At 68.7% G+C, this 224,453-nt stretch carries 208 protein-coding genes and 1 riboswitch (2 of these 209 cut by a window edge); of the genes, 102 read left to right on the top strand and 106 right to left on the bottom strand.

The genetic code is table 11. The annotated features are described in order from the left end of the window. The 4 genes from glnA to ATSB10_RS14575 all read right to left on the bottom strand — a co-directional run. Positions 1 to 1,119, bottom strand: the 5' portion of a protein-coding gene (glnA, locus tag ATSB10_RS14590) for a type I glutamate--ammonia ligase (protein WP_063673482.1). 291 nt of this gene lie to the left of the window's left edge; only the first 1,119 of its 1,410 coding nucleotides appear in the window; the start codon lies at positions 1,117 to 1,119; its stop codon lies beyond the left edge, outside the window. A 195-nt stretch (positions 1,120 to 1,314) separates the two neighbouring features. Beyond that, positions 1,315 to 2,598, bottom strand: coding sequence for an ammonium transporter (locus ATSB10_RS14585; RefSeq protein WP_063674515.1), 1,284 nt, complete (start codon positions 2,596 to 2,598; stop codon positions 1,315 to 1,317). 94 nt (positions 2,599 to 2,692) lie between these two features. Beyond that, entirely contained in the window at positions 2,693 to 3,031 is a 339-nt protein-coding gene (locus ATSB10_RS14580; RefSeq protein ID WP_063673481.1) for a P-II family nitrogen regulator, read from the bottom strand. Positions 3,032 to 3,100: 69 nt separating this feature from the next. After that, positions 3,101 to 3,862 carry a TorF family putative porin gene (locus ATSB10_RS14575; RefSeq protein ID WP_063673480.1) on the bottom strand — a complete coding sequence of 254 codons (762 nt, stop codon included), beginning with the start codon at positions 3,860 to 3,862 and terminating at the stop codon, positions 3,101 to 3,103. Positions 3,863 to 4,537: 675 nt separating this feature from the next. Here ATSB10_RS14575 and ATSB10_RS14570 point away from each other — a divergent pair. Next, the gene (locus tag ATSB10_RS14570; RefSeq protein ID WP_157469275.1) at positions 4,538 to 5,335 is read left to right on the top strand and encodes an undecaprenyl-diphosphate phosphatase; all 798 of its coding nucleotides are present in this window, start codon (positions 4,538 to 4,540) and stop codon (positions 5,333 to 5,335) included. Here the strand turns inward: ATSB10_RS14570 and ATSB10_RS14565 are convergent. After that, positions 5,281 to 6,303 carry a LysR family transcriptional regulator gene (locus tag ATSB10_RS14565; RefSeq protein ID WP_063673479.1) on the bottom strand — a complete coding sequence of 341 codons (1,023 nt, stop codon included), beginning with the start codon at positions 6,301 to 6,303 and terminating at the stop codon, positions 5,281 to 5,283. The genes ATSB10_RS14570 and ATSB10_RS14565 overlap by 55 nt on opposite strands. Positions 6,304 to 6,446: 143 nt before the next feature. Here ATSB10_RS14565 and ATSB10_RS14560 point away from each other — a divergent pair, with 143 nt between their 5' ends. The 3 genes from ATSB10_RS14560 to ATSB10_RS14550 are packed head-to-tail and all read left to right on the top strand — an operon-like array spanning position 6,447 to position 12,292. Continuing rightward, positions 6,447 to 7,649 carry an efflux RND transporter periplasmic adaptor subunit gene (locus ATSB10_RS14560; protein WP_063673478.1) on the top strand — a complete coding sequence of 401 codons (1,203 nt, stop codon included), beginning with the start codon at positions 6,447 to 6,449 and terminating at the stop codon, positions 7,647 to 7,649. A gap of 4 nt (positions 7,650 to 7,653) precedes the next feature. Then, positions 7,654 to 10,857 (top strand): efflux RND transporter permease subunit, encoded by a 3,204-nt coding sequence (locus ATSB10_RS14555; RefSeq protein WP_063673477.1) that lies wholly within the window; start codon positions 7,654 to 7,656, stop codon positions 10,855 to 10,857. Position 10,858: 1 nt separating this feature from the next. Continuing rightward, positions 10,859 to 12,292 (top strand): efflux transporter outer membrane subunit, encoded by a 1,434-nt coding sequence (locus ATSB10_RS14550; RefSeq protein WP_063673476.1) that lies wholly within the window; start codon positions 10,859 to 10,861, stop codon positions 12,290 to 12,292. A 50-nt stretch (positions 12,293 to 12,342) separates the two neighbouring features. Here ATSB10_RS14550 and ATSB10_RS14545 read toward each other — a convergent pair whose 3' ends face one another. From ATSB10_RS14545 to ATSB10_RS14525, 6 genes are all read right to left on the bottom strand, one after another. Continuing rightward, positions 12,343 to 13,521: an AI-2E family transporter gene (locus ATSB10_RS14545; RefSeq protein ID WP_063673475.1), complete on the bottom strand. Its 1,179-nt coding sequence runs from the start codon at positions 13,519 to 13,521 to the stop codon at positions 12,343 to 12,345. After that, entirely contained in the window at positions 13,518 to 13,841 is a 324-nt protein-coding gene (locus ATSB10_RS14540) for a hypothetical protein (protein ID WP_063673474.1), read from the bottom strand. The genes ATSB10_RS14545 and ATSB10_RS14540 overlap by 4 nt, the downstream gene beginning before the upstream one ends. Then, a complete protein-coding gene (locus ATSB10_RS14535; RefSeq protein ID WP_063673473.1) occupies positions 13,838 to 14,311 on the bottom strand; it encodes a hypothetical protein in 474 nt (157 codons plus the stop codon). The genes ATSB10_RS14540 and ATSB10_RS14535 overlap by 4 nt, the downstream gene beginning before the upstream one ends. 28 nt (positions 14,312 to 14,339) lie before the next feature. Then, positions 14,340 to 14,717, bottom strand: a complete 378-nt coding sequence (locus ATSB10_RS14530; protein ID WP_063673472.1) for an ElaB/YgaM/YqjD family protein — start codon at positions 14,715 to 14,717, stop codon at positions 14,340 to 14,342. Positions 14,718 to 14,766: 49 nt separating this feature from the next. After that, a complete protein-coding gene (locus ATSB10_RS19045; RefSeq protein ID WP_083966238.1) occupies positions 14,767 to 14,925 on the bottom strand; it encodes a DUF1328 domain-containing protein in 159 nt (52 codons plus the stop codon). 113 nt (positions 14,926 to 15,038) lie between these two features. Beyond that, positions 15,039 to 16,148: a PQQ-dependent sugar dehydrogenase gene (locus ATSB10_RS14525; protein ID WP_063673471.1), complete on the bottom strand. Its 1,110-nt coding sequence runs from the start codon at positions 16,146 to 16,148 to the stop codon at positions 15,039 to 15,041. A 109-nt stretch (positions 16,149 to 16,257) separates the two neighbouring features. Here ATSB10_RS14525 and ATSB10_RS14520 point away from each other — a divergent pair, with 109 nt between their 5' ends. Further along, positions 16,258 to 17,733, top strand: coding sequence for an AAA family ATPase (locus tag ATSB10_RS14520; protein WP_063673470.1), 1,476 nt, complete (start codon positions 16,258 to 16,260; stop codon positions 17,731 to 17,733). A gap of 12 nt (positions 17,734 to 17,745) precedes the next feature. On the opposite strand, the gene ATSB10_RS14515 is transcribed toward ATSB10_RS14520, so the two are convergent. From ATSB10_RS14515 to ATSB10_RS14495, 5 genes are all read right to left on the bottom strand, one after another. Beyond that, positions 17,746 to 19,146, bottom strand: a complete 1,401-nt coding sequence (locus ATSB10_RS14515) for a sensor histidine kinase (RefSeq protein WP_063673469.1) — start codon at positions 19,144 to 19,146, stop codon at positions 17,746 to 17,748. Then, the gene (locus tag ATSB10_RS14510; protein ID WP_063674513.1) at positions 19,103 to 19,789 is read right to left on the bottom strand and encodes a response regulator transcription factor; all 687 of its coding nucleotides are present in this window, start codon (positions 19,787 to 19,789) and stop codon (positions 19,103 to 19,105) included. Before ATSB10_RS14510 ends, ATSB10_RS14515 begins: the two co-directional genes overlap by 44 nt. Before the next feature lie 105 nt (positions 19,790 to 19,894). Beyond that, positions 19,895 to 21,400: an alkaline phosphatase family protein gene (locus ATSB10_RS14505; protein ID WP_157469273.1), complete on the bottom strand. Its 1,506-nt coding sequence runs from the start codon at positions 21,398 to 21,400 to the stop codon at positions 19,895 to 19,897. Between the two features lie 97 nt (positions 21,401 to 21,497). Then, the gene (locus ATSB10_RS14500) at positions 21,498 to 23,894 is read right to left on the bottom strand and encodes a TonB-dependent receptor (RefSeq protein ID WP_063673468.1); all 2,397 of its coding nucleotides are present in this window, start codon (positions 23,892 to 23,894) and stop codon (positions 21,498 to 21,500) included. Between the two features lie 119 nt (positions 23,895 to 24,013). Continuing rightward, on the bottom strand, positions 24,014 to 25,303 hold the full coding sequence (locus ATSB10_RS14495) for a glycosyltransferase (RefSeq protein ID WP_063673467.1): 1,290 nt from the start codon (positions 25,301 to 25,303) through the stop codon (positions 24,014 to 24,016). A gap of 108 nt (positions 25,304 to 25,411) precedes the next feature. On the opposite strand from ATSB10_RS14495, the gene ATSB10_RS14490 reads away from it, so the two are divergent. From ATSB10_RS14490 to ATSB10_RS14480, 3 genes are read left to right on the top strand one after another with little or no spacing between them, the layout of a single operon-like run. After that, complete coding sequence (locus tag ATSB10_RS14490) at positions 25,412 to 25,834, top strand: VOC family protein (RefSeq protein ID WP_157469271.1); 423 nt, start codon at positions 25,412 to 25,414, stop codon at positions 25,832 to 25,834. 6 nt (positions 25,835 to 25,840) lie between these two features. Then, positions 25,841 to 26,047 (top strand): DUF3820 family protein, encoded by a 207-nt coding sequence (locus ATSB10_RS14485; RefSeq protein WP_063673465.1) that lies wholly within the window; start codon positions 25,841 to 25,843, stop codon positions 26,045 to 26,047. Between the two features lie 56 nt (positions 26,048 to 26,103). Beyond that, positions 26,104 to 26,718, top strand: a complete 615-nt coding sequence (locus ATSB10_RS14480) for a 2OG-Fe(II) oxygenase (RefSeq protein WP_063673464.1) — start codon at positions 26,104 to 26,106, stop codon at positions 26,716 to 26,718. Between the two features lie 12 nt (positions 26,719 to 26,730). On the opposite strand, the gene ATSB10_RS14475 is transcribed toward ATSB10_RS14480, so the two are convergent. The 3 genes from ATSB10_RS14475 to ATSB10_RS14465 form a co-directional block, all read right to left on the bottom strand. After that, the gene (locus ATSB10_RS14475; protein WP_063673463.1) at positions 26,731 to 27,738 is read right to left on the bottom strand and encodes a YheT family hydrolase; all 1,008 of its coding nucleotides are present in this window, start codon (positions 27,736 to 27,738) and stop codon (positions 26,731 to 26,733) included. Further along, the gene (locus tag ATSB10_RS14470) at positions 27,735 to 28,550 is read right to left on the bottom strand and encodes a lysophospholipid acyltransferase family protein (RefSeq protein ID WP_063673462.1); all 816 of its coding nucleotides are present in this window, start codon (positions 28,548 to 28,550) and stop codon (positions 27,735 to 27,737) included. Before ATSB10_RS14470 ends, ATSB10_RS14475 begins: the two co-directional genes overlap by 4 nt. Positions 28,551 to 28,616: 66 nt before the next feature. After that, entirely contained in the window at positions 28,617 to 29,093 is a 477-nt protein-coding gene (locus ATSB10_RS14465; RefSeq protein WP_063673461.1) for an Lrp/AsnC family transcriptional regulator, read from the bottom strand. 136 nt (positions 29,094 to 29,229) lie between these two features. On the opposite strand from ATSB10_RS14465, the gene phhA reads away from it, so the two are divergent. Beyond that, positions 29,230 to 30,123: a phenylalanine 4-monooxygenase gene (gene phhA / locus ATSB10_RS14460; RefSeq protein ID WP_063673460.1), complete on the top strand. Its 894-nt coding sequence runs from the start codon at positions 29,230 to 29,232 to the stop codon at positions 30,121 to 30,123. A gap of 12 nt (positions 30,124 to 30,135) precedes the next feature. Here the strand turns inward: phhA and ATSB10_RS14455 are convergent, their stop codons facing one another. The 3 genes from ATSB10_RS14455 to ATSB10_RS14445 all read right to left on the bottom strand — a co-directional run bounded on the left by ATSB10_RS14455 (position 30,136) and on the right by ATSB10_RS14445 (position 32,037). Further along, positions 30,136 to 30,831, bottom strand: a complete 696-nt coding sequence (locus ATSB10_RS14455; RefSeq protein WP_017461624.1) for an SGNH/GDSL hydrolase family protein — start codon at positions 30,829 to 30,831, stop codon at positions 30,136 to 30,138. 34 nt (positions 30,832 to 30,865) lie between these two features. After that, a complete protein-coding gene (locus ATSB10_RS14450; RefSeq protein ID WP_100243667.1) occupies positions 30,866 to 31,555 on the bottom strand; it encodes an RES family NAD+ phosphorylase in 690 nt (229 codons plus the stop codon). Positions 31,556 to 31,644: 89 nt separating this feature from the next. Then, the gene (locus ATSB10_RS14445; protein WP_063673459.1) at positions 31,645 to 32,037 is read right to left on the bottom strand and encodes an MbcA/ParS/Xre antitoxin family protein; all 393 of its coding nucleotides are present in this window, start codon (positions 32,035 to 32,037) and stop codon (positions 31,645 to 31,647) included. Between the two features lie 227 nt (positions 32,038 to 32,264). Here ATSB10_RS14445 and ATSB10_RS14440 point away from each other — a divergent pair, with 227 nt between their 5' ends. Both ATSB10_RS14440 and ATSB10_RS14435 read left to right on the top strand, forming a co-directional pair. Continuing rightward, on the top strand, positions 32,265 to 33,164 hold the full coding sequence (locus tag ATSB10_RS14440) for a hypothetical protein (protein WP_157469269.1): 900 nt from the start codon (positions 32,265 to 32,267) through the stop codon (positions 33,162 to 33,164). Between the two features lie 133 nt (positions 33,165 to 33,297). Further along, positions 33,298 to 33,816, top strand: a complete 519-nt coding sequence (locus tag ATSB10_RS14435; RefSeq protein WP_063673457.1) for a hypothetical protein — start codon at positions 33,298 to 33,300, stop codon at positions 33,814 to 33,816. A 20-nt stretch (positions 33,817 to 33,836) separates the two neighbouring features. Here ATSB10_RS14435 and ATSB10_RS14430 read toward each other — a convergent pair whose 3' ends face one another. From ATSB10_RS14430 to ATSB10_RS14395, 8 genes are all read right to left on the bottom strand, one after another. Continuing rightward, positions 33,837 to 35,618 (bottom strand): DUF885 domain-containing protein, encoded by a 1,782-nt coding sequence (locus tag ATSB10_RS14430; protein WP_063673456.1) that lies wholly within the window; start codon positions 35,616 to 35,618, stop codon positions 33,837 to 33,839. A gap of 61 nt (positions 35,619 to 35,679) precedes the next feature. Continuing rightward, a complete protein-coding gene (locus ATSB10_RS14425) occupies positions 35,680 to 36,384 on the bottom strand; it encodes a helix-turn-helix transcriptional regulator (protein WP_063673455.1) in 705 nt (234 codons plus the stop codon). A 95-nt stretch (positions 36,385 to 36,479) separates the two neighbouring features. After that, positions 36,480 to 37,106, bottom strand: coding sequence for a glutathione S-transferase family protein (locus ATSB10_RS14420; RefSeq protein ID WP_063673454.1), 627 nt, complete (start codon positions 37,104 to 37,106; stop codon positions 36,480 to 36,482). 38 nt (positions 37,107 to 37,144) lie between these two features. Then, the gene (locus tag ATSB10_RS14415) at positions 37,145 to 37,549 is read right to left on the bottom strand and encodes a GFA family protein (RefSeq protein ID WP_063673453.1); all 405 of its coding nucleotides are present in this window, start codon (positions 37,547 to 37,549) and stop codon (positions 37,145 to 37,147) included. Beyond that, positions 37,546 to 38,310 (bottom strand): NIPSNAP family protein, encoded by a 765-nt coding sequence (locus ATSB10_RS14410; protein WP_063673452.1) that lies wholly within the window; start codon positions 38,308 to 38,310, stop codon positions 37,546 to 37,548. Before ATSB10_RS14410 ends, ATSB10_RS14415 begins: the two co-directional genes overlap by 4 nt. Further along, positions 38,307 to 38,492, bottom strand: a complete 186-nt coding sequence (locus ATSB10_RS14405) for a hypothetical protein (RefSeq protein ID WP_063673451.1) — start codon at positions 38,490 to 38,492, stop codon at positions 38,307 to 38,309. Before ATSB10_RS14405 ends, ATSB10_RS14410 begins: the two co-directional genes overlap by 4 nt. Beyond that, positions 38,489 to 39,103 carry a DJ-1/PfpI family protein gene (locus ATSB10_RS14400; protein ID WP_063673450.1) on the bottom strand — a complete coding sequence of 205 codons (615 nt, stop codon included), beginning with the start codon at positions 39,101 to 39,103 and terminating at the stop codon, positions 38,489 to 38,491. The genes ATSB10_RS14405 and ATSB10_RS14400 overlap by 4 nt, the downstream gene beginning before the upstream one ends. A gap of 100 nt (positions 39,104 to 39,203) precedes the next feature. After that, complete coding sequence (locus ATSB10_RS14395; RefSeq protein ID WP_063673449.1) at positions 39,204 to 40,541, bottom strand: hypothetical protein; 1,338 nt, start codon at positions 40,539 to 40,541, stop codon at positions 39,204 to 39,206. 165 nt (positions 40,542 to 40,706) lie between these two features. Between ATSB10_RS14395 and ATSB10_RS14390 the strand changes: the two genes are divergently transcribed. The 9 genes from ATSB10_RS14390 to ATSB10_RS14350 all read left to right on the top strand — a co-directional run bounded on the left by ATSB10_RS14390 (position 40,707) and on the right by ATSB10_RS14350 (position 48,565). Further along, the gene (locus ATSB10_RS14390; protein WP_063673448.1) at positions 40,707 to 41,741 is read left to right on the top strand and encodes a class 1 fructose-bisphosphatase; all 1,035 of its coding nucleotides are present in this window, start codon (positions 40,707 to 40,709) and stop codon (positions 41,739 to 41,741) included. 123 nt (positions 41,742 to 41,864) lie between these two features. Next, positions 41,865 to 43,904 carry a S9 family peptidase gene (locus ATSB10_RS14385; RefSeq protein ID WP_063673447.1) on the top strand — a complete coding sequence of 680 codons (2,040 nt, stop codon included), beginning with the start codon at positions 41,865 to 41,867 and terminating at the stop codon, positions 43,902 to 43,904. Positions 43,905 to 44,043: 139 nt separating this feature from the next. Further along, positions 44,044 to 44,427: a GntR family transcriptional regulator gene (locus tag ATSB10_RS14380; RefSeq protein ID WP_063673446.1), complete on the top strand. Its 384-nt coding sequence runs from the start codon at positions 44,044 to 44,046 to the stop codon at positions 44,425 to 44,427. A 1-nt stretch (position 44,428) separates the two neighbouring features. Continuing rightward, complete coding sequence (locus ATSB10_RS14375) at positions 44,429 to 45,196, top strand: CPBP family intramembrane glutamic endopeptidase (protein WP_063673445.1); 768 nt, start codon at positions 44,429 to 44,431, stop codon at positions 45,194 to 45,196. After that, positions 45,193 to 46,089, top strand: coding sequence for an ABC transporter ATP-binding protein (locus ATSB10_RS14370; RefSeq protein WP_063673444.1), 897 nt, complete (start codon positions 45,193 to 45,195; stop codon positions 46,087 to 46,089). Before ATSB10_RS14375 ends, ATSB10_RS14370 begins: the two co-directional genes overlap by 4 nt. Beyond that, positions 46,086 to 47,546, top strand: coding sequence for a hypothetical protein (locus tag ATSB10_RS14365; RefSeq protein ID WP_063673443.1), 1,461 nt, complete (start codon positions 46,086 to 46,088; stop codon positions 47,544 to 47,546). Before ATSB10_RS14370 ends, ATSB10_RS14365 begins: the two co-directional genes overlap by 4 nt. Continuing rightward, positions 47,543 to 47,893 (top strand): hypothetical protein, encoded by a 351-nt coding sequence (locus ATSB10_RS19415; protein WP_157469267.1) that lies wholly within the window; start codon positions 47,543 to 47,545, stop codon positions 47,891 to 47,893. The genes ATSB10_RS14365 and ATSB10_RS19415 overlap by 4 nt, the downstream gene beginning before the upstream one ends. Beyond that, on the top strand, positions 47,893 to 48,219 hold the full coding sequence (locus ATSB10_RS14355) for a hypothetical protein (protein WP_157469265.1): 327 nt from the start codon (positions 47,893 to 47,895) through the stop codon (positions 48,217 to 48,219). Before ATSB10_RS19415 ends, ATSB10_RS14355 begins: the two co-directional genes overlap by 1 nt. 4 nt (positions 48,220 to 48,223) lie before the next feature. Next, on the top strand, positions 48,224 to 48,565 hold the full coding sequence (locus ATSB10_RS14350; RefSeq protein ID WP_063673440.1) for a hypothetical protein: 342 nt from the start codon (positions 48,224 to 48,226) through the stop codon (positions 48,563 to 48,565). Here the strand turns inward: ATSB10_RS14350 and ATSB10_RS14345 are convergent. Then, positions 48,542 to 49,639 (bottom strand): PA0069 family radical SAM protein, encoded by a 1,098-nt coding sequence (locus ATSB10_RS14345; protein ID WP_063673439.1) that lies wholly within the window; start codon positions 49,637 to 49,639, stop codon positions 48,542 to 48,544. The two genes, ATSB10_RS14350 and ATSB10_RS14345, sit on opposite strands and share 24 nt — an antisense overlap. 143 nt (positions 49,640 to 49,782) lie before the next feature. Here ATSB10_RS14345 and ATSB10_RS14340 point away from each other — a divergent pair, with 143 nt between their 5' ends. Further along, a complete protein-coding gene (locus tag ATSB10_RS14340; protein WP_063673438.1) occupies positions 49,783 to 50,010 on the top strand; it encodes a hypothetical protein in 228 nt (75 codons plus the stop codon). A gap of 90 nt (positions 50,011 to 50,100) precedes the next feature. Here ATSB10_RS14340 and ATSB10_RS14335 read toward each other — a convergent pair whose 3' ends face one another. Together ATSB10_RS14335 and ATSB10_RS14330 are read right to left on the bottom strand one after the other, a co-directional pair. Next, positions 50,101 to 51,510, bottom strand: coding sequence for a porin family protein (locus ATSB10_RS14335; RefSeq protein ID WP_236886430.1), 1,410 nt, complete (start codon positions 51,508 to 51,510; stop codon positions 50,101 to 50,103). Between the two features lie 231 nt (positions 51,511 to 51,741). Next, positions 51,742 to 53,397, bottom strand: a complete 1,656-nt coding sequence (locus ATSB10_RS14330; RefSeq protein ID WP_063673436.1) for an MFS transporter — start codon at positions 53,395 to 53,397, stop codon at positions 51,742 to 51,744. Positions 53,398 to 53,728: 331 nt separating this feature from the next. On the opposite strand from ATSB10_RS14330, the gene acs reads away from it, so the two are divergent. Further along, complete coding sequence (acs, locus tag ATSB10_RS14325; RefSeq protein WP_063673435.1) at positions 53,729 to 55,669, top strand: acetate--CoA ligase; 1,941 nt, start codon at positions 53,729 to 53,731, stop codon at positions 55,667 to 55,669. A gap of 43 nt (positions 55,670 to 55,712) precedes the next feature. Continuing rightward, on the top strand, positions 55,713 to 56,387 hold the full coding sequence (locus tag ATSB10_RS14320; RefSeq protein ID WP_063673434.1) for a response regulator transcription factor: 675 nt from the start codon (positions 55,713 to 55,715) through the stop codon (positions 56,385 to 56,387). 9 nt (positions 56,388 to 56,396) lie between these two features. Here the strand turns inward: ATSB10_RS14320 and ATSB10_RS14315 are convergent, their stop codons facing one another. Beyond that, on the bottom strand, positions 56,397 to 59,867 hold the full coding sequence (locus ATSB10_RS14315) for a hybrid sensor histidine kinase/response regulator (RefSeq protein ID WP_063673433.1): 3,471 nt from the start codon (positions 59,865 to 59,867) through the stop codon (positions 56,397 to 56,399). Between the two features lie 87 nt (positions 59,868 to 59,954). Here ATSB10_RS14315 and ATSB10_RS14310 point away from each other — a divergent pair, with 87 nt between their 5' ends. Next, positions 59,955 to 60,596: a 4'-phosphopantetheinyl transferase family protein gene (locus ATSB10_RS14310; protein WP_063673432.1), complete on the top strand. Its 642-nt coding sequence runs from the start codon at positions 59,955 to 59,957 to the stop codon at positions 60,594 to 60,596. Positions 60,597 to 60,687: 91 nt separating this feature from the next. Further along, the gene (locus tag ATSB10_RS14305; protein ID WP_063673431.1) at positions 60,688 to 61,431 is read left to right on the top strand and encodes a pyridoxine 5'-phosphate synthase; all 744 of its coding nucleotides are present in this window, start codon (positions 60,688 to 60,690) and stop codon (positions 61,429 to 61,431) included. 77 nt (positions 61,432 to 61,508) lie between these two features. On the opposite strand, the gene ATSB10_RS14300 is transcribed toward ATSB10_RS14305, so the two are convergent. The 9 genes from ATSB10_RS14300 to dnaA all read right to left on the bottom strand — a co-directional run bounded on the left by ATSB10_RS14300 (position 61,509) and on the right by dnaA (position 71,860). Continuing rightward, positions 61,509 to 61,913 (bottom strand): ExbD/TolR family protein, encoded by a 405-nt coding sequence (locus tag ATSB10_RS14300; RefSeq protein WP_063673430.1) that lies wholly within the window; start codon positions 61,911 to 61,913, stop codon positions 61,509 to 61,511. Positions 61,914 to 61,918: 5 nt separating this feature from the next. After that, a complete protein-coding gene (locus ATSB10_RS14295; RefSeq protein WP_017461659.1) occupies positions 61,919 to 62,329 on the bottom strand; it encodes an ExbD/TolR family protein in 411 nt (136 codons plus the stop codon). 11 nt (positions 62,330 to 62,340) lie between these two features. Continuing rightward, on the bottom strand, positions 62,341 to 63,075 hold the full coding sequence (locus ATSB10_RS14290) for a MotA/TolQ/ExbB proton channel family protein (protein WP_063673429.1): 735 nt from the start codon (positions 63,073 to 63,075) through the stop codon (positions 62,341 to 62,343). 47 nt (positions 63,076 to 63,122) lie between these two features. Beyond that, positions 63,123 to 63,782 carry an energy transducer TonB gene (locus ATSB10_RS14285; RefSeq protein ID WP_063673428.1) on the bottom strand — a complete coding sequence of 220 codons (660 nt, stop codon included), beginning with the start codon at positions 63,780 to 63,782 and terminating at the stop codon, positions 63,123 to 63,125. A gap of 201 nt (positions 63,783 to 63,983) precedes the next feature. Then, positions 63,984 to 65,273 (bottom strand): tetratricopeptide repeat protein, encoded by a 1,290-nt coding sequence (locus ATSB10_RS14280; protein WP_205631059.1) that lies wholly within the window; start codon positions 65,271 to 65,273, stop codon positions 63,984 to 63,986. Positions 65,274 to 65,494: 221 nt separating this feature from the next. Beyond that, positions 65,495 to 67,915 (bottom strand): DNA topoisomerase (ATP-hydrolyzing) subunit B, encoded by a 2,421-nt coding sequence (gene gyrB / locus ATSB10_RS14275; protein WP_063673427.1) that lies wholly within the window; start codon positions 67,913 to 67,915, stop codon positions 65,495 to 65,497. A gap of 74 nt (positions 67,916 to 67,989) precedes the next feature. After that, entirely contained in the window at positions 67,990 to 69,063 is a 1,074-nt protein-coding gene (recF, locus tag ATSB10_RS14270) for a DNA replication/repair protein RecF (RefSeq protein ID WP_063674510.1), read from the bottom strand. 96 nt (positions 69,064 to 69,159) lie between these two features. After that, positions 69,160 to 70,260, bottom strand: a complete 1,101-nt coding sequence (dnaN, locus tag ATSB10_RS14265) for a DNA polymerase III subunit beta (protein WP_063673426.1) — start codon at positions 70,258 to 70,260, stop codon at positions 69,160 to 69,162. A 253-nt stretch (positions 70,261 to 70,513) separates the two neighbouring features. Continuing rightward, positions 70,514 to 71,860 carry a chromosomal replication initiator protein DnaA gene (gene dnaA / locus ATSB10_RS14260; RefSeq protein WP_063673425.1) on the bottom strand — a complete coding sequence of 449 codons (1,347 nt, stop codon included), beginning with the start codon at positions 71,858 to 71,860 and terminating at the stop codon, positions 70,514 to 70,516. Between the two features lie 191 nt (positions 71,861 to 72,051). Here dnaA and rpmH point away from each other — a divergent pair, with 191 nt between their 5' ends. From rpmH to mnmE, 4 genes are read left to right on the top strand one after another with little or no spacing between them, the layout of a single operon-like run. Beyond that, the gene (gene rpmH, locus ATSB10_RS14255) at positions 72,052 to 72,186 is read left to right on the top strand and encodes a 50S ribosomal protein L34 (RefSeq protein WP_008211413.1); all 135 of its coding nucleotides are present in this window, start codon (positions 72,052 to 72,054) and stop codon (positions 72,184 to 72,186) included. Positions 72,187 to 72,200: 14 nt separating this feature from the next. Continuing rightward, on the top strand, positions 72,201 to 72,581 hold the full coding sequence (gene rnpA, locus ATSB10_RS14250) for a ribonuclease P protein component (protein ID WP_083966233.1): 381 nt from the start codon (positions 72,201 to 72,203) through the stop codon (positions 72,579 to 72,581). A gap of 55 nt (positions 72,582 to 72,636) precedes the next feature. Further along, the gene (gene yidC / locus ATSB10_RS14245; RefSeq protein WP_063673424.1) at positions 72,637 to 74,370 is read left to right on the top strand and encodes a membrane protein insertase YidC; all 1,734 of its coding nucleotides are present in this window, start codon (positions 72,637 to 72,639) and stop codon (positions 74,368 to 74,370) included. Between the two features lie 49 nt (positions 74,371 to 74,419). Beyond that, positions 74,420 to 75,769 (top strand): tRNA uridine-5-carboxymethylaminomethyl(34) synthesis GTPase MnmE, encoded by a 1,350-nt coding sequence (gene mnmE, locus ATSB10_RS14240; protein WP_236886429.1) that lies wholly within the window; start codon positions 74,420 to 74,422, stop codon positions 75,767 to 75,769. A 26-nt stretch (positions 75,770 to 75,795) separates the two neighbouring features. Here the strand turns inward: mnmE and pnuC are convergent, their stop codons facing one another. The 14 genes from pnuC to ATSB10_RS14170 all read right to left on the bottom strand — a co-directional run bounded on the left by pnuC (position 75,796) and on the right by ATSB10_RS14170 (position 87,111). Further along, on the bottom strand, positions 75,796 to 76,371 hold the full coding sequence (gene pnuC, locus ATSB10_RS14235; RefSeq protein ID WP_063673422.1) for a nicotinamide riboside transporter PnuC: 576 nt from the start codon (positions 76,369 to 76,371) through the stop codon (positions 75,796 to 75,798). Next, positions 76,368 to 77,267: a ribokinase gene (gene rbsK / locus ATSB10_RS14230; RefSeq protein WP_063673421.1), complete on the bottom strand. Its 900-nt coding sequence runs from the start codon at positions 77,265 to 77,267 to the stop codon at positions 76,368 to 76,370. The genes pnuC and rbsK overlap by 4 nt, the downstream gene beginning before the upstream one ends. A 59-nt stretch (positions 77,268 to 77,326) precedes the next feature. Then, positions 77,327 to 77,737, bottom strand: coding sequence for a hypothetical protein (locus ATSB10_RS14225; protein ID WP_063673420.1), 411 nt, complete (start codon positions 77,735 to 77,737; stop codon positions 77,327 to 77,329). Between the two features lie 232 nt (positions 77,738 to 77,969). Further along, positions 77,970 to 79,688 carry a thiamine pyrophosphate-dependent enzyme gene (locus ATSB10_RS14220; protein WP_063673419.1) on the bottom strand — a complete coding sequence of 573 codons (1,719 nt, stop codon included), beginning with the start codon at positions 79,686 to 79,688 and terminating at the stop codon, positions 77,970 to 77,972. Between the two features lie 144 nt (positions 79,689 to 79,832). Then, on the bottom strand, positions 79,833 to 80,447 hold the full coding sequence (locus tag ATSB10_RS14215) for a hypothetical protein (RefSeq protein ID WP_063673418.1): 615 nt from the start codon (positions 80,445 to 80,447) through the stop codon (positions 79,833 to 79,835). A gap of 37 nt (positions 80,448 to 80,484) precedes the next feature. Further along, entirely contained in the window at positions 80,485 to 81,825 is a 1,341-nt protein-coding gene (gene hslU / locus ATSB10_RS14210; protein ID WP_063673417.1) for an ATP-dependent protease ATPase subunit HslU, read from the bottom strand. A 73-nt stretch (positions 81,826 to 81,898) separates the two neighbouring features. Beyond that, a complete protein-coding gene (hslV, locus tag ATSB10_RS14205) occupies positions 81,899 to 82,432 on the bottom strand; it encodes an ATP-dependent protease subunit HslV (protein ID WP_063673416.1) in 534 nt (177 codons plus the stop codon). 80 nt (positions 82,433 to 82,512) lie between these two features. Beyond that, positions 82,513 to 83,550, bottom strand: a complete 1,038-nt coding sequence (locus ATSB10_RS14200) for a glycosyltransferase family 9 protein (RefSeq protein WP_063673415.1) — start codon at positions 83,548 to 83,550, stop codon at positions 82,513 to 82,515. Positions 83,551 to 83,724: 174 nt separating this feature from the next. Then, the gene (gene xerC / locus ATSB10_RS14195; protein ID WP_063673414.1) at positions 83,725 to 84,630 is read right to left on the bottom strand and encodes a tyrosine recombinase XerC; all 906 of its coding nucleotides are present in this window, start codon (positions 84,628 to 84,630) and stop codon (positions 83,725 to 83,727) included. Positions 84,631 to 84,640: 10 nt separating this feature from the next. Next, positions 84,641 to 85,324 carry a DUF484 family protein gene (locus ATSB10_RS14190; protein WP_063673413.1) on the bottom strand — a complete coding sequence of 228 codons (684 nt, stop codon included), beginning with the start codon at positions 85,322 to 85,324 and terminating at the stop codon, positions 84,641 to 84,643. Positions 85,325 to 85,423: 99 nt separating this feature from the next. After that, on the bottom strand, positions 85,424 to 86,257 hold the full coding sequence (gene dapF / locus ATSB10_RS14185) for a diaminopimelate epimerase (RefSeq protein WP_063673412.1): 834 nt from the start codon (positions 86,255 to 86,257) through the stop codon (positions 85,424 to 85,426). 15 nt (positions 86,258 to 86,272) lie between these two features. Further along, a complete protein-coding gene (gene lptM / locus ATSB10_RS14180) occupies positions 86,273 to 86,473 on the bottom strand; it encodes an LPS translocon maturation chaperone LptM (RefSeq protein ID WP_063673411.1) in 201 nt (66 codons plus the stop codon). 51 nt (positions 86,474 to 86,524) lie between these two features. Then, a complete protein-coding gene (locus ATSB10_RS14175) occupies positions 86,525 to 86,803 on the bottom strand; it encodes a hypothetical protein (protein ID WP_063673410.1) in 279 nt (92 codons plus the stop codon). Beyond that, positions 86,800 to 87,111 (bottom strand): SEL1-like repeat protein, encoded by a 312-nt coding sequence (locus ATSB10_RS14170; RefSeq protein ID WP_063673409.1) that lies wholly within the window; start codon positions 87,109 to 87,111, stop codon positions 86,800 to 86,802. The genes ATSB10_RS14175 and ATSB10_RS14170 overlap by 4 nt, the downstream gene beginning before the upstream one ends. Positions 87,112 to 87,391: 280 nt before the next feature. Between ATSB10_RS14170 and ATSB10_RS14165 the strand changes: the two genes are divergently transcribed. Continuing rightward, positions 87,392 to 88,078: a hypothetical protein gene (locus tag ATSB10_RS14165; RefSeq protein ID WP_063673408.1), complete on the top strand. Its 687-nt coding sequence runs from the start codon at positions 87,392 to 87,394 to the stop codon at positions 88,076 to 88,078. Here ATSB10_RS14165 and ATSB10_RS14160 read toward each other — a convergent pair whose 3' ends face one another. After that, positions 88,079 to 88,537, bottom strand: a complete 459-nt coding sequence (locus ATSB10_RS14160) for a GNAT family N-acetyltransferase (protein ID WP_236886428.1) — start codon at positions 88,535 to 88,537, stop codon at positions 88,079 to 88,081. A 304-nt stretch (positions 88,538 to 88,841) separates the two neighbouring features. On the opposite strand from ATSB10_RS14160, the gene ATSB10_RS14155 reads away from it, so the two are divergent. Beyond that, positions 88,842 to 90,326, top strand: a complete 1,485-nt coding sequence (locus ATSB10_RS14155) for a RimK family protein (protein WP_063673406.1) — start codon at positions 88,842 to 88,844, stop codon at positions 90,324 to 90,326. Positions 90,327 to 90,336: 10 nt separating this feature from the next. Here ATSB10_RS14155 and ATSB10_RS14150 read toward each other — a convergent pair whose 3' ends face one another. Both ATSB10_RS14150 and ATSB10_RS14145 read right to left on the bottom strand, forming a co-directional pair. Further along, positions 90,337 to 92,346, bottom strand: a complete 2,010-nt coding sequence (locus ATSB10_RS14150) for a putative bifunctional diguanylate cyclase/phosphodiesterase (protein WP_063673405.1) — start codon at positions 92,344 to 92,346, stop codon at positions 90,337 to 90,339. Positions 92,347 to 92,454: 108 nt separating this feature from the next. Further along, positions 92,455 to 92,664 carry a hypothetical protein gene (locus tag ATSB10_RS14145; protein WP_063673404.1) on the bottom strand — a complete coding sequence of 70 codons (210 nt, stop codon included), beginning with the start codon at positions 92,662 to 92,664 and terminating at the stop codon, positions 92,455 to 92,457. A 153-nt stretch (positions 92,665 to 92,817) separates the two neighbouring features. On the opposite strand from ATSB10_RS14145, the gene ATSB10_RS14140 reads away from it, so the two are divergent. The 6 genes from ATSB10_RS14140 (at position 92,818) to ATSB10_RS14115 (ending at position 98,115) form a co-directional block, all read left to right on the top strand. Further along, positions 92,818 to 93,375, top strand: a complete 558-nt coding sequence (locus ATSB10_RS14140) for a lipocalin family protein (protein WP_083966232.1) — start codon at positions 92,818 to 92,820, stop codon at positions 93,373 to 93,375. Positions 93,376 to 93,438: 63 nt separating this feature from the next. Next, entirely contained in the window at positions 93,439 to 94,260 is an 822-nt protein-coding gene (aroE, locus tag ATSB10_RS14135; protein WP_063673403.1) for a shikimate dehydrogenase, read from the top strand. 8 nt (positions 94,261 to 94,268) lie between these two features. Continuing rightward, positions 94,269 to 94,520 (top strand): YkgJ family cysteine cluster protein, encoded by a 252-nt coding sequence (locus tag ATSB10_RS14130; protein WP_063673402.1) that lies wholly within the window; start codon positions 94,269 to 94,271, stop codon positions 94,518 to 94,520. 95 nt (positions 94,521 to 94,615) lie between these two features. Beyond that, the gene (locus ATSB10_RS14125) at positions 94,616 to 96,385 is read left to right on the top strand and encodes a peptide-N4-asparagine amidase (protein WP_063673401.1); all 1,770 of its coding nucleotides are present in this window, start codon (positions 94,616 to 94,618) and stop codon (positions 96,383 to 96,385) included. A gap of 135 nt (positions 96,386 to 96,520) precedes the next feature. Beyond that, positions 96,521 to 97,498 carry an energy transducer TonB gene (locus tag ATSB10_RS14120; RefSeq protein WP_063673400.1) on the top strand — a complete coding sequence of 326 codons (978 nt, stop codon included), beginning with the start codon at positions 96,521 to 96,523 and terminating at the stop codon, positions 97,496 to 97,498. A gap of 80 nt (positions 97,499 to 97,578) precedes the next feature. After that, the gene (locus ATSB10_RS14115) at positions 97,579 to 98,115 is read left to right on the top strand and encodes a hypothetical protein (protein WP_063673399.1); all 537 of its coding nucleotides are present in this window, start codon (positions 97,579 to 97,581) and stop codon (positions 98,113 to 98,115) included. Here the strand turns inward: ATSB10_RS14115 and ATSB10_RS14110 are convergent. The 3 genes from ATSB10_RS14110 to ATSB10_RS19830 all read right to left on the bottom strand — a co-directional run bounded on the left by ATSB10_RS14110 (position 98,104) and on the right by ATSB10_RS19830 (position 100,762). Then, positions 98,104 to 98,433 carry a low molecular weight protein tyrosine phosphatase family protein gene (locus tag ATSB10_RS14110; protein WP_063673398.1) on the bottom strand — a complete coding sequence of 110 codons (330 nt, stop codon included), beginning with the start codon at positions 98,431 to 98,433 and terminating at the stop codon, positions 98,104 to 98,106. The two genes, ATSB10_RS14115 and ATSB10_RS14110, sit on opposite strands and share 12 nt — an antisense overlap. After that, positions 98,430 to 98,966, bottom strand: a complete 537-nt coding sequence (locus ATSB10_RS14105; RefSeq protein ID WP_063673397.1) for a gamma carbonic anhydrase family protein — start codon at positions 98,964 to 98,966, stop codon at positions 98,430 to 98,432. The genes ATSB10_RS14110 and ATSB10_RS14105 overlap by 4 nt, the downstream gene beginning before the upstream one ends. Positions 98,967 to 99,061: 95 nt before the next feature. Beyond that, entirely contained in the window at positions 99,062 to 100,762 is a 1,701-nt protein-coding gene (locus ATSB10_RS19830) for a patatin-like phospholipase family protein (RefSeq protein ID WP_063673396.1), read from the bottom strand. Between the two features lie 107 nt (positions 100,763 to 100,869). On the opposite strand from ATSB10_RS19830, the gene ATSB10_RS14095 reads away from it, so the two are divergent. The 6 genes from ATSB10_RS14095 (at position 100,870) to ATSB10_RS14070 (ending at position 107,935) form a co-directional block, all read left to right on the top strand. Then, on the top strand, positions 100,870 to 102,945 hold the full coding sequence (locus ATSB10_RS14095; RefSeq protein ID WP_063673395.1) for a M3 family metallopeptidase: 2,076 nt from the start codon (positions 100,870 to 100,872) through the stop codon (positions 102,943 to 102,945). 108 nt (positions 102,946 to 103,053) lie between these two features. Further along, positions 103,054 to 104,736, top strand: coding sequence for a hypothetical protein (locus ATSB10_RS14090; RefSeq protein WP_157469263.1), 1,683 nt, complete (start codon positions 103,054 to 103,056; stop codon positions 104,734 to 104,736). 37 nt (positions 104,737 to 104,773) lie between these two features. After that, positions 104,774 to 105,553, top strand: a complete 780-nt coding sequence (gene xth, locus ATSB10_RS14085; protein ID WP_063673393.1) for an exodeoxyribonuclease III — start codon at positions 104,774 to 104,776, stop codon at positions 105,551 to 105,553. A 5-nt stretch (positions 105,554 to 105,558) separates the two neighbouring features. Continuing rightward, the gene (locus ATSB10_RS14080; protein ID WP_063673392.1) at positions 105,559 to 106,239 is read left to right on the top strand and encodes a YecA/YgfB family protein; all 681 of its coding nucleotides are present in this window, start codon (positions 105,559 to 105,561) and stop codon (positions 106,237 to 106,239) included. Between the two features lie 21 nt (positions 106,240 to 106,260). After that, positions 106,261 to 107,007, top strand: a complete 747-nt coding sequence (locus tag ATSB10_RS14075; protein WP_063673391.1) for a DUF4336 domain-containing protein — start codon at positions 106,261 to 106,263, stop codon at positions 107,005 to 107,007. A 94-nt stretch (positions 107,008 to 107,101) separates the two neighbouring features. Continuing rightward, a complete protein-coding gene (locus tag ATSB10_RS14070) occupies positions 107,102 to 107,935 on the top strand; it encodes a pirin family protein (RefSeq protein ID WP_063673390.1) in 834 nt (277 codons plus the stop codon). Here ATSB10_RS14070 and ATSB10_RS14065 read toward each other — a convergent pair. From ATSB10_RS14065 to ATSB10_RS14025, 9 genes are all read right to left on the bottom strand, one after another. Then, complete coding sequence (locus ATSB10_RS14065; protein WP_063673389.1) at positions 107,932 to 108,459, bottom strand: gluconokinase; 528 nt, start codon at positions 108,457 to 108,459, stop codon at positions 107,932 to 107,934. The genes ATSB10_RS14070 and ATSB10_RS14065 overlap by 4 nt on opposite strands. Then, entirely contained in the window at positions 108,456 to 108,698 is a 243-nt protein-coding gene (locus ATSB10_RS14060; protein ID WP_063673388.1) for a hypothetical protein, read from the bottom strand. Before ATSB10_RS14060 ends, ATSB10_RS14065 begins: the two co-directional genes overlap by 4 nt. Further along, positions 108,695 to 109,516: a carbohydrate ABC transporter permease gene (locus tag ATSB10_RS14055; RefSeq protein WP_063673387.1), complete on the bottom strand. Its 822-nt coding sequence runs from the start codon at positions 109,514 to 109,516 to the stop codon at positions 108,695 to 108,697. The genes ATSB10_RS14060 and ATSB10_RS14055 overlap by 4 nt, the downstream gene beginning before the upstream one ends. Beyond that, a complete protein-coding gene (locus tag ATSB10_RS14050) occupies positions 109,513 to 110,403 on the bottom strand; it encodes a carbohydrate ABC transporter permease (RefSeq protein WP_063673386.1) in 891 nt (296 codons plus the stop codon). The genes ATSB10_RS14055 and ATSB10_RS14050 overlap by 4 nt, the downstream gene beginning before the upstream one ends. Further along, on the bottom strand, positions 110,400 to 111,713 hold the full coding sequence (locus ATSB10_RS14045; protein WP_157469261.1) for a sugar ABC transporter substrate-binding protein: 1,314 nt from the start codon (positions 111,711 to 111,713) through the stop codon (positions 110,400 to 110,402). Before ATSB10_RS14045 ends, ATSB10_RS14050 begins: the two co-directional genes overlap by 4 nt. Then, positions 111,710 to 113,200, bottom strand: coding sequence for a glucoamylase family protein (locus ATSB10_RS14040; RefSeq protein WP_063673385.1), 1,491 nt, complete (start codon positions 113,198 to 113,200; stop codon positions 111,710 to 111,712). The genes ATSB10_RS14045 and ATSB10_RS14040 overlap by 4 nt, the downstream gene beginning before the upstream one ends. Positions 113,201 to 113,282: 82 nt before the next feature. Continuing rightward, a complete protein-coding gene (locus tag ATSB10_RS14035; protein ID WP_063673384.1) occupies positions 113,283 to 114,815 on the bottom strand; it encodes a tryptophan halogenase family protein in 1,533 nt (510 codons plus the stop codon). An 87-nt stretch (positions 114,816 to 114,902) separates the two neighbouring features. Further along, positions 114,903 to 117,911, bottom strand: coding sequence for a TonB-dependent receptor (locus ATSB10_RS14030; protein WP_063673383.1), 3,009 nt, complete (start codon positions 117,909 to 117,911; stop codon positions 114,903 to 114,905). 35 nt (positions 117,912 to 117,946) lie between these two features. Beyond that, positions 117,947 to 118,987, bottom strand: coding sequence for a LacI family DNA-binding transcriptional regulator (locus tag ATSB10_RS14025; RefSeq protein WP_063673382.1), 1,041 nt, complete (start codon positions 118,985 to 118,987; stop codon positions 117,947 to 117,949). Positions 118,988 to 119,426: 439 nt separating this feature from the next. On the opposite strand from ATSB10_RS14025, the gene ATSB10_RS14020 reads away from it, so the two are divergent. From ATSB10_RS14020 to ATSB10_RS13995, 6 genes are all read left to right on the top strand, one after another. After that, positions 119,427 to 119,885 carry an SPFH domain-containing protein gene (locus ATSB10_RS14020; RefSeq protein ID WP_063673381.1) on the top strand — a complete coding sequence of 153 codons (459 nt, stop codon included), beginning with the start codon at positions 119,427 to 119,429 and terminating at the stop codon, positions 119,883 to 119,885. A gap of 135 nt (positions 119,886 to 120,020) precedes the next feature. Beyond that, positions 120,021 to 120,677: a 16S rRNA (guanine(527)-N(7))-methyltransferase RsmG gene (rsmG, locus tag ATSB10_RS14015; RefSeq protein ID WP_063673380.1), complete on the top strand. Its 657-nt coding sequence runs from the start codon at positions 120,021 to 120,023 to the stop codon at positions 120,675 to 120,677. Between the two features lie 40 nt (positions 120,678 to 120,717). After that, a complete protein-coding gene (locus ATSB10_RS14010) occupies positions 120,718 to 121,566 on the top strand; it encodes a ParA family protein (RefSeq protein ID WP_017461715.1) in 849 nt (282 codons plus the stop codon). A gap of 2 nt (positions 121,567 to 121,568) precedes the next feature. Further along, on the top strand, positions 121,569 to 122,435 hold the full coding sequence (locus ATSB10_RS14005; protein ID WP_063673379.1) for a ParB/RepB/Spo0J family partition protein: 867 nt from the start codon (positions 121,569 to 121,571) through the stop codon (positions 122,433 to 122,435). Between the two features lie 146 nt (positions 122,436 to 122,581). Continuing rightward, on the top strand, positions 122,582 to 123,298 hold the full coding sequence (locus tag ATSB10_RS14000; protein WP_063673378.1) for a glycosyltransferase family 2 protein: 717 nt from the start codon (positions 122,582 to 122,584) through the stop codon (positions 123,296 to 123,298). Between the two features lie 78 nt (positions 123,299 to 123,376). Continuing rightward, positions 123,377 to 123,745: a DUF488 domain-containing protein gene (locus ATSB10_RS13995; RefSeq protein ID WP_063673377.1), complete on the top strand. Its 369-nt coding sequence runs from the start codon at positions 123,377 to 123,379 to the stop codon at positions 123,743 to 123,745. A gap of 6 nt (positions 123,746 to 123,751) precedes the next feature. On the opposite strand, the gene ATSB10_RS13990 is transcribed toward ATSB10_RS13995, so the two are convergent. Continuing rightward, entirely contained in the window at positions 123,752 to 124,717 is a 966-nt protein-coding gene (locus ATSB10_RS13990; RefSeq protein WP_017461719.1) for a patatin-like phospholipase family protein, read from the bottom strand. A 231-nt stretch (positions 124,718 to 124,948) separates the two neighbouring features. Between ATSB10_RS13990 and ATSB10_RS13985 the strand changes: the two genes are divergently transcribed. Next, a complete protein-coding gene (locus tag ATSB10_RS13985) occupies positions 124,949 to 126,724 on the top strand; it encodes an SLC13 family permease (protein ID WP_063673376.1) in 1,776 nt (591 codons plus the stop codon). Between the two features lie 25 nt (positions 126,725 to 126,749). Here the strand turns inward: ATSB10_RS13985 and ATSB10_RS13980 are convergent, their stop codons facing one another. Then, positions 126,750 to 127,724 carry a helix-turn-helix transcriptional regulator gene (locus ATSB10_RS13980; protein ID WP_063673375.1) on the bottom strand — a complete coding sequence of 325 codons (975 nt, stop codon included), beginning with the start codon at positions 127,722 to 127,724 and terminating at the stop codon, positions 126,750 to 126,752. Between the two features lie 119 nt (positions 127,725 to 127,843). On the opposite strand from ATSB10_RS13980, the gene ATSB10_RS13975 reads away from it, so the two are divergent. Together ATSB10_RS13975 and ATSB10_RS13970 are read left to right on the top strand one after the other, a co-directional pair. After that, complete coding sequence (locus tag ATSB10_RS13975) at positions 127,844 to 128,740, top strand: hypothetical protein (RefSeq protein ID WP_063673374.1); 897 nt, start codon at positions 127,844 to 127,846, stop codon at positions 128,738 to 128,740. A gap of 86 nt (positions 128,741 to 128,826) precedes the next feature. Beyond that, positions 128,827 to 129,660, top strand: a complete 834-nt coding sequence (locus ATSB10_RS13970) for a DUF481 domain-containing protein (RefSeq protein WP_083966229.1) — start codon at positions 128,827 to 128,829, stop codon at positions 129,658 to 129,660. A 71-nt stretch (positions 129,661 to 129,731) separates the two neighbouring features. Here ATSB10_RS13970 and hemC read toward each other — a convergent pair whose 3' ends face one another. The 5 genes from hemC to ATSB10_RS13945 form a co-directional block, all read right to left on the bottom strand. After that, positions 129,732 to 130,652 carry a hydroxymethylbilane synthase gene (hemC, locus tag ATSB10_RS13965; RefSeq protein WP_063673373.1) on the bottom strand — a complete coding sequence of 307 codons (921 nt, stop codon included), beginning with the start codon at positions 130,650 to 130,652 and terminating at the stop codon, positions 129,732 to 129,734. A gap of 104 nt (positions 130,653 to 130,756) precedes the next feature. After that, complete coding sequence (locus ATSB10_RS13960; RefSeq protein WP_063674505.1) at positions 130,757 to 131,461, bottom strand: LytR/AlgR family response regulator transcription factor; 705 nt, start codon at positions 131,459 to 131,461, stop codon at positions 130,757 to 130,759. Positions 131,462 to 131,471: 10 nt separating this feature from the next. Further along, complete coding sequence (locus ATSB10_RS13955; RefSeq protein ID WP_063673372.1) at positions 131,472 to 132,515, bottom strand: sensor histidine kinase; 1,044 nt, start codon at positions 132,513 to 132,515, stop codon at positions 131,472 to 131,474. 33 nt (positions 132,516 to 132,548) lie between these two features. After that, positions 132,549 to 133,217, bottom strand: coding sequence for an alpha/beta hydrolase (locus ATSB10_RS13950; protein ID WP_063673371.1), 669 nt, complete (start codon positions 133,215 to 133,217; stop codon positions 132,549 to 132,551). Positions 133,218 to 133,303: 86 nt separating this feature from the next. Beyond that, positions 133,304 to 133,948, bottom strand: a complete 645-nt coding sequence (locus tag ATSB10_RS13945) for a cysteine hydrolase family protein (RefSeq protein WP_063673370.1) — start codon at positions 133,946 to 133,948, stop codon at positions 133,304 to 133,306. A gap of 111 nt (positions 133,949 to 134,059) precedes the next feature. On the opposite strand from ATSB10_RS13945, the gene ATSB10_RS13940 reads away from it, so the two are divergent. Both ATSB10_RS13940 and ATSB10_RS13935 read left to right on the top strand, forming a co-directional pair. Next, positions 134,060 to 135,016, top strand: coding sequence for a GlxA family transcriptional regulator (locus ATSB10_RS13940; protein ID WP_063673369.1), 957 nt, complete (start codon positions 134,060 to 134,062; stop codon positions 135,014 to 135,016). Between the two features lie 106 nt (positions 135,017 to 135,122). Next, entirely contained in the window at positions 135,123 to 137,567 is a 2,445-nt protein-coding gene (locus ATSB10_RS13935) for a S9 family peptidase (RefSeq protein WP_063673368.1), read from the top strand. Between the two features lie 29 nt (positions 137,568 to 137,596). On the opposite strand, the gene ATSB10_RS13930 is transcribed toward ATSB10_RS13935, so the two are convergent. Genes ATSB10_RS13930 through ATSB10_RS13920 form a run of 3 tightly spaced genes read right to left on the bottom strand, consistent with a single transcriptional unit; the run spans position 137,597 to position 139,746 of the window. After that, on the bottom strand, positions 137,597 to 138,376 hold the full coding sequence (locus ATSB10_RS13930; protein ID WP_063673367.1) for a sulfite exporter TauE/SafE family protein: 780 nt from the start codon (positions 138,374 to 138,376) through the stop codon (positions 137,597 to 137,599). A gap of 51 nt (positions 138,377 to 138,427) precedes the next feature. Beyond that, positions 138,428 to 138,853, bottom strand: coding sequence for a protein tyrosine phosphatase family protein (locus ATSB10_RS13925; RefSeq protein WP_063673366.1), 426 nt, complete (start codon positions 138,851 to 138,853; stop codon positions 138,428 to 138,430). Between the two features lie 20 nt (positions 138,854 to 138,873). Next, positions 138,874 to 139,746, bottom strand: coding sequence for an MBL fold metallo-hydrolase (locus ATSB10_RS13920; RefSeq protein WP_063674504.1), 873 nt, complete (start codon positions 139,744 to 139,746; stop codon positions 138,874 to 138,876). 321 nt (positions 139,747 to 140,067) lie between these two features. On the opposite strand from ATSB10_RS13920, the gene ATSB10_RS13915 reads away from it, so the two are divergent. The 8 genes from ATSB10_RS13915 to ATSB10_RS13880 all read left to right on the top strand — a co-directional run bounded on the left by ATSB10_RS13915 (position 140,068) and on the right by ATSB10_RS13880 (position 148,672). After that, positions 140,068 to 140,535 (top strand): MarR family winged helix-turn-helix transcriptional regulator, encoded by a 468-nt coding sequence (locus ATSB10_RS13915; RefSeq protein WP_063673365.1) that lies wholly within the window; start codon positions 140,068 to 140,070, stop codon positions 140,533 to 140,535. A 32-nt stretch (positions 140,536 to 140,567) separates the two neighbouring features. Then, on the top strand, positions 140,568 to 142,037 hold the full coding sequence (locus ATSB10_RS13910) for an efflux transporter outer membrane subunit (RefSeq protein ID WP_063673364.1): 1,470 nt from the start codon (positions 140,568 to 140,570) through the stop codon (positions 142,035 to 142,037). Positions 142,038 to 142,045: 8 nt separating this feature from the next. Next, the gene (locus tag ATSB10_RS13905; protein WP_063673363.1) at positions 142,046 to 143,242 is read left to right on the top strand and encodes an HlyD/EmrA/EmrK family protein; all 1,197 of its coding nucleotides are present in this window, start codon (positions 142,046 to 142,048) and stop codon (positions 143,240 to 143,242) included. Positions 143,243 to 143,339: 97 nt separating this feature from the next. Further along, positions 143,340 to 144,866 carry a DHA2 family efflux MFS transporter permease subunit gene (locus ATSB10_RS13900; RefSeq protein WP_063673362.1) on the top strand — a complete coding sequence of 509 codons (1,527 nt, stop codon included), beginning with the start codon at positions 143,340 to 143,342 and terminating at the stop codon, positions 144,864 to 144,866. A 92-nt stretch (positions 144,867 to 144,958) separates the two neighbouring features. Next, positions 144,959 to 145,282 (top strand): hypothetical protein, encoded by a 324-nt coding sequence (locus tag ATSB10_RS19740; RefSeq protein ID WP_063673361.1) that lies wholly within the window; start codon positions 144,959 to 144,961, stop codon positions 145,280 to 145,282. A gap of 60 nt (positions 145,283 to 145,342) precedes the next feature. Next, positions 145,343 to 145,726, top strand: coding sequence for a hypothetical protein (locus ATSB10_RS13890; protein ID WP_063673360.1), 384 nt, complete (start codon positions 145,343 to 145,345; stop codon positions 145,724 to 145,726). An 88-nt stretch (positions 145,727 to 145,814) separates the two neighbouring features. Continuing rightward, on the top strand, positions 145,815 to 147,581 hold the full coding sequence (locus tag ATSB10_RS13885) for a copper resistance system multicopper oxidase (protein WP_063673359.1): 1,767 nt from the start codon (positions 145,815 to 145,817) through the stop codon (positions 147,579 to 147,581). Further along, positions 147,578 to 148,672 carry a copper resistance protein B gene (locus tag ATSB10_RS13880; RefSeq protein ID WP_236886427.1) on the top strand — a complete coding sequence of 365 codons (1,095 nt, stop codon included), beginning with the start codon at positions 147,578 to 147,580 and terminating at the stop codon, positions 148,670 to 148,672. Before ATSB10_RS13885 ends, ATSB10_RS13880 begins: the two co-directional genes overlap by 4 nt. Positions 148,673 to 148,675: 3 nt before the next feature. On the opposite strand, the gene ATSB10_RS13875 is transcribed toward ATSB10_RS13880, so the two are convergent. Next, positions 148,676 to 149,680 (bottom strand): cation diffusion facilitator family transporter, encoded by a 1,005-nt coding sequence (locus ATSB10_RS13875; RefSeq protein ID WP_063673358.1) that lies wholly within the window; start codon positions 149,678 to 149,680, stop codon positions 148,676 to 148,678. 91 nt (positions 149,681 to 149,771) lie between these two features. On the opposite strand from ATSB10_RS13875, the gene ATSB10_RS13870 reads away from it, so the two are divergent. Further along, a complete protein-coding gene (locus ATSB10_RS13870) occupies positions 149,772 to 150,122 on the top strand; it encodes a DUF3147 family protein (protein ID WP_017461741.1) in 351 nt (116 codons plus the stop codon). 42 nt (positions 150,123 to 150,164) lie between these two features. Here the strand turns inward: ATSB10_RS13870 and ATSB10_RS13865 are convergent, their stop codons facing one another. The 5 genes from ATSB10_RS13865 to btuB all read right to left on the bottom strand — a co-directional run bounded on the left by ATSB10_RS13865 (position 150,165) and on the right by btuB (position 159,446). Continuing rightward, entirely contained in the window at positions 150,165 to 150,695 is a 531-nt protein-coding gene (locus ATSB10_RS13865; protein ID WP_335645870.1) for an acyloxyacyl hydrolase, read from the bottom strand. A gap of 181 nt (positions 150,696 to 150,876) precedes the next feature. Next, positions 150,877 to 152,352: a M16 family metallopeptidase gene (locus ATSB10_RS13860; protein WP_063673356.1), complete on the bottom strand. Its 1,476-nt coding sequence runs from the start codon at positions 152,350 to 152,352 to the stop codon at positions 150,877 to 150,879. Continuing rightward, positions 152,349 to 153,734 (bottom strand): M16 family metallopeptidase, encoded by a 1,386-nt coding sequence (locus ATSB10_RS13855; protein ID WP_063673355.1) that lies wholly within the window; start codon positions 153,732 to 153,734, stop codon positions 152,349 to 152,351. Before ATSB10_RS13855 ends, ATSB10_RS13860 begins: the two co-directional genes overlap by 4 nt. Positions 153,735 to 153,825: 91 nt before the next feature. Beyond that, positions 153,826 to 157,398: an efflux RND transporter permease subunit gene (locus tag ATSB10_RS13850; RefSeq protein ID WP_063673354.1), complete on the bottom strand. Its 3,573-nt coding sequence runs from the start codon at positions 157,396 to 157,398 to the stop codon at positions 153,826 to 153,828. Between the two features lie 191 nt (positions 157,399 to 157,589). Continuing rightward, positions 157,590 to 159,446 (bottom strand): TonB-dependent vitamin B12 receptor, encoded by a 1,857-nt coding sequence (gene btuB, locus ATSB10_RS13845; protein ID WP_063673353.1) that lies wholly within the window; start codon positions 159,444 to 159,446, stop codon positions 157,590 to 157,592. Positions 159,447 to 159,579: 133 nt separating this feature from the next. After that, positions 159,580 to 159,813, bottom strand: a riboswitch (cobalamin riboswitch). Positions 159,814 to 160,114: 301 nt separating this feature from the next. On the opposite strand from btuB, the gene ATSB10_RS13840 reads away from it, so the two are divergent. Both ATSB10_RS13840 and ATSB10_RS13835 read left to right on the top strand, forming a co-directional pair. Beyond that, entirely contained in the window at positions 160,115 to 163,171 is a 3,057-nt protein-coding gene (locus ATSB10_RS13840; protein ID WP_063673352.1) for a TonB-dependent receptor, read from the top strand. A gap of 218 nt (positions 163,172 to 163,389) precedes the next feature. After that, positions 163,390 to 164,988: a tetratricopeptide repeat-containing sulfotransferase family protein gene (locus ATSB10_RS13835; protein WP_063673351.1), complete on the top strand. Its 1,599-nt coding sequence runs from the start codon at positions 163,390 to 163,392 to the stop codon at positions 164,986 to 164,988. A 95-nt stretch (positions 164,989 to 165,083) separates the two neighbouring features. Here the strand turns inward: ATSB10_RS13835 and ATSB10_RS13830 are convergent, their stop codons facing one another. Further along, the gene (locus ATSB10_RS13830; RefSeq protein WP_063673350.1) at positions 165,084 to 165,836 is read right to left on the bottom strand and encodes a GntR family transcriptional regulator; all 753 of its coding nucleotides are present in this window, start codon (positions 165,834 to 165,836) and stop codon (positions 165,084 to 165,086) included. A 253-nt stretch (positions 165,837 to 166,089) separates the two neighbouring features. On the opposite strand from ATSB10_RS13830, the gene zwf reads away from it, so the two are divergent. The 4 genes from zwf to eda are packed head-to-tail and all read left to right on the top strand — an operon-like array spanning position 166,090 to position 170,847. Then, complete coding sequence (zwf, locus tag ATSB10_RS13825; RefSeq protein ID WP_063674502.1) at positions 166,090 to 167,553, top strand: glucose-6-phosphate dehydrogenase; 1,464 nt, start codon at positions 166,090 to 166,092, stop codon at positions 167,551 to 167,553. A 37-nt stretch (positions 167,554 to 167,590) separates the two neighbouring features. Further along, a complete protein-coding gene (pgl, locus tag ATSB10_RS13820; RefSeq protein WP_063673349.1) occupies positions 167,591 to 168,295 on the top strand; it encodes a 6-phosphogluconolactonase in 705 nt (234 codons plus the stop codon). A gap of 57 nt (positions 168,296 to 168,352) precedes the next feature. Continuing rightward, on the top strand, positions 168,353 to 170,170 hold the full coding sequence (edd, locus tag ATSB10_RS13815) for a phosphogluconate dehydratase (protein WP_063673348.1): 1,818 nt from the start codon (positions 168,353 to 168,355) through the stop codon (positions 170,168 to 170,170). A 38-nt stretch (positions 170,171 to 170,208) separates the two neighbouring features. Further along, a complete protein-coding gene (gene eda / locus ATSB10_RS13810; protein ID WP_063673347.1) occupies positions 170,209 to 170,847 on the top strand; it encodes a bifunctional 4-hydroxy-2-oxoglutarate aldolase/2-dehydro-3-deoxy-phosphogluconate aldolase in 639 nt (212 codons plus the stop codon). Here the strand turns inward: eda and ATSB10_RS13805 are convergent, their stop codons facing one another. After that, positions 170,848 to 172,128 (bottom strand): MFS transporter, encoded by a 1,281-nt coding sequence (locus ATSB10_RS13805; RefSeq protein WP_083966227.1) that lies wholly within the window; start codon positions 172,126 to 172,128, stop codon positions 170,848 to 170,850. It abuts the gene before it with no gap. Between the two features lie 30 nt (positions 172,129 to 172,158). Beyond that, positions 172,159 to 172,755 (bottom strand): DUF2239 family protein, encoded by a 597-nt coding sequence (locus ATSB10_RS13800; protein ID WP_063673345.1) that lies wholly within the window; start codon positions 172,753 to 172,755, stop codon positions 172,159 to 172,161. A gap of 131 nt (positions 172,756 to 172,886) precedes the next feature. Between ATSB10_RS13800 and ATSB10_RS13795 the strand changes: the two genes are divergently transcribed. The 5 genes from ATSB10_RS13795 (at position 172,887) to ubiM (ending at position 178,220) form a co-directional block, all read left to right on the top strand. Further along, positions 172,887 to 173,744, top strand: coding sequence for a hypothetical protein (locus tag ATSB10_RS13795; protein ID WP_063673344.1), 858 nt, complete (start codon positions 172,887 to 172,889; stop codon positions 173,742 to 173,744). Positions 173,745 to 173,828: 84 nt separating this feature from the next. Beyond that, positions 173,829 to 175,412, top strand: coding sequence for a S10 family peptidase (locus ATSB10_RS13790; protein WP_063673343.1), 1,584 nt, complete (start codon positions 173,829 to 173,831; stop codon positions 175,410 to 175,412). A gap of 301 nt (positions 175,413 to 175,713) precedes the next feature. Continuing rightward, positions 175,714 to 176,085, top strand: a complete 372-nt coding sequence (locus tag ATSB10_RS13785) for a nuclear transport factor 2 family protein (RefSeq protein WP_063673342.1) — start codon at positions 175,714 to 175,716, stop codon at positions 176,083 to 176,085. Between the two features lie 86 nt (positions 176,086 to 176,171). After that, positions 176,172 to 176,951, top strand: a complete 780-nt coding sequence (locus ATSB10_RS13780) for a hypothetical protein (RefSeq protein WP_157469257.1) — start codon at positions 176,172 to 176,174, stop codon at positions 176,949 to 176,951. A gap of 93 nt (positions 176,952 to 177,044) precedes the next feature. Further along, a complete protein-coding gene (gene ubiM / locus ATSB10_RS13775) occupies positions 177,045 to 178,220 on the top strand; it encodes a 5-demethoxyubiquinol-8 5-hydroxylase UbiM (RefSeq protein ID WP_063673340.1) in 1,176 nt (391 codons plus the stop codon). Between the two features lie 18 nt (positions 178,221 to 178,238). On the opposite strand, the gene ATSB10_RS13770 is transcribed toward ubiM, so the two are convergent. Next, positions 178,239 to 178,778: a hypothetical protein gene (locus tag ATSB10_RS13770; RefSeq protein WP_063673339.1), complete on the bottom strand. Its 540-nt coding sequence runs from the start codon at positions 178,776 to 178,778 to the stop codon at positions 178,239 to 178,241. A 113-nt stretch (positions 178,779 to 178,891) separates the two neighbouring features. Between ATSB10_RS13770 and ATSB10_RS13765 the strand changes: the two genes are divergently transcribed. From ATSB10_RS13765 to ATSB10_RS13715, 11 genes are all read left to right on the top strand, one after another. After that, entirely contained in the window at positions 178,892 to 179,557 is a 666-nt protein-coding gene (locus ATSB10_RS13765) for a DUF3348 domain-containing protein (RefSeq protein ID WP_063673338.1), read from the top strand. Next, positions 179,554 to 181,650, top strand: coding sequence for a DUF802 domain-containing protein (locus tag ATSB10_RS13760; protein WP_063673337.1), 2,097 nt, complete (start codon positions 179,554 to 179,556; stop codon positions 181,648 to 181,650). The genes ATSB10_RS13765 and ATSB10_RS13760 overlap by 4 nt, the downstream gene beginning before the upstream one ends. Before the next feature lie 133 nt (positions 181,651 to 181,783). Next, positions 181,784 to 182,449 carry an OmpA family protein gene (locus ATSB10_RS13755; RefSeq protein ID WP_063673336.1) on the top strand — a complete coding sequence of 222 codons (666 nt, stop codon included), beginning with the start codon at positions 181,784 to 181,786 and terminating at the stop codon, positions 182,447 to 182,449. Next, a complete protein-coding gene (locus ATSB10_RS13750) occupies positions 182,439 to 182,972 on the top strand; it encodes a DUF2894 domain-containing protein (protein ID WP_063673335.1) in 534 nt (177 codons plus the stop codon). The genes ATSB10_RS13755 and ATSB10_RS13750 overlap by 11 nt, the downstream gene beginning before the upstream one ends. A 148-nt stretch (positions 182,973 to 183,120) precedes the next feature. After that, positions 183,121 to 184,290 (top strand): GGDEF domain-containing protein, encoded by a 1,170-nt coding sequence (locus tag ATSB10_RS13745; RefSeq protein WP_063673334.1) that lies wholly within the window; start codon positions 183,121 to 183,123, stop codon positions 184,288 to 184,290. 65 nt (positions 184,291 to 184,355) lie between these two features. Then, a complete protein-coding gene (locus ATSB10_RS13740) occupies positions 184,356 to 184,574 on the top strand; it encodes a hypothetical protein (RefSeq protein ID WP_063673333.1) in 219 nt (72 codons plus the stop codon). A 118-nt stretch (positions 184,575 to 184,692) separates the two neighbouring features. Beyond that, positions 184,693 to 185,574, top strand: coding sequence for an NAD(P)-dependent oxidoreductase (locus ATSB10_RS13735; protein ID WP_205631057.1), 882 nt, complete (start codon positions 184,693 to 184,695; stop codon positions 185,572 to 185,574). A gap of 245 nt (positions 185,575 to 185,819) precedes the next feature. Next, complete coding sequence (locus ATSB10_RS19040) at positions 185,820 to 186,422, top strand: AHH domain-containing protein (protein ID WP_169816721.1); 603 nt, start codon at positions 185,820 to 185,822, stop codon at positions 186,420 to 186,422. Continuing rightward, positions 186,352 to 186,993: a hypothetical protein gene (locus tag ATSB10_RS13725; RefSeq protein WP_236886426.1), complete on the top strand. Its 642-nt coding sequence runs from the start codon at positions 186,352 to 186,354 to the stop codon at positions 186,991 to 186,993. Before ATSB10_RS19040 ends, ATSB10_RS13725 begins: the two co-directional genes overlap by 71 nt. Positions 186,994 to 187,113: 120 nt before the next feature. Continuing rightward, complete coding sequence (locus ATSB10_RS13720) at positions 187,114 to 187,494, top strand: hypothetical protein (RefSeq protein ID WP_063673330.1); 381 nt, start codon at positions 187,114 to 187,116, stop codon at positions 187,492 to 187,494. Positions 187,495 to 187,749: 255 nt separating this feature from the next. Continuing rightward, positions 187,750 to 188,994 (top strand): serine hydrolase domain-containing protein, encoded by a 1,245-nt coding sequence (locus ATSB10_RS13715; RefSeq protein ID WP_063673329.1) that lies wholly within the window; start codon positions 187,750 to 187,752, stop codon positions 188,992 to 188,994. A 149-nt stretch (positions 188,995 to 189,143) separates the two neighbouring features. Here the strand turns inward: ATSB10_RS13715 and ATSB10_RS19610 are convergent, their stop codons facing one another. Further along, the gene (locus tag ATSB10_RS19610; RefSeq protein ID WP_063673328.1) at positions 189,144 to 189,887 is read right to left on the bottom strand and encodes a hypothetical protein; all 744 of its coding nucleotides are present in this window, start codon (positions 189,885 to 189,887) and stop codon (positions 189,144 to 189,146) included. A 1,134-nt stretch (positions 189,888 to 191,021) separates the two neighbouring features. On the opposite strand from ATSB10_RS19610, the gene ATSB10_RS19030 reads away from it, so the two are divergent. Together ATSB10_RS19030 and ATSB10_RS13705 are read left to right on the top strand one after the other, a co-directional pair. Continuing rightward, positions 191,022 to 192,317, top strand: a complete 1,296-nt coding sequence (locus ATSB10_RS19030; RefSeq protein ID WP_083966224.1) for an AAA family ATPase — start codon at positions 191,022 to 191,024, stop codon at positions 192,315 to 192,317. Then, positions 192,314 to 192,892 carry a hypothetical protein gene (locus tag ATSB10_RS13705; protein ID WP_063673327.1) on the top strand — a complete coding sequence of 193 codons (579 nt, stop codon included), beginning with the start codon at positions 192,314 to 192,316 and terminating at the stop codon, positions 192,890 to 192,892. Before ATSB10_RS19030 ends, ATSB10_RS13705 begins: the two co-directional genes overlap by 4 nt. Positions 192,893 to 192,933: 41 nt before the next feature. Here the strand turns inward: ATSB10_RS13705 and ATSB10_RS13700 are convergent, their stop codons facing one another. Continuing rightward, positions 192,934 to 197,406 (bottom strand): DEAD/DEAH box helicase, encoded by a 4,473-nt coding sequence (locus tag ATSB10_RS13700; protein WP_083966223.1) that lies wholly within the window; start codon positions 197,404 to 197,406, stop codon positions 192,934 to 192,936. Positions 197,407 to 197,604: 198 nt separating this feature from the next. On the opposite strand from ATSB10_RS13700, the gene ATSB10_RS13695 reads away from it, so the two are divergent. Beyond that, complete coding sequence (locus ATSB10_RS13695) at positions 197,605 to 199,869, top strand: beta-glucosidase (protein ID WP_063673326.1); 2,265 nt, start codon at positions 197,605 to 197,607, stop codon at positions 199,867 to 199,869. Between the two features lie 374 nt (positions 199,870 to 200,243). Here the strand turns inward: ATSB10_RS13695 and ATSB10_RS19580 are convergent, their stop codons facing one another. Next, positions 200,244 to 200,402, bottom strand: a complete 159-nt coding sequence (locus ATSB10_RS19580; protein ID WP_169816720.1) for a hypothetical protein — start codon at positions 200,400 to 200,402, stop codon at positions 200,244 to 200,246. 130 nt (positions 200,403 to 200,532) lie between these two features. On the opposite strand from ATSB10_RS19580, the gene ATSB10_RS13690 reads away from it, so the two are divergent. The 14 genes from ATSB10_RS13690 (at position 200,533) to ATSB10_RS13625 (ending at position 213,905) form a co-directional block, all read left to right on the top strand. After that, positions 200,533 to 201,408: an alpha/beta hydrolase gene (locus ATSB10_RS13690; RefSeq protein WP_017461777.1), complete on the top strand. Its 876-nt coding sequence runs from the start codon at positions 200,533 to 200,535 to the stop codon at positions 201,406 to 201,408. 45 nt (positions 201,409 to 201,453) lie between these two features. Beyond that, positions 201,454 to 202,518: an alkane 1-monooxygenase gene (locus tag ATSB10_RS13685; protein ID WP_063673325.1), complete on the top strand. Its 1,065-nt coding sequence runs from the start codon at positions 201,454 to 201,456 to the stop codon at positions 202,516 to 202,518. A gap of 194 nt (positions 202,519 to 202,712) precedes the next feature. After that, positions 202,713 to 204,179, top strand: coding sequence for a cytochrome-c oxidase, cbb3-type subunit I (ccoN, locus tag ATSB10_RS13680; protein ID WP_063673324.1), 1,467 nt, complete (start codon positions 202,713 to 202,715; stop codon positions 204,177 to 204,179). A gap of 10 nt (positions 204,180 to 204,189) precedes the next feature. Continuing rightward, positions 204,190 to 204,840, top strand: coding sequence for a cytochrome-c oxidase, cbb3-type subunit II (ccoO, locus tag ATSB10_RS13675; protein WP_063673323.1), 651 nt, complete (start codon positions 204,190 to 204,192; stop codon positions 204,838 to 204,840). Next, positions 204,837 to 205,022: a cbb3-type cytochrome oxidase subunit 3 gene (locus tag ATSB10_RS13670; protein WP_063673322.1), complete on the top strand. Its 186-nt coding sequence runs from the start codon at positions 204,837 to 204,839 to the stop codon at positions 205,020 to 205,022. Before ccoO ends, ATSB10_RS13670 begins: the two co-directional genes overlap by 4 nt. After that, entirely contained in the window at positions 205,019 to 205,933 is a 915-nt protein-coding gene (ccoP, locus tag ATSB10_RS13665) for a cytochrome-c oxidase, cbb3-type subunit III (protein ID WP_063673321.1), read from the top strand. Before ATSB10_RS13670 ends, ccoP begins: the two co-directional genes overlap by 4 nt. After that, the gene (locus ATSB10_RS13660; protein ID WP_017461783.1) at positions 205,920 to 206,138 is read left to right on the top strand and encodes a hypothetical protein; all 219 of its coding nucleotides are present in this window, start codon (positions 205,920 to 205,922) and stop codon (positions 206,136 to 206,138) included. The genes ccoP and ATSB10_RS13660 overlap by 14 nt, the downstream gene beginning before the upstream one ends. Continuing rightward, positions 206,135 to 208,351 (top strand): heavy metal translocating P-type ATPase, encoded by a 2,217-nt coding sequence (locus ATSB10_RS13655; RefSeq protein WP_063673320.1) that lies wholly within the window; start codon positions 206,135 to 206,137, stop codon positions 208,349 to 208,351. Before ATSB10_RS13660 ends, ATSB10_RS13655 begins: the two co-directional genes overlap by 4 nt. Further along, a complete protein-coding gene (ccoS, locus tag ATSB10_RS13650; protein ID WP_063673319.1) occupies positions 208,348 to 208,596 on the top strand; it encodes a cbb3-type cytochrome oxidase assembly protein CcoS in 249 nt (82 codons plus the stop codon). The genes ATSB10_RS13655 and ccoS overlap by 4 nt, the downstream gene beginning before the upstream one ends. Positions 208,597 to 208,600: 4 nt before the next feature. Then, on the top strand, positions 208,601 to 209,026 hold the full coding sequence (locus ATSB10_RS13645; protein ID WP_063673318.1) for a group III truncated hemoglobin: 426 nt from the start codon (positions 208,601 to 208,603) through the stop codon (positions 209,024 to 209,026). Position 209,027: 1 nt separating this feature from the next. Beyond that, entirely contained in the window at positions 209,028 to 210,131 is a 1,104-nt protein-coding gene (locus ATSB10_RS13640; protein WP_063673317.1) for a PLP-dependent cysteine synthase family protein, read from the top strand. A gap of 56 nt (positions 210,132 to 210,187) precedes the next feature. Continuing rightward, complete coding sequence (locus ATSB10_RS13635) at positions 210,188 to 210,952, top strand: prephenate dehydrogenase/arogenate dehydrogenase family protein (protein WP_063673316.1); 765 nt, start codon at positions 210,188 to 210,190, stop codon at positions 210,950 to 210,952. 128 nt (positions 210,953 to 211,080) lie between these two features. Beyond that, on the top strand, positions 211,081 to 213,363 hold the full coding sequence (locus ATSB10_RS13630) for a nitric-oxide reductase large subunit (protein ID WP_063673315.1): 2,283 nt from the start codon (positions 211,081 to 211,083) through the stop codon (positions 213,361 to 213,363). A 137-nt stretch (positions 213,364 to 213,500) separates the two neighbouring features. Further along, positions 213,501 to 213,905, top strand: a complete 405-nt coding sequence (locus ATSB10_RS13625; protein ID WP_063673314.1) for a SirB2 family protein — start codon at positions 213,501 to 213,503, stop codon at positions 213,903 to 213,905. A 37-nt stretch (positions 213,906 to 213,942) separates the two neighbouring features. On the opposite strand, the gene fabB is transcribed toward ATSB10_RS13625, so the two are convergent. From fabB to hemN, 11 genes are all read right to left on the bottom strand, one after another. Continuing rightward, positions 213,943 to 215,151, bottom strand: coding sequence for a beta-ketoacyl-ACP synthase I (fabB, locus tag ATSB10_RS13620; RefSeq protein WP_063673313.1), 1,209 nt, complete (start codon positions 215,149 to 215,151; stop codon positions 213,943 to 213,945). Then, the gene (gene fabA / locus ATSB10_RS13615; protein ID WP_017463280.1) at positions 215,151 to 215,666 is read right to left on the bottom strand and encodes a 3-hydroxyacyl-[acyl-carrier-protein] dehydratase FabA; all 516 of its coding nucleotides are present in this window, start codon (positions 215,664 to 215,666) and stop codon (positions 215,151 to 215,153) included. The genes fabB and fabA overlap by 1 nt, the downstream gene beginning before the upstream one ends. Before the next feature lie 152 nt (positions 215,667 to 215,818). Further along, positions 215,819 to 216,970 carry a 4-phosphoerythronate dehydrogenase PdxB gene (pdxB, locus tag ATSB10_RS13610; protein ID WP_063673312.1) on the bottom strand — a complete coding sequence of 384 codons (1,152 nt, stop codon included), beginning with the start codon at positions 216,968 to 216,970 and terminating at the stop codon, positions 215,819 to 215,821. Between the two features lie 71 nt (positions 216,971 to 217,041). After that, positions 217,042 to 217,344: a hypothetical protein gene (locus ATSB10_RS13605; RefSeq protein WP_063673311.1), complete on the bottom strand. Its 303-nt coding sequence runs from the start codon at positions 217,342 to 217,344 to the stop codon at positions 217,042 to 217,044. 124 nt (positions 217,345 to 217,468) lie between these two features. After that, positions 217,469 to 217,957, bottom strand: a complete 489-nt coding sequence (locus ATSB10_RS13600) for a DnrO protein (protein WP_205631056.1) — start codon at positions 217,955 to 217,957, stop codon at positions 217,469 to 217,471. After that, positions 217,954 to 218,517 carry an SCO family protein gene (locus ATSB10_RS13595; protein ID WP_063673310.1) on the bottom strand — a complete coding sequence of 188 codons (564 nt, stop codon included), beginning with the start codon at positions 218,515 to 218,517 and terminating at the stop codon, positions 217,954 to 217,956. The genes ATSB10_RS13600 and ATSB10_RS13595 overlap by 4 nt, the downstream gene beginning before the upstream one ends. Then, positions 218,514 to 219,296 (bottom strand): formylglycine-generating enzyme family protein, encoded by a 783-nt coding sequence (locus ATSB10_RS13590; protein ID WP_236886425.1) that lies wholly within the window; start codon positions 219,294 to 219,296, stop codon positions 218,514 to 218,516. Before ATSB10_RS13590 ends, ATSB10_RS13595 begins: the two co-directional genes overlap by 4 nt. A gap of 2 nt (positions 219,297 to 219,298) precedes the next feature. Further along, on the bottom strand, positions 219,299 to 220,831 hold the full coding sequence (gene nirK, locus ATSB10_RS13585) for a copper-containing nitrite reductase (RefSeq protein ID WP_063673309.1): 1,533 nt from the start codon (positions 220,829 to 220,831) through the stop codon (positions 219,299 to 219,301). A gap of 122 nt (positions 220,832 to 220,953) precedes the next feature. Continuing rightward, the gene (locus ATSB10_RS13580) at positions 220,954 to 222,192 is read right to left on the bottom strand and encodes an NnrS family protein (RefSeq protein WP_063673308.1); all 1,239 of its coding nucleotides are present in this window, start codon (positions 222,190 to 222,192) and stop codon (positions 220,954 to 220,956) included. An 82-nt stretch (positions 222,193 to 222,274) separates the two neighbouring features. Beyond that, complete coding sequence (locus ATSB10_RS13575; RefSeq protein WP_063673307.1) at positions 222,275 to 223,036, bottom strand: helix-turn-helix domain-containing protein; 762 nt, start codon at positions 223,034 to 223,036, stop codon at positions 222,275 to 222,277. A 31-nt stretch (positions 223,037 to 223,067) separates the two neighbouring features. After that, positions 223,068 to 224,453, bottom strand: partial view of an oxygen-independent coproporphyrinogen III oxidase gene (gene hemN / locus ATSB10_RS13570; protein WP_063673306.1) — the 3' portion only. Its footprint extends 30 nt past the window's final position; the window shows 1,386 of its 1,416 coding nt (coding positions 31-1,416); the start codon falls outside the window, past its right edge; its stop codon occupies positions 223,068 to 223,070.

Genomic DNA, 224,453 nt, shown 5'->3' with positions numbered 1-224,453 from the left:
GGTGAAGGTGAGGTAGCCGGACTGCAGCGGATCGGGGAAGCGCACCTCGATGCGACGGCCCTTCGGGCTGGACACGTACGGGATGCGGCAGCTGGCCGAACGGTTGCGGGCCGAGTAGGCCAGCATCACCGGCGCCTCGAAGCCCGGCACCAGGCGCTTGTAGCTGTTGGTGCCGGAGTTGGAGAACGCGTTGATCGCCTTGGCGTGCTTGAAGATGCCGCCGATGTACCACAGCGCGGTCTGGCTCAGGCCGCCGTACAGGTCGCCGGCGAACAGGTTGTTGCCGTCCTTCGACAGCGACTGGTGCACGTGCATGCCGCTGCCGTTGTCGCCGACGATCGGCTTGGGCATGAAGGTGACGGTCTTGCCGTTCTGGTGGGCGACGTTCTTGATCACGTACTTCAGGGTGATCAGCTCGTCGGCCTTCTTCACCAGCGTGTTGAACTTCACGCCGATCTCGCACTGGCCGGCGTTGGCCACCTCGTGGTGGTGCACCTCGACCGTCTGGCCAAGCGCCTCGAGCACCTTGCACATGTCGGCGCGCAGGTCGCCCAGCGAGTCGACCGGGCTGACCGGGAAGTAGCCGCCCTTCACGCCCGGACGGTGGCCGGTGTTGCCCTCGTCGTACTTGAAGCGCGAGCTCCAGGAAGCTTCCTCGGACTCGATCTCGTAGAACACGCGGCCCATGTCGTTCTGCCAGCGCACCGAGTCGAAGATGAAGAATTCCGGCTCCGGACCGAAGAACGCCGTGTCGGCCACGCCGGTGGACTTCAGGAACGCCTCGGCGCGCTTGGCGATCGAGCGCGGGTCGCGGCCGTAGGCCTGCATGGTCGAGGGCTCGAGCACGTCGCAGTGGAGCACCAGCTGCGGGTGGCCGCTGAACGGGTCGATGTAGGCGGTGTCGGCATCGGGCATCAGGATCATGTCCGACTCGTTGATGCCCTTCCAGCCCGAGATCGACGAGCCGTCGAACATCTTGCCGTCCTCGAAGGTGCTCTCGTCGATGGCGTGGGCCGGGAAGGTGACGTGGTGCTGCTTGCCCAGCATGTCGACGAAGCGGAAGTCGACGAACTCGACGTCATGCTCCTGGATCAGGTCAAGCACTTTGGCAACGGACATGGAAGAACCTCGGTGGTGGATTGGCAGCAGGGTTTTAGCAAGCGCCATGCCACCCCCGGTACCGGTCGCGCGCCGCGCTGGCATGCGGTTCGCGGGGACGGCGGGGCGAGCTGACGCATCAAACGTGGGCAACGATAACCGGATTTTGCACTAAAAAGGGGCGCGCCCGTTCCACGACGCGGGCGCGCCCAAGGTTCACCCTTCGTAGGCGCTCTCGCCGTGCGAGGTGATGTCCAGACCCTCGCGCTCGGCCTCGGCGGAGACCCGCAGCCCGAAGATCAGCTTCACCACCAGATAGGCGATGACCGAGACCACGCCGCTCCACACCAGGGTCACGCCGACGCCCAGCGCCTGCACGCCGACCTGCTGCAGCATGGTGCTGTTGCCGCTGCCGTAACCGGTGCCGCCGAGCATCGGGGCGCTGAACACCCCGGTGAGCAGGGCGCCGACGATGCCGCCCACGCCGTGCACGCCGAACACGTCCAGCGCGTCGTCGGCACGCAGCAGCTTCTTCAGACCGGTCACGCCCCAGACGCAGGCGAGGCTGGCCGCCGCGCCGATCGCGATCGAGCCCATCGGACCGACCGTGCCGCAGGCCGGCGTGATCGCCACCAGACCGGCCACCGCGCCCGACGCGCCGCCGACCATCGACGGCTTGCCCTTGTGTACCGCCTCGATCAGCAGCCACACCAGCACCGCCGCCGCCGTCGCCACCAGGGTATTGATGAAGGCAAGCGCCGCGCCGGCGTTCGACTCCAGGTTGGAACCGGCGTTGAAGCCGAACCAGCCCACCCACAGGATCGCCGCGCCGACCATGGTGAAGGTCACGTTGTGCGGCTTCATCGACTCACGCCCCAGGCCCAGCCGCGGACCGACGAAGTAGGCGCCGACCAGGCCGGCGATACCGGCATTGATGTGCACCACCGTGCCGCCGGCGAAGTCCAGCGCGCCCTTGGCGAACATGAAGCCGTCCGGGCCGTACCAGACCATGTGCGCGATCGGCAGGTAGGCGAAGGTGAACCACAGCGCGCAGAACACCAGCACCGCGCGGAAACGCATGCGCTCGGCGAACGCACCGACGATCAGCGCGCCGGTGATGCCGGCGAAGGTCGACTGGAACACCACGAACACGTATTCGGGCAAGGCTACGCCCGTGGTGAAGGTGGCGGCCAGGCTGTCCTTGGTGACGCCCTTGAGGAACAGCTTGTCCAGGTTGCCGATGAAGGCGTTGCCGCCGTTGAAGGCCAGCGTGTAGCCGTAGATCACCCACAGCACCACGATCATCGAGAACACCGTCATCACCTGCATCAGGATCGACAGTACGTTCTTCGAGCGCACCAGGCCACCGTAGAACAGGGCCAGGCCCGGCACCGTCATCAGCAGCACCAGCAGGGTGGAAGTGAGCATCCAGGCCACATCGCCCTTGTCGACGGTGGGTGCCGCCTCGGCGGCATGGCTGACCGGCGACACGAGCAGCATGCACAGCACGGCGAACAGAATTGCCCACGCCGGGAGCGCCCGGGCGGAGCGGGAAAGCGCGATCTCTTTCATGGAAGACCTCGTGGAAGCGGAGTCAGAGGGCATCGGCGTCGAGTTCGCCGGTGCGGATGCGGACGACCTGCTCGACCGGGCTGACGAAGATCTTTCCGTCACCCACGTTGCCGGTCCTGGCGGACTGCTGGATCGCCTCCAGCGCGCCGTCGAGCTGCTCGTCGGTGACCACCACGTCCACCTTCAGCTTGGGCAGGAAGTCCACGACGTATTCGGCGCCGCGGTACATCTCGGTATGCCCCTTCTGGCGTCCGAAGCCGCGCACCTCGGTCACCGTGATGCCGCTCACGCCCGCCGCGGCGAGCGCATCGCGCACCTCGTCGAGCCTGTACGGCCGGATGATGCAACTGATCAATTTCATGCCTGTCTCCCCCGCATGGCTTGATTCACGTGGAAGGCGACGACCCCCCGGTCGCCGCCAGGAAGCCGCTCAGAACGACTTGCTGAGCGTGAGCACGCCGGTGGCGCGCCCGACGTAGTGGCCGTAGGCATTGCTGTAGACGCTGCGCGAGGCATTGGTGTCGTAGTAGCCCAGCGACACCGAGTAGCCGTGGTCGAAGGCCTTGGTCACGCCCACCTTCCAGTCGCTGTACGAGGCACCGGAAACGTTCTTCACGTTCTGGTGGCCGGCGTGCAGGTTGAGCGTCCAGCCCGGGCTGACTTCGACGTTGTAGGAAAGGTCGACGTAGCCCGAGTTCTTGCTGTCGGCGAAGCCGAACAGGTTGGTGAGCGCATGCGAATACTTCAGCGTGACGCCCTTGTAGCCCAGCGAGCCGTAGACCTCGGTGGTGTAGGGGCGGGTGAAGCCGCTCGGGTAGCTGCCCGGGTAGTAGTACTCGTACAGGCCGACGTCGTAGCTCCAGTCGCCGGCGAGGCTGCCGCGGAAGCCGGTATAGAAATCCAGCTCCAGGCTGCTGGAGATGTGCGCGGCGTCGGTCGACGCGTCGGACAGCCAGCTGATGTTGCTGCCCCAGGCACCGACGTACCAGCCGCTGGCATGGTCGTATTCGATGCCCGGCTGCACCGCCGGCTTCCAGTTGGTCTGCGACAGGCCGCGGAACAGGTAGTCGTTGACCACCGCCACGCTTCCCGCCACCGAGCTCTGCGGCGCGTCGGCCGCCATCGCCGGCATGGCGACCATCACCGCCATCATTGCCGCCCCCCACATCGACCGCTGCACACTTCGTTTCATCGACCCTCTCCCGTGCCAGAGTGAGCGCCCCGCACACGACGTCTGGACGTCCGTGCATGGAACGCATGACCAGGCCAGCGACGGTCGCCCCGAACAGGGGACGCGACCGCCCGACCGAGTTATCGGTAAGCAAGTAGCTCGCTACAGCGCGAAAGCGCCCTGACCCGTCGGGCCGGCGCAGCGGCCAGCCGGTCCCGTCACCGCGCGGCGCGGCCGGGCGGCTGGATCCAGGGTGTGTGGCGGATCGGCCAGCCGACAGGCGGCGGGCGATGAAGAGGCGGGCTCACGTCCAGCAAGCCGCATGATTCGGCAGGGGTCGGAGGCAACGATGGCGGCGTCGCGGATATCGCGCGCCCGGCCAGGCGAATGTCTCCCCGCTGCCGGCTCCAGCTAATCGCAGGCGCGTGACTTGCGCTGCCTCGCGGTGCAGCCAGAGCCTTGCTGCAGTTTGATCCTGCCTTATGACTTGCTGCATTGCAATAAGGTGACCTGGGCGTTGCTTATCACATTTCGTTACAAGAACGCTGCAACGCCGCACGGAAAATCCACGGATGATCGGTCTCGACGTTGCCCGGCGAACGCCCCGGTTCCGCAGGCCATTTCGCAGCCGCAGCCCGTATGCTGTCGCCCTTTGTGGCGGCCACGGTGGCCGTCCCCGCGCCAAGGCCCGCTCCAGTGATCGATCTGCTCCGCGTCATCCTCCTCGGCATCATCGAAGGCATCACCGAGTTCCTCCCCATCTCCAGCACCGGCCACCTGCTGATCGCGGAAAAGCTCGGACTGGGCGCACGATCGGACCTGTTCAACGTCGGCATCCAGGCCGGGGCGATCCTGGCGGTCACGCTGATCTACTGGAAGCGCATCTGGCAGCTGCTGACGCAGTGGCGCGATCCGGCCAACCGCGACTACCTGGCCAAGCTGACCGTCGCCTTCCTGATCACCGCGGTGCTCGGGCTGATCGCGGTGAAGCATGGCTTCAAGCTGCCGGAGACGGTAACGCCGGTGGCCTGGGCGCTGGTGATCGGCGGCGTGTGGATGATTGCCGCCGAGCAGCTCGCTGCACGGCGGCCACCCAGCACGCAGGTGACGTGGACCGTGGCGATCCTGGTGGGTGTCGCGCAGATGGTGGCGGGCATCTTTCCGGGCACCTCGCGCTCCTCGGCAACGATCTTCACCGCGCTGCTGGCCGGTACCGGCGATCGGCCCGCTGCGACCGAGTTCGCCTTCCTGGTCGGCATCCCGACGATGTACGCGGCCACCGGCTACGAGCTGCTGAAGGTGCTGAAGAACGGCGGCGCCGCGCACGAGGACTGGACCGCGCTGGCGGTCGGCTTCGTGGTATCGGCGGTGGTCGCGTTCGCGGCGGTGAAGTGGCTGCTCGGCTATATCCGCACCCACCGCTTCACCGCCTTCGCGATCTACCGCATCGCGCTGGGCCTGGCGCTGCTGGCCTGGATGCCGCTGGGCAGCTGAGCCCGCGCCGGGGCCTTCGCCACCACCGACGGTGCCGGCACCGCGGGCATCGTCGGGCGCTTCAGCACATCCGGCTCATTCAGCGCGTCGAACAGCTCGCGCACCCAGCCGATGAAGGCGCGCACGCGCGCCGACAGGTGGCGCTTCTGCGGGTAGACGATCCACACCGGCTTGCCGGTGGAGCGCACGTCGGTCATCACCAGTTCGAGCATGCCCTTGCTGAGCAGGCACGAGGCCAACAGGTGCGGCGCCTGGGTAATGCCCAGCCCCTCGCTGACCGCCTGGATCACCGACTCGCCGTCGTTGATCAGCAGGTGGGCGTCGATGTCCACCTCGACCCGCCCGTCCGGTCCGTCGAACTGCCACTGCCGCGGCTTGCCGTTCGGGTACACGTAGTTGATGCAGCGATGGTGCCTGAGGTCCTCGATACCGGCCGGGGCACCATGCCGCGTGAGGTAATCGGGCGAGGCGAGCACCACGTTGCGCAGGTAACCGATCTTGTGCGCGATGTGGCTGGAGTCCTCCAGCTGGCCGACGCGGATCGCGCAATCGATGCCCTCGCCGTTGAGGTCGCCGGGCAGGTCGCTCATCAGCAACTCGAGCCGGATGTCGGGATAGCGCTTCTCGAACTCGGCCAGGCGCGGGATCAGCGCGGCCCGTCCCACGCCCAATGACAACCCCACACGCAACTTGCCGGCCGGCTCGCGGCTGGCCTCGCCCAGCGCCTCGGTCGCCTCGCTGAGGTCGGCGAGGATCTCCCTGCAGCGGGCATGGAAGGCCGCGCCGTCCTCGGTCAGCCGCAGCGAGCGGGTGGAGCGGAACAGCAGCCGCGCGCCGAGCCGGGCTTCCAGCCGGGACACCGCGCGACTGACCCCGGAAGGCGTCATGCCGAGCTGGGCGGCGGCGGCGGCGAAGCTGTTGGCCTCGACCACGCGAACGAAGACTGAGATAGCGGAAAAGTCTTCCATCAGGGCTTTCCTCAGGCGATTGGTGACTGACAGTCACCATTGCATTGCACCAAACGACGGTTTTCTATACCGGACAGTGTACCTATTCTCCCGGGCCTCGCCGACTCCCCCCGGTTCGGCGCACGTTGCTCAGGGAGCCCGTCATGCAGAAACGCTGGATCTTCATCGCCCTCGCCGTGGCGCTCGCCGCCGGCAGCTGGGCCGTCCTGGACCATCACGGCGGCAGCCAGGCGCAGGCCGCGCCACCGCCGCCCGCCGTCACCGTCGCCCGGACCCTGGTCCGCGCCGTCGGCGACACCGCCCAGTTCACCGGCCACCTGCAGGCCGTCGACACCGTGCAGGTGCACCCGCGCGTCAGCGGCTACATCGACAGCGTGCTGTTCAAGGAAGGCACGCTGGTACACAAGGGTGAGCTGCTGTTCCGCATCGATCCCCGGCCCTACCAGGCCGAGGTCGACCGCCTGCGGGCCAATCTCGCCCAGGCCCGTGCCGAGGCGAAGCTGGCCGAAGAGAATGCCGCGCGCGGCACGCGGCTGGTGGCCCAGCATGCGATCTCGCGCGAGGAGGCCGACCGGCTGGACACCGCCGCCGCCAGTGCCCGCTCGCAGATCGCCGCGACCGCCGCCGCGCTGGACGCCGCGCAGCTCAACCGCGAGTTCACCGAGGTGCGCGCGCCGATCGACGGCCGCGTCGGCAATGCCGAAATCACCGCCGGCAACCTGGTGACGCCCGCCGACGTGCTGACCAGCGTGGTCAGCGTGAATCCGGTCTACGCGTATTTCGACGTCGACGAGCACAGCTACCTCGAGCTCGACCACCTGCGCCGCGACCACCGCAGCCCGCCGCAGGTGGCGATGGCCCTGGCGGACGAGTCCGGCTTCCCCCATGCCGGCCGCCTCGACTTCGTCGACAACCAGCTCGACACCGCCAGCGGCACCATCCGCCTGCGCGCGGTGTTCGACAACACCGACGGCCGCTACACCCCGGGCCTGTACGTGCGCCTGCAGCTGCGCACCGACAGCGCCAAGCCGCGTGCACTGATCGACGACCGCGCCGTCGGCACCGATCTGGGCAACAAGTTCGTCTACGTGCTCGGCAAGGACGGCACGGTGAGCTACCGCAAGGTCACCACCGGCCCGCTGGTCGACGGCCTGCGCGTGATCGAGCACGGCCTCGGCGCCGACGACGTGGTGGTGGTGAACGGCCTGCAGCACGTGCGCCCCGGCATGCCGGTGAACGCGACCCGCGTGTCGATGGAGTCGCGCAGCCTGGACCCCGATACCCAACTGGCCTCCGGCGGCAGCAATCCGTCGCAGGGCCCGGCGCTGACCCGCGCCCAGGACTGATCCCATGAAACTCGCCCAATACTTCGTCGATCGACCGATCCTCGCCGGCGTGCTGTCGGTGCTGATCGTCATCGCCGGTGCGATCTCGCTGTTCCAGTTGCCGATCAGCGAGTACCCGGAGGTGGTGCCGCCCACCGTGGTGGTGCGCGCCAGCTACCCCGGCGCCAACCCCAAGGTGATCGCCGAGACCGTCGCCACGCCGCTGGAAACCCAGATCAACGGCGTGGAAGGCATGCTCTACACCTCCTCGCAGGCGACCAGCGACGGTGCGATGACGCTGACCGTCACCTTCGCCCTCGGCACCGACCTGGACAACGCCCAGGTGCAGGTGCAGAACCGTGTGGCGCAGGCGCTGCCGCGCCTGCCGGAGGAAGTGCAGCGACTCGGCGTGACCACGCAGAAGAGCTCGCCTGACCTGACCATGGTGGTGCACCTGATCTCGCCGGACCAGCGCTACGACATGCTGTACCTGTCGAACTACGCGCGCCTGCACATCAAGGACCAGCTTGCCCGCCTGGACGGCGTCGGCGACGTGCAGATCTTCGGCGCCGGCGAGTACAGCATGCGTGTGTGGCTGGACCCGGACCGCATGGCCCAGCGCGGCCTGACCACCGGCGACATCGTGCACGCGATCCAGGAACAGAACGTCGACGTCGCCGCCGGCGCGCTGAACGCGCCGCCGGACCGTGGCAACGCGGCGTTCCAGCTCAACATCAACACCCGTGGCCGGCTGGTCAGTGCGGACGACTTCCGCAACATCGTGGTGCGCACCGCCAAGGACGGCGCGGTGACCCACCTGCGTGACGTCGCCCGCGTCGAGCTCGGTTCGAACAACTACGCGCTGCGCAGCCTGCTCGACAACAAGCCGGCGGTGGCGTTGCCGGTGTTCGCCCGCCCCGGCTCCAACGCGATCCAGATCTCCAACGAGGTCCGCACCCTGATGGCCGGGCTGAAGAAGGATTTCCCGCAGGGCGTGGACTACCGCATCGTCTACGACCCCACCGTGTTCGTGCGTGGCTCGATCGAGGCGGTGGTGCACACGCTGTTCGAGGCGATCGTGCTGGTGGTGCTGGTGGTGATCCTGTTCCTGCAGACCTGGCGTGCGTCCGTGATCCCGCTGGTCGCGGTGCCGGTGTCGCTGGTCGGCACCTTCGCGGTGATGCACCTCGCCGGCTTCTCGCTCAACGCGCTGAGCCTGTTCGGCCTGGTGCTGGCGATCGGCATCGTGGTCGACGACGCGATCGTGGTGGTGGAGAACGTCGAGCGGCACATCGAGCACGGCATGGCGCCGCGCGAGGCGACCAAGCAGGCGATGAAGGAGGTGACCGGGCCGATCGTGGCCACGGCGCTGGTGCTGTGCGCGGTGTTCGTGCCGGCCGCCTTCATCAGCGGACTCACCGGCGAGTTCTATCGCCAGTTCGCGCTGACCATCGCGATCTCCACGGTGATCTCGGCGTTCAACTCGCTGACCCTGAGCCCGGCGCTGTCCGCGCTGCTGCTGCAGGAACGCGGCGCGCCGAAGGACCGCCTGAGCCGCGCCATCGACCGCGGCTTCGGCTGGCTGTTCCGCCCGTTCAACCGCTTCTTCGTGCGCAGCGCCAACGGCTACGTCGGCGGCGTGAAGCGGGTGCTGGGCAAGGGCTCGATCGCGCTGGTGATCTACGCCGGCCTGGTGCTGCTGGGCCTGTTCGGCTTCGCCAAGGTGCCGACCGGTTTCGTGCCGGCGCAGGACAAGCAGTACCTGGTGTCGTTCGCGCAGCTGCCCGACGCCGCCTCGCTGGACCGCTCGGAGGACGTGATCCGCCGCATGAGCGCGATCGCGCTGAAGCAGCCGGGCGTGGAGAACGCGGTGGCGTTTCCCGGCCTGTCGATCAACGGCTTCACCAACTCGCCGAACAGCGGCATCGTGTTCGTCACGCTCAATCCGTTCGACCAGCGGCGCGATCCGTCGTTGTCGGCCGGGGCGATCGCCGGTGCGCTGAACCAGAAGTTCGCGGCGATCCAGGACGCCTACATCGCGATCTTCCCGCCGCCGCCCGTGCAGGGCCTGGGCACCATCGGCGGCTTCCGCCTGCAGGTGGAGGACCGTGGCGACCTCGGCTACCAGGAGCTGTACAAGCAGACCCAGAACCTGATCGCGGCAAGCCGCAAGGAGCCGGCACTGGCCGGGCTGTTCTCCAGCTACCAGGTGGCGGTGCCGCAGATCGACGCCGAGGTGGACCGCGAGAAGGCCAAGGCCGAGGGCGTGGACCTGGCCGACGTCTACCAGACCATGCAGGCCTACCTGGGCTCGCTGTACGTGAACGACTTCAACCGCTTCGGACGCACCTACCAGGTGAACCTCTCCGCCGAGCCGCGCTTCCGCCGCGAGCCGGAGGACATCACCCAGCTGAAGACGCGCAACGCCGCCGGGCAGATGGTGCCGCTGGGCTCGTTCGTCCGGGTCAGCCAGACCGTGGGCCCGGACCGCGTGATGCACTACAACGGCTTCCCCACCGCCGAGATCAACGGCGGCCCGGCACCGGGGTACAGCTCGGGCCAGGCGCAGGCGGCGATCGAGCAGCTGGCCCACAAGACCCTGCCCAACGGCATGACGTTCGAGTGGACCGAGCTGACCTACCAGCAGATCCTCGCCGGCAACACCGCGGTGCTGGTGTTCCCGCTGTGCGTGCTGCTGGTGTTCCTGGTGCTGGCCTCGCTGTACGAGAGCGTGACCCTGCCGCTGGCGGTGATCCTGATCGTGCCGATGGTGCTGTTGTCCGCGATCGTGGGCGTGTGGCTGAGCGGTGGCGACAACAACATCTTCACCCAGATCGGCCTGATCGTGCTGGTCGGCCTGGCCTGCAAGAACGCGATCCTGATCGTCGAGTTCGCCCGCGAAGCGCAGATCCTGGAAGGCCTGGACCGCGTGCAGGCGGTGCTGGAAGCGGCGCGGCTGCGCTTGCGCCCGATCCTGATGACCTCGTTCGCCTTCATCATGGGCGTGGTGCCGCTGGTGCTCTCGCACGGCGCCGGCGCCGAGATGCGCCACGCGATGGGCGTGGCGGTGTTCTCCGGCATGCTCGGCGTCACCTTCTTCGGGCTGGCCTTCACCCCGCTGTTCTACGTGTTGATCCGTGGCTGGAGCGAGCGCGCCGCCGAGCGTCGCGCCGCCCGCAAGGCCGCCCGCGCCGCGCAGCTGTCGGCCCCGGCCCTCGAGGAGCATTGAGATGAATCACCCGATCCGTTGGAGCGCGCTCGCCGGCGCCCTGTTGCTGGCCGGCTGCATCAGCGTGGGACCGGACTACCACCGGCCCACGGAAAAGCCGGTGGCGCTGCAGGGCGTCGACGCCACGCGGCAGTCGGACGCAGCGTTCCAGGCCGCCTGGTGGAAGCAGTTCGGCGATCCCACGCTGGACGCACTGATCGCCCGCGCGGCGAAGAACAGCCCTGAGCTGAAGATCGCCGTGGCCCGGCTGAAGCAGTCGCGCGCGTTGCTCGGCACGGCCGAGTCACAGCAGTGGCCGGACATCCAGACCACCGCCGCGTACAGCCGCAGCCGCGAACAGACGCCCGGCTTCAGCAGCCAGCGCAACACGGTCACCAGCTACCAGGCCGGCTTCGACGCCAGCTGGGAGCTGGACCTGTTCGGCGGCGTGCGGCGCTCGGTGGAAGCCGCCCGCGCCGACAGCGACGCCGGCGAGGCCGCGCTGCAGGACGCGCAGGTCAGCCTGTTCGCCGAGGTGGCGCGCTACTACTTCGACCTGCGCGGCACCCAGTTGCGGCAGGACGTGGCGCGCCGCGACATCGCCAACCAGCAGGCCTCGCTGAAGCTGATCGCCAGCCGCGCCGAAATCGGCACCGGCTCGGACCAGGACGTGGCCAGCGCCCGCGCCCGCCTCGCCGGCGTGCAGGCCCAGCTGCCGCTGCTGGAAACCCAGGCGCAGGCCGACCGCTTCCATCTGGCGGTGCTGCTCGGCGAGCGTCCGGGCGCGCTGGACATCGACCTGTCGCCCCGGGGCTTCAAGCCGGTCGACACGGTGCTGCCGATCGGCCACGCCGACGACGTGCTGGCGCGCCGGCCGGACATCCGCGTCACCGAACGCGAGCTGGCCGCCGCCAACGCGCGGATCGGCGTGGCCAAGGCGGACTGGTTCCCGCATGTCTCGCTGGGCGGGTTCGTCGGCTTCCTGGCCGGGCGCAGCAACGACTTCGGCAGCCCCGCGACCCGCGCCTGGTCGGTGGCGCCGAGCATCCGCTGGGACGGCCTCAACGTGCAGCGGGTGCGCTCCGGCGTGAAGGCCAGCGAGGCGCGTGCCGACGAAGCCCGTGCCAACTACCAGCGCACCGTGCTGCGCGCGCTGGAGGATGTGGACAACGCGCTGGTCGGCTACAACCAGCAACGCGAGCGGGTACAGCACCTGGTCGAGCAGGCCGACCAGAGCCGGCACGCGGCGTCGCTGGCCAGGGCCCGCTACGAGGCCGGCGCCGCCGACTATCTGGAACTGCTGGACGCGGAGCGGACCCAGCTTGCGGCCGAAGACCAGCTGGCCGCCGCCGAAGCGGGCGTGAACCTGCAGGCGATCGCCCTGTACAAGGCCCTGGGCGGCGGCTGGCAGGCCTGCGGCGACGTGCAGTGCAGCGCGGTGGCGAAAGCCGACTGAGGAACGATCCGGGACGCGTCGCCAGGGATGGCGGCGCTGGATAGACGGCGCTAGCGCTGCACCATCAATGCGAACCAGCGCCAGTTGGGTACGCGCTCGGCAATCAGCTTGGCGCTGGTCAGCATCGGCACCGCCAGCAGCGCGCCGGGGATGCCCCACAGGAAGCCCCACAGCAGCAGCCAGATCAGGATCGCCACCGGGCTCACCCGCATGCGCCGGCCGAGGATCATCGGCGTCACCAGGTTGCCCTCAACCACCGTGATGCTGGCGAACACCAGCGCCGGCAGCAGTGCCTGGGTCAGCTCGCGGAAATTCATCATGCCGACCAGCAGCAGGATGGTGGCGGTGGTGATCGCGCCGACGTAGGGAATGAAGTTCGCGATCATCGCGATGCTGCCCCACAGCAGCGGGTCGGGCACGTGCAGCAGCCACAGCATGAAGGCGGTCACCGCGCCCAGCGTCATGTTGATCAGCGTGGTGATCAGGATGTAGTGCGAGACCTCGGTCTGGATGCTGCGCACGATGCTCACCGCGTGCCGCTTGTGGTGGAAGCTGGGGATGATCTCCACCAGCCGACGCAGCAGGTCGTCGCCGTAGATCAGGAAGAAGAACACCAGCAGCGTCACGGTCAGCACGGCGGCGAGCACCTTCGGCGCCGCGGCCAACACGTCCCAGGCGGTGACCGCCACCGACGCCTGCCGCGGCGGCTGCACGCGCACCGCGACCTGGCCGTTGACCAGGCTCTGGGTGGCGCGACTGGCCGCTTCCAGCGGTCGGGTGATGCCCTTGAGCTTGGGCACGAAATTGCGCAACGCGGCCGGCGCGTCGTGGAACCAGCCCAGGGCCGGCTGCGCCAGGGCGGTGGCGCCGGCGCCGATACCCCCCATCAGGGCGACCATCAGCAGACTGGCGCTGAGCCAGCGCGGCAGGTGGCACCGCGCACCGAAGGCGACGATCGGATTGAGCGCCACGCCGAGAAAGGCGGCGAGCACCAGTGGGATCAACAGCACCTTGATCACGACGATGGTGTAGAGCACCGCCAGCAGCAGCAGCGTGCTGAGGGTGAAACGGAGCGCACGGATGTGCCCGCGTGCCCCATGCGGGTCGCGGGAACGACGACGCTCGATCCGCGGCACCGACGGCAGCGGGGCCACGACCGGCAGGGGCGCAGACGACGGGGCCGGCGCCGGCTCGACGCCAGCTCCCGGCGCAGGGTCGGTATGGCTCATGGGGTATCCGGCGGGTCCTGATCGCCGCCGTCCGGGTCGACCAGTCCGTCCAGCCCGTTCTCGACCAGCAGGCGCACGCCCTGGGTCACCAGCGGCAGCAGGCCACTACCGAGCAGGGACCCCACCCCCGGCACCCGCAGCGGATGCACGTCGAGCTGACCCAGCACCACGCCCGCACCGGCCGCCACGCTCACGCTGGCGACCGGGTAGTCGCGCACGCGTTGCAGCAAGGCCTGCGCCGGCTCGTCCAGTTCGGCGCGCGCGGCACGGACCTCGGCCTGGGCGAGGCGGACCTTGGCGAGTCGACGGGTCACGCTCATGGAGAAGAAGTCCGAGAAGGATCGGTGGCAGCGGCATCCGCTTCGCGGGCCTTGGCCGCCGCGCTGCGCATCATCGCACCGAACTCGCCGCGCGTCGCCGGCAGGCTGAGCCAGTGCAGCGCTCGCCGGAACAGCATGATCGCCGCGGTCAGCACCGCGCCCTGCAGCAGCACCAGCACGGCGAGCGCCCACAGCCAGGAATCGAACCAGCGCGCCAGCGCCACGCCGATCAGCGCCAGCACGGTGAGGCCCAGGCCGACGCCGGCCACGGTGGCGACGAGGCCGAGCGCGAGCAGCAACGAGACCGCGCCTCGCGCCAGCGACAGCTCGGCCAGGAACAGCCGCCATTGCGCTCCGAACAGGTGTCGCACGGCACGGACGAGGCGCCCCAGTTCGTCCAGCAGGCGCGACGGCACCTCCGGGTCCGACGGGGTCTCGGCAGCGGCCTCGCCGCGCGGGGTCTCATCCATGCATCAGGTCCGGTGCGCGGGAAGCGGATCAGCGACGCAGCAGGCGGCCGAGCAGCCAGCCGGCGCCCAGCGCGATGGCCATCGACTGCAGCGGCTTCTCGCGGACGTAGTCGCGGGCCTGGTCCATCCAGTCCTCAGCACGGTCGCGGGCCTGGTCGTAGGCCTCGCGGCCGCGCTCACCGTACTCGGCGGCCTTCTCGGTGGCATGGGTGGCGGCACCGGCGGCCTTGTCGGTGGCGCGGTGCAGACCTTCCTCGACCCGGTCGGCGGCACGGTCGACCGCTTCCTTGGTGCTGGACACCGCGTGCGAGGTGGCCTGCTTGACGCGCTCGGCGCCTTCCTCGATGCGCACGGCGGCGTTCGGACGTTCGGCGGCAGAGCTGGCGATATCGGCGGGCTTGTTCATGGAGTGACTCCCGGGGCAGTGGATCGACGTGGCGAAGGGGACAGCGGAGCTACCTGGTGGCGCGGCGGAAGAAGGCCACCACGGCCAGCACCAGGAAGATCACGAACAGGATCTTCGCGATGCCTGCCGCGGCACCGGCGATGCCGCCAAACCCGAAGACGGCGGCAATGATGGCAATGACCAGGAAAACCAGAGCGTAATGAAGCATGGCGCAATCCTCATGGGGACGAATTGACGGTGGGCAGCTACTTGCCCGGTGGGGCCATTACTCCATACCGGACGCCTCGCTCACGTGAAGAAGTACCTGAATCACCTGAAGATTCAGTCACCCTTCCGACCCGCCCCCGGCCCATCGTAGGTCACCCGGTACACCGCGCCGGCCAGATCGTCGCTGATCAGCACACTGCCGTCGGGCAGCATCTGCACGTCGGCCGGGCGGCCCCAGGCCTTCTCGTCCTGCATGAATCCGGTCACCAGCGGCTCGTACGACAGCACCTTGTCCCCCTTCAGCCGCACCGTCATCACCCGATAGCCGGACTTCTTCGTGCGGTTCCACGAGCCATGCTCGGCAATCAGGATCGCGCCCCCGTAGCTGGCCGGGAACTGGTGCCCGGTGTAGAAGCGCATGCCCACCGAGGCGACATGCGGGCCGAGCTTGAGCGCCGGCGCACGGTAGTCGCTGCAGCGTTTGCCCTTGCCGAACTCCGGGTCGAGCGTGTCGCCCTGGTGGCAGAACGGAAAGCCGAAATCCTGGCCGATGCGGGTGACCTCGTTGAGCGTGTCGCTGGGCATGTCGTCGCCCATCAGGTCGCGCCCGTTGGAGGTGAACCACAGGCGCCCGGTGCCCGGCTGCCAGTCGAAGCCGACCGAGTTGCGAATGCCGTAGGCGACATCCTCCAGATCGCTGCCGTCGGCGTTCATGCGGGTGATCTTGGCGTAGGCCTTGCCGCGGTCGCAGACATTGCACGGCGCGCCGATCGGCACGTACAGCTTGCCGTCCGGACCGAACGCGATGAACTTCCAGCCGTGGTGCATGGCGGTGGGAAAGGCATCGCTGACCAGCTGCGGCGCGGGCGGGTCGTCGAGGTGGTTCTCGATATCGCGCAGCACCAGGATCCGGCTCACCGCCGACACGTACAGATCGCCATTCCTGAACGCCACGCCGACCGGCAGGGTCAGCCCGCTGGCGATCACCCGCACCTGGTCGGCCACACCATCGCCGTTGCGGTCGGTGAGCGCGTAGACCTTGCCGGCGTCGTTGGAGCCGACGAACACTGTGCCCTTCGCACCGATCGCGATCTCGCGGGCGTTCGGCACCTGGTCGGCGTACACGGCGATGTGGAAACCCTTGGGCAGGGTCAGCCGGTCGAGGTGGATGGCGGCGGACGCAGGCAGGGCGACCAGCGCCAGGAGGACGGCAAGCATGCGCATGGGACGATCCTCGGTGGGGGTACCGGGCCACCATATACCGGTCACGTGAAACTTCGCGACCGTTGCCGGCGGGCTCTGCTACCGTTACCGGCCTCATCGAGGGGCAGGCATGAGCGAACTGCAGGACCTCACCACGCTGGTGCGCGCCACGACGCCGCTGCTGGTGATCGAAACGGTGGACGAGCAGCGGGTGATCGACTGCTTCCGGCACGTCATCGCGCAATCGCTGCGCCCTCTGTGGCGCTGGACGATCACCGATGGCCTGGGCCGGCTGGATTTCGCCCACGCCGACCCGGACGTACCCCCGGACGTCACCACCACGCTGGAAGCGATCCGCAGCGCGCCCGATCCCGGCGTGTTCCTGCTGTTCGATTTCCACCCGCTGGTGCGCTACGCGATGAGCCAGCGCATGCTGCGCGAGATCGTGCAGCGGCAACGCTCGGCCGCCCACACGGTGGTGCTGGTCGGCGCCCGGGTGGAGCTGCCGGAGGAGCTGGAAGCACTCGCCCTGCGCGTGCCGCTGGCGCTGCCGGACCTCAAGGAACTGGCCGGCATCATGCGGGGCGAGGCGGCTGCCTGGCAGCGCGAACACGGCCGCCGGCTGGAGGTGGACAACGAGGCCGCACGCACCATCGTGCGCAACCTGGTCGGCCTGTCCGCCTCCGATGCGCGGCGCATCGTGCGCAAGCTGATCTACAACGACGGCGCACTCGGCCAGCACGACCTGCCCGAGCTGATGCAGTCGAAGTTCGAGCTGCTCAACCGCTCCGGCCTGCTGCACTACGAATACGCCACCGCCAGCTTCGCCGACGTCGCCGGCGTGCGCCGTGTGCGCGAGTGGGTGCAGCGGCGGCGCGCGGTGTTCCTGTCGCCCGAATCGGTGCCGATGCTCGACCCGCCGAAGGGTCTGCTGCTGCTCGGCGTGCAGGGCTGCGGCAAGAGCCTGGCGGCCAAGGCGATCGCCGGCGGCTTCAGCGTGCCGCTGGTGCGGCTGGACTTCGGCACGCTCTACAACAAGTACCAGGGCGAGACCGAGAAGAACCTGCGCGAGGCGCTGGCCAGCACCGAGCTGCTCAGTCCCTGCGTGCTGTGGATCGACGAGATCGAGAAAGGGCTGGCCGGCGGCGGCGAGGACGGCGGCGTGTCGCGCCGCGTGCTCGGCTACCTGCTGACATGGATGGCCGAGCGCAAGGCCAAGGTGTTCGTGGTGGCCACCGCCAACGCCGTGCACGAACTGCCGGCCGAGCTGCTGCGCAAGGGCCGCTTCGACGAGATCTTCTTCGTCGACCTGCCGACCGAGCCGGTGCGCGCGGAAATCTTCCGGCTGCACCTGGAGCGCCGGAAGCTGCCGGTGGAGAACTTCGACCTGCCCGCGCTGGCCAAAGCGAGCGAGGGTTTCTCCGGTGCCGAGATCGAACAGGCCATCGTCAGCGCGCTGTACGACGCCATCGGCGCCGACGCCACCCCGGACCAGGCCCACCTGCTCGCCGCACTCGGCCAGACCCGCCCATTGTCGGTGCTGATGCACGAGCAGGTCGACGCGCTGCGCCAGTGGGCCAGCGGTCGCTGCGTGCCGGCCGACTGAGTGTCGCCGCCGTCAGGCCGGCGGCAGCGGAAACACCAGCGTGACCACCAGACCGGGGGCCGCGTCGTCCAGCACCAGCGCGGCGCGGTGCAGCTCGGCGACCGAGCGCACCAGCGCCAGACCCAGGCCATTGCCTTCGGTGTGACGGCTGCGGTCCAGCCGCATGAACGGCTGCAGCACCTGCGCGTGCTCGTGCGCAGGGATGCCGGGGCCGTCGTCGCGCACGCCGGCATGCAGCTCGTCGCCGACACGCTTGAGCTCCAGGGTGATCCGCGTGCCTGGCGGGGTGTGGCGGATCGCGTTTTCGATCAGGTTGACGAAGGCCTGCACCAGCAGGCCTCGGTCGCCCGATACCGGCGGCTGCGGTGCGATTCGCGCGTCGAGGTGATGCCCTTCGGCTTCGGCCACGGCGGCATAGGCGTCGACCAGTTCCGCCAGCACCGCGGCGAGATCCACCGACGCGAAGCCGCTGCGCATCTCGCCCGACTCGATGCCGGCGATGCGCAGCAGCGCCTGGAACACGTCGAGCAGGCCATCGATCTCGGCCAGTGCGGCATCGACGGCCGCCTCGTGGGCCGCCGGGTGCGGCGGTGGGGTGCGCAACTGCTCGAGCCGGCGGCGCAGGCGGGTCAGCGGCGTGCGCAGGTCGTGCGCGATGTCGGCACCGAGCCGGCGCACGTCGGCGAGCAGCGAAGCGATGCGGTCGAGCATCTGGTTCACGGTGAGCGCGATCATGTCCAGCTCGTCGCCCGCGCCGCGCAGCGGCATGCGGTGGTCCAGGTCGCCATCACTGATCCGTTCCGCCGCCACCGACATCGCGCCGACCCGGCGCAGCAGCTGGCGTCCGATCAGCCAGCCGACCACCAGCGACACCGCCACGATCAGCGCCAGCGCGAGCAGGAAGATCCGCTCGGCCACCTCGCGCATGTGGCGGATGTAGTACGCGTCGCGTCCCACCACCAGCCAGCCGCCACGGTCGGTACGCAGGGTGTAGAGGGTGAGCAGGTGTTCGGCCGGGCTCGGCGCCAGCGAGGTGGCGCGCGGGGTGAGGCGGCGCTCGGACCAGCCTTCGCGCATCGGGCGATCGTCCAGGTTGCCGGCCAGCTTGATGCCGTTGCCGGCGTACAGCGCGTACCAGCGCTCCAGGCCGGCGCCGAGGATGATGCGCTCCTCGATCTCGGTGCTCAGCGCATCCAGCCCGCGCTGGTAGGACAGCAGCGCCAGGTCGCGCGCGTCGGCGACCAGCTCCTGTCGCTGCTCCGAACGCGCCTCGCGCTCGGTGCCCAGCCACAACACCGCCGCGGTGAGCAGCGAGGACAGCGAGAACATCCCGGCCAGGATCAGCGCCAGCCGGAATGCGCTGGTCTGCCTATGCCGGACCGGTCGGGAGCTGGAGGCGATAACCGTAGCCACGCACCGTCTCGATGAAGCTCGCGCCGCCGGCGTCGCGCACCTTGCTGCGCAGCCGCGACATGTGGGTCTCGACCACGCTGGTGCGGGGGCTGAAGTGGAAGTGCCAGACCTGCTCGAGCAGCATCGAACGGGTCACCACGTTGCCGGCATGGCGCATCAGGATGTCGAGCAGGCGGAACTCGGTCGGCGTGAGCTCCAGCCGTTCGCCGCGGCAACTCGCCGAATGTCGCGTCGGATCGAGCACCAGCGGGCCCCATTCCAGCAGCGGCGATTCGCGGTTCAGCGCCGGCCGGCGCGACAGCGCACGCAGCCGCGCCACCAGTTCGGCCATCGAGAACGGCTTGCCGAGGTAGTCGTCGGCGCCGGCATCCAGCCCCTCGATGCGCTGGTGGGTCTCGCTCAGCGCGGTGAGCATGATGATGCGCGACTGCACCTCCGCATTGCGCACCGCGCGGATGAAGCTGATGCCGTCCAGCCCGGGCAGCTTGCGGTCGACCACGATGCCGTCGAACGCCCCCTGCACCGCGAGCGCGAGCCCCTCGCGGCCATCGGCGACCGCGTGGGTGACATAGCCCTCTCCGTACAGCCCGCCATCGATCCACTCGCGGGTGTCCCGGTCGTCCTCGACGATCAGAATGCGCAAGGCACCCTCCGACTCGCTGCCGCCGGCAGGCACCTTGCGGTCGCTTCCGGCACGTGAATCCGTCACGTTAGGCGGCGAATATGACGCGCCGATGAAGTCCGCCACTCAGTGCGTCCCGGATGCCGGCAGGTCGGTCCAGCGTACGCCCGGCAGGGTCGGCGTACCCTGCTCGTGCACCGCCTGCAGGGCCTGCGGATCCAGCCCGAGCGCGGCCAGCACGGTCGGCGCCACCTGGGTGGTGGACACCGGCGCGTCCAGCCGGCGACCCGGCTCCGGCAGCATCGGGCCGGCCACCAGCAGGGCCACGTGGGTGTCGTCGGTGTCGAAGCCGCCGTGCTCGGCGCGCTTGCTGGCACCGGGCTTGTCGTAGATGACACCGGCCTGCGGGATCACGATCAGGTCCGGCGTGCGCACGTCATGCGCCGGCGACGGGAACAGCAGGCCCAGCGCCCGCCCCCACAGCACCCGCTCGATGCCCAGCCGCTCGCGGTCGGCCAGCAGGGTACGCGCGACGGTGCCGGTGGTGCGCTCGTCATGCAGCCAGACCAGCGCGCTGCGGTCCGTGGTGAGCTGGGCCGGTTCGCCGTCCGCGGCGGCGGCGATCACCGCGCGCAGCGCCTTGTTCGACACGTGCCGCAGCTGGTCCGGGTCGACCGGGCCGTTGCCGTGCTTGGCGGTGAGGATCACCAGGGTGCTGGCGTCGAGGTGACGCCGCGCCAGCGCGTCCATCAGCTGGCCGACCAGGGTGTCGACGTGGGTCAGCGCGGCGTCGAGCGAGGGGGTCGGTGTGCCGTCGGCGTTCTGGTAGCCGGCCAGTTTCTCCGCCACGTTCACGCTCTGCAGGTTGAGGCCGAACAGGGCCGGCACCGGCGCGCGGGTATGACCGTCGTGACGGTAGCCGTCCACCTCATGGATCACCGCCTGCATCTTGCCGGTGTCGTAGGTCTCGGTGCGGGCGATCGAGGCGGTGACCGCGTCGGTGTCCGGGTGGTCCTCGCCGTCGGTGCCGATCTCCGGCGTGTACAGGTCGGCCACGCCGTCGCCGGACGGACCCTGCACGATGGCGTAGGACGGATGCTTGTCGGCCCAGGCGGTATAACCGCCGCCGGCGCGCACCACGTTGAAGATGGTGTTCACCCGCAGGTACTGCCACGGATAGACCGGGCGGCAGCCGTGCGCCGGATCGCGCGGCAGCTTGCTGGCATCGATGCCCTGGCCACCGGGCGCGTCCACCGCCTCGTTGAACCTGGCGTGCGCACCGGTGGCGGTGCACGGGCCGGTCGGCGGCGCCAGCGAGCGGTCCCAGGTGTTGTCGTAGTAGACGCCGGTGGCCGCGGGCGTGCCGCCGGTCACCAGCGCCAGCAGGCCGGGGAACGAGTCGGCCGGCACCACCGTGTTGGCATGGGTGTACTCCACGCCCCGTGCCGCCAGCGCGGCAAGGTGGGAGTCCGGGTGGATCTCGATGTAGTTGCGCAGATCCAGCGCGTGCAGGCCGTCGACGCTGATCAGCAGCACGTGACGGATCGGCCCGCGCATCGGCGCGGCATGCAGGGAAGCGGCACCGGACAGCAACAGGGCCAGACCGGTACGGAACAGGGAAGCTGGACGCATGGAAGGGACTCATGGCACGGCGCGCGTCATGACCGACGCGCGCCCGGGAGAAAAAAACGGCCCGCCGGCGCGAACGCCGACGAGCCGCCGCGGAGACTCAGCGCAGGGGAACGTCGAACGAGAACGTCACGCTGCGCCCGGCCGGGGTGAAGAACAGCGGCACGCCACCGCCGGTGTAGCCGCCCAGGTCGTTGAGGGGGCGGTTGTCGGCCAGGTTGAACACCTGCAGGGCGAGCTTGCTGCCCTTGGGAAGCAGCAGTGCTTCCGGAAGCGTGTAGTTGACCGACAGCGTGGTCAGCGTGACCGGGGCGAAGCGGTACACGCCGATGGTGCTGCCGGCCGCGTCCTGGGCCAGGTCGCCGTACTGGGCGCCGGTGTACTTGGCCATCAGCGAGGCGTACCAGGCGCCCTGCCGCCAGATCACCCCGGTCGCCGCGGTGTACTTCGGCACCATCGCCAGCTGCACGCCGGTGCTGTTCTGCGTGGCCTTGTTGTAGCTGGCGTTGCCGTAGACGCTGAAGCCCTCGCCCACCAGGTAGCTGGCCTCGATCTCGCCGCCGCGGTACTTGGTGCCGCCGAGGTTGGAGAAGATCGTCTCGCCGGCGACCTTGTGCTTGGTCACCTGGTTGGTGAAGTTGATCGCGTAGACGTCGGCGGCCAGGTTCAGGCGGTCGCCCTGCCACACCGTGCCGAGCTGGTAGTTGGTGGTCGACTGCGTGCTCACGTTCTGGTCGGCCACGCGCGGGTCGGGCACGTAGAACAGGTTCTCGTTCGGCGCCAGGTAACCCTTGGCCGCCTGCAGGTAGGCGGTCCAGCCGTCGTTGATGCGGTAGTGCACGTCGATCGCCGGCAGCAGGTCCTTCCAGGTCTGCGCGTAGTCCTGCGCCGCGCCGACCTTCTGCTGCACCGGGGCGACGTCGTGACGGTGGAAGTAGACGTACTTCAGGCCCGGCGTGACGGTCAGCGCGTCGGTGACCTTCCACGCGTACTCCAGGTACGGCTGCGCGGTGAGGAAGGTGCCGTCGATGCGGCGGTCGGTGGCGGCCAGCGGGCTGGCGGCGTTGTAGGCCCAGCCGTTGCTGAAGTCGATCTCGGCCTTGTAGCGGTGGTAGAGCTGCTTGTTCACCCACAGGCCGTAGCGCAGCTCGCCCGGACCGAGGTCCTGGGTCAGGCGCAGCATGTCGCCCCAGTTGCGGTACAGGTTGTACATCTTCTGGCCGGGCACGTTGTCGGCCCCGTAGATCGTGCCGTTGGTGCTGCCCGCGCCGGCCGGGAAGGTGCCGTCACCGGCCGAGCCGGCCGGGCCATTGAGGCTGCCGTAATCGTAGTTGCCGCCGTTCGGGTCGTTGCCGTTCCAGCCGCGGTGGTAATAGGCGTAGGTGTAGAGCTTGTTGTCGACGGTCGCGCCGTCGAGGTCGCTGTGCACGCCGATGTACTCGAAGTCCGAGTTGATCGTGTCGCCGTTGTAGCCCGTGAAATCCTGGCTGTCCGGATTGCTGGACAGGCCGTAGTTGCCGCCCAGCTGCTGCATCTGGCCGGGCATGGTGCTGGTGAACGGCGGCGCGCCGTTGTTCACCGCCACGTACGGATACGAGGTGGCGCCGAGGATGGCCGCGTTGCTGCCCGAGTTCTGGTTGGTCATCGCCACCAGGGTCAGCTCGGTGTGGTCGCCGATCGGCTTGACCGCCTTGGCGAACAGGTTGCTGCGGTCCATGTTGGCGCCGGTGAGGTAGCCGTCCGACTTCACCTTGCGGTAGTCGATGAAGGCACGCAGGCCGCCGTAGTTGGCCATCGTGCCGGTGTCGAACGAGCCACCGAGCAGGCGCGTGGCAAAGCTGCCGTAGCTGCCGTAGACGTGCGCCACGGTGTCGGATTCCGGCGCGCGGGTGTTCATGCCGACGGTGCCGCCGAAGGTGGCATAGCCGACGGTGGAGGCATTGCCCGGGCCACGGTCGACGCTGATCGCGCCGAGGTCCTGCGACATGAAGTAGTCCGGCGAGTGGTGGGTGAAGTCGTTCGGATCACCTACCGGGATGCCGTCCATGGTCAGGTTGAACTCGCCGTCCTTGAAGCCACGGATGCTGAGGTCACGGCTCTCGGTGAGGCCGGAGCCGTTCGGCTCGTGGTCGCTCACGCTGGGCATCAACGCGATGGCGTCGGCGTAGGTACCGGTGGGGGCGGTGCTGTTGGCGATGAAGTCGCGATCCATCACCGACTTCGGCTGCGTGGCGCTGAGCGGCGTGGTGGCGGGCACCTGCTGCAGCGACAGCGTGTCGGCGGTGACCTTCACCGCCGACATGTCCTTGACCGGGTGGGCGGCGGCGGCGTCCGCCGCCGTGGCGGCGGTCGGGACAGTCGCGGTCGCGGTGGATGACGCCGCGTCGGTCGCCGTCGCATAGGCCGGCTGGTCGGCGGCGATCGTCACCATGGGCGCCAGCGCACCGGCGATGGCCATCGCCAGGGCGGTGGAGGAAGGAAGCAGTCGCAACGGCATGAGCAGAATCTCCGGGACGAAGGGAAAACGTCCCGGCCATGCTCTGGGCCGGCGATGGCGGCGGCTTTACCGAGAGCTGCCGATCACCGCTCGGAAACCTTACGAAACCGCAAGCCTGCTCAGGCGCCGCCGAGTGCCGACTCGATCGCGTCGGCGGCAGACGACGCACCATCCATGCCGCGCAGCATGCCGGCGGCGGCCTCGGCATGGGCGCGATGGCCGGCATCGAGCAGGGTGTTCAGGCATGCGCTGGCCGGACCGCTGCGATAGCGCGTGGCCGGAAGCACCTCGGCCACGCCGAGGCGCTGCAGGCGCGCGGCGTTGTCGTGCTGGTCGAAGCCGTGTGGCACCACCAGCGAAGGGACGCCGGCATGCAGCGTCTCGGCGCAGGTGCCGACGCCGCCGTGATGCACCACCGCCGCGGCATGGGCGAACACTGCCGCATGAGGCGCGTACTCCACGCAGAAGACGCCGGGCGGCAGGTCCCGCGGCAACCGTTCGCGCATCGCCGCCGAACCGGTGAACAGCACCGCGCGGCGGTCCAGCGCGACGGCGGCGGCCAGGCTCTCGCGCAGGAAGGACGCGTTGGCGTGCACCGCGGTGGAACCCAGCGAGAACACCAGCGGGGGAGCACCGGCGTCCAGAAAATCGGCCAGCGCCGGATCGAGCGCATCGGGCTGGACGTAGCGGGCAAAGCCGCACTGCCGCGTATGCGGCGGCCAGTCCGGCTGGGGCCGGCCGAGCAGCTCGGGGAACAGCGCCAGGTTGCCGCCGGGCGCGAACTGCCCCCGGTGGAACGGATCGCCGCGCGGCGATTCCGGCGGCAGCCCCAGCTCGCGCCGGAACGCCCGCACCTGTGCGGTCCAGCCGCGCGTCACCTTGCGCGACATCCGCTGCAGCAGGCGCCCGCGCGCGGGCGTGGCCTGGAAGAAGCGGTCGACCGCTGCCATCCCGGTGGCCGGCATGTCGTAGGCCGAGAGGATGCTGGCCGGCGCGAGTACGGCGGAAAGCCAGCGCAGGCGCCCCGCGGCCTCCAGCGTCTCGCCGAGGATCTGCCCGGCGAACGCCAGCGTGCTGGTGACCAGCAGGTCGGCCTCCTCGCACAGCGGCACCAGCCTGGCGTAGCTGTCACGCACGTCGGCGGCGGCGAAGTCGCGCACCACGAAGGCCGGGCCGCGCCAGGGATGGAAGGCCTTGGCGGTGAACGCCTCGCGGTCGTCCGGCTCGGGCATGCCGCTGGCATCGGCAAACGCCAGCCCGGCCCGCTCGATCGCCTCGCGATGCACCGGGTGGGTCGCCACCGTGACACGATGCCCGCGCCCGGCCAGCACCTGACCCACCGCGAGGAAGGGAAACAGGTCGCCGAGCGAGCCGACCGTGGCGAAGACGATGTGCCGGTCCGGGTCCATATCGATCCGATCGATGCCGAGTGGTCCGACAGCATAGCGACCCCGTCCGCGTTGACCGGAGTCGCACCGGCCCGCATGCTCGACGGCCCATCCCGATCCGTCCCCGCCATGAACGACCTTGCCCCGTTCCATCTCGCCTTTCCGGTGACCTCGCTGGCCAGCGCGAGGGCGTTCTACGGCGAGCTGCTCGGCTGCCCGGAGGGGCGCAGCAGTGAGGACTGGGTCGACTTCGACTTCCGCGGCCACCAGATCGTCGCCCATCTCGCGCCGGAGGAAGTACGCGCGGCCGCCGCGCACGACGTGGACGGCGACGCCGTGCCGGTGCGCCACTTCGGTCTGGTGCTGCCGATGGACGAATGGCAGGCGCTGGCCGACCGGCTGCGCGCCGCGGGGGTGCGCTTCGTGATCGAGCCGCACGTGCGCTTCGTCGGCCAGCCCGGCGAACAGGCCACCATGTTCCTGCTCGATCCCTGCGGCAACGCACTGGAGTTCAAGGCGTTCGCCGACCCGTCGCGGCTGTTCGCGAAGTAGTCGGCGATGGAGGCCGAAGACCTCAAGCGCCTGGTCACCGTGCGCATGCCCTATGGCAAGTACCAGGGCCGGCTGATCGGCGACCTGCCCGGCGCCTACCTGGCGTGGTTCGCGCGCAAGGGCTTTCCGCCGGGCCAGCTGGGGCGCCTGCTGGCGCTCTCGCTGGAGCTGGATCACAACGGCCTGCGCGGCCTGCTCGATCCGCTGCGCTGATCGCGCGGCGCCGATGGGCGTATGCTGCGCGCCCCCGCCCTGACCGCCGCCGGACCATGACCACCCTCGCCGACCGTTTCCAAGCCGCTGCCGACGCGCTGGCCGTGGATGGCTGGTGCGTGCTCGGCCAGCTGCTGCCGGCCGAGGCGACCGCAGCCCTCGCCGCCGAATGCGCGGCGATGCACACCGCGCACCGGATGACCCCGGCCCGCGTCGGTACCGGTCAGTCCGCCCCCGCGCTGCGCGGCGACCACACCCGCTGGTTCGAGATGAATGCGCTGAGCGCAGCGCAACAACCCTTCGTGGAGGCGATCGAGACCCTGCGCCACACGCTCAACCGCAGCCTGATGCTCGGGCTGGTGGAGAGCGAGGCGCACTACGCGGTGTATCCGCCTGGCGCGCGCTACGCGCGGCACCTGGACCAGCTGCGCGGGCGCGACGCCCGGGTGGTTTCGGCGGTGTACTACCTCAACGCCGACTGGGAGCCCGAGGACGGGGGCGCGCTGAGGCTCTACCTGGACGATGACCGCACCCACGACGTGCTGCCGCGGGCCGGCACGCTGGCACTGTTCCTGTCCGACCGCTTCGAGCACGAAGTCCTGCCGGCCACGCACGAACGCATGAGCATCGCCTGCTGGATGCGCCGACGGGAGCCCGGCGCACTGCCTTGAACGCTGGCCGAATCAGCCGGCGTCGGCCACTGCGTTGAAGCGGGCGGCGATGTAGTCGTCGGTGAAGCTGGTCATGTCCCAGCCGCGGATGAAGCCGCAGTGGCCGCCGTAGCGCGCGATGTCCAGCTCCACGTTCGACGGCAGCCGGAGCTGCTCGAAGGCGTTGACCGGGATCACGGGATCGTCGCGCGCGGTCATGATGGTGGCCGGGATGGTCAGCTCGCGCAGCGTCTCGCCGGCCACCGAATAGCCGTCCAGATAGGCTTCCAGCGAATCGAAGTCGGTGTGCCGCAGCACCAGCGCCTCGGTCAGGCCGCGCAGGTTCTGCTTCAGCTCGGCCAGCTCGAAATAGGTGTGCTGCGGGAACAGCGACTGCTTGACCTTCAGCGAATGGCGCCACTTCTGCATGAAGTAGGCCTGGTAGAACCACGGCGCCTGCTTCTCCAGCGAGAACAGGCCCTCGGCCGGATCGATGATCGGGCACACCGCCAGCGCATACGTGAGCGGGATCCCCAGCTTCGGCGCCTGCAGCGCGGCACGCAGCGCGAAGTTGCCGCCCAGCGAAAAGCCGGCCAGCGCCATCGGTCGGGCCGGCCAGCGCTCGGCGATCTCACCCAGCGCATGCGCCACTTCGTCGATGCGGCAGGAGTGGAACAGCGCCTCGTTGAGGTGATGGCTGTCGCCGTGGTCGCGGAAGTTCAGCCGGAACACGTCCCAGCCGTCGGCCAGCAGGCGGCTGCCGGTCTGCAGCACGTAGGTGGAATCGACGCTGCCTTCCCAGCCGTGGAAGAGCACGGCCAGGCCGCGCGCTTCCGGTCGCGCCTGTTGCGCGGTGAAGGCGCCGCTCAGCCGCACGTCGCCGCCGCCACTGACCATCACGTGCTCGGCCCCCTCGGCCACGGTGCGGGCACGTCGTGGCAACAGCACGCGACGCACGCCGCTGGAGGACAGCATGGTCTGCAGGTGGCCGCTGCGCAGCGGCCACGGCGGCTGGAAGTCGCTGCCCTTCGGTAGCGTCATGCGTGGGCCTGGCCCGCGGTGGCATCTTCCAGCGCGGCGGCAATGCGCTCGCGCGACAGCTCCGCCATGCGGCGGCGCGCATCGGGCGTGGCCGGCACCGGTTCGAGGAAGTGCACTTCCGCGTCCAGCGGTGCGCTGCCGAGCAGGCGCAGGAAGTTGGCCATGAAGCTCTCGTGCTCGCGGAAGCCGGCGTCGATCACCCGTCGGCCGTTCTTCGAGAAGCGCAGCGCCACCGGCTGCACGCGTACCTCGGCATCGAGCGCAGCCTGGAAGATGCGTGCGTGGAACACCTTCAGCACGCCGTTGTAGCCGGTGCCACCCTCGGGAAACACCGCCACCGAGCGCCCCTCGCGCAGGCGGTCGACCATCACCGCCATCACCGAGGTCAGCGAGTGGTTGGAGCCGCGGCGATGGAAGATGGTGCCGCCGTTGGCGGCCATCCAGCCGACCAGTGGCCAGCCGGCGATCTCGGCCTTGGCCACGAAGCAGGCCGCGCGCTGGCTGTGCAGCAGCTCGATGTCGATCCACGAGGTGTGGTTGGCGACGAACAGCACCGGGTCGGGCAGTGGCTGGCCGATCAGCACCGAGCGCAGGCCGAAAATGCGCATCAGCAGGCGCGACCACCAGTTGATCATGCGGTGGGCGAACGGCACGCGGCCGTTCTTCATCACCCGGTGCTTGTTCCAGCTGAGGATCAGCGAGCACAGCAGGATGCCCAGCACGATATGCCCCAGCAGCAGCGGCACGCGCCACAGGTAACGGATCGGCTGCCAGGGAGCGCGTTCGTGCGGGTGTGAGGTATCCGTACTCATCAGCCAGTTAGTTTAGCGTTAGTTCGCCGCAACGACATGCGTCGCAAGGCAGGGTGGGGGGCCGGTTCAGGCGCCGACCTGGCCCAGCGGCAACGAGGGCGAACGCTTCACCGTACGCAGCACGAAGCTGGAATTCACGTCGGCCACGCCAGCCGCAGTCAGCAGGCGATCGAGCAGGAAGCGCGAGAAATGCTCCAGATCGGCCACGTAGACATGCATCAGGTAATCCATGTCGCCGGTCAACGCGTGGCAGGCCACAACCTCCTCCCAGGCGTTGACCTGGCCGACGAAGCGTTCGATCGCCGCCGCCTCGTGCTTGGCCAGTTGCACGCGGACGAAGGCCTGGAGGCCGAGACCCACCGCCTGCGGATCGACCTGGGCGGCATAGCCGGCGATCACGCCCTCCGCCTCCAGTCGCTGCACCCGGCGCAGGCAGGCGGACGGCGACAGGCTGACCCGTTCGGCCAGTTCGGCATTGGTCACGCGGCCGTCGCGTTGCAGTTCGGCCAGCAGGCGCAGGTCGGTGCGGTCGAGGTTCGACATGCAATTTTCTTTCGTTTTTGACGCGATATCTCGGGTTTTGTTGCTGATATAACGACTTGTTCAGCAATAAAACAAGCCTCGTGCGCAGGTCTGTCCGTATGATGGTGCGCCAGCCATCCCTTTCCGGAGCCACGCCATGGAAAACGCCACGCCACGCCGGGTCGAGCACCAGCAGACCGATCGCGGCTACGTGCCGGTGTATGCCACCGGCGTCGTCGAACAGCCCTGGGACAGCTACAGCGCCACCGACCACGAAGTCTGGAACACGCTCTACCGGCGCCAGCGCGAGCTGCTGCCAGGGCGTGCCTGCGCCGAGTTCCTGGAGGGTGTCGAGCGCTTCGGCATGGGCGAGAACGGCATCCCGAAGTTTGCCGACCTGAACGAGCTGCTGGCGAAGACCACCGGCTGGCAGATCGTGGCGGTGGAGGGCCTGCTGCCCGACGAGGTGTTCTTCGACCACCTGGCCAACCGCCGCTTTCCGGTGAGCTGGTGGATCCGCAAGCCGGACCAGCTCGACTACCTCAGCGAACCGGACCTGTTCCACGACCTGTTCGGCCACGTACCGCTGCTGCTCAACCCGGTGTTCGCCGACTACATGCAGGCGTACGGCCGCGGTGGCATGAAGGCGTTCGGCATCGGCCCCGAAGCGCTGATGAACCTGACGCGCCTGTACTGGTACACGGTGGAATTCGGGCTGATCAACACGCCGGAGGGCCTGCGCATCTACGGCGCCGGCATCGTCAGCTCCAAGGGCGAGTCGATCTACTGCCTGGACTCGGCCGCGCCCAACCGCATCGGCTTCGGTCTGGAGCGGGTGATGAACACGCGCTACCGCATCGACACCTACCAGCAGACCTATTTCGTGATCGAGGGCTTCGAGCAACTGTTCGACGCCACCCGCCCGGACTTCACGCCGATCTACCAGCGGCTGGCGGCAAAGGCACCACACGCGGCCGGCGACGTGCTGGACAGCGACCGCGTGTTCAACGTCGGCACCCGCGAGGGCTGGGCGACCAACGCCGATACCTGAAACAGGCCGCGCTCAATGGCGCATGGCGGCCTGTCCATGCGCGTCCACCCACGGCTTCACGATGCCGATCCACAGCGCGTAGCCGCTGCGGTTCATGTGCAGGCCGTCCGGGCGGAACCACTTGTCTTGGGGCTGGCCGTCCGGACCGAGCATCGGCGTGAAGATGTCCAGATAGCTCACGCCCGATTGCGTGGCGGCCCAGTCGCGGATCTTCTCGTTGGCTTCGCGAATCTGCGGCAGCAGCGCCTTGCGCGCCATGCTCGGCTTGATCGCGATGAAGGCGATCGGCACGCCTGGATCGACCGCGCGCGCCTTGTGCACGAAATCCTGGAACTCCTTCAGCACGAAGGCCGGGCTGTCACCGGCGGCGATGTCGTTGTCGCCTGCGTACATCACGATGGCCGACGGCTTGTACGGGGCCAAGATGCGGTCGGCGAAGTACGTGGAATCATTGATCTCCGAGCCGCCGAAACCGCGGTTGATCGTGCGCACCTCGGGGAAGTCGCTGGCCAGCGTGGTCCAGAAACGGATCGAGGAGCTACCGATGAACAGCACCGCGCCCGGTGCCGGCGGCTGTGCCCGGTCGGCCGCTTCGAAGGCGGCGATGTCCTTGCTCCAGATCGTGTGGTCGTTGGCGGCATCGCGCTCGTGGGCGATCCCCAGTGCGGGCAGCAGGGCGAGCAGTGACAGCAGTATCCAGCGGGGCATGAGGGTCTTCCTGGCCGGTCGGGGAATCCGAACCCTAGCGCGCGCGAGGCAACTCCGACACCCTCAGCACGGTGGCGATGCGCGCGCCGTCCCAGCGGTACACCAGGTGCTCGGACTGCACGCAGGGGGCCAACAGGTCGGGATAGAACACCGCCGCGCACTCGCCGCCCGGATGCCGCACGCTGTCGTAGACGATGCCATTGGAGCCGTCCGCGCGCAGCGTGCGCGCCAGCGCCACGCTGGGGCCGTAGTCGTCGGCATCGTGCATCTGCGGCCAGCCGCCGCGCAGGTCGTGCAGGCGGCCGGTGATGCTGGTGCGGTAGCAGCGCATCGGGATCTCGCACGGCGGCTCGGCCGTCGCCGCGAGGAAGCGCTCGCGGTGGTAGACCGTTTCCTCCACCGCCGTGGTCACGCTGTGCCCGGCGTAGAACACGCCCCAGCTGCCGTCGGAGAAGCGGCTGCCTTCCGGGTTGAGGTGGGTGAACGCGGCCATCACCGGCGTGCTGCCCGGCCCGCTGATGCGGCGCGTCTTCGGCACCAGCTTCAGGGCGTCGGCCTCCTCGCGCAGACGCGGATTGGTCAGCGCCTCGATCGCGAACACCGCGTCGAGATCGGCTGGATCGGCGATGCGGTCGAACAGCCCGACCGGCGGGAAACGGCTGGGCACGATGCGATAGGCATGGCTCCAGCGGATGCGCTTGATCGGGGGCATCTCGGCGGTCACGTCGGTGCTCGGCAGGGACTCGGTGAAGGGACGTCGGAAAGGCTGGCAGCGCGGCGTCTCCCCGGTCGCGACCGGCGCCACGGCACGGTTCACCCGCGCTGCGCATCCAGGTACTGGCGCACCACGAACAGGTCCGCCACGTTGCCCGACAGCATCCGCTCCAACGCCGACTGGCCGCCGAACAGCGCCGCCTGGTTCGGCCGCCGCAGCCAAGCGTCGGCCTGGGCCGGATCGGGAAACAGGATCTGCAGCGCCTTGAAGATGCCCAGCAGGTAGCTGATCCGCTCGATCACGTCGCGTCCGGGACTGCCGTCCTGCTCGCGCTTCCACTTGTAGAACGTGGACTCCGGCGGATCGCCCAGCAGCTTGCGCTGCTCGGCCACCCGCAGCTTCCACACCTCGGCCAGCCGGAAAAAGCTGCGCAGGGCGGGGCCGCCGAGATCGGTCAGGGGCAGGATCGCCGTTTGCGGACTGGAAACCATACGATGTTCCTGTATAGAGCTTATATGCAATTTACTCCACATATGAAGTCATGAACACCGGACCCGCACGGGGCATGCCGCACGCCGTTCAGGCGTGTCATCGCCGGACGATGACCCGAAAACAGGCATGCGCTCACAGCGCCAGGGATTTTCCATCGCCTACCATGCTTCCCCACGGATCTGGCCCGCGGGCCGGATCATCCCCTGCAAGGAACCAGGGAGACTCCATGCCAAGGAAGCACACAGCGCTTGCCCTACTTCTGGCCATGACCGGATGGCTGCCGATCCGGTCGCAGGCCGCAACCGCACCGGCGACATCGACCCGTGCCACCCGCCCGGTGTCGACGTCATCGACGCGGGGCACCCACGATCGTCTTTTCGTTGCGCTGTTCGATTGCAGCTGGAAACAGGCGCGCAAGGGACCCACCGAGCCCACCACCGTAGCGTGGATCCACCAGCAGCTGATCCGGGGTACGTCGCCCAGGTCGATTGGCACCGGTTACGTAAGCACGGACTGCGCCCACGACAATTGGCTGACCCTGGACAAGCATGGCGAAGCGTTTGCCGGCACCCGCCTCGCCGCCATGTACAAGCAGCTCTCGGTGCGGTCGGAAGCGTGGCTCAGGGAGGACCCCGATGCCCGGATCAGCCTGCTGATCGTCGGCGGCAGCTGGGGCGCCCTGCAAGGCGCCGAGTTCACGATGATGGTCGACGTGCTGGGGTTGCATTCCCCCGCGGGTGAAGTTCTTGTGCCGCCGCACCGGACAGCCCAGGCGCTTGCCCTGCTGGCCCCCACCGGCTACCTGCCGCCAGAGCTGCACCTGCCGCCCTCGGTGATTTCCGGCTTCCAGCTCAGCGCGACGGACGAGAAACGCCCTGATTTCCAGTCGCTGCCGATCCTCGGTAAAGGCCGCTCGAGCGACGGACGCTTCCTCAGCCTGCCTGTTCCCGGCTCGCTTTCGGACGTCTGCGGCGGCTACCGCCTGAATGGCCTCTCCATACGCGCGGCCAACCTGCTGATCGAATACATCAATCGGCTCAGCACCACGCCACTGCTCAGCGAGCAGCCCGAGCCGGACGACCCGCGGATGAATGTGGTGCATCGTTCGGAGGAGGAGGGCACGTGAAGTCTTTCCGTTCCACAGGCTGGGCGTCGACGGCGGCCACGCAAGCGAGGTCCATTGAAATGCCGGATGTTCCGGATCGTGCGTCGCACATCCGCGTGTCCGGGATCGGGGGTACCGCAAGCCAGGGATCGGGATGGATTCGCGCATCGCTCCCTTCCAGACCGGCCTGCAGGTCGGGCACCTTCTCGCCAAGTTCGCTCTCCTGAGCCAGCAGGTGCCGGCGATCGTGCGGCAGTCGGCGGACGGCTCGCTGCACGCGCTGCCGGGATTGGTGATGGACCGTCTGGGCGGTGGCCTGGAACGGCCGGTGCAGGACTACCAGCAACGCCTGCATCGTGCCGGCGGCGAACTGGAGACCGCAGCGCTCAAGCTCGGTGGACAGATCGAACGGCTGCAGCGACTGCATCGCCTGCTGCTGTGGAAGACGGTCGCCGCCGTGGCAGTCTGCCTGGCTCTGCTGCTGGCCGGCGGTGCGTGGCTGTCGCTGCACTATACGGGTGTGATCGAACAGAACCGGCTCTCGGCCGAACTGCTGCAGGCCTACAACCGCGCCGACGTCACGCTGTGCGACGGGCGCCTGTGCGCCAACGTCGAGACCCGCGGCAAGCGCTACGGCGAGCGCGGCCAGTACGCCCCGGTCGCACCCCGCTGACGTCGCTCACCGCGGACCATTCAACCGGCCGGCCTGGACTTGCAGTCGCAGCCGTAGTCCGGCTCCGGGCCGCCGTCGGCGATGAACCGGTCGATGCGCTTCTCCAGCACCGGCAGCGGCACCGAGCCGATCTGCAGCACGGTGTCGTGGAAAGCGCGCAGCTTGAACTTGTCGCCCAGCGCCTGCTCTGCCTTGTGGCGCAGCTCCAGGATCTTCAGGTAGCCGATCTCGTAGGACAGCGCCTGCGCCGGCCAGCTGATGTAGCGGTCCACCTCGTTGGCGATCTCGCGGTCAGACAAGGCGGTGTTCTGGGTCAGGTAGTCGATCGCCTGCTGCCGGGTCCAGCCGTCGTGGTGGATGCCGGTGTCGACCACCAGCCGGCAGGCGCGCCACATCTGGTAGGTGAGGTAGCCGAATCGCTCGTAGGGCGTGTGGTAGATGCCCATCTCGTTGCCGAGGTGCTCGGCGTACAGCGCCCAGCCCTCGCCATAGGCGGAGATGTAGCCGTCGCGGCGGAACGCCGGCTGGCCGTGCTGCTCGGCGGCCAGGGCCAGCTGCAGTGCGTGGCCGGGCATCGACTCGTGCAGGGTCAGTGCCGGCATGTTGTAGAGCGGGCGCGACTTCAGGTCGTAGGTGTTGACCAGGTAGGTGTCGGCGCCGCCGCGGCCGGAGGTGTAGTACGGCGCGATGTCGGCCGGCACCGGCTCGATCGCAAAGCGCTGGCGCGGCAGCCGGCCGAAGAACTTGCCGAGCTGGCCATCGACCTGCTTGGCCACCCAGGCCGTGCGCATCAGCAACTCGTCCGGGGTCTTGGCGTAGAACTGCGGGTCGGTGCGCAGGAAATGCAGGAACTCGGGAAAGCTGCCCTTGAAGCCGGTCTGCTTCATCGTCTGAAGCATCTGCGCGTGGATCTTCGCCACCTGCTCCAGGCCCAGCTGGTGGATCGCCTCGGGATCCAGGTCCAGCGTGGTGTACTCGCGGATCTGCTGGCGGTAGAACGCCTTGCCATCGGGCAGCGCCTCGGCCGCCAGAGTGGTGCGCGCCTGCGGCATGTATTCGTTGCGGAAGAACGCCAACAGCTTCTGGTAGGCCGGGATCACGTCGTCGCGCACACGCCGCAGCGCCTCGCCCTGCAGCGCCTGCGCCTGGTCGGTGGAGAAGCTGTCCGGCAGGTGCTTGAAGGGTGCGTAGAAGCTGCTGTCGGTCGGATCGGCGAGATCGGCCACCGCGGCGATCGATACGTCACGCCCGTCCAGCACCGCCCGCGGCACGCTGAAGCCGCGCTTCAGGCCAGCGCGCATGTTGGCGATCTGCTGGTCGAAGTAGGCGGGGATCTGGCCGAGACGATCCAGGTAGTGCTCGTAGTCGTCGACGCTGCGCAGGTGGTCGTCGTGCAGTTCGTAGCCGATGTCGCCCCAGAACGAGGAGTCGCTGTTGAACGGCATCTGCCAGATCTTGAAGCGCTGGTCGGCCAGCAGGTTGGCGATCTGCGCGTGATAGACCTCGTAGTTCACCCGCTCGCCGGGCGACAGCGCCTGCAGGTCGATCGCATCCAGGTCCTTCAGCACCTGCTGCCAGCGCTCCAGCCTGGCCTGCTGGGTCGCCGCATCGACGCTGTCCAGGCGGCCGTCGCCGGGGATGGCCTCGCCCGAGCTGCTGATGCCGCTCTGCCCGGTCCGCCATGCCCATTCCTGCGAATAGATCGCATGGAAGCGGGCATCAGCATCGTTTGCCTGTGCGCCGGCCATGACGGGGACCAGGCCCAGGACCGCGGCCAGCAGGCCGCCCAGCAGGTACTTCATCGAGACGTTCCCTCCGCGGATCAGTCGACGATCTTCGCAGAGATTGCGCGCAATGCCAGCGTCAATCCATGCCGGCGTAGTAACTGCGCATCGCCGTGAGGTAGGCGTCGAGGTTGTGTTCCGGGCGGTCGGCGAAGCATTCGCCGGTCTCGCCCAGGCCGGCGATGCGGTCCGGCCGGAAGTTGCGGAAGTCCCGGCGCAGCCGGCACCAGGTGCCCAGGGTCCAGGCACCGCCCCAGAACGCCAGGCACAGCGGCTCGACCTCGCGATCGCTGGAGCGCCCGGCCTCGTCGCGATAATCCAGCCGCAGCACGTGCCGGCCCTCGATCGCCGCGTGCAGCCGGTCGATGCGGGCGGCAAACGTGGCCTGCGCCTCATCGCGCCAGACCGGGGCGTAGATCCGCGTGCGCGAGGAACGCTCGCGCAGCTCGGGCGGCAGCACCGCCTCGATCTTCATCAACGCGGCCTGGGCACCAGCCGCCAGGCGATCGCCGGCGAAGGCGCGCACGAAGCGCGTGCCGACCACCAGCGATTCGAGCTCGTCGGCGGTGAACATCAGCGGCGGGATGTCCGCGCCCTTGCGCAGCACGTAGCCGACCCCGGCCTCGCCCTCGATCGGCACGCCGGACAGCTGCAGGTCGGCCACGTCGCGATAGACGGTGCGCAGCGAGACGCCCAGGGTGTCGGCCAGCGAACGGGCCGGCAGCGCGGTGCGACGCCCGCGCAGGGCGTGGATGATGAGGAACAGGCGGTCGGCACGGCGCATCCACACATCATGCCCTGCCCCCGGTCGCAGCGCCTGCGACGTCGGTCATGCCGGTCGGCGCGGATTCCAGCCCGGACCGACCGGCGACTCATGGCTCAACCCTGCTGCGCGGCGTAGCCGGCGTCCTTCGCCAGCGCCCGCTGCATCGCCGGGCGGGCCAGCACGCGGTCGATGTAGCCGCGGATCACCGGATGCTCCGGCACCAGCTGGAACGTCGTGGTCCAGTTCAGCGCGGTGCCCCACAGCACGTCGGCCGCAGTGAAACGCTCGCCGAACAGCCAGGGACCGGTCGCCAGCTGGGCGACCAGGGTGTCGTAGACCTGCTCCCAGCTGCCGTACGGCGAGGTCGACGGTGGCGCCGGTTCGCGCTTCATCGCGCGATCGACGATCGCCGGCTCGAAGCACGAGCCGTAGAACACCAGCCAGCGCAGATAGGGGCCACGCAGCGGGTCGCCGATCGCCGGCGCCAGCCCTTTCTCCGGATAGAGATCGGCCAGGTAGATGAACACCGCGGGCTGCTCGGCGACCAGCGCACCGTCGTGGACGATCGCCGGCACCTTGCCCATCGGGTTGATCGCCAGGTACGCCGGCGCGCGCTGGGTGCCGGCCTTCAGGCTCAGCAGGTGCAGGTCGTAGTCCACGCCCAGCTCCTCGAACAGGGCGAGCGTGCCGCCGGCGCGGGTGTGCGGGGCGTAGAAGAAGCTGACGCGGGGCGTGGTCATGGCGGGCGATCCCTCGTGGTGTTGGCTCGACGATGGTTTCACAGGTGCCGGGTCTCTGCCGGCGGGTGTTGCCAGTCGTTGTCGCGACCGTTGCTGTAGCGCAACGGTGCGGTGATCAGCGCCTGCGGTTCGACGTCGTCCAGGCACGCCAGGTTGATGCTCAGGAAGTCGCCGCCGAGCACGTCGAGGTGACCCCGCCCGAACGGGTGCACGCCGCAATGGCGGCAGAACAGGTGATGCATCGAGCGCGTACCGAACTGGTAGTCCGACAGCGCCCCTTCGCCGCGGATCAGGCGGAACGCATCGGGCCGCACGATGACGCCCCAAGCCCGGGTCTTGGTGCAGATCGAGCAGTTGCAGCGACCGGTGCCCTGGGCCAGGTCGATGTCGGTCTCGAACGCGACGGCGCCGCAGTGGCAGCTGCCGTGATAGGTGGTCTTCATGCGGATGCCTCCATGGAAGGTTCGCCGCGACGCGCCACCGTATGGCCGCGCAGCAGGGATCGGGGTGTCGGCGCCAGGCGCAGCAGCTGCGGCGGTCCGGCCAGTCGGTGCGTCCACGCCTGCAGTGGGTTTTCCTCCGCCTCGGCCAGCAGCATCGCCGGCCACGGCGCGATGGCGGCCGGCGGATCGAACAGGCCGAACCAGACGAACACCGGCTCGTTCTCCCGCACCGGCAGGCGCGGAAAGTTGTTCGGCGCCGTCTCGCTGAGGCCGCTGCCGAGCACCCGCAGCCCGCGCGTGGCCAGCCATGGCCGGACCTCGTCGTCGAACGCACGGGCCAGCGCCGCACCGACCAGGGCGTCGACCGGGCAGACCATGGCCGCCAGCCAGCCGGGAGGCCCGGCACGGCCCGGGGCCGGCCGCTGCGGTCCCGGCAGGTCGAACGGCTGCCAGGGGCGCAGCAGCAGGACATCGTCCGAATCGATCATGGTGGCGTTGGCCGCATCCCGGTGGCCGCGCCAGACCGGGCCGTCGTAGAACGCGGTCAGCGCCCGTGCCCGCGTCGCCATGTCGGCAAAGCCGCGCAGCCAGACGAAGCGGTCCGGATCGTCCAGGTCGCGGAACTGGCCCGGCAGCACCATGCCCAGCGCCTCCTGCGATTCCACGAACTCTCGTTCGAACAACTCCACCAGGCGCTCGCGCTGGCCCGCGCGCAGGGTGTACTGGCGAAGCTCCAGCACGCCGATCGCCGGCGCGCTCATGGGCGGCTCCTTCCCTGGCGAAGCAGCAGGGCCACCAGTGCGAAAAGGTGCGCACGCTTCGGGTGCGCCGGGTCTTTCGTGACCACCTCGCGCGGTGCCTGCATCCAGTGGCCTTCCGTCAAGGTACCGCGCAGCCGCAGCGGGCCGTAGGCACGAATCACGCGATCGAACCGGGTGCTCATGCCACCGCCTCCTCCACCGGTTCGCCCACGCACCAGGGCGGCAACTGCGCGTGCTTGAACAGGCGGTACCAGTGTTCGCGGTCGCTAGGGTTGTAGAGGTCGAGCGTGCGGATCACCTCGCGGGCGAATTCGACGCTGCCCAGGTGGCTGGCGGTGATCACGCCGCCGTCGCTGACCGCCAGCACCTCGCTGTCGTACTGGCTGGCGCCGGCATATCCGGGTATCTGGGTGAGCTGCCCGGCCCAGTTTCCGGTGTGGCGGCAGTCGTCGAGCAGCCCGGCACGGGCCAGCGCCAGTACGCCGCTGTCGATGCCGGCGACGGGCGCCCCGCCGGCGTGCACCTCCGCCAGCAGGTCGACGGCGGACTGCCCTTCCCCGCGCTGCCACAGATGGCCGCCGGGGACGATCACCAGCGCGGCGCGCCGCCGGTCGACTTCGGCCAGGGTGGTGTCGGGCTGCACGGTCAGCCCGCCCATCGAGGTCACGGGCTCCGGACCGAAGCCGACCGTCCGTACCTGCCAGTCGCCCGGGCGACGCACCTCGCACAGGGCGAGCGCGGCCTGCCAGTCGGCGAAGCCGTCGAACACCAGAACATGAACCGTATCGCGCATGGACTTGCCCTCCGTGGGTGGAGCGCAAGCATGGTCCCGGGCTGCTGCCAACGTGCTGTCAGCAGCCTCTCTGAAGGAAAATTTGTCGCCTCAACGGGACTCAGTGAACGTTGATGTTCGATTGGGACAAGGTTCTACCTTCTCTGGTCCATGCACGCAGGCGATAGCGACCGGGGCGCAAGTAGAGCCGGGTGACACTGCCCGCGCTGAAGAAGGCATATATGTCGGCCGGTGAGGCGTTGTTCGGCTCACCGATGTAGTGCGCATCCACTGCGCAGGGAAGCTGGTCTCGACACAGCCGGGTATCGATCGGATAGGCGTGACGAAGGCCGCCAAGTTCGAGCCACGCTGGACGAAACATAACGTTCGAAGCCTTCGGATAGACGTAATGGCCATCAGGCTCAAGCCGTACCGGTTGGGGTGGCACATTCGAAACATTGCCGAAGGCCTTAATACTCAGCATAGGTGGGGAGATCACGCTTATGTCATACAGCTCGGGCTTCGCTGACCAAAGGTGACCAGTTTTCCTGTCGACGAGGACTTCCGGTACATCCGAGGGAAACCGCTTCACCAATTGGTGATAATCGTCATCGCTCCAGTCAACGTCTAGGAACTGAGCCTGATCGATTGATAATGGATCCGAGCCAACCAATTTGGTCAGGATCATAGCCATCGGTTGAACTTGGCCGAGTCGCCCGATCGCTTTGTCAACGTGCGCGTAGCCTCCGGCAACGACGAGACGCGCTTGAGGATCCTTGGCGAATACACGATCGTATAGATTCTTTGCCTGCCCCACCTCGCGCGTTTCCACATCGGCCCCGGCCTTGTCGTAGTCGTAGTGCACCAGCTCGAAGCCTAGGCGGACGGCCTCACGCACGATCTCTCCGTACAGCGGCTCCTGGAGATACTCGGTACCGCTGCTGCGCAGCGGATACCCTCGTTTGGCCAAGCCAGGATCTTTCCCCAGCGCTTCGATGGCCAGGTAGGTGAAACCAAGTGCCCGCAAGCGCGGCAGCAATTGCAGCGTCAAGGCCCTGGTCTGCGCGTTATGGTGCACCTCGTTGATCATTACGATTTTTCGATCCGAGGCCCGGTTGGCGATTGCATCCAGCGCATTAACACCCTTCCAATTGGAAGCATCAGGGAGCACGAGCCCTTCGATCGGACTCATCTTTAGCGGAAAAGCAAGAACAGCCTGGGTATAGAGGCCAAGTTCGGAGAGCGCGAATGCGCTCATTTGCCCGGCTAGGATGCTGTTGGCTCTGGAGAGACGCGGACCAATTTCTTGAAGATATAGGTATCGATCCAAGGGATTGGGTTGCTTGCCGAGCTCGTGGAACATGCGCACTGCCGCCTGATCATAGGTCTGCCCATGAACGCCCGCGGTCACGATGAACGCGACACCACAAAGAAAGGTGCGGAAGCAACCAGGGGACATGGCGACGACCGTAGAGGTGGGTGGTCATCAGTCTGCGCGTGATCCACGGACATGATAAATATCCATGGCAGCTTTTCGGTGTAGGGAACGACTTGGCATCCGAGCAGCTGGCGCGCTTCCGACTCGCACGGGACAATAGCGGTCCTCTTTTGCCCCGGAGACGCCATGAAGCCCGTTTCGCTGATCCAGTTCCTCATCGAGGAACGCCGCGCCGGCCACATCAACGCCGAGCTGTCGCTGCTGATCGAGGTGGTGGCGCGTGCCTGCAAGCGCATCAGCGTGGCGACCAACAAGGGCGCGCTCGGCGGGGTGCTCGGCATGGCCGCCGGCGAAGGCGATGCGGCCAGCATCAACGTGCAGGGCGAGGCGCAGAAGAAACTGGACGTGATCTCCAACGAGATCCTGCTCGAGGCGAACGCCTGGGGCGGCCATCTCGCCGCCTGCGCCTCGGAGGAGATGGAGGATCCGCAGCCGATCCCCGACATGTACCCGAAGGGCAACCACCTGCTGCTGTTCGATCCGCTGGACGGCAGCTCGAACATCGACGTGAACATCTCGGTCGGCACGATCTTCTCGGTACTGCGCTGCCCGGACGGCGTGACCGAGCCGAAGGCCGAGCATTTCCTGCAGGCCGGCACCGAACAGCTGGCCGCCGGCTACGTGGTATACGGACCGGCCACGGTGATGGTGCTGACCTTCGGCCACGGCACCCATGAGTTCACGCTGGACCGCGAGGTGGGCAGCTTCGTGCTCAGCCGGCGCGAGATCCGCATCCCCGAAGCCACCGGCGAGTTCGCCATCAACATGTCCAACCAGCGCCACTGGGAAGCGCCGATGCAGCGCTACGTCGGCGAGCTGCTGGCCGGCAGGGACGGCCCGCGCGGGCGCGACTTCAACATGCGCTGGGTCGCCTCGATGGTCGCCGACGTGCACCGCATCATCACCCGCGGCGGCGTGTTCTTCTATCCGCTGGACGCCAAGATCAGGGCCCAGGGCGGCAAGCTGCGGCTGATGTACGAGGCCAACCCGATGGCCCTCATCGTCGAGCAGGCCGGCGGCGCGGCGACCACCGGCCGCGAGCGCATCCTCGACGTGCCGCCGACCGGCCTGCACCAGCGCGTGCCGGTGTTCCTCGGTTCCCGCGAGGAGGTGGAGCGCGCGACCCACTACCATCGCGAGGTCGACGGCCTGCGCGGCTGAGCGCATCGCGCGGACGCCTCGCAGGGGTTTGCGAAGCGTCCGCGGCATGGCTTGCAGCACTTGGAGCCGCGCCCCGGGCGCTGCTAGGTTCGAAGGCTTCTCCGCCCGCTGAGAGCGCCACCGATGTCCCGAGTCTCCCTGCTGCCGCTGGCCCTGCTGGCCGGCCTGACCCTGCCGGCCTTCGCCGGCACCGCACCGGTCGATCCGCGCATCGACCAGCTGCTGACCGAGCTGGGCAAGGTGCGCGGCATCCACGGCGCGCAGCTGTCGCCCGACGGTCGCCAGCTGGCGTGGGTGGTGGACACCGACGGCCAGCCGGCGGTGATGCTGGCCAAGACCAACGGCCGCGACACCCACCGGCTCAACACCCGTGATGCGGCCGGCAGTTGCCGGGAATCCAGCATCGCCTGGGCGCCGGACTCGCGACACCTGGCTTTCTTCTCCACCTGTGCAAGCGTCGGCGCGAGCAAGGGCCACCCGGCCTTGGTGGTGGCCGACAGCCGTGGCACGACGGCACCGCAGAAGCTGGCCGCGCTGGACGGCTACGCCCACGCGCTGAACTGGTCGCCGGACGGCCACGAGCTCGGCTTCCTCTACGTCGAAGGCGCCACCCGCGCCGCCAGCGCGGTGGCCGCGGCCAAGCCGGCCGCCGGCGAGATCGGCGTGGACGGGCTGGAAGTGCAGCGCGTCGCCGCGGTACCCGCCAGCGGTGGCGCCGTGCAGATGCTCACCCCGGCGCCGAGCTATGTCTACGAATTCAGCTGGTCGCCGGACAGCCACCAACTCGCCTACGTCGCCGCGCCGGCCCCCGGCGACAACAACTGGTGGATCGCCAAGCTTTATGCCCAGCAGGCGAAGGCTGGCGCCGAGCCCCGCGCGCTGGTCGACACGCGCACCGTGGAAGGCCCGCTGCACGGCTTGCAGATGGCGCTGCCGCGCTGGTCGCCGGACGGGTCGCGGATCGTCTTCATCGGCGGCCTGATGAGCGACCAGGGCGCAACCGGCGGCGATCTCTACGCCGTGCCGTCCGCGGGCGGTGCGGTCACCGCGCTGACCCCGGGCATCAAGGTCACCCCGGTGTGGTTCGGCTGGACCGGCGCCAACCGCCTGCTGGTGGCGCAGATTCGCAACGGCCGCAGCGAGGTGGCGCCGTATGCCATCGACGCCACCCACGCCACGGCGCAGGCGCCGCTGTTCGCGCTGGACGCCAGCATCGGCGACGGCACTGCCGCCATGGGGCTGTCGCTGTCGGCCGATCATTCGAAGATCGCCTTCGCACAGAGCTCCTATGCCGCCGCGCCAGAAGTGCATGCCGGCAAGCTCGGCCGCACGCCGCCGCCGGCGGTCACCGCGAGCAACGCGGCGCTGAAGCCGTCCTGGGGCAAGGCCGTGTCGGTCGAGTGGGACAACGAGGGCCGCCACGTGCAGGGCTGGCTGCTGTACCCGGCGCACTACGACGCGAAACAGTCCTACCCGATGATCGTGAACGTGCATGGCGGTCCGGCCAGCGCGGTGCTGCCGCGCTGGCCGTCGGTCGGCTTCGGCGGAGTGCCGTTCTCGGCGCTGGATTACTTCGTGTTCATGCCCAACCCGCGCGGCAGCTACGGCCAGGGCGAGGCCTACGTGCAGGCCAACCGCAAGGACTTCGGCTACGGCGACCTGCGCGACATCCTCGCCGGCGTCGACACCATCGAGAAAAAGCTGCCGGTGGACGACAAGCGCCTGGGCCTCACCGGCTGGAGCTACGGCGGCTTCATGAGCATGTTCGTGCCGACCCAGACCCAGCGTTTCCGCGCGGTGGTGGCCGGCGCCGGCATCTCCGACTGGCAGAGCTACTACGGCGAGAACCTGATCGACCAGTGGATGATCCCGTACTTCGGCGCCTCGGTGTACGACGATCCGGCGGTGTACGCGAAGAGCTCGGCGATCCATTTCATCAAGCAGGTGAAGACGCCGATGCTGATCGTGGTCGGCGACCGCGACGCCGAATGCCCCGCGCCGCAGTCGTTCGAGATGTGGCACGCGCTGCGCACGCTCGGCGTGCCGACCTCGCTGGTGGTCTACCCGAACGAGGGCCACCATTTCGTCGACCCGGCGCACCAGCGCGACGTGCTGCAGCGCGCGCTGATGTGGTTCGAGAAGTACCTGCCGCCAGGCGCCTGAGCCGGCTCCGGCCCATTGGGAAATCGAAAGGGCGGGTCACACGACCCGCCCTTTTTTTGCGTGCGCAGAGGCGTCCCGGCGCGACCCTTCCGGGAGTCACGCTTGACGATGACCCATGTGTATTGATGTACTGATACACATGGACGCATCGCTGCTCACCATCCAGCCCGGCTCCGCCGAACCGATCTATCGCCAGATCGTCGAGCAGCTGCGCCGCCTGATCGCCGGCGGCCAGCTCGCCGCTGGCGACCTGCTTCCGTCGGTGCGCGAGGTCGCGGCGTTCCACGCGATCAACCCGATGACCGTCTCGCGTGCCTACGGCATGGCCGAGTCCGAAGGCCTGCTCGAGCGGCTGCGCGGCAAGGGCATGGCCGTGGCGGCGACCACACGGTCGACACAGACGCAGGCACAGCGGCTGGCGCTGCTGGAACCGCAGCTGCAGGCGCTGGCGCGACATGCCCGGGAACTGGAACTGCCGGCTGACGTCGTGCTGCGTCGGCTTGGCCGCCTGCTGGAGGACTGAGATGCTCGTCGATGTCGCCCTGACCGGACTGGTGGGCTGGCTGTTGGTCGTCGAACCCCTGCTGGGACGACGCGCCTCGTTGCGACTGGGTCGCGCGCTCGATCGCGGTGAACCGGATGCGCGCACCCGGTTCCTGCTGAGGTGGACGTGGCAGGGCTGGACCCTGGTCGCGGTGACGCTGGCGATCGCCTTGGGTGTGGCCGGATGGACCCCGGCACAGCTGGGGCTGGCGTGGCCGCAGGCTGCCGCCGGACTCGATGCCGGCTTCCTGCTCGGCATGACGGCATCGATGGTGGTCGGCGCCCTGGTCGCCGCCATCGGGCTGCGCGTGGTCGCGCGACGACGCGGCAGCGCCCGTCCGACGCCGACGGCGGCACCCACGCCAGTGCTCCGGATCTTGCCGCGCACCGGGCGCGAGCGGCTGGCCTTTGCTGCCCTGGCCGTAACCGCCGGCGTCGGCGAGGAGATCGTCTGGCGCGGCTTCGGCCTGGCGGTGCTGCGTGGCTGGCTGCCCCACGTCGGACCGGTCACGTACGTGCTGCTGCTCGCCGTGGCCTTCGGCTGGGCCCACCTCTACCAGGGCCGCGTCGGGGTGATCGTCACCGCGTTGGTCGGCGGCGTGCTCGCCGCGATCTATCTGGCCAGCAACAGCTTGCTGGTGCCGATGGTGCTGCACGTGCTGCTGGATCTGCGCGCCCTGCTCATCCGCTTGCCACCGGACGATCCCGCCACGGCGGCGACCGGTTCATCCACCAGGGAGGTTTCATGAACGCGATGCTCAAGGACGCTGCCAACCGGCTCGATCCACCGCTGGCGGCCCGCGGCCTGGGCCACGGCTACGAAGGAGCCACGGTGCTGCGCGGCATTGATCTCGATGTCGCTGCGGGCAGCGTGCTGGGCCTGATCGGTCGCAACGGCGCCGGCAAGTCGACGCTGCTGCGGGCGCTGCTCGGCCTGCTGGAACCGACCACCGGCGAGGCGCGGGTGTTCGGCAAGGCGGCCCTGGCGATGGACGACGGCATCCGCCAGCGGATCGCCTACGTGCCGCAGCAGCCCGAGGCACTGGCCTGGCTCACCGTCGCGCAGATGTTCGACTACCTCGGCCGCTTCTACCCGCGCTGGAACCACGCGTTTGCCCGCGACACGCTGGCGCGCTGGCAGCTGCCGGCCAACAAGCTGCTCGGCAAGCTTTCGCCGGGCGAACGGCAGCGGGTGGAGCTGGTGCGCGCGCTGGCCAGCGAGCCGCAGCTGCTGGTGCTGGACGAACCGGCGGCCGCGCTGGATCCGGTGGCGCGCCGCGAGCTGCTGCGCGAAATCGCACTGCGCGCGTGCGAAGCGGGCATCACGGTGGTGTTCTCCACCCACATCGTGTCGGACCTGGAGCGGGTGGCGTCGGACATCGCCTTCCTGCACCTGGGCAGGCTGCTGCTGCACTGCCCCGTGGACGACACCAAGGAACGCTACGCGCGCCTGTGGCTACCGGCACGGCTCGGCCCGCACGCGCCGGCGTCGACGCTCGGCCGACGCAGCCATGCCGATGGCAGCGTCAGCGTGGTGATCGAACGCGATGCCCACGGTCGCTGGCCGGATGAGGCCGCGCAACCCGGCGTGCGCCTGGACGTGCTCGGGCTGGAGGATCTTTTCGTGGAGATCGCGGAGTGAACGCCGCGACGGTGCTGCTCACTCCCTGGCGCGCTGCCCCGGTCGGGACGCGCCGGTTGATGGCCGCCTTCTATCTGCTGGCCTGCATCGCCGGGACCCTCATCGCGCTGTTTGGCCACGCGAGGACGCCCTGGCTTGCGGTGGCTCTCGTCTACAGCGTCGGCCTGTTCGCACCCTGGGCGTTTCTTTTTTCCGGGATGGTCCTGCTGGCCAAGGACGCGCGGCAACTGCGGGTACCGGCACTGGAACAGGCCGCCGTGGTGGCATTGTTCGCCTACGCGCTCGCCATGCTGCTGCTGCCCACCGCCGTTTTCGCGCTGCTCGGCTGGCCCTGGGCGAAGCCGATGATCGGCTGGTCACTGGTGATGGTCGGCAGCTTTGCCTTTGCATTGCTGCCGCGCTACATCGCGGTGTTCATTGGCTTCCTCCCGACGCTGGGCAATGCCCTGGCACCCGGCTGGCCGCGGCTGTTCCCGCATGCCGGCGGTGGGCCCCTCCTGGTGATGGCGCTGCTCGTGCTGCTCGCGGTGGCCGGCTGGCGTTGGCGTGGCTTCGTGCACGCACGGATCAGCGAGCAGGGGTGGTCGTCGCCGACGGTGGTGCAGCTGCGCTACGGCAGCTGGGGCGCGTGGAGCCAGATGCAGGCCTCGGGTCGCAATACCCTGAACCTGGGTCAAGGCGGCGGCAACGTGGCCGGCTGCGGTCCGTCCCGGCCGGTCCGCAGCCTGCGCGTGGGGCTGGGTGGCTGGTATACGCCGCGCAGCTGGCGCTGGCATGTGCAGCAGCTGGCGTTCATGAGCGCGCTCCTGGGCGTGCCCACCCTGGCCCTCTGGCTGGGCCATCTCCGCGCCGGCAGCGGAGAGGATCACGGCAGCGTTGCAGCCCTGCTCGGGGCGTTTTTCGGATTTGCGGGGGTGGCCAGTCCGATGGTGTGCCTGCTCAGCTGGGCGTGGCTCAGTCGCCGGTGGCAACGGGTGAACACGGAGCTGCCGATGCTGGCGCTGCTGCCGGGTCTCGGCTCGGCGCAGGCGCGGCGGCAGGCCCTGCTGCGGGCCGCGCTGCAGCGTCCGCTGGCCGCGCATGCGGCGTGCTTCGTGCTGGTGCTGGCGGGCAGTCACTGGATGCCGGACGCGTTGCCGGTGATCGGGTTGCAGGCGGTGGCCGTTGCGGTCGGCACGCTGACCAGCATCGCGCTGGTGCTCGACGTGCTCGGTGGGCGACCGCACGGGCTGTGGACCGCAGGCCCGCTGCTCGCGGCGATGTTCGTACTTCAGATGGCGAGCCTGGTGATCGGCACCCTGCTCGGCAGCCACCATGCGCCGGGCCACGCATCCGCCCTGCTGGCGGGGCTGCTGGTTGGCGCGGGACTGCTGGCCGGCTGGTCCGGGCACCTGGCGCGGGCCGGATGGCGCGCGCTGGCGGCGCGGCCGCAGCCGTTCGTGGCGAATCCGGCATGAGCGGCGGATCGACGGGTGGTCGGCCGCCGGCTCGCGCCGCGGGCGCGCGGCTTACCGCGCGTGTGCTGGCCAAGCGGTTCGGCCTGCCGCTGCGCGTGGCGCAGGAGATCGAGATGACCGCGATCTGGCGCGCAGCGCGGCGATCGTGGATGTGCTGGAGCGTGCTGGTGCTGGGCCTGGCCGGTACCGTCGGGCTGGTGATCGCCGGCGGTGTGGCGCGGGGGCTGGGCGGGGTGCTCGGCCCCATGGCAACCGGCGTGGCCTGGCGGGCGCTGGGCCGCACCCTGGCGGCCCCGGCCATGCGGGCCGAGGCGGCCCGTCGCAGCGCGTCATCGGAGGACCCGTGATGCGAGGGCCAACTGATCCGGCCTGGTTGGCCGCGACCTATCGTCTGCGCCTGCCGGTGGCGCGCGCCTTGATCCGCGATCACCTGGCGCGGCAATGCCGCCGCTTCTGGCTGCTGGCGTTCGTTGCCGGGACACTCTGGCTGGTCGACATCACCGCGGCTTTCCGCCTGCTGGCGATGCCGGGAATGCTGCGCGGCCTGCTGCTGCCATGCGCGCTGCTCGCGTTGGGGTTCCATGTCTGGCTGGTGCAGCGCGCGGCGCGCGGCGCGATCCTCGCCGAGGCGGCACGGCTGACGCAGGATCCAGTGGCCCGGAAGGGAGAATGAAGCGATGCGATGGTTCACCACCCGGCGCCTGGTCCGCACTTACGGTATCCGCTGGACCGAGGCAGAGCGGATCGTGCGCGAGGAGTGTCTGCGTTCCGGCAGGGGGCGCACGGGGCTGGTGCTGTCACTGATCCATCTCACCGGACTGGGCTGGCTGCTGTTCGGTGCCCACTGGCTGTTCCCCAGCGTGCAAGGGTGGATGCGGATGGGGATCGAATCGCCCGGCCTGCTGGTGTCGATGATCGTCATGCTCGTGCCGCGCCTGCTTGCCCGCGACGCCATGCGGGCGCGTGCCGAGGCGCTCGCCGCAACCGGGGATCGTTCAGAACAACTGCCCCTGCGGTGACGACGGGCGCGGCGGCACGAAGCGGGTGGTGTCGAGCCGGAGATCGCGCGCGCGGCCGAAACCATGCTTGCGACAGGCGACCTCGAAGCGCCGCCTGAGCAGGTCGGCGAACACACCCTGCCCGCGCATGCGGGTGCGGAAGTCGCTGTCGTAGTCGCGGCCGCCATTCATCTGCTGCACCAGGCTCATCACGTGGGCCGCGCGATCCGGCGCATGCAGGGCCAGCCACTCGCGGAACAGGGTCTTCAGCTCATACGGCAGTCGCACCACGGTGTAGCCGGCGCAGGAGGCGCCCGCGTCGGCGGCCTGTTCGAGCACCGCCTCCATGTCGCGATCGTTGAGCGCGGGGATGATCGGCGCCACCAGCACGCCCACCGGCACGCCGGCCCCGGCCAGCGCGCGGATCGCCCGGATCCGGCGGTGCGGGGCGCTGGCGCGCGGCTCGAGCTTGGCGGCGAGGTGGTTGTCCAGCGAGTTGACCGACACGAACACCTGCACCAGGTTGGCCTCCGCCATCGGCGCGAGCAGGTCGAGGTCGCGCTCGACCAGCGCGTTCTTGGTGACGATCGTGCACGGGTGCCCGCATGCGGCCAGAAGTTCCAGCGCGGCGCGGGTGAGGCGCCAGCGCTTCTCGATCGGCTGGTAGGGATCGGTGTTGCTGCCGATGTTGATCGGCTCGACCCGATAGCCGGGCTTGGCCAGCTCGCTGCGCAGCACTTCGGCCAGGTTGCCCTTGGCACGCAGCCGGGTCTCGAAGTCGAGGCCCGGCGACAGGTTGAGATAGCTGTGCGAGGGTCGGGCGAAGCAGTAGATGCAGCCGTGCTCGCAGCCGCGGTACGGGTTCATCGCCTGGCTGAAGTGGATGTCCGGCGAGTCGTTGCGGGTGATCACGCTGCGCGCGCGCTCCTCGGTCACCTCGGTGCGCGGCCGCGAAGCAGCGTCATCGAGCAGCGCGCTCTGCCAGCCGTCGTCCTCGGCCTGACGGCGCACGGTCTCGAAGCGGCCTTCCGGGTTGGAGGCCGCACCGCGGCCCTTGTGGGCCCGGGGCGAAAAGGGGTCGTTGACGTCGGACATGGGGGCAGCCTGGAGGACAAGCATCTCACCGCGCGCGACCGGTTTGGCACAACCGGATCGGGGGGCACCGCCCGGCCAGGAAGCGGGTTTATGATCGGCGCCACCACCGGGGCGCGGCACCGGGTCGACGAGGTTTTCCTCTCATGCGCTGGCTTTGGCTGACCGGAACGATGTTGGCTTTCGTGCTGTGCTTCACCCGCCACGGGGGCGGGGCCATGGCGATCTGGCTATTGCTGGGCCTGGTCGGACTGCTGGGCACCGGGCTGGCCTTCGCCCAGGCCCGGATCAGCTCCAGCGCCCGCGCCGAATCGCTCTCCAGCTACGACCTGCAGCGGCTGCGCGAAGGCAAGCCGCCGCTCGGCCATGACTGAGCGATCCCCCCGTAAAGGAAAAGCCACGCCTCGAGGCGTGGCTTCTCGCAGGCACGACGGCGGACGGTCGACGCCCGCCGTGGCCCCGGCTCAGAAGTTGTACTTTGCGCTGAGCGAAACCTGGTTGGCCTTGGTGGTGGTGGTGGCCGTGGGATCGGCCGCCGACGTGCTGTCCAGCTCCGAGTACATGTACTCCAGGCCCAGTTCGTACGCACCCGAGGTGTAGATCAGGTTGAGCGCGGACTGCCGGTTTTCCAGTCGGCCGACCGAGCCGTGGCCCAGCCAGGCCACCACGTCACTGCGCTTGGGCTTGCTGTAGCCGTAGAACGCGTTGGCGCTCCAGTTCGGCGTGAACTTGTAGCCGGCCTGCAGGAAGCCGCCGTTCTCCTTGATGTCGCCGAACTGCACCAGGCCGCCGAACACCTGGCCCATGCCCTTGCCGGTGTACACGTTGCCCTTGAACATCCAGTTGCCCGGATGCCAGTTGCCGCCCACCTCGAAGCCCTGGCTGTCGATCTTGGTGGCAATCGGCGTGGCGGCCGTGCCATCGACGCCGCGCAGGTCGATCTGCGAGTAGTGCGCCACGAAGTAGGCCAGCCAATCCTTGTCCTGCACGTGCAGGCGCGCCTGCAGCTGCGGACGGAACCCGGCGTTGCCGCCGGTGAGGTAGTTCACGTTGTCGCCGGGGCCGTTCCAGGAGCCCTCGAAGGCGCCCAGGTCCAGTCGCCACTTCGGGCCATCCGAACCGTGGTTCAGGTCCTGCATCATCACCACGCCCGGGAAGCGCCAGCCGATCATCCCGGTGCCGTAGCCGAGCGGGAAGGCGATGTGGGTGATCGAGGCCGGCACGTTGTCGAGCGGGAACAGCAGGTCCCACTGCTGGCCAACGCGGATCGTGGTGCCGCTGGAGGCGTTGGCCAGGTCCATGTAGGCCTGGCGCAAGCGCGGCGTCGGCTGCGACAGCGAGTAGGCGCCGGTGCCGTTGAAGCCGCCGAAGAAATCCATCTCGATTCGGCCGCCACCCGACCAGTTCTCGTTGAACTTGGCGCCCTTGAAGTCGAGCCAGAAGCGCGTGTTGCGCACGTCGAAGCCACTGGTGTTGCCGTGCGAGCCGGGCACCGGGAATTCAGCGTTCTGGCCATTGCCGAAGGTGAAGCTCTTGTCCTGGCTGAACGCGGTGGCCGAGACGAAGCCATGCAGGGCCACCGATACACCGGGCGCGCTGCTGAACGCCGACGGGGCCGGCGGCGGGGGCGGCGGCGTGCTGGCGACCTTCTCGATCTGCTGCTGTTGCGCCTGCTGATTGCCCTGGATCTGCTGCAGCGCCTCGCGCATCTGCGCCAGTTCCTTCTGCTGCTCGTCGAGCTGGGCCTGCTGCTTCTCGATCAGCGCCTGCAGCGCCTTTACGTCGGTCTTCTGCTTGGTGGCGGCAAACGACGGACCGGCCACCGCCAGCCCGAGCGCGACGGCAACGGCGAAGAACATCGGATTTCTTTTCATGGCTTGTATCCCCGGATGGAAGGACCGGTATCAGTGGGCTCGCAACCGGCGGGTAGCGCTCCGACCGTTATCGATCGCAAGTGGCGAAACATTAGGAGCACGTTAATCGCGGACTTTGCCCCGGTGCATTACGACTTTCGTCGCGCTGCACCGCCGCGCAGAAAGCTGCGGCATCGACCGTGGCCAGGCCGGCGCCGACCTCCCTCCCGGAGAGGTCGGTGCCGGCATCGCTCAGTCGTGGATGGAAACGTGCTTGGTCTCGTGCAGGAACAGGCCGCCGATCACCACGCTCATCGCCGCAATGATGATCGGGTACCACAGGCCGGCATAGAAATCGCCCGTGGCCGCCACGATGCCGAACGACACCGAAGGCAGGAAGCCGCCGAACCAGCCGTTGCCGATGTGGTACGGCAGGCTCATCGAGGTGTAGCGGATACGGGTCGGGAACATCTCCACCAGCCATGCCGCGATCGGGCCGTAGACCATGGTCACGTAGATCACCAGGATCCACAGCAGCAGCATCACCATCGGCTTGTTGATCATCGCCGGGTCGGCCTTGGCCGGGTAGCCGGCGGTATTCACCGCCGCGCCGACCTCCTCGCCGAACGCCTTGACCTTGGCGGCGAAGTCCGCCTTGGCCATCTGCGAACCGTCGAACGACGGGAAGTCCTTGCCACCCACCGACACCACCGCGACCGTGCCCGGCGCCGCGGCGACGTTCTCATACGGCACGCCGCGCTTGGTCAGGAAGCTCTTGGCCACGTCGCACGAGCTGGTGAACACCTTCTTGCCGATCAGGTCGATCTGCACGTGGCAGTCCTTCGGATCGGCGGTGACGCGGATCGGTGCCGACGTGCTGGCCGCCTCGATCGCCGGGTTGCCGTAGTGGGTAAGCGCCTTGAAGATCGGAAAGTAGGTGAGCGCGGCCAGCAGGCAGCCGGCGAGCACTACCGGCTTGCGGCCGACGCGGTCGGACAGCCAGCCGAACACCACGAAGAACGGGGTGCCGATCAGCAACGCACCGGCGATCATCAGCTGGGTGGTGGTGGCATCGATCTTCAGCGTGTTGCCGAGGAAGTACATCGCGTAGAACTGGCCGGCGTACCACACCACGGCCTGGCCGGCGGTGGCACCGAGCAGCGCCAGGATCACCACCTTGAGATTGCCCCAGCGGGCGAACGACTCGGTCAGCGGCGCGGTGGAATGACGACCCTCTTCCTTCATCTGCTTGAACGCCGGCGACTCGGACAGCTGCAGGCGGATGTACACCGACACCGCCAGCAGCACCGAGGACAGCAGGAACGGGATGCGCCAGCCCCACTCGTCGAACTTCGGACCCAGCGCCATCTTGCAGCCCAGGATCACCAGCAGCGAGATGAACAGGCCGAAGGTGGCGGTGATCTGGATGAAGCTGGTGTAGAGGCCGCGCTTGCCGTCCGGCGCATGCTCGGCCACGTAGGTGGCCGCGCCGCCGTACTCGCCGCCCAGCGCCAGGCCCTGCAGCAGGCGCAGTGCGATCAGGATCACCGGGGCGGCCACGCCGATGCTGTTGTAGCCCGGCAATACGCCGACCAGGAAGGTCGACAGACCCATGATCAGGATCGTGACCAGGAAGGTGTATTTGCGTCCGACCATGTCGCCGATGCGACCGAATACGATCGCGCCGAACGGACGCACCGCGAAGCCGGCGGCGAATGCCAGCAGCGCGAACACGAATGCGGACGCCTCATTGAGGCCGGAGAAGAACTGCTTGGCGATGATCGCCGCCAGCGAACCGTAAAGGTAGAAGTCGTACCACTCGAAGACGGTGCCGAGGCTGGACGCGAAGATCACCCGCCGATGGCTGACATCGAGCGAGGTGTCCGCGGTGATGCCGGTGGTGGCCATGCTGTATTCCCCTCTGGTAAGAACGGCTCCGCACCCTGGCGGAGATGGCGCCGCATCATCGCGGCCATGTGTCGGGACGGACCCCCCGGTCCGTGTGTCCCGTCGAACACGTGGTGCCGCCGAGCGAGAGACACGCCGGAGACAAGACGTCGCAGCGGTGGCAGGGCCGAGCATGGGGATGCTGCAATGCGCGCAGCTATTCGGCTTTGGTCGAGAATCGACGAAAGTCGAAGCGGTTCCACCGGGGTGCTGCACCGCGTCGAACGCTACACTCGGTCAACCGCGCGGGCATCTGCGTCCCGCGCCACGAAGCCATTCGAAGGAGCCCGTCATGTCCAAGGTCTATCCGGTCAATCCCGAATTCGCCGCCCACGCCCGGGTGAACCGTGAGGACTACGAGCGCCTCTACGCCGAATCGGTGAAGGATCCGGAGGGCTTCTGGGGCCGCGTCGGCCAGCGGCTGGACTGGATGAAGGCGCCGACGAAGATCAAGAACACCTCGTACGACCCGCACAACCTGTTCATCCGCTGGTACGAGGACGGCGCGCTCAACGTCGCCGCCAACTGCCTGGATCGACATCTCGAGAAGCGCGGCGACAAGACCGCGATCATCTTCGAGGGCGACGATCCGAACGAGTCGCGCCACATCAGCTACCGCGAGCTGCACACCGAGGTCTGCAAGTTCGCCAACACGCTCAAGCACCTGGGGGTGCAGAAGGGCGATCGCGTGGCGATCTACCTGCCGATGATTCCCGAGGCCGCAATGGCGATGCTGGCGTGCGCGCGCATCGGCGCGGTGCACTCGGTGGTGTTCGGCGGCTTCTCGCCCGACTCGCTGGCCGGGCGCATCGCCGACTCGCAGTGCAAGGTGGTGGTGACCGCCGACGAAGGCGTGCGTGGCGGCAAGAAGATCCCGCTGAAGACCAACGTGGATGCCGCGCTGGAGCGCCCCGGCACCCACAGCGTGGAGACCGTGGTGGTGGTGCGTCGCACCGGTTCGGCCGTGCCGATGCAGTCGCCGCGCGACCGCTACTGGCACCACCTCATGGACGGCCAGAGTGCCGACTGCCCGCCCGAGCCGATGGAAGCCGAGCACCCGCTGTTCATCCTCTACACCTCCGGCTCCACCGGCAAGCCGAAGGGCGTGCTGCACACCTCCGGTGGCTACCTGGTGTACGCCAGCTTCACCCACGAATGCGTGTTCGACCTGCGCGAGGACGATGTCTACTGGTGCACCGCGGACGTCGGCTGGGTCACCGGCCACAGTTACGTGGTGTACGGGCCGCTCGCCAACGGCGCCACCACGCTGATGTTCGACGGCGTGCCGAACTATCCCGACTACCGCCGCTTCTGGCAGGTGGTGGACAAGCACAAGGTCAGCCTGTTCTACACCGCACCTACCGCGATCCGCGCGCTGATGCGCGAGGGCGAGGCGCCGGTGAAGGCCTGTTCGCGCGCCTCGTTGCGCGTGCTCGGCTCGGTCGGTGAACCGATCAACCCCGAGGCGTGGGAGTGGTATCACCGCGTGGTCGGTGACGAACGCTGCCCGATCGTCGACACCTGGTGGCAGACCGAGACCGGCGGCATCCTGATCACCCCGCTGCCCGGCGCCATCGCCACCAAGCCCGGCTCGGCCACCCTGCCCTTCTTCGGCGTGGTACCGGCGGTGGTCGACGCCAACGGCGAGGTGCAGCAGGGCGCCTGCGAGGGCAACCTGCTGATCACCGACTCCTGGCCGGGCCAGATGCGCACGGTCTATGGCGACCACCAGCGCTTCGTCGAGACCTACTTCAGCGCCTACCCCGGCAACTACTTCACCGGCGACGGCGTGCGCCGCGACGAGGACGGCTACTACTGGATCACCGGCCGCGTCGACGACGTGATCAACGTCTCCGGCCACCGCATCGGCACCGCCGAGGTGGAGAGCGCACTGGTGTCGCATCCGAAGGTCGCCGAGGCCGCGGTGGTCGGCTGCCCGCACGAGATCAAGGGCCAGGGCATCTACGCCTACGTGACCCTGGTCGCTGGCGAGGTCGGGGACGACACCCTGCGCAAGGAGCTGATCGCCTGGGTGCGCAAGGAGATCGGCCCGATCGCCACGCCGGACTTCCTGCAGTGGGCGCCCGGACTGCCGAAGACGCGTTCGGGCAAGATCATGCGCCGCATCCTGCGCAAGATCGGCGAGAACGCGCCGGACCAGCTCGGCGACATCTCCACCCTGGCCGATCCCAGCGTGGTGAAGAACCTCGTCGACGAGCGGCTCATCAAGTGACCAGGAGCGGGAGCGCATTGGATGCGTTCCCCCGAGCCATTCCATGCCCGACGTCCTGATCGCCGACGACCATCCGCTGTTCCGCGACGCGCTGGAGCGCGCGGTGGTTTCCGCCCTGCCCGCGGCCGCGGTGCATTGCGCCGACAGCGTCGACAAGCTGATGGCGATGATCGAGCAGTACCCGGAGGCGGACCTGCTGCTGCTGGACCTGCACATGCCCGGTGCCCGCGGCTACTCGGCCCTCGCGCACATCCGCGGCCAGTACCCGGGCCTGCCGACCATCGTCGTCTCCGGCCATGAGGAAGCCCAGGTGGCTCGCCGCGCACTGGCTCACGGCGCTTCGGCCTACATTCCGAAGTCGACGCCGGGCGACGAGATCGTGCAGGCGATCCATGCCGTGCTGGACGGCAACACCTGGCTGCCGCACCAGCTGGTCGGCGGCGAGATCGCGCTCAAGCGAGACGAAGCCGACGTCGCCGCGCGGGTCGCTTCGCTCACGCCGCAGCAGTTCCGCGTGCTGACGATGATCGCCGAGGGCCAGCTCAACAAGCAGATCGCGTGGGACCTGGGCGTATCGGAGGCGACGGTGAAAGCCCACATGACCGCGATCATGCGCAAGCTGGGGGTCAACAACCGCACCCAGGTAGCGCTTGCCGCGAGCCAGCTGGCGGTGGACCCGGGCGCCATGCAGCCGTTCCCCGACGACGACTCGGAGTAGGCGCGGCGATCAGCCGTTGCTGGCCTGGCGACGCACCAGCGCGCCGAGCAATGCACGCAACGCGGCCGGACGCACCGGTTTGTGCAGTAACGGATAGCCCAGTTCGCGCGCGCGCTGCTTCAGCTCGCTGCTGCCGTCGGCGGTGATCATCGCCACCGGCGGCAGGCTGCCCAGCCGGAGCCGCAACTGGTTCAGCGCCTGCAAGCCATCGGTGCTGTCGGCCAGGTGGTAGTCCGCCAGCACCAGATCGACCCCGCCGCGGCGCAGCTCGGCCTCGGCCTGCGCCACATCCTCGGCGAGCCGGCAATCGACGCCCCAGCGCCCGAGCAACGCCTTCATGCCGTCGAGGATGGCGGGGTCGTTGTCCAGGCAAAGCACGGTCAGCGGCAACTGTTCGCCGGTCGGCAGGCGCGGGGCGACCGCGGGGCGACGGGGCACCGCGGCCACGCGCGGTACGACGCAGCCGAAGCAGCTGCCGTGTCCCTCGCGCGAATGCAGTTCGAGACGGTGACCCATGATCGCCGCGATGCGGTCGCAGATCGACAGACCCAGGCCCAGGCCCTTTTCGCCCCAGGGCGAAGGGCGCTGCAGGCGCTGGAACTCGTCGAAGATGTGTGCCCGCTGCTCCGGCGCAATGCCGGGCCCGGTGTCCCAGACCTGGATGTGCACCTCATCGCCGTCGCGCCGCGCGCCCAGCAGCACGCCACCTTCGCGGGTGTAGCGCAGGGCATTGGAGAGGAAGTTCTGCAGGATCCGCCGCAGCAGCTGCGGGTCGCTGCGGATGGACAGGTTGGTCGGCACCACGCGCAGGCGCAGGCCACGCTGCTCGGCGACCACCGCGAACTGCGCGCGCAGGGAGTCGAACAGGTCGGCCAGGGCGAAGTCGCCGAACTCGGGCTGGTAGCGCCCGGCATCCAGTCGCGAGACGTCGAGCAACGCGTCCAGGAGATCCTCGGCAGCGCGGAACGAGGCGTCGATGCGCTCGGCCAGGCGACTCGACTCCTCGTCCAGCGCCGGCTGCTGGCGCAGGGCCGAGGTGAACAGGCGGGCGGCGTTGAGCGGCTGCAGCAGATCGTGGCTGGCGGCGGCGAGGAAACGGGTCTTGGAGACCATGGCCGCCTCCGCCTCGCGCTGCGCGCGCGCGGTGGCGTCCAGCGCCTCGCTCAACTCGGCGGTGCGCTGGTCTACGCGCTGCTCGAGGTTCTCGTTCGCCTCGAGCAGCGCGAGCTCGGCGTGCTTGTAGGCGGTGACGTCGGTGTAGGTGGTGACGTAGCCGCCACCGGGCAGCGGCCGCCCGCGCATCTCGATCACCGTGCCGTCGGGGCGCACCCGCTGGAACAGGTGCGGCGTACCGGCGCGCAGATGGCCGATGCGCTTGGCGACGTGTTCCTCCACCTCGCCCGGGCCGCATTCGCCGTGCTCGGCGTTCCAGCGGATCAGGTCGGCGACCGGCACGCCGATGTAGACCATGCCGTCGGGATAGTCGAACAGCTCGAGGTAGCGGCGGTTCCAGGTGACCAGGCGCATGCGCGCATCGACCACGCTGATGCCCTGGGAAACGTTCTCCAGCGTGGTGGAGAGCAGCTCGCGGTTGAAGCGAAGCTCCTGCGAGGCTTCGTCCATCAGCGCCATCGCCTCGGCGATGTCCAGGCCCGAGCCGGACAGCGCGCCCATCAGGATGCGGCGCGCGCTGGCCGCGCCCACCGCGCCGGCGAGCAGGCGTTCGGTGTACTGGATCAGCGCGCGGTCGGCCGACTCGTTCGGCTCCAGCGCCTTGCCTTGGCGCAGGCCGTACTCGGCGAAGGCGCGCTGCGAGCTGCGCTCGCCAACGATGCGGCCGGCGATCGTCATCAGGTCGCCCACCGCGACGCGGCCGCGCCAGTCGCCGCTGCCGCTGCTGCTGGCGATGTACGGATCGACGAACATCGCTGCGTGGATGCGCTCGGCCAGGCTGGGCCGGAAACGCAGCGAGAAGAACACCAGGCAGCCGACGTTGAGCAGCAGCGACCAGAAGGTGCTGTGCATGACCGGGTCCCAGCCGCTGAGGTGGAACAGCGCCTGCGGGCGCAGCCAGGAGATGCCGAACGGCCCTTCCTGCAGCCAGCGGGCATGGCGATCGATGGCCGGCAGCAGCAGGGTGTAGAACCAGGAGCCGAAGCCGGCGAGCAGGCCGATCGCCACGCCCGACTGGCTGGCGCCGCGCCAGTACAGCGCCGCGATGATCGCCGGCGCGAACTGCGCCACCGCAGCGAATGCCAGCAGGCCGGTTGCCGCCAAATTGGCGTTGTCCGCCACCAGCCGGTAGTAGCCGTAGGCCAGCAGCGAGAGCGAGATGATGGCCACGCGCCGGATGCGCAGCAGCAGCAGCGAGAGATCCTGCCGCTGCTCCAGCCGAAGTCTCCGGATGCGCAGCAGGGCAGGCATCACCAGGTCGTTGCTGATCATGGTCGAGAGCGCCACGGTGGCGACGATCACCATCCCGGTCGCGGCGGAGAATCCGCCGAGGAACGCCACCAGGGCCATGCCGCGATCGCCGTGGGCCAGCGGCAGGTTGAGCACCCAGGCGTCGGCAAGCCCACCGCGCACCGCCGGCAGGTGCATGCCGGCAGCCACGATCGGCAGCACCGCCGCGCTGATCAGCAGCATGTACAGCGGAAACATCCAGCGCGCGCGGTGCAGGTCGTGCGGGTCCTCGCACTCCACCACGCCGATCTGGAACTGCCGCGGCAGACAGAACATCGCGAGAAAGGCGAGCACGGTCTGGGCCAGAAAGCCCGGCGACTGGCCCTGGGTGAGACGCGCCGGCGGCAGCGCCGCCAGGGCGTCCCAGCCGGGACCGCGCCACAGCGCGTAGATGGCGAGCGTGAGGAAGGCGACCAGCTTGATGACCGACTCGAGCGCGATCGCCAGCATCATGCCGTGATGGTGCTCGCTGGCGTCGATGCTGCGCGTGCCGAACAGGATCGCGAATGCAGCCAGCAGCAACGCGCACCAGAGCGCGCTGTCCGCGGAGGGAATGATCGATGTCGGCCCGGTGTCCGACAGCACGTCCACCGACATCGCCATCGCCTTGAACTGCAGCGCGAGGTAGGGCACCACGGCGGTGACCGCGATCAGCGCCACCAGGGCGGCCAGGCCGTGGGACTTGCCGAAGCGCGCGCCGATGAAGTCGGCGATGGTGGTGATGTTGCGCTGGCCGGCCACGGTCACCAGCCGGCTCATCAGGCCGAAACCGAACAGGAACAGCAGGGCCGGGCCGAGGTAGATCGGCAGGTAGGCCAGGCCATCGCGCGCCGCCGTACCGACCGCGCCATAGAACGTCCAGGACGAACAGTAGACGGCGAGCGCGAGGCTGTAGACCAGCGGCCGCAGGGACGCCTTGCGCGGATACAGCGGGTTGCGATCGCCTTTCCAGGCGACCACGAAGAGCAGCCCCACGTAGAGTGCGGCCACGATCAGCAGCAGCCAGCCTGAAATCACCGATCGCCCTCGCCCGATGCGCGCGCGTCCGTGGCGCTCCTGTCCGGTTCTTGTGCTGGCCGCCTGCGGCCCGGCACCATGCCGGGCATGTCCGAGCATGTCCGGCCGACGCAGGCCAAACTAGCAGAGCCCCTGGGCGAAGACGAGATTCACGTGTGGTCCTGCGCGTATCGCCCCGCGGTGGGGCGGGGACCGCTGCGGCGCCTGCTCGCCCGGTATCTGGGCTGCGATGCGGACACGCTCCGCTTGCGCGAAGAGGAGCATGGCCGGCCGATGCTTCCGGTGGGCAGGCACGGCGCACTCCGTTTCAACTGGTCGCACAGCGGTGAGCGCGCGCTCGTCGCGGTGGCGCGGTCGGTGCAACCGGGTATCGATCTCGAGCATCGAGCCCGGCGGACGCGTGACGTGCAGGCGCTCGCCAGACGCTTCTTTGCCGAGGCCGAGGCGACCGCTCTCGCACGCTGCGACGATGCGGGCCGGCCACTGCATTTCCTGCGCCTGTGGACTGCCAAGGAAGCGCTGCTGAAAGCGCAGGGCCGCGGCCTCGCGTTCGGCATGGATCGGGTGGCCGTGTCGGTCGGTCCCGGCGCGCCCGAGCTGCTCGCATTCGAGGGTGAAGCACTCGAAGACTGGCATCTGAAAGAGCTCATCTGCGACGAGGCCTGGGTGGCCGCGCTGGCTTGGCGGGGCCAGCCGATGGAGGTTCGCTGGCGCGGCGACTTCGAGTGATCCGGCGTCATGCAGTTGGCGTACTCTTGAGGTCCGCCGCGGTGCTTCGCTCCGCGCGTGTCCTTTCCTCGCTGCGCTGGTGCCGACTTAGATGACCCTGCTGAGCGTCAATCTCAACAAGATCGCCGTGCTGCGCAACTCGCGCGGCGGCGACGAGCCTTCTCTCGCCCGGGCTGCACAGACCTGCATCGAAGCCGGTTGCGGGGGCATTACCGTCCACCCGCGCCCGGACCAGCGGCACATCCGACCCGACGATGTCCGCATGCTGGCGCAGCTGTTGCGGGGACGCGTCGAATACAACATCGAGGGCAATCCGTTCGCCGGGGCACGCGGAAGCTATCCCGGTCTGCTCGCGCTGGCGCGTGAGGTCCGGCCGACCCAGATCACCCTGGTGCCGGATGGCGATGGACAGATCACCTCGGACCACGGTTTCGACCTGGTGCGCGACGCGGACCGGCTGGCGCCCCTGGTGGCCGGCTTCCGCGAGATCGGTTGCCGGGTCAGCCTGTTCGTGGATGCCGGGACGACGAACTTCGAGCCGGCGGTTCGCATTGGCGCACAACGCGTGGAGATCTATACCGGTCCGTACGCCGCTGCGTTCGCGGAAGGCCGCGTCGGCGACGCCCTGGCCGCTTGCGTGGAAACGGCTCGGCGCGCGCAGCAGGCGGGGCTGGCGGTCAACGCCGGGCACGATCTGAGCCAAACAAACCTCGGCACGTTCAAGGCGGCCATTCCCGGCCTGGCCGAGGTGTCGATCGGCCATGCGTTGATCGGCGAGGCGCTCTACGAAGGGCTGGCGGCAACGGTACGTCGTTACCTGCAGATCCTCGACTAGTTCGGCGACCGGTCCACCCAAAAGAAAACCCCCGCCGGGGGCGGGGGTTTCAGTTCACGCTTGTGTTCCGAGCGGGTTTACTGCTCGGTGAAGCCGATCTTGACCAGGCCGTAGCTCTTCGCGTCCGCCAGGGCACGCGCCAGGTATTCGTACGCCACCGCGTCATCCGCGCTGATCTGGATTTCCGGCTGGTTGGTCTGCTGCGCGATCACCGCCATCTGGGCCTTCATGCCTGCCTCGTCGACGGGCACATCGTTCCAGTAGTAGGCACCCGATGCATCGATCTTCAGACGGATCGGATCGAGATGATCGGTATCCGGCGGCGGGTTGTTGGTCGGCTGCGGCAAATCGATCTTCACGTCATGCGTCACGATCGGCGCGGTAAGCATGAAGATGATCAGCAGCACCAGCATCACGTCGACGAGGGGCGTGACGTTGATGTCCGCCATCGGCCCCTTGCCGCTTCCCGTACTGAAAGCCATGGTCGTTACTCCTTCGCCGTCGTGATGAAACCGACGTGGACCATGCCCTGGTCCTTCGCATCGGAGAGGATCTTCTTCACGATCTTGTACTCGGTCGTCTTGTCGGCGCGGATCTGGAGTTCCGGCTGGGGCGACTCGGACGCAGCCACGGCCAGGGCCGCCTTCAGCTGGTTCTCGTCCACCGATGCATCGTTGAGGAACATCGATCCGTCTGCCTGCACGGCCAGGTCCAGCGGCTTGATGGGCTTGGGGTCAGCCTTGATCGGAGTCGCCGTGGGTAGCTTGACGGTGATCCTGTGGCTGGCCAGCGGTGCCGTGATCATGAAGATAATCAGCAGCACCAGCATCACGTCCACGAGGGGCGTGACGTTGATTTCCGACATCGGACCGCCGGAATTTCCGGTGCTCATCGCCATGGGTCAGACCCTCACTTGCCTTCGACGCGCGCGCCAGTGGCGAAGAAGTCGTGCAGGTCGTGCGCGAACTCGTCGAACTGGGCGTAGGTCAGACGGTTGGAGCGGTTGAAGAAGTTGTAGGCCAGCACCGCCGGGATTGCGGTGAACAGACCGATCGCGGTCATGATCAGCGACTCACCCACCGGACCGGCCACCGCGACCATCGACGCATTGCCGGCGGCAGCGATGCCGATCAGCGCGTTGTAGATGCCCCACACGGTACCGAGCAGGCCGACGAACGGAGCGGACGAACCAACCGTTGCCAGCAGGGTCAGACCGCCTTCCAGGCGCAGGCTCTCGCGAGCCACGGCCTGACGCAGGGCACGGTCGATGAACTCCGAGCGGCTCAGGGTCTGGGCCAGACCGTTGCCACCAGCAGCGGCCTGCTGGTGGTGGGCGACGGCCGAAGCCGCGTCCAGCGCGATCTTGGAGAACGGCTCGCTCTTCGGCTGGGCCTCGAGCTCGCGGATGGCTTCCTGGGTGGAACCGGTGTTCCAGAAGCCGTCGATCACCTTGTCGGCACGCGAACGCACCATCGCGTTGCGGATCGCATTGGCGACGATGAAGTACCAGGAGGACACGGACATGATCACCAGGGTGACCAGCACGATCCAACCCAGCGGATCAAGGTTGTGGAGGAGTGCGTCGAAGCCGATCTGCTTCATCGCTTCGGCATTGGACAGAGGTGCAGAGGTCTCTTGGAACATAACGCTACCCTTGGGAAGTCAAGCGTGAACTGTAACTGTAATGGGGATTACAGCTGATTGAGGTTGAAATTGACCGGGACACGGGCGTAGCCCTCGACCTTCTGACCATTGCGGATCGTCGGGTTGAAGCGCCAGTGGCGTGCAGCTTCGATGGCGGCGCGGTCCAGCTCGCGATAACCACTCGAGACGTCCACCTTGACGTCCTTCACCGAGCCATCGACACCAACCAGGATCAGCAGCGTCACCGTACCTTCGTGACGCTGACGGATCGCCTGCGGCGGGTAGCGCGGCTGCAAACGGCTGTTGTAGCTCAGGTCCTGGCTGGCCGTGATGTCCGACGGCGGAGCCGGCGGAGCCGGCGGCGCGGGCGGGACCGGCGGCGCCGGGTTATTCGTCGCCTCGTCCACCGGCGGCGGCGGAGCCGGCGGCGGCGGGGTCGGCGGCGGCTGCACCTGCTTGATGATTTTCGGCGGCGGCTGCTTCGGCGGCTCCGGCGGCGGCGGCGGCGGCGGCGGCGGCGGCGGCGGCGGCTCGATGAAGTTTACCTGGACGACCTTATCCTTCTCTTTTTGCGCCTGCTTGGGCGGGGCCATGGGCGCCACCAGCATCAGGAACGCGAAGGAATGCAGCGCGATGGCGGCTGCCAACGCCCAGGTGCGCCTCCAATTGAACGACTTATTGTCGATTTCGTGGTTGCTTGAGGCCATCTGTCACTATCTTGGAGCTAGTCGATCGGTGGGCGTTTGCCGCAGCGCTGAAGCGGTGTCTCAGGCCTTAACAAGGCCATGAAACGCGGGAACTTTTCGCGCGCGGAAAGATTTCAACGGTACATCAGCGCAAGGCGTTTGTATAGCTCCCGGGCACGGGTTTTGGACGTCTATTTGTGCCCGGGGAACAAGGCCTTGGCGTTACTTGCCGGCTCCTGCCTTCCGCAACCAGTCCTTGGCTTTTGCCGCGGTTTCCGGATCCTGCGCAGCCTTCCTCATCGCCGCGATGGCGGCGGGCTTGTTCTTCAGGCCACGCTCGGCCTCGGCCAGCAACATGTAAGCCGAACCTTGGTGCTTCACGCCCTTGGCAATACCCTGCTGAATCAGCGGAACCGCCTCGCGATTCTTGTTCTGCACCACCAGGATCTGGCCGGCGCGAACCGCAGCCTCGCCATCGGTCGCCATCGGGATGGCCTTCTTGTACGCGGCGACTGCCTTGGACTCGTTGCCGGCCACATAGGCCGCATCGCCGAGCAGCTTGTTGTTCTCGTAGGTGCTCGGGATGGTCCCGCTGGCCATGCCGTCCTCAAGAGTTTGCACGGCCTTCAGCGCGTTGGGCTTGGGGTTGTCGGTCGTCTGGCCAGTGATCAGGTAGAGCTTGGCCAAATTCACGTAGTCCTTGTCGGACTTCAGAACACCCTGTGCCTTGGCCTTCTCCATCAGCTTGATGGCTTCCGGGTACTTCTGCGCCTGCATCAGCACCGCCACTGCATTGTTCAGCGTGGTCGGGTCATTCGGATTGGCCTCGAACTGCTGTTCGGCCAGCTGCGCGGCTTGGTCGCTCTGGCCCGACTCGGCATAGCTGGCCATCAGGATCTGGTTCCAGCTGCTCTGCGGCTTGTCGGTCATCGACATCGCCTGCTTCATCGCGGCGATCGCCTCCGGATACTTCTGCAGCCGGTAGTAGGCATTGCCTTCGAGCGCGTGGGAGTCCGCGGTATCGCGCTTGCCCTCAGCGCGCCACTTGGCGATCGTGTCGATCGACGCCTGGTACTGCTCGTCCGCGAGCTGGAACTGGGCCATCTCATATTCGAGCTGGAAGTAGGTGTCATTCGGCATGACCCCATTGGCCAGTGCCTGGGACAGCAGCGAGATCGCTCCCTTCAGGTCGCCCGCGTTGTACTTCAGGCTGGCCAGACCCTGCAGGGCCAGTGCCTGGGCGTACTTGCTCTTGCTCTTGTCCAGGATGGGCTGCAGGACCGACTCGGCCTTGGCCGCGTCGCCCGAGTTGACTGCATCGAGCCCTTCGCTGAGCTGCTTCTGATCCTTGCTGTTGGTCAGGTCGAGCTTGGGCTCCTTGCGGGTCGCGTTGGGGTACAACGCTTCCTTCTTGTCCTTGTCCGCATGGCTGGCGTGGGCCACCGGCGCAGCGATGATCGTCAAGGCAAGAGTCGCGCCTGCCAGCAACTTGAACAGGGGGGCATGCTTCATGGCTGTCCTCATGTCGGGATTACGCGCAGAAAGGCGTAAGGGGATCCCCAAGACTACCGGCACATGCAATCGATAACAAGTCGCGCTGCCACATGACGATTTTATAAAAATCAAACATTTAGCATGCGGCTGCGTATGCAGTTATCTGTAACGTATCTCCAGCGAACACGGCGGCGCCACCAGAACGATGAGCGCCGCCGGACGGGCTGGCCTGAACCCTGTCAGATGTCGAGGTTCGCCACCTTCAGGGCATTGGCTTCGATGAAGTCGCGGCGTGGTTCGACGGCCTCGCCCATCAGCATGGAGAACATCTGGTCGGCAGCGAAGGCGTCCTCGATGCCGACCTGCAGCATGCGCCGGGTTTCCGGGTTCACCGTGGTCTCCCACAACTGCTCCGGGTTCATCTCACCCAGGCCCTTGAAGCGCTGGATGCTACGGCCCTTCTTGGCTTCGTCGAGCAGCCAGGCGCGGACCTCGGCGAAGCTAGCCACGCCACGCGAGGCATTGCCTCGCCGAATGACCGCACCGGGTTGCACCAGGCCCGAGAGCTGCTGACTGGTTGACAGGATCGGCCGGAATTCGCTGCTGGCAAAGAACGATTGCGGCAGCAACCAGGTGTGGCTCAACCCATGCTGTTCGCGGATCACCTCGATCGCGGCAGGCTGGTCGGCGGTCGCCTCACGAAGGGCCAGTCGATAACGCGGCTTGCCAAGGCCGGAGGCTGCGAGCTTGGCCGAAACGGCGTCCAGCCACCCCTGCATCGCATCCGCCTCGGCCCAGAGCGACGCATCGATGGGTGGGTGCTCGAGCAGCGCGGACAACACCGCCGCATCGACGCGATGGCTGAGACGGACGATCTGGTCCAGTGCCTGCTGGTAGTCGCGCAGCAGCTTCTCGAGGGCCTCGCCGGTGATCGCCGGCGCTCCCGGTGCATAGACCAGTTCGGCATTGTCGACCGCGTTCGAGATCAGGTACTCGTTCAACGCGGTATCGTCCTTGAGGTACAACTCCTGTTTGCCCTGCTTGAGCTTGTAGAGCGGCGGCAGGCCGATGTAGACGTGGCCGCGTTCGATCAGCTCGGGCATCTGACGGTAGAAGAACGTGAGCAGCAATGTGCGGATATGCGAACCGTCCACGTCCGCGTCGGTCATGATGACGATGCGGTGGTAGCGCAGCTTGTCGGGGTTGTAATCCTCCTTGCCGATCCCGGTGCCCAGCGCGGTGATCAACGTGCCGACCTCCGCCGAGGACAGCATCTTGTCGAAGCGCGCTTTTTCCACGTTGAGGATCTTGCCCTTCAGCGGCAGCACGGCCTGATACTTGCGATTGCGTCCCTGCTTGGCCGAACCACCTGCCGAATCACCCTCGACCAGGAACAGCTCGCACAACGCGGGGTCCTTTTCCTGGCAATCGGCCAGCTTGCCCGGAAGGCCGGCGATGTCGAGCGCGCCCTTGCGTCGAGTCATCTCGCGCGCCTTGCGTGCCGCCTCGCGGGCCCGCGCGGCATCGACCGCCTTGGAAGCGATCGCCTTGGCTTCGTTGGGATGCTCGAGCAGGAACTCGCCGAGCTTTTCGTTCACCGCCTGCTCGACGGCCGTCTTGACCTCGGAGGAAACCAGCTTGTCCTTGGTCTGCGACGAGAACTTCGGATCGGGCACTTTCACCGAGAGCACGGCGATCAGGCCTTCGCGCATGTCATCGCCGGACAAGGCGACCTTGGCGTTCTTGGCCAGGCCTTCCTTTTCGATGTAGCCCTGCAGCGATCGGGTAAGCGCGGCACGGAAGCCGGTCAAATGGGTACCGCCATCTCGCTGCGGGATGTTGTTGGTAAAGCAGAACACGGTCTCCTGGTAGGAATCCGTCCACTGCATCGCAAGCTCCACCGAGATCCCGTCCTGCTCTGAGATCGAACTCAGGCTGATTACGTTCGGGTGAAGCGGCGTCTTGAGTTGGGAAAGGTGCTGCACGAATGAGGCAATGCCACCCTCGTAGGCAAAGCGATCCTGACGCCCCTCGCCCCGCTCATCTTTCAGATCGATGGTGACGCCGGAGTTGAGGAAGGCCAGTTCGCGCAGGCGCTTGGCCAGTATGTCGTAGTGGAATTCGACCTGGCTGAAGGTTTCCGAGCTGGGCAGGAAGCGCACCGTGGTGCCACGGCGCGTGGTATCGCCCACCACCTTTACCGGGTACTGCGGCTCACCCAGCTTGTATTCCTGGACGTGCTCCTTGCCTTCGCGGTAGATCGTGAGCCACAGGTGCGCACTCAGCGCATTGACCACCGAGACGCCCACGCCATGCAAGCCACCGGACACCTTGTACGAGTTGTCGTCGAACTTGCCGCCCGCATGCAGCACGGTCATCACCACCTCGGCGGTGGAACGACCCTCCTCTGGATGCATCCCGACCGGGATGCCGCGACCGTTGTCGCTGACGCTGACCGACCCATCGTCGTGGATGGTGACGATGACATGGTCGCAATAGCCGGCGAGCGCTTCGTCGATCGAGTTGTCGACGACTTCGAACACCATGTGGTGGAGGCCGGTGCCGTCATCGGTGTCGCCGATGTACATGCCGGGGCGCTTGCGCACCGCTTCGAGGCCCTTGAGTACCTTGATGTTGCTCGAATCGTAAGTCGTGTTCATTCGGTGGCTGGTCTCCGGCGCCGGAATCCCCCGGCATGGCGCCGCGAAGGGCCGGAGGATGGTCAACCTTCCAATTATAGCAGGGGCGTTGCCACACCCTGTTCCACGTGGAACACACGTGCCTGGGGATCCAGGCTGGCCGGTAGCTCGGTACCGGTGACGAGAACCTGTGCGTCGGCCACACGCAATTGTTCGACGAGCGCCGCCTGATGCGCCCGATCAAGCTCCGAGGCGAGATCATCGATACAAACGATCGGCCACTCCCCCCGCTCCTCCGAAAAAAGTCCTGCCTGGGCCAGCAGGCAAGCCAGCGCGGTGAGCTTCTCCTGGCCGCGCGACAAATGCTCACGAGCGGGTGCGTGAGCGAAGGCAATCTGCCAGTCGGCCCGATGCGGCCCGATGGTCGTGTGCCCCTTGGAAAGATCCCTCCCCCGGGAACTGGCCAGTTGCTCCCGCAACGTTCCATGTTCTGACCAACCTGGGCGATAGCGCAGGCTCAACTCGCCCAGCTCCGGAAGCAAGGTAGCCACCGATTGCGCCAGAACCGGAGCAAGGCGATCGAGGTAGCTCCTCCTGAGGCGGTCGATGTTCGCTGCGCTCTCGTCCAGTTCGTGCTCCCACGGCGCGAACAGGGCGTTGTCCGACTGCTTGTTTCGAAGCAAGCTGTTCCTCTGCTTCAGGGCGCGCTGGTAGCGCCGCCAAAGCTCAAGGAAAGTGTGTTCCACGTGAAACACGCCCCAGTCGAGAAATCGCCGGCGCTCCTCGGCGCCGCCGGAAATCAGTGCATGCGAGCCAGGATCGAAACTGACCACCGCGCACCTTCCAAGCAGTTCGGCGACCGAACAGCCCTCGAAATTGAGGCGAGCCTGCCAATGCACCCCATCCTTGCCCATGCCCAGGCGATCCAGCCGGCCATCGGCATGCAACACCTCGGCAAAGATGCCCAAGGAACGCTCTCCGCGCCGGATCAGCGCATCGCGGGCGCCGCTACGAAACGAGCGTCCGTGGGAAAGCACAAATGCAGCCTCGAGCAGACTGGTCTTCCCTGCCCCATTGGGCCCGACGAAAGCATTGATACCGGGCGACAACTCGAGCTCAACGTCTCGAAAGCACCTCAACGAGCTGATCTTCAGCTTCACCAGGCGCATGGCGACACCCACAACGAAGAACGCCGGAGCGTCAGGTGACGGCTCCGGCGTCCAGTGGCGATACGGCTCAAGCGCCTCCGGCTCACGCAATCAGCATCAGAGACGCAACGGCATGATCACATGGCGGGACTGCTCGCTGTCGTCTTCCTGCACCAGGCAGCTTGATTGGGCATCGCGCAGGTTGAGCCTGGCCTTGTCGCCGCGCAGCGCGGCGAGCGCATCAAGCAGATAGCCGACATTGAAACCGACCGCCAGATCGGACACCGACGTATCGGCCTCGACCTCTTCCACGGCTTCTTCCTGCTCAGGATTGTGCGCCACGATGCGCAGCTTGCCTGGCGAGAGTTCCAGCTTCACTCCTCGGTACTTCTCGTTCGAGAGGATGGCAGCACGCTGCAGCGCCCCGCGCAAAACCTCCCGGTCGAGCGTCGCCCGCTTGTCGGCACCGAGCGGGATTACTGCCTCGTAGTCCGGGAACCGGCCATCGATCAGCTTGGAGGTGAACACCACGTCACCCCGACGCACACGCAGATGGTTCCGCCCGAACTCCAGCTCCACCGTGCCGTCGCCGTTCTCGAACAACCCGATCAGCTCATTCACGCCCTTGCGGGGAATGATGATCTGGCGCCGGGAGGACACGGAACTTTCCAGCTGGGTCTCCTTCAACGCCAACCGATGGCCGTCGGTCGCAACACAGCGCAGCGTGTGCTCCTGAAGGTCAAGCAACATGCCGTTGAGGTAATAACGCACGTCCTGGTTCGCCATGGCGAAGGCCGTACGCTCCATCAGGTCCTTGAGCACTTCCTCTGGAAGGCTGACCTTTTCGACCAGCTCGATCTCGTCGATGGTCGGAAACTCGCCGGCCGGTAACGTGGCCAGCGTGAAGCGGCTGCGTCCCGCGTTCATCGCGACACGATCGCCGTTGAGCTTGAGCTCGATCTGGGCACCGTCGGGCAACGCGCGCACGATGTCGAACAGCTTGCGTGCCGGGATCGTGGTTTCCCCGTCTGCCAGCTTGTCTGCCGCCGTGGTGGCGACCATTTCCACTTCCAGGTCAGTTCCGGTCAGGGACACGCGCCCGTCGGCCACCCGAACAAGGAGGTTGGCCAGGACGGGGAGCGTCTGACGCCGTTCAACGACGCCGACGACCTGCTGGAGCGGCTTGAGCAGGGCTTCTCTTTGGATGCTGAATTGCATGGATGGGCGTCCCCTAACACTGCTTTTCTGTTTTTAAAAGAAGGGTGGTGGTTGTTGCTGTATCGGTGCACAACCCGAATTGACGGGAACAACCTTTAGTAATCAAGGGTTTACGCCGATTCCACCCTGTGTCTGAAGCCTTGGCGAGACTGTGTGCCAATTGTGGATAAATTTCGCCGGCAAAACATCCCCCACTTATCCACAAGTTGCGACACCTCTTATCAAGAAGTTGTGCCGCTGCGGGTGGATCGACTCAACCGGTAAGGGTCCGGATCAACTGCTCCCAGTCCTGGCGCATGCGGGCATCGGTCTCGCACAGCTTCCTGATGGTGCGGCAGGCGTGCAGCACGGTGGTATGGTCGCGCCCGCCGAACGCCTCGCCGATTTCCGGCAGGCTGTGCTCGGTCAGTTCCTTGGCCAGCGCCATCGCCATCTGCCGCGGCCGTGCCAGCGACCGCACGCGCCGCTTGGACAACAGGTCCTGTAGGCGCACATTGAAGTATTCGGCGACGATCTTCTGGATGTTCGGTACCGTCACCGCCTGAGCGTGCGTGGCCAGCAGGTCGCGCAGGGTTTCTTCGGCGAAATCGGTGGTGATCGGCCGGCCGAAGAAGTTGGCCTTGGCCGCCAGCGTGTTGAGTGCCCCTTCCAGGTCGCGGACGTTGGAGCGGATGCGCTTGGCCAACAACATCGCCACGCTCTCGCTCACCTGCACGCCCTTGTCCTGCGCCTTGGAAAGCAGGATCGCGGCGCGCGTTTCGAAATCCGGCGGCTCGATCGCCACCGACAGGCCCCAGCCCAGACGTGACTTCAGCCGCGGCTCGAGCTTGTCCACTTCCTTGGGGTAACGGTCGCAGGTCAGGATGATCTGCTGCTTGGACTCGAACAGCGCGTTGAAGGTGTGGAAGAACTCCTCTTGCGTGGTGTCCTTGCCGGCAAAGAACTGGATGTCGTCGATCAGCAGCGCGTCGACCGAGCGGAAGCGCTGTTTGAACTGGTCCATGCTCTTGGTCCGCAGCGCCTCGATCATCGAGCCCACGAACTGCTCGGACCGGAGGTACAGCACCTTGAAGTCTGGATTGTGCTCGCGCATCAGGTTGCCTGCCGCGTGCATCAGATGGGTCTTGCCCAGTCCGGTGCCTCCATACAGCAGCAGGGGGTTGTACGCGCGTCCCGGGTTGGTCGCCACCTGAATGGCCGCCGCTTTGCCGAGCTGGTTGGACTTGCCCTCGACGAAGGTTTCGAAGGTGTAGTGCGGGTCCAGGTTGTGGACGAACGGCACGCTCTGCGGGGCCGGGGCCACTGCCGCAGGGCGCGCGGCGGTGTTGCCCGATCCAGACCGCGTCGACGGGGCGCGTGAGGTGTTCGACCCGACTTCGAGGCGTACCTCGAGCACGTGCCCGGTGAGCTGCTCGATCACCGTTTCGATCCGCGCCAGGTAACGATCGCGAACGGTGTCGAGGGTGTAGGGGTTCGGCGCGAACAACTGCAGCCCGGTATGTGCGTCCCGGGCTTGCAGGGGCATCAGCCAGGTATGCAGTTCGTCGGCGCCGAGCTCGCCTTCCAGACGCTCGAGGCAGCGCCGCCAGAGATCACTCATGAATCGTTCTTTCAACCACGGCAGGGGCGCTTGCGCGCAGGGTGGACGCGAAAGTCTAACAGCACCATCCACCGCGAATGGCAGATTTATCCACACCCCGTCCACAGCCCGCGCGAGGGGCCATTTGACAGCAGGTCAAGCAACTCCGCATAATTTCCAACCTTTTTCTCACCATTAATCAGGAGGAAGCCATGAAGCGGACCTTCCAGCCCAGCAAGCTCAAGCGCGCCCGCACCCACGGCTTTCGTGCCCGCATGGCCACGGCCGACGGTCGCAAGATTCTCAATGCGCGTCGCGCCAAAGGCCGCAAGCGCCTGATCCCGTAAGCGGCGCGCAAGCCATGCGTGCCGCCGGCCTGCCGCGCGAGGCGCGGCTTCGCCGCGCCGGTGATTTCGCCGCCTTGCGTCAAGCCAGCGGCCGCCTAGGCGGCCGCTGTTTTTCTGTGCGCTACCGGCCGAACGACCACGGCCATGCCCGGCTCGGCCTGGCGATCTCGAAGCGGGTCTCCAAGCGCGCGGTCGAGCGCAACCGCATCAAGCGCCTTGCGCGTGAGTCATTCCGCCGCATTCGCCACCAGTTGCCCGCGATCGACCTCGTAGTGATGGCGCGCGAGCAAGCCGCACACCTGCCCGGACCGGAGCTGTTGGCCGAGCTCGACGCGTTGTGGCGCAAGCTCCTGCCGTTGAAGCCCGATCCCGTGGCCGGCACAATCGCGCGTTGACCTTTTTTCTTTCGTCGCCGCGCCCTGGCGCCGCGCCCACCGGATCTGCCCCGCGATGAACCAAACGCGTACCTTCCTCCTGTTCGCCCTGGTGGCCGTGGCCTACCTGCTGTGGAACGCCTGGGAAAAGGACTACGGTCCGCAACCGGCCGTACCCGCCGTAGCGGCCGCAGGCACCGCCGCCAGCCCGGCAGCTGCGACCACCGCTGATGGCAGCGTTCCGGGAGCGTCCGTGCCGACCACGCCAGCGGTGCCGTCGAACGAGCTGGCCAAACCGGCCGCCGGCGACAAGGCACAGCTGATCACCGTCACCACCGACGTGCTGCGGCTGACCATCGACACCCGCGGCGGCAGCCTGGTCCGCTCGGAACTGCTGGACTATCCGGTCACGCCGCGCACCAAGAAGGATCCGGATCCTGCGCCGATCCGCCTGCTCGACGATACCGGCTCGCATTTCTTCGCCGCCCAGGACGGCCTGATCAGCGGCACCGGTCCGGCGCCGGACCACCGCGCGCTGTTCCAGTCGACGCAGGCCAGCTACACGCTGGCCAAGGGCCAGGACACGCTCGATGTGGACCTCACCTGGACCGACCCCTCCGGCCTGAAGGTGATCAAGCGCTACACCCTGCACCGCGGCAGCTACGTGGTCGACCTCAGCCAGAAGATCGACAACGGCAGCGCCAAGCCGTGGACCGGCAATGCCTACCGCCAGCTGCAGCGCGTGGTGCCACCGGCGCCGGTGCACAGCAATTTCCTGGCGAAGTTCTCCGACCAGTCGCGCTACAGCTTCTTCGGCGCGGCCTGGTACAGCCCGGAGCACAAGTTCGACAAGCTGGCCTTCGACAAATTCGCCAAGGAGCCGCTGAACCAGCCGGTCACCGGCGGCTGGCTGGCGATGGAGCAGCACTACTTCGTCACCGCCTGGCTGCCGCCGTCGAGCGAGGCCGACACCTTCTCCAGCACGGTGATCAACGACCAGGACGGCCCGCGCTACCTGGTGCGCGACATGGGCCCGTCGATCACCGTGGCACCGGGCCAGAGCGGCACCACCGCTGCCCGCCTATACGTCGGGCCGAAGCTGCGCGAGCAGCTCGGCGCGTTGGCGCCGGGCTTCGAGCTGGCGCTGGACTATGGCATCTTCTCGATCGTCGCCAGCCCGCTGCACTGGATCCTCTCCCACCTGCACCACCTGGTCGGCAACTGGGGCTTCGCGATCATCCTGCTGGTGCTGCTGATCAACCTTGCGATCTACAAGCTCAGCGAGGCGCAGTACGTTTCCGCCGCGCGCATGCGCAAGCTCAAGCCGCGCATGGACGCCCTCAAGGAGCGTTACGGCGACGACAAGCAGAAGATGCAGCAGGCGATGATGGAGCTGTACAAGAAGGAGAAGATCAACCCGGTCGCCGGCTGCCTGCCGATCCTGATCACGATCCCGATCTTCTTCGCCCTGTACACCGTGCTGCGCGAGAGCGTGGAGTTGCGCCAAGCGCCGTTCGTCGGCTGGATCCACGACCTGTCCGCGGCCGATCCGTACTTCGTGCTGCCGGTGCTGTACATGGGCGTGATGCTGATGACCCAGTGGATGATGCCGACCCAGCCCGGCATGGATCCGACGCAGGCGAAGATGATGAAGTTCATGCCGCTGATGTTCGGCGTGATGTTCGCCTTCTTCCCCGCCGGCCTGGTGTTGTACTACATCGTCAACGGCCTGTGCCGCCTGGCGCAGCAGTGGTGGGTGACACGGCGTATCGATCGCGCCGAGGCCGCCAAGGCGCTGGCCAGCCGCTGATCCGGACGGCCCGCCACTGGCGGGCCGTTCCATGTCGGGAGTCCTCCGCGTGAATGCCACCGCGAACCACGACACCATCGCCGCCATCGCTACCGCAGCGGGCGCGGCCGGTGTCGGCGTGGTACGGGTCTCCGGGCCGGGCGTCCCGGCAATCGCGCAGGCCCTTCTCGGCCGTCCGCCGACGCCACGGCATGCGCACTTCGCCGCTTTCCGCGGCGCCGACGGCGAGCTGATCGATCGGGGCCTGCTGCTGTACTTCCCGGCCCCGCACTCCTACACCGGCGAACACGTGCTCGAATTGCAGGGACACGGCAGCGTGGTGCTGCTGGACGCCTTGCTGCGCCGGGTATGTGCACTCGGCGCGCGACTGGCCCGACCCGGCGAGTTCACCGAGCGGGCATTCCTCAACGGCAAGCTCGACCTCGCCCAGGCCGAGGCGGTCGCCGATCTGGTCGCGGCCCGCTCGCAAGCAGCGGCCCGCGCTGCCCTGCACTCGATGGAAGGCGTCTTTTCGCGCCGGGTACTCGATCTGCTGCAGCGACTGATCGACCTGCGCGTGCACGTGGAAGCGGCGATCGACTTTCCCGAGGAAGAAATCGATTTTCTCGCCGATCCGGCCATTGCCAGGAAACTGCAGGCCTTGCGCGACGGGCACGCGGCATTGCTGCAAGAGGCCGAACGCGGCGTGCGGCTGAGCGACGGCCTTCGGGTGGTCATCGTCGGCCGGCCGAACGCAGGCAAGTCCAGCCTGCTCAACGCCCTGGCCGGCCGGGATCGCGCCATCGTCACATCGATCGCCGGCACCACCCGCGACGTGCTGCGTGAAACCGTATGGCTCGACGGCATCGCGCTGGAGCTGGCCGATACCGCGGGCCTGCGCGACACCGAGGACGAGGTCGAGCGCGAAGGCGTGCGCCGTGCGCATGGCGAGCTGGCCATGGCCGACGTCGCGTTGCTGGTGACCGAACAGGCGCACCACGCGGAGGATCTGGCCCTGCTGACCTCGCTCCCGCCAGACGTCACGCGCGTGGTGGTGGTGAACAAGATCGACCGCGATGGTGGGCTTCCCGCCACCGGGACGATGGACGCGATCCAGACGCTATGGCTGTCGGCGCGTACCGGTCTCGGCGTGGATGCACTGCGCGAGGTGCTCAAACGGCTCGCGGGTCAGACCGGTGGCGAAGGTGCCTTCAGCGCACGCCGCCGCCACGTCGACGCGTTGCGCCGGGTCGGGAACCTGCTGGCACAGGCGGCGCACGCGCTGGCTGCGTTGCGCGCGGGCGAGCTGGCCGCGGAAGAGCTGCGCCAGGCCCAGCACGTGCTGGGCGAGATCACCGGCACGTACACCAGCGACGATCTGCTCGGCGCGATCTTCGGCTCGTTCTGCATCGGCAAGTAGCGCCCGCTCGCGCCAAGCGCCGCTGATCAGGCGGTGGCGAGCCCGGCCGTTGCCTCACGCAACCGTCGCCAGTGCCGCCAGGACACCAGCGCGTTGATCCAGTAAACCGCGTACAGCGCCGAGGTGAGGTAGAGACCGCGGCTGAAATACAGTGGCACGGCGATCGAGTTGACCAGCAGCCAGAACGGCCAGTTCTGCACGCGCCGACGCATCATCAGCAACTGCGCGACGATGCTGAAAGCGAGCACGGTCGAATCCAGGAACGGCGCATAGGCATTGGTGAAGCGGCGCAGCAGCAGGCCGTAGAGAACGGCGCCGACGGCCCCGGCGAGGACCTGTCCGAGCAGATGGCGCGGCGGCAGGTCGGTCACCGGAAGCGCCTCGCCGTCGCGTCCGTGCAGCCACTGCCACCAGCCCACGACGCTGGTGCCGACGAAGAACGCCTGCAGCACCACATCGGCATACAGCCGGCTGTGCAGGAACACGATGGCGAACAGGCTGCAACCCACGATGCCGGTCCACCAGGTGTGCACGCTGTTGCGTCCGGCCAGCAGGATCGACGCCCCGGCCAGCACGTTGGCAGCAATCTCCAGCGGACTCACGTGCTGGCCTGGCCGGCAAGAAACGCATCAAGCTCGACCCGGCGGGGCATGCCGCCCTGGGCGCCGAGCCGGGTCACCGACAGTGCGGCAGCGGCGCAAGCCTTGCGCACGGCGGTCTCGAGTCCCTCGCGCAGGAACACCGCCAGCGCACCATTGAAGGTATCGCCGGCGCCGGTGGTGTCGACCACGTCCACGGCGAACCCGGCCTGGTGCCGCGGTTCGCCCTGCTCGCGGTACCACGCGCCCTCGCCGCCCCGGGTCAGTACCACGGGGCAGGGCGCGCGCCGTATCAGTTCGCGGAAGTCGGTGCGCCCCTCGTCACCGAGCACGGTCGCCAGTTCATGCTGGTTGGGCGTGAGGTAGCGCACCCGTGCCAGCCATTCGGTCGGCAGCGGCTGGGCCGGCGCCGGGTTGAGGATCACCGGCACGTCGAGCGACCGGCCGAGCCGGACGGTCGCCTCGACGGTCTCCAGAGGAATTTCCATCTGCACCAGCACTGCGTCGGCGCGCTCGATATGCGCCCGCGCGGCCTCGACCTGGGCCGGTGTGACATGGGCGTTGGCGGCCGGAACCACGACGATCTGGTTGTCGCCTTCGGCCACGGTGATCGATGCCGTACCGCTGCCGACGTCATCAAGCAAAGCCACGTGGGTCGTGTCCACACCTTCGTCGGACAGCCCGCGGGCGAGTTGTTCGCCGAACGCGTCGCGCCCCAGTGCACCGACCAGCATCACCTCCGCGCCGAGTCGCGCCGCTGCCACCGCCTGGTTGGCGCCCTTGCCGCCCGGCACGGTGAGGAAGCGCTCGCCCAGCAGCGTCTCGCCCGCCGCGGGGAAGCGCGGCGCCAGCGTCACCAGATCCATGTTGATGCTGCCCACGACGACGATGCGGGTCATACGCACTCCGGAAAGCGATCAGGCCGTGCAGCATACGCGATGCCGTTCGCGTGCCGTGCCTACTCGCCGTCGGCGGTGCCGCTGCCTCGTTGCTTCTGTTGACGGCGCTCCTGCAGTTGCTGCTTCCACTGCGCGTACTTCTGCTTCTGGCTGTCGGTCAGCACGGACTGGATCTGCGCATCGGTGTCGCGCTGGATCGAACGGAGCCGGTCGCGCCGCACCCGCCGGTCCAGCGAGGTGTTCTGGCGCAGCCGGGACAGCTGCTGCTGGCGTTGCTCGATCACCGGCGCCAACGCGGCGGCCTGCTGCGGGCTCAGGTCGAGCAGGCGGCTGAGGTGCCGAACCTGGCGCTGTGGATCCTTTTCGGCACGGGCACCGGCGGGCGGTGTGGCGGGAGCATCCTGCGCCAAGGCCTGGACGGACACCAGGCCGAAGCCGAGCAGTGCGATGAAGATCAGCGGACGGGGCATGGCCGGCTCCTGCGTGGGAAGGTTCCTTCCGAACGCCCTTCCGTCAGGCGGGTTGACCCGCCGCACGAAGGGGCGCGTCCCTCGAGGTGCGGCGCGGGTCATCCCGGCCGCTTGTCCGCGAGACGGTTGCCGGTCGGGAACCGTTGGCGCGGCCAGACGCGCCGCTAGGCTGCGGCCGCGTTCCGGCCTTGCCCAAGGCGGGTGCGAGCAAGCCGTTGCTTCCGCCCGATCTTCAGTCAAGGAAGTTGCTGCGCAGCAGCTCGCCCACCTCGTCGCCGCGACCGCTCAGCACCGCCTTGGCCGAGTACAGCGCGGTATGCAGCACCTGGCCCGGTTCGATCTTCGGCGGCATCACCAGTTCATAGCGGTTGACCCTGACGTCGAGCAGGGCCGGGCCGGGTCGCGACAGCACGTCCCGGACCGCCTCTTCCAGCGCGCCGGCGCTTTCCACCCGGCGACCGTAGATGCCCATCGCATCGGCGAGCCGGGCGAAGTCCGGGTTCTTCAGGTCGGTATAGGCGTCGAGCAGGCCTTCCACCTTCTGCTCCATCTCGACGAAGCCGAGCGAACCGTTGTTGTAGACGACCACCTTGATCGGGATGTCTTCCTGCACGGCGGTGAGCAGGTCGCCCAGCAGCATGGCCAGGCCGCCATCACCGCACAACGCGATCACCTGCCGCTCCGGCAGCGCCTTCTTGATGCCGAGTGCCGACGGCATCGCGTTCGCCATGGTGCCGTGCACCAGGCTGGTGAGCGTCCGTCGCCGGCCGTTGCTGCGCACATGCCGCAACAGCCACACCATCGGGCTGCCGCCATCGGCCGTGAACACCGCATCGTCGTCGGCGTGGCGATCGATCAGTGCCGTCAGGTACTGCGGATGGACCAGCCCATCGTGACCGGCATGCTCCTCGCCCTGCTCGCGCCCGCGCGTGTCCGCGCGAAGGCGCAGGCTGTTGCGCAAGAAGGCGTGATCTTCCCGCGGATGCAGCCGTGGCAACAGCGCCTGCAGCGTCTCGCGCACGTGCCCGACCACACCGAGGTCGACCGGATGGCGGCGGCCCAGGTGGGTGGGATCGCTGTCGACCTGGATCAGCGTGGCTTCGTGCGGGTAGAACTGGCTCCAGGCGAAGTCGGCACCGAGCAGCAGCAGGGTGTCGCAGGCGTCGATCGCGCGGAAGCCCGAGGGCTCGCCGATGATGCCGGTCATGCCGACGTTGTACGGGTTGTCCGGCTCGATGAAATCCTTGGCGCGCGAGGTATGCGCCACCGGCGCCTGGATCTTCTCGGCCAGTGCGACCACTTCGTCGTGCGCTCCCTCGCAGCCGGAGCCGCAGTAGATCGTCACGCGCTTGCCGGCGTTGAGCCGATCGGCGATCGCATCCAGCTCGGTGTCGCTGGGACGCAGCAGCGGCTGCGGCTGGTGCGGCCGGAACGGCAGGCCCTCGTCCACCTCGGCGCTGCTGATGTCGCCGGGCACGATGATCACCGCCGCGCCGCGGCGGTTCAGCGCCGCCTGCGCGGCCAGCGCGGTGACCCGGCGCGCCTGCGCCGGATGATGGATGTAGCTGCAAAAGTGACTGCAGGTGTCGTAGATCGCCTTCAGGTCCACTTCCTGCGGGAAGTCCATGCCCATCTCGGCGGTCGCCACCTGGGTGGCGATCAGCACCACCGGTGCGCGATTGCGATGAGCCTCGAACAATCCGTTGACGAAGTGCAGGCTACCCGGCCCACAGGTACCGGCGCAGGCAGTCAGCCGTCCAGTGATCAGCGCCTCCCCGCCCGCGGCCATGGCGCCGGCTTCCTCGTGTCGCATGTGCACCCAGGCGATCGGGCTGCGGCGGATCGCATCGGTGACGTGGTTCAGCGTGTCGCCCACGATGCCGTAGCAGCGCTGCACGCCGGCTTCGACCAGCGTCTCGATGATGATGTCGGCGACCTTCTTCCTGGACATGGGGCACTCCGCGTCGATGGGCGATCGCCCCATTGCAACGCCGGTCCCGGCAAGCGGGAGTGAACGTTGCCGCCATCATCCAAAGGCGCGCACGAAAAAGCCCACCGTTTCCGGTGGGCTTCGTGTGCGGCTGGTGTGGCGGCCTTACTGCGCGCGGCCGACGCCGGAGTCGCCCTGCTCCAGTGGCGGCGGATCGCCCGCAACGGCCAGCAGAGACTGCGCGTAGCCGTCCTGGATGCTGATGGTCGACACCTCGTCCCAGGCGAAGAACGAGGGCTCACGCAGCCATTCCGCGTCCGGAGTGATTTCCTGCATGTTGAAGCCGTCTTCCTCGACGCCGAGCACTCGCCCGACGTAGCAGACCTCCGACTCCTCCTCGCTGTCCACGTGCACGCCGACCACCGGCGAGAGCAGGCCGGCGGCCTGCACCACTTCGCGGATGCCATCCAGCGGAAACTGGCGTGGTACCCGCGGCACGATGTGCTTGACGGCCAGTGCCCGCTCGATGAACGAGTGGTGTGCGTCCGGCGCCTCCAGCTCGGTGACGTCGCGGTGGCGCATCACGTACAGACCGTCATAGGTGATCGCATCGCCGACCACCCAGAGCAGGAAGAATTCCCGCCCCACGCCGGCCACGTAGCCGCAGAAACTGCCGTGTTCCAGATCGCCGCGCCACAGCCGCACCAGTTGCTGCCGCTGCTGCGCTTCACGCAGCTGCGCCCGCTGACCGGTGATTTTGAGTTCGATGACCTTGCCCATGGCGATGATTTTAGCAGACTGGGGAAACCCGGCTTGTTTAGAGGATGTAGCGGCTGAGATCCTGGTCCTGAACCAGGCTTCCCAGCGTTTTATCCACAAATTCGTCGTCGATCAGGTATTTTTCGCCGCTTTTGTCTGCTGCCTCGTACGAGATGCTTTCCAGCAGGCGTTCCATCACGGTGTGCAGGCGGCGGGCGCCGATGTTCTCGGTGCGCTCGTTCACCTGGAAGGCCACCTCGGCCAGCCGGTCGATGCCCGACCCGGCGAATTCCACCGTCACGCCCTCGGTTGCCAGCAGGGCGACGTACTGCTTGGTCAGCGCGTTGTTCGGTTCGCGCAGGATCCGCTTGAAGTCGTCCACCGACAGCGCCGACAGCTCGACCCGGATCGGCAGGCGGCCCTGCAGCTCGGGAATCAGGTCCGACGGCTTGGCCAGCGAGAAGGCGCCGGAGGCTATGAACAGCATGTGGTCGGTCTTGATCGGGCCGTACTTGGTCGACACGGTGGAGCCCTCGACCAGCGGCAGCAGGTCGCGCTGCACACCTTCGCGGCTGACGCCGGAGTGGCCGTAGTCGCTGCGCTGGGCGACCTTGTCGATTTCGTCGATGAAGACGATGCCGTGCTGCTCGGCCGCTTCCACCGCCTGCGCGCGGATCTCCTCGTCGTTGAGCAGCTTGCTCGCCTCCTCGTCGACCAGCAGCGGCCGCGCCGCCCGGATCGCCAGCTTGCGCTTCTGCGTCTTGGCGCCGCCGAGGTTCTGGAACATCTGGCGCAGCTGGGCGCCCATTTCTTCCATGCCCGGCGGCGACATGATCTCCACGCCCACATTCATCGCTGTCTCCAGCTCGATCTCGCGATCGTCCAGCGCGCCCTCGCGCAGCTGCTTGCGCAGCTTCTGCCGGGTGTCGCTGTCGATCGACGGCGCGGCTGCAGTGTCGTGGCTCCAGTCGGCCGGCGCCTGGCGGCGCGGCAGCAGGGCGTCGAGGATGCGGTCCTCGGCACGGTCCTCGGCCTGGGTGCGCACGCGCTTGATCGCCTGCTCGCGGGTCAGCTTGTAGGCCACGTCGGCGAGGTCGCGGATGATCGACTCGACGTCCTTGCCGACGTAGCCGACCTCGGTGAACTTGGTCGCCTCGACCTTGACGAACGGCGCGTTGGCCAGCGTGGCCAGGCGTCGCGCGATCTCGGTCTTGCCTACGCCGGTGGGGCCGATCATCAGGATGTTCTTCGGCGTCACCTCGTTGCGCATCGCCGGATCCAGCTGCATGCGGCGCCAGCGGCTGCGCAGGGCCACCGCCACGGCGCGCTTGGCGTCGTGCTGGCCGATGATGTAGCGGTCGAGTTCGTTGACGATTTCGCGAGGGGTGAGTTCGGACATGGGTCACCGGTCAGTGGGGACTGGCGGGACCGCCGGCCCGGCCCGGGGCCGGAACGGCGGCAGCGACGAGCGCTCAGAGCTCTTCGATCACCGCGTTGTGGTTGGTGTAGATGCAGATGTCGCCGGCGATCTTCAGCGATTTCTCGACGATGCTGCGGGCATCGAGGTCGGAGTTTTCCAGCAGCGCGAGCGCCGCGGACTGGGCGTAGGGTCCGCCCGAGCCGATCGCGATCAGGCCCTGCTCGGGCTCCAGCACGTCGCCGTTGCCGGAAATCAGCAGCGAGGTGTCCTTGTCGGCCACCGCGAGCATCGCCTCGAGCTTTCCGTAGCGGCGGTCGGTACGCCAATCCTTGGCCATCTCCACCGCGGCGCGGGTGAGGTTGTTGCCGTGCTTTTCGAGCTTCTGCTCGAACAGTTCGAACAGCGTGAACGCATCGGCGGTGGCACCGGCGAAACCGGCCAGCACGTCACCTTTGCCGAGCCGGCGGATCTTGCGGGCATTGGCCTTCATCACCGTGTGCCCCAGGGTCACCTGGCCGTCACCGCCGATCACGACCTTGCCGTGGCGGCGCACCGAGACGATGGTGGTGGCGTGGAACGATTCCATGGCAGCTCCGCGAGACAGACGAACGGTCTCAGTGGGGTTCGGAGCTGGCGATTGCAAGCGGGGGCGAGCCCCGCCCGCGCTCAGTCCACGGCTCGACTTCCGGGCAGGGCATCCAGGAAGGATTTCGCGGCCGCGACGGCTGGCGCCACGTCGGACGGATCGACGGCGATGGCGCCGTCGAGCGGGCCGTACGGTCGGTAGCGCTCCAGGTTGGGCCGGGTGAACAGGCCCAGCGTGGGCGTGCCGCTGGCGCAGGCCAGATGCATCACGCCGCAGTCGCCACTGATGTAGCCGTCGCATTGGCGGATGAGTGCCGCCATCCGGCGCACATCGCTGGAAAAGTAGGCCGGCAGCTTTCCCTCGAGCTGCGAGCAGCCGTGCGCAGCCACCATTTCGATGAAGCGCAGTGAAGGATCGTACTGCTGCAGCACCTCGATGAACTGCTGCCACCACTTGCCGGACAATCGCTTGTTGCCCGTGGCATTGGGAAAGATCGCCACCACCGGCCCGCGGGGGGGCGCCTCGTCGAGCAGATTGTCGAGCGTGGCGCGTCCATCCTGTATTTCATCGGCGCGCAGTTTCATGCACAACCGGGGCTGCGGACGTTCCAGGGCGCCCGCCCCGGCGACGAGCGCGTGCCGCAGCGCATGCACCGCATCGAGGGCGAAATGGCCCGGGGCGCTCGACCACACCGCCTGCCACGCAGGGCCGGCCTGGCGCTGATCCTGGGCATCGAATGGCGGGGCGATCCAATGCCGTGCGCCGCTCCAGCGCATGAGCAGGCGGGCGGAGCGCGACCCCTTCACGCAATCGATGGCGAGGTCGTAGCGTGCGCGTCGCATCGAACGGATGGCTTGCCACAGGCGCCAGGGATGATGTCCCGGGCGGCGGGTGAGCTGATAGATGCGGCGGACCTGGCGGAAGCCGGCAAAGATGTCTGGGGCGGCCTCGCAACCGGTGACCACGTCGACCTCGGCGCCCGGGAAATAGCGCTCGAGTTCGCTCAGCAGCGGCGTGATCAGCAGCGTGTTGCCCAGCCGGTGGTTGGGGCGCAGCACCAGGATCCGGTGAATGCCGCGGCAAGCCAGCCCGCCGACCGGTACGCGTCCCCCTGTCATGGGCGGTGACGACGGTGCGAGCTCCCGGGATGCGGGGGTCTGTGCCTGCGGGTTGTCCGGGGAGACGACGGGAACCATCGGCAGCCATGCTGAACAGAGGATGCCCGGGAGTGTCGACGTTCCCTGCTTTCAGGCCGCTTGCGTCATTCCGTCGCCAACCTTTCGCCGCCGGAATTACTTGCGTTTGGCGCGCGGATGGGCCGCATCGTAGACGCGGGCCAGATGCTGGAAATCCAGGTGGGTGTAGATCTGCGTGGTGGCGATGTCGGCATGGCCGAGCAACTCCTGTACCGCGCGCAGGTCGCCGGAAGACTCCAGCATATGGCTGGCGAACGTATGTCGCAGCAAGTGAGGGTGAACACGCTTGGCGCTTCCCTGCTGCAGCGCCAGCGTCTTCAGGCGGGCCTGTACCGTCCGGGGGCTGATCGGCGCTCCGCCTCGTCCCCGGAAGACCGGCGAGGCGGGGCTCGTGCCTTCGGCCCCACCCAGCGCGCGCAGCGCCTCCACTGCCGGACGGCCCACCGGCACGATGCGGGTCTTGCGACCTTTACCGAGCACGCGCACCTCACCCCCTTCCAGGTCCAGATCCTGCCAGTGCAGCCCGCACAGTTCGGACAGACGCAGGCCGGAGGAATAGAACAGCTCCAGCATCGCCCGGTCGCGCAGGCCAAGCGGGCCTTCCTGCCCGCCGTGTTCGATCAGGCTGGCCGCTTCGTCCACATCGAGCACCTGCGGCAGCTTGCGGTGCACCTTGGGTCCCCGCACCCCGAGTGCGGGGTCGTGGTCGAGCCGGCCTTCCCGTGTGAGGTGGCGAAACAGGCTGCGACAGGCCGAAAGCAGGCGCTGCAGGCTTTTCGGCGAGAGTCCGGCGCGGTGTTCGGCGGCGACGAAACGGCGCATGGCATGGACGTCGAGCCGATCGAAGCCGGCCAGATCCTGTGCCTCCATGTAGCGCAGCAGCTTTTCCAGATCGCGCCGGTAGCCGGCCAGGGTATGTGGCGATGCCTGCCTTTCGTCGGCCAGCCGTGCCAGCCACGCCTCCACCTGCGATCGGGCGGGGGCGGCCGATGTCCGGGTCATGGCGAAGGGCTCAGCCGATGTCGCGCGCCCGCGTGAGCGCGGCAGTGATCGTGGTGGCGATCATCTTAAGGAACAGCGTGCCCATGCCCGGCTGGAAATGATCGGGATTGCTCGAACCGATCGCCAGCAGGCCCAGTTCGCCCAACGGCATCACTGCCGCAGAGCGCACGTTTTCCGCGCGCTGACCGAACAGCCGATACAGGCGCTCGGCCGACAGGCGTCCGGCGATCGGCTCGTGGTGGGCGAGGAAGTCCGCGAACTCCGGCATCCCCCCACGCCCCTCCGGTACGTGCACCAGCCAGTCCGCCGGCGGCAGCGTGGCCGGTCCGAACAGCACCAGCCGGACCTGCTCGGTCTGGAAGTCGGCGCTGAGCTTGGCGATCACGCTGCGCGCGGTAACCTCGGGCGTGTTGGCGCGTAGCAGGGTGATGGTCAGGTCGTGCACCCGCTTCATCAGCGCCTCGTTCTCGCTGGCGATGGCGACCAGCTCGGCCAGCCGGCCCTCGAGTTCGGCGTTCTTCTCGCGCAGGCTCTGCAGCTGGTACACGGCGAGGGAGGCGGCGGCCCCCTGCTCGCGAGGCAGCGTGAGTTTCGCGGCAAGGTCGGGATAGTCGGTCAGGAAGTCGGGGTGGCGGCGCAGGTAGGCGGCTACCTGCTCGGGCTGCAGCGTCGGCTCGGTCACGCTGTCGGTCATGCGGGTCGATCCTCGGGCACGTCGGGGACAGGGCGCAGCATCTTTCGCCGCGCGGACTTACCGAGTCTGCGACCTGCGCGGGCGAACATCAACGCCGCATCACGCCGGCCACTCGCCCTCGAACACGAAGGCGGCCGGACCGCGCATCCACAGCGTATGGCCGGGGCCGGGCCAGGTGATCGTGAGCGAGCCGCCAGGCAGATCCACGCGCACTTCAGTGTCCACCAGGCCACGCCGCCGCAGCACCGCCATCGCTGCACAGGCCCCGGTGCCGCAGGCCAGCGTCCAGCCGGCGCCGCGTTCGTGCACGCGCAGCCGGATGTGGTCGCGCGCCAGCGGCTGGGCGAAGCCTGCGTTGACCTGTTGCGGAAAATCCGGGTGCGTGGTGATGCGCGGCCCCAGCGCGTCCACCCCCGGGGCGTCGATGTCTTCCACCAGCAGCACCGCGTGCGGATTGCCCATCGATGCCACGCCGATGGTCAGCGTGTCGCTGCCCACGACGAGCGGGTGACCGTCGACGTCGCGCGTGCGCTGGAACGGCACGCGCGACGGCTCGAAAACCGGCTCACCCATGTCCACCGCCACGTCCAGCGGCGCCTGCAGCTGCACCGCGACCGGGCCGGACGGACTCTCCAGCCGCACCGTCCGGCCCAGCGGCAGCGCCCCGGCGCGGTGCAGCCAGGCAGCGACGCAGCGCGCGCCATTGCCGCACTGGCCGGACGGCGAGCCGTCGGCATTCCAGATGCCGTAATAGAAGGCACAGGAGGGATCGCGCGCCGGCTCGACGGTCAGCAGCTGGTCGAAACCAACGCCTTTGCGACGATCCGCCATGGCGCGGACCAGCGCGACATCCAGGACGGAAGGATCGTGCCGGCGATCGAGCACGACGAAGTCGTTGCCGATGCCGTGCATCTTGGAAAAGCGCAGCGTCATGCGCCGCAAGCCGCTTCAGCGCGAGCCGGTCGATGCCGGGGTGCTCGTCGCCGGCACCGGCGACGAGCTGCTCGCGCCAGCGGGAGTCACCGGCGCGCTCGCAGCGGAGGCGGGCGCGACCGGCTTCGCGGGCAGCACCAGCGGACCCTTGTTGCCGCAACCGGCCAAGGCGGCTGCGGACAGGGCGGCCAGGGTGGGCAGGAGCAGACGGCGCATGCGGGAGTCCTCAAAGAAGAGACCGCGAGTATAGCCCTGGGCCGTTGCCGGTCAGGGCTTGTCGCTGGTGTTCCGCTGGGCCTCGCCGACGGTCACCGTGCACTCGTACTGCGCGTCGCGCATCTTGAAGCAAAGCCTCGGATCCCATGTTTTGTGCGAGGCCATGTCCGCGCTGCCGCACTCGGCCCCACGCGACCCGACCCGGGCTGCGCGCATGCAATTCACGCCCTCGGTCTGCGACGGCCCGACCGCAACCGTATGCACGCCGGGATCGTCGCCCAGGCGCGAGCCGGTGAGCTGCGTGCGGTAATAGCGCAATTCGCCGATCATCCGCGGCTTCGCGTGCACGTCGCGTCGGCATAGGTCTCGGCCAACTCGTCGCTAAGCACCGACGCCTGCTTGCGCCGGTCGTCGTACAGGTTCTTCCAGATGCCGTCGCGGGCCGCCTCGAAGCGGGGATAACCGCGCTTGGCGGCCAGTGCCGTCCACGCCAGGGCTTTCACCGGATCGCGCGCGACGCCCTGGCTGTTGAGGTACATCAGGCCGATGCTGAGCTGGGACACCTTGTCGGCGTAATAGGCGCCGATGGTGAACCGCCGCATCGCCGCCGCGTAGCGGCCGTGGGAGTAGGCGACCATGCCCTGGTACTGGCCGAACTGGTCGGGATGTCCCTAGGTGCAGGTTTCGGCCATGCCGTCGAGCAGGGCACGTACCTGGGGATCTTCCGGTGGCTTCGGTGGCTGGCTGGTGGCCCGGGCGAAACCAGCCCTTCCGGCCGGCATGAAAAGGTCAAGACACGGCCGGCGTGTGGCGAGCCTCCCTGGTCGCCCGGTAGGCATCGGCTACCCTAGGCCCGGTCGTGGCCGCCAGCGACACGCCGGTGGCCATGGCCTGAACCCCCCGCCCCTGGAGTGACCCGTGAACTGGGAGCATCTGCTCGCTCTGCCCGCCACCCTGCTGTTCGTGGTCGCCGCCGCACTGCTGCTGCTGGCGTTGACCGCTGCCGCGGGTGGCCGTCGCCACTGGCGAGGCCGGCGGCGCCTGCGTGCCTCGCTGGCGCTCGTGCTGACGCTGGCCTGGCTGGTGCTGGCACTGGGCTCGTTCACGCTGGGATGGAGCCTGCGGGGCTACCGCAAGCTGGTGGCCGAAGTGCCGGTGGTGGCGATCGACGCACGCATCCTGTCGCCCCAGCGCTGGTCGCTGACCCTGACCTGGCCGGACGGCAGCTCGCGGGTGGTGGACGTGGCCGGCGATGCCTTCCGGGTCGAGGCGATCGTGTTGAAGTGGAAATTGCCGGCGCTGCTGGCCGGAGCGCCACCGGTGTACCGGCTCGACCGCATCGACGGTCGCTATGACGATGCCCGCCAGGAGCAGGAGGCGCCGCGCACGGTGATCGACTTCGCTCCCTCCGGTGGCTTCGAACTGCTGACCCTGCGCAAGGAGCTGCCCGGCTGGCTGCCCGAAGTGGATGCCGTGTTCGGCAGTGGCGCGTTCCTGCCGCTGGTCGACAGGGGCCACTACGAGGTGTCCATGATGCGCACCGGCGCGCTGGTGGCCCGTCCGGACGACGCGACCGCGCAGCGGATGCAGGAGCTGCTGCGCTAGTCAGCGGGTCGCCGCATCCAGCGGCCGCGCGTAGCGCCAGGCGGCCGCGCCGTCCTCGTAATAGCCGTCGATGCGCGCGAAGCGCTGGTAACCCAGCCGCTCGTAAAGACGGATCGCGCTGGCGTTGTCGGTCCGCACCTCCAGGCGCATTTCATTGCACCCGTGCCGTCGCGCCGCCTGTTCGACCGCGGCCAGCAGTGCCGAGCCGACACCTTTGCCCCGGGCTTCCGGCCGGCTGGCCAGCGAATACAGTCGTGCCACCCGGCTGCCCTTGCGGAAGAACACTACCGCGGTGCCAAGGAAGAGCCGATGGTTGGCGCTGGCCACGAGCACGCGGGCGCTTCCGCTGTCCAGGTGCCGGCGGTACTGCGCCCGGCTCATGCGGTCGCTGTCGAAGGTGGCCTCTTCCAGCGCCACCAGGTCGTCGAGGTCGGACAGTTCGGCACGCCGGACCCGCACATCGGCGGTGGCGGGCGGAACGGAATGGGCGGGGCGGGCAGCTCTTTTCAGGGCGGTCGGTCCGGATCGGGAGGGTGCGCAGGATGATGTCGCCGGCGTGGGGCGGCGGTGACGAGCGCGGCACTTTAGTGCAGCCGGCGCCGGGCTGCACCGTTGTCCGCGGCCGGATCAACGGCGGTTTAGTCGTCCTTCAGTGGACCGGCTTGTGCGCCCGCAGCGCTATGCCAAACTGCGCGCCTTGTGCCGCGCCGCCCGCACACGGCCCGCGACGGGGCCTCCCTCTCACGCGCGTTCTCGAGGTGTCATGACCCGCCTGGTCATCGTTGTGGAAAAAGCCTCGGACTGGGGCTCGTACTACCCGTCGGTGGACGTGGTCAGCGCGATGGACTACCTGCGCGAGCCGATCGGCGCCGACGAGGAGCGCACCCACGTCATCAACCTGTGCCGCAGCTACAAATACCTGGGCACCGGCTACTACGTCTCGCTGCTGGCCGAGGCCCGCGGGCACCGGGTGATGCCTTCGGTGCGCACCATCAACGACCTGCGCCGCCGCTCGCTGTACGGCCTGGACATCGACGACCTCAACGGCAAGCTGACCCGCTTCCTGCCGGCCGGCGGTCGCGACACCACCGACTTCGGCATCCTGGTCTACTTCGGCGAGACCGCCTACCCGGCGCTGCAGGACCTGGCGCGCCAGGTGTTCGAAACCTTTCCCTGCCCGCTGCTTCGCATCGAGTTCGAGCGCGAGCGCGTGTGGCAGGTCGCCTCGATCAAGCCGGTCGGCCTGCACACGCTGGACGACGCGCAGGAAGACGCCTTCGCCGCCGAGCTGGACCGTTTCTCGAAGAAGCTCTGGCGCAAGCCGCGGGCACGCAAGCGCTATCGCTACGACATCGCCATGCTGGTCGACCCCAACGAGGCGATGCCGCCGTCGAACAGAAAGGCGCTGAAGTCCTTCATCGAGGCCGGCAAGGAGCTGGGCATCGAGGTCGATCCGATCGGCAAGAACGACTACCCGCGGCTGGCCGAGTACGACGGCCTGTTCATCCGCGAGACCACGGCCAGCGACAACCACACCTACCGCTTCGCCCATCGCGCCGAGCGCGAGGGGATGGTGGTGATCGACGATCCGGCCTCGATCCTGCGCTGCACGAACAAGATCTTCCTCAACGACCTGATGGTCTCGCGCAAGCTCGCCGTGCCGCGCACCGAGATCCTCTACCGCGACAACCTCAAGGGCCTGAAGGAGGTCGGCGAGAAGCTCGGCTTCCCGATCGTGCTGAAGATCCCGGACGGCTCGTTCTCGCGCGGCGTGGTCAAGGTGGAGGATGCCGCGGCGCTGGAGAAGGCGGCCGGTGAACTGTTCCAGCACAGCGCGCTGCTGCTGGCGCAGGAGTTCCTCTACACCGAGTTCGACTGGCGTATCGGCGTGCTCAACCGTGAGCCGCTGTACGCCTGCAAGTACTACATGTCGCGCGGCCACTGGCAGATCTACAACCACGGCGCCAAGGGTACGGCCAAGTCCGGCGGGTTCGAGACGATCCCGGTGCGCGACGTGCCGTCGGACGTCCTGAAACTGGCGCTCAAGGCCACCCACGCGGTCGGCGACGGCCTGTACGGCGTGGACCTGAAGCAGGTCCACGGCAAGCCGGTGGTGATCGAGGTGAACGACAACCCGTCGATCGACGCCGGCGTCGAGGACGTCTACCTCGGCGAGGACCTGTACCGCCGGATCATGCAGGAGTTCCTGCGCCGGCTGGAGCACAAGCGGCTGGGCATCGGCCGCTGAGCCGGCAGGCTCAGGCGCCGACCGGCGCGCCGGCGAACCCCGCGGCCAGCAGGGTGGCCGTCTCGCCCGGCGGCAGCGGCCGCCCGAACAGGTAGCCCTGGCCGATATCGCAGCCGGCCTGCACCAGCCAGCTCGCCTGCTGCTCGCTCTCCACGCCCTCGGCCACCGTGTGCAGGCGCAGCTTGCGGGCCAGCGCGATGATCGCCTCGGTGATCTCGCGGTCGTGGTGCGAGACGTCCGCGCCGTGCACGAACGACTGGTCGATCTTGATCGTGCGCGCCGGCAGCTGGCGCAGGTGGCTGAGACTGGAGAAGCCGGTGCCGAAGTCGTCGATGGCGATGCGGAAGCCGAGCGCCTCCAGCTCGCGCAGGTGGCGCAGCGTGGTGTGCACGTCGGTCATCGCCGCGGTCTCGGTGATCTCGAACTCGATCGCGTGGCGGTCTAGTCCGGTCTCGGCCAGCGTGCGCAGCAGCGACGGCACGAAGTTGGCGCCCTGGATCTCCTGCATCGACAGGTTGATCGCCACCGGCACCAGCGGCAGGCCCTCGGCCCGCCAGCGCGCGATCTGCCCGGCCACCTCGCGCACCACGCGTTCGCCGAGGCGGGCGATCAGGCCGCAGTCCTCGGCCAGCGGGATGAACATCGACGGCGGCAGGTGTCCGCGGGTTGGGTGCGCCCAGCGCGCCAGCGCCTCCAGCCCGACCAGCCGGCGCGAGCGCAGGTCCACCTTCGGCTGGTAGCACACGCGCAGCTCGTCGCGGCCCAGGCCCTCGCGCAGGTCGGTGGACAGCGCCAGCCGCTCGCTGGCGCGGGCGATCATCTGCGGCTCGTAGAAGCAGAAGCCGGCCTTGCCCCGCTCCTTGGCGGCATACATGGCGATGTCGGCGTGGCGCAGCAGTTCGGTCGGCTCGGCGCCATCGTCGGGGAACACCGCCACGCCGATGCTCGGCGTGGCGGTCACCTTCTGCCCGGCCACCAGCACCGGCGCGCCGACGCGGGCGAGGATCTTCTCGCAGATCGCGCCGAGGTTCTCGCGGCTGCGGAAACGCTCCAGCACCACCACGAACTCGTCGCCGCCGAACCGGGCCACGGTGTCGCGCTGGCGCACGCTGGCGTTGAGTGCCTCGGCGACCCGGCGCAGGAACTCGTCGCCGGCCTCGTGGCCGAGCGTGTCGTTGATCGACTTGAAGCCGTCCAGGTCGATGAACATCACCGCCACGTCCAGCCCTTCACGTCCGGCCGTCGGCAGCAGCTCCTGCAGCTGCGCCAGTACCTTGGCGCGGTTGGGCAGGGCGGTGAGCGCATCGTGGAAGGCCTGGTGCACCAGCGCCTGGCGCGCCGACTCCAGTTCGCCGCGGATCTGCGCCGCCTGCCGCGCCAGCTCGCGCTGCGCGCGCTGCACTACCGCGGCCAGCAGCAGCACCAGCGCGGAGATCACGAACGCCGCGGCGCCGGGCGCCTGTGCGGGGGGGCGCATCGCCGCGTCGGGTGCGAGGGCGTTGCCGGCGACCGGCAGCGCCGCGATGGTCAGGCCGAGCAGCGCCGCGGCGCCCCACACCCGCGGCGCCGAGGGTGTGGGGCGCCGCTCGCGCCAGGCCAGCGCGGCCATCGCGCCGGCAGCGCCGAGCAGCAGCATCCAAGCGAGGCAGCTGGCCATGCCCGGACGGTCCAGTCGCTGGTCGAAGGTGGTGGCGAGCGCCAGGCCCGCGCCGAGCAGGATGCCGGCGAGCCAGGCGCGTCCGCGAGCGGCCTGGCACAGCGCCGGCACGGCGCTCGCCCAGGCGATGCCGCCGGCCACGGCTGCATGCACGCCGCCCAGGCTGGAGGTCGCGGCGTGGCCGAGGTACTGGGTGGTCCACACGCCGACCGCCAGCACCGCCGCACCGAACCCCAGCCACAACATGGCCACCGCACCGCGCGCGGAAGCCACCCGCGGGATCGTGTCCAGCGCGAGGTAGGCGTGCAGGGTGGCGAGCGCGCCCAGCAGCGCGGGCAACCAGAGGTTGTGAGGGTGTGCCATGCGGCCCCGTGTTCACGCTCGGGGCCGCATCCCCGGGCACTGTCGACGTTCAAGCGAGCGCGTCTTGTAGCACAGAAGCACGCCGCCGGCGCGGGGACCGCAGCGGGTTCAGCCCCGGCGCAGGCGCAACCCGGCCAGCGTGCAGGCCGGGGCCAGCACCAGCCAGAACAGGGGCGACCACCCCGCTCCGATGGTTCTCGCCGGCAGCGGCGTCAGCGTCAGGGCGAAGGCACCGACCAGCAGCCAGCACAGGGCGATCGCGGCGGCGTACTGCGTGAAGGAGGGAGCGACGAGGCGTGCGGTGGACAGGCGGGACATGGCGGACTCCGGTGGCCGAACGGTTGCCGCCGAGCTTCCGGTGGGGCCGTCTCAGCGGCTGCGATGGCTGACGGTATCCGCCGGGACCGTGCATCGGTTCGGCATGGCGGGCCGTAACCCTGAAAGATTCCCGATCTCCAAGCGAGGCTCCCCATGCAACGCCGTTCCCACTCGCTCGCCCTGCTGCTCGGCATCGCCCTGCTCGGCGGCTGCGCCAGCCAGCTGCCGCTGCGCGAGGCGCATTCGGTCGACCTGCAGCGCTACATGGGCACCTGGTACGTCATCGCCCACGTGCCCTACTTCGCCGAGCGTGGCGACGTCGCCACCGCCGACGAGTACCACCTGAAGCCGGATGGCACCATCGCCGTCACCTACCACTACCGCAAGGGCTTCGAAGCGCCGGAGAAGACCTGGGGCGGCAAGGCCTGGCTGCCGGATCCGTCCAACACGGCGCACTGGAAGGTGCAGCTGGTGTGGCCGCTGCGCTCCGACTACGTCATCGTCGACCTGTCGCCGGACTACGGCTCGGTGCTTGTCGGCCTGCCCTCGCGCAAGCTCATGTGGATCATGGCGCGCGAGCGGCAGCTGCCGGATGCCGAGTATCGTCGCCTGCTCGACGTGGCGAAGGCGCAGGGCTTTCCGGTCGACGAGGTGCGCAAGGTGCCGCAGAAGCCGGAGGACCTCGGCCAGCCGGGCTTCGATACGCCCTGAGCCGGGTCGGAACGCCGCCGCGGGCGGTTAGAATCGTCGCCCGTTTCCACCGAAGGACCCGCCATGACCGACCGCCGTTACGCCGTGTTCGGCCATCCGATCGGCCATTCGCTGTCGCCGCGCATCCACGAGGCCTTCGGGCGGCAGTTCGGCCTCGCCGTCGACTACCGCACCATCGACGCGGCCCCGGCGGATTTCCCGGAGGCCGTGCACGCGTTCTTCGCCGACCGCGGCCACGGCGCCAACGTCACCCTGCCGCACAAGGCCGCCGCACTGGCGCTGGCCGACACCGCCAGCGAGGCGGCGCACCGCGCCGGTACCGCCAACGTGCTGACCCGGCTGGAGGACGGCCGGCTGGCCGCCCACAACACCGATGGCGCCGGCCTGGTGCGCGACCTCGTCGACCGCCACCGCGTCGACCTGCGCGGCCACGATGCGCTGCTGCTCGGCGCCGGCGGTGCGGCGCGCGGCGTGGCCTGGTCCCTGCTGGACGCCGGCGTGCAGAGCCTGACCATCGTCAACCGCAGCTCGGCGCCGGCCGACGCGCTGGCCGACGCGATCGGCGAGCCGGCCCGCGTCCATACCCGCTACTGGGAAGACCTCGCCGACATCGGCAGCTACAACCTGATCCTCAACGCCACCTCCGCCGGGGTGCTGGGCAAGTCGCTGGAGCTGCCGACCGCGCTGGTTGGCGCGCGTGCCCTCTGCTACGACCTCAGCTACGGCACCGCGGCGATCGCCTTCCTCGCCTGGGCGAAGAGCGCCGGCGCGCTGTTCGCCTTCGACGGGCTGGGCATGCTGGTGGAGACCGCGGCCGACGCGTTCGAGCTGTGGCATGGGCATCGTCCGGACACCGATCCGGTCTACGCCATGCTGCGCGGCTGAGCCGCCCGATGGACTGCCGCGCCGGCTGCGGCGCGTGCTGCATCGCTCCGTCGATCAGCTCGCCGATCCCCGGCATGCCGCAAGGCAAGCCGGCCGGCGTGCGCTGCGTGCAGCTGGACGAAGCCAACCGCTGCCGGCTGTTCGGCCGGCCCGAACGCCCGGCCGTCTGCGCGGGCCTGCGCCCGGAGCCGGCGATGTGCGGCGATGACCGCGACCACGCCATGCGCTGGCTCACCCGGCTGGAAGCGGCGACGCGCTGAGCCCCGCGCTTCACCCGCGGAGCGTGAATTCTTGCGCCGGAAGACCGTGCTAGCGTGCGCCTCACAGGGGGCATCATGACGAAGGGAGTACGCGCATGCTGCCGAGGGGAAATTCGAAGTGCGGCCCGTGGTTGTGCGGGCTGCTGGGTGCGTTGTCGATCGCCGGCCCGTGTCCGGTCGACGCCAGCGCGGTAGGTTCGACCAACGTCACCGTGGCCGATCCGGCCGTACCGCGACCGCCCGGCACGCCATGCGTGGTGACCCTGTTCAGCGGCGACAGCTTCGTCGATTTCAGCGACCACCCTTACAGCTATGCGCCGCCCAGCGGCTGCGGCACGCACTGGGCCAAGGTGGTGCTGGAGGCTGATTTTTCCGTCACCGCCGGACGCCAGTTCGACCGCACCGCGCAGCTCTGGCTCGGTGGGGTGAACCTCTACTACGGCACCACCCAGGAGCCTTCGTCCACGGTCTCGCCGAGCTGGCACGTGGAGCGCGACCTGACCGACTACAGCGCCCTGCTCCGTCAGGCCGGCACTGGCCGCGCGGTGCTGGGCAACGTGGTCAACGGCACCTACACGGGCGTGATCCACGGCAGCGCGCGTCTGTTGTTCTATCCGGCCTCGTTGCGGGCTCCGGGGGCCCTCACGCCCGACAGCGTGCTGCCGCTCGGCAGCGACGCCGTCGGCAACGCCACCCTGCTGGACACCTCCGACAGCCCGCTGTCGAAGACGCTGACCTTGCCGACCAACATCGATCGCGCCTATCTGGACGTCATCGCGCAGAGCCAGAGCAGCGACGAGTTCTGGTACACCTGCGTGCCCGACAGCTATGCGGCCGAAGTGCAGGAGTGCGGCGGCGGCAATTTCCGCGAGGCGGAGGTCAGCATCGACGGGCAGCCGGCCGGCGTGGCTCCGGTCTATCCATGGATCTACACCGGCGGCATCGATCCCTATCTGTGGCGGCCGACGCCGGGCGTGCAGACGCTCAACTTCATGCCCTACCGGGTCGACCTCACGCCATTCGCCGGGCTGCTCAGCGACGGCAACCCGCACACCGTGGCGGTGAATGTCGCCGGCGCCAACCACTATTTCCTGGCCAGCGCCACGCTGTTGCTCTACCGGGATCCGCACCTGCGCCGGGTCCGCGGCGGCCTGCTCCGCAATACCCTGGTCGGGCAGGCGCCGACGCCGACCGTCGGCGATACGCTGGTGACCGACACCGGCGGCAACGTGAGCGGTGCCATCACCACCCGTCTAAGCCGCCATTACGTGATCGCGGGATATGCCATCACCTCGCACGGGCGGGTGGACAGTACGGTGGATCAGACCGTGGCGTTCACCGACACGCAGAGCTTCACCATCGACGCCAGCACCTACCGCCAGGTCACCGACCAGCTCACCTCGGTGGACGGCGTCAGTCGCCACCGCATCGGTCGCCACCTCGTCGGCGAGTACCACCAGCGGCTTCGCTACCCGCTGCATGTCGACTATAGCTTCGACCCCACGAGCGACGGCGGTTACGTCATGGAGACCCAGGTGCACCAGGGTTACACCAACGACATCCGCCGCGAATTCGCCGGGCGCACGCTGTATGCCGCGCACGTCAGCAACACGGTGGACGCCGGCGACACGCTGGACTTCGACGGCAGCTTCAACGTGACCGGCCACAGCGGGCAGCAGAACGCGCAGAGCTTCGCCTTCCGCGATTCGCTCGGCGGCTGCTACCGCACCGACGTGGCCAGCGCCGACGGCGTGGTCACCGACGACGCCACCGGGGTCGGGTGCACCGGCGGCGAAAACCACGTCTACTGGTTCACCCGTCCGGATGGTTCGCCGGGCAGCGGAAGCGCCTTGCTGGGCTGGTAGGTACATCGTCGCTGCCGTGCGCGCACGGCAGCGGCTCTCCCGCTCGATGGCGGGTCGCCACGCGATCGCAACATCGCCTGACTACCCTGCGCGCCGCCGGTATGCCTGCCGGTGCCGACGATCCCCGGTCAGCCCATGTTCCGATCTTCCATCCCCGCGCGGCGTCGCAGCCAGCGCGGTGTCGCCCGTCCGGCCCTCGCCGTGGTCGTGCTGCTGCTGGCGCTGGCCGGCGTGTTCGTGCACGCATGGTGGCAGCGCATCCACCGCGACGCCTCGCTGCCGCCATCGCCGGTGGCCAGCGGCGCCGCCGGCTCCGGGGTACGCCCGGCCGACGCGCTAGCGCCGGATGCGCTGCTGCGCGCGGCGCGGGTCGACGTCGCCGCGCAGCACCTGCTGGCGCCGGTCGGCGACAACGCATTCGAGCGTTACCTGGTCCTGCGCGCCCAGCCGTCCTCCCGAGGGATCGCCGACGATGCCCTGCGCGAACTGTTTCCCTACGCCGCGGACCAGGTGGCGGCGACGATCCGCGACGGCCACGTCGACGAGGCGAAGCGCGAGCTCGATCTGCTCGCTCGCGCCGACCCGGCCAACTACACGCTGACCCTGCTGCGCAATCAGCTCGCCGCGCAGGAAGCACAGCTCGCCGCGACGGCCGCTGCGCCGGCAACCACGCCCCGCCCGGCCGCCGCCGTGTCGCTGCCGCAACGCGAGCCGTCGGCATCGCCCATGGCGGTGGCGCCACTGCCGGAAACTCGTCCGCCCGCGTCGCCGGTGCCGCCGCCGGCCGCACGGACCATGCCATCGCCGAAGCCCGTAGCGCTGGTCGCGGCGGCACCCGCGCCCCGCGTGACCCCGCCGGTGCTGCTGCGCCGGGTGGAGCCGTACTATCCCCAGGCCGCGCGTCGCGCCCGCCGCCAGGGCTGGGTGGAGCTGGCCTTCACCGTGCTGCCCGACGGGCGGGTGGATGCGGTACGCGTGCTGCAGGCCGAACCGGGCAGCATGTTCGACCTGGCCGCGACCACCGCGGTGCGCCGCTGGACCTTCAAGCCGGCGACGCGCGACGGCCGGCCGATCGCGATGGACCTGCACCAGCGACTGGACTTCCGCCTGTAACGCAAACCCGCACCATCGTCACGGCGATGACATACGTGCCCCGCACCATGCCTGGCTCGCCCCGACCGAGAGTGATATCCATGCAGCCCCTGATACCGGCCGCGTGCCGGGAGATTTCGCGCCGCGCCGCTTTGCTTGCCCTGGCGGCCCTGCTCGCGGCGTGCGGTACATCGCATGGCGGCAGCGGCTCGTCCAGCGCCGACAGCGCCGGTGGTTCGGACAACGACGGCGTCGGCATCCTGCTCAACCTGGCCGACGAGGCGCTCAAGGACCACCGCCTGATCGCGCCGGCCGGTGCCAATGCCTACGAGTTCTACCTGAGCGTGCTCGAGCTCGACCCGGCCAACGTCACCGCGCACCAGAACCTGGCCGACCACCTGCCGCAGGCGACCGAGGCGGTCGAGCAGGCGATCAACGGCCGCCAACTGGACGAGGCGGCGCGTGAGCTGCGTCTGCTGCGCGAGGTGGACAACAACAACTTCACCGTGCAGCTGTTGGCCGGCAAGCTCGACGCGAAGCGCGCGATCGTGGTGCGAGAGGACGAGGCCCGCGCCGCGGCGATCCGGGCGAAGGCGGAGGCCGCGACGGCCAGCTCCAGCGGCGGCTCAGCGCAGTAGTGGCGCGACGCGGCGTTCCAGCAGCGCGACCAGCTCGGGCTGCATGAAATCGTAGTCGTCGGGAATGTCGAGGGTGACCACCCGCTTGCCCTTGAGCCGATGCGCGAAGCGCTGGCGCAACCGCCGCGCATGCTGCCGCTCCATCACCACGACGAGGTCGGCCCAGTCCAGCTGTTCGGCATCCAGCGGCGTGTCGGCGTCGTCGGCAAGGCCGGCGGAGTCGACCTCCAGCCCGGGCCGCCCGTTGAACACCGCCGCCGCGGTGGGGCTGCGCAGCCGGTGCCGGCTGCACAGGAACAGCACGCGCCGGGGCGTCATCCGGCCTCGGCCAGGTAACCGTCCTTGATCCGCACGTAGTGGTCGGCCGAGTAGTGCATCTGCTCGACCTGCCTGTCGCTGAGCAGGCGCACGCAGCGGGCCGGGTTGCCCAGCCACAGCTCGCGCTCGCCGACCACCTTGCCCGGCGGGATCAGGCTGCCGGCCCCGACGAAGCCGTATTTCTTCACCACCGCGCCGTCGAGCACGGTGGCGTGCATGCCGATCAGGCAGTAGTCGCCGATGCTGCAGGCGTGGATCACCGCGCCGTGGCCGACGGTGACGCCCTCGCCGATCACCGTGGGAAGGCCGCCCGGCGAATACGGGCCGTCGTGGGTAACGTGCACGATCGCGCCGTCCTGCACGTTGCTGCGCGCGCCCACGCGGATGAAGTGCACGTCCCCGCGCAGCACCGCGCCGGGCCAGATCGAGACATCGTCGGCCAGCTCGACGCGGCCGATCACGGTGGCCGCCGGATCGACGTAGACGCGATGGCCGAGGGTGGGGGTGTGGTGCTGGTAGGTGCGGATGCTCATGGGGGCATTCTAGGAGTGAGTGGAGAGGAGTGAGGAGTGAGAGAGAGCCAAAGCGTGAGGGAGCCGCTTTTCTCTCACTCCTCACTCCTCTTCCCTCACTTCTCGCTCTCCAGCACCTCCACCGTCGCCCGATAGCCGGCCTCCACCGCCCGCCGCCAGTGCTTCCAGTCGAGCACGCCAACGTGGTCGAGCGCGGGCGTGACCAGCCGGTGGGCCAGCGCCCGGCGTTCCAGTGCCGCCGCCTCGCCGCTGACCATGCCCGCGCGCACCAGGCTGGACACCAGCCCCGGACGGCGGTCGCGCTCAAGCAGCACGCGCCACCAGGGCGGGGTGACCGCCTCGTCCACGCCGGCGCGCAGGGTGATCTCGGCGCGGATGTCCAGCGCGGTGATGTGTGCCAGCCCGTCGGCCGCCATCACGTCGGTCGGCAGGTTGTTCGCCAAGGCGCCGTCCACCAGCACCTCGCCGCCCTGCAGCACCGGCGGCAGCACGCCGGGGATCGCGCTGGACGCGCGCAGCGCCAGCCACAGCGGTCCCTGCCGCAGCACCCGCGGGCCGTCGCCGGACAGGCTGGTCGCGGTGGCGAAGAACGGTAGCGGCAGGTCCTCGATCGCCAACGCGCCGAAGGTGCCGCGCAGGGTGCGGGTGGCGCGCGCTCCGCGGGTCAGGGCCACCAGCGGCACGGTCCAGTCCGACAGCAGTCGCCCGCGCAGGAACGCGTCCACGCAACGGGCCTGCCATTCGTCGATGGTCCAGCCCGCCGCCACGCCGGCGCCGACGATGGCGCCGATGCTGCTGCCGCCGATCGCATCGAAGCGGTGTCCGGCCTCGGCCAGGGCACGCAGTGCGCCCAGGTGGGCCAAACCGCGGGCACCGCCGCCGGCCAGCACCAGCCCGCGACCGTGCCCGCTGACCAGTCGCGCCACCCGCGCCATGTCGGCGGCGCGGCAGACGTGGTGGTGCATCAGCTCGCCGCTGAACACGGCGCGCCAGCGGGCGGCGCTGCCCAGCGCGACCCGGTGTCCGGGGTGGACCAGCAGCAAATGCCGCGGCCGGTGCCTCGCGGCGGCCGGATGGGCGAGGTCCAGCCAGGGGCGGGCCGCGTCGTTGGCGCGGGCGGCCGGCAGCAGCACGTCGGCCTGGCGCAGGCAGCGTCGACGCCAGGCCGGGTCCTTTGCCTCGTCCAGATAGATGACGAACCGGGCCTGGGCTTCGCGTTCGGCGAACCAGTCGGCGCTGCGCTCGCGGCCCTGCTGGGCATCGAGCACCACGGCGCTGCCCAGTGCCTCCAGTTCACGCGCCAGCTGCATCGCCAGGGTGCGTGCCGGTACCCCGGCATCGGCCGCCACCAGGGCGAAGGTGCGCGGCGAGCCGGTGGCCTGTTCCTCGCGCACCCGTGGCTGCATCCGCGCCACCGTGTCGCGCGCCAGCTGCAGCAGCAGGTCCGGGTGGCGATGCAGCAGGGCCTCGAAGGTCGGGCGATCCAGCCGCAGCAGTTCGCTGTCGCGCAGGGCGCGTACGGTGCGATGGCGGGTGCCGTCGCCGAGCAGGCTGGCTTCGCCGACGCTCATGCCGGCGCCGAGTTGCCGCACCAGGTGGGTCGGTCCATCGAACACGCCGAGGCTGCCGCTGGCCACCAGATAGAGCGCGTCCGCCGGCTCGCCGGCCTTGAACAGAGGGCGTCCGCCCGCCAGCCCGAGTCGAACCATTCCGGCGCCCAGCGCCTGCCGCGTCGCCGCGTCCAGACGGCCGAACAGCGGATGCTCCAGCAGCAGGTCGGCAGGGGCGCGGGCCATCCGGCCGATGCTAGGCGGCGAATGTGACAGGACCGTGCCGCAGCCCGCGCCGCCGCTTGATTTCGACCCCGGCGGTCGCCACGCTGGACCACCACGTAGGAGATCCCATGGCTTCCGATACCGCACCCTCCGGCAACCCCTTGCTGTCCGACGCGCCGCTGCCGGCCTTCTCCGCGATCCGCCCCGAACACGTGGGTCCGGCGGTCGACGCGCTGCTGTCCGACTACCGCGCCGCCATCGCCGCGATGACCGCGCCGGACGCGCCGCGCGATTTCGACACGGTGATGCTCGGCCAGGAGCGCCTGGAGCAGCGGGTGGCGCGCGCCTGGGCGCCGGTCGGCCATCTGCATTCGGTGGCCGACACCCCGGCGCTGCGCGAGGCCTACGGTCCGGCCGAGGAAAAGCTCACCGACCACGCGCTGGAGCTGGGCCAGAACCGCGACCTCTACGCCGCCGTGCAGGCGCTCGCCGACGCGCCCGGGTTCGCCGCCCTGCCGCGCGCGAAGCGGGCGCTGGTCGAGCATGCGCTGCGCGATTTCCGCCTCTCCGGCGTGGCGCTGGAGGAGCCGGCGCGCAGCCGCTTCCGCGAGATCGGCGTGGCGCTGTCCAAGCTCGGCACCGAGTTCTCCAACGCGGTGCTCGACGCCACCGACGCCTGGCACCAGCACATCACCGACGAGCGCGATCTGGCCGGCGTGCCCGAGTCCGGCCGCGCGGTGCTGCGCCAGTACGCGAAGGAGCAGGAGCTGGAGGGTTTCCTGGTCACGCTCAAGCAGCCCAGCGTGCAGGCGGTGCTCACCTACGCCGACAACCGCGAGCTGCGCGAGCGCGTGTACTGGGCCTACCAGACCCGCGCCTCGGACCAGGGGCCGGATGCCGGCAAGTACGACAACTCCGCGCGCATCGACCGGATCATGGCGCTGCGCCACGAGGCCGCCCAGCTGCTCGGCTTCGCCAACGCGGCGGAAGAGTCGCTGGCGACCAAGATGGCCGGCTCCACCGACGAGGTGCTGGCCTTCCTGCGCGACCTAGGCGCGCGCGCCAAACCGGTCGCGCGCAAGGAGCTGGACACACTGCGCGACTTCGCCAGCCGCGAACTCAAGCTCGACAACCTTGAGCCGTGGGACGTCGCCTACGCCTCGGAAAAGCTGCGCCAGAAGAACTTCGACCTCGACGAGGAACAGCTCAAGCCGTACTTCCCGCTGCCCGCGGTGATCGACGGCCTGTGGGCGATCACCCGCAAGCTGTACGGCATCACCCTCGCCGCGCGCGACGACGTCGACACCTGGCATCCGGACGTGCGGTACTACGACGTGGTCGACGCCGACGGCCGGGTGTTCGCCGGCGCCTATGTCGACCTGTATGCGCGCAGCGGCAAGCGCGGCGGCGCGTGGATGGACGTGTGCCGCGCGCGCTTCGACGACGGCGCGGCGAAGCAGCTGCCGGTGGCCTTCCTCACCTGCAACTTCGCGCCGCCCACCGAGGGCCGGCCGGCCCTGCTCACCCACGACGACGTGCTCACCCTGTTCCATGAGTTCGGCCACGGCCTGCACCACCTGCTGACCGAGGTCGACCTGCCCTCGATCGGCGGCATCGACGGCGTGGAATGGGACGCGGTAGAGCTGCCCAGCCAGTTCATGGAGAACTTCGGCTGGAACCGCGAGGCACTGGACCTGTTCGCGCGCCACTGGCAGACCGGCGAGACGCTGCCGGAGGAACTGTTCCAGCGCATGCTCGCGGCGCGGCATTTCCACGCCGGACTGTTCCTGGTGCGCCAGCTCGAGTTCGCGCTGTTCGACTTCCTGCTGCACCGCGACTACGACCCGACGCAGGGCGCGCGGCCGATGGCGGTGCTGGAGCAGGCGCGCAAGGAGGTGGCGGTGCTGCACCCGCCGGCCTGGCAGCGCTTTCCGCACGCCTTCAGCCACATCTTCGCCGGCGGCTACGCGGCGGGTTACTACAGCTACCTGTGGGCGGAGCTGCTCAGCGCCGATGCCTTCGGCGCGTTCGAGGAGGCGGCGAAGGCGGGCAACAGCGTGATCGATCCGGCCACCGGCGCGCGCTTCCGCCAGGAGATCCTCGCCGTCGGCGCCAGCCGCCCGGCGCTGGAGAGCTTCGTCGCCTTCCGCGGCCGCAAGCCCGAGCCGGACGCGCTGCTGCGCAGCCATGGACTGATCGACTGAGTCCTCCCGGACCGGCCCAGAGGTCACGGCCTCGCCGTGACCTCTGGGGCGTGCGCGGCACAACGTGCGCCCGTCCAATGGAGACCCGTTCGACAGGCAGGGATGACGATGAAGCATTGGCTTGTGGGCATGATTCCGGTGCTGGCGCTCCTCGCGCTGCGCGTCCACGCCAGCTGCGTGCCGGTGGACGTGCGCTACGACGCGAAGACGCAGGCCGTCGATGCAACTCTCGCCCTGCCGGAAGGTGTCGACAGCCTCGCGCTGCGCGACTTGGCGCCCTACCACCGCACGAAGCTGTGGATCTCGCCGGACGGCTCGGCGCGGATCGGCGAGACCTCGCTTGCGCCGGCCCGCCGCGGGCAGCGCGTCCTGCACCTGCGCATGGATGTGCGGGCCGATGCGCCCATGAAAGACCGGGCGTATGCGCCTTATCTGCGCTTCGCCGATGGCACGGTGGCCGTCTACTCGCCGCTGTTCCTTGCCGCGGAAAACTCCGGCGTCGTGCTCTGCCCGCGCTGGACTCCGCCGCCCGGCGGACAGGTGATCGGTTACGGTCGGGTCCAGACCGCGCCGCTCGCCACCGACATGGCGCACGCGGAAGGCTACGTGGTGTTCGGTCACCCGGAGGTGCTGCGGCATGGTGGCCTGGTGCTGGTGAGCGATCGCCGGGCGCCGGCGTGGATCCGTGAGCGCATCGCCGCACAGGCGCCGGCGCTGGTCGATCTGTACACACGCGCCATGGGCCCGGCGACCGTGCCGATGCTGATGCTCTATACCCGTCCCACGCCGGCCCAGGCCCACGATTTCCGCGGCGACCATCTGGACGCATCGATCACGCTCGGCCTGTTCGGTGCCACCTGGGCGGCGTTGGACGAGGCGACGGCGGACCAGCTCACGCGCTTCCTGGCGCACGAGCTGTTCCACAGCTGGGACGGCGATGCGGTTACCGGTTCGCCCGAAGGCGAGGCCCTGCTGGCCAAGGAGGGCGGCGCCGACCTGGCCAAGATCTTCGCCACCGCCACCATGCTGAAAGAGTCGCCGCAGGCGGTGCTGGATGCCGTCGCCCAGGCCTACAACGCCTGCCTGCTCGAACTGCCGGCGACCACCGGCGTGGCGGCGGCGCTGGCCGGACGCGAGCTGGGCCATCTGCCCTATGACTGCGGCGTGCCGTTGATGTACGCGCTGGCCGTCGCTGCCGATCGAGAAGATCCCGGCCGGGCGTACTTCCGACTCTGGCGGACCCTGCGCGACGCGCATCGCGCGCATCCGGCCGACGGTTATCGCTGGCAGGACCTGATCCCCGCCGCGACCTCCCCCGCCGTGCGTGTGGACCTGGCCCGAGCCGTCTCCGAGCCGGGTGCGTATCCGGCCGCCATCCGCGCGGCGTGGACCGCCCTCGGCCTGCAGGTGCACGAGGAGGCGTCGCTCGACGCCGCGACCCGCCGTGCCTGGGCCGGCAGGCTGATGGCGCACCTGATGGCGCAGGACTGCGGCGGCTCGATCAGCTTCTGGAACAACCCGGATGGTATCCTGCTCGACCGACCGCTGCCCCGCTGTCACGCGCTGCGGCCCGGCGCCACGGTGGCCTCGATCCTCAGCGAGTCGCTGGACCGTGCGGACCTGCCGGCGCTGGCGCGCCGGGTGCGTGCCGCATGCGCCAGCGGTGCCGAAGTCGCGGTCGGTTATGCGGCGAAGGCGGGGCAGCCCGCGCCGGCGCCCTCCGCCGTGCGTTGTGGTGCGGCCCTGCCGGACTGGGGTGCGCCGGTGCAACTGGCCGCGTCCTCCCGCTGAGGGGGCGGCCCGTGGGCCGCTCCCTTACAATGCGCGGATGAAGATCGCCAGCTGGAACGTCAACTCGCTCAACGTGCGCCTGCCGCACCTCACCCAGTGGCTCGCGGACGCGCAGCCGGACGTGGTGGCACTGCAGGAAACCAAGCTGGAGGACGCCAAATTCCCGGTCGATGCGCTGGCTGCCGCCGGTTACCGCACGGTGTACTCCGGCCAGAAGACCTACAACGGCGTCGCCCTGCTCGCCCGCGCGGACAGCCAGCCCGAATTCGCCGACGTGGTCACCGACATCCCCGGGCTGGATGACCCGCAGCGGCGCATCCTGGCCGCCACGGTCGGCGAACTGCGCGTGGTCGACCTGTACGTGGTCAACGGCAAGGCGGTGGGCGACGAGAAATATGCCTACAAGCTGGACTGGATGGCGCGGGTACGCGAGTTCCTTGCCGGCGAGCTCGAGCGCCATCCCAACCTCGTCGTGCTGGGCGACTTCAACATCTGCCCGGACGACCGCGACGTCTACGATCCGGTGGCGTGGGGCGAGGACATCCTGTGCTCGCCGCCGGAGCGTGCGGCATTGAAAGCGATCACCGACCTGGGCCTGCACGACAGCTTCCGCCTGTTCGAACAGGACGCGGGCCACTTCAGCTGGTGGGACTACCGGCAGGCCGCCTTCCGGCGCAACATGGGCCTGCGCATCGACCTCATCCTGATCGGCGAAGCGCTCAAGCCGCGCGTGCGCGCCGCCGCGATCGACCGCGAACCGCGCCGCTGGGAGCGCCCCTCCGACCACACGCCGGTCACGCTGGACCTGGACATCTGACACGCATGAACAACGCATCGAACGACTGGCCCAGCTCGCTGGACGACAGCGAACTGGACGAACTGGACCGCTACCTGCGCGCCCACGCCGAGGGCGACCACCTGCTGCTGGACGGCGTGCACGGCCTGCTCTCCGCGCTGGCGGTGGGCCCGATCCTGGTGACCCCGGAAGAATGGCTGCCCGAGGTGCTGCACCAGCCCTTCGCCGATGAGGACGAGGGCAACCGCGTGCTGGCCCTGCTGGCCAAGCTCAACGACTCGATCGAGGCCGAGCTGGACGTGGACGCCTACGAACCGATCCTCGGCGAGATCGACACCGAGATGGGCCCGGCGCTGAGCGCCGCCGGCTGGTGCGAGGGCTTCAGCCGCGGCATCGACCTGCGCGCCACGCTGTGGGAGAAGCGCCTGGCCGACGACCCCTCGCTGATGGAGCTGCTGGGCCCGGTGATGGCGCTGGCCGTGGACGAAGGCGTGCTCAACGCCGATGCCGAATTTGAGAAGCTCAGCGACGACGAGTACGACGAGTGCCTGGCGCAGCTGCCGGCCGTGCTCGGCGCGGTCAGCCGCTACTGGCAGGAAAACCCGGCCACCGAGGCCGAGCTGGAGGCGCTGGCCCGCACCGCCCTGGCACCCGAGGACGAGCACCCGGCGCCACCACGCCAGCGCAGCGGGCACTGGGTGCACTGAGTTTCCAGAGGGAGCAGGTTCGTGTCGTCGATCGGACTGTACGAACCGCTCAACGTGATCAAGCCCGTCGCGCCCGGGCTCTGGCTGGTGGATGGCCCGGAGATCCGCATGGCGGTGCCCGGCGGCCATCTTCCCTTCCCCACCCGCATGACCGTGGCCCGGCTCGCTGACGGCGGGCTTTGGTGCCATTCGCCGATCGCGCCGGATGGCGGCCTGTTCGCGGCGATCGACGCACTGGGACCGGTGCGTCACCTGGTATCGCCGAACATGCTGCACTACGCGCACATCGCGGCGTGGAAGCAGCGTTATCCCGATGCCGTGGCATGGGCCTCGCCCGGCGTGCGCGAACGCGCCGCCAGCCAGCACGTCGCGGTGACGTTCGACGCCCAGCTGGGGGACACGCCGCCGCGGGACTGGGCCGACACGCTGGACCAGCTGCATTTCCGCGGCAGCCGCGTGCTGGAGGAGATCGTGTTCCTGCACCGCGACAGCGGCACGCTGATCCTCACCGACCTGATCGAGAACTTCGAGCCGTCCCGGCTTTCCCGCGGCATGCGGCTGCTGGTGCGCCTGGCCGGGTCGCTCGACCCCGACGGCAAGGCGCCGCTGGACATGCGCCTGACCTACCTCGGCCGCAAGCGCGTCGGGCGTGCCTGCCTCGAGCGGATGCTGGCGTGGCGACCACGCCGGGTGATCCTGGCGCACGGGCGCTGCTACCTGCAGGACGGCGAGGCCGAACTGCGCCGCGCGTTCCGCTGGCTGGCTTGAGCCGCTGGCGGAACAATCCGTTCGCCGGTCCCCCCTTGGCGCGCCGCGCGCCGGCGCGCATCTTGGGGCCAACCTTTTCCGCATGGAGTCCGTCATGACCGAGCGCCGCATCTTCCGCCGCATCCGCGGCATGGACACCGCCGACGGCGCGGGCGTGAAGCTCAAACGCGTCATCGGCCAGCCCGCGCTGGACATGCTCGACCCGTTCCTGCTGCTGGACGAATTCCGCTCCGACCAGGCCGGCGACTACATCGCCGGATTCCCCGAGCACCCGCACCGCGGCTTCGAGACGGTCACCTACATGCTGGCCGGGCACATGCAGCATGGCGACAACCAGGGCAACCGGGGCGACCTGGGGCCCGGCAGCGTGCAGTGGATGACCGCCGGTCGCGGCATCCTGCATTCGGAGATGCCGCAGCAGGAGAACGGCCTGATGTGGGGCTTCCAGCTGTGGGTGAACCTGCCGGCGAAGGACAAGATGACCGCGCCGCGCTACCAGGACATCGCGCCCGAGCGCATCCCGGTGGTGCAGCCGGCGCCCGGTGTCGAGGTGCGCGTGGTCGCCGGTGAACTCGGTGGCGCCACCGGCCCGGTCAGCGGCGTGGCCACCGCGCCGATCTATCTCGATATCGCCGTGCAGGCGGGCGCGACGATCACCGTGCCGCTGCCGGAAGGCCACAGCGCCTTCGCCTATGTGTTCGAGGGCGCGTCGGCGCAGGTCGCCGGCGAGTCGCTGGCGCGCAGCGAGCTGGCGGTGCTGAGCAAGGGCGACTCGGTGACCATCGCCGGTGGCGACAGCGCAGCGCGCGTGCTGTTGGTCGCCGGCCAGCCGCTGAAGGAGCCGGTGGCGCGCTACGGTCCGTTCGTGATGAACACCACCGAGCAGATCCACGAGGCGATCGCGGATTTCCGCGCCGGGAAGTTCTAGCCGTTCACCACCGCGCGCGTCGACAACCAGGCCCGGACGCGCGCGATGTTCTCGTCCATCGGTCGGGTGCCGTCGAGGGTGCAGGCGTCCTCGTCGGCTGCCGGCGGCTCCAGCGCGGCGAGCTGGCTGTCCAGCAGGGAAGGCGGCATGAAGTGCCGGCGCTGGCGCATCCGCCTGGCCAGCTCGTCCCGCGGCACCGCCAGATGGACGAAGCCCAGGTCGGGCGCACCGGCGCGCAGTCGATCGCGGTAGCTTCGGCGCAGCGCCGAGCAGGCAACCACGCCGGCCTCGCCGCCGGCCTGCCAAGCCGCGATCCAGGCGGCCACGGCATCCAGCCATGGCATGCGGTCACGATCGTCAAGCGGCACGCCGGCCGCCATCTTGCGCAGGTTGGGTTCCGGGTGCAGATCGTCGGCGTCGAGGAAATGCGCACCCAGCGCCGCGGCCAGCGCCGCGCCGACATGGCTCTTGCCGCTGCCGGACACGCCCATCACCACCAGCGCGGGCGGGGCTGCGTCCCTCATCGCTGACGGAACGCGGTCTCGCCGGGTGCGCCGCCGATCCGCAGGTGGCGGTCGATCGTCTCGTCGGCGCCACCGTGCGTGTCCCCGGGGCGGTGCGTCTGTGCGCCGATCGCCGGCGCTGTTGCGGCGTGATGCGGTTGTGCAGCCGACCAGGCCAGCGCGCCCAGCAGGGCGAACCAGAGCAGCAACCAGGCCAGCCGGTAGCGTCGCGGCAGCAGCGGAGAAGGATTTTCGGTCATCGTTTCATGCTGCCCAGCAGCAGCCCTTGCAGGTAATAGCGTTGCAGCGCCAGGAACAGCGCCAGCACCGGGAGGACGGTAATGACCGCGCCGGCCATCATCAGTTCGGTGTCGCGTGCGTGCTCGCGGGCCAGCGAGGCCAGCCCGATCGGCAGCGTATAGTGGTCCTGCCCGGTCAGCACGATCAGCGGCCACATGAAGTCGTTCCAGGCGGTGAGGAAGGTGATGATCGCCAGCGTCACCACGATCGGCCTGAGCAGCGGCAGCACGATCCGCACGAAGATCCACACCTCACCGGCGCCGTCCATGCGCGCGGCCTCCAGCAGCTCGCGCGGAATGCCGCGGGCGTACTGGCGCACCAGGAAAATGCCGAACACGCTGGCCAGCGCCGGCAGTACCACCCCGGCGTAGCTGTTCACCAGGCCCAGGTACTTCAGCAGCAGGAACAGCGGCAGCATGGCGACCTGGGCCGGGATCACCAGGCCGCCGATCAATGCACGGAACACCGCCGTGCGCCCACGGAAGCGCAGCTTGGCGAAGGCGTAGCCGGCCATCAGGTTGAACGCCAGCGACAGCACGGTGATCGCGGTGGACACGGCCAGGCTGTTGGCCAGGTAGCCGCCGATGCCCACCCGCAGGAACAGCGTGCGGTAGTTGCCCAGCGTGGCGTCCGTCGGCAGCAGCGGCGGCGGCAGGGTGCCACTGTCGCCCGGGTGCATGAACGACACCGAGAGCATCCACGCCAGCGGGAACAGTGCCACGGCGCTCCCCGCCAGCAGCAGGCCGTTGATCGTCCACCGGGCCAGTCGCGTGCTCATGCCAGCTCCGCCTCACGCAGGCTGCGTCGCGACAGCCGCAGCATCAGCGCGGTGACCGCGAACATCACGATGAACAGCACGAAGGCCACCGCCGAGGCCGAGCCCAGGTTCCACCAGGTGAAGCCCTCGTCGTACATCAGGTAGAGCACGCTCACCGTGCTCTGTAGCGGGCCGCCCTCGGTGATCACGTAGGGCTCGGCGAACAGCTGGAAATAGCCCGAGACGGTGAGGATTGCCACCATCAGCAGGGTCGGCTGCAGCAGCGGCAGGGTGATATGGCGCAGCTGCCGCCACGGCGTGGCGCCGTCCATGCGGGCGGCCTCGTACAGCTCGGCGGGGATCGCCTGCAACCCGGCCATGAAGATGATCATGTTGTAGCCGAAGTTCTTCCACACCGCGAACAGGATGATCGTCGGCATCGCCCAGTGCGGGTCGCCCAGCCAGTCCACCGGATGCAGGCCGAGCCACTCCAGCAGCGCATTGACCAGGCCGTACTTGGTGTTGAACAGGTAGCGCCAGACGATCGCCACCGCCACCACCGTGGTCACCACCGGCGCGAACAGCGCGGTGCGGAAGAACGCCCGTGCCTTCGCCAGCGGCGAATTGAGCAGCAGTGCCGCGCCCAGCGACACCACCATCGACAGCGGCACCCCCACCGCGACGAAGTAGGCGGTATGTCCCAGTGCTGCCCAGAACACCGGCCGGTGCAGCAGCGCCCAGTAGTTGTGCAGCCCGACGAAGCGCACGTTGTGCGGGTCGGCCAGCGCGTACAGGTCGTAGTCGGTGAAACTCAGCGCCAGCGCGCCGAGCACCGGCAGCAGGAAGAACACGCCGAGTACGATCAGCGCGGGGGTCAGGAACAGCCAGGCGACGCGTTGCCGGTTCATCGCCCCTCCTTGCGGTGGTCGAGCACCCAGCGACGCTTTTCCAGGATCGCGTCCACGCGTTGGTCCAGCTCGGCGCAGGCCTGGTCGACGCTCAGCTCGCCGGCGATCACCCGTGCGGCGGCCAGCTGCATCTCGTTGGCGATGCGCTCCCATTCCGGCACCGGCGGCGTCGGTCTGACGTGCTCGAGCTGGATGCGGAAGGCCTGCGCCTTGGGGTCGCGGCTCAGCGCGCCACCGGCCCAGGCGCTGCGCCGTGGTGGCATGTCGCCGACCAGCTCGTAGAAGCGTCGCTGCACGGCAGGCTCCGACAGGTACTGGATCAGCGCCCAGGCCGCCTCCTTGTGCGACGAGCCGCGGAAGATCACCAGACTGGCGCCGCCGGCCGCCCCGGTGCCCGGGCCGTCGGGGCCGGGCAGGGGTGCGGTGTCCCAGGTGGACTGCGCGCTGGCCGGCAGGCGGCTGCGGAACTCGCCGATGTTCCACGGCCCGGAAAAATAGAACGCGTACACACCGCGACCGAATTCCTCCCACGGATTGCCGGCCACCACGTTGCTGATCGCCGGTGCCTGGTGCAGGCGGAACGTGTCGACGTAGAAGGTCAGCGCGCGCTTGAAACCCGCGCTCTCGAAATTGCCGTAGCGGTTGCCGTCGCGCAGCAGCGGGTCGGGCTGCTCCAGCGCGAGCGACATCAACTGCTCGTATTCGTTGGTCGGCAGCAGGATGCCGTAGCGGTGGGCCGCCGGATCGCTCAGCGCGGCGAGCATCTGGCGCCATTCCGCCCAGGTGCGCGGCGGATGGTCGAAGCCGGCCTGGCGCAGCAGGTCGACCCGGTAGAACAGCAGGCGGGTGTCGACGTACCAGGGCACGCCGTAGAGGTGCCCGTCGATGCGGTTGGTGGCCCAGATGCTGTCGAAGTAGTCCGCCGGCTGGATGACGGTCGAACGGGCGATGCGCGCGTCCAGCGGCTCCACCGCGTCCAGCGCCACCATCTCCGGCAGCCAGGTGTTGCCCAGCTGCATCAGGTCCGGCATCGAGCCACCGGCATAGGCGGTGAGCAGCTTCTGGTGCGCGGCGCTAAGCGGCAGCTGCTGCACGCGCAGGTTGATCCCGGGATGGGCCCGTTCGAACGGAGCGAGCAGCGCCTGCATCGCCTCGCCCTCGCGGCCGAACGTCCAGAACGTCAGGGTCTGCCGTCCGCCGGATGCTTCGTGGCAGGCGGTCAGCGGGCCGCAGGCCAGGCAGAGCACGGCCAGGGCGCGCAGCACGGCCCGCTGCGCATGGCGCAGGGCGGGCCGTGCGCCTCGATTCACGGCTTGACCGGCTCCGCCGCCAGCCAGCCACCGGTGAAGCCGGCGCGCTCCAGGCCCCTGCGGATATACGGGTTTTTCTTCATCACGTTCCACACGAAGCCGCTGCGCCAGTTCTCGATCATCAGCAGGATCGGGCCCTGGTCGATACCGAGCTGCTCGGTGTCGACCCAACCCACGTTGGGTACCAGTTTGCCCGTACGCAGCGTGGTCTGGGTATGGAAGCTGGGGTTGAAGGCGTCGACGAAGCCGTACTGGTCGTAGATGTACTGGCCGTAGCGCTGCTTCATGGCCATCAGCGCCGGCAGCACGATCTCCGGTGCGAACGCGATCGAGCCACCGGCCGCGGTCGGTGCGATGGTGCCGTCGTCGGAGATGTAATCCAGCCCGGCGCCGCGCGCGGTGTAGCCCTGGAACTTGCGCTCGCCGTGGGCGTTCTTGACGATGAACCCGCCCGGCCCGTTGCTGGCAGTCAGGCCCCACACGTCCTTGCCGTAACCCGTCCAGTTTCCGGGATTGGCGATGGCGTAGTTGCGCTGGGCGTAGGTGGCGCGGCGGCCGTTCTCGAAGTAGTCGAGGTCGTGGCGGCGGTTCCAGTCGTCGCGGATGCCGCGGAAGTCCACCCACGACTCGGTGTACTGGTGGCCGAACATCGGTGCGAAGTTGAGGAAGGTCTCGCCGTAGAAACGGCCCCAGGTGGTGTCGTAGGTGGAGCACCAGGCCTTCCATGCGTCCGGCTTGACCGGGTGGGTCGGTGAGCCCAGCGCCAGCAGGTAGACCAGCTTGCCTTCGTTGTAGCCCTTCCAGTCGCTGGGGATGAATTTGCCACCCGGGGTCCAGCCCATCGAGATCAGCGGATAGCGCACCTGCATCCACGGCCAGTCCACCGCCCGGTAGATGGCGTCGGCGAGCTGGCGGATCTGCTGCTCCTGCGGCGTGTCGCGGTCGTAGTACGACTGCGCGAACAGCACGCCGCCGAGCAGCAGGGTGGTGTCGACGCTGGACAGCTCGGTCCAGCGCCCTTCGCGCTTGCCCGTGCGCATGTCGAGGAAGTGGTAGAAGAATCCGTGGTAGCCGGCCGCATCGTCCTCGCTGGCGTTCTGCGGCGCGTCGTGGAAGAACTTCAGCGTGGCCAGCGTGCGCTGCACCGCTTGGTCGCGGGTGATGTAGCCGCGCTCCGCGCCGATGCCGTAGGCGGTCAGGCCGAAGCCCACCGCGGCGATGCTGGAGAACGACTCGCCGGGGTAGTGGTCCGGCACCAGCCCGGTGGCCGGATCGGCGCTGTCCCAGAACCAGCGGAAGGTGCGCTGCTCCAGGTCGTCGATCATCGCCTGCTGTGCGGGCGGCGCCTCCTGGAAGGTGTGGATGGCCTTTATCGGCGGCGTGGCGCGACCGGTTGCGCCGACCGGCGCGGTGGCCAGGACCAGCGCCGTGGCGAGCAGGGCGACGAAAACGTTTGCCCTGGAAATTCTCTTCGTTGCAGCCTGCATCGGAAAGCGATCTCGTCAGAAAAGGGAGGGGGCAACGCACGGCACCGGCGGTCGACGCCGGGTGCTCGGCGATCGGAACGCCCTAGGCGGGCATCGGTGCACCGGGCACCGGGGCGGCACAGTATCTCGCGATGAAGGCTTCATGCGCCGGCATGGCCTGGACACAGTCGGCGATCACGCGCCGCACGTGTTGCATGAAAGCGCGCAGCTCCTGTGGCGATATCTGATCGGCCAAGGGGTGGCATGCCTGCGGAACGATGCCCTGCCCGATCATCACCTGCACCCAGCTCACCAGGGCGAACATCTCCTCCGCGTTGCGGAAGAACCGTCCGCTGTCGCGGAACAGGGCGATGTTGTCCTTCAGCGAGGTCGGGATGTCCATCGTCCGGCACTGGTTCCAGAACGGCGTGTCGTCGCGCTGGGTCGTGTGGTAGTGCAGGATCAGGAAGTCGCGGATGCGTTCGAACTCGAAGCGCGACTGCTCGTTGTAGCGGTCGACCAGCACCGGGCTGATGCCCTGGCGCGGGAACAGGTTCAGCAGCTTGGCGATGCCCGACTGGATCAGGTAGATGCTGGTGGACTCCAGCGGCTCCATGAAACCGCTCGACAGGCCAAGCGCCACCACGTTGCGATCCCAGAACTTGCGCCGCATGCCGGTGGTGAAGCGCAACGATCGGGGATCGCCCAATGCCTTGCCGTCCAGGTTCGCCAGCAGGGTGGCGGCAGCCTCATCGTCGCTGACGTGGGCGCTGGAGTACACATAACCGTTGCCGGTGCGGTGCTGCAGCGGGATCCGCCACTGCCAACCGGCCGGCCGCGCGGTCGAGCGGGTGTAGGGGGTGGGTGGCCCGACCTTCTCGCAACCCACGGCCAGCGCGCGATCGCAGGGAAGCCAGTGCGTCCAGTCTTCATAACCGGCGTGCAGGGCCTGCTCGATCAGCAGACCGCGAAAGCCGGAGCAGTCGATGAACAGGTCACCGGCGATCGCCCCGCCGTTCTCCATCACCACCGCCTCGACGAAGCCGTTGTCCGGTCGCAGGCGGGTCTGCGCGACCTTGCCTTCCGTCCGCTGCACGCCACGCGCCTCGGCATAGCGGCGTAGGAAGCGCGCGTAGAGACCGGAATCGAAATGATAGGCGTAGGCGATGTTCGCCAATGGCGAGTTGCGCGGTGCGTCGCTGGCAGATGCCATGAACCGCCCGCGAGGCGCGGCCAGCGTGTTGATCGAGTAGTCGCCGAGGTCGCCGGCGAAGCCGAGTTGCCGCGCGCGCCCCCAGCACTGGTGGAACGGCACCAGGCCCAGGTCATGGCCCAGCTCGCCGAAGCCGTGGATATAGGAGTCGCCGATGCGGCCCCAGTCGTTGAACTGGATGCCCAGCTTGAAGGTGCCCTGGGTCTGCCGGACGAACTCGATCTCGTCGATCTCCAGCAGGTTGTTGAACAGCTTCAGGTGGGGGACGGTGGCTTCGCCCACGCCGACGGTGCCGATCTCCTCGGACTCCACCAGTCGGATCGTGCAGGCGGAGCCAAGCACCCGGGCAAAGGCCGCGGCGGCCATCCAGCCGGCGGTGCCGCCGCCGACGATCACGATGTTGCGGATGGCCTGCTCGTTCATGCCAAGTCTCGAAAAAACGACGCGGCTTGCGCCGCGTCCGGGGAAACCGTGTGACGCCGGGCCGTCCGGCCCGGCGTCGCGGGTGGATCAGAACCGCATGCCGACCGACAGCTTGAACGTCCGTGGGACGAACGTGATGTTGCCGGTGGTGTTGTACTTCACGACCAGGTCGCCCGGTGTCGCCCCGAAGTAGTAGATCTGGTCCGAGAAGTTCCGGAAGTTGAACGCGTTCAGCAGATCGAAACGGCCGTAGATCGAGATGCCGTGGCCGAGGTCGAAATCCTTGGTGGCTTGGAAATCCACGTCACGATAGCCGAACACCTTGCCGCCGATCAGGAACCGTCCGTTGCCGCCCGGGATGCCCGCCTGCGGCGTGCAGCTGCTGCCGGTCGGGAAGGTGAAGTTGTAGCAGCCGATTGTGTTGCCCGGGATCGGCGTGGCCAGGGTCAACTTGGCCGACAACGTGATGCCCCACGGCACGTCGATCACGCCGGTGGCAACGAAGCGGTGCTTCGAAGCGGCGTTGGAGGTGATGAACGGGTAGTTCCCGATCGTTGCCTCGTCGAACGAGTAGTGCTCGTTGATGTCGCGGTTCTGGGTGGCCTTGGTGTAGGTGTAGGCGAAGGTGGCACCCCAGCCCGACTCCTTGTCGTACGGCTTGTCCACCGAGAGCAGCAGCTGGGTGGTGCGGGTCTCGATGCCGTTATTGCCCACGATGAGCGCACCGAAGCCCGGCACGCCGTTGCCCCAGGGCTGGCTGTTGTTCTGGAAGAACGCGCCGTCCGGATAGCGGTTGCCCAGGGTGAACGCGAAGCCGTCATGGCTGAGGATGCGCGCGATGGTGGCGCTGGTGTTCCAGTCGCCGAGCTTGTTGCGCATGCCGATGCTGAACTGGTCCGAATACGGTGCCTTCAGCTTGTTGTTGATCATGTCCACTTCGTTGCCGGCGTTGGTGGTCGACACCAGCGACTGCAGCGTACCGACGCCACCGAGGTAGGCCGGATCCCAGGCGAAGCAGGGCGTGCCGCCGTTCTTGCACAGGCCGGTGGCCGGATCGGTGAAGTAGACGGTGGACTCCGGTAGCGCCGATTTGGTCAGTTCCAGCTGCAGGTAGTCGTACAGGTCGCGATCGTAGGCGCGGCCGGCACCGCCGAAGATCACGTGCTCCTCGTCGCCGTTGATGTCGTAGGAGAAGCCCAGGCGGGGCTGGAACTCGTTCTTCTGCGCCTTCCGGTTGTGTCCGTTGCTGATGTAGTCGTTGATGTTGATGCCACCCAGCGCCAGCGCCTGCGCGTAGGTCTGGCCGGCCGGCGCGGCCGGATCCGGGTTCGGACTGTTCAGCGCGGCGATCACGTTCGCCGGGGTCACGTAGTTCAGGTACGACGGGTTGCGCTCGTAATCCCAGCGGACGCCCAGGTTCAGGGTCAGCTTCTCGTTCACCGCCCAGTCGTCCTGGATGTACATGCCCAGCTGCTTGTCCTTCGACTTCGCCACCGGGTTGAGGCCGGCCACCGGATTCGGGAAGAACGCCTTGTACGGCGTGCTGCTGGTCCCGCTGGTGGTAACGTTGTAGAAGAACTGCGGGTTGGAGAGGCCCGCATCCTGCGCGTTGAGGGTGACCTCCTTGTACTTCACGCCCATCTTCACGACGTGGTCGCCGTGCCACTCCAGGTCGTTGAAGGTCAGGTCGTCCTGGATCGCCGGGCCCTTCTGGCCCTTCTTCTGGGTCGCCAGCGCGTTGGCCGATCCGGTGATCAGGATGGTGGCGTCCTGCAGCGGTTCGAAGGTGTAGACCGAGCCGTTGCCGTTCCCGAGCGAAGTCGGGTTGTTGTATGCCTTCTCGTGGGTCAGCAGCACCTCGTTGAAGTAGCTTTCGCCACTGTGCTGCCAGCGCAGTGCCAGACGCGTATCGTCGTTCTTGGTGTCGATGCCCGCGCTGGCCGCGGTCGCGCCGCCGATGTTGTCGTACTGGTCTTCCTTGCGGACCTGGCCGCTGAACTCGAAGCGGTCGCGGTCGGTCGGCTCCCAGTCGATCTTGCCGAAGTACAGGTCTTCCTTGAACGGCAGGTTCGACGGTCCTTCCTGGGCCGCCACACTGGCGGGCAGCAGATTGGTCACCCCGGTCACACCCGGCACCACCGTGGTCGGCGTGTCGAACCGCTTCGGCTCGTAGGTGAAGAAGAAGTGCATCTTGTCCTTGATGATCGGACCGCCGATCGCGAAGCCGTACTGCTTCTCGTGCGACTTGGTCTTGCTGCCGGCCGCTTCCTCCGCGGGCGTGCGCGCGCGCAGGCCGTCGTTGGTGTAGGTGTAGTAGGCCTCACCGTGGAATTCGTTGGTGCCGGACTTGGTCTCCGCGGTCACCGCGGCGGACGAGATCTGGTCGTACTCGGCCTTGTAGTTCGAGGTGATGACCTTGTACTCGCCGATCGCCAGCTGCGGGAACGGGTTGCCCTGGCTGGAGAACTGGCCGCTGACGCCGCCCTCCTTCACGTAGCTCTTTTGGCCCACGCCGTCGATGTAGACGTTGACCGAGCTGTTGTTCTGCGCGCCACCGCGCAGCGAGGTATGTCCGCTGGAGTCCACGCTGAACACCATGCCCGGCACGGTGTCTGCAAACTCGAGGAAGTTGCGCGAGATCTGCGGGATGGTGTCGATCTGGTGCTGCGAGATCGTGGTGGCGATCTCGGAGGTCTTCACTTCCTGCAGCGTGGTGGCCGATACCGTGACGCCGCCGAGGTTGGTGGCGTTGGCCGTCGAGGGAGCCGGACCGCTGGCCGCGCCAAAGTTCAGCGTGGCGGTGGAGGCCACGGTGAGCTTGATGTTCTGCTGCGTGCCGGGGCCGGCGTCGACCTGGTAGGTGCCCGGTGGCAGGCCGGTCAGCGTGTAGCTGCCGTCCCCGCTGGCGGTGGTGCGACGGGTGGTGCCGGTGGCCGGGTTGAATGCGGTGACCGTCGCACCCGGCGAGGCCTTGCCGCGCAGCGTCGCGTAGGCCGACTGGCTCCAGGCGGTGGTGGGTGCCGCGCCGATCGCCACCACCGTGGTGGCGATGGCGCTCGCAAGCAGTTTTCTCTTCAGATGCAGTGGCGCCTTCATGACTTCCCTCCCAAAGGGATAATTCTGTTGTGCCCTCAGCGGGCTTTCTTGGTCGATGTCTTGCCGGGCGAACGGGCGCCGCAGCTGTCACGCACCACGACGTGACAACCGAGCGTGTCGGCTTCCGGCGGGGTGGCCTGGTCGGGTGCATCCAGCAGCGCGGCCAGTCGCTCGAGGGCACTCCGTCCCAGGTCCACGATGCGTACCTGCACCGTGGTCAATGCAGGCGTGATGTAGCGGGCGATGGGGATGTCGTCGAAGCCGGTCACCGCGACGCTGCCTGGCACCTCGACGCCGGCTTCGCGCAGCGCGAGCAGGCAGCCGATCGCCATCATGTCGTTGGCGGCGAACACCGCCCGCGGGAGCTTTCCCGAGGCCATCATTTCGCAGCCCGCGCGGTACCCCGACTCCTCCGTGAACTCGCCACGGAGGATGCGCAATGCGGCACCGGGTACGAATTCCGCCATCGCCGCGCGATAGCCCTCTTCGCGCTGCTGCGCGTCGTAGTTGTCGTGCGGGCCGGCGACGAGGGCGATGTCGCGATAGCCGCACTCGACCGCCAGGTGCCGCACCATGGCGTGCGCACCGCCGTGATTGTCGATATTCAGCACCGGGTAGCGCGGACCCCGCAGCGGGCTGTTGAGCAGCACCGTGGGCAGCGATTCGGGCAGATTGGTGTGCAGGAACGAAGCATCGGCGCGCGGCGACAGGATGATCATGCCGTCGACCCGTCCGCGCATCGTGCGCAAGGCGGCGGCGGCATCTTCAACGCCATCGTGAGCGCTGGACACCAGCAGGTGCAGGCCGCGGGCGCGCGCAGCCAGGTCGATGCCGCGGATCAGCTCGGAGAAGAACTCGCCGTACATGTCCGGCAACAGCGCCCCGATGGTGTGCGTGCGGCGGGTGATCAGGCTGCGCGCCGCGCCGTGGGGGATGTAGCGCAGTCGCGCAGCGACATCGCGGATCCGCTTCTCGGTCTCGGCCGTGACGCCGCCGGTGCCATTGAGCGCACGCGACACCGAGGCCACGGACACGCCGGCCTCCCGCGCCACGTCTTTGATGGTCACTGTCGTCACGATTCCGCCTTTTTGCCGCGCCGGTCCCCTGCGCCGGGGTGGAACGTAAACGTTTTCATCGAAGCTTGTAAAGCTTTTGCAAAACAAAGATTTGCTGCGCTGCGATAAGGAAAAATTCCCGAAACGGTTGGCGCGTCGCCGGAAATGCCCGCCGGGATTCGTTTTTGAACTGGATCACATGCGCGGAGTGATATCCCGCGGCGCAGCAAGAAGTCTTCCCGACCCACGGACGACGACCGGGCGGGATGCCTCAAGCACCCGCCCGGTCCGCCGATATCCCGGTGAAGGTGCTCCTCTGCCATCCGCGGCGTGCTGCCGGTCACAGTCCGGGCGCTGGACTTGTAGTGCCGTTAAATTTAAATTAATCAAAGCGCATACATACACCTGTATGCTTGTCATGAAAGTTTGAGTAATAAAACTCTGTAACTCACTGACTCTTATGAACTTGACCTTGGCCATCGCCATCATCGCAGTCGCCGCCGGCGTGATCGCCGCAGCGATGCGTCGGGTGCCGATCGGCCAGGTCCACAGCCTCTATCGCCGGGGTCAGCCATTGCGCCTGCTGGAGCCGGGTACGCACTGGGTGGTGCCCGGTCTGGATCGCATCGGCCACCGCATCGATCTGGGCGGCCAGGTGCTGCGCTTCGAGCAACCGCAGGCCGACAGCCACGAGTTGCGCGGCACCGTGTACTGGCAGGTGCTCGAGCCCGAGCGTGCCGAAGCCACCATCGACGAAGCACCCCAGCTGATCCGTTGCGGCGCGCTGGCCGCGCTCGGCGAGTCGCCGCTTGCCGCTGGCGATCGCCGCGATCTCGGCAGCCGCATGAAGCAGGCGCTCAACGGTGCCCTGCGCGAGCGCGGTCTGATGATCACGCGGGTGGAGCTGGAAATCGCCTGAACCCAAAGCGCGCCGAGCCGCCCCAGAGCGGCGGCGCGAAGGGGACTTGCGTGATCGCGAACCCGCTCCGGCGGGTTTTCTTTTGCCCGGAGCGCGCCCGATACTCGTCGGCCAACCCGCCCGCCTGGATCCACCATGACCGATCGCGCCGCCTTGCAACACCGCCTGGAACAGGGCATCGCCACGCTCGGTCTGCAGCTCCCGGCCGGCGCCGTGCCGCGGCTGCTCGATTACCTCGACCTGCTGGTGCGCTGGAACGCGGCCTACAACCTCACCGCGGTGCGCGATCCGGCCGAGATGGTGACCCGTCACCTGCTCGACTCGCTGGCGATCCTGCCCTATGTGACCGGGTCGACGCTGGCTGACCTGGGAACCGGGCCCGGGCTGCCGGGCATCGTGCTGGCGATTGCCGCGCCGGGCCGGGCGATCACCCTGGTCGATTCCAACGGCAAGAAGGTCCGCTTCCTGCGCGAGGCGATCCGCAGCCTGAAGCTGGAAGGCGTGCAGGCCGTGCAGTCGCGGGTGGAGGATGTGCAGGGCCAGTTCGACTGCATCACCGCCCGCGCCTTCGCCACGCTGGCCGACATGCTGGGCTGGGGCGGCCACCTGCTCGCCCCCGGTGGATGCTGGCTGGCGATGAAGGGGCGCCGGCCCGACGACGAGCTCGAGGCGCTGCCGCCGGGTTTCGCGCTGGCCTCGATGCACTCGCTGGCCGTGCCCGGGCTGGAGGGCGAACGCCACCTCGCGGTGATCCGCCATGCCGGAGCCGCTGCGGCCCCGGCAGCCTGTTAATCTACCTGCCCTTTTCGTCCGCGCACGGTAACGACGACCCATGGCACGCATCATCGCTGTCGCCAACCAGAAGGGCGGCGTCGGCAAGACCACCACCGCCGTCAATCTCGCCGCGTCGCTGGCTGCCGCCAAGCGCAAGGTGCTGCTGGTCGACCTCGATCCGCAGGGCAACGCGACGATGGCCTCGGGCGTGGACAAGAACCAGGCCAAGCCGAATGGCTGCGAGGTGCTGCTGGACGAGGCGCCGATCGAGCGCGCCATCGTCACCACCGAGGCGCACTACGACCTGCTGCCGGGCAACGGCGACCTCACCGCCGCCGAGCTGAAGCTGATGGACGCGCTGGCGCGCGAGAGCCGGCTCAAGGAACAGCTGGCCAAGATCGCGTCCAGGTACGACACCATCCTGATCGACTGCCCGCCGTCGCTGCACCTGCTCACGCTCAATGCGCTGACCGCGGCCGACGGGCTGCTGATCCCGGTGCAGTGCGAGTATTTCGCGCTGGAAGGGCTGTCCAGCCTGCTCGACACGGTCAAGGCGGTACGGGCAAGACTCAATCCCGGGCTGGAGATCGAGGGTCTGCTGCGCACCATGTACGACGTGCGCAACAACCTGGGCAACGAGGTCTCCGCACAGCTGACCCAGCACTTCGGCGACAAGGTGCTGCGCTCGATCATCCCGCGCAACGTGCGCCTGGCCGAGGCGCCCAGCCACGGCCAGCCGATCCACCTGTACGACCGCAGCTCGCGGGGCGCGATCGCCTACATCGGCCTCGCCGGCGAGATCATCCGCCGCGAGCGTGGCGCGCAGGCGGCACTGGCCGCGCTGGGCGAAATGCATGACGACCCGGACGCCGCGCACGACGCGACGATCGATCTTCACCAGGAGTAAGCATGGCCGCGAAGAAGCGTGGACTGGGACGCGGGCTCGACGCCCTGCTGGGCGGCGATGGTGCCGGTACCCCGTCGGTGATCGAGCAGGAGGGCGAGCTGCGCACCCTGCCGATCCAGCAGATCCAGCCCGGCAAGTACCAGCCGCGGCGCCACTGGAACGACGAGGCGCTGGACGAGCTGGCCGCCTCGATCAAGGCGCAGGGCCTGATCCAGCCGGTGGTGGTGCGTGCGTTGGGCAAGGGCAGCTACGAGCTGATCGCCGGCGAGCGCCGCTGGCGCGCCGCACAGCGCGCGCAGATGAGCGAGATCCCGGCGCTGGTGAAGGATGTGCCCGAGGTCGCCGTGCCGGCGATGGCGCTGATCGAGAACATCCAGCGCCAGGATCTCACTCCGCTGGAGGAGGCCGACGCGCTCAAGCGCCTGATCGAGGATTTCGAGCTCACCCACCAGCAGGCGGCCGACGCGGTCGGCCGCTCGCGCGCCGCGGTGTCCAACCTGTTGCGCCTGACCGACCTGCCGGCAGCCATCAAGAAGCTGCTCGACGAGGGCAAGCTGGAGATGGGGCACGCCCGTTGCCTGCTGACCCTCGACGAGGCGGTGGCGCTGCCGCTGGCTCGCCAGGCCTCGACCCTGGGCTGGAGCGTGCGCGAGCTGGAAGACGCCGCGCGCAAGGCGCAGAGTGCGCCGAAGGGCAAGGCCAAGACCGGTGGTGCACGCGACCCGAACATCGACGCGCTGGAGCGCGAGCTGGGCGAGCGCTTCGCCACCCGCGTGGAGCTGGCGCAGAGCCGCGGCGGCCGCGGCAAACTGGTGATCCACTACCACAGCAACGACGAGCTCGAGGGCATCCTCGGCAAGATCCGCTGAGGCTTCCTGCAGGAGCGCACCCTGTGCGCGAATGCTTTTGGCTTTGATGTCGATCGGGAGCGAAAGCACTCGCGCACAGGGTGCGCTCCTACCAGGTGGCGGCATCGGCGATAATCACGAACTTACGCATTTCCGGACTGGCCCTCATGCCCCAGCTTTCCGTCGTCGTCCCCGTTTTCAACGAGCGCGACAACATCCCGCCCCTGCTCGCCGAGATCGCTGCCGCCCTGCGTGGCCAGGTCGACTACGAAGTGATCTACGTCGACGACGATTCCACCGACGACAGCCGCCAGGTGCTCGCCGCGCAGAAGGCGCAGCACCCGGAGTTGCGTGTGCTGCACCACGTCACCCGCTCCGGCCAGAGCACGGCGGTGTGGAACGGCGTGCGCGCGGCGCAGTCGCCGTGGATCGCCACGCTGGACGGCGACGGCCAGAACGACCCGGCCGACATTCCCAAGCTGCTCGCCGCGCGCGCCAGCGCCGAGCCGGCGGTCCGCCTGTTCGCTGGCTGGCGCACCACCCGCCGCGACAGCTTCAACAAGCGGATCTCCTCGAAGATCGCCAACGCGGTGCGCTCGCGCATGCTCAAGGACGCCACGCCGGACACCGGCTGCGGCCTGAAGCTGTTCGAGCGGGAGGTGTTCCTGCGGCTGCCCTATTTCGACCACATGCACCGCTACCTGCCGGCGCTGGTCAAGCGCGCCGGTTTCCAGAGCACCAGCGTGCCGGTCGGCCACCGACCGCGCACCGCGGGCACGTCGAAGTACGGCATGCTCGATCGCCTGTGGGTGGGCCTGGCCGACCTGCGCGGCGTGGCCTGGCTGATGCGCCGGGGCAAGGTCACCGCGGTCGAGGAGCTGTAACCGGCTTCACGCCGGCTTAGCCCGCCATCGTCCGCTTCAGGCGTAAGCTCGGGCTTTCCCTGGGACGCGGGGCGGCGCATGCGCATCCGGGTCAAACGCATCTATCTTCCGCCCGACCCGGCTGACGGTCGGCGGGTGCTGGTCGACCGGCTGTGGCCCCGTGGCGTGCGCAAGGATGCCGTCGGGCTCGATGGCTGGATCCGCGAGGTGGCGCCGTCGGCGGCGTTGCGACGCTGGTTCGGTCATGAGCCCTCGCGCTGGGAGGCCTTCCGCCATCGCTATGCCGCGGAGCTGGATGATCTGGCCGAGTACTGGCGACCGCTGGCCGACCAGGCCGCGCACCGGCCCCTGACCCTGCTCTACGCCGCGCGTGACGAGGAGCACAACCATGCGCTGGTGCTCAAGGACTACCTGGAATGCTGGCTGCACGGCCATGGGCCGCGCTGAGATGACCTAGCGCGGCATACCCGCGGGGACCGCTCCCTCGCGCTCGTGCCAACCGTTCAGCGCCTCCCGCGCTCGGTCGCGTCCGAGCTCGATCAGCTCCTTCGCGCGGTAGAACTCGAAGGCGGTGGATACGTCGCGCGGCATCTGGATCAGCAGGTCCGGCGCATAGGCCGCCAGCCGCAGCCGCGACAGATTGGCCTGCATCAGGTCCATCGACTGGTTGAGCAGCTCCAGTGCCCCGGGCATCGCCTCGCGGGGCGTGCCGTTGCCGGCCGGCAGCAGCTTGCCGAGCCACTCACCGAGCCGGCCGCGGTGGTTCTCGTCGTCGACGGCCACCGCGGGGTCCGGCCGGGCGCCTTCGGCCGGACCGTCCACGCTGACCGCGAACAGATAGTCCGCGCGCTCGCGGATCAGCGGGGTCACCGGCACCGGGTTCAGCAGCGCGCCGTCGAGCAGCAGCCGGCCGGCCACGCGATGCGGCCGGAAGATGGTGGGAATGGCGATCGACGCCCGGATCGCCTCGAACAGCGAGCCGCGGGTAAGCCACACTTCGCGCTCGCGCTCCAGGTCGGTAGCTACCGCCGTGTAGGCCAGCGGCAGGTCCTCGATGTGCACGTCACCGATCAGCTCACGCAGTGTGCCTATGATCTTCTCGCCCTTGATCAGGCCGCCGCCGGTGAAGGTCCAGTCCAGCAGGCGCAGCACGTCGAGCTTGGCCAGGGTGGACACCCAGTCGCGGTAGACGTCCAGCTTGCCCATCGCGTAGATGCCCCCGATCAGCGCGCCCATCGAGCTGCCGGCGATCGCCGAGATCTCGTAGCCGGCCGCCTCGATCTCCTCGATCACGCCGATGTGCGCGAGTCCCTTGGCCCCGCCGGCGCCGAGCGCGAGCGCCACCGTGGGCCGGCTCGACGCGCCGCCGGCGCGCGCGGTGGTCTGGATGTCGTGCCCGGGAGGATCGTTGTCGGCCATGGCGTCGCAGCGGGAGGGCGTTCCATAACGTTGTGCAAACGCCCGGTTTCCGTACGATGCCAGAAAGACGCCGCAGCGGCGACCGCGCGGAAGGCCGATAGAGGGCCCGCCGCGGTCGGTTCGCACCAGGCGCCGGCCTGTCTCCCTGGGAAGTTCTGTCTTGATGCGATACCTCTTGCGACGACCGCTCCGCGCGGCTGCCCGGCGATCCGCTGTCTCCGGGGGCGACGCATGAGCTGGCAGGCCTGGGCCACGGTGGCGGTGATCGTCGCCGCGATGGGGCTGTTCGCCAGCGAGAAGGTGCGCATCGACCTGGTGGCGCTGATGGCGCTGGCGGCCCTGGTGATCCTGGGCGTGGTCAGCCCGGCGGAGGCGCTGAGCGGTTTCAGCAACGAGGCCACGGTGACCGTGGCGGCGATGTTCGCGCTCAGCATGGGCATCGAGCGCTCCGGTGCGCTGGAGCCGCTGAGCCGGCTGCTGATGAAGATCCGCCGGCCCTGGCTGCTCACCCTGGCGCTGATGCTGGCGATCGCTCCGCTGGGCGCCTTCATCAAGAACATCGCCCTGGTCGCCACCTTCCTGCCGCTGGCGCTGAAAGTGTGTCAGCGCACCGGTACCTCGCCCGGCCGGGTGCTGATGCCGATGGCGTTCGCGGCGCAGATGGGCGGGGTATGCACGCTGATCGGCACCTCGTCCAACCTGCTGGCCGACACGCTGGCGCAGAAGCACGGCATGCCGCCGTTCGGGGTGTTCGAGTTCACCGAGCTCGGCGCCATCCTGGCGGTGGTCGGCATCGTCTACCTGATGCTGGTCGGCCGCTGGCTGCTGCCTCGCCACATCCATACCGACATGCCGGTGCAGGCGGAGATCGGCAAGTACGTCACCGAGCTGGAGGTCACCGAGAACTCCTCCCTGCTCGGCAAGAGCATTGCCGATGCCGGGCTGGGCGAGCGCTACGGCGTCTATCCGCTGGAACTGCTGCGCGGCGACCGCCGCACCTGGTCGCCGCGTTCGCAGAAGATCACCCGCGGCGACGTGCTGCTGGTCCGCGGCGATTGGGAAAAGATCGAGGATTTCCGGCGCCAGGCCGGCCTGCGCAACGCGCCGGAAGGCCATTACGCGCACACCGACGATCGCCAGCGCGTGCTCGCCGAGATCATGGTCGCGCCGGCCAGTCCGCTGGAAGGTCGCAGGTTCGGCGAGACCGGCATCGGCTGGCGCTACGACGCGGTGGCGCTGGCGATCCACCGCCGCGGCCAGGTGCTGCGCGAGAAGCTCAGCGACGTGGCGCTGGCGGTCGGCGACGTGCTGCTGGTGCTGGTGCCGGAAGAGGCGATGACCAACCTGCGCAACGACGAGTCGCTGATCGTGCTGAGCGAGCGCGAGAATGCGCACAGGACGCCACGCAAGGCGCTCTACGCCGTGGCGATCATGGCCGGGGTGATCGTCGCCTCGGGGCTGCGCTGGCTGCCGATACCGATCGCCGCGATCTGCGGCGCCACCGCGATGGCGCTGGCCGGCTGCTTCGGCCGCAAGGACGTCTACGAGGGCATGGACTGGAAGATCGTGATCCTGCTCGGCGCGATCCTGCCGCTGGGCGTGGCGATCGAGAAGAGCGGCCTGTCCACCGCGGTGGTGCACGCCGGGATGGCCGTGGTCGGCAGCCACGGACCGCTGGCGGCGCTGTTCATGGTCTACCTGCTCACCGCCCTGCTCACCGAGTTGATGGGGCACAACCCGTCGGTGGTGCTGATGGTCGGCATCGCCGCCTCGGTGGCGCACGCGATGCACGTGGATCCGCGACCGTTCGTGGTGGCGGTGGCGTTCGCTGCGGCGACCTCGTTCGCCACGCCGGTCGGCTATCCGACCAACACCATGGTGTATTACGCCGGCGGCTACCGCTTCACCGACTTCATGCGGGTGGGCATTCCGCTGATCCTGCTGTTCTGCGCGCTGTCGATGTGGCTGATCCCGCACTTCTGGCCGTTCCAGCCGCTCACCCGTTGAGCGGCACGGCCGGCACCGGCCGGGGTCAACGCGTATAGCCGGTCAGCGCCAGCTGCAGCATGATCTTCATCTCCTCGCGCAGCGGCAGCGGCGCCACGATCTCCGCATCCGGCCCGTACTTGAGTACGTCCATCAGCAGCTCGCGCGAGTTCGAGTAGGGCACCTGCAGCTCGTAGCGGCCGTCGGGCAACCATTCGCCCTTCTGCTGCGAGTGCCAGTGCTCGTCCGCGACCCAGCGCGCCGCGTGGGCGGAAAAGCGGATCGTCGCCCAGGCCTTGGGTTTGCCGGCAAAGATGCCGTAGCTGGAAGAGAGCATCTCGTTGAGGTCGCTGTCGGCAACGTCGATCGCCGTCTCGTCGAGCGCATGCGGCTCCAGGATGCGGTCGACCGCGAAGCTGCGCAGCGCCTCGCGGTCGTGGTCCCAGGCGTCGAGATACCAGTTGTCGCGATAGTGCGTGAGCCGCTGCGGCGAGACCGTGCGGCGGCTGTCCGAGTTGGTGGTGCGCGCGCGATAGCGGAAGCGCAGCTGGCGGCGTTCGAGTACGGCACCGGCGGTGATGCGGAACGCCTGCTGGTCGAGCCTGCGCTCGCCCCAGGCGATCACCCGGATGCGCTCGATCGGCAGCGCCTTGCCGCTGCCCTGGTCGGACAGCAGGCCCTCGATGCGCGCCTTGAACGGTGCCAGCGCGCCGGCCAGCACCCCCGGTCCGCTGCGCCCGATCAGCTCGTTGAGCGCCAGCAGCGCGGCCAGCTCGTCGGAGGTCAGCCACAGGCCCGGCAATTCGAACCGCTCGCCCTCGCCCGCCTCGTAACGGAAAGCCGCCTGCTCGCCGCCACCGCTCTCGATCGGCGCGCCCAGTGCGTCGCGCAGGAAGGCGATGTCCCGGTAAAGCGTGGCGCGCGAGCACTCCAGCTCGTCCATCAGGCGCGGCAGCGGCACCGGGTAATGTGCGGATTTGAGCAGTCGATGCAGGGTGAGAATGCGCTCGTAGCGGTCCATGGCATATCGTCGAGAGGAGGCGTTGTGTAGCATGGGCACGCCCCGTGACGGCCGCAAGCCCGAGTTCCCCGGTGTGCCTTCGGCGCTCCCACTCCGCTTCCCCGCCCGAGAAACCCACGATGCCCGTACCTCCCGACGTTCCCGAAACCGGGTCGCCCGCCCGCCCGTCTCCCGCCCCGGGGGCGCTCGCCGTCGCATTGCAGGTGGCCGCGGACACGGGCTACGGCATCTGGGCCCTGCAGGGCATCGGGCTCGCCCTCGGCATCTACCGCAGCGGGCGTGGCGAGTCGCTGGTGCCGTTGCTGATCGGCCTGGTGCTGGTCAGCGCGGGGCTGGTGGTGGCCAGCCTGCGCCGGGCGGGACCACCGGACTGGTACGGCTGGCGGCCGGGCCGGAACGCCCGTCCCACGCGTGAAGCACTGACGGCATTGGCAACCTACCTGCCGATGCTGGCCGTGGCGGGGCTGACCCGCGGCGACAACGATTTCTGGGCCACCCGGCTGGCGGGCGCCTTGCTGATGATGGCCTGCCTGGGGCACCTACTGTACAGCACCCATCGACTGCCCGGCCGCGTACCGGGTCCGGCGCCGGTCGCTGCCCTGCCGGTGGGCCGGGTGATGGCTGCCCTGTTCGGTGGCGGCTTGTGGCTGTGGTTGTGCGTGGCCGCCGACAGCAACGTGCCGGTCGGTCCGGCGCTGCCCGAGCATCAGTCATGGCTGCTGGTACTGATGATCATGGCCTTGCTGCTTGGGCTGATCGAGGGCATGCGCTGGCATACGCTGCGTCCGGGGGGCGCTGACGATGCGCGGGCACCGGCGCGCCTGCCGAAGGGGCGGTTCATCGCGGCCGTGCTCAGCCACGCCTTGCCGTGCGTGGCCCTGCTGCTTGCCGATCGCTGGCAGGCCAGCGGCCTGCTGGCGGCCATCGCGGCGGTCAGCAATCTCGTCGGGCGCGGCTGGGAACAGTGGCTCTACCGGCGCGAGTGCGCACGCAGCGCCGAACCCTGCCCGGGATGATGGGTCCGCCGTTGGTTCACAACGGATTCAACGCGATCCGTTAAGGTAATCGATTACGTTTGTTTAACAATCGGATAGTCCCCTCGATGAACAAGACCCCGCTTGCCCTCCTGCTGGCCGCCACGCTGATGGCCGGCCATGTGCACGCCCAAACCACTGCCGGCGGCGTTGCCGCCGGGTCCGATGCCACTGCCACCGACAACGGTGGCTGGAGCGGCTCGGGCGAATTCGGCTTCGCCTCTGCCCGCGGCAACTCGCGCTCGGAGAACCTCAACGCTAAGCTCGGCCTCAGCCAGGAAAACGAGTTGTGGCGCAACAATTTCTTCCTCAACGGCCTGCGCTCGAAGGGTGAGGTGAGTGTCAAGGATGCCGCCGGCAACACCGTGAACCGCTTCAGCACCACGGCCAACCGCTACGACAGCGGTGCTTCGGTCGGCTACAAGCTGGACCCGCGCAGCTACATCGTTGGCGCCCTGCGCTACGAGCACGACGATTTCGGCGCCAACCTGTGGCAGGGCACGGTGTCGCTCGGCTACGGATATATCGCCCTGAAGAGCCAGCGCACCGAGCTGTCGTTCGAAATCGGTCCCGGCTACAAGCGCTACCGGCCGGCCGACGAGCAGCAGGACGTCAACGGCACGACTCTCAAGGTGCGCCAGCCCAGCCAGGGAGAGGCGGTGGCGCGTGGCCTGGCGAACTTCAAGTACCGCCTGACCGACAACACCGCGTTCGAGGACACCCTGCTGACCGAAGCGGGTTCGAAGAACAAGTACTACCAGAACGATGCCGGCCTCTCGGTCAGCATGACCAAGAAGATGGCGCTCAAGCTCGGTTTCCAGGTGCGCTACAACAGCGACACCCAGCCGGGCACCAAGAGCACCGACACGCTGACCACCACCAACCTCGTCTACAACTTCTGACGCAGGCGGTCCCGGTGGCGCGAAAAAGCCGGCGGCTCAGGCCGCCGGTTTTTTTTGGGCGAATCTTGCGCTCAGTGTCGGTCGAGGAAGGCCGCCGCACCCTGTGCCAGCAGCGATTCGGCGACGGCGCGGCCCAGCGCCTCCGGTGCCTGTTCCGATCCGTCGGCATGGGCGTGCAGCAGGCTGCCGCCGTGCGGATCGCCAACCAGACCGCGCAGGTGCAAGCCCTTTTCGCTGCGCATGCACCACGCGCCGACCGGGACCGAGCAGCTGCCTCCCAGCGCATGGTTCATCGCGCGCTCGGCGGTCACCGTCAGCCGGGTATCGGCGTCGTCCAGCGCGCGCAGCAACTCGAGTACGTCGGGCCGGTCGTCGCGCGCCTCGATCGCGATGGCGGCCTGGCCGGGTGCGGGCAGCCAGTCCGGGGCGACCAGCAGGCTGCGGATGCGGCTGGACAGGCCGAGCCGGTCCAGGCCGGCACAGGCCAGCAGGATCGCGTCGTAATCGCCGGCATCGAGCTTGGCCAGGCGCGTGCCGACGTTGCCGCGCAGATCGAGCAGTTCGAGGTCCGGTCGTGCCGCGCGCAGCTGCGCCTGCCGGCGCAATGAGGAGGTGCCGACCCGCGCGCCTTGCGGCAGCGCCGCCAGATCCTGGTAGTGGTTGCTGACGAAGGCATCGGCGCAATCCGCGCGTGCCAGGATCGCAGGCAGCGCAAAGCCGGGCTCCAGTTCGGCCGGGACGTCCTTGAGCGAATGCACGGCGAGGTCGGCGCGATCCTCGAGCATCGCCACCTCCAGCTCCTTGAGGAACAATCCCTTGCCACCGATCGTCGCCAGCGGCCGGTCGAGGATCTCGTCGCCGCGCGTGCTCATCGGCACCAGCTCCACCTCCAGCCCGGGGTGTGCTGCGCGCAGCTGCGCGGCGACGTGCTCGGCCTGCCACAGGGCGAGTGCGCTCTTGCGGGTGGCGATACGCAGCGTGGTCGGGGTCATTCGGGCCTCGGCGGATGATGGGAACGGCGCGGTGCAAGCGTGCATTGTCCCGCATTCGCGCCGGCGGGGCAGTGCGGCGCAAGGTCTCTCCGGGCGGCAGCGGCTCAGCCCATGCGCAACAGTCGGCGAACGGCGGGCAGGTTGCGCCGGCTGACCTCCGGCTGCAGCTCGCTGCCCGCCAGCCGGGCCAGCGTGCGTCCGTCGCCCAGCGTCTTCAGCCCGACCAGTCGCGCCTGCGGCACCAGGCAGCTGCGGTGCAGGCGGATCAGCTGGTCCGGGTAGGCCTCCTCGAGCTGCCGCAGCGATTCCTCGATCAGCAGTTCGCCACCGCGGTGCAGGACCGCGACGTACTTGTCCTCGGCCTGCAGCGCGATCACCTCGTCCAGCGCGATGCGTACTTCCTCGCCGCGCTGGCGGGCATGCAGGTAACCCGGAGCCCGCTTCGGCGCCGCCTCTCTCCGCTGCGCAGCGCGCGCCAGCGCCTCGCGCAGCCGATCCAGCCGCACCGGCTTGAGCAGGTAGTCGACCGCGCCCAGCTCGAAGGCGGTCACCGCGTGATTCTCGTAAGCGGTGCAGAACACCACCTGGGGCCCCGCCCGGTGGCCCAGCCGGCGCGCCAGCGCGGTGCCGTCGAGCCCGGGCATATTGATGTCCAGCAGCAGCACGTCCGGCGAAAGCTCGCCGATCGCCGCCAGCGCCGCCTCGCCGTCGCCGGCCTGGCCCACCACCTCGGCCCCCTCGCACTGGCCGACCAGCGCCGCCAGGCGCATCCGCGCCAGCGGCTCGTCGTCGACGATCAGCACGCGCATCGGGTCGTGCTCAGCCATCGCGTCCACCGGACGTCGGCAGGCGCAGTCGCACCAGGAAGCGGTCGTCGACCGGTCCGGCCTCCACCCGCGCGCGCGCGCCGTAGCGATAGGCAACCCGCTGGCGCACGTTGTCGAGGCCCTGTCCGTTGCCCCGTGGCGTGGGGGCGGGAGGCAGCGGGTTACTGATCTCGATCACCAGCATGCCCTGGTCGACGTGCCCTTCCAGCCGGATCTCGCCCCCCTCGCGCAGCGGCTGGATGCCGTGCCGCACGGCGTTCTCCACCAGGGGCTGCAGCAGCAGGCGTGGCAGCGGGAAGTCCGCCGGGAGCGTGTCCAGTTCGCGATGCACGTGCAGGCGCTCGCCGAGCCGCAGCTGCTCGATCGCCAGGTAGCGATCCACCAGCGCCCATTCCTCGGCCAGCGTGTCGTCGCCGCCCCCCTGCTCTCCCAACGCCGCGCGGAACAGTTCGGACAGGTCCTCAATGGTGCGCTCGGCCGCGTCCGGATCCACCCGCACCAGGGCGGCCACGGTGTTCATGCTGTTGAACAGGAAGTGCGGGCGGATGCGCGCCTGCAACGCGGCGACCTGTGCCTGGGCGGCCGCAGCCAGTCGCAGCTGCCACTGCCCCAGCACGTAGAAATAGCGGAGCATCGCTGCGGCGAGCAGGGCGGCTACCAGCACGTTGGCGCGGGCGAAGCGCAGATAGCCACCGTCGACCAGAGCCAGACCCAGCACCCGGTCCAGCCAGCGGCCCGCCAGGCTGGCGGCGATTACCACCAGTACGATCACCAGCCAGACGCCGGCATACGGCATCCAGCCCGAAAGGCGTTCCAGCCGGGGTCTGGCCTTGCACAGCGCCAGCGTCTCGAGCATCGCCAGCCAGGCGACGAACGCCATGGCGACGCTGTAGCCCCGCCAGCTGAAGCGCGTATCCGGTGCCAGCCACATCACGGTAACCGCCAGCGCGCCGACCAGCAGGATCGCGAACAGCGCCGGCAGGCCGCAGAAATCCGGCAGCGGGCTGGCGGGGCGGGGTGCGGTCGCGGGCGGCATCGGTCGCAGTATGCCGTACGGCCGGGGTGGCGATCAGCCGGCCAGTCGCGCGTCGAACCAGCGGCGCAGGTCGGCGATTTCCTCGGCGCAGACCGAGTGCGGCATCGGATAGGTGTGCCAGTCGACCGCGTAGCCCAGCGCCTCCAGCGCGGCGCGCGAATCGAGGCCACGCTGCAGGGCGACGACCGGATCCATCGTGCCGTGGCCCCAGAAGATCGGCACCTGCGCGTTCGCCGGACTACGCTCGGCGGCCAGCGTGTCGGCCAGCGGCAGATAGGTGGAAAGCGCGACGATGCCGGCCAGTCGCTGCGCATGGCGCAGACCCGCCGCCAGCGCGATCGCGCCGCCCTGCGAGAAGCCGGCCAGCACGATGCGCTCGCTGGGCACGCCGCGCTCGTGCTCGCGGGCGACCAGCGCTTCCACCGCGTCGATCGAAGCACGCATGCCGGTCGCATCCTGCCGGCTCATCAGGTCGAAGCCGAGGATGTCGTACCAGGCGCGCATCGGCATGCCGCCGTTGATCGTCACCGGCCGCACCGGCGCGTGCGGGAACACGAAGCGCAGCGCCGGCCACCGCGGCGACACCAGCTCCGGCACGATCGGCGCGAAGTCGTTGCCGTCCGCGCCCAGGCCATGCAGCCAGATCACGCTGTGGGTCGGGTCGACCCCGGTTTCGCGTTCGACGGTGGGCAGCAGGTTCATGCGTGGTTCTCGGGGAGACGGGGCAGGCTGCCCAGTCTCTCCGATGCCGCCGTGGCGTGCCAGCCGACGTCGTGCCGGCGCTTGCCTCAAGCGGCCTGGCGGGCGGCCAGCGCTCGCTGGTGCGAGTCGTGGATGGTGTCGCGCTCGGGCAGGCGCCCGTCACGCAGGCAGGCGATCCATTCGGCGGTGGTGAGTACCGCTGCGTAGCGCGACTGTTCCACCACCGCGAACACCCGATGGATCTCCTCCGCGCTGGCTGCGCCGGCACGATTGGCGTAAGGCACGCTGCCGGAGGCATCCATCAGGAATTCCACCTGCAGTCCTGTATCGAACGCGTGCTTGATGGTCGTGTCGTTGCAGTTGTGGGTCATGTAGCCGGCCACCACCAGCGTGTCGATGCGCCGTTGGCGCAGCCATTCGCCGAGGTCGGTGCCGGCGAAGGCGCTGGGCAGTTGCTTGCGGACGAGGTGGTCATGCGGCCGACCGGCCACGGCCGGGTGCAACTGCCAGCCGTGCGAGCCTTCGGCAAACAGCGGGGCATCGGCGGGCGCCATCTGCTGCACCACCACGACCGGGATGCCGGCGGCCGCCGCGGCATCCATGGCCTCGCCGATCCGGGCCAGCGAAGTCTCCACTGGCGGGTACTCGATGCGCAGGTGGCCGGTGACGTATTCGTTCTGCACGTCGACGACGACGAGGGCCCGGTGCGGCGTGGTCGGTCCAGTGTTCATGGCGTCTCTCCAAAGTTTGAGGGTGGCCCATGTTCGGTCCGGGTGCCGGCACCGGAGAGTGGCCCGAATGCCATATTTAGTTAAAATCGGGCCAAGCCGGGGAGGGCAGCCATGGCCGATAGGAAGAGGCGCGTCGCCGTCGTGGCGTTCGATGGCATCGGCGCGTTCCATCTCGCGGTGCCGTGCGCGGTGTTCGGTACGCCGGCCGGCGGCGGGCCGCTGTTCGAGGTGCAGGTCTGCGCGATCGAACCCGGCGAGCTGCGCAGCGAGGCCGGCTTCGGCATCGCGGTGCGCCACGGGCTGGGTGCGCTGGCGCGGGCCGACATCGTGGTGGTGCCGTCCTGGCGAGATCCGGCGCAGGCAGCGCCGCTGCTGCTGCTGCGCGCGTTGCGTTCCGCGCACCGGCGCGGGGCGCTGGTGGTCGGCCTGTGTCTGGGCGCGTTCGTGCTCGCCGACGCCGGATTGCTGGACGGGCGCCGTGCCGCCACGCACTGGGTCGGTGCCGGGCTGTTCGCGCAGCGCTTTCCGCAGGTCACGCTGGAACCGGATGTGCTTTACGTGGACGCGGGCCCGGTGGTGACCTCGGCCGGTACCGCTGCCGGCATCGACTGCTGCCTGCATGTGGTGCGGCGCCTGTACGGCGTCGAGGTCGCGGCCCGCATTGCGCGCCGGATGGTGGTGCCGCCGCACCGCCAGGGAGGCCAGGCGCAGTACATCGAACAGCCCGTGCCCGCGCGCGTGGAGCCCGGACCGTTGCAGCGCGCACTGGACTGGGCAACCGGCCACCTGGACCAGCCACACAGCCTGGATACGCTTGCCGCCCGCGCGGCGATGAGCCGGCGCAGCTTTACCCGTCATTTCCGTCGCCACACCGGTACCACCGTGAGCCAGTGGTTGCTGGGTCAGCGACTGGCGCTGGCCCAGCGCCTGCTGGAGACCTCCGACCAGCCGGTGGAGCGCATCGCCGAGCGCGCGGGCTTCGGCACGCCGCTGTCGATGCGACAGCACTTCGCCACGGCATTCGACACCACGCCCTCGGCCTACCGACGCGAATTCCGCGGCCGCTGACGGGCCGCATACGAAATTCCTTGCGTGTGCCGACCATGACCTTGGGCGGTAGGCACGGCGTGTCGCGGCTGGGTACGCTCAGAGAATTGCCACCGTGGAGCCACCCATGCACCGAACCGTGCTCGCGGGCCTCGTCGCCCTGCTCGTGCTGCCCGCCCATGCCGCCACCCCTGCTGCCCCGCCTGCGCGGCTGGACATGGAAACCATCATGGCCAACCCGGACTGGATCGGTCATCCGGTCGAGTCGCCGTACTGGAGCGTCGACGGCCGCTCGCTGTACTACCAGGTGCAGCGCGACGGCAGCCCGGTGCGCGACCTGTACCGCGTCGATCCGGCCACCGGTCGCAGCGAGAAGCTGGATCCGGCCGCCGTCGCGCAGGCCGATGGCCCGGCGGTGTACGACCGCAGCCATACGCACGCGGCGTTCATCCGCCACGGCGACGTGTTCGTGGTCGACCTGGCCAGCGGCCGCCGCACCCAGGTCACCCGCACGCCGGAAGACGAGTCCGCGCCGCAGTTCTCCGCCGATGGTCGCGCGCTGCAGTACCGCCAGGGCAACGACTGGTACAGCTACGACCTGGCCAGCGGCGTCAGCGGCCCGGCCGCGGTGCTGAAGTTCGCCGACGACCCCCACGCGGAGAAGCCCAATACGCTGCGTGAGCACCAGCTCGACTTGTTCAGCACGCTGCGCCAGATCAAGGCCGACAAGGACGCCGTGCGCGCGCGCCAGAAGACGCTGGAGGCGGTTGATCCCGGCCGCGCGCCGGAACCGTTCTGGCTGGGCGACAAGATCACCGCGGTGGACACCGAATTGTCGCCGGATGGCCGCTGGATGCTGGTGGTGACCGAGCCGAAGGACGCGCCCAAGGGCGAGGCGCCGAAGGTGATCCACTACGTCACCGACTCCGGCTACACCGAGACCCAGGATGCGCGCACCTACGTCGGCCGCAACGATCCGATCGCGCAGTCGCTGCTTCTGCTCGACCTGTCGAAGCACGCCACCTACAACCTCGATACCGCGGTCCTGCCCGGCATCAAGGACGATCCGCTCAAGGCGCTGCGCGCCAAGGCGATCGCCGCCCGCGAAAAGGCCGGCGACACGGCCGGCGCAGAAGCGCTGAAGGCGCCGAAGGTGCGCCCGGTGCACATCATCTCCGGCGATGACGACGGTTCCGGCGGCGGCATCGTATGGAGCGACGACGGTTCGCAGCTCGCGATCCAGCTGCGCGCGATCGACAACAAGGACCGCTGGATCGCCAGCGTCGATTTCACCAGACACGCCCTGGTGAACCAGCAGCGCCTGCACGACGACGCCTGGATTAACTGGAACTTCAACGATTTCGGCTGGCTGAAGGACAACCGCACGCTGTGGTACCTGAGCGAGCAGACCGGCTGGTCGCAGCTCTACGTCAAGCTGCTGGACGGCAAGGCGAAGCAGCTCACCGCGGGCAGGTTCGAGATCAGCCATCCGCAGCTGAGCGAGGACGGCCGCTGGTTCTACGTGCGCTCCAACCGCGTGGCGCCCTACAGCTACGACGTCTATCGCGTGCCCGCGAAGGGCGGTGAACTCACCCGTATCACGCAGTACCAGGGTATGGATGGATTCGCGCTGTCGCCGGACGACAAGCAGCTCGCCGTGCTGCATTCCGCGCCCTACGTGTTCGACCAGCTGGCGGTGCTGCCGGCCGCCGGCGGCACGCCGCGCGAGCTGACCGACACCATGAAGCCGGCCTACACGGCGCACGACTGGATCGCGCCAAAGATCGTCCAGGTGCCCTCCTCGCACGGTGCCGGGGTGATCTACGCCAAGTACTACGGTCCGGCCCACGAGACCGACGCGCCGGCCTCGCGCCCGGCGGTGATCTTCGTGCACGGCGCCGGCTACACCCAGGACGTGACGCTGGGCTCGACCTACTACTTCCGCGAGCAGATGTTCCACAACCTGCTGGTGCAGCAGGGCTACGTGGTGCTGGACATGGACTACCGCGCCTCGGAGGGCTACGGCCGCGCCTGGCGTACCGCGATCTACCAGCACATGGGCCATCCGGAGCTGGAGGACCTGCTCGACGGCAAGGCCTGGCTGGTGAAGCAGCACGGCGTCGATCCGAAGCGCGTGGGCATCTATGGCGGCAGCTACGGCGGCTTCATGACCGAGATGGCGCTGCTGCGCGCGCCGGGCGAGTTCGCCGCGGGCGCGGCGCTGCGTCCGCCGTCGGACTGGGTCACCTACAACGCCGAGTACACCTCGAACATCCTCAACGATCCGCAGATCGACCCCGAGGCGTACAAGGTCAGCTCGCCGATCGAGTACGCGGCGGACCTGAAGGACCCGCTGCTGATCGAGCACGGCCTGATCGACGACAACGTGATGACCGCCGACTCGATCCGCCTGTACCAGCGCCTGATCGAGCTGCACAAGAAGAACTTCTGGATCTCGCTCTATCCGCTGGAACGGCACGGCTTCGTGCATCCGGACTCTTGGTACGACGAGTACCGCCGCATCGACGAGCTGTTCACCACCTGGGTGAAGCACCGCCCGGCGACGCCGTGACGGCCCGGCGCGGCTGGGCCAGGGAGGGCCTAGCCGCGCAGCGAGCGCACCAGCATGTAGATGGCGACGGCGATGATCACCCCGGCGAACACGATGTTGAGCGCGCCGCGGGTCTTGGCCAGGCGCTTCGCACCCAGCGCGCCGAGCCAGCCGCCGACCACGCCGCCGCCGATGAAGGCGCCGGCGACCGGCCAGTCGATCAGGCCGGAGCGGGCGTAGTTCACCGCCGCGGTGAGACCGAACGAACCGACCGCGAACAGCGAGGTGCCGATGGCGTGGATGATCTCCATGCCGCTGGCCAGCATCAGCCCCGGCACGATCAGGAAGCCGCCGCCGATGCCGAAGAAGCCCGACAGCGCGCCCGCGCCCAGGCCGACCCCGGCCAGACGCGGGTTGGCGTGCGACAGCGGGTAGCGGTCCGGGCCGCCGCTGCGCCGGCCGCGCAGCATCAGCACGGCGACCACGATCATCAGCAGCGCGAACAGCACCAGCAGGCGCTGGCCGTTCACCGCCTTGCCGATGGTCGAGCCGATGAAGGCGCCGACCACGCCGGTGGCGGCGAAGATGAAGGCGGCCTTCCAGCGCACGTGGCCGGCGCGTGCGTGCGGGATCAGGTTGGCGAACGCGTTCACCGCCACCGCCAGCGCACTGGTGCCGATCGCCAGATGCGGATCGTGTACGCCGACCACGTAGAGCAGCAGCGGCACGGCGAGGATTGAGCCGCCGCCGCCGATCAGCGCCAGCGAAAAGCCCACGGCCGAACCGCAGGCGATCGCCACCAGGGTCTGGATCAGATCAGGCTGGAGCATCGGTACGGCCTCGCTGTCGGTTCCCGTGCTTGCCTGTCGATCCAAGCCTGCTCATGCGCCACGCATGACGGCCAGCCGCGGCGCCAGCGCCGACAGGTCGTAGCCGGCGCCGCGCGCGCGCGCCAGCACGGCGTCGGCCGGCTGCTGGCGTGCGGCCTGCAGCGCCCACAGGGTGGTCGAGCGGGTGCCGGTGCGGCAGTACGCCAGGGTCGGGCCGGGCAGGCCGGCCAGTGCGTCGGCGAAGCCATCGACCAGCGCGTCGGGCAGTTGGCCCGGCACCACCGGGATGTAGCGGTACTCCAGGCCGGCGGCCGCGGCGGCCTGGGCCATCGCAGCCGACGCGGGTTGGCCGGGTTCCTCGCCGTCGGGGCGGTTGTTGATCACCGTGCGGAAACCCTGGGCGGCCAGTTTGGCCAGGTCGGACGGGGTGATCTGCGGGGACACGCTGAGCGTGTCGGTCAGCGGGCGGATATCCATGGTGCGTCTACTCCGGCGCGTCAGAGCGCATCGAGGGGAATCTTCAGGTAGCTGACGCCGTTGGCTTCCGGCGGCGGCTTGTGCCCGGCGCGCATGTTGATCTGCACCGCGGGCAGGATCAGCTTCGGCATCGCCAGCGTGGCGTCGCGCGCGGTGCGCATGGCGACGAACTCGGCTTCGCCGATGCCTTCGTGCACGTGCAGGTTGTGTCGCTTTTCCGCGCCCACGGTGGTCTCACAGGCGTAGGTGTCGCGGCCCGGCGCCTTGTAGTCGTGGCAGAGGAAGATGCGCGTGGCATCCGGCAGCGCGAAGATCCTGCGGATCGAGCGGTACAGCGTCGCGGCATCGCCGCCCGGGAAGTCACAGCGCGCCGTGCCGTAGTCGGGCATGAACAGGGTATCGCCGACGAAGGCCGCGTCGCCGATCACGTGGGTCATGCAGGCGGGTGTATGCCCCGGGGTGTGGATCGCCAGCGCCTCGATCCCGCCGACCTTGTAGGCCTCGCCGTCGACGAACAGGTGGTCGAACTGGCTGCCGTCGCGGGCGAACCCGGTGCCTGCGTTGAACAGCTTGCCGAAAGTCTCCTGCACCGTGCGGATGTGCGCGCCAATGCCGAGCTTGCCGCCCAGCTGCTGCTGGATGTACGGCGCGGCAGAGAGGTGGTCGGCATGCACGTGGGTATCGATCACCCAGTCCACGGTCAGGTCGTGCTCGCGGACCCAGGCGACGATGGCGTCGGCCGAATCGTGCCGGGTGCGCCCCGACGCGGCGTCGTAGTCGAGCACGCTGTCGATCACCGCGGCACGCCGCGTGGCCGGATCGGACACCACGTAACTGAAGGTGTTGGACGGTTCGTCGAAGAACGCTTTCACATCGGGTCGCTGCGAGGCCATTTCCTGCTCCTGGACCGGCATCGGGTCAAGCGGGGTGGGCAATCCGTCCGAAGCGGCCGGCGCCTCCGCTGAAACCTTATATTAGCAGATTCGAATATTCAAGGATGGCGGCGATGGCCCGCCGGTCGCCACACCCGGCAGCGCGACAGAAGCGTCGGGAAAGCCGCTGGCGATGGCGGTCCGGTAACGCAGGCTGCGCCGGGGCCGCACCGGGGCGTCACCACTCTGGTGAAACTGGATCCTCGAAATTTTGCCTTCTCAAAGACTGCGATATAGATATTTGCCTTGACAAATAAACTCGAGGCAATAGAATGCGCGGCTATGAATACCGCCGCGCACTCCTGTTCGATCGCCAAGGGCCCCGCTGAGAGCCTGGGCGTGTTGCTGGGCCTGGTCCGCACCGAGATCGTCCGTGCGATGGAATCGGAGCTGGCTGCGCAGCAGATCGGCCTGCGCTTCACCCAGTTCCTGATTCTCAAGAAGTTGGCCAGGCTCGGTCCGATGAGCGCCAGTGAGCTGGCCCGTGCGGTCGAGCTGGACGGTGGTGCGATGACCCGCCAGCTCGACCAGCTCGAGGCCAAGGGCCTGCTGCGCCGTACACCGCACGAGCAGGACCGCCGCGCGCTGCGCATCGAGCTCACGGCGGCCGGCGATGCGCTGTGGCAACAGATGACTCCGTGCAACGACCGCGTGCTGGAGGCGGCGCAACGTTCGCTGAGCGCCATCGAGCGCGAACAGCTCCACGACTACCTGGAGCGCGTGCTGCACGCGCTCCGCGACAAATCCTGACCCCCCACACCCTCTCCCCAGAGATCACGATCATGCGCCTGCACCACCTCGCGGCCGGTATCGGGTTTTCGCTGTTGCTGGCCGCCTGTGCCACCAGCGGCGGCCTGCATCCGAACGGCACGCTGACCGACCCGTCCTCGCTGGCCACCGGCCAGAGCCTGGCGCGCACGCACGCCGCCGAGGCCACCTGGCCGAGCCAGGACTGGTGGACCTCGCTGGGCGATCCGCAGCTCGACGCGCTGATCGCCGAGGCGCTGCGCGACAACCCTGGCCTGGCCGTCGCCGATGCCCGTGCCCGTGAGGCGCAGACGGCGGTGGTGGATGCCAACGCCGCGCGCGGTCCGAGCGTGAATGCGGGCGCGGCGATATCCGGCGCGCGCCTGCCGGCGTCGGTCCCCATCGGCGGCCATTTCCTCAAGGCCGAGTATGGCTACGCCAGTTTCAACTGGGGGCTGGACCTGTGGGGCGGCAAGAAAGCCGCCTGGGAGGCGGCCGTCGGCGCAGCCAGGGCCGCCGACGTCGAGTCGCGCGCCGCGCGCATCGAATTGTCCGCTAACGTCGCCCGCGCCTACGCGCGGCTCGGCTACGCCTTCGCCCAGAAGGACGTCGCCGACGCCGAGTACCAGCGCGCCAGCGAAGCCCGCAAGCTGACCGCGCAGCGGGTCGCCGCCGGCATCGACAGCCAGCTCCAGCTCAAGCAGGGTGATGCCGAGGTGGCCCAGGCCCAGCGCCAGCAGGCGGTGGCCGACCGTGCGGTGGATGCGGCCCGCTCGGCGTTGTCCGTGCTGCTCGGCAAGGGGCCGGACCGCGGCCTGTCGATCGACCGCCCGGCCGTGCTGCAGCCCGCCGCCGTGGCGGTGCCGGCAAACCTGCCGGCCAACCTGATCGGCCACCGCCCCGACCTGGTCGCGGCGCGCTGGCGGGTCGAGGCGGCGCAGAAGCAGATCAAGGCGGCCAAGACCGAGTTCCTGCCGAACGTCAGCATCGGCGCGATGGCCGGCTTGTTGGCCACCGGCGGTCACAACCTGTTCGAGCTGCCGGCGCGGTTTTACCAGTTCGGACCGTCGCTGAGCCTGCCGATCTTCGACGGCGGCCGCCTGCGCGCCAATCTCGATCGCCAGGATGCCGCCTATGACATGGCGGTGGCGCAGTACAACCAGACCCTGGTGGGCGCGGTGAACGAGGTGGCGGACGACCTGTCCGCGCTCGACTCGCTGCGCACCCAGATCGATGCCCAGCAGCGCGCCCTCGATGCCGCCCGCGACGCCTGGCAGCTGGCCGAGCAGCGCTACAAGGCCGGTGTCGGCAGCTATCTGGAGGCGCTGTCGGTACGCCAGCAGCTGCTCCAGGCCGAGCAGGGCATGGCCGCGCTGAAGGCGCAGCAGGTCGATACCTCGGTGCAGCTGCTCGCCGCGCTCGGCGGTGGCTATCAGCCCCGCGACGCGAGTGCCGTGCCGCCCACCGCTTCTCCCTCCCCCGTTTCCCCCTCCGATCATTCCTGAGGCCGACCATGTCCAGCCCCAACACTCCGACGGCCGACACCCAGGCCGCCACGCCGGCCAAGCCGGCCAACAACCGCCGCGGCCTGTTCCTGCGCCTGCTGCTCGTCGTCATCGTCCTGGCCGGCATCGGCTGGACCGTGTGGTACTTCGTCGATGGCCGCTGGTACGAAGCGACCGATGACGCCTACGTCAACGGCAACATCGTGCAGATCACGCCGCAGATTCCCGGCACGGTGGTCACCATCGGCGCCGACGACGGCGACCTGGTGCACGCCGGCGACGTACTGGTGAAGCTCGACAAGAGCAACGCCGAGGTCGCACTGGCCGAAGCGAAGGCCAATCTCGCCAACACCGTGCGCAAGGTGCGCGGCCTGTACAACAACGTGGCCGGTGCCCAGGCCGACGTCGCCGCGCGCAAGGTGGCGGTCGACAAGGCCCGTGCCGACTTCGCGCGCCGCAAGGACCTCGTCAAGTCCGGCGCGATCTCGGCCGAGGAACTGGCCCACGCCCGCGATGCGCTGGCCGCCGCCGAGAGCGCGCTGACCAACGCCGAGCAGCTGTACCAGACCAACAAGGTGCTGGTCGACGACACGGTGGTTGCCTCGCATCCCGACGTGCAGGCCGCTGCCGCCAAGCTGCGTGCCGCCTATCTCGATGACCTGCGCACCACCATCGTGGCGCCGGTCGACGGCTACGTCGCCAAGCGCTCGGTGCAGCTCGGCCAGCGCGTCGCCCCGGGTGCGCCGATGATGGCGGTGGTGCCGCTGCACCAGGTGTGGATCGACGCCAACTTCAAGGAAACCCAGCTCACCCACATGCGCATCGGCCAGCCGGTGGAGATCACCACCGACCTGTACGGCGACGACGTGGTCTACAAGGGCAAAGTGCAGAGCCTGGGCGTGGGCACCGGCAGCGCGTTCTCCCTGCTGCCGGCGCAGAACGCCACCGGCAACTGGATCAAGATCGTGCAGCGCGTGCCGGTGCGCGTGGTGTTCACCGATCCAAAGCAGCTCGACGCGCATCCGTTGCGCATCGGCCTGTCCAGCGACGTGGAAGTGGGCCTGCACGACCAGAAGGGTCCGATGCTGGCCCAGCAGGCGCCGGCCGCGCCGATCCTCAACACCGACGTGTACGAGAAGCAGCTGGCCCAGGCGGACGACCTGATCGCCCGCATCATCCACGCCAACCTGGCGCGCTCCAAATAATCCGTAGGAGCGCACCCCGTGCGCGATGTTTTCCGTCACGTGACCAAAAGCGTTCGCGCACAGGGTGCGCTCCTACAACATTGACTGATTGAGTCCGATGAGCACTGCCTTCCGTCCACCCAACCTGGCGCTGACCACGATCGGCCTGTCGCTGGCGACCTTCATGCAGGTGCTGGACACGACCATCGCCAACGTGTCGCTGCCGACCATCGCCGGCAACCTCGGCGTGAGTTCGAACCAGAGCACCTGGGTGATCACCTCGTTCGCGGTGAGCATGGCGATCTCGCTGCCGCTCACCGGCTTCCTCACCCGTCGCTTCGGCGAGGTGAAGCTGTTCGTCTGGTCGACCCTGCTGTTCGCGCTCACCTCGTTCCTGTGCGGCGTGTCGCAGAGCATGGGCATGCTGATCCTGTTCCGCGCGATCCAGGGTGCCGTGGCCGGTCCGATGTACCCGATCACGCAGAGCCTGCTGATCTCGATCTACCCGCCGGCCAAGCGCGGCATGGCGCTGGCGCTGCTGGCGATGGTCACGGTGGTGGCGCCGATCGCCGGCCCGATCCTGGGCGGCGTGATCACCGACAATTACTCCTGGCCGTGGATCTTCTTCATCAACGTGCCGATCGGCATCTTCGCCAGTACGGTGGTCGCCGCGCAGATGCGCGAGCGGGTGGAGAAGACCGAGCGGCCGAAGATCGACTACGTCGGCCTGATCACTCTGATCATCGGCGTCGGCGCGCTGCAGGTGGTGCTGGACAAGGGCAATGACGAGGACTGGTTCAACTCCACCTTCATCGTCGTCACCAGCATCATCTCGGCCATTTCCCTGGCGGTGTTCCTGATCTGGGAGCTGACCGACAAGGACCCGATCGTCGACCTCAAGCTGTTCCGCCACCGCAACTTCAGCGCCGGCACGCTGGCGCTGGTGCTGGCCTACGCCGCGTTCTTCTCGATCGGCCTGCTGGTGCCGCTGTGGCTGCAGCGCAACCTCGGCTACACCTCCACCTGGGCAGGCTTCGCCACCGCGCCGCTGGGCGTGATCCCGGTGCTGCTGACCTTCATCGTCGGCAAGTACGCGCATCGCATGGACCTGCGCCTGCTGGCCTCGGCCGCGTTCGTGGTGATGGGCGTGACCTGCTTCATGCGTTCGGATTTCTACCTCGGCATCGACTTCACCCACGTGGCGCTGGTGCAGCTGATCCAGGGCCTGGGCGTGGCGCTGTTCTTCATGCCGGTGCTGTCGATCCTGCTGTCGGACCTGCAGCAGAACGAGATCGCGGCCGGCTCCGGCCTGGCGACCTTCCTGCGCACGCTGGGCGGCAGCTTCGCCGCCTCGATCACCACCTTCATGTGGGAGCACCGTGCCGTGGTGCACCACGCGCAGCTGGCCGAGCGGATCAACCCGTACAACCCGGTGGCCACCGGGGCGATCGAGCAGCTCGGCGGCGGCAACGACCAGCTGGCCGCCGGCATGATCAACGGCATGATCACCCAGCAGGGCTACCAGATCGCCTTCAACGAGGTATTCCACATGCTGGGGTGGATCTTCCTCGCGCTGGTGGCGGTGATCTGGCTGGCCAAGCCGCCGTTCGCGGCCAAGGCCGGTCCCTCCTCGGGCGGACACTGAACGTGGGCGCGCGCCGTCTTCAGGCGAACTGAACACGGCGCGCGCTATCGTGGCGCGGTTTCGTCCCGATCCCCAAGCTCGAGGAGAACACCATGATCCGCACCATGACGCTCGCCGCTTCACTGGTCGCCCTGGCCCTGGCCGCAGCGACCGCCTGCGCGCAGACCACGCCCATGCCCGCCGCTGCCGGCTCCGCCCCGATGGGTTCGATGCGCATGCAGCGCCTCCATGGCACGCAGTACGTGAAAGGCATGCACCGCATGCCGGCCACCGTCACTTCGGCGGATCCGGCCACCGGCCTGGTCAAGGTCGACTCGCTCGGCATGGCGCTGGTGGTGCATTTTCCCCCGTCGTCGATGAAGGACCTGAAGCCGGGCGACAAGATCACCCTGCACCTGGGGTACACCCAGCCCTGAGCCGGCATGGAGCCAGCTCCAGCGTTGAGCGGACGGGCGGCTCCCCGTAGTCTTTCCCGCATGTTGCTGGCACCGCACCTGCTCCGTCGATCGCCGCGCCTGTGGGCGCTGGGCCTGCTGGCCTGGCTCGCACTCGCGTTGCAGGCGGCGGTTGCGCTTCCTGCCGTCCACCCCGCCATCCATGGCGGGATGGATGCGAAGGCGGCGGCGGTCGTGCCGCATTCGTCGGAGATGGGCGTCCATCCCGACACGTCCGACTGCTGCGGCGCCACCGGGGCAGCTGCGCATTGCACCTGCCCGGCCACCTGCACCGCCGTCATGCCGATCCTGCCGGAGGGTTGGATCCTGGCAGCCCTGCCGCCGCCGGCCGGCCCGGCCGGCAGTCCGGCAGGCGCTGCGCCGCACCGCTTCGGCCGTCCGCCGTTGCGTCCCCCCATGGCCTGAGTCCTCCCCACGAACCGCTCCCGTCCGGCCAGGTGCCCGGCGGGCTACCTGGTTTGCGCGTCGCTTGGCGTCGCGCGAGGAGTGACCGATGAACCGCTTTTCCATCTTCCCGCCGGCCGTGCAACGGCCGGATCCCTCCCGTCGCCGTTTCGTGCAGGGGTGCGCCCTGGGCGCTGCCGCAGTGGCGCTTGGCTGCGTGCCGAAGGCTTCGGGCCGGAGCCGCCCCTCGGGAACGGCCGCCGGCACGCCACCGGAACTGTCCGGCACTGACTTCGCGCTGACCATCGGCGAGCAGCCGGTCGACTTCACCGGCCGCCGCCGGCTGGCCAGCGCGATCAACGGCGGCGTGCCGGGGCCGATACTGCGCTGGCGAGAGGGCACCGAGGTTAGCTTGCGCGTGACCAACCGGCTGGCCGTGCCGACTTCCATCCACTGGCACGGCATCCTGGTGCCGGCCGCGATGGATGGCGTGCCGGGGCTGAGCTTTCCCGGCATCGCCCCGGGCGAGACCTTCACCTACCGCTTCCCGGTCAGGCAGTCCGGCACCTACTGGTACCACTCGCACAGCCGCTTCCAGGAACAGACCGGGCTGTACGGGCCGTTGGTGATCGAGCCCGCCGATGGCGAGCGCCATCCGGCGGACCGCGAGCACGTGGTGCTGCTGTCGGACTGGACCGATGTCGACCCCGAGCACATCTACGCCACGCTCAAGCGTCACAGCGATTACTTCAACTACGCCGAGCCGACGGCGCCGGAGTTTTTCCGCGACGTGCGCGCGCACGGCCTGCAGCAGGCGCTGGCCAGCCGCCGGATGTGGAACGCGATGCGGATGAGCCCCAGCGACCTCAGCGACGTCGGCGGTGCGACCTACACCTACCTGATGAACGGCACTGCGCCGGCCGGCAACTGGACCGGGCTGTTCCGACCCGGCGAAAGGCTGCGGCTGCGCTTCATCAATGGTTCGTCGATGACCTTCTTCGACGTGCGGATTCCGGGGCTGCGGATGACCGTGGTCGCCGCCGACGGCCAGGACGTCGAGCCGGTGGACGTGGACGAGTTCCGCATCGGCGTGGCCGAGACCTACGACGTGATCGTGGAGCCGATCGACGACCGCGCCTACACCTTGTTCGCCCAGGCCATCGACCGCAGCGGCTATGCCTGCGGCACGCTGGCGCCGCGGCCCGGTATGGTCGCCGCCGTGCCCCCGCTGGATCCGCGCCCGCGGCTGACGATGGTCGACATGATGGGCGCCATGGCGATGGGTCACGTTGGGCATGCCGGCCATGCGATGCCCGGCATGGCGATGCCCGACCGGCCATCGGACGCGCGCCCGGCGATGGCCCGCCATGCGCGCACCGAATACGGTCCCGGCGTGGACATGCGCGTGGACATGCCGCGCGACAACCTCGACGACCCCGGCATCGGCCTGCGCGACAACGGCCGCCGCGTACTCACCTACGCCGACCTGCGCACCGTCGGTGGTCCGCTCGATCACCGCCCGCCCGGTCGCGAGATCGAGCTGCACCTGACCGGCAACATGGAGCGTTATCGCTGGTCGTTCGACGGCGTGCCGTATGCCGAGGCCACGCCGATCCACTTCCGCGCGGGCGAGCGCCTGCGCATCGTGCTGGTGAACGACACCATGATGAACCACCCGATCCACCTGCACGGCATGTGGAGCGAGCTGGAGAATCCCGACGGATCGTTCCAGGTGCGCAAGCACACCATCAACGTGCAGCCGGCGCAGCGCGTGAGCTACGCGGTGACCGCCGATGCGCCGGGGCACTGGGCCTATCACTGCCACATGCTCTACCACATGGAGGCGGGCATGTTCCGCGAGGTGGTGGTGTCGTGAGCATCCGTCCGAACCCGCGAATGATTCGCGCCGCCGCCCTGGCGATCGTCCTCGCCGTGCTGGCCCTCCCGGCGTCCGCCCAGCACCAGCATGCCGGGATGGATGGCATGCCGGGCATGGACATGCCCGCGCCGGCTGTCAGCGCGCCCGCACCGGCGGCGTCCACGATGGGCGACATGGCGATGCCCGCCCGTGCGGCCAGCGGTGCGCCGATGCCGATGCCCATGCCGATGCACGGCGACGCAGCGTCGGCCGCCCACGTGATGCCACACGACACGCAGCCCGGCCTGCACCCGGGAACCATGACAGGGATGCCCGCCCAGGACGACGCTGCCCAGCCGTCCGCACGCCCCATGGCCATGGGCCGCATGCAGGGCGGTCCGCCGCCGGCCGATGCCCGCAGTCCGGACTACTCCGACGGTGTCGCCCCCAGCCACCTGCCGGGCATGGACATGGGCGAGAGCGCCCGCTTCGCGCTGCTGCAGTTCGACCAGCTCGAGGCGTTCGCCGGGCGCGACGAGCACGGTCAGCGCTGGGAGTTGCACGGCTGGTACGGCAACGATGACGACAAGCTGCTGCTGCGCAGCGAAGGCGAACGCATCCGCTCCCGCGTGTCGGAAGGCGATGTCGAGGCGCTGTGGAGCCATGCCGTCGCGGCCTACTGGGATACCACGCTTGGCGCGCGCCACGACCTGGGCGACGGTCCGCGGCGCGACTGGCTTGCCATCGGTATGCAGGGCCTGGCGCCGTACTGGTTCGAGGTGGAGGCCACCGCCTACGTCGGTCCTTCCGGCCGCACCGCGGCGCGACTGCGGGCGGACTACGAGGTGCTGTTCACCCAGCAGCTAATCCTGCAGCCGGAGCTGGAGGCCAACCTGTACGGCCGCGACGATCCGCGCCGCGGCATCGGTCGCGGCCTGTCCGACCTGCAGTTCGGGTTGCGCCTGCGCTACGAGATCCGGCGGGAGTTCGCGCCGTATGTCGGCGTGCAGTTCGTGCATCGCATGGGGCGCACGGCCGACCTCGTTCGTGCCGCCGGCAGCCCGGTGACCGATCGCCAGCTCGTTGCCGGCGTACGCCTCTGGTTCTGACGTTCAGTGCGTATGGGAGAACGCGCAGGGCGAGTCCGGCCGGTCGCTGGACTCGCCCTCGTCGGCGTGGTCGGTCTGCAGCGTCGCATGCTGGATCGCGAAGCGTTCGATCAGCATCGCCTGCACCTGGCGGCGGGTGGCATGGCAGTCCAGCGTGCGGCTGACGAACAGGTGGGCGGAGAGCGCCGGAAAGCCCGAGGTGACCTCCCACACGTGCAGATCCTCCACCGCCGTCACGCCCTCGACCGCGCGCATCGCGTCGGCGATCGTTGCCGGCTCCATCCCGCGTGGCGCGGCCTCCAGGAACACCCGGCCCGAATCGCGCACCAGCGCGTAGCCGGCCTTGAACATCAGTCCGGCCACGACCAGCGCGGCGACGGAGTCGATCCGGTTCCAGCCGGTCCACCAGACCAGCGCGCCGGCCACGGCCGTCGCGATGAAGGCGTACAGGTCGGTGAGGATGTGCTGGAAGCTGCCCTCGACGTTGAGGCTCTGCCGGTTGGCCTTGCTCATCACCCACACTGCGGCGAGATTGACGAGGATGCCGGCGGTCGCGACCACGGTCACCAGTTCGCCATCGACCCGGGGTGGCGTGACCAGCCGGATCACCGCCTCGACGATGAACCACACCGAGAGCAGTAGCAGGCTCAGCCCGTTGACCTGGGCGCTGAGGATTTCCGCGCGCTTGAGGCCGAAGGTGTAGCTGCCGGTGGCGGGTCGATCGGCCAGGTGCATTGCCCACAGCGCCAGCGCGATGGCGGCGGCGTCGGTGAGCAGGTGGCCGGCATCGGAGATCAGCGCCAGCGATCCGGCAATCAGGCCGACCACCACTTCCACGGCGGTGAAGCCCAGCAACAGCGCCAGCGCCGCGGCGAGGTAGCGGCGGTCGGCATTCTTGGCCAGTGCGTGGCTGTGGCCGTGGTCATGTCCGTGGTCGCGATGATCGTGATCGTGATCGCGGGAATGATCGTGGGCGTGATCGTGCGGATGGTGCGGGGAGTGGGCCACGGAGGATCGCAGTTGCGGCGGGAACGGAGCGAGACGATACGATGCCGGTCCGTCGTTATGCCATCACACGCCACCCATCGCGAGCCTCGCCATGCCCTGGATCATTACCAAGTACCTGATCACCGCCGCTGTGGTGGTGATTGTCTCCGAGGCCGCCAAGCGCAGCGATCGCGCCGGTGCGCTGATCGCCTCGCTGCCGCTGGTCACCCTGCTGGCGCTGATCTGGCTGCATGTGGAGAAGCAGCCGGTGGAGAAGGTCGCCAACCACGCCTGGTACACGTTCTGGTACGTGGTGCCGACCCTGCCGATGTTCCTCGCCTTTCCGCGCCTGCTGTCGCGCTTCGGCTTCTGGCCCGCGCTGGGGATCAGCGCGGTGATCACCGTGGTGTGCTTCGCGCTGTTCGCGTGGGCGGTGAAGCCGTTCGGTATCCGCCTGCTTTGACCTGGCATCCGGCGCCGTGGCGCCGGATGTGCGGGGGCCGGCTCAGATCTCGAAGCCGAGGCCAACCACGGCCATCGTCTCGCCGCGGTTCGGCTTGTGGGTGCTGCCATTGGAGATGTGGCGGACGCCGACGGTGACGTGGTCGAACTGCAGGCCCAGCGTGCTGACGAACTGATAGTGCGTGGAGAGCGCCTGGGTGGTGTGGTTGGTGCCGGCGACCTGGAAGCTGAAGAACACCGGGTGGTACCAGGCGCTCTCGTCGGTGGTGCGCAGGCGCGCGCCGGCGGCAAGCAGCGCGACCGACGGGCTCGTGTTGTAGCGCATGCCGCGGAACTGCGACAGCTTGCGGCCATCGATCCAGCCGGCCGAGACATCCGGTGACCAGGTGAGGCGCGTGTTGCCGATCGCGTGGGGAGCGAAAACCGCTTCGACGAAACCGGTATTGGCGCCGTGTGAATCCATGTAGCTGCGGCCGGCCTGTACTTCGATCCGGGTCGCGGCCTGCGACAGCACCGGGAGTGCGAGCAGGGAGGCGGCGAGGACCAGGCGGCGGAAAGGGAGTGTTGCGCGCACGGTGGGGAGTCCTTGCATGTTGCGTTGGATAGGGTGTTACTACACTGCATAGTTTAATAAACATTTGTGCAGATGCAGTGAACTTCCGGTGCGACCGATGCGGGACAGAGCGTTCGCCTGCGGCAACAAAAAAGCCCGGGCGATCGCCCGCCCGGGCCCTGCTCACTCGTTCGGGTGGAGCTCAGTGCGAACCGTGTCCGCCAGCCTCCAGGTCCGCGCGACTCAGATCTAGCATCTTCCTGCTCATCTGTACGCCGTGCGGGTAGGTCTTGCGCATGGCCGCGCCGAAGGTCGAGGCATCCCCCACCACCACCACGTGGCGCTCGGATGGCCCCAGATATGCCCGGGCGTAGGCCTCGATCTGGGCCGGGGTGACCGCCTCTACCGCGTCGACGTATCGCCCGACCTCGCCCAGATCCACCCCGTACACCGCCAGCTCGCCGACCCGGCGGGCCAGCCCGGCAGTGGTCTCCAGGCTGCGTCCGTAGGCACCGACCAGGGTCGCCTTGCGGGCGGCCAGTTCCGCGGCGGGTACCGGGGTCTTGCCGAGGCGGTCGAACTCGCTCTGCATCAGCTGTACGACCTGCACCGCCGAGGGGTTCTTGGTCTGCGCCGAAGCCAGCCACAAGCCGCTGTCGCGGCGCGGGTCGAAGCTGCTGTTGGCTCCGTAGGAGAGTCCGCGCTTGATGCGGATTTCCTCGTTGAGCCGGGCCGAGTACGAGCCGCCGAGCACCGCGTTGGCCACCGTGCCGACGTAGAACCGGGCGTCGTCACGACGCGGTGCGGCGTGCGCGGCCACCACGCCGGCCTGGCCGCCGCCCGGCTGGTCGATCACCAGCAACGCCGGCAGCGCCGAACGGCCGATGGCCGCCGGGACGGCCGGAAGCGCGGAGGCGGGTTTCGTCCAGTCACCGAAGCGACGCTGTGCGAGGGTCAGTGCCTGTTCTGGCGTGATGTCGCCGGTCAACACCAGGATCGCGTTGTCGGGTCGGTACAGCGCATCGTGCAGCGCCTGTACGTCGGCGCGGGTGATCCGCTCGAGCGACTCGGGCGTGCCGCCACGCGGATGCCCGTAAGCCCCTTCGCCGAACACCGCGCGGGACGAGGCCAGCGAAGCCAGCGCGGTGGGCTGGCTGAGCATCAGCTCCAGGTCGTCGGCAGCCTGCTTGCGCGCCCGGGCCAGCTCGTCCGGGGCGAAGGTCGGCTGGCGCACCACATCGGCGAGCAGGGCCAGCGCGGCGTCCAGCTTGGGCGTGGTGACGGTGATGCCCACGCTGCTCTGGTCCCAGCCGGCATAGGCGTCGAGCGAACCACCCAGTGCCTCGGCATCGGCGGCGATCTGCGGTGCGCTGCGGCCGGCCGCGCCCTTGGTCAGCAGATTGGCGGTCAGGCTGGCCAGGCCGGCGAGTTTCGGGGGGTCCATCTCACCGCCGCGGCGGATCAGCAGGCGGGCGGTGACCAGCGGCAGGTCGGCGCGGCGCACACTGATGACCTCGAGGCCGTTCGGCAGGATCTGGCGTACCGGAGAGGGAATGTGCAGCGCTGGAGCGGGCCCTGGCGCCGGTGGCGTGGTAGGAAAGTCGGCCGCCGCGACGCGGCAGGCAAAGCTGCCGGTGATCAGCACGGCGAGGGCAAGGCGGTGGATGGCTCGGCTCATTTCGACGCTCCCTGGCGGTTGGCCGGCGCAGCTTTCGGCTGCGGCAGATAATCGATGGTCACGCTGTGCGCGCCGGTCACGTATTGGTGCAGCACCCGCTGCACGTCGGCGGCCGATACCTTCTGCAGTGCAGCCAGATCCGTGTTGACCCGGGCCGGGTCGCCTTCGGTCAGGGTCGCCTGGCCCAGCGCGAAAGCCAGACCCATCGGCGTCTGGCGCCGCTCCAGCTGTTCGGTGAGCAGCTGGGTCTTCACCTTGGCCAGCTCGGCCTCCGGGATCGGCTGGTCGGCGAGCCGGGCGATCTCGTCGCGCAGCACTTTCTCCGCCTCGGCCGGCTGATGCCCGCTGGCAAGGATGGCGTAGGTGGTGAACAGGCCGGGACCGACCCGGTCGTCGACGTCTGCGCCGGCCTGCTGGGCGATTTGGGTGCGATATACCAAGGCCTGGTACAGCCGCGAGGAATCGCCCTGTGACAGCAGCGCCGCAGCGACCTGCAACGGGATGGTGTCGGACGAATGCGCCGGCGGGATCAGCCAGGTCATTGCGATCGCCGGGAGCGGCGCGGTGGGGCTGGTCTCGGTGTAGCGCCGGTCGGCAGTGCGTTGTGGCTCCTGCGTGGTGACCTGCGGTATCGGCGTGGCGGGCTTCGGGATCCAGCCGAAGTAGGCGTCGACCCAGGCATCGAGCTGCTTCGGGTCGAAGTCGCCGGCGACGATAAGGGTGGCGTTGTCGGGCCGGTAGAAGGTCTTGTGGAAGGCGATCACATCGGCCAGCGAGGCCGATTCGAGATCTTCGATGCTGCCGATGGTCGGCCGCCGATAGGGATGTACCGTGTACGAGTGGGGATCGATCGAGTTGAACAGCTTGCCGTAGGGATTGGCCAGCACGCTCTGCCGGTATTCCTCTTCCACCACCGCGCGCTCGGAGATGAAGTTCTTCTCGTCCACGTTGAGGTTGGACAGCCGCTCGGCCTCGGCCCAGAGCAGCGTGCGCAGGTAGTTCGCCGGGATCACCTCGTAGTAGTTGGTGATGTCGTCACCGGTGGAGGCGTTGTTGGCGCCGCCGACGTCCTCGGTGAGCCGGTCCATCTGCTCGGCGTGCATGTGCGCCGTGCTCTTGAACATCAGGTGTTCGAACAGGTGGGCGAAGCCGGACCGCCCGGCCGGGTCGTCCTTCGAGCCGACGTGATACCAGACCTGCACGGTGACAGTGGGGCTGGCGTGATCCTCCACGCTGATCACCTGCAGGCCGTTGGCCAGGGTGTGCTCTTGGTACCGGATCGGTGGCACGGCGAGTGCGGCCGCGCGCAGGGCTGGCGTGGCGCCGGCGGCCAGCAGCAAGAGGGGCACTAGCCGGACGGCGGCCCGTAGTCGGGGGTGCATGGGCGGATCTCCTTTCCTGGATGGTCCACCCACGATATCAAGTCGCGGTTGGGACGGTGCCGTGACTTCCCGGCCAGGCGCCCAGCCTGGTTCAGTGCGAGGGACGGGGAAGCGGCGATCGTCGGAACCGCCCCAGCCAGCGTGCGAACCGGCCCTGCGGCGGCTCGCCGAAGTAGGCCCTGGTGCGCGCGCTGAAGGTCGCCCAGGCAAACACGCCGAGCAGCACCAGCATCAGCACGATGCCGGCCGGGTTGCCGCCCGGCGCACCGGGCGGGGCGGCGACCAGCGCGCCGATCTGGGCGAGCGCAGGCAGGCCGAGCAGCACGGCGAACACGCCGAACAGGACGAAGCGTGCGCGCCGTTTGTGCTTGAGCAGGCGGATCGCGAAGGTCAGCAACACGGCACCCAGCACCACCATCGCGATACCGACCACCGGGCCCTTGCCGGCGAACTTCTCGCCCAGCTTCGGCACCAGCGCCACGGCCACGCCACCCAGCATCTGCACCGCGCCGAGCACGATGCAGCCGATCGCCCACCACTTCAGCCGGTTCGGCATCAGGCCCTTCGCGTGGCGGGCCAGCCGGTCGTAATCGAACAGGTAGATCGCCGGCGTGCTGAGCAGGGTCAGCAGCTGCGACACCAGCAGGCCGCCGACGATGGCGATACCCAGCGGCTGACGCATCTCCGAGCCGATCCCGAAGCCGATCGCCAGCGGCAGCGCCGCACCCAGTGCGACCAGGGTGGTCATGGTGATCGGGCGGAAGCGCACCAGCGCGGCCTCGCGGATCGCCTCCGGCGGGCTGAGTCCGTGCTCGCGCTCGCCGACCAAGGCGAAGTCCACCATCAGGATCGCGTTCTTTTTCACGATGCCGATCAGCATCAGGATCGCGATGATCGCCATCAGCGAGAGCTGGGTCTGTGTCACCAGCATCGCCAGGAAGGCGCCCATGCCGGCAGCGGGCAGGGTGGAGAGGATGGTCAGCGGGTGGCCGAGGCTCTCGTAGAGGATGCCCAGTACGATGTACATCGCCACGATCGAGGCGAGCAGCAGGATCATGCCGTTGTTCTGTGCCTGCTGCAGGCGCTGGTTGTTGCCGGTGAACTCGACCCGGATGCCGTCCGGCAGGTGCGCGGCGAACGCCGCCTGGTTGACCAGCGCGATGCCGCGGTCCTGGGTCACGCCCTTGGCCAGGTTGTAGCTGATCGTCGCCGCCTGCAGCTGGTTGTGGTGGCGGATGCGCATCGGGCTGACCGTGGGCTGGATCGTCGCCAGTGCCGACAGCGGAATCATCTGGCCCAGCGTGCTGCGCACGTGGATGTTCAGCAGCGCCTGCGGGCTCAGGTCCTCGGCCGAATCGGAGGTGAGGATCACCCGGTACTGGTTGATGTCCGAATAGATCACCGACACCTGGTTCTGGCCGAACGCGTTGTACAGCGCCGAGTCGATCGTGCCGACGCCCACATGCAGGCGACCGGCCGCCTCGCGGTCGATCTTGATCAGCTGCTGCTTGCCGGTCTGGTCGAATTCGCTGCTGACGTCCTGGAAGTCCTTCACCGTGCGCATGTAGCGCACCATCTTCAGCGCCCACGGCTGCAGGTCGGCGCCGCTGTCGCTGATCAGCTGGAACTCGTACTGGCCGCCGTTGCCACCGCTGCCGCCGCCGCCGAGGAACTGCGCGGCACTGAGCGACACCTGCACGTTCGGCAGCGCGTTGTACTGCTTGGAAAGGCGCTCGATCACCGTCTTGATGCCTTCCTTGCGCATCCCCGGGCCATCACCGAGCGGCTTGAGGTCGACGAACATCTGCGCCGAATTGCCCACCGCGCCGCCGAAGCCGTTGCCGCCGAGCATGGTGAGCTGGTCCAGCACCGCCGGATCCTTGCGCATGATCTCGCTGACCTCGCGCGCCCGCTGGGTCAGCAGAGCCGGCGAGATATTGGTGTCGGCACTGATGAACACCTGCAGCTGGCCGGTGTCCTCGTCCGGCATGAAGGTGCCGCCGGCGGTCTTCACGACGGCGAAGCCGAGCGCGAAGGTCAGGAAGATCAGCAGCAGCGGCTGCCAGCGCATCAGGTGGCGGTGATGCATCGCCCAGTCCAGCGCGCGCTCGTACACCCGCAGCAGGGCGCGGTCGAAGCGGGCGACGGCCTGTTCGAGCCGACCCGGCGAGCGTTCGTGCTCGTTCTCGTGCTTGAGCACGCGGCCGCACAGCGCCGGCGTGAGGGTGAGCGAGACCACCGCCGAGATCACCACCGCCGCGGTCAGCGTCACCGAGAACTCGCGCAGCAGCACCACCAGCATGTTGTTGCCGAACAGCAGCGGTGCGAACACCGCAACCAGCGACAAGGTGATCGAGATCACCGTGAAGCCGATCTCGCGCACGCCCTTGAGCGACGCCTCCAGCGGTGGGTCGCCCTTTTCCATGTGGCGCACGATGTTCTCGATCACCACGATCGCATCGTCGACCACGAAGCCGATGCACAGCACCAGCGCGACCAGCGACAGCGTGTTGAGCGTGTAATCCAGTGCCCACATCGCGACGAACGCGCCGGCCAGCGACAGCGGCACGCTGAGCATGGCGATCAGGGTCGGCCGCAGCCGGCGCAGGAACACCAGCATCACCATCGCCACCATCGCGATCGAGATCAGCAGCGCGGTCTCCACCTCGTGCAGCGCGGATTTGGTGGTCTGGGTCAGGTCGAACACGGGCGTCACGGTGATGTTCGCCGGCAGCGAGGCCTCCAGCTGCGGCAGCTTGGCGCGGATCGCCTCCACCGTGGCCACGGCGTTGGCTTCGGGCCGCTTGGTGATCTGCAGACCGACCGTGTCGCGGCCGTTGAACCAGGCGCCCTGGTACTTGTCCTGCTGGCCGCCGTAGACCCTGGCCACGTCGGACAGCCGCACGGCGGTGCCGTTCTTGCTGGCGATCAGCAGGCGGGCGAACTCTTCAGGATCGTGCAGGGCGTCGTTGGCGACTACCGTCATCTGGGTCACGCCGTTGCTCAGCGTGCCCTGCGGCGAAGTCACGTTGGCCGCGCGCAGCGCATTGGCGACATCGGTCGGGGTGAGCCCCTTGGCGGCCAGTGCCGCATTGTCCAGCTCCACCCGCACCGCGTGCGGGGTACCGCCGAACACCTGCACCTGGGCCACGCCGGGGATCTGCGCGATCGCCGGGTTGAGCAGGGTGTCGGCCAGGTCGAACAGCTTGTCCTGCGGCAGGCCGGTCGAGGTCAGCGTGATGAACAGGATCGGGATCTGCGAGGTGTCGAACTTGAAGTACTGCGGCGGCGAGGGCATGCCGGACGGCAGGTCCGGGGCGGCCGCGTTGATCGCCGCCTGCACGTCGCGGGCCGCCTTGTCGGCGCTGCGGTCGAAGGTGAAGCGCACCATCACCGAGGCCGAACCCTCGCTGGCGTTGCCGTACATCTCGTCCACGCCGGGGATGCGCCCAAGGTGGCGCTCGAGCGGCGCCAGCACGGTGTTGGCCATCGTTTGTGCGCTGGCCCCGGGCTGCTGTGCCACCACGTACACGCCGGGGAACTCCAGCGACGGCAATGCGGCCACGCCCAGCAGCAGGTAGGCGCAGATGCCCGCCAGCACCAGGCCGGCGGCCAGCAGGGAGGTGCCGACAGGACGGCGGATCAGTGGTGCAAAAATGTTCATGGCGCTTCCGTGGCCCGCGGAGAGTGCGACCGACCGGCGCGCCAGCATGGCGCCACGGGCACGGTGAGGGCCGCAGGGTTCAGGGTGACAGGCATGGGCGCTTTATGCCCGCCCCCTCTCCATAGTGTATGTGCCTGAAGTCCCCACCGTGCCGGAAGGCACGGGGCCGAGGCGCCCCGTGCCGCCGCGGTTCAGCTGCCGGGACGGTAGCGCAGGGTCAGGTACCAGCTGCGGCCGGGCTGGTTGAAGTAGTAGATCGTCTCGTAGCGCCGGTCGAAGGCATTGGCCAGCCGCCCTTCCAGTTCCCAGTGCGACGCGAATGCCACGCTGGCGCGCAGGTCGGTGGTGGCGTAGCCGCCGAGGCGGTGCAGGTTGGCCAGGTCGTCGTAGCGCGCGCCGGCGGCATTGAAGGTGGCGCCGACCCCGAACTCGCCGAAGCGGCGGTCGACGTCGATGCGTGCGGTGTGCTCCGGACGGCGCGGCAGCCAATGGCCGTCGTTGGGGCCGCCGTCGTCGTTACGCGGCTGCTGCAGGGTCAGGTAGCCCTGCCAGCGCCAGCCGGCCAGGGTCAGGCCGAGCTGGCCTTCCAGGCCGCGGATGCGGGCCCGGCTGAGGTTGCGGGGATAGTAGTTCGCGTCCAGCGTGATCAGCTGCTTGATCCGGGTCTGGTACGCGTTCACCGCCCAGTTCCAGCCTTCGCCCTGCTGCGCCAGGCCCAGTTCGACACTGCGCGAGGTTTCCGGCTTCAGGTCCGGATTGCCGCTGCCGTACGGGTAGTACAGGTCGTTGAAGGTCGGCGCATGGAACGCGCTGCCGACGCTGGCCGAGATGCGCAGGCCGTGGTCGAGCCGGTAGCCCCAGGCCAGCGCGCCGGTGTCGTGGTTGCCGAACTGGCCGTTGTGGTCGTGCCGCGCCGAGGCCTGCAACTCGTTGCGGCCGAAGGTGCCCTGGTATTGCACGAACACGCCGGTGTCCTGGCGCCGGCTGGCCAGGTAGCCGGTGTCGCTGGACAGGTGCTCCAGCTGGTAGTCGGTGCCCAGGGTCAGCAGCTGGTTGTCGGCCAGGGTCAGGTCGTTCTGCCACGAGGCCTGGTTGCGACGCGAGTCCGAATAGCGGACGTAGCTGCCGTCGTTGTAGGTGGTGGCCTTGTCCAGGTTCTGCCCGGCGCCCAGCGTGACCTGCCAGAACGACAGCGGCCGGAACGACAGCCGTGCACCGGCGACCTGTTGCTGGTTCAGCGCCTGGTTGCCGTACGGCGCGCCGTCGAAATAGACGAAGTTGCGGCTGCGCAAGTACGTGGCCGCCAGCTCGGTGCCGCCGTCCCAGCGGTAGCCAGCGTTGGCCAGTGCGTTGTAGTTGCGGTAGCCGTCGCTGTCCGGCTCGTTGGCGAAGCAGCCGGCAAACACGGTGCCCGCACCCACGCGGCAGGCATTGATGCCGTGGGAGTACTCACCACCCAGGCTGAGGTTGTACCAGGCGTGCCGGCTTCCACCGGACAGGCCGAACTGGCCGCCGACGGTATGCCGGCTGCCGCTGGTGACGCTCAGCGACGGCACCAGCCCTTCGCCGGCATGACCATGGCGGGTGAAGATCTGGATCACGCCGCCGATCGCATCGGCGCCGTACAGGCTGGAGCGCGGGCCGCGCACGATCTCGATCCGCTCGATCTGTTCCACCGGGATCTGCTCGAACGCCGGCAACCCGGCGCTCACCGTGCCCACCCGCACGCCGTCGACCAGCAGCAGGGTGTGCGAGGAATTGGTCCCGCGCAGGAACAGCGAGGTCTGCTCACCCATACCGCCGGCCTGGGTGAGGGTCACGCCCGGCAGTCCGGTCAGCAGGTCCACCAGCGACACCGGCTGCAGCCGTTCGATGTCGTCGCGGGTGATCACGGTCACCGAGGACAGCGCGTCGTCCACGGTGATGGCCGTACGCGTGGCGGTGACGATCACCGGGTCGAGCGACTGGCCGGCATCGGCCGATGCCGCGATGGCCGGGGTGGCCGGAAGGGCGGCGATCAGCGCCGCCGCGAGGAATGTGCGATTCATGGAGTCAAGGCCCTTTGCCGTGCGCCCGCGCGCGGCTCGAAGAGGAACGAGCTGGCGGCAGGCGGGAACGGGGCAGCGACGCGTACACGGGCGAAGGCCGCGCACGGAACCGCAGCCTCGCCCACCGCGAGCCGTCAGGACAGCGAATCGGGCCGGTCTCCGGGCTCGCGGATGACACGCCCCGAGGGCATGTACCGGACGTCACCTTCCCATGCCGAGGCACAGTGGTCTTGTCGACGTCCGACGGATCATCCGCCTACCGTTGCGGGGGCAGCGCCGGCCTGGTTGCGCGTGGATGCGCGACGCACCGGCTTCCCGTTTCATCCCCTGGACACGCCGTGGGGACACCCGAAACGCCGCCGACTATAGCTGTTGGTCCGGAAGTGCTCAATCAGATTGTTCTGAAATCAGAACAGTGATGGCATTGAATTCCCGATTGTCCTCTTCAGGAGACATGTGAGAGCGAATCGGAGATTTTTGCGAATTAACGGCAATTTTATCTTGACGTAAGAACGCGCGCCGTCGCAGTGTGTGCAAGTCGCGTAAGTTTTTGCTCGATCGCTGCGACCGCCAGCGGGGGCACATCAGGGAGGTGTCTGAAGGGAGAACGCGCGGCGTTTCGCAACATTTTTCATATGCCCTCTGGGCGTCTTGGGGAGTAACTATTGATGAGTACGAACAAGCATTTTGCAGCGCGACGCTGGCGCCGAACGGCTCTCGCTGCAGCGCTCGGCATGACTTTCAGTGCAGGTGTGCTGGCCCAGTCCAACGCGACTGGCACCATTTTCGGTACTGCCGGTACACCGGGCGCTGTCGTCCACTTGGAGAACACGGCCACCGGCTTCGCTCGAGACATCACGGTTGACCAGAGTGGCCGCTATCGCGCCTCCGCGCTGCCCGTCGGCCAGTACAAGGTGAGCCTTGTGCAAGATGGCCAGACGGTGGCGACGCGGGACGTGACCCTGCAGGTCGGTGGCGGCATCGATGCGTCCTTCGCTTCTGCCCAGAACGCCCAGAACCTTGCAGGTGTCTCGGTGGTGGCCTCCGCACTGCCAGCCATTGACGTTTCCCAGGTCGACGCGCGCACTGTGCTTACCGCCGAGATGCTCCAGAAAGTTCCGGTGGTCCGCGGTGTCACGGCAGCTGCGTTGCTCGCTCCGGGTACGGTCGGTGCGGATTCGCGCTACGGCAACATCGCCTCGTTCGGTGGCGCCTCCGCGGCAGAAAACCAGTACTACATCAACGGTTTTCCGGTAACCAACGCATTGACCGGTCTGGGCTTCGCCGAACTTCCGTTCGATGCAATCGACCAGCAGCAGGTGCTGACTGGCGGTTATGGTGCCGAGTACGGCCGGTCGACCGGCGGCGTCGTCAACATCGTGACCAAGAGCGGTACCAACGAGTGGAAGGGCGGGGTATTCAGCTATTGGTCACCCCGCAAGTTGGAGGACTCGCCGCGCGACATCTACCTATCCAAGAATCCGTACGCAGCAGATTCGGGCGAGTTGTACCAGGATCGGAGCAACAACCGTACGACCAATACCACGTATGGTGCCTACATCAGCGGTCCCCTGATCAAAGACCAGCTCTTCATGTACTTGACGGCTGAAACCACGAAACAGAGTGGTTCTGCTGGCCTCGGTGCGAACAACGGTGCGACTTCCACGCGGACGATTGCCACCAGCAAGGCCAACCGTTGGCTGGCTAAGATCAACTGGAACATCAACGATAGCAACACGCTGGAATTTACCGGCATGGGGGACAACAACACCTCCAGTGCGAAGTTCTACAACTACAACTATCTGACCGGTGAGACGGGAGCCTACAAGGGCAGCGAGACCACCAAGAATCTGGGTACGGCGGGGTCGTCTCCTGGCGGTAATCTGTATGTCGGGAAATATACGGGCTACATCACGGACAACCTGACGGTTACGGCCCTCTACGGCAAGACCAAGTCACGCCATGCGGACAACGCGCTGGGCGCTTCGGGCGCACCCTGCCCGCTCGTCATTGATGCGCGCAATGTCGCATCCTCCGACAACTATGCGACGTGCTGGACGACCACTCAGGTTCTCGCTCCAGGCGCCGAGGACAACACCAAGGGCTGGCGACTGGACGTTGAATACCATCTTGGCGATCACGACCTGCGCGCGGGTCTGGACACCCAGGATTTGTCTTCGTTCAGTGGCACCACCTACAGTGGCGGCATCTATCACCGCTACCTGGACTACAGCACCGCGGTGGCGGGTGGCATCCAGAACGAACCGGGCTTCGTTGCGCCGGGCACGGCACCGCAGTACGTGGTTCGCGATCGCGTCATCGGATTTGTCGCGAACGTCAGCGTTAAGCAAGAGGCGCAGTACATTCAGGACACCTGGCAGATCAATGATCGCTGGATGGCGTACCTGGGTCTGCGAAATGAGCAGTTCAACAACTTCAACGGTAGCGGCGAATCCTATGTCCGCCAGCGGCACCAGCTCGCCCCGCGCCTAGGCCTGACCTGGGATGTGTTCGGCGACTCCAGCCTCAAGATCTTCGCCAACGCCGGTCGCTATCACCTGGCAATCCCCTCGAACGTGGCTATCCGCGGCGCTTCGGCGTCACTGTTCTCGCAGCAGTACTTCACCTATACGGGCGTCGATCCGGTTACTGGAGCACCGGTGGGCGAGTCGCCGCTGACTGGGGTTCGCTATCTCAACGGCGCCGATGGTGTGACTGCTCCGGATCCCCGTACGGTCGCTGCCAAGGGGCTCAAGGCATACTACCAAGACGAGTTTATTCTCGGCTTCGACAAGGCGCTTGGTCCGGATTGGACCTTCGGTGCGAAGGCAACTTATCGCAATCTGAAGAGCATCATCGACGACTTCTGCGATTCGGCCCCGTTCGAGGCCTATGCGGCGCGCACTGGTACGGATATCTCGAACGCAAAGATCTCCGGCTGCTATCTGTTCAATCCGGGTCAGGCAAACACCTTCTCGGTTGACATGGGCAACGGCACGTTCCAGGACTTCAAGCTGACCAAGGAGGACTTTGCGGGCAACTCAAACCACATCGGCTTCCCGGCGCTGGAGCGCAAGTATCTCGCCCTTGACGTCTACCTGGCGCATCAGTTCTCGAACAACTGGTACGGCAAGCTCGAGTACGTCTGGTCGAAGAACTACGGTGACTCCGAAGGCCTGCTGAAGTCCGATATCGGGCAGACCGACCCGTCGGTGACCCAGGACTGGGACTTCCCCGAGCTGATGATTGGTTCGCGCGGATACCTGCCGAATGATCGTAGGCATGAGCTGAAGGCTTATGGCTATTGGCAGATGAGCCCGGAATGGCTGTTCGGTGCCAATGTGCTTGTCCAGTCCGGCCGTGCCAAGAACTGCATCGGCAATGCGCCAGACGGTTACGATCGTCAAGGCTACGGTTCGTCGTTCTTCTTCTGCGACTTCTCGGTCGATACCAACGGCGATCCGATCAAGACCTTCCACTCACGTGGATCGCTTGGGCGCCTGCCGTGGACGTATCAGCTTAACCTGAGCGCCCAGTACACTCCCAACTGGGCGGACAACAAGTTGGCATTCACTGCGGACATCTTCAATGTGTTCACGCAGCAGCGCACGATTTCGATCGTGGAAACTCAAAACTCCTACGACGATGCCAATTACGGTCGGACACTGTCTTATCAGACTCCTCGCTACGTCCGTTTCGGTGTGCGCTACGATTTCTCCTTCTGATAGGGAGAAGGCTTGGCTGCAGGGTTTCCCCCCGGCGGCCGTTTGAACAGAAGCCGCCCTCTTGGGCGGCTTCTTCTTTTGATCATCACGACCGCAAGCAGGACCATGGTTTTAATGAATAAATGCCGTCCGTGTTTCGTTCGGTGTTCCGCGGCTCGTCTCCATTCCCCCGGGCGAGTCGCGCTTGGTTTCGGTCGAGCGGATGGGGCCTGCGGCGCATGACAACCCAACTGCACAAACTGCTGGAACAGGCTATTGCCCGCATCCGTGGCAATGAGCCTGCGGCAGCCCAGCATTTGTTGAATGAGGCGTTGCGTGAACAACCAGACTCGCCGGCGCTGCTCCAGCCGCTGGCAGTGTCCCTGCATATGCTGGGACGACTGCCCGAGGCAATCGACGTATTGCGAAGACTGCGCTCTCTTTGCCCGGCCGACGCGGGCATTCTGAACAATCTGGGTAGCGCATTAGGCGCATCCGGTGACGCAGCGGCAGCGGCCGAGGCGCTCGCCGGGGCATGCGAGCTGGCGCCGGGGCGCGCTGACTATTGGCACAACCTGGCAAGAGCCCATGAAGCCAACCACGACCCTGCAGCGGCGATAGGGGCAATATCCCAAGTATTGCACTTGAGTCCCGAAGACCGTCACGCCCGGCTCTGGCGTGCAGATCTGTTAAAGGCTGTTGGCGAGCTTCAGCTAGCGGAAGCGGACCTTCGGCAGGTGATTGAGCAGGACCCGGCGTCGGTAGCCGCCTGGGCGCGGCTGGTGCAGCTCGGAACGGGCCATCAGACACATGATGATCTCAGGCATATCCAGTCGCTCTATCAACATGCTCCGTTGAGCGAGTCAGAGCGGACATCACTCGGCTTTGCGCTGGGACAAATGCTTGAGCGGCTGGAACGGTACGACGAGGCATTCGCAATTTTTGAGGCTTCGAATGCGGCCAAGAAAAAGCGGCTTCAATGGGATCCCCAAGCGTTCGCCGATCGGGTCCGTGCGATGAAGGAGGCGTGCCGCAAACCCCTCGCCCGCGCCATTGATCCATCCTTGGGGCGGGAGGCGATTCTGATTTTCGGCATGCCCCGCTCAGGATCGACGCTTCTGGAGCAAGTGCTTAGTGAGCATCCCCAGGTCGAGGGGGGCGGTGAGATTGGCGACTTGAGCATCGTCCTCGCCGAGGAGTCGGACCGACGAGGATGTGCCCTGGAGCAATGGGTTCAGGCGGCCACGCCCGCGGATTGGACGCGCATGGGGCAGTCATATCTCGATCGAACGGCCCGCTGGCGGAAGTCTCGCCCCTACTTCACTGATAAAGAGCTTAGCAAATGGACATTGATCGGCGCCGCGCGGGCCATGTTGCCCGGGGCCAAGCTGATCCACTGCCGAAGGGATCCTGTGGAAGTGTGCTGGAGCTGCTTCAAGCATGAGTTCATGCGGGACATGGAGTTCAGCTATTCGCTAGGCGATCTCGCGGCCTATGCTCGAGATGAGGCGGATCTGGTGGACTTTTGGCATCAGTGCTTTCCAGGCGAAATATACGAGTACCAATACGAGCGATTGGTGGTCGATGTCGAAGCAGAGATCAGGGCTGTCCTCTCCTTCTGTGGCCTGCCGTTCGATCCAGCTGTACTTCAATTCCACGCTTCCGAGCGTCCCGTATTCACGGCGAGCGCAGCGCAGGTCCGAAAGAAAATCCAGGTCTCGACAAGCGCGACAGATGCCTATGGGACGCTTTTGGAGCCTCTGCGGCGAGCAGTCACCGCGTCAGGCGATGGATATTGTCTCGATAGTGCGACAGGACACATTCCCCTGGACACCTAAGTGCCTAGGGACGGAGAGTGGTGGAACGGACGCTTGGCTCCAACCGTGACAGCTCTGTCAGACCAGGCCATCCGTGGTCGACGGCCCATCGGAATTTAGTCGGTATGCAACTCCGCGACGAAGTCGTAGATGTCGCCGCGGTACCAGGAGCTGGTGAATTCGACCACGCGGCCGTCGTCGAGGAAGCTGCGGCGCTCGATGGCCAGGCCGGCGCTGTTGGTCGGCACGTGCAGCAGGCGTGCGTGCTGGGCGCTGAGCAGCACGGCGCGCAGCCGCTGCAGCGCGCGGCGCGGACGGCAGCCACGCTTCTCCAGCGCCTCGTAGAGCGAGTCGTCGACCAGGCTCGGGTCCGGCAGCAGGTTCGCCGGCACCACGCTGCGCTCGATCGCCAGCGGCTCCTCGCCGGCGTAGCGCACGCGGTGCAGCCGCACCACCGCGACGCCGGGCGAGAGGTTCATCGCCATCGATTCCTCCGGCGTCACCTCGCCGATGCCGCGCTCGAAGAATTCCGAGCGCGGGTTGAGGCCGCGGGCGCGCAGATCCTCGGTGAAGCTGGTCAGCCGCGACATCGGCTTGATGATGCGTTCGGCGACGAAGGTGCCGGCGCCGTGGCGCTGGGTCAGCATGCCTTCCTCGACCAGCCCGGCGATCGCCTTGCGCACGGTCACCCGCGACAGCGCCAGCGCGCGGGCCAGGTCGCGCTCGCTGGGCAGCGCGTGGCCCGGCTCGATGTCTCGCTGCTCGATCACGTTGCGGATCGCGCTGCGCAGGCGCAGGTAGGCCAGCGGCTGGTGCGAGGCCGGGTCGCGGCAGAGCCGGCGGTATTCTTTGGCGAGAGTGGTCTCCATACCGCGACAATACCAATTTCAAACCAATGGCCGCAACAAGGGCATGTCCGGACATGCCAGTGCCGGGCCGGAGCGTCGGTCCGGCGCCGGATAGTTACAAATGCAAACGAATACATGCCGCCGATCGGCGGCGATCGTCGTCGAACGCTGGTCGGCGCTGGTATGACACTGGTACGATCAGGGCCTTTCCCGGTGCGTCGCGCCACTGTCGCGGCCACCCTGCCAAGCAACCGATGTGCGCGAGGTGTCCGCAGTGAGCTCCCCCAACCCGCAGGTGCAATCCTTCGACCTGGTGATCTTCGGCGGCACCGGCGACCTGGCGGCGCGCAAGCTGCTGCCGGCGATGTTCCATCGCTTCGTCGACGGCCAGATCCCGGAAAACAGCCGCATCATCGGCATCGCCCGCGAGGCCACCGACGACGCCGGCTACCGCGAGCAGATGCGCAAGGCGCTCAACGCCGAGGGCCCGAAGGCGGAGAAGGTCGACGCCTTCCTCAAGCAGGTGTTCTACCGCTCGCTCGACGCGCGCAAGGATGCCGGCTGGGACGACTTCGCCGCGCTGATGGCCGAGCGTCCGGACAACGTGCGGGTGTTCTACCTGTCCACCTCGCCGGACCTGTTCATCGACATCTGCACCCGCCTGGGCAGCCACCGCCTCAACGAGGGCGCCTCGCGCGTGGTGCTGGAGAAGCCGATCGGCCGCGACCTGCAGAGCGCCAACCAGATCAACGACGCGGTCGGCCAGGTCTTCAACGAATCGCAGACCTACCGGATCGACCACTACCTCGGCAAGGAAACGGTGCAGAACCTGCTGGCGCTGCGCTTCGGCAATGCGCTGTTCGAGCCGCTGTGGAACGCCGAGCACATCGACCACGTGCAGATCACCGTGGCCGAGACGCTGGGCGTGGGCAACCGTGCCGCCTACTACAACCGCGCCGGCGCGCTGCGCGACATGGTGCAGAACCACATCCTGCAGCTGGTCTGCATGGTGGCGATGGAGCCGCCGGCTTCGCTGTCGCCCGACGCGGTGCGCGACGAGAAGCTCAAGGTGCTGCGCTCACTCAGGCCGATCGACGCCTCCAACGCCGCCCACCTCACCGTGCGCGGCCAGTACCGCGCCGGCGCGGCCGAGGGCCAGGGCGTGCCCGGCTACCTGGAGGAACTGGGCGACAAGAGCGACACCGAGACCTTCGTCGCGCTGAAGACCGAGATCGCCAACTGGCGCTGGGCCGGCGTGCCGTTCTACCTGCGCACCGGCAAGCGCCTGCCCGAGCGCGTGTCCGAGATCGTGGTGGCGTTCAAGTCGGTGCCGCACTCGATCTTCGACGCTTCCGCCGGCGCGATCGCCAACAACCGCCTGGTACTGCGGCTGCAGCCGGACGAGGGCGTGAAGCTGTGGCTGACCATCAAGCACCCGGGCCCGGGTGGCCTGCGCCTGCGCCACGTGCCGCTGGACATGAGTTTCGCCGAGGCCTTCGGCGTGTCGCAGCCGGACGCCTACGAGCGCCTGCTGCTGGACGTGGTGCGCGGCAACCCCACGCTGTTCATGCGTCGCGACGAGGTCGAGGCAGCCTGGCTGTGGGCCGACCCGATCCTCGATGCCTGGGCCTGCAGCGGCGAGTCGCCCAAACCCTACACCGCCGGTACCTGGGGCCCGAGCGCCTCGGTCGCGTTGATCGAGCGCGACGGCCGCACCTGGAACGACGGCGGCGAGTAAATCCTGTCGTGCCATCCCTGCTGTCCCACGGAACGTCATGCTGAACATCGCCACCCACAGCTTTACCGATTGCCAGGCGCTCGCCGCCTCCCTCGCCGAACGCGTCGCCGGTCTGCTGCGCGAAGCGATCGCGGCGCGCGGTCGTGCCGTGCTTGCGGTCTCCGGCGGCAGCACGCCGAAGCACTTCTTCGAACACCTCTCGCACGCGGAGCTGGATTGGCCGAAGGTGCAGGTCACCCTGGTCGACGAGCGCTGGGTGCCAGAGAGCAGCGAGCGTTCCAACGCGCGGCTGGTCAAGGCCACGCTGCTCACCGATCGCGCCGCCGCGGCCACCTTCGTGCCGCTGCACCAGGACACACCGACGCCCGAGGAAGGCCTCGCCGCACTGGAAGCGCAGGTCGACGCGCTGGCGCTGCCGTTCGATGTCGTCGTCCTCGGCATGGGGCCGGATGGCCACACCGCGTCGTTCTTCCCGGGCGGCGACCGGCTCGCCGAGGCGCTGGACCCGGCCGGCACCGCGCGGGTGATCCCGATGCGCGCCGACGGCGCCGGCGAGCCGCGCATCACCTTCACGCTGCCGGCGCTGCTCGATACCCGCGCGCTGTTCCTGCACATCGAGGGCGACGCCAAGCGCCGCGTGCTGGCCGATGCCCAGCTGGGCCTGGCCGAAGGTCGCGATTATCCGGTGCGCGCGGTGCTCGAACAGACCCGCGTGCCCGTCACGGTCTACTGGTGCCCTTGAGGCACCGCGCGGCACCCGCTGTGGCTGGGTGCCGTTTTCCGTTCCAGGAGTGAATCCATGAGTTCCCTGCATCCCGTCCTTCGTGAAGTCACCGAACGCCTGCGCGAGCGCAGCCGCGCCTCGCGCGCGGCGTACCTGGCCAAGATCGAGGCCGCCCGCGGCGACGGCACCCACCGCCAGCATCTTTCGTGCGGCAACCTGGCCCACGGCTTCGCCGCCTGCGGCAGCGACGACAAGGCCGCGCTGCGCGCCGGTCGCACGCCCAACATCGGCATCGTCACCGCCTACAACGACATGCTCTCGGCGCACCAGCCGTACCAGCGCTATCCGGAACTGATCCGCGCCATCGCGCGCGCGGCCGGCGCCACCGCGCAGGTGGCCGGCGGCGTGCCGGCGATGTGCGACGGCGTCACCCAGGGCCGCGCCGGCATGGAGCTCTCGCTGTTCTCGCGCGACCTGATCGCGATGGCCACCGCGGTGGCGCTGTCGCACGACATGTTCGACGCCGGCCTGTACCTCGGCATCTGCGACAAGATTGTGCCGGGCCTGCTGATCGGCGCGCTGGCCTTCGGCCACCTGCCCGGCGTGTTCGTGCCTTCCGGCCCGATGCCCAGCGGCATCACCAACGAGGCCAAGTCCAAGGTGCGCCAGGCCTATGCCGAGGGCAAGGCGACCCGTGAGGAACTGCTCGAAGCCGAGGCCGCCGCTTACCACGCGCCCGGCACCTGCACCTTTTACGGCACCGCCAACTCCAACCAGATGCTGATGGAGATCATGGGGCTGCACCTGCCCGGCGCCAGCTTCGTCGCGCCGGACACGAAGCTGCGCGATGCGCTCACCGCCGAGGCGGTGCGTCGCGCGGCTGCGATGAGTGCGCTGGGCGAGCACTACCTGCCGGTCGGCCACATCATCGACGAGAAGGCGGTGCTCAACGGCGTGATCGGCCTGCATGCCACCGGCGGCTCCACCAACCACCTGCTGCACCTGGTGGCGATGGCCCGTGCGGCCGGCGTGGAACTGCGCTGGGAAGATTTCGACGCGCTGTCCTCGGTGGTGCCGCTGCTGGCGCGCGTGTATCCGAACGGCTACGCCGACGTGAACCAGTTCCACGACGCCGGCGGCATGGGCTTCCTGATCGACCAGCTGCTCTCGCAGGGCCTGCTGCACGCCGACGTGAAGACGGTCAACGGCACCGGCCTGGATGGCTATGCCCAGGTGCCGGTGCTCGATGCGGCCGGCAAGCTGGCGTGGCAGAAGGTGTCCGCCGAGAGCGGCAACCGCGGCGTACTGCGTGCGATCAGCGAGCCGTTCCGTCCCGACGGCGGCCTGCGCCTGCTCGACGGCAACCTCGGCCGCGGCGTGATCAAGGTGTCCTCGGTGCCCGAGGACCGCATGGTGATCGAGGCGCCGGCGGTGGTGTTCAACGACCAGGACGAGATCCGCGGCGCGTTCGAGCGCGGCGAACTCAACCGCGACTTCGTCGCCGTGGTGCGCTTCCAGGGCCCGCGTGCGAACGGCATGCCGGAGCTGCACAAGCTCACCCCGACGCTGGCCGTGCTGCAGGACCGCGGCCACCGCATCGCGCTGCTCACCGACGGTCGCATGTCCGGTGCCTCCGGCCGGGTGCCGGCGGCGATCCACGTCACCCCCGAGGCCGAGGCCGGCGGTGCGCTGGCCAAGGTGCGCGACGGCGACCTGATCCGGCTCGACGCCATCCACGGCACGCTCGACGTGCTGGTCGACGAAGCCGAATTCGCCGCGCGCCCCAGCGTCACCCTGCCCGACCACTCGCACCACGTCGGCATGGGCCGCGAGCTGTTCGGCCTGTTCCGCAACAACGCCGTCACCGCCGATCTCGGCGCCGGCGTGCTCTGATCCCCACGCATTCCCGGAGTGAACCCGTGACGCAATCGATGGAAACCAAGCAGGCCCAGGTCGAGGCCACCATGCGGCTGGCGCCGGTGATCCCGGTGGTGATCATCGACGACGTGAAGGCTGCCGTGCCGATGGCGCGCGCGCTGGTCGCCGGCGGCACGCCGGCGATCGAGGTGACCCTGCGCACGCCCGCCGCGCTGGACGCGATCCGCGCCATCGCGCAGGAAGTGGAGGGCGCCACCGTCGGCGTCGGCACCGTGCTCAACGCGGCGCACCTTGCTGCCGCCCGCGAAGCCGGTGCGCGCTTCGCCGTCTCGCCGGGCGTGTCGCCCGGGCTGCTCGACGCGGCCGACGACAGCGACCTGCCGCTGCTGCCCGGCGCCGCCACCGCCAGCGAGGTGATGACCCTGATCGAGCGCGGCTACCGCTTCCTCAAGTGCTTCCCGGCGGTGCCGGTCGGTGGCCTCAAGCTGATCGGCGCCTGGGCCAGCCCGCTGCCGCAGGTGAAATTCTGCCCCACCGGCGGCATCAGCCTGAGCACCGCCTCGGACTTCCTCGCCCTCCCCAACGTGCTGTGCGTGGGCGGCTCCTGGCTGACTCCGGCGGACAAGCTCAAGGCCGGCGACTGGGCCGCCATCGAGCTGCTCGCCCGCGAGGCGGCTTCGCTCAACGGCTGATCACGCCACTGTCGGCGCGGCGTCCTGCGCGCGGATGCCGCGCAGTGCCGGGCTGGTCATGCAGCCCAGTGCGATCGCGGTGAGCGTGAGGCCGGCGATCACGAACAGCGTCGGCAACGAGATCACCTTGAGCAGGGCGCCGACACCGGCGGCGGACAGCGGTCCCAGGCCGAGGAAGGTGAACATCAGCACGCTCATCGTGCGGCCGAGCAGCTCCCGCGGCACGCGGCGCTGGATCCAGCTGACCAGGGTGATCTGGGCGATGCCGCCGAACAGGCCGGTGAGGCCGAGCAGCAGCGCCGCGAGCACCGTCGAATGCACCCCGGCCAGGGCCACCAGGGCCAGGCCGATGCAGGCGTCGAAGCACAGGATCATCGCGCCCAGGTGGCCGCGCACCAGCTTCGCCACCGCGCCGGACGCGAGGCCGCCGAGCAGCATGCCGCCGCCGCTGGCGGCCATCACGATGCCCAGCGAGGTGGCGCCGTGGTCGAGCCGCATGTCCGCCAGCACCGGCAGGCCGACCTGGGTCGGTCCGCCGACGAACACCGACACCACCGCCGCGTAGAACATGAACGCACGCAGCGGCGGATCGGCCGCGATGCTGCGCAGGCCGCCGAGCAGCTTGCCGAACACGCCGTGCTGCACGGGACCCGGTTCGGCGGCGGGCACGCGGATCAGCGCCAGCGACAGCAGCGACGCGCAGAAACTGGCCGCGTCGATGGCGAACGCCCAGCCAAGTCCGTGGGCGTCGGCCAGCGTGCTGCCTGCGCTGGGCGCGTGGGTGCCGGTGCCGATCACCACGCCGGCCAGTGCCGGACCGATGAACAGGCTGAGCTGGCGCATGCCCATCATCGAGCCGTTGGCCTGCTGCAGTTCCCGCGGATCGATCACCGATGGCAGCAGCGCGGTGCTGGCCGGGTAGGCGAAGGCGGTGGCCAGGCCGATGCCGAGCGCCAGTGCGTACACCCACGGCATGCTGATGGTGCCGGTGAGCACCATCGCCGCCAGCACCGCCACCATCACCGCGTTGGCGCCGCGCGCCAGCAGCAGCACGGCGCGTGCGGAGAAGTGGTCGACCACCGCGCCGCCGATCAGCATGAACACCGCGCGCGGCACCGCCATGGTGGCCAGCACCAGGCCCAGCGCGCCGGGATCGCCGGTGAGCTTGAGCACCAGCCAGGGCAGCGCGACCAGGGTGAACTGGTCGCCGAACATCGACACCGTGCTGCCGCCGAACAGCAGGCGGAAGTTGGCGTTGGTAGCGAGCGGGTGGCGCGACATGGGGGGCATCCTTTCGAAAGGGGGTAACGCTCAATCGTCGTGCGCGGGCACGCTCCACGCGGGCTTGGCCAGCCGGCGCACGTAGCTGCGCACGTCGGCCGGCCAGGCTTTGGTCAGTCGTTCGAAGGCAGCCTGCTCGCCGCGCCAGAACGCGCGCGAGGCATCCTCGTAACCGGGCAGGTCGCCGGCCAGGGTGCGCATCGCGCGGTCCAGCGCCTCGCCCGCCTGGCGCGCCTGGTCCTTCGCGCTGCCGGCGCGGCGCGCCTCCTCGACCAGCCGCCGCAGGGTCACCGAGGCGCCGCCGGGCTGGCGCGCCAGCCACTCCCAGTGGCGTGGCAGCAGGGTGATCTCCTTCGGCACCACGCCGAGCTTGGGCCGTCCGGGGCCGCGCGGCGCGGGCGGGGCCTCCGTCGGCGCGGAACGCAGGCGCGCCCGCACCTCGTCGGCGCTGCCGCGCAGGTCGAACTCCAGCGCCTCGCCGGTGGCGTCGTCCAGCACCAGCGGCGTACTGCGGCGATGTCCGGCGAGGTGGGCGTGCACCGCCAGTGCCACCTTCTCCGGCGTGCCGGAGGCAATGCGGTGGTGGCCATCGAAGGCAGTGCAGCGTGGGCAGTCGGCAGGCGTCATGGCGACGTATTTGACCCGGATAAAATGCAGCCGTCAATATCACCCGGGTAAATTCATCGCCAGCACCGTCGTCGGCGATGCACGGGACGCCCGCTCCGGCTATCGTTCCGGGTTTTCGCGGATCCCACACCATGCCTTACCTCTGCCTCGCCATCGTCTGCAGCGTGCTGGTGTCGGTCTGGCTGAAGCTGGCCCGGCGCTTCGCGCTCGACGTGCCGCAGATGGTGGCGTGGAACTACCTCGCCGCCGGCGCGCTGGTGGCAGTGGTGCTGCACCCGTCGCTGGAGACGTTGCGCCAGCCCGCCGCGCCGCGCTACGCCCTGCTCGCGCTGGCCGTGCTGCTGCCGGCGATCTTCCTGGCGCTGGGCGCCTCGGTGCGCCACGCCGGCATCGTCCGTTCGGAGGTGGCGCAGCGGCTGTCGCTGCTGCTCTCGCTGCTGGCGGCGTTCGTACTGTTCGGCCAGGTGCCGACGTTGCGCATGCTGGTCGGTCTGGCGCTCGGCCTGGTCGCGCTGCTGGCGATGGTCTGGCGCAGCGGACGCGCCGCCGGTGACCACGGTGCGGCGGCCTGGCTGTGGCCGCTGGTGGTGTTCGCCGGCTTCGGCGCGATCGACATCCTGCTCAAGCGCGTGGCCGCCGCGGGCGTGCCGATCGCCGCATCGCTGCAGGCGATGTTCGCGCTGGCGCTGCCAGTGGCGCTGGCCTTCGCGCTCGTCGCCCGCCAGCGCAGCGGAGCGCGCTTCACCGCGCGCAGCCTGGCCGGCGGCCTGCTGCTGGGTGCTTTCAACTTCGCCAACATCCTTTTCTACCTGCGTGCGCACGTTGCGCTGGCGCAAAATCCTGCGTTTGTGTTCGCGGCAATGAACCTCGGCGTGGTCGCGCTGGGCACGCTGGTGGGTGTCGTCGCGTTCCGCGAACGGCTTGGCCGCGTCAATGCGCTTGGTGTGCTGCTGGCGGCGACCGCGATCGCCCTGCTCACCCTGTCCTGAGGGCGTGACTTTCGGGGGATGGCCGCTCGTGCTTTGAGGCCTAGGCTCGGCAGCTTGGCCCACCTCATCTCCCAAGGAATCCTCATGCGTCGACTCGCCCTTGCCGCCGCGCTCGCCAGCGCTTTGATCAGCACCGCCGCCTTCGCCCACGACGACAAGCACGATGACGCCAAGGCCAAGGCCGACGCGCCCGACGCCGCGCTGGTCAAGCCGCAGTCGTCCGAAACCGAAGGCAGCGTCACCGTCGAAGGCAAGCGCATCGACTACAAGGCGGTCGCCGGCACCCTGGTGCTGCACGGCAAGGGCGACAAGGAGAACGAGCCGACGGTGAGCATGTTCTACACCGCCTACTTCAAGAAGGGCGTGGCGCCGGGTTCGCGCCCGGTCACCTTCATCTACAACGGCGGTCCCGGCTCGGCCACGGTGTGGCTGCACATGGGCGCGTTCGGTCCCAAGCGCGTGGTCACCAGCGACGACACCCACACGCCCGCCGCACCCTATGGCCTGGTCAACAACGACTACAGCCTGCTCGACGCCTCCGACCTGGTGTTCATCGACGCGCCCGGTGCCGGCTTCAGCCGCCTGATCGCCGACGACAAGGATCCGGCCAAGCGCGCCGACCAGATGAAGGACCGCAAGAAGGACATCTACAGCGTCGACGGCGACGGCCACGCCTTCGCCCAGTTCATCACCCAGTTCCTCTCCAAGTACGGCCGCTGGAACTCGCCAAAGTACCTGTTCGGCGAGAGCTACGGCACCACCCGCTCGGCGGTGCTGGCCAACGACCTGGAGAACGAGGACAGCGTCGACCTCAACGGCGTGATCCTGCTCTCGCAGATCCTCAACTTCGACAACTCCATCGACGGCCCCGAGCGCAACCCGGGCATGGACCTGCCCTACGCGCTGGCGCTGCCGACGTTCGCCGCCACGGCCTACTACCACCACAAGCTGCCGCAGCAGCCGGCCGCGCTGGAGCCGTTCCTGGCCGAGGTGGAGCAGTTCGCCGCGGGCGACTACGCCAGCGCGCTGTTCGCCGGTGCCTCGCTCGATGCCACGCGCAAGCAGGCGATCGCCGAGAAGCTGCACCAGTACACCGGCCTGCCGGTGGCCTACCTGCTGAAGGCCGATCTGCGCGTCACCGGCGGCATGTTCGAGCACGAATTGCAGGCCGACGGCGACATCACCACCGGTCGCCTCGACAGCCGCTTCTCCGGCCCCTCGATCGACCCGCTGAGCAAGAGCTCCGAGTACGATCCGCAGTCCTCGGCGATCAGCTCGGCCTACGTCGCCGTGTTCAACGACTACGTGCGCCAGCAGCTGAAGTTCGGCAAGAACCAGACCTATCGCCTGTTCGCCGACATCGACGACTGGGGCATGAAGCACGACGGCCACGACGGCGCCATGAACGTGATGGGCGACCTGGCGATGGCGATGAAGACCAACCCGGATCTGAAGGTCTTCCTCAACGGCGGCTACTACGACCTGGCCACGCCGTTCTACGCCGCCAAGTACGAGATGGACCACCTGCCGATCCCCAACGCGCTGCAGAAGAACATCAGCTACGCCTGGTACCCGTCCGGCCACATGGTCTACGCGCACACCGCCTCGCTGAAGGCGCTGCACGACAACGTGGCGAAGTTCATCGAGCAGACCGACAACGTGAAGTGACAAGAGCAGAGGAGTGAGTGAAGAGGAGTGAGAAGTGAGAGACGACCTCGCATAACCTCCGCTTCTTCGCACCTGCGATTTGAGGCATCACCGCTGGATGGATTCCCGCTTGACCGGCCGAAGGGCCGGTCAAGCGGGAATGACGGCGGAAAGATCACGAAGGAAAGGTAAGTGAGGTGCAGTGAGTCGAGGAGAAGAGCCCGAAAGCCCGCAGCTCTTCTCTCACTTCTCACTCCTCTTCACTCACTTCTCCCCGTCCCAGTCAGCCGCTACGATCACTCCTCCGTCAGCGACACCCCCCATGCGCCCCCTGATCGACCGCTACATCGACGCCTACAACCGCATCGACGTCGACGCGATGCTGCTCACCCTGCATCCGGCGATCGTGTTCGAGAACCATGCCGGTGGCCAGCGCACGCTGCGCACCGAGGGCCTGCTCGATTTCGACCGCCTCGCCCGCAGCACGCAGCCGCTGTTCAGCGCACGCCGGCAGGTGATCACCGCCTACCGCGAACAGGGCGACACCGCCTGGGCCGAGATCCAGTTCGACGGCATCTTCGCCATCGATCTGCCCAACGGCATCCGCGCCGGCCAGCGCATCGCCATGCCCGGCCGCTCCGAGTACCGCGTGTTCGACGGCCTGCTGGTCTACATCGCCGACCACAGCGCGTAGGCTCTGGCTGCAGGCGGCCATGAGCCGTACAGACGCCGCCGTGTCCAGAGACACCTTTACCCAGGAGGCCAGGGATGTGCCGAGCCGTGCTTTGCCGTTTGCTTGTCGTGGCGATGCTGGTCGCCCCCGCACTCCACGCGTCGCCAACCCGGCGGGCCAAACCGCCAGCCACGAAGGTCTCCTCGCAGGCGGCACTGGATGCGTTCCATCAGGCCAGGCACTGCCTGGAGCTCGGTCTGAATATCGAGTCGTTGTCCAATGTGCGCCAGATCTGCAATCGCGATGGCGTCTCTGATCGCTGCAGCGCCAGCCGGCAGGCATGGCGCGCGCACCGGATCGAGCAATTCCAGCGCGCACAGTCCGGCTGCAGCGCCGACCCCAAGGTACAGGAAGCCGACTTTCGCGCGACGCTCATCGCCGCGGTGGCTACGGGTGATCCAGACGTCGAGGATTGCTACGTCGAAGGGTGGTCCAACGCGACTTCCGCGGACATCCCCATGTACGTGCGAACCTCCGAGCAGCTCATTGCCAAGGGGTTGGCGCGCGGTGACTGGCGGATCGTGGCAGTACTCGCCAACCCGATCGAACCCGAGGGACTGGCGGGAGCCGGCATGGCGATCAATCTGCCGCAATTGGGCTCGTGGATGACGGACTATCGTTTCAACCGCCTGCTCTGGCTTGGCGCGAGGGGCCAGTACGCGGACATGGAGAATTTCGAAGTCGAAGCAGCCGCACGATGGTTGAGGCCAGCGGCGAGGCGAAGAGCCGATGCCTGGGCACAGGCAGAATTTCGCCGCCATTTTTCACATTCGCCCGTGCTCGATCAGGCGCCGCGAGGCTGCCTTCATGTCGAGCCCGCCGACTGATCGTCGGCCGGATCGCCGCACCCGCTTGATCCGCGTCAGCGCGGCCATCCCCCGCCCGTCCTAGCCTCCCGCCATTCCGGACGGAGAAGCGTGATGCGGGTGGACGTGGCGGTGGTGGGGGGCGGGCCGGCGGGCCTGTGCCTGGCCGGGGCGCTGGCCGATGCGGGGCTCGAGGTGGTCGTGCTGGAGCGGCAACCGCTGCTGGCGCTGGCCGACCCGGCCGACGACGGCCGCGAGATCGCGCTGACGAAAGCCTCGCGCGAACGACTGGAACGGCTCGGCGTGTGGTCGCGGATCGACCCGGCGTATATCCATCCGCTGCGTTCGGCACGGGTGATGGACGGCCGCGGCGCCCGCCCGGTGGAGATCGCCGCACCGGGCCACGGCGTGCTCGGCCACCTGGTCAGCAACGCGCAGATCCGCCGCGCCGCGTTCGAAGCGGCGGACAGCCGCCCCTCCGTGCAGGTGGTCAACCACGCCGACGTGCAGGACATCGCCATCGAAGGCAGCGGCGTGCGCCTGAACTGTGCCGGCGACTTGTCCGTGCTGGCGCGGCTGGCGGTGGCGGCGGACAGCCGCTTCTCGGCCATGCGCCGGCTGCTCGGCATCGGGGCGCGCATGCGCGACTTCGGCCGCAGCATGCTGGTGTGCCGCATGGCGCACGAGCAGCCGCACCGGCAGGAAGCCTGGGAATGGTTCGGCTACGGCCAGACACTGGCCCTGCTGCCGCTATGGGAGGGGCAGTCCTCGGTGGTGCTGACCTTGCCGCACCACCTGGCCCAGGCGATGCAGGATCTCCCGCCCGAGGATTTCGCCCGCGCCATGCAGGAACGCTTCGACCATCGCCTCGGCACCATGCGCCTGCTCGGCGAACGCCACGTGTACCCGCTGGTGGGCACCTACGCACGACGCTTCGTGGCGCCGCGCTGCGCGCTGGTCGGCGACGCCGCCGTCGGCATGCACCCGGTCACCGCCCACGGCTTCAACTTCGGCCTGCAGAGTGCCGAGACGCTGGCCACGCATCTGCGTGGCGCGCTGCAGAGCGGTCGCGACATCGGCAGCCCGCACGTGCTGGCGGCCTACGAGCAGACCCACCGCCGCGCCACCGCGCCGCTGTACCTCGCCACCGGGCTGATCGCGTCGCTGTACACCGACGATCGGCCACCCGCGCGCCTGCTGCGCGGCGCCCTGCTCGGCGTCGCCGGCCGCATGCCGCTGTTCCGCCGGCTGGTGGCCGCCCATCTCACGCGGCCCGCCGGGCTCGTTTGAGCGAGTGCCGGGAGCGGCTCAAGGAACCCCAGCGGCATCATCGGGCTCGCCGCTGCTTGCGGAGAGCGACCGCAGCGTCGCCGAAATACCGCGAAGGCATGCGCCACGTAGACTTTCGAGTGGTGGCGGAGCTGGTTGCGACAGCGCCTGCCGCAGCCCTTCAACGTAACGCCGCACCCCGCCGGGAACTTCGCTGTCCTTGTCAAAAACGCAGGTCTGCGGGGGGCTGCTTGCCCACCAGTGCTGCTGCAGCCAGGGCAGCACAGCATATGGCCGGATCAGCAGCGCCTTGGCAAAAGCGTCCTCCAGGTCCTCGGCGGCACCGGCATCAGCCCCGGGTATCAGCGCCTCTCCTGCCCTCAGCCAGCGACCGTCGCCGCGGCCAATGCCTCGAAGCAGCTGCCGAACCCTTGCCGGGTGGCTCCAGATATCTTTCACTGCGGCTTCGGCGCCCTGACCCCGCACCTGTGCGACCACCAGGTCCGCCGGGTGGGTGGTTCTTGCCAGGCTCGCGGACATCGCCAGCACAGCCAGCAAAACGGCGATCAAACGCTTCATGCGTGAGAGCTCCATAGGCGAATGACAGCGTACATCGCCCCCTGAACCTTTGTCCGAGGGGGCGGCAAGCGAGCCTGTCCCCGCGGTAAACTGCCGGTTTTGCCCGGCGAAGCATGGCGCAAGCAACCCTCCGCCCGACGGTCCGCGGACCCACCTTCATTCGTCTGCTGGCGCGCCTGGCAGAGCTGGATGTGGCTGCGCCCGGATCGTCGTTGCCCGGGCAGCTGGGGCAGTGGCTGGACTGGAAACACGCGCTGTCGCTCGCTGCGGCGCTGGACAGTCGCCCGGCCGCATCGGAGGACCCGGTCACGGTGCCGGATGATCTGCCCGCCGAGTGCGCGCGGGCGCGAGAGACCCTGCTTGCCGCGCTCAGGCACGATCCCTTGCTCGCTTCGGACACGCCGCCCGCGGACGAGCCCGATTTCGCGCCGTATCGCCAGCTCTACCTCGCCCGCCAGCGCGCCGCGCAGGCGACCGTCGGCCGCTTGCGCGGCCGGCTGCGCGACGCACTCATGGCGGCCTCGCCCGAACAGGCCCGGCTCGCCGAAGTCGACGCGGTGATGGAGGTGGCGCTCACCCCGCACGAACACGGCCTGCTGGCCAAGGTGCCGGCGCTTTTGGAGCGGCGCTTCGAATCCCTGCGGCGCACAGGTCAACCCCACTGGCACGACGCCTTCCGCCGCGAGATGCAAAGCGTGCTGCTGGCCGAGCTGGATCTCCGCTTTCAACCGGTCGACGCGCTGCTCGCCGCGCTGTGCACCACCCAAGAGTCCGCATGATCAAGAATCTTCTCCTCGCTTCCGTGTTCGCGCTGGGCCTCGCCGCCATCGGCTGGATCGTCGTCGGCTACGTCGGCAGCAATCCGCTCGGCATGGCGGTCGCGCTGCTGATCGGCGCCTGCTATCTCGCCGGTGCGGTCGAGCTGTTCCGCTATCGCCAGGCCACCGTCACGCTGCGGGCGGCGGTCGGCGAACTGGCCGAGCCGCCGGCTGATCTGGGCAGCTGGCTGCAGCGCCTGCATCCCGGCCTGCGTCACGCGGTGCGTCTGCGCGTGGAAGGCGAGCGCGCCGCGCTGCCGGCGCCGGCGATGACGCCCTACCTGGTCGGCCTGCTGGTGCTGCTCGGCATGCTCGGCACCCTGCTCGGGATGATGGCCACGCTGCGCGGCACCGGCATGGCGCTGGAGAGCGCCACCGATCTCGCGGCGATCCGCGGCTCGCTGGCCGCACCGGTGAATGGCCTGGGTTTCGCCTTCGGCACCTCCATCGCCGGCGTCGCCAGTTCGGCGATGCTCGGCCTGCTCTCCGCGCTGGTCCGTCGCGAGCGGCTGCAGGCCGTGCAGGGGCTGGACGCGCGCATCGCCACCACCCTGCGCATCCACTCGCAGGCGCACCGTCGCGAAGAAAGCTTCCGCCTGCTGCAGCAGCAGGCCGCGGCGATGCCGGCGCTGGTCGATCGCCTGCAGGCGATGGCCGCCGCGCTGGAACAGCACAGCGCCGCCGCCCACGAGCGCCTGCACGCCGAGCAGCAGGCCTTCCACCGCCACACCGAAGCGGCCTACATGCGTCTGGCGCAGTCGGTCGAGCAGTCGCTGAAGGACAGCGCCGCCGACAGCGCACGCACCGCCAGCGACGTGCTGCAGCCGGTGGTGGAATCCACCCTGGCCAGCCTCGCCCGCGAGTCGGCGGCGATCCAGGCCAGCGTCAGCGCCGCCGTGCAGCGCCAGCTCGACGGCGTCGCCGCCGGCTTCGACGACACCGCGCGCACCGTCACCGGCATCTGGAACGAGGCGCTCGCCCAGCATCGCCAGACCAACGAAGCGCACGCGCAGGCGCTGGGCGATGCACTCACCCGCTTCGCCGACACCTTCGAGCAACGCTCGTCCGCCTTGCTGGACGGCGTGGCCAGCCGCCTCGACGCCAGTGCCGAGCGCGCCGCCGAGGCGTGGCACACCGCGCTGGCGAAACAGGACGCCACCCACGCCGAACTCGCCGATCGCAACCAGCAGGCTCTCGCCGCCGCCGGCGACGCCTTCGCATCGCACGCCAGCACGCTGGTGCAGTCGGTAAACCGCTCGCATGCCGATCTGCAGTCGGCACTGGCCGCGCGCGATGAGGAACGCCTCGCCGCCTGGGCGCAGAAGCTCGACGCCATCAGTACCGAACTCGGCGCGCAGTGGACCGCCGCCGGCGATGCCACCGCCCACCGCCAGCAGGCGATCTGCGACACGCTGGAAGCCACCGCCGCCAACATCGCCGAACAGACCCAGGCCCACGCCAGCCAGACCCTCGCCGAGATCGGCCGACTGGTCGAAGCGGCCTCCGAGGCACCGCGCGTGGCCGCCGAAGTGGTCGGCGAGCTGCGCCAGAAGCTGTCCGACTCGATGGTGCGCGACACCGCCATGCTGGAGGAACGCAGCCGCCTGCTGGCCACGCTGGAAACCCTGCTCGACGCGGTGAACCACGCCTCCACCGAGCAGCGCAGCGCGGTCGACGCGCTGGTCAGCACCTCCGCCGAACTGCTCGACCGCGTCGGCAGCCGCTTCGCCGCGCAGATCGAAAGCGAAACCGGCAAGCTCGATACCGCCGCCGCCCAGCTCACCGCCAGCGCCGCCGAAGTGGCCGGCCTGGGCGAAGCTTTCGGTGCCGGCGTGGCGCAGTTCGCGCAGACCAACGACGCACTGATGGAACGCCTGCAGCAGATCGCCGGCGCGCTCGACGCCTCGCTCGCACGCAGCGACGAGCAGCTCGCCTACTACGTGGCGCAGGCCAAGGAAGTGGTCGAGCTCAGCGTACTCTCGCAGCAGCAGATCCTCGCCGACATGCAGCAACTCGCCGGCCGCCGCGCCCCGGGCAAGGCGGCCAAGGCATGAACCCGAAGCCCCGTAGGAGCGCACCCTGTGCGCGACCACCATGCGTCCAGTCGCGCACAGGGTGCGCTCCTACTAGAAGCTGGCCCGTGGCCTCGACCGGCATGAACCATCCGCTCATCGCTTGCCCCACCCCATGATCGACGAAGTCGAACTCGACGCCGAATCCACCGCCCCCATCTGGGCCTTCGGCGACCTGATGTCGGTGCTGCTCGGCGCCTTCGTGCTGATCCTGGTCGGCGTCATCGGCGTGCAGCTGCAGCTCTCGCACAAGCTGGAAGTGGCCGAGCAGCAGCGCCAGGCCGAACTGCAACGCCGCACCACGCTGGAGAAAGCGCTCGCCACGCCGCTGGCGCAGGGTCGCGTCACCCTGGTCAACGGCCGCATCGGCATTCGTGGCAACCTGCTGTTCGCGCTCAACTCCGACCAGCTGCAGCCGGAAGGCCGGCAACTGATCCAGAGCCTGGCCGCGCCACTGGCGCAGTACCTGCAATCGCGCGACGAGCTGCTGATGGTCAGCGGCTTCACCGACGACCAGCCGGTGCACGGTGACAACCGCAAGTTCACCGACAACTGGGAACTGTCCGCCCAGCGCGCACTCACCGTCACCCGCGCGCTGATCGCCGCCGGCGTGCCCGCCAATGCGGTGTTCGCCGCCGCCTTCGGCGCGCAGCAGCCGGTCAGCGCCAACAACGACGAGGCCGGCCGCGCGAAGAACCGCCGCGTGGAGATCGCGCCGATCCCGCGCTCCTCGGCCGGCAACACCGCCACGAAAGACGTTGCCCCCGGTCATGCGCCCTGACGACACCGCCACGGCCATCCGCGCGCAGCTGATCGCCGCGCTGGAACAACGTGCCGCGGCCGTCGACGGCGAAGCGCGCCGCGTGCTCGACGCGCGACTGGCCGAACTGCGCGCGCTTCACGCCGATGCAATGGACAATGCGAGCGACGCTGCGCCGGAACGCCGCCAACCCGGCCCCCTGCGCGAACTGGTCGACCAGCTCGCCCGCGAAGCGCCAGCCGACCGCGCCAGTTATCCCGAACTCCCCGCCCTCACCGACTTCCGCCAGCGCTGGTCCACCCTGCGCGCCGACAGCCAGCTCCAGCACTCCGTCGCGCACATCCCCACCGACGCCGGCCCACTCAACTCCACCGCCCTCGCCAGCCGCGCCATCGCCCTGATGCGCGAACTGTCCCCCGGCTACCTGCGCGCGTTCCTCGCCTACGTGGATGACCTCGCGTGGCTGGAGCAGGTCGGGAGCGCAAGCCCCGCGACCGGTTCCACCTCCGCCCGGAAGCGCACGCCTCGCAAGCCGCTCCAGTAAGCCCGTATCGAGGCGCAGGAAAAGGCCGCGCCGGATCCGTTGGAGCGACGACCGCGTACCCTCGTTCCGCGCGCCACCCGCGTTTCTGACTATCATCGCCGACATCCATCAAGGGTCGGCGAATCGCCGATCGTCGTCGGGGGACGTCATGGAACTGTTGCTGTTGTGGCGCTGGAGCACGCTGGTCCAGGCCACGTCCGACCTGATCATCGCGGTGTTCTTCGTCTCGCTGGCGCTGTCGCTGCGCCGGCGTGAGCTGGGGCCGTGGCTGGGGGCCTGGTTGTTCAACCTGTCCGCACTGCTGGTCACCATCGCGTACTGGCTGGCGCAGCCGGTCTCCTCGCGCACGGTGGCGGTGTTCGCGGGCTTCGGCTACGTGTTCGGCAAGACCATGTTCGTGGCGCTGATGGTGATCGGCGCGGATCGTTTCCGCGGGCGGCCGTATGCGGATTCGGGCTTTGCGAAGGTAGCGGTCGTTGTCGCGCTGTTCGCCGCGGTGACGGCGTGGGCCGTCCACTCCACCGACCAGCTCGGCGTCATCCAGGAAACCGTGATCGCGCTGGCCTTCGGCGGCGGCGCCCTGCGGTTGCTGCGCAGCGCCGGCTTCGGCTGGGTGGCCGTCGGCTTCAGCCTGCGCGCCATGCTCTCGGTCGCGGCGGTCGCCTGCTACGGCATCCAGTGGGTCTCCGGCGCACCGCAGCCCGGCACCATCCTCGCCTACTTCGTGGCCTCGCATTCCTCGTTCGATACCGGCGCCGAATGGGTGATCGCGCTGGGCTGCCTGCTGGCCACCTACCGGCTGATCCAGCGCGAGCTGAGCGAGTCGAACACCGAACTGCGCACCGCCCGCGACCAGATGCAGCAACTGTTGCATCGCGACCAGCTCACCGGCGTGTTCAATCGTCGCGCGCTGCCGATCATGCTCGCCGAGGCGCGGAAGGTTGGCGCCACCGTGCTGTTCTTCGACCTGGACCATTTCAAGCGGATCAATGACGAGCTTGGTCACTCGTCCGGCGACGCGAGCCTCGCCCGTTTCGCCAGGGCGCTGCAGGCATCGTTCCGCACCGACGACCAGGTCATCCGCTACGCCGGCGACGAGTTCGTGGTGGTGGCGCAGGACATGGACCCGACCGCCATCGCCACGCGGGTGCAGTCGGTGCGCGAGCAGCTGCAGCATGCCGATGCGCTGACGCCCGCGATCAGCTTCTCCGCCGGCGTCGCCGTGCTGCCGCCGCAGGGCAATCCGGACGCCGTGCTGCGTGAGGCCGACCAGGCGATGTACGACGCCAAGGCACGCCGGCAGCCGGTGGATGCCTGACCCGCGCTGTGCGGTCCGGCCCCGGGGGCTAGACTGCCTGCAATGCCAAGCGAAGGAGCACAGCCATGAACGAGCGTGACCCGAGCGAGCGGGCCAGGGCGATGCGCGTCGGCCTCGGCCTGACCTTTGGTTCCGGGATCGGCGTGGCACTGGGTGCGGGGCTGGGTGCCGCTTTCGGGCATGTCGCACTGGGCGTCGCGCTGGGTGTGGCCCTGGGTTCGGCGCTGGGGCTGATCTTCGCCGCGATGTCGTCGGCCTCCCGCGACAAGCCGTCCGACAACTGACGGCGCGCTGGCGATAGACATGCCATCAGCGCAGGCGGCGCGTCGGGATGCGAGTGTGCTCAGGGCACTCGTTGAAAGTCGTGCCTGATCGCTGGCTTTCCCCCATGAGCATCCATCCGTGACCGAAGATCTCCCCCTCTCCCTTGGCTTCATCGGCCTGGGGGCCATGGGCGAACCCATGGCCCGCCACCTGCTGGATTGTTTCGGCCAGCTCACCGTGTGGAACCGTTCGCCGGCGCGCTGCGCGCCACTGGCCGAGGCCGGCGCGCGGGTCGCCGGTTCCGCAGCGGAGCTGTTCGCGGCGACCCGGGTGGTGTTCCTGATGCTGGCCGACGGAGCCGCCATGGACGCGGTGCTGGAGCGCGGCACGGAGCGATTCGCGGTGCACGTCGCCGGGCGCACCGTCGTCAACACGGCCACCGTATCGCCGCATTATTCGAAGGCGCTGGAGGCGGACATCCGCGCGGCCGGCGGCGCGTACGTCGAGGCGCCAGTGTCGGGCTCGCGCAAACCGGCGGAGCAGGGTCAGCTGGTGGCGATGCTGGCGGGCGAGCCGTCCGCGGTCGCCGCGGTGGAGCCGCTGCTCGCGGCGACGTGCCGGGCCACCGTGCCCTGCGGCGCGGTGCCCCGCGCACTGACCATGAAGTTCGCCGTCAACATCTTCCTGATCGCCTCCATCACTGGGCTGGCGGAGGCGGCGCACTTCGCCCAGGCCGAGGGGCTGGACCTCAAGGCCTGGGCCGGCATCGTCAACGCCAGCCAGATGGCCAGCGACATCTCCCGGGTGAAGGTGGACAAGCTGCTGGCCGACAACCTCGACGCGCAGGCGGCCATCACCAACGTGCTGGAAACCATCCGCCTGATCGCGGAAACGGCGCAGGCCGACGATATCTCCGCGCCGCTGATGGAGGCCAGCCTCGCGCTGTACCGTCGCGCCGAGGCGCTGGGGCTGGGCGGATCGGACATGATCGCGGTGGTGCAGGCGTTTTCGGGCGCCTGAGGGACCAGCTGGAAGACAACAACCGAAGATCGATCGAACGATGCCCGGTACCGATCAGGCTTGGGTCCGATTCCTCTTTTTGGGCTGCTGCTTCCTTGGTCGAAAAGTGCGCTCTGCTCCCTGCTTCGGTTGTTGAACTACAATCGCCGAGGCCAGCGACGGCGCGCACGAGCGGACACTGAAAAGCGCATCGCTTCGAGCAATTTGGCGTTTCTTTGATGCTCCAAATGGACTGGGGACTACACATGACAAAGGATGCGAGCCGTCGCAGTACCGAAGAAATCTTCGCGGCGCCGGTGCCAAACTTGGTCGCTATGACGGCCGCCATCAACCAGAGTCTGGCGACGAGTGGATTGAATGCTTACTCGGTACGCAACACTGGGATAATCGCGAAGAAAAAGCGCAGCATCCTTTACAAGAACGGCCACACTTTGCCAGCTTCTGCGGAGCGCTTGCTTGCCGAAGCGCAGAGTAACGTGCAGCACTCGCGCAAGCTTGGGCGAAACCTACAGCGAGCCAATCCGAACGCGACGAGACCAGCGGGAACCGATGCGCATCACATCGTGGCTCGGGAGGCGGCAGCGGCCCATCCATCGCGGGTGCTGATCTTCGCTGTCGGGATTGGCATCAACGATGCCGACAACGGCGTGGTCCTACCACGCGGGAAAAATGCCCGCATACCTGGCCTTAGCGGAGCCGCCCCCCATCAGCACGTCCACACCGCGACATATCACGCTAACGTCGTGGCTGAACTCTACAGCGCGGATGATGTTGGTGATGCCGGTGAAATCCGCGGCATTCTCCGCTCCATCGGCGGCCGCCTGGTGCGCGGTCAATTCGCTTTCTGAAGGACACCTCATGCAACTCTGGCGATGGAACGGCGCAAACGACAGCTTCACCACCTTGGTGCCGGTGAATGATGCGGATTTGCTCAGTGGCGTGTTCACCGCCGACGGAACGTCCAAGACCTGGGGTGCCCGACCGAGAGTCAAGCCCGCCGTGGAGAAGGACCCGAAGAAGCAGCTGCCGCTGGGCGACCTCAGCTTCATCATGGGCGCCAGCGTCGTGTTGAACGACAAGGCTTACGCAGCCTTGGGCGACCTGCTGCGACCGTTCGGCGAATTTCTCGAACTGGACCTGGTGGATGCCGCCGGGCTGGCTGGCGGCGACCAGCGCCTGCACTTCTACAACGTCACCCGCATGATTACCTGCATCGACGTGACGCGATCGGAGATGGATGGCAAGAAGGTGATCAAGCCGGCATTCCTCCCGGATGCGGTGCCGGATGAAGCCACGATCTTCAAGGACCCGCTGCGCAAAAAGGCCGATATCTACCTCAACGGCGCGGCGCGTGACGCGCTGGTGCAACGGATGGAGAAGGCGGGGCTGCGCGGGTCAACGCTGCGGCAGATCGGCTGAAGGCAGTGCTGATGGCCGAGGCAGGTAGGGCAGGTGAGCCTGACCCCATTCGCTCCAGCGGCCCGAAAGTAAACTCTTAGCCCTGATTCACTTCCAGACACAGGAGTCGGAGGAGCGCCTGTGAGTATCGCTGATCGGCTGACCGAAGCCTTCCCCGAAGCGGACGTTTCGGCGATGGATGATGCTTTCATACGAGCCAAACTGAACATCATGGAGCTGCCCGCGCCGGTGGACCTGCTGCGCGTCGTTCCGCTCTACATGCTCTGGTGTGTCAGACATCCCGATGACCCTGCGCTGGTCTCCGACTTCACGCTCCGCGCTCTGGCCGAGTACGGTCGATGCCAGCAGCCGGGCCTGGAGCATCTGAACTTCCGCTACCGCTGCTCCCAACGACAGATCGACGCCGTATCGGCATTCCTGGCGTGGGCAGCGGAAGCGCTGCCGTTCCGCGATGACGTGCAACTTGAGCGGGCACGCAGGAGATGGACAACTAGCAGCTGACTGGTCCGAAGCACTTGTTTCGTCCCGAAAGCACACTCGGCCCCCTGCTTTCCCCGCCTCCCTAATAGGCCAACTGTCACTTCCCGTGCCGTTGGGGGTGCTGGCTATATTTCACGTCGCCTGGCCGCCGCCCTTCCCGCGCCGCGGTGTTCCGGCCTGGTGCCGCAGTGCCATTCGAAGCCAGCAGTTAGCTGCCAGGTCCCGGCCCCGTGAGAGCCAACCCGTGAACGAGCCTCGTGAAAAGGAATGAAACGAATGCGCACGCCCCGATGGTTACTCCCCTTGTTCGCCGGCCTGCTGACGGTCTCCACCGCGCACGCCGGCCGCGCGTCCGATGCGGCGTTGAACGCGCTGGTCGAGGGCGCCAAGGCTTCGCACAGCGACACGATGCTGGTGCTGCGCGACGGCAAGGTGCTCGCTTCCTACAACAGGCCCGGTGAGACGCCGCACGCGATCGAGATGATGTCGGCGACCAAGTCGCTGGTGGGCCTCGCTGTCGGGCGGCTGGTCACCGAAGGCAAGATCAAGTCGATCGACGAGCCGGTCAGCGATTTCTATCCGGAGTGGAAGCAGGGCCAGAAGGCCAAAATCACGGTGCGGATGCTGCTCGACCACACCTCCGGCCTGCAGAACGTGCCCAACACCACCGTGGAGATCTATCCCGCGCCGGATGGCATCAAGCTCGCGCTGGCGGCGGAGCTGAGCAGCCCGCCCGGCACCCGCTTCAGCTACAACAACAAGGCGATGAACCTGCTCGCCGGTGTCATCGAGCAGGCGTCCGGCATGCGCATGGATCACTACATCGAGCGCACGATCCTGCAGCCGATGGGCATCCCGGGGCCGGCCTGGAACACGGACGGCGGCTTCGACCATGCCGGACACCCCTATGCGATGGCCGGCTGGAAGGCCACCGCCGCCGACGCGGCGAAGATCGGCGAGCTGGTGCTGGCCGACGGCCGCTGGCACGGCAAGCAGCTGATCGACCCGGCGTACATCCGCGCGATGGTGGGCCAGAGCCAGCCCTTCACGCCCAGCTACGGTCTGCTCTGGTGGCGCCGCGGCGCCGACCGCAAGATGGGTGTCAGTGCCAAGGCGATCGACGCGATGGAGCAGCAGGGCATCGATCGGGTCGGCCTGGAACAACTGCGCCCGCTGGTGCCGCGCACCTTCGCCCAGCCGAGCGAACTGCGGCCGGCGCTCACGCAGGCGCTGGGTGCGGAGCTGCCCACCCTGGCCAAGGACATCAAGGCGCACGGCTGCGGCATGGACGACCTCATCGAGGATCGCTCCGGCCCGATCGTGGCCTACGAGGCCAACGGCTATCTCGGCCAGTACATCGTGGTGGTACCCCAGGCACACCTGGTCGCCGTGCGCCAGATCGAGGCTGACCCCAGCTACGACGGCAAAGGCCCCTGGCCCTATGGCTACGACGACTTCACCGCCCGCGTGATCGCCCTGGCCCGCACCTACACCAGCGACCTGGCGGTGCCATCGCCTTGATGGCGTGCAGGACGGCGTGCTGCGCGCACTGCGGCTTACTGCGTGGGGACGCCCCGCACCGGCACCCAACGGGGTCAGGCTCACTCAATCCGGACTTGTAGGTGAACCTGACCCCGTTTTTTTTCTTATCCCCTTCGAGGGCGTGAACCTCACCCTCCGAACACCACAGCTTCCGGAATCTCGTAGCGCTCCTGGCCGACGCGGACGAAGAACAGGTCCGATTCCTTGCTTGCGCTGACGGTGGCGGTGCCGTCGGGTGGGTCCGCTTCGGCGCGGGTGGGTTGGCCGTGCTCGAAGACGATGGTGCGCTTGAAGCCTTGCGGGTGGGTCACGGTCACCGTGGCGTCGCCGCCGGTGCCGCGGGTAACGGTGAAGGGGCACGGCGTCGTTGGCTGGCCCGGGTAGCGGGCGCAGGGCAAGGTGCCGGAGGCGTGCGGGTTGGGGCGTGCGGCGGTTGCGTCGGTCGCCATGTTCGCGGCGCCGTCGATGGCGAGCTGCAGGGTGAAGGCGACCTTCTCGCCGCGCCGCGCCGAGGCGCGCATCTGGAACACCTGCACGGTATAGGTGCCGTTGGCCGGCAGGATGCCGGTCCAGTCGCCGCCGACGTAGCCGCGGCCGAGGGCGGTGGACTGGCCGGGCTGGTCGCCGGGCGCGAAGACGTTGAAGTTGGCGTTCGAGCTGCCGCTGATCTTCACCGTCATGCTCTGCCCGGTGCGCGCGGCAAGCGTGTAGTGCACGGCGTCGTAACCGGCGAAGCTGCCTTTCACCGTGGCGCTGTGGCTGCCCTTGGTGAAGTGCACGGGAATGGTGGTGACCTTGTCCACGGCATGGACGGATAACGCAGGCACGGCAACCAGCACGAACAGCAGGAAGGCACGCGGCATCGACAACATGGTCAGGCTCCCCGTGGCGTGGGCGGCACGGCCGCCCGGGCTGGCGGCGCGGTGCGGCCGCAACGCGCGCAACGTACGTCCGGGGCGGTTAAGCGGTCGAGAAGGGGTGCCGGGCTCGCTCACAACCGCGGCGACTCACCTTCTTCAAGCAGCTCCAACTCGCCGTCCGCGCCGGGGTTGCCCGGGTCGAGGGCGAGGGCCTGTTTGAAGCTCTGAACGGCGCGCGCCCTTGAACCATCCACCAGGGAACGACAGCCGAAGGTCGGCCAAACCGCGGCCACGACCGATCAAGCTCGGGCACGGCTCGGATTACCTTCGCGGGCCCGCTGCCTCATCGCCCGAAAAGTGCACTCTGACCCCTGTTTCTGGGTCGCTCATCCCTGGTGTTCAAGAGTCTCTAGAGCAGCCTCGATGGGTTTGGGGTCGCCACCACCCGGTCCCACATAGGCTGACAAGGCCTCAGCGAGACTTACCAGCCGGCCCGCGCGGGAGTCCGCCCTCGGGCCCCACGTCGATCCGCACCCCGCACCGGTCACCAGGAAGTAGAAGGTCGCTCCATCCACCCCTAATGATCGAGGAGCTGCCGCCTGGGATACGTCCGCACGGACCTGGGCCACCAGTCGCTGCGCCAGGCGGGGCGAAAGCGCTGCATAACCCAGCCTCGTAGCCTCAAAATGACCGTCCTGACCGGTACCCGCCTGAACCCATGCGAGCTCCAGACGTTCGATCCGGCCGCCCGAGATGCGCACCGCCGTTGGACTCGAGAAGGCCGGGAAGCGGAGCACGGTGACCGCGACCTGGCCGGGTGGCGTCGCGGGCGCGATCGTCAGCCCTTGAAGTGTTTCCGGCGCGCAGGGGCTGAGGGCCGATGCCATCCGAGCGGCTTCAGCTCGAACAGCTTCTTCGTAGGCTTCACGTTCCCGAGTCGAATGGGTCACGATAGGCGCTGCGACCAACAGGCCGCAGAGCAAGGCTATCAGGGCAGAGAGAAGGGCAACTCGTCGCGCATCCATGACCTTTTCCTGGGTTGCTGCGCCGAAGTTCCGCTTGCCACAGTGGACCTGGCAAGGTTCGCTTCGGTGGCTCGAAAGTGCACTTTGACCCCTGTTTCCCCCTACCTAGAAGGCATGGTTCATGTTGAAGTCATTGAAACTCAAGGGAGTCGGGCCGGCCGAGTTGTTTGGGCCGGTGGAGTTTGCCCCACGGCTGAACTTCATCACCGGGGACAACGGGCTTGGTAAGAGTTTCTTGCTCGACATCGCTTGGTGGGCGCTGACCCGGACGTGGGCGCGTAACTCGCCAGCGGTTCCGCGACGCGGAGTAGAGCTTGCAAGTATCGACTACGCCTATTCAAAGGCGACTCCGGGCGACTTTAAAGAGACGAGTACGTTCAAGCGAGAATATCAGCTGTGGCCTACGAAACAGGGGCGCCCCCCTATCCCAGGTGTGGTTATCTATGCAGGAGTGGACGGGAGTTTTTCGGTTTGGGATCCCTCGCGCAACTATTGGAGTTCCAAAGAGGATGCTTTGAACCGAGAGCGGCTCCGCTCGTTCGATTTCACGCCTGAGCAGGTGTGGAAGGGGCTGGTTGGAAATGACGGGACACGCCACTGCAATGGCCTGATTCAGGATTGGGTGCTCTGGCAGAAGGGACGGGACCCAGCTTTTGCTGATTTGATAAAGGTGCTCAAAGCCCTCTCACCATCTGACGAAGAGGTACTAGCACCTGGAGAACCAGTTCGAATCGGCTTGGATGTAACCGACTACCCCTCCCTAAAGATGCCTTACGGTCAGAGCGTAGCGCTTATCCATGCCTCGGCAGGCATGCGCCGTATCGCGGCCCTCGCGTATCTCCTTGTTTGGACATGGCGCGAGCACCGACTAGCAAGCGAGCAGATCGGGAAGCCCCCCGCACGCGAAATTGTTTTCCTGATCGATGAGATCGAATGCCACCTGCATCCCCAGTGGCAGCGGCGGATCGTGCCGGCTCTGCTAAGCGTCATGCAAGCATTGACTGACCAACAGGTGCCCGTACAAGTAATTCTGGCGACCCACTCTCCACTTATTTTGGCTTCGGCGGAACCCACCTTCGACGAGTCGCAAGATGCAGTATTCGGCATCGCATTGCGCGATGGTCAGGCATGCATCACGCAAGAAGTTTGGGCTAAGCAAGGAGACGTAGTTAATTGGCTTGTCTCAGATGCCTTTGGCTTACGACAGGCGCGCTCGGTCGAAGCCGAGCAAGCGATCGAAGCTGCTGAAGCGTTCATGCGTGACGACGTCGGCAAGCTCCCAGAAGTCTTAAATTCGAAGGAGAAAATTCATCAGGCTCTTGAGCGCACGCTCCCTGGTGGCGATCACTTTTGGCCGCGCTGGATCGTGTGGTCCGATGCGCGAGAAGCGACGACAGCAGGCGAGGGTCCGGCATGATCCCTGTTGCCAATCCAATTCCCGAACCCGACGATTTTGATGCGAAATGCAGAACTCCAGGAAATGCTTGGCTAGCGACGCACCCCACGGGGCGACCAGCTGACAAATGGTCCCCCTTTCGTCTGGATTTGGCCGCAGGTTTTGGAGAACGTTGTGGCTACGGTGCCATGTGGATTTCAAGCGGGACAGTAGATCATTTTGTTAGCTGCGATGAAGATCGCAGCAAGGCCTATGAGTGGTCGAATTACCGTTACGTAGAGGGTTGGTTTAACAGCAGCAAAAACAAGCACGCATCATCAAGTTTGCTGGATCCTTTCGAAGTGCAGGCGGATTGGTTCGAGGTTGTCTTGCCGTCCCTGCAGTTGCGCTTGACGGATGCAGTGCCTCCGGCGCTACAGGGGCGCGCCGAATACACAATAAGCAAACTGCCATTGCGCGATGACGAGCGCGTGATCAAACAGCGGCGCGCGTGGCTTGAGATGTACGAAGCGGGGACTCCGCTGGCAGTCATCGAGAAGAAGGCACCACTCATCGCGCAGGCGATTCGTCGGCAGGGATGGCTGCCGCGCCCATAAGAGACGAGCAGGGACCCTAGTCCAGCCGGACGAGGTCAGGGTCACTTCCCGGATCGTGCTCGCGACGTGTGTTTGGATTGCGTTTCAGCTGGCCAGCCACGACTAGCAGAGCCCTTAACACTCACCGCCTCGCTCCACCGCAACTGCTTCCCCCCATCCCCCTCCACCAACCACTGCACCTTGCCACTCACCCACGCGGCTACCGCCACGCCATCCTCGAACAGGATGCGCGTGCCGATCACGGCGGGGATGCGCTCGCCGGCGAGCACGTTGCCGGTGAGGTTGAGCGGGTCGCAGCCGCTGATGACGACGAGTTCGCCGGCCGCTTCGCGGCGGGCGATGGATCGCAGGGCGGGGATGGCGTCGGGCAGGGCGAACTGTTCGCCGACCAGGCCGTCGACGAAGCGACCACCGCGGATTTCGCCGCGCGCTTCCAGCCGCTGGTAGACGTGGCGCAGTTCGCGCCAGCTCGGCAGCCAGGCGGCTTCGCGTTCCAGCAGTTTCCAGAACACCACGCCGTAGCGTTGCAGCAGGGTGCGGGCGACGTGCTCGACCTGTTCGCGGCGGTGCGCTTCGTCGCTGGCCTCGCGCGGTGCGCGGGCGCGCACCAGCGCCCAGCGGCCGGCGTCTTCGAGGGTGCTCATGTTTTGGTGGCGCACGCGTCGATGGCGCGGGTTGTCGCGCTTGGCCGCGGGCAGCAGCAGGGCGCGCAGGCCGGCGAAGCTGTCGGCGGTGACGCGGCCGGCGGCGACCAGCTCGCCCAGCGCGTCTTCCAGCTCGGTGCGCAGCAGGCGGGTGCCGGCCATCAGTTCGTCGAAGAACAGCGCGCCCTCGTCGCGCAGCGCATCGGCCACCGCCTGCGCGCGGGAGGACAGCGCGGGTGCGTCGGCGTCGTCGCGCTCCGCGACCGCGGCCCACACGCCCATCTGCCGTCGCGGCAGCAGCACGATGGGCGTGGCGCGCACCGGTCCGCCTCCGCTGCCGCCGGGGCGCAGCCGGCTCCAGCCGATGCGACCGGCGCGGCATTGCTCGTCCAGCCAGCGGCTGCCGTAGTCGTCGAGGCGGGCGGGCAGCAGCTCGGCTTCCCAGGCGCCGGCGGCGGCTTCGTAGCCTTCCAGTTGCGCCAGCACGGCGGGCAGCGCGTCCGGGCCGCTCATGCGCGTGGCCGGGGTGACGTGCTGCCAGTCGAACAGGAAGCGCAGGAAGTCGCGCCGGCTCACCGGGGCGATCTCGCGGCGCAGCCGGCCCAGCGTGTAGCGGTGGATGCGCGCCAGCAGGTGGCGCTCGCACCATTCGATGGCGGGCGCGTCGGGGCTGAAGTGCCCCTGCATCACGTAGCCCTCGGACTGCAGGCGGATCAGCGCCAGCTCGACGTCGCCGGTGTCCACGCCCAGCGCGGCGGCCAGCGGCGGCACCGGGGTCGGACCCAGGCCGCCGAGTCGACCGCGCAGCAGCTCGCGCAGGGCGTCTTCGGGTGTCCAGGTTTGCGCCGTGTATTCGGTGGGGGCGTCGATGGCCGGTTGCCGCGTGGCGTGCGGATGCACGGCCTGCCACAGCGGCAGGCGTTCGGCGGCGACCCAGATAGCGGCGTCCGGCATGAGGTTCAGGCGCGTGGCGCGATGCGCCTTGGCCAGCGCGCGCAGGTGCGCGTCCCAGCCGGCGTTGGCCGCGACTTCGGCATCGGTGATGCCGCCGAGCACGGTCAGCGCGTCGTGCATCTCGTCGGCGTCGCGCACCTGCGGCCAGGCTTCCTCGCGCACCGCGGCGATGGCGTCGGGATCGAGCCGGCCGAGGTCGTCGGCGTCTTCCACGTCGCCCCAGCGGCGCGCCTGCACGGCCTGGGTGCGGCGTTCCTCCAGCGGCGCGTCGTCGAGGAAGGCGTAGGGCGCGGCGGTGAGCACTTCGCTGGCCAGCGGGCTGGGCGCGGCCAGGTCGCGCGCGATCACTTTGATGCGGCCCTCTTCCATGCCGCGCAGCAGGGCGAGCAGGCCGTCGGTGTCCATCGCCTCGCGCAGGCAGTCGTGCAGGGTCTGGGTGACCAGCGGGTGGTCGGGCACTTCGCGCTCGCCGACGATGTTCTCCAGGCAGGCGACCTGGTCGGGGAACACGGTGGCGAGCAGGTCCTCGCTCTTCATGCGCTGCAGTTGCGGCGGCACCTTCTTGCCGCCGGCGAAGCGCGGCAGCGCCAGCGCGGTGACCGCGGCCCAGCGCCAGCGCGTGGGGAACAGCGGCGCATCCAGCAGTGCCTGGGTCAGCACGTGCTCGGCGCTGGACGAGTGCAGGTAATGCGCCACCTCGATCAGCGGAAAGCTGTGGCTGGTGGACAGCGACAGCACGATCGCGTCCTCGGTGGCCGCCGCCTGCAGCTCGAAGTTGAACTGGCGGCAGAAGCGCTTGCGCAGCGCCAGCCCCCAGGCGCGGTTGAGCCGGCTGCCGTAGGGCGTGTGGATCACCAGCTGGGTGCCGCCGGATTCGTCGAAGAAGCGCTCGAAGACGATGGTGGACTGCGTGGGCAGTTCGCCCAGCGCGGCCTTGGCGCGGGCGAGATAGTCGGCCAGCTGCTGGGCGGCGGATTCGTTCAGGCCCAGGGTGTCGCGCAGCCACGTAGGAGCGCACCCTGTGCGCGAACGCTCTGATGCGTGTTCGGCCGAAAAGCTGTCGCGCACAGGGTGCGCTCCTACGGGGGCTTCGCCCAGTCGCGCGTTGATTTCTTCGCGCAGGCGCGACACGCCGAAGGACAGTTCGTCGCTGCGCCCGGGCGCCTCGCCCAGCCAGAACGGGATGTTCGGCGGCACGCCCTTGGCGTCTTCCACCCGCAGCTTGCCCGGCTCCACGCGCTGGATGCGGTAGCTGGTGTTGCCGAGCTGGAATACGTCGCCGGCGAGGCTTTCGATGGCGAAGTCCTCGTTGACGGTGCCGACGATGGTCGCCTGCGGTTCCAGCACCACCAGGTAGTCGGCGGTGTCGGGGATGGTGCCGCCGGAGGTGACGGCGGTGAGCCGCGCGCCGCGCCGGCCGCGCAGCTGCTTGTGCACGGCATCGCGGTGCAGGTAGGCGGCGCGCGCGCCGCGGCGGGTGGTGAAGCCGTCGGCGAGCATGCGCACGATGGCGTCGAAATCCTTGCGCGCCAGCGCGCGGTACGGATGCGCGCGGCGCACCAGCGCGTACAGCGCGTCCTCGTCCCACTCGGTGCAGGCGACCTCGGCGACGATCTGCTGCGCCAGCACGTCCAGCGGCTGCGGCGGCTGCACCAGGGTGTCCAGTTCGCCGCGGCGCACGCAGTCGAGCAGGGCCGCGCATTCCACCAGGTCGTCGCGCGAGGTGGCGAACAGCCGTGCCTTCGGCGTGCCGCCGACCGCATGGCCGCTGCGCCCGGCGCGCTGCAGGAAGGCGGCGATCGAGCGCGGCGAGCCGAGCTGGCAGACCAGGTCGACGTCGCCGATGTCGATGCCCAGTTCCAGCGAGGCGGTGGCGACCAGCGTGCGCAGCTCGCCGCGCTTGAGCCGCTGCTCGGCGTCCAGCCGCTGCTCGCGCGACAGGCTGCCGTGATGCGCGGCCACCAGCTCCTTGCCCAACCGCTCGGACAGGTGCCGCGCGGCGCGCTCGGCCATCCGCCGCGTGTTGACGAAGATCAGCGTGGTGCGGTGCGCCTCGGCCAGCGCGGCGAGGCGGTCGTAGACCAGCGCCCAGGTGTCGTTGGACATCACCGCTTCCAGCGGCACCGGCGGCACCTCGATGGCGAGGTCGCGCGGGCGGCTGTGGCCGATGTCGATGATGGTGCAGGCGGGTGTAGCTGCAGCGTTCGGCGCGGTGTCGTCGGCCAGTGGTGCCAGCGCGGCGCGTTCGCCCTCGCCGACCAGGAAACGTGCCACCGACTCGATCGGCCTCTGCGTGGCGGACAGGCCGATGCGCAGCAGCGGCCGCTGGCACAGCGCTTCCAGCCGTTCCAGGCTCAGCGCCAGGTGCGCGCCGCGCTTGCTGGCCGCCACGGCGTGGATCTCGTCGACGATCACCTCGCGCACGTGCTTCAGCGCCTCGCGGCCGGAGGCCGAGCCGAGCAGGATGTAGAGCGACTCCGGCGTGGTGACCAGGATGTGCGGCGGGTGCTTGCGCATCAGGTTGCGCGCGGCCTGCGGCGTGTCGCCGGTGCGCACCGCGGTGCGGATCGCCACCTCCGGCAGGCCGGCGGCTTCCAGCTCGGCGCGGATGCCTTCCAGCGGCGCCTCCAGGTTGACCTGGATGTCGTTCGACAGCGCCTTCAGCGGCGACACGTAGACCACCCGCGTCTCGTCCGGCAGCGCACCGCCGTGCGCCACGCCCTCGCGCACCAGCGCATCGATGGCGGCGAGGAAGGCGGTCAGCGTCTTGCCCGAACCGGTCGGCGCGGCGACCAGGGTGTGCTCGCCACGGCGGATCGCCGGCCACGCCGCCGCCTGCGCCGCGGTGGGCGCGGCGAAGCGGCCACGGAACCAGGCCGCGACGGCGGGGTGGAAGTCGGCGAGCAGGGTGTCCATGTCCGGCCTCGACGGGGCGGCGGAAGCGGTGGGCGTCACCCGCTGGATATAGGGCTTGCCGCGAAGCGTGGCAAGCGGCCGTCGCAGGAGACGCGATGCACGGCTTGCGCCCGCGCGCCTTGTGCTTGCGACACGCTTTGCACATGCTCGGCGGGTCGCCCCGCCCCCGTCCCGCTTCCCTGCCCAAGGAGGAATTCCATGGCCTTCCGTCCGCGCCTGCTGCGCACCCTGCTCACCGCCGGCATCGCCGCCTCCCTGGCTGGACTGGCCGGCACCGTTGCGGCCGCCGACGCCCCGGTCGCCCGGCCGTGGATGAACGCTTCGCTGTCGCCCGACCAGCGCGCCGACCTGCTGGTGAAGGCGATGACCCAGGATGAGAAGTTCCGCCTGCTGCGCAGCGAATACGGTGCGGATTTCGAGGGCCAGCACAACAAGCCGGCCGGCTCGCTGGGCACCGCCGGGTTCATCCCGGCAATGCCTCGGCTGGGCCTGCCGGCGATCCACGAGACCGACGCCGGCCAGGGCGTGGCGCGCCCGCTGCTGTTCGGCGACGGCGACACCGCGCTGCCTGCGGGGTTGGCCGTGGCGGCCAGCTTCGATCCGAAGGTGGCCTACGCCGGCGGCGCGATGATCGGGCGCGAGGCGCACCGCATGGGCTTCGGCGTGCTGCTGGCCGGCGGCGTGAACCTGGCGCGCGACCCGCGCAACGGTCGCAACTTCGAATACGCCGGGGAGGATCCGCTGCTGGCCGGCACCATCGTCGGCGCGGCGATCCGCGGCATCCAGGCCGAGCACGAGGTGTCCACGGTCAAGCACTACGCGATGAACGACCTGGAGACCGACCGCACCACGCTCAGCGCCAACATCGACGAGACCGCCGCGCGCGAGTCGGACCTGCTCGCCTTCGAGATCGCCATCGCCGACGGTCACCCCGGCTCGGTGATGTGCTCGTACAACCGCATCAACAGCGTCTACGCCTGCGAGAACGACTGGCTGCTCAACCAGGTGCTCAAGCGCGACTGGAAGTACCCGGGCTTCGTGATGTCCGACTGGGGCGCGGTGCACAGCGCGGCGAAGTCGGCGCTGGCCGGGCTGGACCAGGAGTCCGCCGGCGAGCGCTTCGACAAGCAGGTGTACTTCGACCAGCCGCTGCGCCAGGCGGTGGCCAGGGGCGAGGTGCCGCAGTCGCGCATCGACGACATGGTCCACCGCATCCTCCGTAGCTTCTTCGCGGTGGGCGCGTTCGAGCACCCGGCGAAGGTGGCACCGATCGACTACGCCGCCGACGCGACGGTGTCGCAGCGGGCCGCCGAGGAAGGCATCGTGCTGCTGCGCAACCAGGACCACGCCCTGCCGTTGGCCGGCGCGGTCGGCCAGGTCGCCGTGATCGGCAGCCACGCCGACGTGGGCGTGACCACCGGCGGCGGCTCGTCAGGGGTGAAGCCGCGCGGCGGCAGTCCGGTCACCGGCGTGGCGCCCACCGCCTGGCCGGGTCCGAAGGTGTACCAGCGCTCCTCGCCGATGCAGGCGATCGCCAAGCGCAACGGCGGCAAGGTGGCCTACGCCAGCGGCGAGGACATCGCCGCGGCGGCGAAGCTGGCGGCGCAGTCGAAGGTCGCCATCGTGTTCGCCGAGCAGTGGACCGCCGAGTCGTTCGACGTGCCGACGATGGACCTGCCCGGCAACCAGGACGCCCTGATCGCCGCGGTGGCCAAGGCCAACCCGCACACCCTCGTGGTGCTTCAGACCAACGGTGCGGTGAAGATGCCGTGGCTCGACCAGGTGCAGGGCGTGCTGGAGGCCTGGTACCCCGGTGCCAACGGCGGCGAGGCGATCGCCCGCGTGCTGTTCGGCGAGGTCGATGCGTCCGGCCGCCTGCCGGTGACGTGGCCGAAGGACGAGTCGCAGCTGCCGCGCCCGAGCATTCCGGGCGCCGGGCTGGCGTCGATCGGCATCCCGCCGCAGGGCCAGCCGCAGCAGGACATCGACTACGACATCGAGGGCGCCGACGTCGGCTACCGCTGGTTCGAGAAGAAGGGCCTGCAGCCGCTGTTCCCGTTCGGCTACGGTCTGGCTTACACCTCGTTCGCGTATGGCACGCCGAAGCTCGAGAACCACGACGGCGCGATCAGCGTCAGCGTGCGCGTCACCAACACCGGCAAGCGCGCCGGCGTGGCCGTGCCGCAGCTCTACGTGGCGCCGCCGCAGGGCGACACCACCCGGCGGCTGGCCGGCTGGCAGCGGGTGAGTCTGAAGCCCGGCGAGAGCCGCGAGGTGCGCGTCGCGGCCAGCCCGGTGCGGCTGGCGCACTACGACGCGGCGAAGCGTGGCTGGGCGCGCGATGCCGGCCGCTACCGCTTCGCACTGGGCACGGACGCCGCGACGATGCTGAAGGCCGACCTGTCGGTGGGCCTGCCGGCGGCCACCTGCACGCTCGAGGCCTGCACGCCCGCAGCGCACTGACGCCACCGCCCGTCGCCCGTAGGAGCCCGCTCGCGGGCGATGCCTTTTCTTTCGATGTAGATCAGGAACAAGAGCATCGCCCGCGAGCGGGCCCCTACCGGGGCGAGGGCACCACCGTTTGCGAGCGCCATGGTCACGGCGGATCAGTGCCTGCCGCTTCCGCCCGGGCCCGGACGCCGCGGTGAGACGGAGGGCCGACCTCTCGGTGGCCACCTGCACGCTCGAGGCTTGCACGCCCGCTGTGCACTGGCGCCATCCCCGTAGGAGCCCGCTCGCAGGCGATGCTCTTTCTTTCGATGGGGATCAGGAGCAAGGGCATCGCCCGCGAGCGGGCTCCTACCGGGTGCGTGGCGACGCTGGGGTCTTCCGGGCGGTCAGCGCCGGCCGCGGATCGCCCGGACCAGCCAGCCCATCGCCAGCAACCCCAGCACCAGCCCGAGGCCGGCGCCCCACAGGGCACCGGTCGAACCGTCGATCAGCCAGCCGAGGCCGAAGCCGGCCAGAAACAACAGGGGCAGGGGCAGACAACCCATCACGCGACTCCGCGGCAAGCGAGTTCTCCAGTGTGCCGCATGTCGTCGAAGACGACCGGCGCGAGGTTGGCGCAACGCGGTCACCCGTAGCATCATCCGATCTTTGTGCATGTCGCTGGGGGAGCCATCCATGGACGTGGCCACGTGCCCGCAACCGCCCCACGCCCGCGCGCCGGAAGGCAAGCGCGACGAGCAGCGGCTGCCCGACGGCCAGGTGCTGGTGCGTCGCCACTGGGCCTTGCCCGGGGCGCATCGCGCGGTGCTGCTGGTGCATGGGCTGGGCGAACACAGCGGTCGCTACCGCCACGTCGCCGCCTGGTTCAACGCGCGCGGCTACGACGTGATGGCGTACGACCAGCGCGGCCACGGTCATTCGCCGGGGCCGCGCGGGGTGCTGTCCCATCCGGACGACCTGCTCGCCGACCTGGCCGCGGTGTATGCCGGCTACGCGGGTACCGCGCCCGCCCTGCCGCTGCTGCTCGGTCACAGCATGGGTGGCCTGGTCGCGGCCCGCGCCGTGCTCGACGGGCGGGTGACGCCGGCGGCGCTGGTGTTGTCCTCGCCGGCGTTCCGCAGCCACGAGGCGCCGTGGCTGCAATCGCTGGCGGCGGTGCTCTCGCGCACCCTGCCCAATCTGCCGCTGCGCACCGGACTGGCGCTGGACCACCTGTCGCACGACGCGGCGGTGATCGCCGCCTACCGCGACGACCCGTTGTGCAGCGGTCGCATCACCCCGCGCATGGCGGACTTCATCTTCCGCGCCGGCCCGTCCTGCATCGCCGATGCCGCGCGCCTGCCGGTGCCGACCCTGCTGCTCGCCGCCGGGGCCGACCGGCTGGTCGATCCGGCCGGCAGCCGCGAGTTCGCGTCGGCCGCCTGGTCGTCGCCACACCTCACCACGCGGCACTTCGACACGCTCTACCATGAGCTGTTCAACGAGTCCGAGCCGGGCCGCAGCCAGGTGATGAAGCAGCTCGGCGACTGGCTGGCGCGCCTGCCCGGCTGAACGGGCGGGGTGACAGCCCGCGCCCGCGGGCATAGGCTGGGTCCCATGCGCACCCGTGATCTCGGGTTTCTGCTGGCCTTCTCCACCGCGGCACTACCGGCGGGCGGATTGCTGTTGGCGCGCCAGGGCCTGCCGCTGGATCTTGCCGCGTGGTTTCCGATCGCCTTCATCTTCGGCGTGGTGCCGTGGATCGACGCGGCCTGCGGCCTGGACACGGATAACCCGGTGGATGTCGACGAAGGGCATCGGCTGGAGCACAGCCGCTATTTCCGCGCGCTCACCGCGCTGGTGCTGCCGGTGTGGCTGGGCCTGCTTGGCTGGTGCATCTGGCAGTTCGCGCAGCAGCCGTTCGGACCGGTCGGTCAGGTCGGCTGGCTGGTCTCCACCGGCGTGATCGGCGGCGTGCTGGCGATCAACCCGGCGCACGAGCTGATCCACAAGTCCTCGCGCTGGGAGCCGCTGTTCGGCGGGGTGCTGCTGACCAGCGTGGGCTATCCGGGCTTCAAGGTGGAGCACGTGCGCGGGCACCATCTGCACGTGGCCACGCCGGAGGATTCTTCCAGCGCCCGGCTCGACGAATCGGTGTATGCCTTCGTGCCCCGCGCGTTGTGGCGCAACGCGCGCAACGCCTGGCGGCTGGAGGCGCAGCGGCTGCGCGCACGCGGTCACTCGCCGTGGGGCGCGCGCAACGAGATGGTGCGCTGGTATGCGCTGTGGCTGCTGTTCATGGCGGGATTCCTCGCCGCCGGCGGCGTGCGCGCGCTGGCCTTCTTCCTGCTGCAGGGACTGATCGCGGCGGCCACGCTGGAAGTGATCAACTACGTCGAGCACTACGGGCTGGAGCGGCGCGAAGTTGCGCCCGGCCGCTACGAGCGGGTCACCCATCACCATTCCTGGAACGCGCCGCAGCGTTACACCAACTGGCTGCTGTTCAACCTGCAGCGCCATTCCGACCACCACGCCGTGGCGCGTCGCCGCTACCAGGCGCTGCGCCACCACGACGACAGCCCGCGGCTGCCGGCCGGCTACGCCACGATGTTCGTGCTGGCGCTGGCGCCGCCGCTGTGGCGCCGGGTGATGAATCCAAGGGCGCTCGCCTGCCGGCACTGATCCGGCGCACGAGCGTCAACGCACAAGCCGGGCAGGAATCTTCCATACCCTGCCCGGATCGACCGCCACGATGGCAGGTCAGGGGGACAGTCCACCGGAGCGTGGCGCGGTGGCTTGTCGCAGGGGCCTGATCCAGATCAGCGATCCGGCCGAAACCTGCCATGACACTTTCGCCACTTTTCCGAGGGCACCCCATGCCTAACACCGAGTACTACAACGACCGGGTGGTCCGGCAGTTCCTGCTTGCCGCGGCCGTCTGGGGCATCATCGGCATGTCCTTCGGCGTCTACGCCGCGGCCGAGCTGATGTGGCCGGCGCTGAACTTCGACATCCCCTGGATGACCTTCAGCCGGATCCGCCCGGACCACACCTTCGGCGTGATTTTTGCCTTCGGCGGTTCCGCGCTGATGGGCACCTGCTACTACGTGGTGCAGCGCACCGGCCACGCCCGGCTGGCGCTGGGACGGTTGGCCACCTTCACTTTCTGGGGCTGGCAGCTGATCTGCGTGCTGGCGATGGTGACCATGCCGCTGGGGATCACCCAGAGCAAGGAGTACGCCGAGCCGGAGTGGTTCATCGACATCCTGATCGCGGTGGTGTGGGTCAGCTTCGGCACGGTGTTCTTCGCCAGCCTGGCGCGGCGGCGCATCCAGCACATCTACGTGGCGAACTGGTACTACGGCGCCTTCATCATCGCCGTCGGCCTGCTGCACATCGTCAACAACCTGGCGGTGCCGGTGTCGCTGTGGAAGTCCTACCCGATCTACTCCGGCGTGGTCGATGCGATGGTGCAGTGGTGGTACGGCCACAACGCGGTGGCGTTCTTCCTCACCGCCGGCTTCCTCGGGATGATGTACTACTTCGTGCCGCGCCAGGCGCAGCAGCCCTTGTGGAGCTACCGCTTCTCCATCGTGAACTTCTGGGCGCTGATCTCGGTGTACATGTGGGCCGGCTCGCACCACCTGATGTACACCGCGCTGCCGGACTGGGTGCAGTCGGTCGGCATGGCGTTCTCGCTGATCCTGCTGATGCCGAGCTGGGGCTCGGCGGCCAACGGCCTGCTCACCTTCAACGGCTCGTGGGAGAAGCTGCGCACCGACCCGGCGGCGAAGTTCATGGTGATGTCGCTGGTGTTCTACGCGGCGGCCACCTTCGAGGGCTCGATGATGGCGATCAAGACCGTCAACTCGCTCTCGCACTACACCGACTGGACCATCGCCCACGTGCACTCCGGCTCGCTCGGCTGGGTGGCGATGATCACCATCGGCTCGCTCTACGCGATGGCCCCGCGCGCGCTGGGCAAGCCGGCGATGCATTCGCGCCGGGGCATGGAGCTGCACTTCTGGCTGCACATGATGGGCACGCTGATGTACGTCGGCTCGATGTGGACCGCGGGCGTCACCGAGGGCGTGATGTGGCGCGCCACCCAGCCGGACGGCGCGCTCACCTATCCGTTCATCGCCAGCCTGATCGCGATCAAGCCGATGTACCTGATCCGCTGGGGCGGCGGCCTGCTGATCCTGTCCGGCATGTGGGTGATGGCGTGGAACCTGTGGCACACCGCCGACGATGCGCGGGCGCGGCTGATCAAGCCGATCCCGGTGCCGATCCCCGAGCCGGTGCCGCACCAGGTGCCGGCGCCGCTGCCGGCCGCGGGTTGAGGAGGCGACCATGGCCTACAAACATTTCGAAGCGATCGAGAAGCACGCCGGCCTGCTCGGCATCCTCATCGCGATCATGGTGTCGATCGGCGGACTGGCCGAGATCACCCCACTGTTCATGGAAGCGCACGCGGTGAAGGCACCGCCGGGGGTGAAGCCCTACGACCCGCTGCGGCTGGCCGGGCGCGACATCTACGTGCGCGAGGGCTGCTACCTGTGCCACTCGCAGATGATCCGCGCGCTGCGCGCCGAGACCCAGCGCTACGGCCACTACTCCACCGCGGAGGAGTCGGTCTACGACCGCCCGTTCCAATGGGGCTCTAAGCGCACCGGGCCGGACCTGGCGCGGGTCGGCGGCAAGTACTCCGACCAGTGGCAGCGCATGCACCTGATGAACCCACGGGCGCTGGTACCGGCCTCCAACATGCCGGGCTTCCCGTGGCTGGCCAAGGCCACGCTCGATCCGGCCGACATCCAGGCACGCATGCGCGTGCTGCGCGAGCTGGGCGATCCGTACACCGACGCGGACATCGCCGCGGCCCCCGCCGCGGTCGCCGGCAAGACCGAGATGGACGCGCTGATCGCCTACCTGCAGGGTCTGGGCATCAAGAACGAGCCGCAGCCGCCCGCGGCAGCGGCCAGCACGGGAGCTGCGCCATGAGCCACGACGCCTGGGGACACCTCGCCGGCGCGGTGACGGTGGTGCTGATGCTCACCTTCGTGGGCATCTGGGTCTGGGCCTGGCGCAAGCGGCATCGCGAGGTGTTCCGGCACATGGCGGGCCTGCCGATGGAGGACGCGGTCGATCCGACCGCCGATGACGACGCGGGAGAACAGCGATGAGCGCCGGCTGGTCGATGTGGGTGATGTTCCTGGTCGTGCTCAACCTGGGCATCACGTTCTTCCTGTTCCTGTGGGCGCCGCGGGCGAAGATCCCGACCCAGCCCGATGGCACCAGCGGCCACGTATGGGCGCACGGCGTGCTGCGCGAGGGCGTGCGGCGGCTGCCGCTGTGGTGGGTGGTGTTCTCCGCGGCGATGTTCGTGGCCGGCTTCACCTACCTGGTGCTGTATCCCGGCTTCGGCAACCACAAGGGCGCGCTGCACTGGACGGCGCACGGCGAGCTGGCGAAGGACGTGGCCGCCAACGACGGCAAGCTGGACGATCTGCTTGCGCGCTTCCGCGAGTACCCGATCGAACAGCTCGCCGGCGATCCGGCGGCGATCCAGATGGGCCACCGCCTGTTCATGGACAACTGCGCCGCCTGCCACGGCCCGGCCGCGCACGGCAACGTGGCGCTGGGCGCCCCCAACCTCACCGATGACGACTGGCTCTACGGCGGCAGCGGCAAGGACATCCTCACCAGCATCGAGCACGGCCGCGCCGGCGTGATGCCGGCCTGGGGACCGAGCCTGGGCGAGCCCAACGTGAAGCACCTGGCGCAGTACGTGCTGAGCCTCTCCGGCGCGCCGCACGACGCGGCGGCGGCCGCCGCGGCCAAGCCGCTGTTCGCCACCTGCGCGGCGTGCCATGGGCCGGAGGGCAAGGGCAACCAGGCACTGGGCGCGCCCAATCTCACCGACCCCATCTGGCTGCACGGCGGCACCGTCGCCGACATCGAGACCACCATCCGTGGTGGCCGCCAGGGCGCGATGCCGGCCTGGGACAAGCGCCTGAGCGCCGACCAGATGCGCGTGCTGGCGTCCTACGTCTACCACCTTGCCCATCCGGACATCGGCGATGCCGGACGCTGACCCGCGCGGCCGCTGGTATCGCCAGCCGGTGTTGTGGCTGGGCGCGGTGGTGTTCGTTGCTTCGATCGCCGGCTGCGTGTGGATCATCGCGATGGGCGCGCGCCACGCCGACGTGCCGGTGGATGCGCCGCATGCGGTGTTCGGGGTGCCTTCGCATGGCCACGCCCATCCGGCCCCGGCGGGCACCGCGGCGTCGCCGCGATGAACGCGGTCTGGGCCCACCCGCAGCTGGCCGCACAGGTGTTGCGGCCGCGCCGCGACGGCCGCGCCGAGGCCAGCCTGCGGGTGTCGCCGCTGGACGATCCGCGCCGCGTGCTGCATGTCGAGCAGGTGCTGCGCGCACTGCCCGGCGTGCAGCGCGTGGGCGTGGACGCCCCGCGCCAGCGCGTATCGGTGGTGTGGGATCCGGCGTGCCAGCAGCTGCCGGCGCTGCTCGATGCGCTGGGCGGCATCGGCTGCCGCGCCGAACCGCTGCCGCGGTCGCGTGCCGACGGCGACGCGCAGCGCGCTGCGCACGACCTGCTCAAGCGCCTGCTGGTGGCCGGCATGTGCGCGATGCAGGTGATGACCTACGCCTTCGTGATCTACATCGGCGTGGTCGATTTCGTCGACTTCAGCACGCGCGGACTGTTCCGCTGGCTGGGATTCCTCACCACGCTGCCGATCGTCGGCTACGCCGCGTTGCCGTTCTACCGCGGCGCGCTGGCCGAGCTGCGCGCGCGCCGTCCCGGCATCGACCTGCCGGTGGCGCTGGCGGTGCTCTTGGTGTTCGCCGGCAGCGCGTGGAACACCTGGCGCGGCGGCGGCGAGATCTATTTCGACTCGGTGAGCATGTTCGTGTTCCTGCTGCTGGTGGCGCGCTACGTCGAACTGCGCGCGCGCCAGCGCAGCGGCGCGCTGGGCGACGCCACGGTGGACGCCGCGCCGCTGCTGGCCGAGCGTCTCGGCGCCGGCGGCCGACGCGAGTGGGTGGCGGCCACCACGCTGCTGCCGGGCGATCGCGTGCACGTGGCCGAGGGCGCCACGGTGCCGGCCGACGGCGTGCTGGAAAGCGCGCACGCCGAGCTGGACGAGGCGCTGCTGTCGGGCGAATCGCGCCCGGTGCGGCGGGTACGGGGCGAGCCGCTGGTGGCCGGCAGCGTGCTGCTGTCCGGGCCGGTCGAGCTGACCGTGCGCCACAGCGGCGAGGCCACCGCGGCGGCGCGGATCGGCGCGCTGGCCCGGCGCGCCCAGGGCGGCCGCCTGACCGCGGAGGCGACCGCCGACCCGCAGGCCACCCGCTTCGTCCAGCGCGTGCTGGTGCTCACCCTGCTCACCGCGCTGGGCTGGCTGCTGGTCGATCCATCCCGCGCGTTCGAAGCCTCGGTGGCGGTACTGGTGATCGCCTGCCCCTGCGCCTTCGCGCTGACGGTGCCGGCGACCCGCGCCCGCGCCTTCGGCGTGCTGGCCGCGCGCGGCGTGCTGGTTGCCGACGGCGCCGCGTTGGAGCGGCTGGCGCGGGTGGACTTCGCCCTGTTCGACAAGACCGGCACGCTGACCCACCCGGGCTTCGTGCCGGACGACATCGTCGTCTGCCGCGGCACGCGCGACGACTCCCTGCGCCTGGCCGGCGCGCTGGCGCAGGGCAGCAGCCATCCGCTGTCGCGCGCGCTGGCGCGGCTGGCGGCCGAGGTGGCGGCCGCGCCGCTGCCGGTGGTCGAGAACCTGCGCGCGCTGCCCGGCGTGGGCCTGTCCGGCCGCGTCGACGGCTGCTCGCTGCGGCTGGGACGCGCCGACGGGGTGCTTGCCGGCGCCGTGCCGCCGGCGCTGGAGGGGTGCCTGGTGCTGGCCGACGCTGCCGGCCCGCTGGCTGGCTTCCGCCCGCGTGAACAGCTGCGCCAGGACGCGGTGGACACACTGGCCGCACTGCAGGCGCAGGGCGTGCAGGTCGCGCTGGCCAGCGGCGACGCGCCGCCGCGGGTGGCGACGATTGCCGCGGCGCTGGGCATCGGCCAGTACGCCGCGCAACAGACCCCCGCCGACAAGCTCGCCCTGCTGCGGCAGGCGCGAGACCGCGGCCACGTCACCCTGGCGGTGGGCGACGGCAGCAACGACGCGCCGGTACTGGCCGGTGCCGACGTCTCCGCCGCGCTGGCCGGCGGTACCGCGCTGGCGCAGGCGCATGCCGGGCTGCTGCTGGCCGGCGACCGCCTCGACGGCCTGCTCGCCGCGCGCGCGGTGGCCGGCGACATGCAGCGCATCGTGGCGCAGAGCCGGCGCTGGGCGCTGGGCTACAACCTCATCGCCGTGCCGTTCGCCGCGTTCGGCCTGGTGCCGCCGTGGCTGGCCGGCATCGGCATGGCGCTGAGCTCGCTCGGTGTGGTGCTCAACGCGCTGCGTACCGGACGCCGGCTGCCGGCGCCGGGTGGGCGCGCATGAACATCATCCTGGTGCTGATCCCGGTCACCCTGCTGGTGGTGGGGATCGCCGTGGCGCTGTTCTTCTGGGCGGTGAGCCACCAGCAGTTCGACGACCTAGACAACCCCGGCATCCTGCCCCTGCTGGAAGATGACCCAGATCAGGGCGCGGCGGGCGATGCCACGCCATCCTCGTCACCCGACGCTGCGCCGCCGCCGGTTGGCGGCGCCGGTTCCCCCGACGTGCCGCCGCCGGCACCCGAGTAGACGCATGACCGTTGCCCCCGACACCCCTTCCGAAGAGGCCATCGCCACCCTCGTCGACCGCTTCTACGAGCGCGTGCGACGCGATCCCGAACTCGGCGCGGTGTTCAACCCCGCCGTGCACGACTGGCCGGAGCACAAGGCGCTGCTGAGCCGTTTCTGGAGTTCGGTGGAGCGCGGCACGCGCAGCTACCGCGGCAACCCGATGGCCGCGCACCTGCGCCATCCGGTGCGCGCCGGCCATTTCGACCGCTGGCTGGAGCTGTGGCGCGAGACCTGCACCGACGTGCTGGACCCCGCCGGCGCGGCGCGGATGATCGACCACGCCGAACGCATCGCACACAGCCTCAAGCTCGGGCTCGGTCTGCGCCCGCACTCGCGGCGGCTGGGCGTGCCGGTGATGCACCTGCCGGCGCAGGCGCGGGAGTCCTGAGATGTTCTCCACCGACCTGCCGCCGCTGCCGACCGGCCGCGCCTGGGTGCACGGCGCGCTGGAGCGCCTGGCGCAGGAAGCGGCGCGCTCGGCCGACACCCACCTGCTCAAGCTCGACCTGCCGGCCTTCCCCGGCATCGACCTCTACCTGAAGGACGAGTCCGCGCATCCCAGCGGCAGCCTCAAGCACCGGCTGGCGCGCTCGCTGTTCCTCTACGCACTGTGCAACGGTCTCCTGCATGCGGGACAGACCGTGGTAGATGCCTCGTCCGGCAGCACGGCGATCTCCGAGGCGTGGTTCGCGCGGCTGCTCGGCTTGCCGTTCATCGCGGTCATGCCGGCCTGCACCGCGCCGGGCAAGATCCGCGATGTGCAGGCGCTGGGCGGCCAGTGCGACCTGGTCGAGAACCCGGCCGACGTGCCGGCCGTGGCCGCCGGGCATGCCGAACGCGGCGCCTGCTTCCTCGACCAGTTCGGGCTGGCCGAGCGCGCCACCGACTGGCGCGGCAACAACAACATCGCCGAATCGATCCTCGGCCAGATGGCGCGCGAGCCGTCGCCGCAGCCGGCGTGGATCGTCTGCAGCGCGGGCACCGGCGGCACCTCGGCGACGATCGGCCGCTACCTGCGCTACCGTCGCCTGCCGACCCGGCTGTGCGTGGCCGAGCCGAGCGGCAGCGCGTTCGTCGAGGGCTGGCGCCGCTACGACCGCGCCGCGATGGCCAGCCAGCCGACGCTGATCGAGGGCATCGGCCGGCCGCGGGTGGAGCCGGGTTTCGTGTTCGAGGTGGTCGACCAGGTGCTGGAGGTGCCCGACGCTGCCTCGATCGCCGCCGTCTGGCTGCTGGAGGAACTGCTCGGTCGCCGCTACGGCGGTTCGTCGGGCACCCAGTTCGTCGCCTGCCTGCGGCTGGCCGCGGCGATGCAGGCATGCGGCGAACGCGGCAGCATCGTCAGCCTGCTGTGCGACCGTGGCGAGCGTTACGCCGAGACGCTGTTCGACCGCGGCTGGTTCGCCGCGCGCGGCATCGATACCGCGCCATGGGATGCGCGCCTGCGCGCAGTGTTGCGTGACGGTCGCGGCTTCGACGAACCGATGCCGTAGCATGGGCGTCCACACGGCCGTGTGCCGTGCCTGACGGTTTGCCGCGGAGTCCTCCGATGTCGTTCGCCATCCTCGGTCACGGCCGCTTCGGCCAGGCGCTTGCCGGTCTGCTGCGCGAGGCCGGTCACGGCGTACGCGCCTGGGACCCGCGCGGCCACGTGCCGGCCGACTACGCCGCCGACTCGCTCGATGCGGCCGTGGACGATGCGCAGTGGGTGGTGCTGGCGATGCCGGTGCCGCAGATGGACGAGGCGCTGCGTGCGCTGAGGCCGCGGCTCAAGCGTGGACAGACAGTGATCGACGTCGGCAGCGTGAAGCTGCATCCCTGCGCGCTGATGGACGAACGGCTCGGCGACGCGATCCCGCACGTCGGCACGCATCCGCTGTTCGGCCCGCTGAGCCTGGCTCGCGGCGAACGGCCGCTGCGCGTGGTGGTCTGTGCCAGCGCACGCCACCCCGAGGCCGCCGAACGCGCCAGCGCGTTGTTCGCTTCGCTCGGCTGCGAGGTGATCGCACAGGAGCCGGCCGCGCACGACCGCGCCATGGCGCACACCCACGCGCTGGCGTTCTTCATCGCCAAGGGCCTGGTCGACATGGGCGTGGACGACGAACTGGCGGTGGCGCCGCCGTCGTTCCTCGGCCTCAAGGCGATGCTCGCCGCGGTGCGCGGCGACGCCGGCCACCTGTTCGCCGCGATCCAGCAGGAGAACTCGTTCGCCGAGGAGGCGCGGGCGGAGCTGCTGGCGACCCTGCAGGGCATCCATCGCCGGCTGGTCGCCGACGGCGACGATGCCGGCCTGGCGATCAGCGAGCGTCACTGACCCGGGCCGGCGTGACGCGTTCGGCCACTGCGACAATCCGCACATGTGGCCTGCGCAAGGCCTGATCCATATCAGGGGCAAACGCCCCGGCGATACCGACGATGCGCACGTCCTTACGGAGACGTGCCATGACGACGACCCGAAAACTCTGGCTGGGGCTGGCGGTATTGCTGCTGGCCTCCTTCTCGGTGCTGCTGTGGGTGGGCAAGGAGGTGCACCAGCAGGCGCCACCCTTGCCTGACGCGGTGGTCACCACCCAGGGCGCCACGCTGTACACCCGCGCCGACATCGAGCTGGGCCGCGAGGTCTGGCAGAGCATCGGCGGCCAGCAGCTCGGCTCGATCTGGGGCCACGGCGCGCTGGTGGCGCCGGACTGGAGCGCCGACTGGCTGCACCGCGAAGCGGACGCCATGCTCGAACTGCTGGCCCGCGACGAGGGCGCGCCCTCGTTCGCCGCGCTGGACGCCGAACGGCAGGCCGCGCTGAAGGCGCGCGTGCAGGCCGAGGAGCGTCGCAACACCTGGAACGCGGACAGCCGCACCATCACCGTCTCACCGCTGCGGGCGCAGGCGATGGAGGTGGTGGCGCGCCACTACGACAGCCTGTTCAGCAACGACCCGGCCACCCACGCACTGCGCGTCACCTACGCCATGCGCGAGGACACCATCCCCGAGATGGAACATCGTCGCGCGGTCACCGCGTTCTTCTGGTGGACCAGCTGGGCCGCCGCCGCCGAACGCCCCGGCCACAGCGTCAGCTACACGCAGAACTGGCCGTACGACCCGCTGGTCGGCAACCGGCCCAGCGGCACCGCGCTGATCTGGTCGGTGTTCAGCGTGCTGTTCCTGATCCTCGGTATCGGCCTGATCGGCTGGTACCACGCGGTGCAGAGCCACAAGGAGAGCCCGGCGGTGCCACCGGAGCACGACCCGCTGGCCGCGTTCAAGCCGACCCCCTCGATGAAGGCCACGGCGAAGTACTTCTGGACCGTGATGGGGCTGTTCCTGGTGCAGATCCTGCTCGGCGCCACCACCGCGCACTTCCAGGTGGAAGGCCAGCAGGCCTACGGTTTCGCGCTGGCCAACGTGCTGCCGTACAGCATCACCCGCACCTGGCACACCGAGCTGGCGGTGCTGTGGATCGCCACCGCGTGGCTGGCCACCGGCCTGTACATGGCGCCGGTGATCGGCGGCCGCGAGCCGAAGTTCCAGCGGCTGGGGGTGAACTTCCTGTGGGTCTGCCTGCTGGTGATCGTGGTCGGTTCGTTCGCCGGCCAGTGGTTCGCGGTGATGGACAAGATGGGCCTGAAGTACAACTTCTGGTTCGGCCACCAGGGTTGGGAATACACCGACCTGGGCCGCTTCTGGCAGATCTTCCTGTTCATCGGGCTGATGCTGTGGCTGTTCCTGGTCGGCCGCGCGCTGATGCCGGCGATCAGGCGTCGCGACGAGACCTCGCACATCGTGGGCCTCTTGTTCCTGTCCACCATCGCGATCGGCCTGCTCTACGGCGCGGGGCTGATGTGGGGTGAGCACACCCACATCGCGATGGTCGAGTACTGGCGCTGGTGGGTGGTGCACCTGTGGGTGGAGGGCTTCTTCGAGGTGTTCGCCACTGCGGTGATCGGTTACCTGTTCGTGCGGCTGGGACTGCTGCGCGTGCACAGCGCCACGGTGAACATGCTGTTCGCCACCATCGTGTTCATGGCCGGCGGCGTGCTCGGCACCCTGCACCACCTGTACTTCACCGGCACCACCACCGCGGTGATCGCGCTGGGCGCCAGCTTCTCGGCGCTGGAAGTGGTGCCGCTGGCGCTGATCGGGCTGGAGGCCTACGACAACTGGCGCAAGCAGCACGCCGCACCGTGGATGGCGCGCTACCGCTGGCCGATCATGTTCTTCGTGGCGGTGAGCTTCTGGAACCTGGTCGGTGCGGGCCTGTTCGGCTTCCTCGTCAACACGCCGATCGCGCTGTACTACATGCAGGGACTCAACCTCACCCCGCTGCACGGCCACACCGCGTTGATGGGCGTGTACGGCATGCTCGGCATCGGCCTGATGCTGTTCTGCCTGCGCGGCATCAAGCCGGAGGCCGAGTGGCGCGAGGGCTGGCTGAAGGGTGCGTTCTGGACGCTCAACATCGGCCTGTCGCTGATGGCGCTGCTGACCCTGCTGCCGCTGGGCGTGCTGCAGCTCAACGCGGCGCTGGACCACGGCTACTGGTTCGCCCGCTCCGAGCACTTCATGAACCAGCCGCTGGTGCACCTGCTGGTGTGGATGCGCGTGCCCGGCGACAGCCTGTTCGCGGTCGGCGCCCTGCTCACCTCGGTGTTCGTCGCCTCGCTGTGGCTGGCTCCCCGGCGCAGCCCGAAGGGCGCGGTATTACCGCAGGCGGCGCGGGAAAGCGCCTGATCTCCCCCGGGGCGCGCCGGACGGCGCGCCCCCTCCCACCCCGGTAGGAGCGCACCCTGTGCACGAATGCTCTGGTCCGCATTCCAGCGAAAGACGATCGCGCACAGGGTGCGCTCCTACACCAGACCGGTTCTCCCATGTTCGAGTTCTATCCGCAGATCAAGGCCGTGCACATCGCCTGCGTGATCCTCAGCGGGCTGCTGTTCGCGCTGCGCGGCACGCTGGTGCAGACTGGCCATGGTGCCGCCGCGCACTGGGCACCGCTGCGCTACCTGAGCTACACGGTGGACAGCGCGCTGCTCACCGCCGCGTTGATGCTGCTGACCCTCCTGCCCGGCGCCTATTTCGCCAACGGCTGGCTCACGGTGAAGCTGGTGGGGGTGGTGCTGTACGTGGTCTGCGGCAGCCTGGCGTTGAAGCGCGCGCGTGGCCGGGCCATGCAGCGCGGCTTTTTCATTGCGGCGCTGCTGATCTACGCCAATATCGTCGGCATCGCCTGGGAGCATCACCCGCTGGGCTGGCTGCACGCCTGGCTGGGCTGACCGCGGCCCAAGTGGGCCGGGTCGGGGAGCCCGGCGCCTACACCCGTGCGAACACCAGGCTGGCGTTGGTGCCGCCGAAGCCGAAGCTGTTGGACATCACCGTGGACAGCCGCGCCGGACGGCTCTCGCGCAGGATCGGAAAATCCGCCGCGCCCGGATCGAGTGCGTCGATGTGGGCCGACCCGGCCACGAACCCGTCGCGCATCATCAGCAGGCTGTAGATCGCCTCGTGCACGCTGGCGGCGCCGAGCGAGTGCCCGGTCAGCGCCTTGGTCGAGGACAGCGGCGGCACGTGTGCGCCGAACACCTCGCGCACGGCATGCAGTTCGGTCAGGTCGCCCAGCGGCGTGGCGGTGCCGTGGGTGTTGAGATAGTCGACCGGCCGCGCGACACCGGCCAGCGCCATCTTCATGCAGCGCACGGCGCCTTCGCCGCTCGGCGCGACCATGTCGGCGCCGTCGGAGGTGACGCCGTAGCCGACCAGTTCGGCGTGGATGCGCGCGCCGCGCGCCCGGGCGTGTTCGTAGTCCTCCAGCACCAGCATGCCGCCGCCGCCGGCGATGACGAAGCCGTCGCGCCCGGCGTCGTACGGGCGCGAGGCGCTGGCGGGCGTGTCGTTGCGGCGGCTGGCGAGCGCGCCCATCGCGTCGAACTGCGCGGTCATGCCCCAGTGCTCCTCCTCGCCGCCACCGGCGAACACCACGTCCTGCGCGCCGTGCCGGATCAGGTCCGCCGCCGCGCCGATGCAGTGCGCCGAGGTGGCGCAGGCGGCGGCGATCGAATAGCTCAGGCCGAGGATGCCGAATGCGGTCGCCAGCGAGGCGGATACGGTGGAGCACATCGTGCGCGGCACCATGTACGGGCCGACCCGGCGCACGCCCTTGCCGCGCAGCAGGTCGGCGGTCTCGATCTGCCAGTGCGCCGAGCCGCCGCCGGAGCCGGCGACCACGCCGGTGCGCGGGTGGCGCACCTGTTCCTCGGACAGTCCGGCATCGCCGATCGCCGTGCGCATCGCCACGTAGGCGTACGCGGCCGCGCCGCCCATGAAGCGCAGCAGCTTGCGGTCGATCGCCGTCTCCAGCTCGATCTGCGGCACGCCGGCCACCTGGCTGCGCAGGCCGCGGGCGACGTACTCGGGCATCGCGCGGATGCCGCTGGTCAGCTCCTGCAGGGCGCGCGACACGGTGTCGGCGACGCTGCCCAGGCACGAGGTGATGCCGAATCCGGTGACGACCACGCGGCGCATCAGAAGCCCTCCGTGGACTGGAACAGGCCCACCCGCATGTCGCTGGCGACGTAGATCAGGCGGTCGTCGACGAAGGTCTTGCCGTCGGCCACCACCAGCGCGAGCCTGCCGCGCATCACCCGGCGCACGTCGATCTCGTAGCGCACCAGCCGCGCATCCGGCAGCACCTGGCCGCTGAATTTCACCTGCCCTACGCCGAGCGCGCGTCCGCGTCCGGGCTCGCCCAGCCACGGCAGGAAGAACCCCGACAGCTGCCACATCGCGTCCAGTCCCAGGCAGCCGGGCATCACCGGATCGCCGGCGAAATGGCAGCCGAAGAACCAGAGCTCCGGATGGATGTCCAGCTCGGCGCGCAGCACGCCCTTGCCGTAGGCGCCGCCGTGGTCGTCGACGTGGGTGATGCGGTCGAACATCAGCATCGGCGGGGCGGGCAGGCGTGCGTTGCCGGGGCCGAACAGCTCGCCGCGGGCGCAGGCCAGCAACTGGTCGCGGTTGAACTCGGAGGGGCGGGTCATGGGCTCGTCTCGTGCGGGTATCCGGCGAGTGTGGATGCCGCGCCGGAGCGCCGCCCTGACACGCGTCAAGGGTGACCGCGGCTCAAGCCGGCGGTGCGACCGCGACCGTCTGCCCACCGGTCATGGGTTCGGTAGGCGGATGCCGGCGGGGTTCAGCCCGCGACGGGAAAGCCCAGCGCCCGCAGCATCGCGGCTTCGCCCACCGGCAGTCGCGTGGCGGGCAGTCCGCCGTGCACGATCTCCACCGTGGCGAATTCGCGGCGCAGGGGATATTGCTTGCGCAGCCGGTCGAAGGCGGCAGCGCGGATGTCGTCGGTCTGGTCGAGGGTGGCGCGGAAAGCCGTGTCGTCGTCGGTGATGCGATACGTCGCGTAGACCAGGTCGAGTGCGCGACGCGGTGCGAGCTGCGCCAGGTCCAGCACGCGGCGGGCGCTGTCCGGTACCAGCGACGCCAGCGTCATCGTCGGCGGCTGATCGAGGAAGGCGCACAGCGCCTCGTACAGCATCCAGGTACCGCGCAGCTTGCCGTCGTACGAATAGCCGGCGATGTGCGGCGTGGCCAGTTCGACCCGCGCGGCCAGCCGGCGGTCGACCAGTGGCTCGCCTTCCCACACGTCGAGGACCACGTGCAGGTCGTCGCGCCGCTCCAGCGCGGACAGCAGCGCGGCGTTGTCGACCACCGCGCCGCGCGAGGTGTTGAGCAGGATCGCGCCGGGTTTCAGCCGGGCGAGCAGCGCCGCATCGGCGAGGTGGAAGCTCGGGTGCGCGCCGTGGCGCAGCAGCGGGGTGTGGAAGCTGACGATGTCGCAGCCGGCGATCGCGTCCATGTCGACCAGCCCGGTGTGTCCCGCGTCGGCCAGCGGCGGATCGCAGGCGAGCACTTCCAGCCCGAGCGCCTGCAGGCGCCGCTGCAGCCGCGAGCCCACATTGCCCAACCCGACGATGCCGGCACGCCTGCCGGCCAGCGCGAAGTCGTGCCGGTCGGCCAGTTCCAGCAACGCGCTGGAGACGTAATCGACCACCGACATCGCGTTGCAGCCCGGCGCGCTGGCGAAGGCGATGCCCTGCGCGCGCAACCAGTCGAGGTCCACGTGGTCGGTGCCGATGGTCGCGGTGCCGACGAAGCGCACGCGCGAGCCGGCGAGCAGCGCTTCGTCGACGCGGGTGACCGAGCGCACCAGCAGCACGTCGGCATCGTGCACGTCGTCGGCCGTGAGGCTGCGGCCGGGCCGCGCTAACACCTCGCCGAAGCTGGCGAACAGTTCGCGCGCCAGCGGCATGTTTTCGTCGACCAGGATCTTCATCGCGCACCATCTTCATGGCCGTATCGGCGGGCGCCATGATAGGTGCCCCGGCGCGGTCGCGCAGGAGCGAACTAGCCGGGGCACGGCGTCGCCACGTCCGCCAGCGAACCCAGCACCTCGCGCAGCTGCGCCTGCAGCGCGTGCCACGCCGCATCCCAGCGGCCTTCGTTCGGTTTGGCCAGGGCGAAGCGCTGCAGCCGCGCGTGGACGTCGGCGAGCCGCGTACGCAGGGCCTCGGCCTCGGCGCGGGCCTGCTCGAAATCCGCCAGCCCGACCAGCTGCACCTTGCGGTCGCGGCACACGCCGATGCAGGTCTGCGGCGCCTCGACGCGGCCGCAGCCGATGCATTGCCAGGCTTCGATGGTGTCGGTCATGTCGCTGCTCCGCCCGAACGATGGCGGAGATGCTGCGCGCCGACGCGGGATGTCGGACTGATCCGGATCAGTCGCATCCGGCGATGTGCCGGACGGGATGTCGCAGGGCCGCGCGCCGGCGTGGTCAGTGCGCCGCCGGCGTGGCCCAGCCCGGATCGGCGAAGGTGCGCGGGTAGTCGGCGACCGCGTCGCGCATCGCCTGCACCTGGGCCATGTCATCCGGGTGTGCTTTCAGCGCCTGCGCGGCGGCGAGCAGTGGCACCAGCATGTGGTGCAGCACCGCGTCGCGGTCCTCCGGCAGCTTGCACCCGGCGAAGATGTCGGCGGCGGCCTGCTCGATCAGGCCGACCCGGTCCAGCGCCATCGTCGCGTCCATGTGACCCATCTCGTAGTGGCGCAGTTCGTCCAGCGCCACATGGATGCGACCCATGCCGTCCTCGAGCGCCGCGTCGACCGGCCAGCGGTGGTCGGGCGCGGGTGCAGGCGCGGCCGTTCCGGCCGGCATCGAGTGATGCGCATGCTGCGTCGACGCCGACGCCGACGCCGACGCCGACGCCGACGCGGACAGGCCAACGGCCAGCAACACCAGCAGCGGTGCGACGGCGCGGTTCACGGCCGGCTCCCGGCGAGCCGGCGCACGGTGGCGACGAAGTCGGGATCGGTGCGGCCGATGATCGTGCTGCGCGCCACCACGCGGCCGTCGGCATCGAGCAGCAGCAGCACGCTGGAGTGGTTGAAGTCGCCGTCGGGCAGCTGGCGGTACTGCACGCCGAGCAGTGCGGCCAGCGGCCGTACCTCGGCCGGTTCCGCGCGCGCCAGCGTCCACCAACGCGGATCGAGCTGATGGTGGCTGGCGTAGTCGGCGAGCCTGGCGACGCTGTCGCGCGCGGGATCGAAACTCACCGCCAGCAGCCGGAGTGCGGACGGGTCGCCGGCGGCGTGGCGGGTCGCCTTCATCGTCTCGATGATCATCGGGCAGACCATCGTGCACGAGGCGTAGAACATGCTGACCAGCTGCGGCTGGCCGCGGCGCGCGGCCAGCGGCGCAGCGTGGCCGGCCTGGTCGGTGAGGGTCACCGGCAACTGGTAGATCGAGTCGCCCGGAAGCGCGTCGGCGGCGTGCAGCGGCACGGCCAGCAGCAGGGCACAGAGCAGGAGCAGCAGGCGGTTCATGGCGTATCCCCGATGGGCCGCGCGCAGCGGAAGCCCAGGTTGGCGGTGGTGTCGGTGGCCTTCAGCGAGGAGAGCATGGCGATGCGCATCAGCGTGGCGTAGTTCTCCTTCTGTTCCATGCTGATCGCGCCGGCGCCGCAGAACTTCAGCTTGTCGGCGCCGTCCTGGTCCCGGCTGTCGCTGCCCACCAGCAGGGCGTTGAAGTCGTCCACCCACTCCCACACCAGGCCGTTGAGGTCGCGTACGCTGTGCAGGTCGGGCGGGCCACCGACGGGCGGCAGGGCGTGGCCGGACGGGCGGCTGTACCAGTCCAGCACGCGCTCGCGCCAGGCCGGGTCGCTGCGCGCGTCGGCGCGGGTGGCATCGGCTGCGGCGGCCATTTCCCACTCGTACCAGCTGGGCAGGCGGGCGTGTTCGCTCTGGCAGTAGGCCTGCGCGGCGAACCAGCTCACCCGGGTCACCGGCTGCGCAGGCAGCGCGTCGGCGCCGAGCGTGTCCGGGCCGGCCCACTGCGAGAGATAGCGGCCGTCGGCGAACACGCTCGGCACGCGGTCGCGCTGCCACTCGGGATGGCGACGAACGAAGGCGAGAAACTCGGCGTTGGTCACCGGTTCGGTGCGCAGGGCGAACGGCGCCACCTGCGCCGGGGCGGTCTTGCCGTCGGCCGGCAGCACGCTGGCGAAGCGGCCGCCGGGCAGTGGCACGTAATCGGCGGCGCTGGCCGTGGCGCAGGCCACGGCCAGCAGCAGTCCCGCCAGCATCGGGACGCGCGGATACACGGTCAGTGCCCTGTGCCCGCGGTGGCAGCAGGCTTGGCGCGCACCTTGGCCACCTCGTCCTTGGTCACCTGGCCGCCGGGGTTGCCCCAGCTGTTGAGCACATAGGTGAGGATGTTGGCGACCTCGTCGTCGGTGAGCTGGGTCATCGGCGGCATCACCGAGTCGTACTCGACGCCGTTGACGGTGACCTTGCCGGTGAGGCCGTGCAGCGGGATCGCGATCAGTGCGGCCTTGTCCTTGCCCGCCAGCGTGGCGACGTAGTCCGACTTGGCCAACGGCGGGAACACGCTGGGCAGGCCGTCGCCGTTGGCCTGGTGGCAGACCGAGCAGGTGCCGGTGAACAGCTGCTTGCCGGCGGCGATCTGTTCGTCCTTGCTCAGCGTGCCGGCGGCGTTGGCCTTCGCGGCGGTGGCCACCGCATGCAGGTTGGGCTCGGCGCGGTCGCCGAGGTAGACCGAGTCGACCTCCTTGCCCGAGTAGATCGACTTGTTCTCCGGGCCGTCCACCTTGAGGATGCCCAGCGCGCCCTTGTTGAAGGCGCGGAAGATCGAGTGGTCGACCAGCACGTAGCTGCCCGGTACCTGGGTCTTGAACTCGACCATCGCGGCGCCGCCGGAGGGGATCAGCGTGGTCTGCACGTTGTGCTGCTCGACGGTGCCGCCCTCCTGCCGCACGGTGTCGAAGATCTCGCCGATCACGTGGAAGCTGGACACCAGGTTCGGACCGCCGTTGCCGACGAACAGCCGCACCGTCTCGCCGACCTTGGCAGTGAGCGCCTTGTCGCCGGTGAGCGCGCCTTCGTGGCCGTTGAACAGCACGTAGGTCGGCTTTTCGTCGATCGCCTTGTCCATGTCGAAACCCTGGTGGCCCTTCTCGCGATACTTGCCGACCGTGTAGAAGTCGCCCTGCATCACGTAGTACTCGTGGTCGACCTTGGGCATGCCCTCCGGCGGTTCGACCAGGATCAGCCCGTACATGCCGTTGGCGATGTGCATGCCGACCGGTGCGGTGGCGCAGTGGTAGACGAAGATGCCCTGGTTGAGCGCCTTGAAGGTGAACTGCGACTCGTGTCCCGGCGCGGTGAAGCTGGAGGCCGCGCCGCCGCCCGGGCCGGTGACGCCGTGCAGGTCGATGTTGTGCGGCATCTTGGAGTCGGGCGAGTTCTTCAGGTGGAACTCCACCGTGTCGCCCTGGCGCACGCGGATGAAGCTGCCCGGCACGGTGCCGCCGAAGGTCCAGTAGGTGTAGGTGACGCCCTCGGAGATCGGCATCTCCTTCTCGATCACTTCCAGGTCGACGATGACCTTGGCCGGATGGTTGCGGTGGATCGGCGGCGGCACGTTCGGCGGGCTGGTCAGTACCGCGTGGATCGGCTCGCCCTGCGGCGGGCCGAAGTCGCCGGGAATGCCGTTCTGCGCGGTGGCCTGCGGCGGCGCGGTGCCGGTGGTGGGCGTGGTGGCATCGGGCTTGCCCGAGCAGGCGGCGATCGCCAGGACGCTGGCGGTGGCCAGCAGGGTGCGCAACAGCGTGGACATGATCTTTTCCCCTTTCGTTATCCGTGACGAACAGGTTAGGCAGGCGCCTTGCGGCGCCCCTGATACAGATCAGTCGCAAGAGCTTACGCCTGCGCTGCGACAAGCCGCCACAGCGCAGGCGGTCAGCCGGGCCGGCCGTCGGCGCGCGGGGTGAGGTAGATCCACGCCGAGCGCAGCACCCAGGGCGCGAACGCCAGCAGCCAGCCGGCCGCCGCGAACACCAGCCAGCGGTAGCCGTCCGCGCCCAGCTCGGCGCGCACGCGCAGTGCCAGCACACACTGCAGCGAGATGAAGCACAGCCACGGCACCGCGCCCATCTGCAGCAGGCGGCCGGAGTGGCCCTGGGTGACGCGGGTGACCATCGCCACCAGCATCGAACCGAAGTAGCCGATGGTCAGCACGTGCAGCGGCACCAGGCCGAGCACCGCCTCGCCGCGTAGCGCCAGCCACAGGCTCTGCGCCGCGAACAGCACCATCGCCACCGGCAGCCAGGCGAATGCCAGATGCAGCGCGAACAGCAGGCCGGGACGCCGGGCCTTCCACGGCTGCCACGCCAGCGCGTGCCAACCGAACAGCAGCGCCAGTGGCAGGTCGGCCAGCCAGCGCCAGGCGGTGGCACCGACCGTTTCCAGCGCGATGTGCGCGAGCAGCAGCATCCAGGCCACCGGCAGGCTCCAGCGCGGCCGCAGCATGCGGTAGCCAGGCACCACGTTGGCGCTGAAGAACGGGATCATCCGGTGGCACACGCTGAAGTACACCGGCAGCAGGAAGCCGAACACGCCGAGGCGGATCGCCAGCGGCATCAGCCATGCCGGCGCGCCACCCAGCACGGCCAGCCCGAGGGCGAGCCCGAGTGTGCCCGTCGACAGCCCTGCCAGGCACGACCATGCGTGGGCGTTGCGCGCTGCCGCGGCACGCAGCACGCCGGTCAGCGGCAGCAGCGCCAGGACGTAGCCGGCCAGCATCAGTGCGACGCCGAGGCGCAGCAGCGGCAGGCTGCCCAGCAGACCGGCGTGCGCCAGCAGATAGCCGCCGAACACCGAGCCGGCCACCGGCACGTAACGCGAGCGTGGCAGCGCGGGGCGATCCAGCCAACGCGGGAACACGGTCAGCAGGAAGCCGAACATGAACAGCGGCAGCATCCCGTATGCCGTGAGCAGGGCGTGGCCCCAGGCCGGCGGCACCGGTGGCTGCGGCCACGACGACCAGCCGAAGCGCAGCGCGGCCAGCTCCAGCGCCCACCACGCCATGCTGGTCAGCACGGTGCAGGCGCCGGCGAGGAACAGCACCCGGTGCGGCGCCTGGGTCAGCACCGCCGGTGACCAGGGGATGGGAGGCGCGGATGGGAGAAGATCGGGCATTGGCCTGGGCCTGTCGGCAGAAGGCCGTATGCTCGGCGCTGGACGGTGCCGGCACTCTGATCCAGATCAGCGGAGCAAGGCTTCAGCCCGGCAGCAGGCCCTCGCCCAGCCGGTGCAGCGCGTCCGCATCGAGCAGCTCGATCTGCCGCCCCTCCAGCGCGATCAGCCCCTGGCTGCGGAAGCGGGTGAGCACGCGGCTGACGGTTTCCGAGGCCAGCCGCAGGTAGTTGGCGATGTCGCCGCGCGACATGCTCAACACGAAGCGCGTGCCGGAGAAGCCGCGCGCCGCGTAGCGGCTGCCGAGGTCGCAGAGGAACGCGGCCACGCGCTCGTCGGCGCTGTGGTCGCCGGCCAGCAGGCTGGCCGTGCCCAGCTCCTTGCTGAGCAGGCGGAACAGGTGCTGCTGCACCGCCGGCATGCGGGTGGCCAGCGCGCTCATCGCCGGGAACGAGAAGCGGCAGAACTGCGCGTTCTCCAGCGCGATCGCATCGCAGGGAAACTGCTCGGGGTAGATCGCGTTGAGCCCGATCACCTCGCCGGGCAGGTAGAAGCCCAGCACCTGCTCGCGGCCCTCGCGGTCCACCAGGCAGGTTTTCACCGTGCCGGCGCGTACCGCGAAGATCGCGCGGAACGGGTCGCCGGTGCGGAACACGTGGTCGCCGGTGCGATAGGGTCCGACATGCTCGACCAGGCAGTGCAGCGCCTCCAGCTCGGGCTTGCCGTAGCCCACCGCCAGGCACGCACCGGCGAACGCACAGGTGCGGCAGAAGCGGATGGCATCGCCGTCGTCGGCGATCGGGCTGGAGGGCTCGGGCAGGCGACCGGCCCGCGTATCGGAACGCATCGTGGGAACAGCCTCTTGAACATCCATGGCGTCAGATCGCGCGCGAGTAGCGTGTGGGCGGCGCGCCGGCATCCAGATAGGCATCGAAGCACATGGCGATGATACGCAGCAGCAGGCGGCCGCGCGAGGTGGTGACGATGCGCGGCCCCTCGATCGAGACCAGGCCGTCCGCTTCCAGCTGCTCCAGGCGGGTCATCGCGTCGGCGAAGTAGACGTCGAAGTCGATCCGGTGGCGCGCACCGAAGGCGTCGCGGTCGAGCGTGCCCTGGCACATCAGCTCGCCGATCGCCGCGCGCCGGATCAGGTCGTCTTCGCTCAGCCGCAGGCCACGCGCCACCGGCAGGTGGCCGGCATCCAGCGCGGCGTAGTAGCCGGGCAGGTCGCGCACGTTCTGGCTATAGCAGTCGCCGATGCGGCCGATCGCGCTCACCCCGAGGCCGACGATGTCGCAGTCGCCGTGGGTGGAGTAGCCCTGGAAGTTGCGCTGCAGCTGGCCGGCGCGCTGCGCCTTGGCCAGTTCGTCGTTCGCCTTGGCGAAGTGGTCCATGCCGATGTAGACGTAGCCGGCAGCGGTGAGCCGCTCCAGCGCCCGCCCGAGCAGGGCCAGCCGGGTGGCGGCGTCGGGCAGCAGGCTGGCGTCGAGCTGCCGCTGCGCCTTGAACATCTCCGGCAGGTGGGCATAGCCGTACACGGCCACGCGGTCCGGCGACAGCGCGATCACCTCGGTGAGGGTGCGGTCGAAGCCGGCCACGGTCTGCAGCGGCAGGCCGTAGATCAGGTCCACGCTGCTGGACGCGAAGCCCGCCTCGCGCGCCGCGTTCAGCACCGCGGCGGTCTGCGCCACCGACTGGATCCGGTTCACCGCCTGCTGTACGGCCGGGTCGAAGTCCTGGATGCCGACCGAGACGCGGTTGAAGCCGAGCTCGCCCAGCTCGCGCACGTAGTCGCCGTCGGCGAAGCGCGGGTCCAGCTCGATGCCGTACTCGCGCTCGCGGCCGCGCTCCATGCTGAAGTGCCGACCCAGCGACTGCATCAGATCGCGCATTCGCTCGATGTCGAGGAAATTCGGCGTGCCGCCGCCGAAGTGCAGCTGGCGCACCGGACGGTCGCGGTCGAACAGCGGAGCGATCAGCCCGATCTCGCGGTACAGCCGCTCCAGGTAGCGGTCGGCCTTGTCGAGGTCGCGGGTGATGACCCGGTTGCAGCCGCAGTAGAAGCACGGACTCATGCAGAACGGCACGTGCACGTAGACCGAGAGCGGCCGCGGGATCGGTTCCTCGTTGGATTCGCGGATCGCCTCGCGCAGCTCGGCCGCGCCGAAGTCGCTGCGGAAGTGCGGCGCGGTCGGATAACTGGTGTAGCGGGGGCCGTTGACGTCGTAGCGGGCGATCAGGTCCGCGTCGAAAGTAGGTGGCTG

Origin of the sequence: Dyella thiooxydans (genome assembly GCF_001641285.1) — a bacterium.
GTDB lineage: Bacteria > Pseudomonadota > Gammaproteobacteria > Xanthomonadales > Rhodanobacteraceae > Dyella_A > Dyella_A thiooxydans.
Note: the sequence above shows the minus strand (reverse complement) of the source record. Positions and strands in the feature narration are given on the sequence as shown.

Excerpts from the sequence above, each read along its gene's own strand:
- ATSB10_RS14345 (WP_063673439.1), bottom strand. The coding sequence starts at position 49,639 with ATGTCCGACGTCAACGACCCCTTTTCGCCCCGGGCCCACAAGGGCCGC.
- ATSB10_RS14470 (WP_063673462.1), bottom strand. The coding sequence starts at position 28,550 with ATGAGTACGGATACCTCACACCCGCACGAACGCGCTCCCTGGCAGCCG.
- ATSB10_RS14555 (WP_063673477.1), top strand. The coding sequence starts at position 7,654 with ATGAAACTCGCCCAATACTTCGTCGATCGACCGATCCTCGCCGGCGTG.
- pdxB (WP_063673312.1), bottom strand. The coding sequence starts at position 216,970 with ATGAAGATCCTGGTCGACGAAAACATGCCGCTGGCGCGCGAACTGTTC.
- ATSB10_RS13940 (WP_063673369.1), top strand. The coding sequence starts at position 134,060 with ATGGCCGATAGGAAGAGGCGCGTCGCCGTCGTGGCGTTCGATGGCATC.
- ATSB10_RS14115 (WP_063673399.1), top strand. The coding sequence starts at position 97,579 with ATGCAGCCCCTGATACCGGCCGCGTGCCGGGAGATTTCGCGCCGCGCC.
- rsmG (WP_063673380.1), top strand. The coding sequence starts at position 120,021 with ATGACCGATCGCGCCGCCTTGCAACACCGCCTGGAACAGGGCATCGCC.
- hslU (WP_063673417.1), bottom strand. The coding sequence starts at position 81,825 with ATGTCCGAACTCACCCCTCGCGAAATCGTCAACGAACTCGACCGCTAC.
- ATSB10_RS14090 (WP_157469263.1), top strand. The coding sequence starts at position 103,054 with ATGAAGCATTGGCTTGTGGGCATGATTCCGGTGCTGGCGCTCCTCGCG.
- ATSB10_RS13850 (WP_063673354.1), bottom strand. The coding sequence starts at position 157,398 with ATGAACATTTTTGCACCACTGATCCGCCGTCCTGTCGGCACCTCCCTG.
- ATSB10_RS14400 (WP_063673450.1), bottom strand. The coding sequence starts at position 39,103 with ATGCGCGATACGGTTCATGTTCTGGTGTTCGACGGCTTCGCCGACTGG.
- ATSB10_RS14350 (WP_063673440.1), top strand. The coding sequence starts at position 48,224 with ATGCGATGGTTCACCACCCGGCGCCTGGTCCGCACTTACGGTATCCGC.
- ATSB10_RS14380 (WP_063673446.1), top strand. The coding sequence starts at position 44,044 with ATGGACGCATCGCTGCTCACCATCCAGCCCGGCTCCGCCGAACCGATC.
- hslV (WP_063673416.1), bottom strand. The coding sequence starts at position 82,432 with ATGGAATCGTTCCACGCCACCACCATCGTCTCGGTGCGCCGCCACGGC.
- ATSB10_RS14545 (WP_063673475.1), bottom strand. The coding sequence starts at position 13,521 with ATGAGCCATACCGACCCTGCGCCGGGAGCTGGCGTCGAGCCGGCGCCG.
- pgl (WP_063673349.1), top strand. The coding sequence starts at position 167,591 with ATGCTGAACATCGCCACCCACAGCTTTACCGATTGCCAGGCGCTCGCC.
- ATSB10_RS13955 (WP_063673372.1), bottom strand. The coding sequence starts at position 132,515 with ATGCCGCCCGCGACCGCACCCCGCCCCGCCAGCCCGCTGCCGGATTTC.
- ATSB10_RS13630 (WP_063673315.1), top strand. The coding sequence starts at position 211,081 with ATGACGACGACCCGAAAACTCTGGCTGGGGCTGGCGGTATTGCTGCTG.
- ATSB10_RS14070 (WP_063673390.1), top strand. The coding sequence starts at position 107,102 with ATGACCGAGCGCCGCATCTTCCGCCGCATCCGCGGCATGGACACCGCC.
- ATSB10_RS19040 (WP_169816721.1), top strand. The coding sequence starts at position 185,820 with ATGACAAAGGATGCGAGCCGTCGCAGTACCGAAGAAATCTTCGCGGCG.
- ATSB10_RS14520 (WP_063673470.1), top strand. The coding sequence starts at position 16,258 with ATGAGCGAACTGCAGGACCTCACCACGCTGGTGCGCGCCACGACGCCG.
- dnaN (WP_063673426.1), bottom strand. The coding sequence starts at position 70,260 with ATGCAATTCAGCATCCAAAGAGAAGCCCTGCTCAAGCCGCTCCAGCAG.
- yidC (WP_063673424.1), top strand. The coding sequence starts at position 72,637 with ATGAACCAAACGCGTACCTTCCTCCTGTTCGCCCTGGTGGCCGTGGCC.
- ATSB10_RS13855 (WP_063673355.1), bottom strand. The coding sequence starts at position 153,734 with ATGCACCCCCGACTACGGGCCGCCGTCCGGCTAGTGCCCCTCTTGCTG.
- dnaA (WP_063673425.1), bottom strand. The coding sequence starts at position 71,860 with ATGAGTGATCTCTGGCGGCGCTGCCTCGAGCGTCTGGAAGGCGAGCTC.
- ATSB10_RS14065 (WP_063673389.1), bottom strand. The coding sequence starts at position 108,459 with ATGAGGGACGCAGCCCCGCCCGCGCTGGTGGTGATGGGCGTGTCCGGC.
- ATSB10_RS14110 (WP_063673398.1), bottom strand. The coding sequence starts at position 98,433 with ATGACGCCCCGGCGCGTGCTGTTCCTGTGCAGCCGGCACCGGCTGCGC.
- ATSB10_RS13745 (WP_063673334.1), top strand. The coding sequence starts at position 183,121 with ATGGAACTGTTGCTGTTGTGGCGCTGGAGCACGCTGGTCCAGGCCACG.
- ATSB10_RS13910 (WP_063673364.1), top strand. The coding sequence starts at position 140,568 with ATGCGCCTGCACCACCTCGCGGCCGGTATCGGGTTTTCGCTGTTGCTG.
- ccoP (WP_063673321.1), top strand. The coding sequence starts at position 205,019 with ATGAGCGCCGGCTGGTCGATGTGGGTGATGTTCCTGGTCGTGCTCAAC.
- ATSB10_RS14425 (WP_063673455.1), bottom strand. The coding sequence starts at position 36,384 with ATGCGCCGTGCCGACCGCCTGTTCCTCATCATCCACGCCCTGCGCGGG.
- ccoS (WP_063673319.1), top strand. The coding sequence starts at position 208,348 with ATGAACATCATCCTGGTGCTGATCCCGGTCACCCTGCTGGTGGTGGGG.
- ATSB10_RS13840 (WP_063673352.1), top strand. The coding sequence starts at position 160,115 with ATGAGTACGAACAAGCATTTTGCAGCGCGACGCTGGCGCCGAACGGCT.
- ATSB10_RS14370 (WP_063673444.1), top strand. The coding sequence starts at position 45,193 with ATGAACGCGATGCTCAAGGACGCTGCCAACCGGCTCGATCCACCGCTG.
- ATSB10_RS14280 (WP_205631059.1), bottom strand. The coding sequence starts at position 65,273 with ATGAAGCATGCCCCCCTGTTCAAGTTGCTGGCAGGCGCGACTCTTGCC.
- ATSB10_RS13935 (WP_063673368.1), top strand. The coding sequence starts at position 135,123 with ATGCACCGAACCGTGCTCGCGGGCCTCGTCGCCCTGCTCGTGCTGCCC.
- ATSB10_RS14535 (WP_063673473.1), bottom strand. The coding sequence starts at position 14,311 with ATGGATGAGACCCCGCGCGGCGAGGCCGCTGCCGAGACCCCGTCGGAC.
- ATSB10_RS19415 (WP_157469267.1), top strand. The coding sequence starts at position 47,543 with ATGAGCGGCGGATCGACGGGTGGTCGGCCGCCGGCTCGCGCCGCGGGC.
- ATSB10_RS14585 (WP_063674515.1), bottom strand. The coding sequence starts at position 2,598 with ATGCTGCTCGTGTCGCCGGTCAGCCATGCCGCCGAGGCGGCACCCACC.
- ATSB10_RS14575 (WP_063673480.1), bottom strand. The coding sequence starts at position 3,862 with ATGAAACGAAGTGTGCAGCGGTCGATGTGGGGGGCGGCAATGATGGCG.
- hemC (WP_063673373.1), bottom strand. The coding sequence starts at position 130,652 with ATGACCCCGACCACGCTGCGTATCGCCACCCGCAAGAGCGCACTCGCC.
- ATSB10_RS13950 (WP_063673371.1), bottom strand. The coding sequence starts at position 133,217 with ATGAACCTGCTGCCCACCGTCGAACGCGAAACCGGGGTCGACCCGACC.
- nirK (WP_063673309.1), bottom strand. The coding sequence starts at position 220,831 with ATGTCCACGCTGTTGCGCACCCTGCTGGCCACCGCCAGCGTCCTGGCG.
- ATSB10_RS13635 (WP_063673316.1), top strand. The coding sequence starts at position 210,188 with ATGTCGTTCGCCATCCTCGGTCACGGCCGCTTCGGCCAGGCGCTTGCC.
- ATSB10_RS14410 (WP_063673452.1), bottom strand. The coding sequence starts at position 38,310 with ATGAGCGCGCCGGCGATCGGCGTGCTGGAGCTTCGCCAGTACACCCTG.
- xerC (WP_063673414.1), bottom strand. The coding sequence starts at position 84,630 with ATGACCCGGACATCGGCCGCCCCCGCCCGATCGCAGGTGGAGGCGTGG.
- ATSB10_RS14355 (WP_157469265.1), top strand. The coding sequence starts at position 47,893 with ATGCGAGGGCCAACTGATCCGGCCTGGTTGGCCGCGACCTATCGTCTG.
- ATSB10_RS19580 (WP_169816720.1), bottom strand. The coding sequence starts at position 200,402 with ATGGGTTGTCTGCCCCTGCCCCTGTTGTTTCTGGCCGGCTTCGGCCTC.
- ATSB10_RS14010 (WP_017461715.1), top strand. The coding sequence starts at position 120,718 with ATGGCACGCATCATCGCTGTCGCCAACCAGAAGGGCGGCGTCGGCAAG.
- ATSB10_RS13920 (WP_063674504.1), bottom strand. The coding sequence starts at position 139,746 with ATGGCCTCGCAGCGACCCGATGTGAAAGCGTTCTTCGACGAACCGTCC.
- ATSB10_RS14430 (WP_063673456.1), bottom strand. The coding sequence starts at position 35,618 with ATGAAGTACCTGCTGGGCGGCCTGCTGGCCGCGGTCCTGGGCCTGGTC.
- ATSB10_RS14020 (WP_063673381.1), top strand. The coding sequence starts at position 119,427 with ATGAACTTGACCTTGGCCATCGCCATCATCGCAGTCGCCGCCGGCGTG.
- ATSB10_RS13975 (WP_063673374.1), top strand. The coding sequence starts at position 127,844 with ATGCCCGTACCTCCCGACGTTCCCGAAACCGGGTCGCCCGCCCGCCCG.
- ATSB10_RS14005 (WP_063673379.1), top strand. The coding sequence starts at position 121,569 with ATGGCCGCGAAGAAGCGTGGACTGGGACGCGGGCTCGACGCCCTGCTG.
- ATSB10_RS14445 (WP_063673459.1), bottom strand. The coding sequence starts at position 32,037 with ATGGTTTCCAGTCCGCAAACGGCGATCCTGCCCCTGACCGATCTCGGC.
- edd (WP_063673348.1), top strand. The coding sequence starts at position 168,353 with ATGAGTTCCCTGCATCCCGTCCTTCGTGAAGTCACCGAACGCCTGCGC.
- ATSB10_RS13685 (WP_063673325.1), top strand. The coding sequence starts at position 201,454 with ATGCGCACCCGTGATCTCGGGTTTCTGCTGGCCTTCTCCACCGCGGCA.
- ATSB10_RS13870 (WP_017461741.1), top strand. The coding sequence starts at position 149,772 with ATGCCCTGGATCATTACCAAGTACCTGATCACCGCCGCTGTGGTGGTG.
- ATSB10_RS13640 (WP_063673317.1), top strand. The coding sequence starts at position 209,028 with ATGTTCTCCACCGACCTGCCGCCGCTGCCGACCGGCCGCGCCTGGGTG.
- ATSB10_RS14330 (WP_063673436.1), bottom strand. The coding sequence starts at position 53,397 with ATGGCCACCACCGGCATCACCGCGGACACCTCGCTCGATGTCAGCCAT.
- ATSB10_RS14040 (WP_063673385.1), bottom strand. The coding sequence starts at position 113,200 with ATGCAGGCTGCAACGAAGAGAATTTCCAGGGCAAACGTTTTCGTCGCC.
- ATSB10_RS14175 (WP_063673410.1), bottom strand. The coding sequence starts at position 86,803 with ATGATCGGCGAATTGCGCTATTACCGCACGCAGCTCACCGGCTCGCGC.
- ATSB10_RS13690 (WP_017461777.1), top strand. The coding sequence starts at position 200,533 with ATGGACGTGGCCACGTGCCCGCAACCGCCCCACGCCCGCGCGCCGGAA.
- ATSB10_RS14285 (WP_063673428.1), bottom strand. The coding sequence starts at position 63,782 with ATGGCCTCAAGCAACCACGAAATCGACAATAAGTCGTTCAATTGGAGG.
- ATSB10_RS14080 (WP_063673392.1), top strand. The coding sequence starts at position 105,559 with ATGAACAACGCATCGAACGACTGGCCCAGCTCGCTGGACGACAGCGAA.
- ATSB10_RS13760 (WP_063673337.1), top strand. The coding sequence starts at position 179,554 with ATGATCAAGAATCTTCTCCTCGCTTCCGTGTTCGCGCTGGGCCTCGCC.
- ATSB10_RS13660 (WP_017461783.1), top strand. The coding sequence starts at position 205,920 with ATGCCGGACGCTGACCCGCGCGGCCGCTGGTATCGCCAGCCGGTGTTG.
- ATSB10_RS14480 (WP_063673464.1), top strand. The coding sequence starts at position 26,104 with ATGACCACCCTCGCCGACCGTTTCCAAGCCGCTGCCGACGCGCTGGCC.
- ATSB10_RS13595 (WP_063673310.1), bottom strand. The coding sequence starts at position 218,517 with ATGAACCGCCTGCTGCTCCTGCTCTGTGCCCTGCTGCTGGCCGTGCCG.
- ATSB10_RS14000 (WP_063673378.1), top strand. The coding sequence starts at position 122,582 with ATGCCCCAGCTTTCCGTCGTCGTCCCCGTTTTCAACGAGCGCGACAAC.
- ATSB10_RS14490 (WP_157469271.1), top strand. The coding sequence starts at position 25,412 with ATGAACGACCTTGCCCCGTTCCATCTCGCCTTTCCGGTGACCTCGCTG.
- ATSB10_RS14190 (WP_063673413.1), bottom strand. The coding sequence starts at position 85,324 with ATGACCGACAGCGTGACCGAGCCGACGCTGCAGCCCGAGCAGGTAGCC.
- ATSB10_RS14215 (WP_063673418.1), bottom strand. The coding sequence starts at position 80,447 with ATGGGCAAGGTCATCGAACTCAAAATCACCGGTCAGCGGGCGCAGCTG.
- ATSB10_RS14405 (WP_063673451.1), bottom strand. The coding sequence starts at position 38,492 with ATGAGCACCCGGTTCGATCGCGTGATTCGTGCCTACGGCCCGCTGCGG.
- ATSB10_RS13695 (WP_063673326.1), top strand. The coding sequence starts at position 197,605 with ATGGCCTTCCGTCCGCGCCTGCTGCGCACCCTGCTCACCGCCGGCATC.
- ATSB10_RS13960 (WP_063674505.1), bottom strand. The coding sequence starts at position 131,461 with ATGCGCGTGCTGATCGTCGACGACGAGCCGCTGGCGCGGATGCGCCTG.
- ATSB10_RS13980 (WP_063673375.1), bottom strand. The coding sequence starts at position 127,724 with ATGGACCGCTACGAGCGCATTCTCACCCTGCATCGACTGCTCAAATCC.
- ATSB10_RS13655 (WP_063673320.1), top strand. The coding sequence starts at position 206,135 with ATGAACGCGGTCTGGGCCCACCCGCAGCTGGCCGCACAGGTGTTGCGG.
- ATSB10_RS14440 (WP_157469269.1), top strand. The coding sequence starts at position 32,265 with ATGCCAAGGAAGCACACAGCGCTTGCCCTACTTCTGGCCATGACCGGA.
- ATSB10_RS13900 (WP_063673362.1), top strand. The coding sequence starts at position 143,340 with ATGAGCACTGCCTTCCGTCCACCCAACCTGGCGCTGACCACGATCGGC.
- ATSB10_RS14415 (WP_063673453.1), bottom strand. The coding sequence starts at position 37,549 with ATGAAGACCACCTATCACGGCAGCTGCCACTGCGGCGCCGTCGCGTTC.
- fabA (WP_017463280.1), bottom strand. The coding sequence starts at position 215,666 with ATGACCCGCCCCTCCGAGTTCAACCGCGACCAGTTGCTGGCCTGCGCC.
- ATSB10_RS13945 (WP_063673370.1), bottom strand. The coding sequence starts at position 133,948 with ATGAACACTGGACCGACCACGCCGCACCGGGCCCTCGTCGTCGTCGAC.
- ATSB10_RS13750 (WP_063673335.1), top strand. The coding sequence starts at position 182,439 with ATGCGCCCTGACGACACCGCCACGGCCATCCGCGCGCAGCTGATCGCC.
- ATSB10_RS14420 (WP_063673454.1), bottom strand. The coding sequence starts at position 37,106 with ATGACCACGCCCCGCGTCAGCTTCTTCTACGCCCCGCACACCCGCGCC.
- ATSB10_RS14095 (WP_063673395.1), top strand. The coding sequence starts at position 100,870 with ATGGCTTCCGATACCGCACCCTCCGGCAACCCCTTGCTGTCCGACGCG.
- ATSB10_RS19740 (WP_063673361.1), top strand. The coding sequence starts at position 144,959 with ATGATCCGCACCATGACGCTCGCCGCTTCACTGGTCGCCCTGGCCCTG.
- ATSB10_RS14320 (WP_063673434.1), top strand. The coding sequence starts at position 55,713 with ATGCCCGACGTCCTGATCGCCGACGACCATCCGCTGTTCCGCGACGCG.
- recF (WP_063674510.1), bottom strand. The coding sequence starts at position 69,063 with ATGCGCCTGGTGAAGCTGAAGATCAGCTCGTTGAGGTGCTTTCGAGAC.
- ATSB10_RS13915 (WP_063673365.1), top strand. The coding sequence starts at position 140,068 with ATGAATACCGCCGCGCACTCCTGTTCGATCGCCAAGGGCCCCGCTGAG.
- ATSB10_RS14550 (WP_063673476.1), top strand. The coding sequence starts at position 10,859 with ATGAATCACCCGATCCGTTGGAGCGCGCTCGCCGGCGCCCTGTTGCTG.
- ATSB10_RS14560 (WP_063673478.1), top strand. The coding sequence starts at position 6,447 with ATGCAGAAACGCTGGATCTTCATCGCCCTCGCCGTGGCGCTCGCCGCC.
- ATSB10_RS14475 (WP_063673463.1), bottom strand. The coding sequence starts at position 27,738 with ATGACGCTACCGAAGGGCAGCGACTTCCAGCCGCCGTGGCCGCTGCGC.
- ATSB10_RS14580 (WP_063673481.1), bottom strand. The coding sequence starts at position 3,031 with ATGAAATTGATCAGTTGCATCATCCGGCCGTACAGGCTCGACGAGGTG.
- ATSB10_RS14335 (WP_236886430.1), bottom strand. The coding sequence starts at position 51,510 with ATGAAAAGAAATCCGATGTTCTTCGCCGTTGCCGTCGCGCTCGGGCTG.
- xth (WP_063673393.1), top strand. The coding sequence starts at position 104,774 with ATGAAGATCGCCAGCTGGAACGTCAACTCGCTCAACGTGCGCCTGCCG.
- ATSB10_RS14125 (WP_063673401.1), top strand. The coding sequence starts at position 94,616 with ATGCTGCCGAGGGGAAATTCGAAGTGCGGCCCGTGGTTGTGCGGGCTG.
- ATSB10_RS13605 (WP_063673311.1), bottom strand. The coding sequence starts at position 217,344 with ATGACCGACACCATCGAAGCCTGGCAATGCATCGGCTGCGGCCGCGTC.
- ATSB10_RS14060 (WP_063673388.1), bottom strand. The coding sequence starts at position 108,698 with ATGACCGAAAATCCTTCTCCGCTGCTGCCGCGACGCTACCGGCTGGCC.
- ATSB10_RS14385 (WP_063673447.1), top strand. The coding sequence starts at position 41,865 with ATGTCCCGAGTCTCCCTGCTGCCGCTGGCCCTGCTGGCCGGCCTGACC.
- aroE (WP_063673403.1), top strand. The coding sequence starts at position 93,439 with ATGACCGACCGCCGTTACGCCGTGTTCGGCCATCCGATCGGCCATTCG.
- ATSB10_RS14035 (WP_063673384.1), bottom strand. The coding sequence starts at position 114,815 with ATGAACGAGCAGGCCATCCGCAACATCGTGATCGTCGGCGGCGGCACC.
- ubiM (WP_063673340.1), top strand. The coding sequence starts at position 177,045 with ATGCGGGTGGACGTGGCGGTGGTGGGGGGCGGGCCGGCGGGCCTGTGC.
- ATSB10_RS14300 (WP_063673430.1), bottom strand. The coding sequence starts at position 61,913 with ATGGCTTTCAGTACGGGAAGCGGCAAGGGGCCGATGGCGGACATCAAC.
- ATSB10_RS14055 (WP_063673387.1), bottom strand. The coding sequence starts at position 109,516 with ATGAGCACGCGACTGGCCCGGTGGACGATCAACGGCCTGCTGCTGGCG.
- ATSB10_RS14170 (WP_063673409.1), bottom strand. The coding sequence starts at position 87,111 with ATGGTCGCCTACTCCCACGGCCGCTACGCGGCGGCGATGCGGCGGTTC.
- rbsK (WP_063673421.1), bottom strand. The coding sequence starts at position 77,267 with ATGACCCGCATCGTCGTCGTGGGCAGCATCAACATGGATCTGGTGACG.
- ATSB10_RS13795 (WP_063673344.1), top strand. The coding sequence starts at position 172,887 with ATGCCTTACCTCTGCCTCGCCATCGTCTGCAGCGTGCTGGTGTCGGTC.
- ATSB10_RS14390 (WP_063673448.1), top strand. The coding sequence starts at position 40,707 with ATGAAGCCCGTTTCGCTGATCCAGTTCCTCATCGAGGAACGCCGCGCC.
- ATSB10_RS13835 (WP_063673351.1), top strand. The coding sequence starts at position 163,390 with ATGACAACCCAACTGCACAAACTGCTGGAACAGGCTATTGCCCGCATC.
- ATSB10_RS14525 (WP_063673471.1), bottom strand. The coding sequence starts at position 16,148 with ATGCGCATGCTTGCCGTCCTCCTGGCGCTGGTCGCCCTGCCTGCGTCC.
- ATSB10_RS14305 (WP_063673431.1), top strand. The coding sequence starts at position 60,688 with ATGACCCTGCTGAGCGTCAATCTCAACAAGATCGCCGTGCTGCGCAAC.
- ATSB10_RS14030 (WP_063673383.1), bottom strand. The coding sequence starts at position 117,911 with ATGAAGGCGCCACTGCATCTGAAGAGAAAACTGCTTGCGAGCGCCATC.
- ATSB10_RS13890 (WP_063673360.1), top strand. The coding sequence starts at position 145,343 with ATGTTGCTGGCACCGCACCTGCTCCGTCGATCGCCGCGCCTGTGGGCG.
- btuB (WP_063673353.1), bottom strand. The coding sequence starts at position 159,446 with ATGAATCGCACATTCCTCGCGGCGGCGCTGATCGCCGCCCTTCCGGCC.
- ATSB10_RS13755 (WP_063673336.1), top strand. The coding sequence starts at position 181,784 with ATGATCGACGAAGTCGAACTCGACGCCGAATCCACCGCCCCCATCTGG.
- ATSB10_RS14150 (WP_063673405.1), bottom strand. The coding sequence starts at position 92,346 with ATGGCACACCCTCACAACCTCTGGTTGCCCGCGCTGCTGGGCGCGCTC.
- ATSB10_RS13580 (WP_063673308.1), bottom strand. The coding sequence starts at position 222,192 with ATGCCCGATCTTCTCCCATCCGCGCCTCCCATCCCCTGGTCACCGGCG.
- ATSB10_RS14395 (WP_063673449.1), bottom strand. The coding sequence starts at position 40,541 with ATGTCCCCTGGTTGCTTCCGCACCTTTCTTTGTGGTGTCGCGTTCATC.
- ATSB10_RS13785 (WP_063673342.1), top strand. The coding sequence starts at position 175,714 with ATGCGCCCCCTGATCGACCGCTACATCGACGCCTACAACCGCATCGAC.
- acs (WP_063673435.1), top strand. The coding sequence starts at position 53,729 with ATGTCCAAGGTCTATCCGGTCAATCCCGAATTCGCCGCCCACGCCCGG.
- ccoO (WP_063673323.1), top strand. The coding sequence starts at position 204,190 with ATGGCCTACAAACATTTCGAAGCGATCGAGAAGCACGCCGGCCTGCTC.
- dapF (WP_063673412.1), bottom strand. The coding sequence starts at position 86,257 with ATGACGCTGCGCTTTTCCAAGATGCACGGCATCGGCAACGACTTCGTC.
- ATSB10_RS14050 (WP_063673386.1), bottom strand. The coding sequence starts at position 110,403 with ATGAACCGGCAACGCGTCGCCTGGCTGTTCCTGACCCCCGCGCTGATC.
- ATSB10_RS14295 (WP_017461659.1), bottom strand. The coding sequence starts at position 62,329 with ATGGCGATGAGCACCGGAAATTCCGGCGGTCCGATGTCGGAAATCAAC.
- ATSB10_RS14290 (WP_063673429.1), bottom strand. The coding sequence starts at position 63,075 with ATGTTCCAAGAGACCTCTGCACCTCTGTCCAATGCCGAAGCGATGAAG.
- ATSB10_RS13830 (WP_063673350.1), bottom strand. The coding sequence starts at position 165,836 with ATGGAGACCACTCTCGCCAAAGAATACCGCCGGCTCTGCCGCGACCCG.
- ATSB10_RS13800 (WP_063673345.1), bottom strand. The coding sequence starts at position 172,755 with ATGACGCCTGCCGACTGCCCACGCTGCACTGCCTTCGATGGCCACCAC.
- ATSB10_RS13790 (WP_063673343.1), top strand. The coding sequence starts at position 173,829 with ATGCGTCGACTCGCCCTTGCCGCCGCGCTCGCCAGCGCTTTGATCAGC.
- ATSB10_RS13700 (WP_083966223.1), bottom strand. The coding sequence starts at position 197,406 with ATGGACACCCTGCTCGCCGACTTCCACCCCGCCGTCGCGGCCTGGTTC.
- ATSB10_RS13995 (WP_063673377.1), top strand. The coding sequence starts at position 123,377 with ATGCGCATCCGGGTCAAACGCATCTATCTTCCGCCCGACCCGGCTGAC.
- rpmH (WP_008211413.1), top strand. The coding sequence starts at position 72,052 with ATGAAGCGGACCTTCCAGCCCAGCAAGCTCAAGCGCGCCCGCACCCAC.
- ATSB10_RS19030 (WP_083966224.1), top strand. The coding sequence starts at position 191,022 with ATGTTGAAGTCATTGAAACTCAAGGGAGTCGGGCCGGCCGAGTTGTTT.
- ATSB10_RS13930 (WP_063673367.1), bottom strand. The coding sequence starts at position 138,376 with ATGCTCCAGCCTGATCTGATCCAGACCCTGGTGGCGATCGCCTGCGGT.
- ATSB10_RS14500 (WP_063673468.1), bottom strand. The coding sequence starts at position 23,894 with ATGCCGTTGCGACTGCTTCCTTCCTCCACCGCCCTGGCGATGGCCATC.
- ATSB10_RS14140 (WP_083966232.1), top strand. The coding sequence starts at position 92,818 with ATGCAACGCCGTTCCCACTCGCTCGCCCTGCTGCTCGGCATCGCCCTG.
- ATSB10_RS14495 (WP_063673467.1), bottom strand. The coding sequence starts at position 25,303 with ATGGACCCGGACCGGCACATCGTCTTCGCCACGGTCGGCTCGCTCGGC.
- ATSB10_RS14565 (WP_063673479.1), bottom strand. The coding sequence starts at position 6,303 with ATGGAAGACTTTTCCGCTATCTCAGTCTTCGTTCGCGTGGTCGAGGCC.
- ATSB10_RS13625 (WP_063673314.1), top strand. The coding sequence starts at position 213,501 with ATGTTCGAGTTCTATCCGCAGATCAAGGCCGTGCACATCGCCTGCGTG.
- ccoN (WP_063673324.1), top strand. The coding sequence starts at position 202,713 with ATGCCTAACACCGAGTACTACAACGACCGGGTGGTCCGGCAGTTCCTG.
- eda (WP_063673347.1), top strand. The coding sequence starts at position 170,209 with ATGGAAACCAAGCAGGCCCAGGTCGAGGCCACCATGCGGCTGGCGCCG.
- ATSB10_RS13990 (WP_017461719.1), bottom strand. The coding sequence starts at position 124,717 with ATGGCCGACAACGATCCTCCCGGGCACGACATCCAGACCACCGCGCGC.
- ATSB10_RS14540 (WP_063673474.1), bottom strand. The coding sequence starts at position 13,841 with ATGAGCGTGACCCGTCGACTCGCCAAGGTCCGCCTCGCCCAGGCCGAG.
- ATSB10_RS13885 (WP_063673359.1), top strand. The coding sequence starts at position 145,815 with ATGAACCGCTTTTCCATCTTCCCGCCGGCCGTGCAACGGCCGGATCCC.
- ATSB10_RS14200 (WP_063673415.1), bottom strand. The coding sequence starts at position 83,550 with ATGACAGGGGGACGCGTACCGGTCGGCGGGCTGGCTTGCCGCGGCATT.
- ATSB10_RS13970 (WP_083966229.1), top strand. The coding sequence starts at position 128,827 with ATGAACAAGACCCCGCTTGCCCTCCTGCTGGCCGCCACGCTGATGGCC.
- ATSB10_RS14225 (WP_063673420.1), bottom strand. The coding sequence starts at position 77,737 with ATGCCCCGTCCGCTGATCTTCATCGCACTGCTCGGCTTCGGCCTGGTG.
- ATSB10_RS14310 (WP_063673432.1), top strand. The coding sequence starts at position 59,955 with ATGTCCGAGCATGTCCGGCCGACGCAGGCCAAACTAGCAGAGCCCCTG.
- ATSB10_RS13770 (WP_063673339.1), bottom strand. The coding sequence starts at position 178,778 with ATGAAGCGTTTGATCGCCGTTTTGCTGGCTGTGCTGGCGATGTCCGCG.
- ATSB10_RS14505 (WP_157469273.1), bottom strand. The coding sequence starts at position 21,400 with ATGCGTCCAGCTTCCCTGTTCCGTACCGGTCTGGCCCTGTTGCTGTCC.
- ATSB10_RS14105 (WP_063673397.1), bottom strand. The coding sequence starts at position 98,966 with ATGAGCATCCGCACCTACCAGCACCACACCCCCACCCTCGGCCATCGC.
- rnpA (WP_083966233.1), top strand. The coding sequence starts at position 72,201 with ATGCGTGCCGCCGGCCTGCCGCGCGAGGCGCGGCTTCGCCGCGCCGGT.
- ATSB10_RS14465 (WP_063673461.1), bottom strand. The coding sequence starts at position 29,093 with ATGTCGAACCTCGACCGCACCGACCTGCGCCTGCTGGCCGAACTGCAA.
- ATSB10_RS13575 (WP_063673307.1), bottom strand. The coding sequence starts at position 223,036 with ATGCGTTCCGATACGCGGGCCGGTCGCCTGCCCGAGCCCTCCAGCCCG.
- ATSB10_RS13805 (WP_083966227.1), bottom strand. The coding sequence starts at position 172,128 with ATGTCGCGCCACCCGCTCGCTACCAACGCCAACTTCCGCCTGCTGTTC.
- ATSB10_RS13765 (WP_063673338.1), top strand. The coding sequence starts at position 178,892 with ATGGCGCAAGCAACCCTCCGCCCGACGGTCCGCGGACCCACCTTCATT.
- ATSB10_RS14120 (WP_063673400.1), top strand. The coding sequence starts at position 96,521 with ATGTTCCGATCTTCCATCCCCGCGCGGCGTCGCAGCCAGCGCGGTGTC.
- ATSB10_RS14455 (WP_017461624.1), bottom strand. The coding sequence starts at position 30,831 with ATGCCCCGCTGGATACTGCTGTCACTGCTCGCCCTGCTGCCCGCACTG.
- lptM (WP_063673411.1), bottom strand. The coding sequence starts at position 86,473 with ATGCGCCGTCTGCTCCTGCCCACCCTGGCCGCCCTGTCCGCAGCCGCC.
- ATSB10_RS13725 (WP_236886426.1), top strand. The coding sequence starts at position 186,352 with ATGCCGGTGAAATCCGCGGCATTCTCCGCTCCATCGGCGGCCGCCTGG.
- ATSB10_RS19830 (WP_063673396.1), bottom strand. The coding sequence starts at position 100,762 with ATGGCCCGCGCCCCTGCCGACCTGCTGCTGGAGCATCCGCTGTTCGGC.
- ATSB10_RS13905 (WP_063673363.1), top strand. The coding sequence starts at position 142,046 with ATGTCCAGCCCCAACACTCCGACGGCCGACACCCAGGCCGCCACGCCG.
- ATSB10_RS13740 (WP_063673333.1), top strand. The coding sequence starts at position 184,356 with ATGAACGAGCGTGACCCGAGCGAGCGGGCCAGGGCGATGCGCGTCGGC.
- ATSB10_RS13670 (WP_063673322.1), top strand. The coding sequence starts at position 204,837 with ATGAGCCACGACGCCTGGGGACACCTCGCCGGCGCGGTGACGGTGGTG.
- ATSB10_RS13645 (WP_063673318.1), top strand. The coding sequence starts at position 208,601 with ATGACCGTTGCCCCCGACACCCCTTCCGAAGAGGCCATCGCCACCCTC.
- ATSB10_RS13705 (WP_063673327.1), top strand. The coding sequence starts at position 192,314 with ATGATCCCTGTTGCCAATCCAATTCCCGAACCCGACGATTTTGATGCG.
- ATSB10_RS19045 (WP_083966238.1), bottom strand. The coding sequence starts at position 14,925 with ATGCTTCATTACGCTCTGGTTTTCCTGGTCATTGCCATCATTGCCGCC.
- phhA (WP_063673460.1), top strand. The coding sequence starts at position 29,230 with ATGGAAAACGCCACGCCACGCCGGGTCGAGCACCAGCAGACCGATCGC.
- ATSB10_RS14145 (WP_063673404.1), bottom strand. The coding sequence starts at position 92,664 with ATGTCCCGCCTGTCCACCGCACGCCTCGTCGCTCCCTCCTTCACGCAG.
- ATSB10_RS14340 (WP_063673438.1), top strand. The coding sequence starts at position 49,783 with ATGCGCTGGCTTTGGCTGACCGGAACGATGTTGGCTTTCGTGCTGTGC.
- ATSB10_RS19610 (WP_063673328.1), bottom strand. The coding sequence starts at position 189,887 with ATGTTGTCGATGCCGCGTGCCTTCCTGCTGTTCGTGCTGGTTGCCGTG.
- ATSB10_RS14220 (WP_063673419.1), bottom strand. The coding sequence starts at position 79,688 with ATGTCCAGGAAGAAGGTCGCCGACATCATCATCGAGACGCTGGTCGAA.
- ATSB10_RS13715 (WP_063673329.1), top strand. The coding sequence starts at position 187,750 with ATGCGCACGCCCCGATGGTTACTCCCCTTGTTCGCCGGCCTGCTGACG.
- ATSB10_RS14155 (WP_063673406.1), top strand. The coding sequence starts at position 88,842 with ATGACCCGCCTGGTCATCGTTGTGGAAAAAGCCTCGGACTGGGGCTCG.
- ATSB10_RS14485 (WP_063673465.1), top strand. The coding sequence starts at position 25,841 with ATGGAGGCCGAAGACCTCAAGCGCCTGGTCACCGTGCGCATGCCCTAT.
- ATSB10_RS13860 (WP_063673356.1), bottom strand. The coding sequence starts at position 152,352 with ATGAGCCGAGCCATCCACCGCCTTGCCCTCGCCGTGCTGATCACCGGC.
- ATSB10_RS13985 (WP_063673376.1), top strand. The coding sequence starts at position 124,949 with ATGAGCTGGCAGGCCTGGGCCACGGTGGCGGTGATCGTCGCCGCGATG.
- ATSB10_RS14435 (WP_063673457.1), top strand. The coding sequence starts at position 33,298 with ATGGATTCGCGCATCGCTCCCTTCCAGACCGGCCTGCAGGTCGGGCAC.
- ATSB10_RS14130 (WP_063673402.1), top strand. The coding sequence starts at position 94,269 with ATGGACTGCCGCGCCGGCTGCGGCGCGTGCTGCATCGCTCCGTCGATC.
- ATSB10_RS13925 (WP_063673366.1), bottom strand. The coding sequence starts at position 138,853 with ATGGATATCCGCCCGCTGACCGACACGCTCAGCGTGTCCCCGCAGATC.
- ATSB10_RS14375 (WP_063673445.1), top strand. The coding sequence starts at position 44,429 with ATGCTCGTCGATGTCGCCCTGACCGGACTGGTGGGCTGGCTGTTGGTC.
- gyrB (WP_063673427.1), bottom strand. The coding sequence starts at position 67,915 with ATGAACACGACTTACGATTCGAGCAACATCAAGGTACTCAAGGGCCTC.
- ATSB10_RS14530 (WP_063673472.1), bottom strand. The coding sequence starts at position 14,717 with ATGAACAAGCCCGCCGATATCGCCAGCTCTGCCGCCGAACGTCCGAAC.
- fabB (WP_063673313.1), bottom strand. The coding sequence starts at position 215,151 with ATGCGCCGCGTGGTCGTCACCGGATTCGGCATCACCTCGTGCCTGGGC.